The following is a 225,966-nucleotide window of genomic DNA, read 5'->3' on the forward strand; positions in this document are numbered from 1 at the left end:
TCGTGTAGGAGAGAACGGGTGCCGCAACCACATCGACAATGACTTCCCCGGTTCCCATCACCGGTGCAGGCACATTCTTAACGTCCAGCGGACGGCCAAAGGCAGTAAGCACAGCAGCTTTCATGGTCATATTCTCCTGAGGGCATAGAACAATATGAAACCATCATAGGGCGACCCAAAACGGGGTAAAATACACTAGTTTTATACAGGTATAATTTACTACCAGGTTCAAAAAATGGTTAAGAATACTGAGCTCAGTCAGTTTTTACGTTCACGACGTGCAAGGGTTAAGCCTGAGCGTCCCCCCTCTGCCGGGCCAGAAAGACGGCGAACGCCCGGGCTAAGGCGTGAGGAAGTTGCGGCGATGCTGGGAATAAGTACGGAATGGTATACCAAAATCGAACAGGGACGGGTCAGCACGCTTTCCGAACGGATAGTTAACGCCCTGGCTAAAGCTCTGCAGCTGAGCAAGGCAGAATTTCTGCACCTGAAAACACTGACAGGCCGGAAAAAAAGTGCAGATATCGAACATGAAGTCCCGGCTAGCTTATCGCATCTGGTCAGGGCGCTGAGTGAGCCTGCCTACGTCACCAATGACAGATGGGATGTATTGGTGTGGAATTCTGCAGCAGAACAGTTCATCACGGATTTCAGCCTGTTGGCTGCAGATGAGCGAAATATCATGGTTTTCATGTTCACTACAGAGCAGGCCAGATACCTTTTTGGCGACACCTGGGCTGCAGAGGCACAGAGAATGCTCGGCCTGTTTCATTCCAGTTATTCACGAAATGCAGACGATGAGACCTTCACTGCGCTGGTAGAATGCTTAAGCCGTGAATGCCCGGAGTTTGATACATGGTGGAGCGAGCATGTGATAACGGCGCCGGTGTCCGGAGAGAAAAAACTCACAGGGAAGGACGGGATAACGCGGACATACTGCTATTCAACGTTTACGTCAAATGACTCCCCTGCACTCAAGCTGGCAATTTATGTCCCCGCCGCTATCTGCTGACGTCCGCATGTCAGCAGAGCAATCGATATAATCTCAGGCCGCTCTACGCTGTGAGTTCAACGGGTCGATGCAACGCTATCTTCATCAGGGGGCGTTGCCATGAAACGAAAAACACGCATTAACTTTACGCCAGGCGTTCACGGAAGTAATTATGCATTTCTTCAGGCTGCTCTCCATTTCACCTGGAATCTGGTGTTAGATCCGGTCTATTGGGGGCTAAGGTCCGGAGTGATGATATAAGGCGCCATTCATTAACGCCCGCGGTGAAACCGCTGCGTCAGGGCGCATTTTAAGCCGCTGTGGGAGCACGAAAGCGCCCTGACGGGAAGTTTTCCTGCGATATGTGCGGGCTTGAATGGAAGCCTGAGCAGGATAAACGTGACAGAGATAAACAATGAAACCCCGTTTTTGCGGGGTTTTTTAATGGACCGAAATCTGGAAGTTAATCATGGCTAAGCTGCTCACCCTGACCGAGTGGGCGAGCGAAACCTATTCTCAGCCGCCTTCCCTGTCCGCTATGCGCCGCTGGGCACGCGAAGGGCGAATCTACCCATGCCCGGAGCTACACGGCAAAGAGTGCCGGCTTCATCCGGAAGCGATTTATCTCAATTCCCATAAACACGCCAGGAATCCAAACGTTCATTCGCATAGTGTTGTCGGGGGTAATTTGCTGATGGAAAAAGTAAAATATGATCAAAAGGCCTGAAACTTATGATGCTAACCTCCACCGTAACCAGACCTGCCGCCGCGCCCGGAAAATCTGACGCAGGCGCGAACCCGCTGCGGTCTGGATGAGGCGGACAACCCGCCAGCTTTCCATGAGATCCGCAGTTTATCGGGAAGGTTATTTGAAGCGCATTATGGTGAGGTGTTTACACAGCGGTTGCTGGGTCATAAGAATCTCTCGATGACGCAGAAGTATCCCGACTTCCGTGGCGATGAGTACGTACTGGTATGAGGCATATGTAATTACGGACAAATTTCGGACATTTTCGTACAGGCGAAAATCTGAACTTGCAAATCATGCATTTCTGAATATGCGGTATATGTATCATATTTGTTAAAAACCGCCCGCTTAATCCAGAAAATTCAACGATATATGGGCACGATGCCTGCATATAAATGGTAGTAATACTTACTAATTCATAACTTTATAATCAGACAGTTAGAATTTTTTCGGCCTCTATTCGGACAGATTTCGGCCAGCCTATACCAGCCAGAATAAAGTTTACCTGGACTGAGAAGAAAAAAGTATGGCGCGACTGGCAGTGGTCAATGTCAGGTTGTGATGAAGCGTTCTGGATACCATGCAAACGTATCTCAGTGTCCGACAGATTGCCGATTGTGTAATGCAGCGATAGCGTTTATTCAGGGTAAAATCTTAAGAAAAATGTCTGAGTGAGGTAACTGTCAGGCATCAGTTTCATGTGAAAGGCGCTTAAGGTAGGGGCTCTCACTAACATATTCGCCGATAATGCTTTTGCGACCGTCTCATCCCCCAGCCGTAAAAACCGTGTCCCTTCCTTCGGCACGTTAAGCATCACTGCACTGCACTATCACTTAACGCCAACTCCTCCCCATGCGCTGCGACTCGATCAGCCCGGTAATAGCGCACCACATCGCCCACAATCAGTAACGACGGCGACACCGGTTTTTGCTGCTCAACAGTTTCAGGCAACCCGGCCAGCGTGGTGATCAGCACCCGCTGGTTCTGACGCGTACCGTTCTCAATGATCGCCACCGGCGTTGCCTCACTGCGGCCATATTCCCGTAACCGGGCGCTAATCACGCTGCTCCAGCTTAACCCCATGTAAAACACCAGCGTCTGATTGGTTGCGGTCAGCGCCGCCGCATCCAACTGCGGCTCGCCGCTGCGCCCGTGTCCGGTGATAAAGCGCAATGACTGGGCACAGTCACGGTGCGTCAGTGGAATGCCGCTGGCAGCCGCACAGCCCACGGCGGCGGTAATGCCGGGCACCACTTCGCAGACAATATTCGCCTGTTGCAGACTGACCATCTCTTCACCGCCACGGCCAAAGATAAAGGGATCGCCGCCTTTTAAACGTACGACATTGCGCCCGCTGGCAGCCAGGTCCACCAGCAGTTGATTAATCTGTGCCTGCTTCAGGCCGTGATGGCCCGGCTGTTTACCTACGTCGATACAGAGTGCGCTGCTGGCGACTTCCGCCATCACCGCTTCGCTGACCAGGCGATCATAGACCACGACATCCGCACGTTGCAGCAGGCGCAGCGCCTTGACTGTCAGTAGTTCCACATCCCCCGGTCCGGCCCCTACCAGCCAGACTTTGCCAGGGCTGGACGCGTTGTCCGGCGCCAGCAGTTTATCTAAAGGATTGATCGCAATCATCATTCTTCCTCCGGTACAGCAACGGAAAGCAAAAGGTGTTTTAGCTCCGGCAGGCAGGAGCCGCAGTTGTTACCACAGTTGAGTGCGTTACCCAGTGCCTGAGTGCTGTGACAGCCCTGTTTAATCGCCTGTAAGATGGTGTTTTCCCCAACGCCAAAGCAGCTACAGATCGTCCGGCCAGCCACGGCACGTTGTGCCGATTGTCCCGCCAGCAGAGCATGCCGGTCCGCCGCATTCACAGGTGCCTGGCGAAAAGCCTGCGCAACCCAGTCATGATTGATCTCGGGTAAAGACGCGCCTGCATAAAAGACCAGGTGCAGCTCACCGTTACGCCAGGCCAGCAGGCGGTAATGCGGTTCCGCCGCATGAGCGGTTTGCAGTTGCAGCCCGGCCAGCGGGATCGTTGCCATGAGCCACTGTTCTGGTGAACCGTCTCCAGCCACGCTAAAGCGTTGCACGCCCTCATAGGGTGTTCGCGCCCAGTAGCGCAGCGCATCAGGCGGGCTTGCGTCGCGCTGCCAGAGCCAGCCCTGCCAGCTGGCGTTGAGCGGGTGGATACGCACAGCGGTTTGTTTAAATGCAGGCTGTGCCGAGACTGGACAGCGGGTTGAAGCCACCAGTCCGCCAACCGTGCCCTGCAGGCTGAACTGTCGGTTCCAGTGCATAGGGACAAAGATCTCACCGCGCCGCAGACCGCTGTCCAGCGTCACACGCACCGTCACCCAGCCCGCGTCGGACTGCACCCGTGCCAGTGCGCCCGCGCACAGGCCATAGCGTTGTGCGTCCTGCGGATGCAGGGCTGCAAATGGCTCATCACAATGCTGCATGAGCCGGGGAACCAGGCCGGTACGCGTCATGGTGTGCCACTGATCGCGGATCCGTCCGCTGTTCATTAATAACGGGTAAGCCGTTTCGCACACCACTGGCTGCGGCGTGGCCGGTGGCAACAGGCGGGCTTTACCATCAGGATGGTAAAAGTGCCGGTCGCTAAACAGCCGGGCGCAGCCCTCGGGATAACGAGCGTTGATTGGCCACTGTACCGGCTTCATCGCATCCCACTGTGCGTCGCTCATACCGGCCAGACCGCTGATATCAAAGGCGCGCTGGCCGTTGTTCTCAAACCCCGACAACGCCGCATGTTCGCGGAAGATGGCTGCCGGATGCGTCCAGGTAAAGCCTTCATGAAAGCCCAGACGCTGGGCGACCTGCGCGAGTAACCACCAGTCCGGTTTAGCTTCTCCGGTCGGAGGCATAAACGCGCGCTGACGGGAAATCCGGCGTTCAGAATTGGTCACGGTGCCGTTCTTTTCCCCCCAGCCCTGTGCGGGTAGCAAAATATGCGCAAAGGCGGTGGTATCCGTTTGCGCCAGCACGTCTGACACAATTACCAGCGGACAGGCAGCCAGCGCCCGGGCAATGCGATTGCCTTCTGGCATCGAAACCGCCGGATTGGTGCCCATAATCCACACAGCTTTGATTGCTCCACGGTCAATGGCGTCAAACAGATCAACCGCCGTCAGGCCGGGCTCACGCGCCATACGCGGACTGCGCCAGAAACGCTGTAAACGGTCGCAATCTTCTGCGGTGAAACTCATATGCGCCGCCAGTTGGTTGGCCAGCCCCCCTACTTCCCGCCCGCCCATCGCATTCGGCTGTCCGGTCAGCGAAAACGGGCCGCAGCCGGGTCGGCCAATCTTGCCGCTCAGCAGGTGCGCATTGAGAATAGCATTGTTGTTGTCACTGCCGCTTTGTGACTGGTTAATGCCCATGCACCATAAGGTCAGTACGCGCTCATGCCGGGCGAACAACTGGTAGAACGCAGCGATCACTTCCTGGCTGATATCACAATGGGCTGCCACCGCCGCACCATCCCACTGCCGCGCGGCCCGTAAGGTTGTGTCTACACCGTCCAGATGCGGCAGCATCGTGACGTCAATGCCGTCATGCTGTTCCAGCCAGTGCAGCAGGCCCGAGAACAGGGCCGGATCGCTGCCCGGCCGGAGCGGTAAATGCAGATCGGCGAATTCACAACTGGCCGTGCGGCGCGGATCGATAACCACAACCTGCATCTCAGGGCGCTGCACTTTTGCCTGTTTCAGGCGCTGAAACAGCACCGGATGGGCCCAGGCGGCGTTCGAGCCGACAAGAATGACTACCTCGGCCTCATCCAGATCCTCGTAACAGCACGGTACGGCATCCGCCCCAAATGCCCGCTTATAGCCTGTCACCGCGGAGGCCATACACAGGCGTGAATTGGTATCGATGTTGGCGACGCCGAGAAAGCCTTTCATCAGCTTGTTCGCCACATAGTAATCTTCCGTGAGCAACTGGCCGGAACCGTAGAAAGCCACTGCCTCCGGGCCATGCGCATCGATAATCCTGCGCAAACCATCAGCCGCGGCATCCAGTGCCGTCTCCATGCTGACCCGCTGGTGATGAAGCTGAGGATGCAGCAACCGTCCGGCCTGTGTCAGGGTTTCGCCCAGTGCCGCGCCCTTTACGCATAGCCGCCCGGCATTCGCCGGATGACGGGTATCGCCACTGACCTGAGGCGACGCGCTCTGCGGCTGCGTGACCTCGACGCCGCAGCCCACCCCGCAATAAGCGCAGGTAGTTTTCATGATGCCTGCGCCATCAGGTTAAGCGGACGGTTTGCGACCCAGACCTGGCCGTCCTCCAGTTTAACCGGCCAGCAACGCAGCTGATGCTGGGGATTATCAAGGCTCTGTCCGTCACGCAGGCGTACACGCTGTTTGTAAAGCGGCGAGATCACCACCGGCTCCCCCGCAACATCACCAAGGATACCGCGTGACAGTACGCTGGCTTCGCTGCCCGGCTCACGATCCTCCAGCGCATAACAGTCATCACCCATGCGGAATAAGGCAATACGGACGCTGCCAAGACGGGCTCCGATGCCGGCCTCTGGCGGAATGGCCTCCAGTGGGCAGATTTCGCTCCAGGGTTCGGCGGGCAGATGCATCAGGGGAATACCACTGGCCTTGTGTGGCTGGCGCTGTCCGCGCACGCGTGCATAGTGCAGCGTTTCATCCGGCTGATCGCTGTTCACTGTGGCGGTAAACAGCGCACGTCGCGAGGGATCGGCCAGCGTGGTCTGCCATTCGCATTGCCAGGTGTCCACCACCTGTTGCATTTCCTGTTCCAGCGTGGCGGCGATCCCCAGGCTGTCATGAATCACCACCTCACGCAGGTAGTCCAGCCCGCCCTCCATGTTATCCATCCAGACGCTGGTACGCTGCAGGCGATCCGCCGTGCGCACGTAGAACATCAGAATCCGGTCGACGTACTGGATTAGCGTGTCATCGTCCAGATCGCTGGCAAACAGTTCCGCATGGCGCGGCTTCATGCCGCCATTGCCGCAGACGTACAGGTTCCAGCCGTTTTCCGTGGCGATGACCCCGATATCTTTACTTTGTGCTTCCGCACATTCGCGGGTGCAGCCGGACACCGCCATCTTGATCTTATGCGGTGCGCGCAGGCCCTTATACCGGTTCTCCAGCGCGATGGCGAAGGCGGTAGAATCCTGCACGCCATAACGGCACCAGGTCGAGCCGACGCAGGATTTCACCGTACGCAGGGATTTTCCGTAGGCATGACCGGTTTCAAAACCGGCTTCCAGCAGGGTTTCCCAGATAGCAGGCAGCTGGTCCAGCCGCGCACCAAACAGATCGATACGCTGGCCGCCGGTAATTTTGGTATAGAGATCGTAACGCACGGCCACTTCGCCGATGGCAATCAGGCCCTGTGGCGTGATCTCGCCCCCCGGCACGCGCGGTACGACCGAATAGGTGCCATCTTTCTGGATATTGGCAAAGTAACGGTCATTCGTGTCCTGTAACGGTAAATGTGCCGGTTTCAGCAGGTAATCGTTCCAGCACGAGGCCAGTAGCGACCCCACCAGCGGTTTGCATACCTCGCAACCACAACCCCGTCCGTGGCTGGCCAGCAGATCGTCAAAGGTTTTGATGCCATTAATACGGATCAGGTGATACAGCTCCTGACGGGAATAGGCGAAGTGCTCACAGATGTCTTTTTTAACAGCGACGCCCAGGTTTTCCAGCTGAAGCTCCATCACCTGTTTTACCAGCGCGGCGCAGCCGCCACAGCCTGTTGCGGCTTTAGTGCAGCTTTTTATACTGGCCATATCGCCACAGCCACTTTGCACCGCATGGCAGATATCGCCTTTACTGACGTTATGGCAGGAACACACCTGGGCACTGTCCGGCAGCGCAGCGACGCCCAACCCTTTGGCCGGCGCGCCATTCAACGCAGGCAAAATCAGCGCTTCCGCTGCCGTCGGCAGCGGCATGGCGTTTAACATCATTTGCAGGAGCGTGGCATAGTCGCTGCTGTCTCCCACCAGCACGCCGCCCAGCAGTCGTGCATTGTCGGCGCTAACCACGATCTTCTTGTAAATGCCTTTTGGCCCGTTGGCCCAGTGGTAGCTCAGGCTGCCCGGCGTTTTGCCGTGCGCATCGCCAAAGGAGGCGACTTCTACGCCCAGCAGCTTCAGTTTAGTGCTCATGTCGGCACCGGTGAACTGCGCCGGTTCGGCCGCCAGATGCCCGGCCAGCACACGCGCCATCTGGTAGCCAGGCGCTACCAGGCCAAAAATCTGCCCGTTCCACAACGCGCATTCGCCGATAGCATAAATGTCGCTGTCACTCGTCTGGCATTGATCATTGATGGTAATGCCGCCGCGCGGCCCCACGCTGATGTCGGCGCTCCGGGCCAGCTCATCACGCGGGCGGATACCGGCAGAGAACAGCACCAGATCGGTAGTCAGCTCGCCGCCATCGGCAAAGTGCAGCACCAGACTGCCGTCAGGCTGGGTGGCAATCTGTTCGGTCTGCTTCGAGGTATGCACCGTCACGCCCAGCGAGTCGATCTTTTGCCGCAGCATCAGCGCCCCGCCGTCGTCCAGCTGCACGGCCATCAGGCGCGGCGCAAACTCAACCACGTACGTCTCCAGCCCCAGCTGCTTCAGCGCATTGGCGGCTTCCAGCCCCAGCAGCCCGCCGCCGATCACCACGCCGCGCTGACTCTGGCGGGCACAAGCTGCGATGGCATCCAGATCGTCCAGCGTGCGGTAGACAAAGCAGCGCCCGGCGTCATGGCCGGGTACCGGTGGTACAAAGGCGCGGGAGCCGGTGGCCAACACCAGCTTATCCCAGGCCAGCTCACGTCCCGCGCTGTCACGCAGGCTGCGCTGCTGGCGATCGATCGCCTCTACCCGGCAACCGCTGCGCAGTTCAATTGCGTTCCGGGCAAAAAAATCCTCGCTCACCAGCGACAACTCTGTTGCCGTTTTACCGATGAAATACTCAGAAAGGTGAACCCGATCGTAAGCCTGATAGCGCTCTTCGCCGTAGACCACAATGTGATAATGCTGATGCAGGTTACGGGCGACCAGCTGCTCCAGAAAATGGTGGCTGACCATGCCGTGACCCACCACGGCTAATACAGGTTTCGTTTGGCTCATCACAGGGTTTCCTGCAGCCAGCGGCTGCGTTTCAGGTTCATCAAGGCCGAACAGCGTATTCACAGAAACCGGTCCGGCATTATGGAGTTGGTTCAGCAGCGCGCCACTTTGCTGGCAGTCGCCATACAGCAGCACGCCGTTCAGTCGGCCGTCTTTGAGGAACAGGCGGCGATAGTGCCCGGCGATCGGGTCAAAACTGGTGACAGACGGAGCTTCGCGAACGTCACCAGCGCTAAACAGGGAAATGCCGCTGACTTTGAGACGGGTGCCCGTGGCCGCACTGTAGAAATCTCCCTGAGGCCGATCGGCCAGTTGCGCCGCCAGAATCTTTGCCTGGGCCAGACAGGGCGCGACCAGACCGAAGGTCTCGCCGCTGATTTCACAACATTCGCCTACGGCATAAATTCCGGCGTGCGCAGTGCGCAACTGGCGATCCACCAGAATGCCGCGCTGACAGGGAATACCGGCGGCCTGCGCCAGGGCGATCGCCGGCTGGACACCAATGGCCATCACCACCTGCTGCGCCGCCAGCACACGGCCATCGTGGAGGATCACGCTATCCGTGCGGATCGCCGCAAGGCTGGCATTCAGTTCACAGCGAATGCCGCGCGCCCGGAGCTGAGCCAGCAGTAATTCCCCTGCCCTGATATCCAGCTGTCTGTCCAGCAAACGTGACTGACGATGAATCAGCGTGACCTGACGTCCCTGCGCCTGAAGTCCGGCGGCGGCTTCAATACCCAGATAGCCCCCACCGACCACCACTACCGGACCGTGCCCGGCCAGCAAAGTGTTCACATCCTGCAGCGTGCGAAACGTGCTGACATGCGGCAGGTCGCTGCCTGGAACAGACGGCCTGCAGGGCTGCGATCCGGTCGCCAGTACCAGGCGGTCCCAGTGCAGCAGGCGCTGGTCGGTGCGTAAGGTGCGCTCAGCAATATTCACCTGTTCCACCGTCTCTCCCACCCGCAATGTTATGCCGTGACGGTGATACCAGTCAGGGTCGTGGATCAGCGTTTGCTCAACGGTGGTTTCTCCGGCCAGCAGCGGCGACAACAGCACACGGTTATAGTTGCCGTGCGGCTCACGGCCAATCACAGTGATGTCGTAACGCATCGGCGCCAGCTGCAACAGAGTTTCTACCATGTGCATGCCCGCCATCCCGTTACCCGCAACCAGCAGCCGTTGTCTCATGGTGTCGTCCTTATGCCGCCGAAGTCTGTTTTTCGTAGAGAAAATGCAGCACTTTCTGGCGCAGCTGGTGATAACGCACGTCATCCGCCAGCGCCACGCGTGAACGCGGCCGGACCAGGTCGATCGTCAGGATATCGCCCACCTGCGCCGCCGGACCGTTGGTCATCATCAGTACCCGATCGGACAGCAACACGGCTTCATCCACATCATGGGTAATCAGGACGATGGTGGTGTTCAGCGCCTGCTGGATGCGCATGACGCTGTCCTGCAGATGCGCGCGCGTTAAGGCATCCAGCGCACCGAAGGGTTCGTCGAGCAGCAGCACGCGAGGTTTCATTGCCAGCGCGCGGGCGATACCGACACGCTGCTTCATGCCGCCGGAGATCTCGCCGGGGCGTTTATGCATGGCATGACTCATTTGCACCTGGTTCAGGTTGTGCTCGATCCAGTCACGCATTTCCGCCTTGTTCATCTTGCCTTTAAACACCTGCTCTACCGCCAGCTCAACGTTCTGATACGCCGTCAGCCAGGGCAACAGCGAGTGGTTTTGAAACACAACGGCGCGCTCAGGGCCGGGGCCGGTGACTTCGCGGTTATCGCATAACAGGACGCCGCTGGTAGGTCGGGTTAAACCGGCGATCAGGTTGAGCAGCGTGGATTTACCACAGCCGGAGTGGCCGATCAGGCTCAGGGTTTCCCCCTGATGAATATCAAAACTGACATTATCGAGCGCCAGAAAATCGCCGCCGGAAGTGGTAAAACGCTGGCTGACCTGCTGTACACGAATGATAGGTTGCATAGTGTTCCCCTTATTTATCCCAGCTAAAGCGACGCGCCAGCAGCATCAGTCCCTGCTCCAGTAGCAGGCCGACGACGCCAATCAGCAAAATGGCAATCAGGATGTTTTCAACATTGAGGTTGTTCCACTCGTTCCAGATCCAGAAGCCGATCCCCAGGCCTCCCGTCAGCATTTCGGCAGCCACGATCACCAGCCAGGCGATACCAATCGACAGGCGGACCCCGGTCAGCACCGCAGGCAGAACGGCGGGAAACAGGATGCGGCGCAGGATGGTCCATTCCGACAGTTGCAGCACGCGCGCCACATTGAGGTAATCCTGTGGAATGCGCTGTACACCTTCGGCGGTATTAATAATCATCGGCCAGATAGAACAGATAAAAATGGTCCAGCTGGAGGCCGGTTCGGCGCGCTGGAACAGCAGCAGGCCGATAGGCAGCCAGGCCAGCGGGCTGACCGGACGCAGTAGCGCGATAACCGGATTGAACATGCGTGCCACAAAGGCAAAACGCCCCAGCAGAAAGCCTGTGGGAATCCCCACCAGCGCGGCCAGGCCAAAGCCGATAGCGACGCGCTGCAGCGAGGCCAGCACATTCCAGCCGATGCCCTGATCGTTAGGGCCGTTGTTATAGAACGGATCGGCGAACAGGATTTTCGCCGCTTCCCAGGTGGCGTACGGGCCGGGAAAGCCTTTGCTGGAAAGGGCCGCGATCTGCCAGATCAGAAGCAGAAGCATCACACCGCACAGCGCGGGAATGGCACGCTGCAAAAACGGACGCAGGCGCGCAGGCGAGCGCATCTTTTTTGGCGTGACCTGAAGGGGCACCACCGTGGCCCGGGTGGGCAGCGTCTCAGGCTGCGTCAGGGAGCGAGTCTGGCTTTTCATCACGACCTCTCTTTGTGGTTAATGGCAAAGCTGGCGGCGTAAACGGCAGGATTCGTGCCATCCCACACCTTGCCGTCGATCAGGGTGCTGCTGCGCATCTCACTGCCGGGCAACGTGATGTTGCCGACGGCGCTCGCTGCCTGTTTGTAGATATCAATTCGGTTGATCTGCTTTGCGACGTCCAGATAGTCCGGATCCTCGGTCAGCATTCCCCAGCGCTTAAGCTGGGTGAGGAACCACATGCCATCGGACAGATACGGGAAACTGACGCTGCCGTCATGGAAGAAGCGCATCGCATGCGGGTCCTGCCATTTCTGTCCCAGCCCGTTTTCGTACTGGCCGAGCATGCGACCCTGCAGAATCTCAGGTTTGGTGTTGATCCAGGCGCGTCCGGCCAGCACCTGCGCCGTTTCGCGGCGGTTATCATCGGAGGCATCGATCCAGCGTGCCGCCTCCAGGACAGCCGCCGTCAGCGCGCGCGCCGTATTGGGGTTCTCTTTCACCCACGCGGCGCGGGTGCCAAGAATTTTTTCGGGGTGATCGGGCCAAATCTGCTGACTGGTAGCGACGGTAAAACCAATATCATCACTGATAGCGCGCTGATTCCACGGCTCGCCCACACAGAAGCCGCTCATATTGCCAATCTTCATATTCATCACCATCTGCGGCGGCGGCACGACGACAGTGCGCACGTCATCAAATGGATTGATACCGGCATTCGCCAGCCAGTAGTAGAGCCACATCGCGTGGGTACTGGTCGGAAAGGTATGCGCAAAGGTGAGACTGCCTTTGGCCTTGCTGTCGATGGTCTTTTTCAGGCTGGCGGCATCGGTGACCTTTTGCGCTTTAAGCTGGTTCGACAGGGAGATTGCCTGGCCATTGTTATTGAGCGTCATCAGGTTCGCCATCGCATGCTGAGGGCCGGCAACGCCCAGTTGCAGGCCATAGATCATGCTGTACAGGACGTGTGCCGCATCGAGCTCACCGGAGATCAGTTTGTCGCGGACGGCTGCCCAACTGGCTTCTTTACTGGGCTGTAGCGTCAGACCATATTTTTTGTCGAAGCCTTTCACCGAGGCCATGACGACCGGCGCACAGTCGGTCAGTGGAATAAATCCCACCCGCACGGTGGCTTTTTCTGGCGCATCGGAACCCGCCGCCCATACGGCGTTGCGCAATCCCGGCAACAGCCACAGCCCGCCAGCGGCGGCGCTGGATAACAGCAGTTGACGTCGAGACAGTGAAACTGGCGATTTGCTCATTTTTTGCCACCCTCAGGAAATAAAAAAAGGCGTCCTCTCCACTGCTTTCACAGGGAGATGGACGCCTTTATCCAAAAGCACTCGCTTTACCGCCGTTGGCAAAGCAAATGCATACACTTAATAGGGTAAAGCAAACTGCATGCCAGCTTTGAAACGGCCCTGCGCGTGGCGATCAGGGCTTTCGCCGGGCTGGTTTTTTAACCGATTTTGCACGTTTGTGACGCAGACCACGCACAAGCATTGTGCAGCTAACGCTTTAGAGTTATCTCTTCATTGTGGCTGCCACCGTGACGATCGCCTGGGCGATTTCCGGTAGCCGTTTATTCTGATCCATCGCGCTTTTACGCAGCCGTTGCCAGGCGTGCTCTTCACTCAGCCCATGCTGCTGCATCAGCCAGGTTTTGGCCTGGTCGAGCAGTTTGCGCTCTTCCAGCGTGGCGCGCAGGGTGGCCAGCTCATTGGCCTGATGCTGTAAACGCTGAGACTGCTCCGTGATCAACGACAGCAGTGAACGACCCAGCTGGGGTGCCAGCCCGTCGCTGTTCAGCGCACCGGACTCGGTGGGCAGCCAGTCCACCCCGGAGACATATAATGTAAAATCGCAGCCCGACTGCGCCACATGCAGAGGTTCAGCTGCCTGATGCTGTGCCAGTGCGATCGCCTCGCGGCAGCGCAACATCAGCGTGGCTGACAGCCGATCCTCCAGCAATTTCATTTGGTCGATGCGCTGTGACAGCAGCGAAAACCAGTGCAGCGCGCCACTGTCGTCCCGCCGACCGTCGGTACAGGCAATGCGTCGCAGTCGTTCAATTTCACGACTGGCCTGCGCCAGCGGCTGCCAGTGGTGTAAAACCGCCTCATCGGCAAACTGCTGGAAGGTCGAAAAGCTTTGTTCCTGTGCTTCAATTAAGGCCACCATGGCGCTGCGCTGCTCCGCGCTGAATTGTCCGGCAGCAAAGCCGGCCGCTCCCAGGGCGCGTTCCTGTCCCGTCAGCTCTTTGCCCTGCATAAAGCTGAACAGCGCAATGAGCGCGCGGGTAATGTCAGGATGGCTGGCGGTGTCGGCGGCCTCAAAAACCAGGTTCAGTAAGCTACGGATAATGGTACTGAACGCCGCAACGGCCTGCGCGTGCGCGATCTGCTGTTGCGTAATCTGCTGGCGCAACGCCGGTAATCCGGCCAGGGCCTGCAGCGCGGCGGCGATCAGGTTGCAGAAGCGGCTGTATCCCGGCTGGGCTTCAACCCTGGGTAAGGCCTGGCAAAAATCCCGTTGGCAGCGCGTCACATCCTGCTCACTGGCGAGCCGCTGCTCGCCGTAAAGCCTGCCTTCTGAACATATCCACAGATTGCTCGCCCCCCGCTCGCGCTGAAGCTGATGCACCAGCTCGCTGACGGTGGTAATGAGTTTGCCGGTCTGGCGAAGGCGTTGCAGGCTGGCAATATCGCTTTGCCTTGAGGCCTGTAACCAACTCAGTGCGTCATCCATTGCTCCCCCACCCTTTGATGCCAAAAAGTGAGTCAAGCAAAAGCCGTGCCGTTTTCGTATCACCTCATTTCTCTTCACGAGAATCGCAGCGGCTACCCGGTCATAAAAATCTTTCTATGACCAAAAAGTATCCCGGTCCGCGTGGAGACGAGAACGTATTGGTCTAAACAATGTTTTTGATTTTCTGACAAATTTCGCAAATTTACCGACAGGCGAAAATCTGAGCTTGCAAATCATGCCGTTGTGGATATGCTATATACATAGCATATACGTTTCATATAAAGGCCAGCCATGGGTATCGTCAAAATTTCGGATTTAATGCATGAGAATCTGCGCATCGCCAGCACGGCGCTCAGTCGTTCGATCAACGCGCAGGCGGAGCACTGGATGAAAATCGGCATGCTGGCCGAACTTTATCCGCAGCTCAGCCATCAGGAACTGACACGCCTGCTGATGCGGGTCGAACGTGATGGCGGCGCTGAACTGGCGCAGCTGCTTGACCAACCTTCCTTTATTCCGCAGGGAATCGCGCAATGAGTATTAAACTGCATACCGCTGAAGAGATTGAACGGGCGCGCGCCGCAGGTCACGCCGCCGCCAAAGTGCTGGAGATGATCACGCCCTGGGTGAAACCCGGCGTTACCACCGATGAACTGGATCGCCGCTGTCACGACTATATTGTCAATGAGCTAAAGGTCATTCCGGCTAACATTGGCTATCAGGGTTACACCCGTACCGTTTGCACCTCGGTCAATCACGTGGTGTGCCACGGGATTCCGGGCGAGAAAAAGCTCAAAGACGGTGACATCGTTAATATCGACGTGGCGGTCATCAAAGACGGCTGGTACGGCGACACCAGCCGTATGTATTTCGTTGGTCATCCGTCGGTACGCGCTAAGCGCCTGGTTGACGTGACCTATGAATCAATGGTGGCAGGCATTCGGGTGGTGAAACCCGGTGCAACGCTGGGCGATATCGGTGCGGCTATTCAGCAGGTCGCCGAAAAGGCCGGGTTTTCCGTGGTACGCGAGTATTGCGGTCACGGCGTTGGCGAGATCTACCACGGCGATCCACAAATCCTGCATTACGGCACGCCGGGCCAGGGGCTGGCGCTGCAGGCTGGCATGATTTTTACCATTGAGCCGATGATTAATGCCGGCAAAGCGGGCACCAGCGTGCTGTCCGATGGCTGGACGGTGGTGACCAAAGATCGCTGCCTGTCCGCGCAGTGGGAGCACACTGTCGCCGTCACGGATACCGGCTTCGACCTGCTCACACCCTGGCCGGAGGGTACCGGTGATTACGCCGCGATCGTTTAACGCCTGCCAATCGTCCAATCTGTGATCTCTATTGTAGTACAATCAAAATAGATTGTACTACACTGCTAACTCATGACGATTTATATCGCTCATGTGCAACATCACTATCGGCATAGTTAATGCTGCCGCGTGGCCGAAATAAAATGATTTTTATTTTTCGGCTGCACTTCATTTATTGCTTAGCAAGCGAAACAGATCATTCATGACATCGCTGCCCTTGCGCCCGTCTGCCGGCGCGGAGTGGCGTAATGCTGCGTGACGAGGTGGATATGATAAGTTCCGATGTTTCTGGTTCTACGTTGAGTCAATTAAATAAGCGCATCATCCCGTTTATCGTGATCTGTTATTTTGTCGCTAATCTCGATAAAACCAATATCTCTATCGCTGCGCTGCAAATGAATGCCGATCTCGGGCTTACCACCAGCATGTACGGCCTCGGTGTCGGCATGTTCTATATTTCCTACATTCTGTTTGAAATTCCCAGCAATGTCATTATGACCAAAGTCGGCGCCCGGCGCTGGATAGCGCGCATTATGATTACCTGGGGTATTGTCAGTACCGGCATGGCGCTGGTTCATAGCGCCAATCAGTTATATGTGATGCGTTTTTTACTCGGTATGGCCGAAGCCGGTTTTGCGCCGGGTATTATCTATTATATTTCCTGCTGGTTCCCTAAAAGTAACCGCGCACGTGCAATGTCTTTCTTTTATATGGGATCGGTGGGCGCGTCGATTATTGGTCTGCCCATTTCCGGTGCCATTCTCAATATGCATGGCATTGCCGATATCGCAGGCTGGCGCTGGCTTTTCGCGCTGGAAGGCATTCCCGCGGTGGTGCTTGGTTGTCTGGTGCTGTGGCGCTTACCCGATAAGCCCGACGATGCTGTCTGGTTAACTACACCGCAAAAACACTGGCTGCGTCAGCGCCTCGAACAGGATAATCTGGGTGTTACCCTGAATAAGAACCACTCCTGGCTGCAGGCATTAAAAGATCGTACGGTGTTATTGCTTAGTCTGGTGTGGTTTTTACAGGCGTTCGGCTCCATCGGCATTACGTTGTTCATGCCGTTGATTATTAAAAGCATGGCCGCAGAGCAGAGTAATTTTATTATCAGCCTGTTATCCGCCCTGCCCTTTGTGATGGCCTGCGTATTTATGTATTTAAACGGACGCCATTCCGATCGCAGCGGTGAACGCGCCTGGCATATGGGATTGCCATTAATTTTATCGGGCCTGGCATTAACCGGTGCGATTTATTCTGGCAGCCTGCTCCTCGCCTATATTTTGCTGGTCTTGACCGTCGGGCTTAACTTTGCCCTGACGCCAATATTCTGGGCCGTGACCACAGAAAAATTAGCTGGCGTAGCCGCTGCGGCATCGATTGCCTTTATCAATACGGTGGCAAACTTTGTCGGACTGGGTTTACCGCCGCTGCTGGGAAAAATGAAAGATGCGACGCAGAGTTATCACTCAGGATTGCTGATTGTGGCGATAGCGCTGATTGTCGGCGGTATTCTCGGTATTATTATCGCCCGTCCATCGGGCGGTGCCGGTGCCAGCAAAACCCGCGCGCCGCATGCCGAAACCGGGCACTGAACGTGATTACGGCCCGCCTGCGGGCCTGACACTGGCCATCGCCTCTATCACCTCAGTCATGCGCTGAATCACCATCTGCGCCGCCCGCGATAGCTGGCGCGACGGCGCAGTACACAGCGCCAGGGTCAGCGGTCGCATCACGTTGTGCCTGAGCGGTACAAAGCAGAGCTGGTTCTCCTGCACCTCGGTCATTACGTCCAGCAGGCTCAGCACGCTGATGCCGGTGCCCTGCGCGATCAGGCTGCGAATCAGGCGGATGTCGTTACAGGCGATAATGTTTTCCGGCGCCAGGCCCTGCTTGCGGTACAGCGCATCGACACGTTCGTGGACCACCAGCGCGGCGCCAGGCACAATGTGTCGCTCATGACTGAGTTCGCTGAGCGACAGCAGCGGCCTCGTGCTAAGCGGATGGTCGGCGGCCATCACCACGCCCATCTCCAGTTCGGCAAACGCCAGCACTTCAAGTCCGCTCTGCCCGGCGGGATCGAGAATCAGGCCAAAATCGATTTCCGACTGGCGAATCATCTGGCTGATGCGGTGGCTGTTGTCCACCGTCAGCTCCAGCCGCAGCCACTGATGCTGGCGTGCGATATCGGCGATGGCGTCTGCCACGCTGCCTTTGGTCAGCGACTGCACCAGCCCGGCCGTGACGTTACCGCGCTTAAGTCCCTGTATATCATCGAAACGCTGCCGCGTGACGCGAAACTCACGCTGCCAGCGCATCACATCGTCATACAGCAATTCTCCGGCGGTGGTCATGCGCAGCCCTTCCGGCAAACGTTCGAACAGCGGCGTACCAAAACTCTCTTCCGCCTGCAGAATCTGCCGGTTAATGGCAGAAGCGGAAACGTGCAGTTGCTCAGCGGCTTTGCGCAAACTGCCGCTGCGCGCCACTTCGGCAAAATAGACGGCAAAGCGGGAAAACGGGCTCATTGCTCACCTGTACGGTTTTTTGCAACACATGGCTGCATTCTTGCTGATGGATTTGCACAGGCAAGCATATTAACAATGTCCTGACAAAAATGAAGCCTTCTATTTCGCCTTGTGTGAGCACCTGACAGGACAACAGCATGAATAACATTACGCCTCCCGCACACTGCACGTTTGAACCTGATGACTGGCTGCGTCTGGCGCGACAGTGGCATCCGGTTGCCCGTTCCTGTGATATCGCCGGCGCACCGACCAAAGCGGTGCTGCTTGACGAGCAGCTGGTGCTGTATCGTCTGCAGGGTCAGGTGGTAGCGGCACGCGACGTTTGCCCGCATCGTGGCGTCCCGCTGACGCTGGGTTTTCATGATGAAGAGGGTATTGTCTGCCCTTATCACGGCTTGCGCTTCGGTGCCGGTGGCCGCTGCAATCGCATCCCGTCCAGCCCCGATCAGCCGATTCCGGCCAAACTCAATCTGATCAGTTACGCGGTGGAAGAGCGCTTTGGTCTGATTTGGGTGTGCCTCGCGCCGGATGCTGACCAGCCCGCGCCGCTGCCCACCATGCCGCACTGGGATGATGCCGGTTTTCAACAGATCAACTGCCCCGGTTTTGACGTCAACGGCTTTGCCGGACGCCAGGTGGAGGGTTTTCTGGATGTGGCGCACTTCGCCTGGGTGCACACGGAAACCTTCGCCGATCCCAACAACCAGGTAGTACCTGCCTATAACCCGGTCGAAACCGAGACCGGCTTTGCCGTGGATTACTGGAGCTCAGTGAGTAACTTTGCCGCTGACAGTCCGCAGCAGGCGCCGGAAGGATTTAGCTGGCTGCGTCATTTCGAGATGCATCTGCCGTTTACCGCCACGCTGACCATTCATTTCCCCGGCGAATCGCGCCTGGTGATTATGAATGCCGCGTCGCCGGTATCAGCGCGCAAAACGCGCATGTTTGCGCCCATCGCGCGTAATTTTGACCTGCACATCCCGGTCGAAGAGGTGCACGCCTTCAATCAGCGCGTGTTCGAGGAAGATTGCCTGATGGTGGAAACCCAGCAGCCGGAGCGTTTGCCGCTCGACCTGGCTCTGGAAGCGCATATTCCTGCCGATCGCAGCTCCATTGCTTATCGTCGCGGCCTGAAGCGCATGGGCTTCGGCGAATTTTTCCTGGTGTAAGGAGGCAACGATGAGTGATCTGCTGAATGTGGTGGTGGATGGCCTGTATCGTCAGGGCCGTCACAATCTCAGCGTCACGCTGGTGGCGGAAAATGGCCAGCCGCTGCCGGACTGGCAACCGGGTGCGCACATTGATGTCCACCTGCGTGATGGTCTGATACGTCAGTACTCACTGACCGGACGCTGCGATGACGCGCGCGGCTATCAAATCTGTATTGCCCGCGACGGGCAATCACGCGGGGGCTCGCGCTACGTGCACGACACGCTGCGCCCCGGCCAGACGATTGCGATTTCGCCACCGCGCAACCTGTTTCCTCTGCAACCGGCCGCTAAAGTCATTTTGCTGGCGGCAGGAATTGGCATTACGCCGCTATACGCCATGGCGCTGGCGCTGGAGGCCGCCGCCGTGCCTTTTGTGCTGCATTACTTTGTCCGCCAGCGCGGTGATGAAGCTTTTGCCGCCGAACTGGCGCAGCGTTTTCAGCATGGATTTTGTGAAATCTGGTACAGCAGCGAAGGCCGCAGCGCCCGTGATTATCCACCGGCGGAACTGCTTGATGCTGCCGCCGACACGCATCTGTACCTGTGCGGGCCGGAAGGGTTTATGACGCACATGCAGCAGCAGGCGCTGGCGCGCGGCTGGGATAGCGCCAATATTCACGCTGAAGCGTTCAAACCTGTCGCCCGCACGGCTGGCGCGGAAGAGGGCTTTACCGTGACGCTGGCACGCAGTGGGCAGCAATGTACCATTCCACCTGACAAAACCATTGCCACGGTGCTGCTGGAGCATGGCGTCGACGTTCCGCTCTCCTGCGAGATGGGCATGTGCGGCGCCTGCCTGACGCGGGTCACCGCCGGAGAGATCGATCACCGCGATACCGTGCAGTCTGACAGCGAAAAAAGCGCCCCGGAGCAGTACATCGCCTTGTGCTGCTCGCGCAGCAAGTCGGCGGAACTGGTGATTGATCTCTAGGGCGCGCCGTAGGATGACTTAATCCGTGCCGGAAAGCTCAGGTTCAGTGCGCAGCACAATGGCTTCTTCTGCCGCCTGTGGCAGCAGTTGCAGCAGCCAGCTGGCCATCTGGCTTTCCTGCTGCAGGATGCGCCGCACGATCCTGACATCCTCCCCCTCTTCCGCCTGCTCTGCGGCCACCAGCAACGTCGAGTAGGTGGCGATTTTATAGTTACAGAACACGTAGCTGCTGACGGCCACACGGATGCCCTCTTCATCCTGCAGCATGTCGCTGGCGGCCTGACCGACCACCGACATCCGGCCTAACGACTCCTTCAGCACCGACCAGCTGCTGTCATACTGGCGCAGCAGCGTTTTCACCTGCTGCTGCTGGTCACGGCTCTGCTCAAGATACTGCTCAATACGCGCCTGCAACGCGGGATGATCCGTCAGACGTGATGCAGCCGCCTTAAGCAGGCTCTCCGCATGTTTCTCCATAGCATGCGCATCGCGCAGCCAGTCCAGATATACAGATTCCTTCGTCATGGTTTGCTCCAAAGTGAATGACACGGGCGATCTACCTCAACGGCGTCAGAGACGGATCCCTGATCGGGCAGCACGCTTTGACCTCATCGCTTTCAGGCTGGTTATCTGAAAAATAAGCGAAGCGCTAATTAAGTCCAGGCGAACAACTTAATTAAACGTAGCAAGCAAGCCGGGCTGTGCAAGAAAGGTTTTTAAGAAATGCGACAGCGGTTAATTGTCACAACGTCATCAATTCACACTAGCGCCGCTAAAAGAACGCTTCCCTTTATGAAAGTAAAATGTTAACAATTCCCCCCCCAGATGATTTGCCGGAATAAATCAGCCGAATTGACTCATCGTTAAACAACCAACGTGCTGTAAATTAAAAGTTAAGATTATTCCTGGCTTGATTATGGTAAAAACATCGCTACATTTATTTTTGCTTCATGCGGGTATGAACAGAGAGGAAAAAATGAAGGATCCAAAGAAGAAACCTGAAGAGGAAGAAAAAGTGACGCAACGTCGTGGGGGTTCAGGCAACTTCGCCGCCGATAAGGAGCGCGCGGCTGAAGCAGGCCGCAAAGGCGGTCAGGTCAGTGGTGGTAACTTCAAAAATGACCCACAGCGCGCCATTGAAGCCGGCAGGAAGGGAGGAAAGATCAGTCGTCGTAAATAACCACTCCCCATCTTTGTATTGATTTAACCTCGATAACTTTTTGCACTGTGCTCTCCTGACATCGCGTTTACGCTTCGCTTAAACGCACGTCTAATCTTGTCAGGAGAGTAATTTTCCCATCCGAAAACAATTAATCGATCAAATCTTCAGCGATCCTGCGTTATTTACCGCTTCGCTTATCAGGCGACCGCTTTTCAGTTTATTTATCCTAAAATTAAATCATTGATTATTTAACTATCAGCTTCAGGCACCCTATATTTGTACAAGCCACGCAGAGTTGTACACTTTTATTTAATCTGCGTTAATTACCCGGGCTGATATATATACACAAGCTTACAATTGGCTAACTCCACAATATTTAAGGAATTATTGCATACGCAATGCACCTTACATGGATTAATTACCCGCTATCCGCTTGATATCACCCCGCTTTTAGCTAAATTCTCCATTCACGCTCACTATTGCGTCGCTATTAACCTGACGCTAAGGGAAACGCATGAACGCTGACCTCAATGACTGTATTGCGCTGTGCTATCGCTGCGCGACCGCCTGCGACCACTGTGCTGCCGCCTGTCTGATGGATGCTGATGCCAGTGAGATGAGTCCCTGCATTACGCTCAATCAGCAGTGCGCGGCGCTGTGTCGCGTAACCGCCCAACTGCTGGCTGCCCAGAGTGAACTGAGCGAGCAGCTCTGTACCATCACGTCGATGGCCTGTCAGCTGGCTGGTTGGGAGTGCCAGAAGCACCAGCATCCACACTGTCAGACCTGTGCGGAAATTTGCCTGCAGTGCGCAGATAGCTGCATGACGGTGGGCATGGCGGAATAACGGATAGAGGTACCGGGAGGGCGGTGGCAGGTCGCCAGTGCGGCGACTGGCGGCCTGGCTTAATGGTCCTGCATCACCAAACCGCCATCGACATACAGCGTCTGGCCGGTGACAAATTCGCTCCATGCTGATGCCAGAAACAGCACTGGCCCGGCGACATCCGCGGCGCGCGCCAGTCGTCCGAGCGGCGTTTGCGCCGTCAGCGCGTGGCGGACCGCTTCTGGCGTATGCTGACTGGCATCGGTGGGATACACCAGTCCCGGCGCCACGCAGTTCACCCGAATGCCCAGCGCCCCCAGTTCGGCCGCCAGCGTCCGGCTAAAGCCCGTCAGCGCGGCTTTTGCGGTGATATAGTCGTGATAAGCCACCGCTGGCCGGGCGATCAAATCACTCACCAGATTGATGATACTGCCGCGCGCGCGGCGGCGCATCAGCGGCAAGGCCGCCTGACACACGTTGTAGCAGGCGTTCACTGCGCCATCAAACTGCGTCTGGTAAGCAGACCAGGACGTTTCCCAGAAGCGCTGGCGCTGGTCGGGATCGAAGCGATAAGGTGCGAAGGCATTGTTCACCACCACATCCAGTCGCCCGGTAGCGGCCTCGATCTGCTGCATCATATCGGCTACCTGTGCGGCACAGGTCACATCGGCGGCAATCGCCAGTGCCCCCCCGCCCTGTGCTTCACAGGCCGCCACCACCTGCGCAGCGGCGTCGTGATTACGTAAATAGTTGACCACGACAAACGCGCCTTCGGCGGCAAAGGCCTGGGCAATGGCGGCGCCAATACCGCGACTGGCGCCGGTCACCAGCACGGTGTGATTGCTGAATTTCATTGCGTTTCTCCACGCCCGCTCAGTCAAGATAGGGCGCATAGTGTTCAGCGGCGGTTTCCGCCGCCTGTTCGATTTCGCACAGGGTGACCAGATCCAGCAGGCTAAAACGGCCATCGTGATGCCAGCCCGCCTCCGGTGAAGTCATGTTACCCAGCGCCGTGATGCGCGTGACGCCCGCCGCCCCGAGCTGCGCCGCCAGCCGAAACAGCGTCTCGGGCGCGGCCGCGAGGCCAACGCTTTGCAGATACGCGCGCTGCGCGGCCACCCAGCTTACCGTCTCCTCCAGCGTATCCACGGCAATCACCTTCAGCGTACGTCCGAGCGCGCCCGGTTGTAGCGGTTCCGGCTTGTCGACGTACACCACCGCCCAGGCATCGTGCTCATCGCCGTACAGCGTGCAGTCACCGCTCAGCGCACGCATTTCCTCCGCGTTGCGCCACGCGGCCACAGCCTGACTTTCATCCAGCGTCAGCGTCGCGCGCGGATAGCGCTGTGCCAGCGCGGCAAGTTCATGGGCGAGGTAAGCAGCAAACTCCTGCGGCGACACCCGGCCGCCGCGCTCAATAAACAGCGCCTGCGGCGAGTAACAGCCGGCCTGGTCATAGCGCATCACATCGTAAGCCACCTGACGCGCCAGCGCCGGACCGCGCCGCACGTCCAGCGCCGAGCGCGCCACCATGCCAAAGCTGATTTTGTGGCCATGCGGCAGAAAGCGCGTGGCTGGCGGCAGACGCCGCTGCATCGCCGTCAGCGCGGCTTCTCCGCCATAAGCCATCACTACATCTGCCTGGCGGAACCACTGCTGCTCAGTGCGTTCATCACCGCCCTGCCACCATACGACGGCGAGACAGTCGCCCAGCTGCGGATCGATCTCCGCCAGCAGCTGGGCGAACCAGCCCGCCATCAGCGGCTCAGCGCTCGCCACTTTGCCCACGCTTCCCGCCTTTACCAGCAGGCCGGCAATCAGGCTCCACAGTGGCAAACCCGGCACATTGCCGGCCCAGACCTGCAGCAACAGCTGCGGACCAAACGCGCGGGCAAAGCCGCCTTTTGGTCGCGGCTGAAAATCGTCCAGCATCTGCACGTTGCCGAAATCCTCCGCCAGAAAACGCCGCAGCTGCGGTTCACGGAAGGTTTTGAGATAGCCGGTTAAACCGAGCCGCAGCATCCCGGCGTCATAGCCGGTAACCAGCGGCAGCAACCGCTCCGCCTGCTGGCGCAACGGGTGCGAACGGTCAAGCAGGCGCGCGATGGCTTCATCAATCAACGCGGTGATGCGCGCTACGCTCAGGGTGTGCAGGTAGCGGCGCGCGTTATCGCGTACGCTGGCCGCCAGCGTGGCAATCTGCGCCTCGGACAGCACCGGCACGCACACTTCCAGCGTGCTGCCCTGCTGGCCAAAGTGCAGGCTGTGCCACGCCACCTCGCTGTGGCGGATGCCCGGCAGATGGCCGGCATACACTTTCATGCCCGCGCCTGCGCGGCAGCGAGAAACGATTCCATCGCCAGCGAGCAGCCTTTGGCATCGGCGCCCGCGACGCGGCCCAGCAGCTGAAACCCGCCGGGCACCATCACGCCGGCATCTTCGGTCAGAATGGCGGAAACAGAATTGAAATGGGCGAGATCGTGATGCACCAGTACGCCTGTCTCACCTTCCGGCACGTCTGCACCGGTCAGCGGATTGACCACGCGCGTGCGAATCCAGTGCGGTCCGGATTTCACCGGCGGGCAGATTTCATTGCCGGCATCGTAAAACTGCGTGCTGAGTTCAGTCATGCCGTACATATTGATGCAGTGCGAACGCGGCACGCCGAGCGTCTGCTGCAGCGCGCTATAAAACGCTTCCGCCGCCACTTCACGCGACTGGCCCTTAAAACCCCCGGTGTCGAGGATGCGGCTGCCCGGCGGCAGCCTGAAACGCCGCTGCTGACGCGCCAGTTCGTCCAGCAGGTGGACAAAACTGTAGCTGGCACCCAGCAGGGCATAGGGTTGGCCGCTGGCCTGCGCCTGCTCCAGCGCGGCGATCAGACGCGGCAGTTTCAGCCCCTGCGCATCCACCATCACTTCGCTGTCTGGCGTGCCACATTCTTGCATCGCCAGCGTCAAATAATGGGCCAGCGAAGAGTTGGGCAGCTCGCTGCTGTGTGGAAACAGGATCGCCATCGGCAGGCGCGGATATCCGGCCATAAAGCGCTGGCGAAAATTGATCAGCATCGAGCGATCGTAAACCGCCAGCGTTGGGTGATAGCTGTGCCCCCGGCCGGTCCCCGTGGTGCCGCTGGTCATAAAGATGTGGGGAATCTCCGCCACCGGACGGCAGCTCAGCGTCAGATCTTTAAACGCGGTAATCGGCACCGCCGGAATCTGCCGCCACTGTTTTACCGTCAGCGGCGTGCGGCCGCGCTGGCGGGCGAAACGGGCGTAAGGGAGATTGTGTTCGAATTGCCACGCGAACAGCTGCAGCGCCAGCTGGTTGAAATCCGCTTCCGTGGTTTCTTCGCGCTGCATAAACGCCAGCAGCGCGGCAATGATTGACGCTTCGGTCATGAAGGTGCCCTCTTTGGACTGCGGCATAACGGCCAGCCAGGGCCTGAGAAATGCGCAGGATTCGCAGAAAGGCGCAAAGAGGGAATGAGGGCGTGCAGTGACCCCGGTTCCACATCCCTACGCCGGTATTAGCCGGATCAGGTTCAGAGGGTCACTACGTTGCCGGCCGTGACAGCCGCGCGGGTAGAATCTCAGCCCTCTAACAGGGCACCCCTTGGAACAAGCTGCATTCTGGGGTCGGAACGGAGGGCGTGTCAAGGCGGGAAGGCGCAGAACCCCCCGCTTCAGCAACGCGATTATTAACGCGCAATATCACTCACAGGAGCGCGATCAGCCCGGCTGACGCAGGCAAAGCGATCGCTGAGCAGCGGATAGTTTTGCGCATCCGGCAGTTCAAAGTGCCACCATTCAGTGGGCATCCCGACAAAACCGCCGCCGAGCATGATGGCGTTCAGCAACAGGCGATGGCGCTGCGCCTGCTGCGGCACGTTGGGATGGAACGGGTGCGACTCAGCAGACATGTCGTCAAACCCGGTCCCCATCTCCAGAATGTTGCCCGCCTCATCCACCAGCGTCACATCGATCGCCACGCCACGGCTGTGATTCGAGCCCCGCGCCGGTGGCACTACATAATCAGCGTCGGGACAGGCATCCCACAAGTGCCACTGCGCCTGCTGCGGACGATACGCGTCCAGCACCAGCAGGCGGAACCCCGCCAGCCGGGCGATGTCACTGCTGCGGCGCAGCGCGGCGGCGGCATCCGGATGCAGCAGCGCCTGCGCGTCGCGATAAATGGCATACCCGGCGATGTTATCGGCGGTGGCGTATTTCAGATCAAACATCAGGCCCGGCAAGGTGGCAGCCAAATCGATTAATTCAACGTCCTGCACTGTACATCATCCTGTTAATTGTTAGCCGGCAGCGTAAAAGGCTGGCGCGGCAGCGTGGTGAGTCGCTCTGCGCCCTGTGCCGTGACGCGCACGGTTTCACTGAAGGCGAGGCCCTGCGCTGAAATATACATGTGAAACACCATGTTTTCCTCCAGTAACCACGGCGCCTGAGGATGAAAACAGCAGCTGAAATCGCTCGGACGCGGAGTGCGCGTATACAGACCCAGCGCATAACCGGTGATGTTGCTGTAATCCTCACGCAGCCCGGCGCTGAGCACCGCCTCACGCGCGACGGCATCCACCGTACAGGCCGCAACGCCCGGCTTCATCGCCCGTAGCTGGCGATCCTGAATGGCGATCAGCTGTTGTGCCAGCGCCGCGCGCGCCGCAGAGATTTCACCGACAATCAGCGGACGCATCAGGCGCGCGCTGTAGTGCCGCACTTTAGGGATCAGCTCAACGTGCAGTACATCGCCCGGTTGCAGATGCTGCTCATGGCCGCTGGCATGCAAAAATCCGCTGTCGCCGCTGGCGATAACAATCGGTCCGGTTTCACCGCTGTCAGCACCGAGCCGCAGAAATTGTGCCGCCGCCAGCGCGGCGACATCACGCACACGCCAGCCGCCCTGCACCTGCGCACTCAGCTGGGCCAGCGTGGCATCGGCAATGCCGGCGGCCTGGCGTAAGCTGGCGATTTCAGCCTGAAATTTGACGCTGCGCAGCCGGTCGCTGAGATCGCTGACATCACACCAGCGCACCCCAGGCAGATGGCGCGCCAGCTGCTGCCAGCTGTGTACCGTCATGCCGTAGGATGCATAATCAGCCCCCAGTCGCGCCCGCTGATAGCCGCGCCGCGTCAGGCTTTGCGCCACCGCCAGCCACGGATCGTCTTCATCACGATACGCGTCAATCGCCAGCTGCGGTGACTGCGCGCGGCACGGCGCGGCATCCAGCTGGCGCAGCACCATCCACGGTTCGTCCTGCAACGGCACCAGACAGGCGCGATAACGCGTTTCCGACACGGTATAACCGGTTAACCATGCCAGCAGTTCGCCATGATCGATCAGCATCACCTCGATGTCGGCGGCGCGCATGGCGCTGCGCAGCCGTGAGAGCGCGTCGGCGATCATGACGCCGGTTCAACCGGCTGGCAGATGTCGAGGATGGCCAGCAAATAGATGCGCACCATATCGAGAAACTCACTGATCTCGACGCGCTCGTCCGGCATGGTGTTGTACTTGCCGCCGGGCCCGCACACGATGCCCTCCATGCCCGCATGCTGATACAGGTGCGCCGCATCGGTACCGTAGAAGGCGGGCGGCGTGATCACCCCGGTGGGCTGCGGCGTGCCGCGCACGGTCTGCCAGCCGCGATTGACCGCTTTAACGATTGGCGATTCCGGCGACACCTCAAACGGCAGCATGGTGGGTTTATCGCGCAGGCCGTCATCGAACAGCTGCGCCTGCAGACCCGGATAGCGCTGGCACAGTGCATCCAGCAGGGCCTGCAGATCGGCCAGCACACCGTCCACTGTTTGCCCCGGCGCAAAGCGGGCGGAGCCTTTCAGGCGGACAAAATCCGCGACCTGCGGCGGCCGCCACTCCTGCAAATCACGCCCCAGCGCACCGTGTACGGTGCCAATATGGCCACGGTTAATTTTGCGGTGTTCTGCACTTTTCGCTCCGCTGAAAGTGATGTTATTGACCTGCGGAATCAGTTCGACCGCCGCCGCAATCGCATCAACCGCCTCCTCACGCTTTGACAGATGGCGCGTATCGCCGGTCAGTTCAATGGTGAACATCAGCGAGCCGGCATGCATGGTCAGTGCCTGTAAATCCGTGGGTTCGGCATTGATGAAATAGTCGGCGCGTACGCCCTGCTCAATCGCCGCCAGCGTACCGATGCCGCCCTGTAACTCGCCGACCACATAAGTAAGGATCACGTCGCCCCTGAGCTTCACGCCGGCATCAATCAACGTCTTTAGCGCGCAGAAATAGGCGGCATCGCCCGCTTTCATGTTAGAAACGCCGATGCCGTAAATAAACTGCTCGTCGATTTTTCCCGCCCAGGGATCGACGGTCCAGCCTTCGGTGACCGGGTTAGTATCAAGATGACCGTTGAACAGCAGGCTGTGGCCGCCTCCGCTGCCGGCCAGCCGCCCAATAGCGTTCAGCCGATCGCCGGCCACCGGCTGCAGTTCCGTCTCCAGCCCCAGCTGCGCCATCTGTTCTGCCATATATCGGGCTAATTCGCGTTCGCCCTCGGTGGCACTGTAACTTTTGTGCTGCACCATTTTTGCCAGGAAAGCGAGGCAGTATTCACGATCGATGTGATGAATTAATTCTTCAGGGTTCATGCGCTTCTCGTTATGCCACGGATTGGGTCAGATCAGGGATGTGCACGGCATCAAGCAGTGCACGGGTGTAAGGATGCTGTGCCTGCGCCCGCATATTCTCGCCGGGCAGCACTTCCACCACATCACCGCGATACATCACCGCCACGCGATGAGCGATCTGGCGGATGAGATTGAGATCGTGGGTGATGAACAGATACGCCGTGCCGTAGCGACGGCGCAGCTCCAGCAGCAGCTCGATGATGGTGGCCTGCACCGACACATCCAGCGCCGCCGTGATTTCATCGCAAATCACCAGGTCCGGCGGGTTAGCGAAGGCGCGCGCAATCGCCACGCGCTGTTTTTGCCCACCCGACAGCGCGTGCGGATAGCGGCTGGCAAATTCCGCAGGCAGCCGCACTTCCTGCAGCAGACGCGCCACCGCCTGCGCCTCGCTTTCTCCCGGTGGCAGTCCATACAGCCGCAGCGGACGCGCGATAATTTCGCCGACGGTCATGCGCGGATTGAGTGACGCATCCGGATGCTGAAAAATCATCTGCACGCGGCGGCGATACGCCGGGTCCATCTGCGCGCGGCCATATAACGTCGCGCCGCAGAAGTCGATGCTGCCACTGAACGGCACCAGGCCGGTTATCGCCTTGCCGAGTGAAGATTTACCCGAACCGGACTCGCCGACCACGCCGAGAATTTCGCCCTGATGCACCGTCAGCGAAACCGCATTGGCGGCCCGCGTCGTGTTCGCCTCCCGTTTCAGCAGCCGATCGAGCAATCCGTGCTGGCCATAATCAATCGTCAGCGCCTGCAGGCTGAGCAGCGGCTGACTGCCAGCCGCATCCGCGACCAGCCGATGCTGCGGATCCGGCACCGCGGCAATCAGTTTGCGCGTATACGCATGCGCGGGTGCGCTGAACAGCGTGCGCGTAGCGGCCTGCTCGACGATACGGCCTTGCTCCAGCACGCATACCCGGTCGGCCACTTTCGCCACCAGCGCCAGATCGTGTGAGATATACAGCGATGCGACGCCGGTCTCGACGCGCAGTCGCTCGTAGAGATCGAGGATTTGCGCCGAGCTGATGACGTCCAGCGCTGTGGTCGGCTCATCAAAAATCAGGCAGTCCGGCTGGCAGGCGAAGGCGGTAGCGATCAGGATGCGCTGCTTCTCACCGCCGGAAACCTGATGCGGATAGCGCTGCATCATGCGTGCCGGGTGCTTCAGCTCGACATCGCGCAGCAGCGATTCCCCCAGCTGCTGCGCTTCGCGCGCTGACAGCCCACGATGACGGCGCAGCACTTCGGTGACCTGTTCACCCAGCGTCAGCGTCGGGTTCAGCGACGCGCTGGGATCCTGAAAAATCATGCCAAGCTTTTTACCGCGCAGCGCCATCAGTTGGTGCGCTGGCAGCTGCAGCAGGCTTTCGCCGTTCAGCCGGATATCACCCGCCTGCTCGCGTGCGTTACTGGCCAGCCAGCGCATGATCGCCCAGCCGAGGGTGGTCTTGCCGGAGCCGGACTCTCCTACCAGCCCCAGCACTTCGCCCGGCATCACCTGCAGGGTGATATCGCGCAGTACCGGCAGCGAATGGCCGCGCGCTAACGCATAATCGAGGCTGTAATTGTCCACCGACAGCACCGGGTTGTGCGGACTCTTCATTTGTGGCTCCCTGGGTTTAACACATCACGCAGGCCATCGCCCAGCAGGTTGAAGCCAATCGCCACCAGCGCGATAGCCAGACCGGGGATCATCATCATCCACGGTGCTTTAAAGAAATAGCTGCGCGCTTCGGACACCATCAGCCCCCACTCCGGCTCGGGCGGCTGCGCGCCGAGGCCGAGAAAGCTCAGCGTGGCAAACAGCATGATGGCAAACGCCACGCGAATGGTGGCTTCCACGATGATGGGCGCGAGAATGTTCGGCAGCATTTCGCGCAGAATGATGTAGTAACCGGCTTCGCCGCGCGCGATGGCGGCGCTAATGTAGTCCTGCTGACGCGCCGCCAGCGCCACGCTGCGCGCAATGCGCACCATGCCCGGCACGAAGGCGATGGTGATGGCCAGCACGGCGTTCATGCTGCTCTGCCCCAGGGTGCTGACAATCAGCAGCGCAAACAGCAGGCTGGGAATCGCCATCACCGCATCCATGGTGCGCATCAGGAATTCATCCACTTTGCCACCAAGGTAGGCGCTGGCGGTGCCCAGCACCGAGCCAATAACCATCGCCAGCGCGGTCGCCAGCAGCGACAGCAAAATGGTGGATCGCGCGCCGACCAGCACCCGGCTGAAAATGTCACGCCCCAGCTGATCGGTGCCGAACCAGTGCTCCGCGCCGGGCGGGCGGTAACGCGTCAGGATGGAGATCGCTTCCGGATCGAACGGTGCCACGTGCGCGCCGCCCGCCACCATCAGCAGCGCCAGCAGCAGAATCAGCACACCCGCCGCACCCTGCGGCGAGCGCAGTAATCGTTTCAGTATTTCAGGCATAGGAAATCCGCTTATCGAGCATGACGTAGGCCAAATCCGCAAGGAAATTTACCACGGCATAGGTTGCCGCGAGGATCATCACGCCGGCCTGAATGGTGGGCAAATCGCGTGCCTGCACCGCGACAATCAGCTCCCGGCCAATACCGGGAATGGCAAAAATCTCCTCCACCACCACAATCCCGCCCAGCAGATAGCCGACGTCGAGCGCCACAATGGTGATGGTGGGCAACAGGCCATTGCGCAGTGCATGGCGCCACAGGATGCGCCGGCGCGACAGGCCTTTCAGCCACGCGGCGCGAACGTAGTCGGTGTGCAGCACGTCAACCATTTCCGAGCGCACCATGCGCGAAACGTGTGCCACCAGAATCAGCGCAACGGTGATCGACGGCAGAATCAGGTGCTGAATACCGCTGATAAAATTTTCGCTGAGCGGCACGTAGCCGGTGGCGGGCAGAATCTGCCAGACATCGGCAAACAGCAGCAGCACCAGCGTGGCGGTGACGAATTCCGGAAACGAGATGCCCATGTACGAGATCACGCTGACCAGCACATCGGCAGTCTTACCGCGCCGCACGGCCGCCCAGATGCCGAGCGGAATGGCGATCACCAGCATCAGTAACAGGGCGCACAGCGCCAGCAGCAGCGAGCGCGACAGCGCGGTCAGCAGCGTTGGCCCGACCGCCAGGCCATTACGCATCGACACGCCAAAGTTGCCCTGCAGCGCCTGCGTCAGCCAGTGCCAGTATTGCAGCCAGGCGGGCGCATCCAGCCCAAGCCGCGCCCGCACCGCCGCCAGCGCTTCCGGCGTGGCGTTTTGTCCCAGCAGCGTAACCGCGGCATCGGCGGGCAGCAGCTGAGTGATGCCAAACACCAGCAGCGACACCACCAGCAGCGTGTAAATCATCAGCAGCAGGCGTTTAAGCAGGTAACTTGCTGTCACGGTCGCTCCTTACAGGCTGCGCTTTGGCGCGTTAGCGGTCAGCCAGACATGATCGAGGCGGAACACCGCACCGCGCGGATGCAGATGATAGCCCGCCACGTGCTCACGACAGGCAGCCAGCAAATCAAAGAAGGTCGGGATTAACGAGGGCACCTCGTCGTGCATCAGCTGCTGCGCTTTGCCGTACAGCTGGGTGCGCAGCGTTTCGTCATTGGTTTCGCGCGCCGCCATCACCGCACCGTCGAAAGCCGCATTGTTCCAGCGCGTTTCATTCCACGCCGCTGTTGAGGTATAGAGCAGAGAAAACACCGCATCTGGCGTCGGCTGCATGTTGTAAAAGCCGACGTAGAAATTGCCCTTCTTCCACACCTGATCGAGATAGGTACTGTGCGCCATGGTCTGCACGTTGATACGGAAACCGCCCGGTTTCGCCATCTCCCGCAGGGCAATCCCCAGCTGGGTGCGGGTTGACGGTTTGTCTGAGGCGACAAGCGTTAAATCGAGCCCATTGGGATAACCGGCCTCCGCCAGCAGCGCTTTGGCTTTGCTGTAATCCAGCGCTTTTTGCGTCAGCTGCGCGTAATAGGGATAAGCGGCGTTGATCGGCGTGTCGTTACCCGGCGATCCCAGACCGTCTGCGACAAAATCCACCGATGCCTGACGATCGACGCATAACGCCAGCGCCTGGCGGACGCGCACATCATTAAACGGCTTTTGATCGCAGCCCATGTTGACGTTAAGAAACTGGCCGGACGCCACGCGCAGCGGCAGCACGCCCGCCGATTTGGCTAAGCGGGCGAACTCGCTCGACTGCGCACTCAGCATCAGATCGGTATCGCCGGCAATCAGCGCGGAGCTTTCAGCGATAGCGTCGGGATATACCACCACTTCCACGCCATCCAGATACGGCCGCGTGGCGTCGTAATAGTGTGGGTTGCGTTTCACCACGATTTTGCGTTCCGGATCGTAAGACACCAGCTGGAACGGCCCGGTCCCCAGCGAGGCGCTGCTCAGCTTGTCGTATTGCCCCTGCGCGATGTGTGCCGGGATGATTTTGGCATCCGGATAAGCCAGCATCACCGGCAGATCGGCGTAAGGCGCCTCGGTTTCAATCAGCACGGTGTTGCTGTCTTTGGCACTCACCGCTTTAATCGGGCCGATGTTGTGCAGCGCCGGTGAGGCGTTTTTCGGATCCAGCAGCGCCTGCAGGCTGGCGACCACATCCGCTGCGGTGAGCGGCGAGCCGTCGCTGAAACGTAAATCAGGCCGCAGGGTAAAAGTCCACTGGGTTAAGTCGTCGTTCGGTTGCCAGGACTGCGCCAGGTCGGCTTCCGCTTTCATCGCCTGCGTCAGGCGGGTTAAGCCGCTATACAACAGCTCTGCCACCAGATATTCCGGATTAACCCGCACCTGGTGTGGATTGAGTACGCTGACCGCCTGGTCAACGCTGATGCGCAATACGCCACCTTTACGCGGCGTGCCGCCCGGGGTCGCGCTGGCAACGGCGGCAGCCGAGGCACTGAATGACCAGGGCAGCAGCGCCGCTCCAGTCAGGGCGGTTGAACTGGCGATAAACTGTCTGCGGTTTAACCCTTTCATGGCGCACATCTTCTGTTCCTCGTTGGTTTATTAATTACCCTGGGTTGGCTGAAAATCATTGGCGAGATACGCCAGAATCGACTGCGAAAGTGCAATAACATCTGCCATCGTGGTGTATTCATCGGCGGCATGAATGCGGTTATCGGGACGGGCAAGTCCGCCCAGCAGAATTTCCTGAATGCCGGCCTGCTGTACCCAGCCCATATCCGAGCTGGTGGCGGATCCCCAGGCTTTGAATTCTGCTGGCGGGAAGCCGAAGCCCTGGCTGAGCGCCGCCTGCCAGCGCGGCCAGTGCGGCCCAGTGGGATCGGCGACCGGCGCCAGGTGGCCAATCAGCTGCAGCGTGACGTCGCTGGCGGCGCTGCCCTGCATCGCCTTATCCACGCACTGCGTCAGCTCCTGCCACACTGCGGCAAACGGCTCTTCCGGCGCATAGCGACGATTCACCAGCAGCTCAAAACGTTCCGGAATGGTGGAGCCTTTACTGCCACCGTGCGTCGCAGCCAGCGTGAGTAAAGCGGTGAGCGGCTGGCCCTGATAGTGCGGCGGCGCGGGCATCGCTGAGACCCGCTGTTCTACTTCGCCTTTCAGCTGATACAGCGCATTCATCAGCGGAAGTGCGGCCTCAATAGCGTTAATGCCCTGCAGCGGATCGCCGGAATGCGCCGAGCGACCGCTGACGATAATTTTGATATCGATACTGCCAAAACAGCCGGCCCAGATGCGCGGCACCGCGCCGCCGTTAAAGCTCAGCAGGTGGCCGTGGAATAACTGCTGCTCGGCCAGATAGCGGATGCCGGGATAGAGACCGCCCTCTTCGTCAGTACAGAGTAAAAAAACCGGGTTATAGCGCAGCCTGAGCTGATAGCGCTGCGCGGCCCGCACCGCAGCCAGCGCGGCGACGATGGTGCCTTTCATATCCGCCGCACCGCGTCCGAACAGCTTGTTGTCCGCCACGCTGAGCGCCAGCGGCGGAAAGCGCCAGCCATCGCCGGCCGGAACCGTATCGGTGTGGAAGTAGAGGTTGCAGTTCTCAGACGCGCCGGCATCCAGCGCGGCCAGCAAGTTGACCCGCTCGCCATGCGCGCTGCCATCCGGCGTCTGCCACAGCGCGTCGGGCACCGAAACGCGCTGCAGATCAAAATGCAGCGACTGCAGCATCGTGCTCAGCAGGTCGGCGAATGCTGCGTAACCCAGTCCGGGTGGGAAGCAGGTATCCACCGCCAGCATGCGTTGCAGATCGTCAAGAATCTGCGCCTGATCGTCGGCGATATGGGTCAGAGCGCGCTGTAGTGATGAATTTTCCTGCATAAACTGTTCACTTATTGTATTTCTATATAGTTTATAGATAATGCAAATGAACAGCTGGGGTCAATCGGTAATCGGAAACATGCAAAAAAACTATGACGCGCACGACGTTCCTCAATTCAGTCGCCTGAACGAAGGCGAAGGCGCTCCGCTGTACGAAGTAGTGAAGCGCCATATCAGTGAATCCATCCTGCAGGGCGAACTGCCGGCAGGCACCATTTTGCCCAGTGAAAACAGTCTGGCGGCGAAGTTCGGTGTCTCGGTCGGTACGGTGCGCAAAGCGCTGGCGGCGCTCACGACGGAAGGGATGCTTATGCGCCGGCGCAAAACCGGCACGGTGGTGACCGGCTGGGCGCCGCTGCATAACCTCAGCCATTTCTTTCACTATTTTCGTCTGCATGACAAATCGGGCGGTTTGCTGCAGTCGGAGACGCGACTGCTGGAGTATCAGCACAGTCGCGCCAGCGCCGACGAGGCCGATAAGCTGCAGATCGCAGCAGGTGACGCAGTGATTCGCCTGAAACGCCTGCGCCGGGTGAAGGGCATTGCGGCCATGCATGAAACGCTGGTGCTGCCCGCCGCGCGTCTGCCCGACTTTCCGCCGGCGGAACAGCTACCGCAGTTACTGTATCGCTACCTGTTTGAGCAGTACGATGTGCGTGTTGCAGCGGTACGCGAGCAGATCAGCGCCACGCTCGCTACAGAAGAAGATGCCGCCCTGCTGGAACTTGCTCTGCCGCACGCGGTGATGGTGATCGATGAGGTTTCATTTGATCAAAGCGCCACGCCGGTGATTCTTGCGCATCACCGTTTCAGCACTGAACACTTCATGTATGTCAATGAGATACGCTGATTACACAGACGTTTTACTATAAGGTGTTTCAGATGCGCATCGACGCGCACCTGATTAATTTGCACCAAAACGCCGCGAACGTTGTGAATAACAACCGCTGAGATGACCTCACTGAACAGGACATTTCCCATGGCAGCACGGCAGCACCATTACCAGATTCACCTTCGCTGGAGCGGCAATCGCGGCGATGGCACAGCGTCTTATACCGCTTACGATCGTGACAGCGAATTACAGGCACCCGGTAAACCGCCCATTTTGCTGAGTGCCGATCCGGCATTTCGTGGGGATAAAACGCGCTGGAATCCTGAGGAATTGCTGCTGGCGTCTGCGGCGGCCTGCCATAAGCTGTGGTATTTACACCTGTGCGCCGATGCCGGCATTGTGGTGGAGGAGTATGAAGATGCTGCCGAAGGGAACATGGTCGAGGGGGCGCGTGGACGCTTTACCGATATCACGCTGAAGCCGCGCATCAAACTGCGCGACCCAGCGGATGCCGATCGCGCGCGGGCATTGCATCATCAGGCACACGAAGCCTGCTTCATCGCCAACTCGCTGAATTTTCCAGTAAACTGCGATCCTGAATTTTTCTGATTATGATGCGCGGGCCAGCGGCGTTTGCCACAGCCGCACGCCGTTGCGCCCGGCGCGCTTCACTTCATACAGCGCTTCATCCGCATGGCGCAGCCAGTCGCTTATCGATTCGGCGCTGACCGCAGGCGCAATACCGATACTGACCGAGCAGCGGAACTCTGCCGAGGCCGGTAAGCGCAGCTGGGCAATCTTCTCTTTTAGCCTTTCGGCCAGTTCCACCACCGATTCATCGCTGGCCTGATGCACGATGACGCCCAGCTCATCGCCGCCAAAGCGCGCCGGAATGTCCTGCAGCCCGACATAGTTGCGCAGCAGCGCCGAGATCTCGGCCAGCAGAAAATCGCCCGCCTCATGGCCCCAGCTATCATTGACCACTTTGAAGTGATCGACATCCAGCAACAGCAGATAGCCGCTGCTATCGCCGCGCCGCGTGCTGAGAAACTCACTCTCCAGCCGCCGCTCAAACAGGCGCCGGTTAGGGATTTTCAGGCCGGGATCCATCAGCGCGATGCGCTCCAGTTCACGGTTGCGGGTGCGTAAATGCCAGGTGAGATTGTAGGAAGCCACGCTGAGTACCAGCATGTAACAGGTGGCCAGCGGCAGCGTCAGCCAGACGGTTTGCGTGCTGAACGCCAGATGTACGCTGGTGCCATCCAGCAGCCACACCATAATAAACCCGCACAAAAATGCCTGTATGGCGGCAATCAGCTGCGCGCCGCCGCCAGCGGCATAGCGATCCGATGCCAGCACCGCCATGATGACAAAAGAGGGCATCGGGCTTAACGCCATCAGCGCTACCCAGATTCCGCCGAAAGCGGCATCCAGCGTCAGATTCTGGCGTTCGGTACCGGTTGAGTCTTCGGCACGAAGCGCACGCTGATACGCCAGCCATGGCCAGCAAAAAGCGTTCACAAACAGCAGCGCGCTGAATGCCAGTCCGCGCTGCATTTCCAGTAGCACTGAGAGAATCGGAAAGAAACAGAGGATCGTGCCGAGCTGACGCATGATGAACATACGACGAACGAAGCGTTTTGACCGGCGCTTCAAATGGTTTTCATCAGGCGAGTAGTAATTCATTCACGGGAAAATTCAGGTCGACAAAAATGGCAGTGTATCGGGAAAAAGTCGCCCTGCGGCGACTTTTTTTAAGAATTTTCGCCTTGCACATTGGCGACACGCAAATAAGAAGCGCTTTGCCGCCAATAGCAGCAGCGGCCAGCGGGTAAAGTTCGCTGCCGCTGCGCGTGTTGTTAGCTTACAGCTCCCTGCAAACGAAACTGGCTGACCAGCCGCTGCAGCATGAATGCCTGCTCTTCCAGCGCCTGTGCGGAATGGGATGACGCGCTGACCAGTGACGCATTTTGCTGGGTGGTACCGTCCAGCTCACCTACCGCGCGCGCGATTTGCTCAATGCCGCGGCTCTGCTCATCAGAAGCAGCCGAGATCTCCGCCATGATTTCATTTACGCGTGCGATGCTACTGACAATCTGCTCCATCGTTTCACCCGCGCGCGCCACCTGCTGATGGCCGTTGCTGATTCGTCCCACCGATTCGCCAATCAGTCGTTCAATATCTTTCGCCGCTCCGGCACTGCGCTGGGCCAGATTACGCACTTCGCTGGCGACCACGGCAAAGCCTCGCCCCTGCTCGCCGGCGCGGGCGGCTTCAACCGCCGCGTTGAGCGCCAGGATGTTGGTCTGGAAGGCGATGCTGTTGATCACCGCAGTAATCTCGGCAATTTTCTTAGAACTATCAGAAATCTCGCCCATGGTGCTGACGACATTGTGCACCGCAATACCGCCCTGACTGGCGTTATGCGTCGCTTCCGCCGCGATCTGGCTGGCGAGACGTGCATTGCTGGCATTATTTTTCACCGTGGCGGTGAGCTGCTCCATGCTGGCGGCGGTCTCCACCACCGCAGCCGATTGCTGGGCGGTACGCGACGACAACTCCAGATTGCCCTGGTGTATGGTGCTGGCTGCCTGCGACACATTGCTGACGCTGTGCAGCACCTCGCCAATTATGCCGCGCAGCCGCGCATTCATGCGTCCCATGGCAGAGGTGAGCTGGCCGAGCTCGTCCTGGCGATTAGTGACAAACTGCGAGCTGAGGTCGCCGCTGGCAATGCGTTCCGCCAGCGCGAGGTTGTGGAACACCGGGCGCGTAATCTGCCGGATAATGGTCCAGGCCACCAGCACGCCCAGCACTATCGCCAGGCTGCCAATCAGCAGCGAGAGCGCCGCTGAACCGTTAGCCAGTTCGTCGTTACGCGCCTTAACCAGGGCGATGATCTGTTTGATCGCCGCGCTGCTGTTATCGCCCGCCACTTTGACGGTGTTTTCCGCGCCGCGCAGCTGGCCGTAAACCGCTGCCGCCTGCAGGCTCAGATCTTTGAAACGTTCGGTATCCTGCCATAGCGCGTTAAATCCGCCCTGCTGCTCCGCTGGCAGCTGAGTCAGTAGTGTGTTCATGTCCTGCCCGGCGCGCTGAAAATCATGTTCCAGTTTATTGCGCAGTGCCTCGCTGACGTTGAAGCGCAGCGCCCAGGCCTCTTCGCGCACATTACTGATGGCAAACAGCAGCTGATATATCTGGTTGGTGAGTTCGGGTGTGCTGACCGGTGTGCGGATGAGCCCGGTGTAACGTGCGGTCATGTCCTGCTGGCTCAGCGCATCCAGCTGGCTGCGCAGCTCGTTGAGCTGTTGGGTTGCCTGGGTCATGGCGGTGATGCTGTGCTGGAAACGGGCAAGATGGCTGGCGACATCGTTGAGCAACCCTCTGGCGTCCGCCGTCCACGGCAACTGCTGGGCCTGCTGCGTCAGCTGCTGAGCGTGCGTGACGTAATCCGTCATGGTGCCGCCCGCTGTATCGTCGCCGTAGAGGTATTTCAGGCGATTAATTTTGGCCTGAAACACGTCAATATTGATGTCATAAATCAGATTGGTTTTCTGGTAGATGTCATGGATCTGATTGAACCGCTGCACGCTCAGCGCGGTGGCCAGCGCCACCAGCAGCAGGACGATGCCGAAGCCCGCCGCCAGCTTGCGCGTAATGCGCACATTCCGTAATCGGGAGACCAGTCCCATGTCTCGCTCCTGTCATTGTTGTTTTTGTTGAGTTTGCGGAAGGAGTTATCGGACCGTAACGGGAATTGTTTACTGTTGCGGGGCGAAAATTTGCTGTGTCATAAAAGCGGTCCTGCCAGAGTAGCCTATTCATAGCAAAGCCGGCGATTTCAGCCTGAAATCGCCGGCCATGGCTGGGCAATTACCAGCGAGTTGCCAGTATATCAATGACGAAACGGTACTTGACCTCGCCCTTTAACATACGCTCGAAGGCCGTTTCGATCTCTTCACCGGCGATCAGCTCAATATCTGCCGTGATGTTATGCTCGCCGCAGAAATCCAGCATCTCCTGGGTCTCTTTGATGCTACCGATGGATGAACCGCTGATGCTCAGACGGCGAAACACCAGCGGCGTGACGTTCGGCGACTGATGCGGTTGGTCAGGAATGCCGACCAGCACCAGACGGCCATTGGTCTTTAGCGTCGCGAGGTAAGGATCGAGATCGTGCGGTGCCGCCACGCAGTCAATGATGAAATCAAGCGAGGTCTGGCATGCCGCCATCTGCGCGGCATCACGCGACACCACTACGCGCGTCGCACCAAGACGACGGGCGTCAGCTCCTTTTTCCGGCGAGGTAGTAAACAGGGTAACCTCAGCGCCCAGCGCGCTGGCCAGTTTTACCGCCATGTGGCCCAAACCACCCAGCCCCACTACCCCGACGTTATCGCCGGCTTTGACGCCAAAATGGCGCAGTGGTGACCACACCGTCACGCCCGCACACAGCAGCGGTGCTACGCCCGCCAGCGCCAGATTTTGCGGGATCGACACGACAAAATGCTGATCGACCACCACATTCTGCGCGTAGCCGCCCCAGGTGCTGTCGCCGATGTATTTATCGATGCCGTTGTAAGTGGCGGTGAAGCCCGCTTCGCAGTACTGCTCTTCCTGCTGCTGGCAGAAGTGGCAGGCACGGCAGGAATCCACCATCACGCCCACACCGACCACATCACCGGCTTTGAAGCGCGTAACCTGAGTTCCGGTCTCCAGCACGCGTCCAACGATCTCGTGGCCCGGCACCAGCGGATAACGACTGACCGCCCACTCATTGCGCGCCATGTGCAAATCGGAGTGGCATACGCCGCAGTAAAGAATTTCAATTTTTACGTCCTGCTGCTGCAGCGGACGCAAGGTAATCTGGCCGGCAGCCAGCGGTTGCGCTGCATCCTGTGCCACCAGTGCGTTAATTTTCATGATGCCTTCCTCAAATTCTGATGTGGGCTGAATGAAGGCGGCAGACTATAATCAACGCGGTGCAGAATTGATAGTAGTCACCATTTGGTGACCATAAAGGAGAGTGCGATGCCAGCCTGGGTTGATGGCAAACTGGTTTTCTATGCGGATTCGCCACCGCGCCGTCTGATGGATCTGTTTTCGGTGAAATGGAGCACGATGGTGCTGCACGCGTTGTATCACTGGCCGGGAAAGCGCGCCCGTACCGGTGAACTGCAGCGTAGCCTGCAGGGGATTTCGAAAAAAATGCTGTTTCAGACACTGAAAGAGCTGGAGCAGCGCGGCTTAATTGCGCGTCAGGTTTACGAAGTGATTCCACCGAAAGTGGATTACCGGCTGACCGCACTGGGGATGACCTTCGCCCGGCCGATTGAGCAGATGTATCAGTGGGGATTAGAAAACCAGGCGGCACTGGATGAGATGGAAGCTAACCTTCGCGCGGCAGGCGGCACGCCGGCGGAAAACGCCCGCCCTGCAGCGTCATCCGCCAGTGAATAACCACGCGCGAGTCGCATACTGTTCGTCGCGGCGCGATTTATCACACACTAAATAGCGCCGCGGTTCGTGGATCGATCCGGTGACCGTTAACCAAACGGCGTTTCGCGTGCCAGCAGGCGGGCGATGACGTTGAGAGCGCCCTCGTCGTTATTACTTTCCGTCCGATAACGCGCGACGGCTGCCACCGGTGCAGCGGCGTTGGCCATGGCAAAGCTGTAACAGGCCTGGCGCAGCATTTCGATATCGTTGGCGCTGTCGCCAATCGCCAGCACTTCACAATCATCAATGCCCCACTTCTCTTGCAGCAGCGCGATGCCGTGCGCCTTATGACAGCCGGGAATGATTAAATCGACAAAGCCAAATCCGCTGGAGACCGGATGCATGATGTTTTCAATCGCGTTCAGTTCGCTGTGCAGACGCGCCAGCAGCGCATCGACACCTTCATGTGCCAGATTCAGCGAAAACTTGAAAATGGTATCGTCGATATCGTACAGGCTGTCCCGCTTCTCCAGCCGGCGATAGTGATTGGCCAGCATGGCGACCACCTCATCCGGCATTGACTTGTGCACATAAGCGCCGTTGCGACCGCACACCACGGTGCTGATCTCCGGCTCTTTGGCGAGGATATCCAGCACCTGATGAACACGTTCCGGCGCCAGTTCACCGCAGAAAATTTCTTCGTTGCTGTCGGACACCCAGGCACCGTTTTCAGCCACGAAGGCGATCTCATCTTTGATAGCGGGAAAATAGTGCTGCAACTGATAATACTGATTGCCGCTGGCGACCACGAAACGGATGCCTTTCTCCTTCAGCAGCGCGTACTGGCGCGCAAAACGCTGCGCGTTGTACTGCTTATTGTCATCGAGAAATGTCCCATCCATATCCACCGCAATCATTTTTACTGCCATCATGCTCTCCCGTCTCTGTGTGCCGTCAATCCATCCGGCTTTACCAAGGTTTTATCAAGCTTACTCGCGGTGTGGATTAATGAGAATGTGAATAATGAGTTTGTTAACCGCTTTCAGAGATTTCCAGCCCATTTTTTACTGCAATTCGGCCCCTTTTTCTCTGATCCAGGCACAGAACATGTCTGCCATATCGCGTGCGTAAGCCTGAATTTCTGCTGCGCTGCGCGGCGATTCGGAAAAATGCTTGCCGACGTCCCCCAGCGTACTGTTGATTAAATCCGCCGCCCGCGCCACCTCAGCCGCGTCCCGCTGCGGCAGCAGCTGTTGCAGAAATTCGCACATCACATTCTCGCCATTGGCGCGCGCGGCCTGCACTTCCGGCGCATCCCGGTAAAGCGGCGCGGCATCATTCAGTGCGGTGCGCATCGCCGCCTCTTCACACTCCGAGTTGAGGAACGCCCAGGTCAGCTGATGCAAGCGCTGACGCGGCGTAGATTCGCTGTCGCGCAGAATCGAACCCAGCAGATCGCCGGTTCGCTGCCACTCTTCGCTCTGCAGACGGAAAAGGATAGCGGCCTTGTTGGGAAAATACTGGTACAGCGATCCAATACTGACGCCCGCCCGTTCGGCCACGCGGGCAGTGGTAAAGCGCGTGGCACCTTCCTGCTCCAGAACCTGAGTCGCCGCCTGCAAAATGGCTGCCACCAGCTCACTGGATCGCGCCTGCTGCGGCTTTTTTCTTTCAGAAATCTTAGCGTTACGTTGTGCGGCCATCGTCTGCTCCTGAACGCGAATAGTGAAATGCGAGTAATTCATCGTATTCTGTTCCTGACGCAAAATCCACCTTCTGATGCAGGAACCCCGATGATGAACACCCTGACTTCCGCGCCGCTGGCGCCGCTGCTTAACTATTTATTTGAGCTGGCGGATAACATGGCGCATCCCACCAATGAAGCGTTTCGCGTGATGTCCGATGAGGAGCAAACGCGTCTGTTGCAGAGCAAAACCGATTACCGCGAACTTTACGGTCATTTAAAAGATGTGCCGCTGGCGGTCTCGCGGGAAACCGGCAAACTGCTGTATATGCTGGCGCGTAGCAGCCGGGCCCAGCATATCGTTGAGTTTGGCACTTCGTTTGGTCTCTCCACCCTGCACCTGGCGGCGGCGGTGCGCGATAACGGCGGCGGTCGCATCATCACCAGCGAGTTTGAACCGGGCAAAGTGGCGCTGGCGCGCAATCATTTTGCCGATGCTGGCGTCAGTGACCTGATTGAAATTCGCGTGGGCGATGCGCTGGACACGCTCAGTCAGGACCTGCCAGCCAGCGTTGATATGCTGGTGCTGGATGGCGCGAAGGCGATCTATCCGGAGATTTTGCAGCTGGTGCAGCCCTGGTTGCGTCCGGGTGCCCTGATTGTGGCCGATGATGCCGATTTCAGCCCGGAATATCTGGAAATGGTCCACGGCAGCCGCCTCTATACCTCGCTGCCTTTTGCTGATGGCGTCGAAGTTTCAATGTGGCTGGGATCGCCACATAAAGGCGCTTAACAGCGTCACGTTTATGTTATATCGTTACAATCCCGTGCTCTGATTGAGGTTGCTGCGATGAAGGTTACCGTTCCACTGTTAGTGATTGCTTTTGCTTCGGCGAAAGCGGGGGCATTTCAGGCGAAAATTGATCCGTTAAAGTTGGCGCTGAAACCGGCTAACGCACTTGCCAGCACCGATCAGGCGCAGCCGCTGGCGATTGCCGAAGCGCATGCGCGCCTGGCGACGGCGGTGAGCGGCTGTCAGTGTCCGTTCTGCACCCAGATGCGGCTGATGAATACCGGATTATGATGATAGGTTCGTCGCCGCACAGCCCGCTGCGCGGCGACGCATCAGTCAAACCATGGCTGAAACGGATCAGGCAACTGTGCCCAGCCGTCTGGCCCCAGCGCCATTTCCTCATCGGTCAGTAACGCATGGTGCAGCTGCTGACGCAGCACGGTTTCATCCATATCGATACCGATGATCACCATCTCCTGCCGCGCATCCCCCGTGCCTTCATGCCAGTTTTCGCGGATGTAATGCAGCGTGTCTGCGTCCTGCGGCCAGCGATCTTCAGGCACGCAGGCCCACCACATCCCGGCCAGCCCCTGCCGCGTGACGCCGCCGGCCTGCGACCAGGATCCGGCGTGACGCGGGCGGGTTGCCAGCCAGAAATACCCTTTCGACCGCACCACGCCCTGCATGTGCTGCGTAATCACCTGATAAAAACGCTGCGGATGGAAGGGACGACGCGCGCGGAAAACAAAGCTGCGGATGCCGTACTCTTCAGTTTCAGGCGTGTGCTCGCCGCGCAACTCTTTCAGCCAGCCGGGGGCCTGTGCCGCAGCATCGAAGTCAAACAGGCCGGTATTCAGCACCTGATCAAGCGCCACCTGACCAAACTGCGCGCGAATAATCCGCGCACGGGGATTGAGCGAGTGCAGAATCGCGGTCAACCGTGCCTGCTCCGCCGCATCAATCAGGTCGGTTTTGTTGAGAATCAGCACATCGCAAAATTCAATCTGATCGATCAGCAAATCGACCACCGTGCGCTCATCCTCCTCGCCAAGCGATTCGCCGCGCGAGCGGACGCTTTCACTGGAATCATAGTCACGCAGGAAATTGTAGCCATCCACCACGGTCACCATCGTATCCAGCGCCGCGACGGCGGACAGGCTTTGCCCCTCTTCATCGGCAAACGTAAAGGTTTCCGCCACCGGCAGCGGCTCAGAGATGCCGGTCGATTCAATCACCAGATGATCAAAACGCCCCTCTTTTGCCAGCCGGTTGACCTCCAGCAGCAGATCTTCGCGCAGCGTGCAGCAGATGCAGCCGTTGCTCATTTCCACCAGCTTCTCGTCGGTACGTGACAACGCCGCCCCGCCCTCGCGCACCAGCGCGGCATCAATATTCACTTCCGACATATCGTTGACGATCACCGCCACGCGGCGGCCTTCGCGGTTGTTGAGAATATGGTTAAGCAAAGTGGTTTTTCCGGCGCCGAGAAAGCCAGAGAGTACGGTGACCGGCAGCCGCCTGAAGCCGCCGTTTGTGGATAAAGCTGACATAATCTCTCCTGAATAATGACATCACGCGCACCTGAAGGGGTGCTGATATTGATATGTTATAACATAACAATATGCAGTGTCATGATCGTCGTGCACTTTTTGTGGGGATTTTGCCTTTCAGGGAAAGCGAACAGCGGGCCGGGCGCCCGCTGCGGGCAATTACTGGTTGTCCGGATAGCTCAGTTCGATGGCATCGTCCGGCAGTTGAGTGAAGGTCTTCACGAGGGTATGGAAATCCGCCACCGGTTTGAGATCGGCAAACTGCTGCGGATAGAGATCCTTCGCGAGGATTTCCATGCCGATAATGTTGTACGGGTGATTGTAGAAGTGATGATATACCCCATACACGCGCCCCTGCTTCACCGGCGCGATTTGCGCCAGCCCGGTGCGCTGCAATAACGTCTGGAACGTGGCACGTACTTCCTGCGGCTGCACGCCGTAACCAAACGGCAGCACATTGCTGTTTGGCCGCTTTGAACCGGTCATGATGTAAACATCCGGTTTCATGGCGATGATTTTTTCCAGCGCGACAAAGCCGGCATTGCCTGGCAGCAGTGCCGAACCAATATTTTTGCCGCCGACCGCTTCTACCAGGCCACCCCAGCCATTATGGCTGTGGGTAAAGCAGCAGTTATCGCTGTTACCGGCAATGGGTTCGATAAATACCGTGGGTTTGCTTTTGACCTTCGCAACGGCTTGCGTGATGCGGTCGAAGCGCTGCTGGTAAAAATCGGTGTAGGCTTTAGCTTCGCTTTCGCGGTTCAGCACTTTGCCCAGCAGCGTGACGCTCGGGGCGGTGTTTTGTGCCGGATGCAGTTCATAATCGACGAACAGCACCGGGATGTGCAGGTTGTTCAGCGTGCTCAGCACGCCGGATTGTTCCAGCGCCGGCTTAGCGCGCAGCTGTGCAATCATCAGATCCGGTTTCTGCGCCAGCACGCTTTCCAGATTAACCTGGCCCTGATCGCTGAAGCCCATATCAACAATTTTTGTCGCTTCAGGCCAGCGACGCTTCAGCATATCCCAGGTTTGCGTATCCTGCTTTTTCGGCAGATTGTTCCAGGCCACGACACGTTTAAACGGATTGTCGCGATCGAGCAGCGCCAGCGTCAACACATCGCGGCCATCCTGCAGAATGATGTGCTGCGGTTCTTTGCTGATGGTTTGCGTGTGACCATCCATGTCGGTGACGGTAAGCGGATAGTCAGTCGCGCAGGCTGCGGTTGAGACCAGAATCCCCATTGCCAGTAACAGGCGCGTTTTCATGCCAAAACTCCGTGGTAAAAGAAATAGTTATTATTATCAATTACCTTAACACAACCTGATTAGCGGCAAAATAAACGCCATGGCCGGGGTTGTAAGCGAATAATACGGCGGCGACTGAACGCCCGCCTGCCGCATTCTGCGCGCTGGCTCAGGTGAAATCTGACAGCTTCTGCCCTGAGGTGATCAGCTCCTGCAGCAGCATCTGCCGGCGCTCCTGTGGCGTATCGCGGCTGACCATAAAACAGATCGCCGCGACCGCCTGGCCGCTGCGCGAGCGAATCGGCGCGGCCATACAGCAGGTAAAGCTTTCGGACAGACCTTCGGTCATGCAGTAGCCCAGCTGGCCGGCACGGTGAATCTCTTCGAGGAAGGTCTGCTTGTCGAGAATCTGACCGCTGGCCAGCCGATAATCCTCCTCCGGAATCAGGTCGAGAATGGCGCTGTCCGACCAGTTACTCAGCAGTAAACGACCGGTCGCCGTCCAGGTGATCGGCACGCGCACACCGATATCAGAGGTGATTTTAAACGGATGGGCGTTACTCTCCGACAGCACCACGGTGTATTTGTTACCTTCCAGCATACACAGCTGCACGGTTTCGCCATGACGCGCCACGATCTCAACCATAAGCTGATGTGCACGACGGATCAGATCGTTGTGGGCCATGTAATCCGCACCGTAATAGTGCATTTCACGACCGAAAAACACGGCACCTTCCGCATCAAGCTCAACCAGACCCGCTTCACTCAGCAAACTGACCAGCTCATAAATACTGGAGCGCGGTGCACCGGTCGCTTCGATTAAATCCCGCATCGCCATAGGCTGACGCGCGATATGCAGCTGGCGAAAAATATCAATAACCCGGTCAACACCGCGTGCCCGGGACGTTTTTTCATCCGGCATACGCTCACTCCCCTGTCGTTATGGTGCTACTCATCTGCGTTTAAAAAGAGCTGCATGATACACCCGGCAAACGAAATTACCCATCCCCGCAATAATAAAAATCTTTCCGGCGACTTTATTTATCATGCGCTATTTTCGGGCCCCATTGTGGCGCATAAAAAAGATGGAGCTCGCTGTTAAATTCGATAGCGGTCACATTTCCATTCAAAAAACTCAGGCACTGGATTTTATTTTGCGATCGCACCAGCACGGCAAGAAATTAATTGCCGATTGCCATATTGCAAAAAAACAACAGCTGTGCAAATCTCGTCCTATCCGGTATTGCAGATAGCAGTCTGGTATATCAGACAGAAACGGTAGTATGTAAAGGAGCAGAAAGACATGACGATCAAACGTTATGGCATTGAGGGCGGTACCGGTACCGGCGGGCAAAAATTGCCGTTCGCCCGCGCCGTGGAGGCCGATGGCTGGCTGTATATCTCAGGCCAGACGCCGATGCGCGACGGCGAAGTGGTAGAGGGCGGCATCATCGAACAGACACAGTTAGCGTTCGACAACTGCCTCACCATCATGCGCGAAGCGGGTTATCGCGTGGAGGATGTGGTCCATGTGACGGCGGTGTTGACCGACGCGCGTTATTTCAGTTCTTTCAACAAAGTATTCAGTGAGATATTCAGTGGTCATCCACCGGCACGTATTTGTAGCGTGCAGGATTTAGTGGTCGACTGCAAAGTCGAAGTGGACATGAAATGTTTCCGCGCCGACCGTAAATAAGTAATACCGTTCAACCAGGCTGCGATGTTCATTTTCTTCGCCAACACCAGGCCAGCCTGATATTAATTAACGCATTTGCTTTTTCAAAAAAATAACCCGAAATACGCGGTGCGGCCGCTGCGCTGGCGATCGTCTATTAAACGGGTGATGCGGAATAACGCCGTCTCGTCAAACATTTAAAGAGAGCATAAAGATGAATGCAACATCGCTGAAATTAAGTGCCAAAACCGTGGCCGGTGCGCTGGTCATGCTGGCGATAGCAGGCTGTACGCCGACCGAAGAGAAAAAAGAGGCTGGCGCCGCGCCACAGTCGGCGCTGCAAACCGTGCTGCAGCGCGGCACATTGCGCGTCGGTGACTGCCTGAGCTTCGCACCGTTCGGTTTTTATGACAAAGACGGCAACCCGGATGGTTACGACGTTGACCTGGCGAAAGCGCTGGCCAAAGAGATGGGCGTGAAGCTGGAAATGGTCAACACCACCAGCGCCAACCGCATCCCTAATCTGCAAACCAACAAAGTCGATGTGGTGTTTTGTAACTTCACCCGCAATCTGGAACGTGCCAAAGAGATTGGCTTCACCCATCCGTACGTAGTAGCAAGTGAGGCAATGCTGGTGCGCAAAAACAGCGGCATTCAATCTGCGCATGACATGGCCGGCAAAACCATTGCCACAGTGAAAGGCTCGACCAATGGCGACGAAGTGCGCAACCTCGGCATCGACGTGAAAATTCAGGAGTACGACTCATCCCAGGCGGCGATTCTGGCCGTCAAACAGGGCCAGGCCGATGCGATGATCGAGGATAACAACTTCCTCGCTTACCAGGCGAAGCTCGATCCGTCACTGGCCGTGACCAACGAAGCGCTGGTACCACTGGAGTACAACGCCTTTGGGGTGAAACAGGGCGACCAGGTATGGACCAATTACCTCAACGAATTCCTGTTTGAAATCAACGCATCCGGTGAGAACGCCCAGCTGTATGAGAAATGGTTCGGCAGCAAACCGCGTTATCCGCTGAATCCGCAATACTGATTGTCCGCCCACGGCGCAGTCGCACAGGCTGCGCCGCCTGAAGGAGTCATACCATGAGTTATCAATGGCTAACCCTGTGGCGTTACGCCGACACCTTTCTGGAGGCCGCGTGGCTCACGCTGCAGGTTACCCTGCTGGCGTTCGCGCTGGCGGTGGCGCTCGGTCTGCTGGCCGCGCTGGCGAAATCTTCACCGCTGGCGCCGCTGCGCTGGATCAGCCACTGTTATGTTGAATTCATCCGCAATACGCCGGTGCTGCTGCAAATTTTTATCATCTTTTTTGGCCTGCCGTCGCTCGGTATCACCATGAGCGCTTTTACCGCCGGGGTGCTGGCACTGGGGATTAACGTTGGTGCCTATTTGTCGGAAACCTTCCGCGCCGGTATTCAGTCCGTGGCGAAGGGGCAGCTGGAAGCGGCATATATCCTCGGCATTCCGCGTCACCAGATTTTTCTCAGCGTGGTGCTGCCGCAGGCGGCTCGCGCCGTCTGGCCGGCGATCATCAATAACCTGATTCAGCTGCTGCTCGGTACGTCGCTACTCTCGGCAATCGCCCTTCCGGAGCTGACCGGTACCGCCACGGTAATTAACGCGCGCACCCTGCTTTATATCCAGACTTTCAGCGTCGTTGCCCTGGTGTATCTGGTGCTAAGCAACCTGTTTTCATGGCTTGGCACCGTGGCCGGACGCCGGCTGTTCCACCCGCCGCTGGTGACGCCGGTAAAAAAGTCCGGCTGGCGGTGGGCAAAAAAATGGCTGATTAATCCAGTGAAACGGGAGAATGCGTTATGAGCGAACTTATCATTAGCTCGCTGCCAATCCTGCTGAAAGGGCTGGTCATCACCTTACTGCTGTCCATCGCCGCTATCGCCGGCAGCACCCTGCTCGGTTTACTGGCCGCGGTGCTTCGCACCAGCCGTCTGCCGATCGCCAGAGAGATTGCCGTGCTGTACACCGAGCTGTTTCGCGGCACGCCGGTGCTGATCACCCTGATGTTCATTTACTTCGGTGTGGCCTATTTTGGTTATGAAATCAATCTGTTCGCCGCCGGCATTCTGGGCCTGAGCATTTATCAGGGCGCTTACATTGCTGAAGTGTTCCGGGCCGGCATTGAAGCCGTGCCGAAAGGGCAGTGGGAAGTGTCGTGGATCCTCGGATTATCAAAACGCCAGACGTTTCTCAGTGTAGTGCTGCCACAAACGCGCGGCATCGTACTGCCGCCGCTGGTGGGCCAGTATCTTTCGCTAATCAAAGATACGTCGATTGTCAGCATGATCGGCATGTCGGAGCTGATGCACCAGGGGCAGGCGATTGTCGATCGCATCGGCCAGCCAGTGGTGGTTTACGGCCTGGTCGCCCTGCTCTACTTCGCTGTCTGCTTTCCGCTTTCCCGTTGGGTTCAACATCATCAAACCAGGAGCCAGTTATCATGAGCAAATCCGCCATTACGCTGAGCCGTATTACCAAATCCTTTGGCGCAACCCAGGTACTGAAAGAGATCAGCCTGGACGTGTCGCCGGGCGAAGTGCTGGTGCTGATTGGCGCCTCCGGCTCGGGAAAAAGTACCGTGCTGCGCATTATGAGTGGTCTGGAAACCGCCGACGGCGGTGAAATCTGGGTCAATGAAGTACCGCTGCACGACCGTAAACGCAGCAGCGAAATTTGCGGCCACGTCGGCATGGTGTTTCAGCAGTTCAACCTGTTCCCGCACAAAACCGCACTCGGCAACGTGACGCTGGCGCTGATTAAGGCGCAGAAACTGTCCGAAGCGGAAGCGAGCAAACGCGGCATGGCAGCGCTGACGCGCGTTGGCCTGGCGGAGCGCGCGCATCACTATCCGGCTCAGCTCTCCGGCGGGCAGCAACAGCGTGTGGCAATTGCCCGCGCGCTGGCGGTCGAGCCGAAAATCATGTTCTTCGATGAAGCCACCTCCGCGCTCGATCCCGAGCTGGTTGGTGAAGTGATGGAAGTGATGCGCAGTCTGGCACGGGAAGGCATGACCATGGTGGTGGTGACGCATGAGATGGGCTTTGCGCGTAAAACCGCCGATCGCGTGGTGTTTATGGACCAGGGCGTGATCGCCGAACAGGGTTCGCCGGAGCAGATTTTTGTCAATCCGCAGAATCCGCGCACTCAGCAGTTTTTATCGCGCGTGCTTGAACACTAACAGGAGGCAGGATGTCGATTCACTTCCCTTTGCAGGTCGACGGCACGCTGGATGCGCTGCAGCCTGCGCCGCGTTTTAAATCGGTGGCCGGAACGGGCAATCAGCCGCTGGCTAACGGTACGCCGGTATTTAACAGCCCGGAGGTTTTTTCGCCGCTGATGCTGATGAAACAATCCGCGCTGGAGAATAACCTGCGGCAGCTGGCAGCGTTCTGCCGGGAAAATGGCGTGATGCTGGCCGCGCACGGCAAAACCTCGATGTCGCCGGCGATTCTGCGCCGTGCCGTCAGTGAAGGCGGCGCCTGGGGCCTGAGCGCAGCGACGCCGGCCCAGGTGCGCGCACTGCGCCAGTTTGGCATCCGCAACGTGTTTCTCGCCAATGAACTGGTGGATCCCGCCGGGATCCGCTGGATTGGCCAGTGGCAACAGCAGCATCCCGACCACGGCTTTCTCTGTTATGTGGATTCGCTGCAGGGCGTAAAACTGCTTGAGCAGCATCTCGGCGGCGCGCAGATCGCCGTACTGCTGGAGATGTCGGTCAGCGGCGGCCGCACCGGCTGTCGCTCGCCGCAGGCTGCGCTGGAAATCGCCCAGGCAATCCATGACAGCCGCTCGCTGCAGCTGGTGGGGGTGGCCGGATATGAAGGTGCGCTGGGTGCCGGACGCGATGCCGCAGGCGTGCAGCGCGTGAAAGATTACTGCGAGATGATGATCGCGACCGCCGCGCTGCTGGCTGAACACCAGCTGTTTGCCAGCGGAGAAATTATTCTCAGCGCCGGCGGTGGCGCGTGGTTCGATGTGGTCGCGGCCTGCTTCAGCGCGGCACAGTTGCCGCTGCCGGTCACGCCGCTGATTCGATCCGGTGCGTACATGGCACACGACAGCGGCTTGTATGCACGCATTGCCCCCTTTGCGCAGCCGGGTGCAACGCACCATTTCAGCGCCGCACTGGAGATCTGGGGCCGCGTGTTATCGCGTCCGGAGCCGGGGCTGGCCTTTGTGGATTTCGGCCGGCGCGATGTGCCGTTCGATCAGGATCTGCCCAATCCGCTGTGGATTCGCCAGGCGGACGGCAGCGCACCGCGCGCGGCCACGCATTTGCGCATCACCGACGTCAACGATCAGCACGCTTATTTGCAGTTACCGGCGGACGATCCGCTGCAACCGGGCGACTGGATTGGCTGCGGCATTTCCCATCCCTGTACCGCATTTGACAAGTGGCGTTATCTACCGTTGGTGGATGATGACTATTGCGTCACCGATTCACTGGAAACAGCGTTCTGACGCTTTTTCAGCCACAAAAAAGGCTGCCAGTGCTGGCAGCCAGTTCTGGCACATCCCTGTGCGACCATGCGGGTCGGCGTTGTGCCTTCAATGAACACATAATAACACAGCTTATAATTAGCAGGCTAGTTATTTGTTGCCAGCGCCAGCTTCACCGCGTCCTGCGCATGGATTAATGTGGTATCGAACAACGGCACCGCCGCATCCTCCGCTTTAACCAGCAGCGTGATTTCGGTACAGCCAAGGATAATGGCTTCAGCCCCTTGTGCCACCAGCTGAGCAATGATGTCACGGTACTGCGCGCGTGATTCTTCACGGATCACGCCAAGGCACAGCTCCTGATAAATAATGTCGTGCACCGTTTTACGTCCGGTAGCGTCCGGTACCAGCACCTCGATGTCATATTGCTGCTCAAGGCGCCCTTTATAGAATTCCTGCTCCATGGTGAACGCGGTCGCCAGCAGACCGACGCGTTTCACGCCGGCCTGACGAATGCGTTGTGCCGTGGCGTCGGCGATGTGTAGCAGCGGAATGCGGGTGGCCGCGGTGATCTGATCGGCGACTTTGTGCATGGTGTTGGTGCACAGCACAATGAAATCCGCCCCGCCCTTCTCCAGGCTACGGGCGGCTTCGGCCAGGATTTCACCGGCCTGCTGCCATTCACCGGCGACCTGCAATTTCTCAATCTGCTGAAAATCGACGCTGTACATCAGGCTGCGCGCCGAGTGCAATCCGCCCAGCTGCTGCTTTACCTGTTCATTGATGATGCGGTAATAGAGCGCGGTGGATTCCCAGCTCATTCCGCCAATCAGGCCAATCATTTTCATCAGTTACCGTTCCCCACGGAAATTAGCTCGTCTGGCACTGTACGGTATTCAATGAAGGCATGAAAGCGTCGCGGCGCTGAACCGCATCGCAGGCACAAAAAAGCCCGGGATAACCCGGGCTAAGCACGTTAACGGAGAAAGGGATTGTTATTATTTGTACAGCTCAGCAGTCATGTCCACGCCGTTGTCTGCGCGGGCACTGGTGATTTTGTAGCTGTCTGCACCACTCGCTTTAGCCTGAGCGGCAACCTGGGCTTCAGCGCTATCCAGGGTGCTGCCGTGGACGGAGATGCTTTCAGCGGCGAAGCTACCGAAAGAGATCATAGAAAGAGCAGCAACAGCAGCGATGGTCAGAGTTTTTACGTTTTTCATGGTCATATTCCTTCAATGTTTGGGTCAGAGCTGAATGCTCTGCATGGGAGTTATAGTAACCATTGTTATTATTACCGACCTAACAAAAAGTGCGATCTTAATCACACTATGTGCGGTTTTGCTCTGCCAGCGGCTGTGGCCAGCGCGCGCCAGGAAAGAGCGACAGACGAATATTGAACAGATGAAACAGCGGCGCAAACAGCGCATTTTCCTGCTGCGCCGCCGCCTCCAGCCGTAGCAGCAACACATCAAGCTCATGCAGCAGCGCCGGCGATGGCGTGCTGTCCAGCGTTTTCAGCCGCTGCTTAAGAAACTGGCTGAGCTCGTGAAACATGGCCGCGCTTTCTATCTGGTTGGCCAGCAGCAGGTGCCGATGACGGGTGTAATAGTCATAGCAGTTAGCACCGAGCCAGGCCTCCGCAATCAGGTTACCGCCCGCTACCAGTTCCGGTGCCGGGTCGACACGTTTACGCGGCAGAATCACGTTTACTCTGTCCAGCGTGCGTGCGACAAATTGCTGCCGCGCCGTCAGCGTGGCGGTGTTCATGCGCAGCGCGGTAATAAACTGCAGCAGATCGCGAATGCCTTTGCGCAGCGCACGCGTGGCCGTCCACGCCGGGCGTTTGTTGCGAATCAGCAGCGTCAGCACCAGCGCAACGGCAATGCCCACCAGCGTGGAGATCATGGCATTCACTATAAGCTGCAAATCGGGTTTGAAATGGTGGCTCATGCCGATCAAACCGGGGATCTGCGTAGCAACGATGAGACCAATCAGGTTGGTAGACGGATTGGCGATCACCAGCCCTAAAGCAAACAATCCCGGCGCGAGGCAAATCACCAGCGCTTCAAACGTCACCGTCTGCGGGATCAGCAGCGTGACGTAAATCAGGCTGATCGCCATGGAGATCAGTACGCCCTTCAGAAACAGCTTCATTGGCGCGATGGGGCTATCCAGCCCGGCGAAGAACGAACACAGCACCGCCGCCATCATCGGCGCGGTTGAACCATCACGCCAGCCGCTGCCGATCCAGAACAGGCAGCTGGCAAAGGTGGCGATGAAGGCAGTAAAGCACGACAGCAGCAATAGCCCTTTATCGACATGCTTGTGCGCGCGTGACGCCTTGCCCGGTTTCACCGCTGGCGTCCAGTCACTGACGCGCTCGCTGACGCTGTGGTAAGCATCGGCAATACGGACAAAATTGAGTAACCGTTCCAGCAGGCCGATGAGCAAAATGCTCTCTTCACTGTTAAGCCGCCCTGCGCGCCAGGCCTGCTGCAGCTGCTCCTGAGCGCCGGTGAGGCGATCGCGCACCGGCTGTTGCGCGTCGCCGTTCAGCCATTGTAAAAATTGCTGAAAGGCCGTCGCGACATAATCGGGAAAGCGGATCTGCTGCTGTGCCAGCAGATTCAGCCGCGATTCAATGGCGGTGAGCGTCGGGATAAGGTACGACAGATGCTGATACTGCACGCTGACCAGCCGCACCAGCCGCCGCGCGGCATCCCCTTCATAGACGCAGTGGGTGATCAGCGTTTCGACGTTAAGCGGATAGTTGGCCATCTGCACCAGAATATCCTCGCGCTCCAGCGATTTTGCCGCGGGCATCGCCGTCATCAGCTCGCTACACAATTTACGCGCGTTCTGATACCACAGCCCGACGCTCTGTTCGAGCAGATGGCGCATCGAAACCGTGAAGATCAGCCGATGCACCAGGCTGCTGCAGACAATCGCCACGGTGATTTCCTCAATGCGGGAAATCACCGTATAGGTAATGGCGCCGGGCGAGGTCACATCGGGAAAGCCCATAATGGCGGCGCTGTAGCCAGCCAGCATGAAGACGTAACTTTTTGGCGTGCGATCGTGCAGCGAGAGATACAGACAGACGGCAACCCAGAGTGAAATACACAGGCTAAACAGCATCGGCGACTGGACCGTAGCCGGATAGATCAACAGAGTAAACAGCCCGCCCAGCACGGTGCCAAAAAAACGAAACACCGATTTGGACACCGTCGAAGCAGAATAAAGCTGCGAGGCAACATACACGGTGGTCAGTGACCAGGCGGGTTTGTCCAGGTTGAGTTCCAGCGCAAGATAAAAAGCCAGAAAGGCGGCCAGACAGGTTTTGGCAGAGAACAGTATGGCGCTTCGGGAAAACCACTTCATAGAACAGGAGCAACCTATAGCAGGCAACGTTATCGCTTATCCTGACAGAAGCCTGCGGCGATGACATTTTGATTTGTTATACAAATTATTACCGTGCTAATTATCCGGTTCTCTATGCAACTTGCCCATTACAGTGAATGCTGATTCAGGCTGAAATTAGAGTTATAAGCGATATTAAAAAGTTATTTATTGGTTATATAACAACTTTGCCAGGATGGAGAAAAAACCACGAGAGACGCCCCATGAAAGCACAACGTTTTGCCCTGAGCGCACTGGCACTCAGCTTCGGCCTGCTCGCCACGCACGCCTTTGCCGCCAACCCGGAAACCGTCACCATCGGTTATCAGAAAGCCAACATTTTTGCACTGCTGAAATATCGCGGCACGCTGGATGAGACCTTAAAAAAAGAGGGTATCGCGGTGCGCTGGGTGGAATTCCCCGCCGGCCCGCAAATGCTGGAAGGGCTGAACGTGGGCAGTATCGATCTTGCCGCCACCGGCGATGCGCCACCCGCCTTCGCGCAGGCGGCAAAAGCCGATCTGATTTATCTCGGACATTCACCCGCTAACCCCAAAACCGAAGCTATCGTAGTACCGAAAGACTCACCCATCAAAAGCGTGGCCGATCTCAAAGGCAAACGCGTTGGCCTGAACAAGGGTTCAGACGTCAATTATCTGCTGGTGAAAGCGCTGGAAGATGCCGGGCTGAACTATAAAGATGTCACGCCGGTTTACCTGCCGCCGGCCGATGCGCGCGCCGCCTTCCAGAAGGGCGCAATCGATGCCTGGGTGATCTGGGATCCCTATCTGGCTGAGGTCGAAGCCAACGCCGGCGCGCGTGAAGTGCGCAACGCCGAAGGTCTGGTGCCGCACTACACCTTCTATCTTGCCAGCCGCCCGTTTGCCGAAAACCACCCACGAACGGCTAAGCAGGTGGTTGACGAGTTGAGCAAGCTGAGCGACTGGGCCAATCAGCATCAGGATGAAGCCGCCGCGATTCTGGCGAAATCCACCGGTCTGGATAAATCCATCTGGCAGACCACGCTGCAACGCCTGCCTTATGGCGCGTCACGCATGTCACCGCAGGTGTTTGCGGAACAGCAGACGCTGGCGGATACCTTCACCCGCGTCGGCCTGCTGCCGGTGAAGGTTGATGTGCGCAGCGCGACCTGGTCGCTGGATAAAAAATAACCTCATTATTAAATCTGAAAGGTCGGGCGATCTGGCGCCTGACCTGAAGCGGAGTAAGCCCGTTTTCCACGGCCGGACGGTAAGTTACTGCGTTCTGCGGGAAAACGTATCGCCCTCCGCTTAACCTTTCACGATGAAGGCATGCCGGCTCACCTGATCACATCGACCGGTATCTGACGTTTATTCAGCTGATTTTCAGCTTAAACAGCTGATTCATTGCCACCCGGCCTGAATCGGTTACGTTGACTTCACGGTATCCCTGTATACGCCTTACCCATTCTTTTTGCAGGAAAAGCGTAAACAGGGCTGAGCCGGCGTCACCGCCGAGGTGGAAACGCCTTTCACTCCAGTCCAGACAGGGGCAACAGGGCTTGCGCCGTGTGCGGGAATTCAGCATAACGCCCATGTTCTCAAAATGGATTTTGCCGGCTGATGTCAGTCCCGTTCCCGCTGCTTCCAGCCAATTTTCTCTGAGCATAAAGTCATAAATATTGACAGCAAGCTCGCCGGCCAGATGGTCATAGCAGGTGCGTGCGTAACGCAGATGAACCGGCGTACTGGAAACGGGGGCCTTAGTTGTCCACATGGAAACCCCCATCAGGTTTTCGAGCAATCCGGCGATATGATGACCGGCCAGACTGTAATAGCGATGACGCCCCTGCATCAGGCAAATGACCAGACCGCTGCTAAGGAGTCGGTTCAGATGCCCGCTGGTTGTCGACGCAGCTATGCCAGCCACTACGCTAAGTTCGGTCGCTGTCCATGCGCGCCCATCCATCAGAGCGCAAAGAATACTCACCCTTGACGGGTCCGCCAGCGCAGACGCCACCATTGCCATCGATGTTTCAGGCACATTATCCGGCTCACTTGCGCGCGTTGTATTAAGGAGGTTCATTCAGAAGGTATTGCCCATTTTTGGGTTACTTCACCTGCCCTGACATCATCATCCGTGATAAGAATGAGCCGGTTACTGTGGTCGCTGTACTGTACCAGAATATTGATGCCGTTCCGGGCAAGAGTATCAGCTATTTCGCCCAGCTCGCCGGGACGTTCCTGTGCTAATTTTCTGACAAGAGGACGACATACGTTGCAGACGTCAAAACCGGCTTCAGTTAATACCGTGCGCGCTTTATAGCCGTCTTCAACGAGGAAGTGTGCATGCCCGCCTTCAGGCGTTGTAAACACGCCACCCCCTTCGAGACCCACACCGTTTTTCCCCAATACACTTCCCAGAAAACCCAGTGAGCCCGGGCTATTTTTGAGAATAACGTGAATGTCATGCATGCTGATTGGTTCCCTTATCAGAAGAGTAATCACGGAACACGCTGGCTACCCGTATTCTGTAGAATGAAAAAATCGACTGCCTGCCTTCTTGCTGCGCGGCCTGATGCATCACATTGCGTTTCCACCCGGCGACAGCATCCTCATCTTCCCACCAAGACAAAGAGAGGATCTTGCCGGGCGTGGTCAGGCTCTGGAAGCGTTCTATGGAAATAAATCCGGGCGTGTCGGATAAAAGAGGCGTCAGCTCAGAAGCAAGTTGAAGATATCGCTCCTGAGGTGCTGGCAGGGCTTCTGCCTCAAAAAGTACTGCAATCATGGTCCGCTCCTTCGTTAATTTTCAGACAGCTTAATGAAGACAAAGCCATGTTGCTTCGGCCGGTACCGAAGTGTGAGTGTTAGCGAAGCCATCGGCATGAATAAGCAATAAACAGCAAGCTGAGGCTTATGCTGCAGCAAACTGTTTCTGTACGGCCAGGGCTGTGCGGCGGAAGGCCACGCCTTTTTCATCAAACAGATGTGCGTGCTGTGGCGGGATCATCAGCCCAACGTCATCACCCAGGCTCAGCTCCAGCTCTTCCGCATGTTTAACCAGAACAGGATCGAAGCCTTCTACCGCAATGTAAAAGTATGCGGCTTCCCCCAGATGCTCGATGTGCTGGATCTGACCTGTAAGATGCGCCTCAGACTTATTGCACAGACGCAGATGCTCAGGACGAATGCCTACTTTCACCTTCTCACCGGACTGCGCCACGGCGGTATTGACCTCAACATCAATAATCTCTCCTGCATGACCCAGCCGGACTTTGCTGCTCTGCGCGCTGCTATTGATCAACTCTGCAGGAAGGAAGTTCATTTTGGGTGAGCCGATAAAGCCGGCGACAAACGTATTGACCGGGTGGTGATAGAGTTCAAGCGGATGACCCACCTGCGCAATTGAACCTTCATTGAGCATGGCCGCGCCACTGTTCAGCAGCACAATCTTATCGGCCAGCGTCATGGCTTCGACCTGATCGTGCGTGACGTAAATCATCGTATTGCCAAGTTTATGGTGCAGCCTGGCGATTTCCACACGGGTAGCTACACGCAGCGACGCGTCCAGATTCGACAACGGTTCGTCAAACAGGAACACCTCCGGGTTACGCACAATCGCGCGCCCGATGGCCACGCGCTGACGCTGCCCACCGGAGAGCGCTTTCGGAAGACGCTGGAGTAACGGCTCAAGCTGCAGAATTTTGGCCGCATTCAGCACGCGAGACTCAATCTCCGCCTTTTCGGTTTTAGCGAGCTTTAGGTTAAACGCCATGTTGTCGTAAATGGTCATGTGCGGATAAAGCGCGTAGCTCTGGAACACCATCGCTACACCGCGATCGGCGGGTGCCAGCTTATTGACGACCTTATCACCGATGCGAATTTCACCCGAGGAGATGGTCTCCAGCCCGGCGATCATACGCAGCAGCGTGGACTTACCGCAGCCTGATGGCCCGATAAACACGCAAAACTCGCCGTGTTTAATTTCAAGATCGACCTGATTGATAACCTGCGTATCGTGAAAGCGCTTAAAAACATTGCTCAGACGTATACCTGACATAATTCAATACTCCTCTCTTCTGAGCTACTTGACGCCGCCCATGGTTAAACCGCGCACCAGATGTTTTTGTACCAGCAGACCGAGCACCAGCATCGGCAGCATCACCAGGGTTCCTGCCGCAGTCAGCGGCCCCCACTCTGTCCCCTGGAAGGTCAGGAATGAGGTGATCGCGACTGGCAGCGTCTGTGTGGAGTCACCAGAGAGCGTCAGGACAATCTGGAATTCATTCCAGATAAAGAACAGCGTCAATACGCCTGATGCGGCCAGGCCGGTTCTTGCCAGCGGCAGCATGACGCTGCGAAACACGCGCCATTCGCTGGCACCATCAACGCGCGCCGCTTCACGAATTTCAGGGGGAATATCTTCAAAGAAAGTAGTGATCATCAGAATGGTAAATGGCACGTTAGCTATGGTGTAAACCAGAATCAGCACCAGATAGTTATCCGTCATGCCAAGCTTCGTAATGAGGTAATACACCGGAATAACCAGCATGATGACCGGTGCGTAGCGCAGGCTCATGATGAACTGCTTAGCCTGTCCTTTTCGCTCAATAAAGAACACCAGTCCATAGGCAAAGAGCGACCCGAAGACCAGGCACAGGAACGTTGAGACCAGCGAAATCAGCAGGCTGTTACCGAATGCGCGAATGAAATCGCCATTGCTCAGCACCTGTCGATAGTTGTCCAGAATCGGCGTAAACCAGAGCTTTGGTGGCATGGCGAAGGCATCTAAGTACGTTTTAAATGACATTGTCACGAGCCAGTAGATCGGCAGCAGGAAAAACGCCAGTATGACTATCAGCACCAGCCAGAAGCCGGTTCTCCGACAGATAAACTTCAGTGAATCACTCATCTTTCATTACCTTCTTACTGGCGAATGACAGCACCACGATCACCAGCAGCGTGTTGATGATGGCAATCACCACCGCTGCGCTGATACGAAAATCCTGGAACCCGGTGAGGTAGGCGTACATGTTGGTGGTTTCCGTCGCCAGGGCCGGGCCGCCACGGGTCATCACATAAATCAGGTCAAAAGATTTGAACGCATCAATCATGCGCAGGAATAGCGCCATAAGAATGATGGGCTTTATCATCGGCAGCTTGATGAAGGCCAGCAGCCGCCAGCTACGTGCACCATCCAGCTCAGCCGCTTCAAGAGGTTCATTTGGTAACGCGTCCAGCCCTGCGGATACCAGCAGGATAATGAAAGGCGTCCACTGCCAGATATCCGCCAGAATCAGCGAGGCCATTGCTGTGCCGGGATTGCCTAACCAGTCAATTGGCGCGATGCCAAACATGCCCGCGATCCAGTTGAACAGCCCGGCATTAGGATCGTAGAAAATACGCCAGATAAGTCCCGCCACGATGGGGGTTACTATCATGGGTAAAAGTAACAGCGCTCGTACCAGCTTGCGGCCAAAGAAATCGCGGCTGATGAACAACGCAATGGCACTGCCCAGTACCAGTTCTGCCACCGTGGATCCCGCCACATAGACCAGCGTATGCCACAGAGAGAGCCACATGCGGGGTTCTTTCAGCACCTCAATGAAGTTCGCCAGACCGATGAAATCAAACGGCGGTGGCGACATCAAATCGATGTCATACACGGACAAATAGATGGCGTAACCCAGCGTGTAGAACGAAACCAGCAGCAATACAATCAATAACGGCAGAGTAAACGCCTGCTGCGTGAGTTTTGCTTTCATAGTTTTACCTGGATCTGCGTAAGAAATTCATTTCCCTCAGCACGCCTGAACGCACTGAGGGAGAAAGGTTAACGAGACAACGCTTTATTGTTACGGGTGTTCGCTGCCTTCAGTGCGCTTTCAACAGACTGGGTGCCAGCCAGCGCTTCAGACAGGGCAATGCCGGTGATATTGATGATCTGCGTAGCCTGCGGCACGGTAGGCAGATATTTCGCGTTTCCGTTCTTCAGAGCAGCAAGCATGCCGTCCTTGAAAGCGCCATAGCGCTGAGCAAAAGCATCACTGTTAATGGCGCTGAGCGAACTCACACCAGCGTTCGGATTCAGCTCAACTGATTTCATCTGCGTCTGGCTGGCGGTTGCCCAACTGATGAATTTCCAGGCGGCATCCTGATGCTTACTGTCGCTGTTGATGAACATACCGTGAACCTGAAGTGCGCCGCTGTTCCCCGGATGGTCACCCGGCTGTGCAGGAACCGGGGCATAACCGACTTTCCCGACGACTGAAGATTGTTTCGGGTCTTCATTGAAACCACCGTTCACGGTAGAGTCGATGGTCATCGCCGCTTTGCCCTGCTGGAACACCAGACGGTTTTCCTGCCAGCCAAAATTAGCCGCACCAATCGGGCCGAAATTATTCAGGATATTCACGAACGCATTTGTAGCTGCAATCGCCTCGGGTGATGAGATGGCAGACTTGCCGTTACTGTCGATCCACTGGCCGCCGTAGCCCCACAGGAAGGCAGCCCACGCAAAGGTGTTCTGAATACCCTGTGCGCCACGAAGAGTGATACCCGCGACCTGACCGTTCGTTTTCTCCTTGATGGTTTTAGCGGCTGCGGTCAGTTCATCAAAGGTTTTCGGCACGGCGATACCGTATTGCTCGAACAGGTCTTTGCGATACATCAGGAAGGTACTCTCACCGTATACCGGTAGGCCGTAGTAAGCATCTTTATAACGCAGCGTATCTGCATAGCTTGGTACCAGATCCGCTTTGTCATAAAATTTGGTATCACTCTTCATCCACTTATCAACGGGTGTGATATAGCCTGCCGAGGCGTAACCCACGGCGTGAACCCAGTCGTCCATAACGACGTCGTAACGTCCGCTGTGCGAGGAGAAGGCCAGCAAGGCTTTAGAGGTAAGATCGTTGTAAGGTACAATTTTGCCTGAACCTTAATACCGGTCTCTTTTTCGAATTCCGGCAAAAGCGCTTTGATGGAATCACTGGTGCTGTGTCCTTCAAGCAGTACACGAAGGGTTTCCTCTGCGCTGGCGTTGCCTGCCAGCAGAAGTGTGCCAATAACACCTGCAATACCCATTTTTTTTATGCTCATCTCATCACCTGGTTTATTCAGTCAGAATGTCAGACCCGGACGATTTCGCCGGTACGGGCGGAGTCCATAATGGCAAGCGTAATGCGCAGCGCCTCGTTAGCTTCTTCACCGGTCGCGACTGTCGTCGTGCCGTTGCGGACATCACCGAGGAACGACATCAGCTCTTCACGCAGGTCGCCTTTGATTTCACCCTGGCTCAGCGGCCAGTGCTGGGTGTCGATATAACGGTTAGCCGTTTCGGACGCGTGATACAGTCCTGACTCACCGCATTCAATTTCAATCAGCCCTTTTGTCGACAAGATCGACATTTTGGCATCGAGCAGCGTGCGTGAACCGGCTGGCAGTGCCCAGGAGCTTTCCAGATTCACGACGGTGCTGTCCGCGAAGCGAATGATGGCGAACACGGAATCTTCGGTACCCAGATGGCCAAGCAACTTGTTGGTGGTCTGCGCATACACGCTCACCGGCTGGGTGTGCTTCAGCAGCCACAGGATCATGTCCACGTCGTGTACCGTAACGTGCAGCGGCAACGGCAGGCTGCCACCGTAACGGGCCGGACCTTCAATCGCCGGGCTGTTACGACGAGCAGTAATGTGGCTGACTTCGCCTGCGCTACCGGTCGCCAGAATTTCCTGAGCACGTGAGTAGCGCGGGTCGAAACGCAGCAGGAAGCCAATACCCAGCTTCACGTTGGCATCGCGGGCAGCGCGGATGATGGCTTCGCCGTCTTCCATCGTTGCGGCAATCGGTTTTTCCAGGAAGATATGCGCACCTGCTCTGGCGACCGCCAGGGCCGGTGCCAGGTGGAAATCATCTTTGGTGCAGATGCTGACGATGTTGGGTTTTTCCTGATCCAGCATCTGGTTAAAATCTTCATAGCAGTTCAGCTTCGGGATCCACTCCTTCAGCGCTTCACTGCGGGACAGGTCCGGGTCGGCCACGCCAACCACATCAACGCCATACATCTGCTGCCAGATGCGGGCATGCATTGCTCCCATGAAACCTGCGCCAATGACGCATACTTTAATAACGCTGTCTGTCATTTCACTTTCCTCAGTACCTGGTTTAAAAACTACATAACGTTCCCGTGGCATATCAGGTGATTCAAATAACATGCCAGAATAAGTCCAGATTAATACCAAAATAAAAATTGGTTGTATATCAACGCAATCAGCGTTAAATCAATATATTTGCAACATATTTAACCTGTTATAACGCCTAATCCTGACTGCTGTCCAGCACGATCATGGTGCTCCTGGTCAAAATAAGAGCACCATCACGGTGCGAGAAGTATGTCTTTAAAATACCAATTTACAAATCTGGTATTATTGTGGTTATCTGATGGGTAATTGCAAAACCAACAGGAACGAAAGATGACGCTCGATGTGAATAAACTTAAAAATCAGTTGGTTGTTTCGTGCCAGCCCGTAACTGATGGGCCAATGGATCACGTCGACATCGTGGTCGCGATGGCGCGTAGCGCAGAACTGGCAGGCGCGGGTGCCGTGCGTATCGAAGGTGTGGAGAACGTGAAGCAGGTTTCTAAGTCGCTGGAAATCCCGGTGATTGGTATTGTGAAGCGTGATCTGGATGATTCGCCGGTGCGCATTACACCTCTCCTGCAAGACGTTGTTGATCTGATAGCTGCCGGAGCCAGCATTATTGCAGTGGATGCTACCGAACGTCAGCGCCCGGTTCCCGTTACAGAGCTCTATAAGCTTGGCCGTCAGTCAAATGTGTTACTCATGGCCGACTGCTCGTCACTGAAAGATGGCATTGCTGCCGCTGAGATGGGCTTTGATTTTATTGGCACCACCCTCTCAGGTTATACCGATGAAACAGCCGATCAGCCGATGCATCGACCAGACCTTGAACTCATCTCAGCGCTGGCAGCTCGCGGTTATCGTGTGATGGCGGAAGGCCGTACCCGCACGCCGGATCACGCCGCAGCAGCGCTGAAAGCAGGCGCGTTTGCAGTAACGGTCGGATCTGCCATCACCCGCGTCGAGCACATCACTGATTGGTACAAAGCAGCACTGGCTGACGTGATTAAGGGGAGAACAACGGCATGATACTGGCGCTGGACATTGGCGGGACAAAACTGTCCGCCGCATGGATTGAGGGGCAGGAATGTATTGCTCGCAGGCAGGTACCCATGCAGCATGATGAGGCGGGTTTTCTGGCGGCGTTACGCGAGGTCACCCAATCAGACTATCCAGTTGAGCGCGTGGCTGTTGCCGTAACGGGTTATTTGCGTGAAGGCCGCGTATGGTCGGTTAATCTCAACACCATCCCCTTCTGGAAAGGTTTTGCGCTGGGCGAAGTGCTGGAGAAGCAGTTTAACTGTCCGGTGATCATGCTCAATGATGCGCAGGCTGCGGCGTGGGGAGAATACCTTCCACGCCAGCATAATCGTACAGATCTGCTTTTCATTACCCTTTCTACCGGGGTCGGAGGTGGCCTCATTTGCGACGGGAAACTACGGATTGGTCCGCAGGGGCTGGCCGGACATATCGGGCATGCGACGGTGAGCGTTGCACCGCTGGATCCGGACGCAGGGCGCTGTGGTTGTGGACGCACGGGTTGTCTGGAACATATCGCTTCCGGCACTGCCCTTGCCCGCCAGGCCACGGCACTTTTTGGTCGCAGGATCGTCAGCCGCGAACTGTTTTCCCTGGCGGCAGATGAACCACAGGCCAGTGCGATCCTCGACAACGCAGCCGCGGCTGTAGCACAGGCCATTGCCGATACGCTCATGGTTGTGGACATCCAGGAGGTGGTGCTGGGTGGAAGCGTAGGTCTGGCAGAAGGCATGATAGCGCGGGTTAATAAGGCACTTCAGGCCTTCCCGGCACTGTTCAACCTGCCCGTGACGGCAGCACTGGGCGAGGGTGATGCCGGTTTACTGGGCGCTGCTGACTGGGCACAGCGCAATTAGATGGCACAGGTTTACTGGCCCGACGAGATATCTCGCTGTAGCTCAACCAGAAAGTCGTAACTGTCGCCCCGGTACCAGGTATGGGTGTATTCAATCGGTCGGCCATCTTCCAGATAGCAGTGGCGTTCTACGTGTAATGCCGGGCTGTGCGCTGGCATATCCAGCAGATGGCTGTGTTCGCGGTTTAGCGGTTCTGCACGAATACGCTGAAGCGCCCGAGCAGGCATGAACCCATGCAACTGAAACACGGCATACAGGGAATCTTTTAGCTCATTCATATCCGGAATAAACGTCTGTGGCACAACCGCAATTTCAACGGCCATCGGACGATCGTCGACAGTTCGCAGGCGCTTCAGACGCCAAACCAGTGCGCCAGGAGAGAGGTTGAGCGCAATGATTTCCGAAGGCGATGCGTGCGTCAGCTCTTTCTCAAGCCATTGGGCACCTGGTTGATAGCCACGTGAAATCATGTCCTCACTGAAACTGGTCAGCGATGACAGCGGCTTTTCAACTCTGCCAGCGACCGTACTACGTGCACCGCGTCGCTGAATAATGATCTGCGCATTCGCCAGTTCGCTCAATGCCCGGCGCACCGTCACGCGAGACAGGTTCAATTGTTCTGACAGCTCGCGTTCGCTTGGAATCGCGTATCCGGCTTTCAAATCACCGCGGGTGATCATGTCGCGAAAACCTTTCTCAAGGCGAAGATACAGCGGGCCGACGGCACGATTTGTATCGTCACAGTAAGTTTTCAGTGTCTCGATGAATTTCGTATCCATGCTCAGCCGTCCCTTCCTCATGAGAGTTCAAAGATACCTGATGTTTACCTGCTGGCATAGGGATGAAACTCCCGTTTTAACAAAACTGGTATCCTCTGGTATGGTTCGCGTTATTTTACCAGGATGCAGCAATGATGAGGGGCCGCGAGAAGATCCCGGCATTCATGAAGAATAATGAAAGGTCGAAAAACTACCAGTTTGACCTGCCGGATTCAGGCCAGACATTTCAGCTACTGATCCGGCTGAAGACTTAAAACAGCATAGGCAGCGTCGCAGTGGCCGTCTGCTGGCTTGCCGTTGAATACAAGTTCCCCATCGCCGTAAGTTCGCGGATGATTACTTCAACCCGCAGCATGGCACCCACCTTAGCGCTCAGCGATCCGGCGGTAAGCGAGCCTTCCCGTCCTGCCCCCCTATCGCTGCAGCGCCCATATACGGCGAGCGCCATAAATGGTACGAATTGCGCCCTCATTCATAGCCATGCTCTCCCCAAAAAATAGATTTTATCTTCCAGTCACATGTTAAAAAAACACCGAAAATAGGAGAGAATGTATAGCAGTATATATTTCTAAAAATGAGTGATAAATCAAACAACTGCTTAAAATCTAAGAAACCACATGTAAGCAAAAGAAATAATTTCCGTATAAAATCGTGAAATTATGAATTAACAGGAAACCGTTAAACAGTAACGTTATTCAATTACGCCAGATAAAATTACTAAAAAGATAACTTAGCAAAAGCACACCAGTTTTGTCTGGTTTTCATAAAAATAAAAAAGTTGAAAGTAAATTACTCACGGTGTATTTGTTTGTCTGGCAATGTTTTGTTATTAAGCTCACCACAGCCATAAACAGGAGTTATTTATGAAAGTAATCGCAAGAGACCTTTTAGACGAAATATCTGGAGCCGGCGGCCGTAACGATCCCTCCTATAGCTCAGGGCGTAACAACACCAGTAATAACGGTGGCTCGAGTCCAGGATCCAATGGTAATCCCCGATATAATGAATCGGGCGTGGTAAATTGTAATAATGGTATTATTGGCGGAGCTATTTCCGGTGCAGCCGGGGGAATCGGTGGTGTAGCATTGGGCATAGCAGGTGGCGCATTTGCTGGCGGCTGCTTTACAGGAAGCGGTAACGGTGGAAATAACTCTGGTAATAATAGCTCTTCTGGAAGCTGTAACTCAGGTGGAATGGGTGGCTCCTGCAGCCGTTAAAAATATTCACCCGCCGCTTCTTTTGCGGCGGGTATTAAGGAGGATTAATTGAAATTTATCATAAAAAATCTTATTTTATTTTTATCAATAATGACTGGCTTTTTGTTTCTCAGTGGCGCAGGTATCTTCCCAGGATTCAACACCTTTAAACCTCCCGTTGAGTTATCCAGGTTAGTCATCACTATCAGCTCATTAATATCATTTGTGTTGCTAGGCGGTAAGATTATAAAGATTTTATTCAAAGGTGATATAAAAGCACATGGTAACATTAAATGAACAAAAAAGATGGATATTTATTCTTATCTGTTTTTATTGTTATGGTTATTCTTACCGGGGCTCCACTGCTTTTGCCTGAACAGTTAAGAATGATGTCGATCGTGTCTGGTATGTTTTTCCCATTGATGTTCACGGTGGAGATCCTGGTTATTACCCCTCTTTATTTTTTATTTTTGAGAGAGAAAGAGGGTTTTGGGGTGGGAACTTTCATCCTGAAAGATTTCATCCTTTATTTATCCATTATTTTGACTATACAGTTCATCCTCCCAAAACTGTTCTTCCAAGAAGAAATCTATGACAGTCATTCTGAGACAATCCTGCCTGCAATCACCTTTATTCTTATACAAATATCTTATATTTTAATGGCGCCTGTTTATGAGGAAATTGCAATCAGAGGTGCGCTATTCGGATCACTGACCATTTTTCTCAAAGCAAAATTTCCTGCGGCAATTTTATCCTCTCTGATCTTCGCCGTTTTACATACTCAGTATTCAGGCTACAAGCCATTAATCATTCTTTTTTTTGTTTCATTAACGCTTACAGCAGCGAGAGTTCGGTCAAAGGGATTATTATTGCCAGTCATACTACATGCGCTGATGAATTGTATCATCATAAATAAAAGCTATATTTTCGGCAGTTAAATGACAAAGGGTTCCCACCATATAGCATACTTTTATAAGGAGATGACATTGTTTCGCAGGGAGGCGGTTGATTATCAGAGGATGAGATTGCGGGGCCGGACACTGCTGCTTCCCGGAATCCCTTTTTGGGCAGTGGCGAGCCTGTGTTTCTTTTTTACTGCAGCATTATTGACCTTCATTATCGCCGGAACCTATAGCCGCAGGATCAACGTCTCAGGTGAGATATCGACTTATCCCCGCGCTGCAACTCTCTACTCCGGTGTTCAGGGTACAGTTGTAAAACGATACGTTCACGAAGGGCAATCAGTTGAGGCAGGCTCGCCCGTATACCAAATTGATGTAAGCAAAAGTACGCGTAACGGTGTCATAAGCGAAAATGAACGCAGGGATATTGACAACCAGCTTAACCAAATTTCACAGATAGTCAGCCGCCTGGAAAGCAATAAGAAAGCTACGCTGGATATGTTAGAAAAGCAAAAAGAGCAATACATCTCAGCCTTCCTGCACTCTACGAATATTCTTCGTCGCGCACAGGAAGGGCTCCGTATCATGAAAGAAAATATGGATAACTATCGCCAGTATCAGAAACTTGGACTCGTAAACAAAGAACAACTCATTAGCCAGGTAGCTCTTTATTACCAGCAACAGAACAGTCTTCTCGGTTTGTCAGTTCAAAATGATAATAATTCTCTTCAGATAACGGCACTGGATAGCCAGATCCATACTCAGGCAGCCGATTTTGACAATCAAATCTATCAGATGGAACTACAGCGCTTTGAACTTCAAAAAGAGCGAACCCGTATTGATGCCGATGACACCATTATCGTGCGGGCACTAGCCGCTGGTCGTATAGATTCGCTGAGCGTTACAGTGGGACAAATGGTTAATCCGGGTGATAGCCTGCTACAGATTACTCCAGAAAAAATAGAATATTACGCTCTGGTGCTTTGGGTTCCTGATAACGCCATTCCTTATATTAATCCCGGTGACCGGGTCAATATTCGTTATGAGGCTTTCCCGGTAGAGAAGTTCGGCCAGTTTGCCGGCACGGTTTCTGTTATCACAAGAACGCCTGCATCGCTGCAGGAAATGCACAGCTACCGAAGCGCTCCCACATCCGCTTTAACCACTGTTGCTCCCTATTACAAGGTCATCGTCAGGCCTGAAATGCAGGAAGTCAGGTATGTCGGAAAACGGCTGCGCCTGGAAAATGGCATTCAAGCGCAGAGCACAATGTTTCTGGAGAAAAGGAAAATCTATCAATGGATGATCGCCCCCTTCTACGATATGAAGGTCAGTACTTCAGGACCAGTCAATGAATAGAATGACCTTTAAAACTTTGGTCGCGAAGTTGGAAATAAAGTTACGCAACCGACTGCCGATGATCCACCAGACCGAGTCTGCTGAATGTGGCCTTGCCTGCCTGGCAATGATCTGCGGACATTATGGCAAGAATGTGGACCTGATAGCGCTCAGGCAACAGTTTAATCTGTCATCTCGCGGTACATCGCTATCCGGACTGACGGATATGGCTGAACAGTTGGGAATGAAAACCCGCCCTCTTTCGCTCGACATCGACGAGATTGGGGCTCTGAAGATGCCGTGCATTTTACACTGGGAATTTAATCATTTTGTAGTGCTGGTCAGCGCCAGGAACAATCGCATGGTGCTACACGATCCGGCGCGCGGACGGCGGACGGTTAGCCTTAAAGAACTTTCGCAGAGTTTTACCGGTGTGGCGCTGGAAGCCTGTCCTGGGAGTAATTTTACTGCCGAAAACGTCCTCAACAAAATTAGCCTCAGATCCCTTATTAGCAGCGTACACGGTCTAAAGCGAGCGCTCGGTAAAATATTTTGTCTGTCGCTGGTGTTTGAAACCATCAATCTGGTAATGCCGATCGGTACACAGCTGGTAATGGATCATGCCATACCGGCAGGAGACAAGAGTTTACTGACGGTAATCTGCGTCGGACTGATTTTTTTCATCCTGCTTAGGGCCGTAGTCGGTATGGTACGCGCCTGGTCAGCACTAATTATGGCAACGCTTATAAACGTGCAGTGGCAATCCAGCCTCTTCAGTCATCTGTTATGTCTGCCGCTCAGCTATTTTGAGCGACGTAAGATGGGTGATATCCAGTCACGGTTTAGCTCACTGGATACGCTGCGCAACACTTTCACCACCAGTATAGTCGGTGCCATCATGGACAGTATCATGGTCATTGAAGTGGTGATTATGATGGTGCTTTATGGTGGATGGCTGACCTGGATTGTGATGGCATTTACCGTCCTTTATGTATTGCTGCGCCTGCTAACTTATGGACGCTACCGACAGCTGTCAGAAGAATCACTTGTCAGAGAAGCTCGTGCCAGTTCTTACTTTATGGAAACGTTATACGGCATTGCCGCTGTAAAAATACAGGGAATGGGACGGCGTCGCGCCGCCCACTGGTTAAACCTTGAAATTGACTCAATTAATACCAGCATTCGCATTACTAAAATGGACATGCTGTTTGGCGGTATCAACACATTGATTATTGCCTGCGATCAAATTACTGTGCTTTGGCTGGGTACGAGTCAGGTTATCGATAACCAAATGACTATCGGAATGTTTGTTGCATTCGGTGCTTTTCGGGGACAATTCTCTGATCGCATCAGTTCACTGACGGAGTTTGTATTACAGCTGCGCATGATGAGCCTGCATAATGAACGCATTGCCGATATTGCACTAAATCCGCGAGAAAATCATAAACCTGACCGCTATTACGAAACAGGGTTAAAGCCTTTAGGACTGGAGACCCATGAAATTAGCTATCGTTACGACACTCAGTCACCTTACATATTTCGTAAAATGAATATCTCAATCCTGCCGGGGCAGAGCGTGGCAATCACGGGCTCTTCCGGGGCAGGGAAATCTACGTTACTTAAAATATTATGCGGCCTATTTACCCCCGACAGCGGAAGAGTAGAGATAGAGGGTGTTGATATTCAGCAGATTGGAATCAATAACTACCATAAAATGATCGCCTGTGTCATGCAGCATGACAAGCTGTTCAGTGGTTCAATCAGGGAAAATATCTGTAGTTTTGCAGACGAGGCTGATGAAGTCTGGATGAAAGAATGCGCCCGCGCCAGCTACATTCATGAGGTGATTATGCGTATGCCGATGGGTTATGAAACTCTTATAGGCGAGTTGGGTGAAGGGCTTTCTGGCGGACAAAAGCAACGCCTGTTCATTGCGCGAGCACTTTATAAAAAACCATCAATTTTGTTTCTGGATGAGGCGACAAGTGCGTTGGATAATGAGAGTGAAGCGATGGTGAACCGGGCAATCAGAGAGCTCAGCATTACCAGAATCATTGTCGCGCACAGGGAAAGTACGATCGCCTCAGCTGACAAAGTTATTACTCTGGATTAATCGCAGCCGGATATCGTCAACAAAAGGATTCATGGTGCTTTTCGTCATTTATCATGTCTGCTTAGATTAAAAGCAGACAGATACAACCAGCAATGCCGCACTGGTCGGTCCCCTCTAGCCCCACGCCCTGTTTTGCATCACCACCCGGTACCCGTCGGGATCAACGAAGGTTTGCCCATTCACATCCCAGTAAGGATTGAAAGAATTCGTCCGTTTAAAACCCGCTTCAACCATGCTTTCGCATGCCAGCTTCCATGCATTTTCATCCGGATAATAGAGGACGAGGAGATCGTCTTCGGTTGGCGAGGGTTGAACGGGATGTCCCGAGCAGCAGGTGAATTCGAGGTGCCAGTCGAGGTCTTTTCGCCCCAGCATCACGCCATTGAAGCCGTCGTGATCGTGGAATTCGGCAATTTTTTGCAGACCCAGTCCCTGACTAAACATCAGAACCGATCGTTCAAGCTGGGAGACGGGTCTGGCAATGCGCATGTGCGTAAACATCTGGCTTGACTCCTGAAAACGTTTTTCTGGGTGTTGTTAACCAGGTAGAGTTTACACATGATCGGGCTGGTCATTTGTCGATGAGAGCCTGCGCAACCTGCCCTGCCCGCGTTGTGCACCTCATGCTACAGCACCGCGCCGGTATAACCCGAATGGCAGCAACGGTCATTCAGGTTTCCCGATCGGCGCACTGCGCAGCGGGCGACAAATCAGGGTCATGGCAACGGCGCTGCACAGAGGAAACAGCGCCAGCAGCAGCCAGGGATAAATAGCCTGCGTTGAAGGGACAAGCGCGTTGTCCAGCAGCGGTCCAAACATTAAATTTCCGGCCAGCACCGCGAAGCCGCCGGCGGTGGCCAGGGCGCCGTAATGCGCCCCCAGCGTCGCGGGGTCGGCAAAACGGGGAATCAAATCCTTGGCCGACGGCACCAGCAGCATCTGGCCGAATGTTAAAAACGTCACCAGACACACCGCAGGGATTAACCGCAGCCAGCCGTCAGGCGGCGTGGTTGACGCGAACAGGGCCACGCTGGCAAACGCGGCGGAGAGCAGCAAAAAACCCACCGGTAAAACTTTTACCGTCCCCACGCGTCGTGCAAAGCGCGCCAGCGGCAGCTGAAAAGCGATGATCAACACCGAGGCCAGCATAAAGAGCGGGCCGAGATCTTTCTCGTTGCCGCCTGCTCGCCGAATCTCCACTGGCAACGCCAGATACAGCTGGTTGTAGCTCAAAAGCCACGAGCTGTAAGCCACGATGAAAGCGACAAAACGCGGCTGGCGGAAGGTCATCCACCAGGGGACAATTTTCAGCGCCTGTTTGCTGTTACCTGTAGCAGGGAGAAAAAAGTACAGCACCATCAGCGCGATGACAAAGACCGCGGCCCCTGCCAGCGCCACCTGGCGGAAACCGAATCCGGTCAGCAGTGCGCCAGCCACCGGGCCCAGTACGGCACCGAGTTCGCCGCACACCGCAAACAGCGCAAACCACTCCGCGCGGCCGCGCTTGCCTTGCGCCTCGCTTTGCGTTCCCGCTTTGGCCAGCAGCGCTTCAATTGACGGGGAAAACAGCGCACCGCCGATGCCCGTCAGACAGGCACCCAGAATGATCGGCCACAGCGATTGCCCCAGCGCCAGCAACAGATAACCCGCAATCCGGACCAGACAGCCACACAGGATAATGATCTTAGCGCCGTAACGGTCAGAGAGCGCACCGCCCAGCAGAAACATCCCCTGCTGGGAGAACGTGCGTAATCCCAGAATCAGCCCGATAACGCCGCCGGAGAGCAACATATCATCGCGTAAGAATATCGCCAGAAAGGGAACGACCGCGTAAAAGCCAATGTTGAAAACAAACTGGCTGCCCAGCAAAACGCCCGGGCGCAGGGTAGAGACAGGACGCAGCGAAAACGGAAGCATGCTACCTGACCCTAAAGAATGAAATGAATGTGCTTCTTGCCATGAAAGCGGGAGATCTCAATTTTGGTTTTCACCCGGAATACCTGCCAAAGCAGCGCCTCGGTCAGGATATCCTGCGGCGTGCCGGTTGCGATGATTTGACCGTTCTGCATCACGATCAGCGAATCACAGAACATCGATGCGTGGTTGAGATCGTGGATGGCGACAATGCTGGTAACTGGTAACTCGCTGATCAGCTGCATTAATTGCATCTGGTGATGGATATCCAGATGGTTGGTCGGTTCGTCCAGCAGAATTTCGCTCGGCGTTTGCGCCAGTGCGCGGGCAATATGCACACGCTGACGTTCGCCACCGGAGAGACTCAGCCATCCCTGCTCACTTTTCTCCAGCATGTCCACGCGCTGCAGAGCGGCCGTCACGGTTTCGTCATCGTGCGCGCTCCAGTTGGAAAACGGAGAATGATGCGGAATGCGCCCCAGTTTCACTACATCGCGCACACGCATATTGGCGTCAGTCATGCCGTGCTGCTCGACGAATGCTACCCGACGACCAATCTGTTTGCGGGCAATGCGGGCGATATTTTGCCCGTCCAGCGTCACACAGCCGGCATCCGGGCGCCGCAGGCCGGCGAGGATGCGCAGGAGGGAAGATTTGCCGCAGCCGTTTGGACCAATCAGCCCGACAGTTTCACCACGGGAAATGTGCAGCGATACGTTATCGACGATGACCTTTTTTCCGACCTTCCAGCTAATGTTGTCAGCGGAGATACTCATTATTTATTCCCCGAACGCCAGATAATCACCGCAAAGAACGGTCCGCCAACCAGCGCGGTCACAACGCCCACCGGCAGGCTTTGCGGGGCAATCAGCAGGCGCGACGCGATATCTGCCAGCACCATCAGAATGGCACCGGCCAATGCGCTGGCAATCAGCAACGTGCGATGCAGCGGACCAAAGAAGAAACGCATGACATGCGGCACCACCAGGCCAATAAAACCAATCGAACCGGCCATGCTGACGATGGTGGCGGTGATAAGCGCGGTGGTGATAAAGAGCGCAAGGCGCACCTGAGGCACCGCAATACCCAGCGAGGCAGCCGCATCGTCACCAAAGGTGAAAGCATCCAGCGCCCGGGAATAGTAGAGGCAAATGGCCAGTCCGATGGTCACTACCACCAGCACCAGCTGGAGTTCCGGCCAGCGCACGCCACTGAAGCTGCCCAGCAACCAGAACATCACATCGCGCGCCTGCTGCGCACTGGCAGAAGTGCTGATGGTGTAAGCTGTGATGGCATTAAACAGCTGGGAAGCCGCAACGCCGGCCAGGATGGTGCGTTCATTACCGCCGCGCGCCCCTTTCGTCAGAAAAGCGACAAAGGCAAAGGCGGTGAAGGCGCCGGCGAAGGCTCCCGCCGACAACGAGACGGCCCCGCTGCCGATGCCCAACACCACGACAGAAACCGCCCCGGTGGAGGCACCGGCAGAGACACCGAGCACATAAGGCTCAGCCAGCGCATTCTTCAGCAGGCTCTGCAAAACGGCACCGCAAATCGCTAACCCGGCGCCACAGCACGCCGCCACCAGCGCCCGGCTCAGGCGAAAGTCCCAAATCACACTCTCGTAGATGCGGCTCAGGGGAACGTGCGTGAGCCCCATTTTATTACTGATGGCATAAAAGACGCTTTTTAGCGGGATCGACAGCTCTCCGACGCTGACACCGGTCGCAATCACCAGCAATAATAACGCCACGGCAGCCACCAGCGAGGCGGTCAGGAACAGCCCCTGTCGCGCCTGAACAACAGCGATGGTCATCAGTTCAGTTCCAGTTTTCTCATTTGCTCACCCACCTGTTCGGCTCCGTAGATAGTGCGGATGGTCGGGTTCATCGCCTGGCCATCCATCACCACGATGTGGCCTTTTTTCACCGCATCCAGCTGGCTGACGGCGGGATCGCTTTTCAGGAATTTGATTTTCTCTTCGGCTTTATCCAGCGCCCAGCGATTGCGATCGAGACTGGAGACCACGATCACATCCGGATTGGCAGCAATGATGCTCTCCCAGCTGACCGTCGGCCATTCGGTCTCTGACGTGATGGCGTTATGCCCGCCCAGCACGCTGGCGATGAATCCGGATGGACTGTTTTTACCGCCCACATAGGCATCCGCAGACGGTGACGAGCTTGAGAACCAGAACACGAACGAGAGATCTTTCTTGCTGCTACCAAACTCCTGACGCAGTGCCGCTTCACGCTTTTTGAAATCGGCAATCACCGCCTGGCCACGATCTTCCACGTTGAAAATTTTGGCGAAGTCCTGAATCTCCTGATACAGGTACGTCATATCCCACAGCTGCTGGCGACTGCCATACATATCCCCTGCGGCTTTTTTGGTAGCGCACATTCCTGGCGACACATAACTGTTCACGCCAAGGGTGATCAAATCTTCGCGTTTTGCCACCTTGCTCTCGGGTCCCAGCAGCAGCGGCGTCTGGGCAGGAACGAAGTCCGGATTTTGCGCCAGCACGGATTCGAGGGTGGGGATTTCTACCGTTAGCGTTTTGATTTTTGCATTCTGTTCGGCCAGCTGTGGCAACACTTTAGTCGGCCAGAACGCACTGGCGATGACCTTGTCCTGCAGGCCGAGCAGCAGCAAAATTTCTGCGGTATTTTGCCCCAGCGCCACCACGCGCTCAGGCGGCCTGGTGAAGGTCTCTTTATAGCCGCAGTTTTCAATCGTGAGAGGATAGGTGGTGGCCAGCGCAGAGCTAACCGATGCAAACACCAAACATAACGTGCAGATGACCTTTTTCATTTACCCCTATCCCCATTGATATTGTTTTGAGAAGCCCGCGCCGCTTTAATGCAAATGAAACTCATTAACGAAGCGGGCTTTTATACAATGGGCACTTTAAGGTGTCAACGGGAGATTGTTTCCCTGAGTTATCATCGTCATGGGCCTGCCGGGATCGCATACCGGACGTTCTGTAAAAGCCTGTCCGCAGCCAGCCGGTCCCCTTCCCCGCTGACGTCACACGTTTAATGCGCAGAGCGTGCCAGGACAGCATTCGCTTCGCGGCACCGGTAAGCGGCGTCCACCGATTCAGGCCTGACGCTGACCGCACTCAGCGATGTTTACCGGTTGCCTGCGCTTTTCTGACAGCTGCAGACTGACCATCGCCAGCAGAATAAAGGCCACCGACATGCCGATCAGCCCGTAAAAGCCGGCCAGTGGATATATCCATGATGCGACCGCCGAGCCAAAGCCGATACCGCCAAACATGAAGGCACTGGTCAGCGCCAGCGCAATGCCGCGATGGCGGACTGATGCCAGCTCGACGATCCGGCGCTGCTGGCTGGGCCAGAGCAGATCGGTGGCAAACGCCCAGACCACCAGTGCCGCCAGCAGCACGCCCAGCGCTTTCGGCAGCACGGCGATAAGCGCCGTATCGACGATGAGCAGCGTCATGCCGCTCAGCAGCAGCTTCTCAGCGGTAAAGCGTGTCGCCGCGCGGGTGACCCAGAGATTGCCCAGCACCCCGGCAACGCCCAGCACGGCCAGCGCTGCGGAGACCGCATGCGTGCCGCCAGTGTAGGTGTCGCGAATGAGCGGCGCGATAAAAGCGTAAAAGCTGTAAACGCCGGAAGTAATAAAAAACACTACCAGGAAAGCCGTCAGGTATTTGCCATCGGCCAGCACGCCGGCCATCTCACGCAGGCGGATGCGCGTCCCGGCACTGTCATCCGGCACCGTCAGCAAAATGTTCAGCCCGCTCAGCAGACTTAGCAATCCGACCAGCACAAACAGGGCTTTCGCGCCCCACAGGCTGGCTACCCAGGCGGCGAGCGGAATACCGGCAAGGCTTGCCATCGATACCCCGAGCAGCACCATGCCGATGGCCCGGCCGCGCTGCTGTTCATGGACCAGTTCGGAGCCCAGCGCAACCAGCACCGGACCGATGAACCCGGCGCCGGCCCCCATCAGGATGCGTGAGGCGAGCAGTGCGTTGTAGCCCGGCGACAGCACAAACGCGAAGGCGCCCAGGCTAAACAGTGCAATGCCGGTGAGCACCAGCCGGCGACGGCGCAGGTGACCAAACAGCACCTGTACCAGCGGAGCCGCCAGCGCGAAGGTGAGTCCGAAAACACTCAGTAAGCGCGCGCTCTGCGCATCAGTCAGCTGCCAGGCTGCTGAGATGGCCGGCAGACTGCCAGCGACAGAGAGCGCGCCGGTAGCCTGTACGAAGTAGGCAATGCTCAGCGCACGCAGCGCGCGGCGCTGGGAAGAGGTGATGACAGCGTTCATTATGTCTCTCCGGCATAAACTTCAGGGGCGGTGCCCCTGAAATGTTTACTGAACAGGAATCGGGTTATCCGCCACAGACTGGTTGAACTGATTCACCAGCGTATGCTCGTTCGCGCCCGGGTTATCGCGCACCGGCAGCACGCGGTCGACAATCGCTTCGATGGTGTCGGTACCCAGCTTTTCAAACGTCTCGCTGATGAAGGCGTCCAGCGGCATGGCGCGCGGGTCGCCGCTTTTATAAATCAGATCGGTATCCACCCACGGCGGTGAAATTTCGATGACCTGCACGCCGGTATCACGCAGCAGGAAGCGCTGCGACAGGGTATAGGAGTGAATCGCGGCCTTGGTGGCTGAGTAAAGCGCGTTGGTCGCCAGCGGCAGGAAGGCCAGCACCGAGCTGTTGTTAATCAGCACCGCGTCCGGCTGCTGCTTCAGGTGTTCGATAAACGCCGCACTGACGCGCACCGGTCCCAGAATGTTGGTGTTGAGCAGCGTCACCGCCTGCGCGTCATCCAGTTCGCCCGCCGCGTTGTCAAACGGCATGATGCCAGCATTATTGATGACCACGTTCAGGGCCGGATAGCGTTCCAGCACGCTCTGTGCCGCGGCCTGAATGCTGTCGGCGCGCGTGACGTCCAGCACCACATAGTCCATGCCCGGACTGGCGGCGGTGACTTCCTGCAGCAGCACCTCGCGGCGTCCGGAGATAATCACCTGGTTGCCCAGCTGATGAAATTTTTCTGCCATTGCGCGGCCGATGCCAGAAGTGCCGCCCGTGATGAAGATGGTGTTATCGGTCAGTTTCATGATCTGATTCCTTAATAGGACAGTTATTGGGATTGCGATTCTGAATAAGGGGGCATTCAGTGCACAGAGACGGGCCGATAGCGTTCAGCCGGCGCGTCGCTGCCGAGATGCGGCATCATGGCCTGACGCGCCTGCTCATAGCGGGTCCAGAGCGCTTCGTCCTGCAGGGACGGAATGGTAATGAGCTCGCCGCGGGCGAAGCCGGTGAGCGCCGCATCAACCATCTCCTGCGCGCTCATGACGATGTGCGGGTCAAGCTGGTCAACCGGCAGACCGCCGTTATCCCAGAACGGCGTCGCGGTAGCGCCAGGCAGTACAGCCTGCACCTGAATCCCCTTACCGGCCAGTTCATGGTGCAGCGACTGACTGAACGCCAGCACGTAAGCCTTGCTGCCGCCGTAGACGCCATTCAGCAGCTCAGGCGCAATGCTGACGATCGAGGCGATGTTGATGATGGCGCCGCGTCCGCGCGCCACCATGCCCGGCACCAGCGCATAGGTCAGGCGGGTCAGCGCGATGACGTTGAGGTTAATCATGGCGTTCATCTGCGTCACGTCGCTGTCCAGCAATGGGGTATGGGTGCCGATGCCGGCGTTATTCACCAGCAGTGTGATGCTCGCGTCCTGACGCAGCTTTTCTTCCAGCGCGTTCAGCTGTGCAGCATCGGCCAGGTCCGCGGTGATAACTTCCACGCTGCGGCCGCTGTCGGTGGTGATGTGTTCAGCCAGCTGGTTCAGGCGGTTGTGATTGCGGGCCACGATGATCAGGTCATAGCCCATGCGTGCCAGGCGGCCGGCGTACAGTGCGCCCATACCGGTAGAGGCACCGGTGACAACGGCAGTGCCGCGGTTGGTGTGTGTCTGCTGCGTCATGATATTCACCTTGTCAGTTATCGGGTTGGTGAATTCATAGTACGCAGTCGCGCACCGGCGCGGCTGACGAGAAAGGTCGTGATTTCGGACAACATGATGACCGGGATTCCGGCCATCGTGATCAGAAGGCGTTCAGGCGTGACAGCGCGCGTCAGGCTTTACCGGTGCGCAGCGACTGCGGCGGAATGCCGTAACCGCGAATGAAGACCTCACGCATGTGGCGGCGGTCGCGGAAGCCGGATTCACGGGCTATCACCTCCATCGGCAGCCTGCTCTGCTCGATCAGCAAGCGGGCGTTTTCCAGTCGTAATCCCTCGATGGCTTTGGCCGGCGACTTGCCCGTCTCAGAACGGAACAGGCGGCTGAGCTGCCGCGCGCTCAGGTGAACCGCATCCGCAAGGTCTTCGATGGTCAGCGCTTTGCTGAGATTGTTGCGCGCATATTCCAGCGCCGACTGCAGCCGGTCGCTGCGCGGAGAGAGCATCAGCATCTCAGAGTGCTGCGTCTGTCCGCCGGAGCGGCGGTGATGCATGACCAGCAGGTGTGCCACACTGCGTGCCACTTCGGCACCAAGATCTTTCTCCACCATTCCCAGCGCCATATCCAGCCCGGCGGTGAGTCCCGCCGAGGTCCAGATGTGATCGTCAATAATGAAGATGCGGTCTTCTTCTATTCGCGTCGTCGGGTGCAGCAGTTGCAGACTCTGGGCATGTACCCAGTGCGTAGTGGCGCGGCGCTCCGATAACAGACCGGCCTGCCCCAGCACGAATGCGCCGGTGCAGATCCCGGCCACCCGCCGGGCACGGGGAGCCTGCGCCTGCAGAAAATCAACGATACCCGGTGTGGCCGGTTGCTCCAGCGGCGCCATCACGCCCGCCACCAGCCAGGTATCCATTTCCAGGTCGGCATGAATCGGCTGGCTGTCGACGCCGAAGCCGGCAGAGGATTTCACGGTGCCACCGCGCTCTGAATAAACCGTGCAGTGATAAAACGGTTCGCCGTTTACCTGATTGGCAAACTCAAAAATACTTAGAGTTGATAATCCCAGAACCTGGAAATGATCGGAAATCAGTAAACCTACCCGGTGCATCGTCGTCTCCTTCAGTCGTCCGGCACCGTCTGCCACACTGTGTCCGGCCTGATGTTAAGCAGGGTGAGCCATGACAATAACCCGATTTCGCTCAGCGGTATCACCTGTGGAAAAATAAAAAAGGCGATGACACCGACCTGCTGCGGATCTTCTGCGCCGTTTTATGTTAAGAGTACCCGATCGGGCAGTTCGCCAGACATGCGGTTTTAAACAGGCGGCCATTGCCCAGGTCATCAATCAGAGAAAAAACCATGAAAAAATCGATCGTTCCTGAAGAATTTCAGCACTATTACCATGACTGGCACTTCTCTCCCGTTATCGAAGCCGATGGCACCCTGTATCTTTCCGGTGTAACGGCAGCGCGGAAAGACAAACCGATAAGTACCCACCCTGAAGAACAATTCCATGATGCGTTTTACAAGCTGGGTGTGTATTTAAACGCGGCCGGACTGGACTATGAACATATACTGGAGATGACCACCTTTCATATCGATCTTAAAAAACACATCGGGGTATTCTCTAAGGTCAAAGATGTGTATATCAAAGCCCCCTACCCGGCATGGTCTGCCATCGGCGTGTCAGAGTTCATTCCGGAAAACGCCCTGGTGGAAATGCGGATTGTGGCGAAAAGGGTGCTTCAGGCGGATGGGCAAAAATAACCGCAACCGCCGCTTCCGTCACAGGGCTGTGATTACAGCCCTGCTTCTTCCGCATTTATTCAGTTTTTCCCTGCATCAGCTGCCGGTATTTCATGCTGTCATGGTACATCTCATGGAATACGCGGTATTTACGGTCGTAATACTCTTTGATTTTGTTGGTCTGCGGCGTGATGGTCTTACCGATGCGGCTCATGGCGGCCATCGCTTCGGGCAAAGAGTCGTACGCGCCCGCCGCCACAGTGCCCATCATCGCGCTGCCGAGCAACATGGCTTCACTCTCTTCCGGCAACAGCATCGCGCAGCCCGTCGCGTTGGAGTGCTCCTGTACAAAGATGGGATTTTTGGTGCCGCCCCCGCTGGCCATAATGGTATCAATGCAGTAACCACTCTGGTTCATGGTCTCAATAATGTGACGAGTGCCAAGCGCCAGCGCCTGAATGGTGGCGAGATAATGCAGCGCCATGTCTTCCGGCGTGCGTGACAGTTTCAGGCCAGTCAGCGTGCCGGTCAGGGTCGGATTGGCACGCGGTGAGCGGTTGCCATGGAAATAAGGCAGCATATGAATGTCTTTGGTCAGGAAGGCAATATTCTCGGGTTCTCCCGCCATCTTGCGCAGTATGCCGTTGAGCACTTCATAGATGGTTTTGCCGCTGTCTTTGCCCTGCTTGAGCAGATCCTGATAACACGGATGCGACTGAATCACATGGTCAATCAGCGCGCCGGTGGTGGATTGTCCGCCTTCGTTCAGCCAGTAATCCGGCAAAATCGACGAATAGTACGGCCCCCAGATGCCACCGATATAGCGCGCGCTGCGCGACATCGCCATATGGGCCGTGGACGTGCCGCCAATCAGCGCGATGCGGTTGTCAAAATCCGCTGATTCGCCGGATGCGCCGCTGGCACCGAGAATACCGAGGCTGCCGGCGTGCGCATCAATAATCGAAACGCTGACCGCCGTGCCCGCCATTAACCCCATCTCTGCGGCGGCGCGCTGCGTCAGGCCATGCCCCAGCGGCTCACCCATGGTTTTCACTTCGCTGCCGATCTTTGCCGCGTTGTTTTCCAGTAAATCCTCCAGGCCAATCTGGCGGAAATAGCTCGGATCCCAGCGGTCTTCATGGCCGATATAGGTCCATTTGCAGACGGTTGAGCACAGCGATCGCGTAGTATCCTGGGTGGCACGCCAGGTGAGGAAATCCGGCAGGTCGAAAAGATGCCCGACGTTGCTCCAGGTGGTCGGCATGTGCTGTTTCAGCCACAGCAGTTTGGGGGTCTGCATTTCCGGCGAGATAATCCCGCCGACAAACTCCAGCACGCGATGGCCGGTGGCATTGATGCGTTCTGCCTGCGTGATAGCGCGGTGATCCATCCAGACAATAATGTTCTGCTCGCTGCGCCCGGTCGGGCTCACGGTCAGCGGTTTGCCTTCTTTATCCAGCACCACCAGCGAACAGGTGGCGTCAAAACCGATGCCTTTCACCTGAATCGGGTTGATATCCGCCTGACTGACCACGTCTTTAATCGCGTTACACACGGACTGCCAGATCTCATCAGAGGATTGCTCAACAAAATCAGCTTTCGGGCGGTAGAGCGTGATCTCCCGGCTGGCCTGGCCGAGCATACGGCCAGTCATATCGAAGACGCCCGCGCGGGCGCTGCCGGTTCCTACGTCGACGCCAATAAAATAACTCGCCATGTTCTTTCCTTTCTTGAAAAGCTTTCGCTTATGATTTTCTGTTTTGCAGAGCGATAAACAGGATCAGGACACAACCCCACAGCGCCATGGTCAGGTAACTACTGACGCCCATCAGGTTCAGGCCGCTTTCCAGCATTTGCAGCACGATGAGCGCCAGCACCAGCCCAATCACCCGGCCAAAACCGCCGTCAGGGTTAATGCCGCCAAGCACCGAGGCCAGAATGGTCACCAGTAAATAGGAGTCGCCGTAGCCAGCCTGTGCCGAGTTAAATTTGGACATCATTAGCAGTGCCGCGCCCCACCCCAGCAGAGCTGAAAGGACGTACACCGCGATGGTGACTTTATGCGTGTTGACCCCGCTGAACCGCGTCGCCTGCTCGCTGGAACCCATCAGATACAGGCTGCGGCCGAGCGTAGTGTGTTCCAGAAACACCCACAGCAGCAGTGCCACCAGCAGGAATAGCACCAGGGCGACCGGAATACCCAGCAGGCTGCCGTTGCTGAGGTACTGAATCACCGGCGGGAAGCCGGAAATTACCGCGCCGTTGGTCAGCAGAATATTCAGTCCGGCGATCAGCGTCATGGTGCCGAGGGTCGCCAGAATCGGTGAAACCCCGATAAAGGCGATCAGCGCGCCATTGAGCACCCCAATCACCAGCGCCACCGCCAGACCCGCAAGCAGCGCCAGCGCGACATATTCCGGCTGGTTCGGATGCGCCACCAGAATCGCCGCCATCACCAGCGAACACGCGTTGGCACCGGCAATGATCGAAAGGTTGATCCCGCCGGTCAGCATGGTAATGCCCATCCCCAGCGCCAGCATGCCCAGAATCGGTAACTGCGAGGAGATCGACTGGAAATTGCCGACGCTGTAAAAGCTGCCACCCAGCGTAAAGGAGAACAGCACGGCAACGGCCACAATGATCAGCAACTGCAAACGGATGATGCGGTCGCCGGGGAAGAATCGGTTTAAGGTGGTCATGTCACATCCCCTTCGCCAGTTTGCGTTTTTCGTTCCACGCGGTGCTGCTAATGCTGACCAGAATGATCGCGCCGCTGAACACCTGATGCCAGTAAGATGAAATGCTCAGCAGGGTCATGCCATTTTGCAGGAAGGCCAGCAGCATCACGCCCAGAATGGTGCCGGTTAGCGAGCCGCGCCCGCCGGTCATGCTGGTGCCGCCTAATACCACCGCCGCCAGCACCGTCAGTTCATAACCGAGCAGGGAATTAGGTGCCACCGACTGGGTAATTTGCGCCTGTACCACCGCAGCAATACCCGCCAGCAATCCCATAAAACCGTAAACGTAAAAATGCAGCCGCAGGATGTTCAGACCGAGACGCGATGCGGCGTCACGGTTGCTGCCCATGGCGTAAATCTGGCGACCCACGCGGGTGCGATTCATCAGGACGCCGGTAACGATGATCACTCCCAACAGGCAAAGCAGCGGCAGGGTCAGGCCATAGTCGTAACCGTCGGCGGCGGTGAACGAGAACCAGCTGATCCCATTCATAAACCAGTCGGGGAAACCGTACAACCAGGTGCCGTTAGTCAGATACACCAGCAAACCGTAAAACAGGTTGAGTGTCGCGATAGTGATAATGATGGCCGGCACGCGCAGCCAGTACACCAGAAAACCGTTGACCAGGCCGAGCAGCAAACCGATTCCCATCGACATGGCAAACGCCAGCGGAAAGCTGCCGCCGTGATGAATGATGTAGCTCGCCATCACGTACTGACCGATGGAGGTGACAGCGGGAAAGGAGATGTCGATGCCGCCGGCAATCAGCACCACAAACAGACCACAGGCCAGAATGCCCAGAATGGCATAGCTGGTGGCGACGTCTGTCAGGTTACCCAGCGTCATAAATTCACTGCTGCTGGCGCTCAGACCCACCACCAGCAGCAGCACCAGTAATCCCAGCCAGAATTCGTGCTGAGTAAACAGTTTCGATAGCGATTTGTTACCCATTAATCACCTCCGCAATCTGCGCTTCGCTGCTCTGGTGCGGCGCGAACTCCGCTACCAGTTCGCCTTTGCGCATCACCAGCACGCGATGGCTGTTGTAATACGCTTCCGGGATTTCATCGCAAATCATCAGCACCGCCATGCCGGATTCCGCCAGATCGCGGGCAATGCGGTAAATGCCTTCTTTATTGGCAATATCCACCCCTACCGTTGGTGAATCGAGGATCAGGATATGGGGCCGCGTCGCCACCCATTTGGCGATGGCGATACGTTGTGCATTGCCGCCGGAGAGCGTTTTAACCGGTAAACTGCTGTCCGGGACTTTAATGTTCAGGTCACGGATCAGGTCTTTAACCACCGCCGCGGCTTTGCGGTGATCCATTAATCCGGTGCCGGTATGCAGCTTGTCGAAAATCGATACCAGCGTGTTGTCATAAATGGATTGATCCATGATGAGCCCCTGCGTCAGTCGGTCTTCCGACACATAGGCGATGCCGTGACGAATGGCGTCGCGGTTAGAGTGGAATTTCACCACCTTGCCGTTAATGCGGATCTCTCCGCTGTCCGGCTGGCTCATGCCAAACAGGCTCAGACAGAGTTCCGTGCGGCCCGAACCGAGCAGGCCGATAATCGACGTAATTTCTCCCTGGCGCAGCGACAGCGAAATATCGTGGTACTGCCCTTTACGGCTCAGCTGGCTGACTTCCAGCAGCGGCGTCACATCGGCCGGCGCCCGGTGTGGCAGGTGGCTGTAGGTAAAGCGCTGCCCGGTCATCAGGAACGCCAGTTCATGGCTGTCGAGTTCACTGGCCGGATAGGTGCCGACCAGTTTGCCGTCGCGCATCACGCTGATACGATCGGCCACTTCCATCACTTCATCGAGACGGTGACTGACGAACACCACGCAGATACCGGCGGCTTTGAGTTCATTCACCACCCGCAGCAAACCATTCACCTCGCTGCGGGTCAGTGACGCCGTCGGTTCATCCATAATCACCAGGCTGGCGTCAGCAGCGATGGCACGGCATATTGCCACTAACTGGCGGTCGGCGATCGACAGCTTTTCAACTTTACGATCCGGATCCAGAGCAACGCCGACCCGTTGCATCGCCGCCAGTGCTTTTTTGCGCATTGACTCGCGATGTACCCAGAAATCACCGCCCGGTAAATAGCGGTGAATAACGATATTTTCGGCGACTGACAGATTGGGAAATAACGACAAATCCTGATAAATAACCTGAATGCCGTAATAAGAAGATAGCTGTGGCGTCAGGGTATGAAAGAGTTTTCCGTCCAGCGTGATGGCCGCGCCTTTTTCCGGTTGATAAACCCCGGAAATGACTTTAATTATGGTGCTTTTGCCGCAGCCATTCTGCCCGGCCAGACAATGCACCTCACCTTTATTCAGCGTCAGGCTGACATTATCCAGTGCTAATACGCCGGGGAACTTTTTACTGATTTTTTCGAGGCTAATAAAGGCCTCAGCATTGGCGGGGGACGTGCTGAGCGTATTCATCATAGATCCTTAAGCCTGCCCATCCTATTTCCAGTCGGGTGTTGACGATGCTCGCTTATCCGAATCATTTATTTAAATCTCATCGAATTTCACTGACTTTCGCCGCGCCTGACGCGAATTATTCAGGGTATATGTTTTCAATTTCTGAGTAGAAGTTCAGATACAGCACAACATACAACGCCGTATCTGTTTCTATTTGCCTGGTGTGGCGCTGGAGATAATCTATCTCCGTTAAATTAAGGTGTTAAACATTCTGATCAGAAGCCAAGTGATTTCGCATTCTCTGGCGTTACTTCGAGAATTTTATTAAAGCGAATCACTTTCTTATCCATATCGACATCGGCTTTGCCCAGACCTTCAATGCTCAGGTCTTTAGTGACTTCTTTACCCTGCAGCAGCTGATCGGCCACCGAAACCAGGGCGTAACCGGCATCTTTTGGATCCCACAGCAGGACTTTCTTAATGTCACCGCGCATCAGGTATGGCGCAGCCTGTGCTGGCATCGCAATACCGACAACCGCGATTTTATTTTTCGCCCGCTTCTGCTGAACCGCCTGACCGGCACCGATCGGACCGAGCGAGCCGAAACCGATAATCCCTTTCAGATCAGGATAGGTTTTCATCAAATCCAGCGTGGTGGAGTATGACTTATCAATATTTTCAGCCACTGGCAGGCGTGACGTGACTTCATGCATGTCCGGGTATTTTTCTTTCTGATATTTGATTGCCGCATTGGCCCACGCATTATGCAATGGCACGGTCAGTGAGCCGACATAAATGGCATAACCGCCTTTGCCACCCATATCTTTTGCCAGCTCGTCCATATTGGCTTCCGCATATTTCTGGCTGTCGATGGTTTCAACATCCCACTGACCAATTTGCTGGTCCGGCGATTCATGGGTTAATACCACGATGCCCTGGTCGCGCGCTTTTTTCAGTACCGGCTCCAGTACTTTGGCATCGTTTGGCACCACAATGATGGCGTCAACTTTTTTGGCAATCAGATCTTCAATCACCTTGACCTGCTGCGCCGGATCGGGCGTGGAGGCGCCAACCTGATAGGCGTTAACATCCAGTTTCTGCGCGGCTTCTTTTACGCCGACTTCCATGCGGGTGAACCACGGAATACCGGTAACTTTGGCCACCACGGCGATATCGTAAGGTTTGGCAGCGAATGAGGGTGTTGTGAATAACATGCACGCTGAAACCACACATGCACTGACTAATGCGAGGTTAAATTTCATTTTGGTACCTTTCTGATGAGGTTCTGGTATAGGGAACAGGCGGTTGCTATTTAATTCACGCTCAGAGATTAACTTACCCGTACATAGGTTTTCGCGCAGATGTGAAGGAAATGTGAGCAAAGCCCATAAATGTTAAATTTTATAATCATATATGTTAAATAATAGTTAATTGAGAGAAAGTTGTGGCACGATTCTGAGCTTTATGATGGCTTCTGCTGCCATTTTACAACATTAAAAGATCTATTAATTAACAATATTGTTACATTTAAAACACTCCGCAACGGGTTTTATGACTGCAAAGTCACCGCGATGTCTTTTAAATTGCACGGATTGTGAACAGCGTCACTGGAGCAGGCGAAGAGGTTTTGCACTGCCTGTGCAGATGCTCGGGCATGATGTAAGCCACATCCACACCAGAGGCAGGTGGGCATGCACGCAGCTACGGTTTGTTATGAGCGAGGAGCGGACAGCGCTCAAAGATCAATCTCATACTCAATAGCCTCTTTAATTTTCGCCAGGGCCTCGCTCAGCTGATTCATCGTGACTGAGCCAAGAGCCAGACGAATAGCATGCGGCACACAGTTTGAGGTGCTAAAGGGTTCTGCTGTGGCAACAGAGATATGTTGCTGCATCAATCGGTGAACAAGCCTGTCAGCTCTCACTTCCTGAGGCAGTGATAGCCAGATAAAGTAAGAGTTGTCATGGCTTACCCATTCACAGTTCACAAGTATTTTGCGCGCCAGCGCCTGCCGGTGACGCGCGTCCCGTCTTTTCAGCGCCTCAAAGCGTTTAAGTGTGCCATCTTTAATCCAGTCGCAGACAATCGAAACCATGAGGGAGGAAGTATTCCAGGTCGTTGCCCTGATGGCTCGCTCCAGGGTAATTCGCATTTCAGCGGGACACACCACGGCACCGACGCGCAGGCCAGTGGCGACACTTTTAGCAAAACCGGTAACATAAACGGTTCTTTCGGGCGCATAAGTGGCAAGCGGCGGCGGTGGACGACGGACAAGAAATGCATAGGCCGCGTCTTCGATGATAAGAAGATCGAACGTTCTGGCAATCCGGGCCAGCTCCCTGCGCTGGGCATCATTCATAACCCAGCCAAGCGGGTTATGCAGTGTTGGCATGGTATACACCGCGCGCAGGCGCCGGCGTTGGCAGATTTGCCTGAATGCCGTCAGGTCCGGTCCACTGGCATCAGCGGGTATCGCCACCAGCTCCAGATGATAGAGGCTGGCCAGGGCTTTGAAGCCAGGATAGGTCAGAGCATCTACAGCCACCACATCCCCGGGTTTCAGCAGCCCCATAACAGCAACGCTAAGACCGTGCTGCGCGCCATTTACAATCAAAACCTCATCAGCAGACGCGGTCATGCCGGAGTCATTAAGCCATAACGCGATTGTCTCCCTGTCGCTTTGCCTGCCAGCGTGCGGCTGGTAACGCAACAGTGAAGCCAGATCGCCAGATGTGGCCAGCTGTCGCATTGCTTCGCGTAATCGTTCCGCCTGGTCCGGTAGCGAAGGATAGTTGAAGTTCAGATCGAGCACGTCAGACGCCACTGCGTGCTGATCCAGACCCAGCCCGGCGGGCAGCGAAATTTCTCTGACAAACGTTCCTCTTCCGGTTTCTCCGCTCACCAGCCCCATGGCTTCCAGCTCAGCGTAAACGCGGGTAGCCGTTGCCAGTGACACGTGCTTTTCAGCCGACAGCGCTCTGTGGGTAGGCAGGCGGGCGCCCGGCAGGAGCGCGCCTGTTCGTATCGCGGAAGCGAATTCATCCACGATGACTTTGTATCGAGCTTTCATGGATTGTATCTATGACAATTATTTGATTGTCATAGATGCTGTTACTTAGCATGGGCGCTGTCAACGTTATCTGTTAAATCATTTATCGAACTTAATGAGGTCATTTGTGACAGCTACCAGGGTAATAAATACACATACTGGCCTGAAGTCAGGTTGGCTGAACGGGCTGACCGGCGTGATCATCTTCAGTGGCTCTTTGCCCGCAACACGCATAGCAGTGCGGGAAATGGATCCCTTTTTTCTGACTTTTTCACGCGCTGCAATTGCCGGTGTGCTGGCCATTATGCTGATTCTCTTTTTAAGTCAGGCTCGTCCTCAGCGACATCAGCTGATTTCTCTGGTTGTCGTTGCTGCAGGTGTAGTGGTTGGTTTTCCTCTTCTGACAGCCATGGCGCTGCAGCACGTTACCTCGGCTCACTCTATTGTCTTCCTCGGTCTGCTGCCCATGGCGACGGCTATTTTCGGCGTTATCCGGGGAGGCGACAGGCCCAGGCTGGCTTTCTGGATTTTTTCTGTTGCCGGCAGTCTGCTAGTGATGGGATTTGCCCTACTCCAGAAGGGTTCTGTATCAGTAACCGGCGATCTTCTGATGCTGGCTTCCGTGATTGTGTGTGGCCTCGGCTATGCCGAAGGTGCAAAGCTTTCGCGTGAATTGGGAGGATGGCAGGTTATCTGCTGGGCACTGATTATGTCCCTGCCGCTGATGCTTGTTGCCACCCTGGAGACCTTGCCGGAGAACATGGGCGAAATAAGCCTGCAGGCGTGGCTTTCACTGGGATATGTATCGCTGTTCAGTATGCTGATTGGTTTCATTTTCTGGTACAGGGGACTGGCTGCGGGCGGCATCGCCGCTGTGGGACAATTACAGTTGCTGCAGCCATTCTTTGGTCTCGGGCTTTCAGCAACGTTACTGTCTGAAACGGTAAGCCCGATGATGATTCTCATAACGCTCGGCGTAATCCTTTGTGTCATTGGCTCGCGCAGGTTTGCACTTTAGGTCTTAGCCTCCTGTCGTCTGGATTTACGTAAGTGTCCGCGTTGAGCAAAAAGTGGACCACGATATGCGACGATCAGCCTGATTCTCAATACCGGAACAGTTCATGCTATAAACGATTTAACTTTTCATTCACCGACGATTGAGGGAATTTTCATGTTTGCGGTTGAGGAAATAAAAGTGAAGTATCCTGGCGCAGATGCCTGGCAAATGGGTGACAGCGCAGAACTGGCCAGCAAGCTGGCGGAACTGGTAAAAAAAGGCATCAAAACAGCTTCCTGCGGATCGTTTACCGCTTACCAGCAGGAGGAGTCTGCTCCGAAGATTGGGAGCTATAACATTATTCTTGATGGTCAGAATACCCCGGTCTGTGTGATCAGATTGATTTCACTGCGGCTGGTGCGTTTTTGTGATGTTACAGAAGCGTTTGCCCGCAAAGAAGGTGAAGGCGATTTAAGTCTTGAATTCTGGCAGAAAGAACACCAGCGCTTTTTTAGCCGTGAAGGTCATTTTTCAGAAGATATGGAGTTGATTGCTGAAGAATTTGAAGTGGTAGAAGTGCTGTAAGATCAGGCAAAAGGTCAGCATTTTATCGGCGGCCATCAATAATAATGTCCGCTTTTAGCCTACAGAGGACTTAGCACAAGTCCATTTCAGCTATGAGCGCGAAGCGGTCATCAGCTATTTATCGACAAAAAATGCAGGCTTATAGCATAATGCTTATCAATTGAGAGTAAACAGCAGGCACATTTTTGTAGCGGTGCAATTTATTGCGCGAAGCATTGATGGGCACGGTGCTACTATTAGTAGGCGCGATTAATCGCGCCGCTACGAAATGTGCGGTAAGTGAATTTGGGACTTAACTGAACGGCATTAAGGCTTATAGCATGGTTGCTTATTTATCAACGGGAGCTGGTTTCTATCCATCTGATGCTGTGTATCCATCATAAATGCATAGTTAAACCGATTTCAGTAATGCTTTTTCCTGTACAAATCCCATCGCATTTATTGTGTAGCAATAAAGCTTTCTTTTCATATAGTTGGATAGTCAATTTTCGAAACTCAGCAGGTAATCGAATGATCTTAAGTGTTAATCACGTTGGTTTTTCAGTTAAAAACATTGAAGACTCCGTGTTCTTCTGGACTCATATCCTTGGAGGTGAATTAATACGCGAAGGAAAAATGTCTGGACCCATAATCGATGAAGTCACAGGTGCAAGGGGAGCTGATGTACGGATGGCTTTGCTTGAACTGGCTGGTATCAAAATTGAATTACTACAATATAGTAATATAGAGCAGCCAGCAGAACCTTCAGCACCTTATATCCCAGGCTACGCTCACCTTGCTTTTACAGTTGAAGATCTTGATACACTGTTGAGCAAAGCATCGGACTATGGCTGGAAGACGCCGGGTAAACCTCAGACAGTGTTGTCAGGCCCCATGAAGGGAACCAGAGTAATATATTTACAAAGCCCTGATGGTCAGACGCTAGAGTTGATGGAGCACAGTCAATGAAGTCCACATGGCATAGCCCGTTATCTGCTTATTGAAACAGTGATGTTTGCAAAGTCCGCTTCTGGCACAAAGCGGACAGACGCGGAGCATGGTCCGCTATGAGCGAAAAGCGGACACTTAAAACTGATATTTGTTAGATTGATTACAGGGAACTAAATGATTAACATCTGCTCTTTCGGACAAAGAAAATGACTGTTAACGATTCTCTCTTCGCATTCTCTCTCGCAGCATTGTTACTTACCCTGACCCCCGGCCTCGATACGGCACTTATTTTGCGCACTGCTTGTGCAGAGGGCGGCAAAAAGGCTTTTCACGCTGCGCTTGGCATTGATGCTGGCTGTTTTTTATGGGGGGCGTTGGTCGCATTAGGCCTTGGTGCACTTCTGGTGGTTTCAGAAATGGCTTATACGGTGCTTAAAGTTTGTGGCGCGGTCTACCTGAGCTGGCTGGGTTTACAACTGCTGATACGTCCCCGATCATCTTTCAGTGATGGCGATGATGACAATGGTTTTCAGGGGAACTGGTTTATCAGAGGAATGTTGGGAAATGTGCTAAACCCTAAAATGGGCATTTTCTATGTCTCCTTTTTGCCGCAGTTCATACCTGCCGGTCACTCTCCTTTGATATGGACTTTTATCCTGGTCAGCATCCACGTGGCGATTGGGACTATATGGTCAGTCACACTCATTTTAAGCACGCATTTTGCGTCAGCTATTTTGAAGAAAAATCGCGTTGTCCAGATGATGGACAGAGCAACAGGGGGCTTATTTTTATGCTTCGCGGCTAAACTTGCTATGAGCACAAGATAGCTGGCAGGACTGGCTGAAAACGTCCGCTTCTGGCACAAAGCGGACGTCAGCAACCGCATCATACGGTCCCTACAGAGAAACCGGGTAGACAGCTTTTGATATCAGTGCTGAAAGGTTTCAAAGAAATGCTTCTCAGCCTATGTCTCACATATTAATGTGTTTAAACAAATCACTTACATGGAATGAAGAGAGTAATGTACTGGGAGTCAGAAAGGCTGCTTTACAGACCAGTAGTAATGTCCGATCTGGATGCGCTGTTTGGCATTTACGGTGACATCAGAACTCACGCGTTTAACCCGAGGGGTCCACATCGGGACATTGAGCATAGTCGTAATGTTATCCTGCAGCGAACCGCAGATCGTGAGCGTTATGGGTTTGACGACTGGGCTGTTTCTGAAAAGGCGGATCCAGAAAGGATCATTGGCTTTGGAGGTGTATTTGTCAGTCAGTTCAATGGCCGACAAACGAATAATTTGGGCTACCGGTTTGAACCAGAATCATGGGGGAAAGGTTATGCAACCGAGCTTGCCTGTCGCGCTTTAATATATGCATTCGACGAGCTAAAACTTCCTGAAATTGTCGGAGTTACACGCGAAAATCATATCGCCTCTCGCCGCGTTCTTGAAAAAGCAGGTCTGTTGTTTAACCAAAGGATAGACAATCCTGAGGACCCACCGGCTAACCTGATGTTCACTCTGACTCTCGAGCAATGGAAAAGGTTAAAACGACAGCCTTGATGCATGGTTACATCTTTTGACTACATAATGTTAAGTCCACTATGAGCTAAGAACGTACATCGATTTTTGAGAAGGATAACTGTTATGATAAATTCTGACGTAAAGACATTCAATTGATAGAAATCGGTGAAGGTAATAAAAGGGAGGTGTAATGTTCGTCCCGGATTTTATTAATGAAGTTCATGGAGAGTTTATACTTGTAGCCAGCCACAGCCTGGCATCTCCGGAATCAATAAAACTCAGTATTGCGTATAATATTGCCAGAATATCCTATGGACTATCGCAACTTCCATCGCACATTCAAACTTGTCGGGTCGTCTATGATATCAGAGGACAATCGATCTCCGACCTGGTCCTGGCCCAGATTAAAGAAGCATTCGAGCAGGTAGCAATTGTGGAGTTTAAATTCTGATGGGACTTCAGTTAATTGTAAAAGCTGATCTTAAGAAGATAGAAAAATCTTTGGGCTCACTGACATCAGGTTGTGAAATATTCGCTATTGCTGAAGGCCTTTTCGGCATTTCAATTCCAGAGCGAACTCTCTCATCCGTAGGTGAAGATGTCGTTCTACACAAACTTGAACAACTCAAGCGTTTTGACCTTTGGCAGGGGGCCTGGCAAGAGCCAAAACGGCGTTGGCTCTGGTGAGTTTCAGCTTTGAGCGATCTGCGGATATTACTGACAACGCGGTGTATCAATCTTTTGGGGCAGGTCACGGACATTCACAGCTTTGCCATGCAGGTCATGCACAATCACGAACCGATCTGTTTCGCAGATGCGTCAAAAAGGCAGCGTAGAACACTACAACAGCGAGACATGCTTCTGCTTTAAAGCCATGCGCAGCTCTTTATCAGGTTCGCCATCGACAATCAGCGCACTGGCCAGATCCAGATCCCCAATCGCGAAGGCGGAGGCGGAATTGAGTTTCTCTTTTGACACCATGACAACGGTCTCGGCGGCTCTCCCCGCCAGCGCGCGCTTTATGCCGGCCTCTTCATAGTTGCCGGTCGTGAGGCCGGCGGTTTTATGCACGCCGGTAACGCCCATGAAAAACAGATCAGCATTAATACGCGCAGCCGCCTCATGGACAGCCGATCCCACCGCGACCACCGAGTGGCGATAGAGCAGCCCGCCCAGGGTTATCACTTCTACCCGCGGAAAATCCACCAGCGCAACCGCAATACCGGGGCTGTGGGTGATCGCCGTGAAAGCCAGGTCTGCTGGCAGCAACTGCACCAGTTCTGCGGTGGTGGTTCCGCCGTCAATAATCACTACCTGACCGGGTTGAATCAGCTTCACCGCCTTTTGCGCCACACACTGCTTGGAACTCATTTGCACGTTTTTGCGTTTCTCGAAGGATGCCAGCGCGGCTGACACCGGCAGCGCGCCGCCGTGCACGCGCTGTAACAGTCCTTCAGCGGCCAGCTCGCGCAAATCGCGGCGTATTGAGTCCTCGGATATGCCGAAACGCTGACTGAGCTCACCTGACATCACCTGATTTTCAGCCGCCAGAATCTTCAGAATCTGTTGTTTTCGCTGGCTTGATAGCATAATTACCCGCTCACGTTTTTTCTTGAATTTGCACGATTATGCATGATAGCGTCTGTTTTGTCATCTTCAGGAGGCAAGCTATGCAGCAGAAAATACGCAATATCCGTGAGCAGCTGTTGTCCGACAACTGGTACACCCTGAAAAAATACACCTTTGAATTGCAGCGCCGTGACGGCTCGTGGCAGAAGCAGCAACGTGAAGCGTATGACCGCGGTAATGGTGCCGTCGTGCTTCTCTATAATCGCCAAAAGCGCAGCGTGGTGCTGACCCGCCAGTTTCGCTTGCCGGTTTTCATTAATGGTCACCAAGGTTTTTTGATTGAAGCGGCTGCCGGGCTGCTCGATAACGCTTCGCCGGAAACCCGCATTGTCGCGGAGGCAGAAGAAGAAACCGGTTACCGGGTGCAGCATATTGAAAAAGTCATGGAAGCCTTTATGAGTCCGGGTTCGGTTACCGAGAAACTCTATTTCTTTATCGCCGAATATGCTGATGACGATCGCCAGAGCAAAGGCGGTGGCCTTGCCGATGAGGGCGAGGATATTGAAGTACTGGAATGGCCTTTGACTCAGGCCCTGAGCGCAATTCGCAGCGGGGAGATTATGGATGCGAAAACCATAATGTTACTGCAATACGTTGCCATGAATGTCCATTTTGAGGAGCCAATACCATGCTGATCCTGATTGCCGGCCCTGTGCGCAGCGGCACCGAAGGAGACCCGGCCTTAATTCACGCCAATATACAAAAATTAGATGAAGCCGCTCTGCAGGTTTATCACAGAGGGCATACGCCGGTGATTGGAGAATGGCTGGCATTACCTCTTGCCGCCGCCGCAGGTTCAAAGGCAATCGGTGATGAAATCAGTGAGGCTTATCTTTATCCGGTTGCACATCGGCTTATTCAACATTGCGACGCGATCTTACGTATGCCGGGCGCGTCGCACGGCGCCGATAACGATATACGGATTGGCAGAGAACGCGGGTTAAAAATTTATACTGACATAGATGAGATTCCGATCGGGTGATTATGCTTTCACTGGATGGCGACGATGCCAGCGCGGCCATTCAGGCTTATGGACATTTGGCTTGTCGCCGTCATTCAAACACGAGTATTTTTCGCGAATAAAACAAACTCATTGATGCTGGGGAAATATGCCACTATTGCTGATGGCGGTTTCTCTGCATCGTCTGTTGCAGTGATTCATAACTTACCGCAGCGATGTCGGCTGCTGGCACACAATGAAGGCATTATTTATGAGTGATTCTGCATCTACATCCATCGGTCTGCTGCTGTTCCCTGCGCTTACGCAGCTTGACCTGACCGGTCCGTTTGAAGTCTTTGCGCGGGCACCAGACACGAAAGTGCATCTCATCTGGAAAAATCTGGACCTTGTGGTGTCAGACCGGGGGATGGCGATTCAGCCAACCACCACGTTCGACGCGTGTCCCGCGCTGGATATAATATGTATTCCCGGCGGGCCGGGGCAGATAAACCTGATGGAGGATGAAGAAGTCCTGTCGTTTATCCGGGCTAAAAGTAAACAGGCGAAGCTGGTAACGTCAGTATGCACCGGATCGCTTGTGCTGGGCGCGGCCGGGCTTCTTGAGGGATATAAAGCGACGACGCACTGGGCTTCGCTGGATCAGCTGGCGCTATTGGGCGCAGAGCCAGTAAATGAGCGTGTTGTACGCGACCGCAACCGTATAACGGGCGCCGGTGTGACTTCAGGTATCGATTTTGCCCTCAGCGTCGTATCAGAGATGTTCGGACCGGATATCGCGCAAAACATTCAGCTGCATATGGAATATGACCCTGCCCCGCCCTTTGACTGTGGCTCGCCCCGCTCCGCATCTGAAGAACAGCTGAAAAAAGCTCAGCAACAGGTTGCGCCATTTATTGAAAAGCGGCGGCAGGCGACGCTGAAAGCCGCAGCCAGACTACAGAAATAACGGGCCGGCACGGAGCGGACTTCCCCACCGACGAATGCCTCGATGAGCGAAAAACGGACATACAGGTAAGAGTAAATAGGCTTCGGTCGTCATAAATTTATTTTGTATTAAACAACTCGTCCTTCAGAAATTACACCGTTAAGTGAATTGCGATGATAGGGTTACCTCCTTGCCACATTAAGAGGAAAGGCGAATGATTGTAAGAACCTGGCACGGTTGTGTTCCGCTTAAACACGCTGAAGATTTTGCGAAACACCTTGAGAAGACAGGTGTGGAACATTCACGAAGCATTGCCGGGAATATAGGCGCTTATGTGCGCAGAGAAACACAGGGTGACTGGGAGCATTTCTTTCTGGCAACTTACTGGAAGGATCTGCAGTCAGTAAAGACTTTCGCGGGAGAAAACTATCACGTGGCAGTGACGTATCCGGATGACGAACAATTTGAGTTACTTTCAGATCCATACGTTTTTCAGCACACCGTGGAAACCGTTTTACCGCTTTAGCCCCCTTTTCAGGGCGACTTAACGGTTGTCCTGATTCGTCTCTAAGTTGATTCGAAGCGTCAATGTCCGCTTTGCGCGACGAGCGGACATTTCTCTCAATAGTCACGAGCCGGCAGGTACCCCCCTGGATTCAGAGGCTAAGCAGTGGAATGCCCGCGTTCAGAGTGAGTCCCAGACATGTCCGGCTTATTACATTACTGATATTTCAGAAATGAGGTGATGGTTAAGATTGCCGCCTCGTTCTATATTTCAATCAGGCAACACATACTATTAAGGACATCAGTCATGCTCACGCAACGCACGCTCAAAACAACCTTTGCTCTGTTGATTGGTTTCGCCGTTTTTGTTGCACCGGCTTATGCAAACCCTGGCAATGGCAATGGCAATGGCAATGGCAATGGCAATGGCAATCACGGTAATAATGGCGCGCACGGAAATAAAGAGCAGGGTTACGCATCGTCGAAAAACGAACATGGACATCGCAAGAACGCCCGGCACCCCGATCATGTTCAATCTGATATCAGCTTCTCTCAGGCACGAGCGCTCGCCGTCAACTATGGTTTGGTAGGCTATCAATCTCTGCCACCGGGAATCGCTAAGAAAGTGGCGCGTGGGAAAGCATTGCCACCGGGTATTGCTAAGAAAAATTTGCCAGCATCCATGATAAATGCGCTGCCTTACTACCCCGGCTACGAGTGGCGCGCGGTTGGAGATGATTTAGTGCTTATTGCGTTGAGCACAGCAGTTGTGACCGCCGTGATTAACGGTGTGTTCAACTAACCCCAGTATGCAGATATCTGACGTCTTGCAGCTCAGTTCATGGCGCTTAACAGCGGGACTGCTTAAGCGCTTTATCGGGTTTGCGCTGATGTTTCATAAGCGTGGTAATGCCAGATATAGTCAGCCACAGACAGGCAGGCAGTTTTCGTTCTCCCTCTTCCCACCGCCTGAATGTGTCTTAGCTCTTGTGAGTTACTTGGCTTTCAGGGTTTCAGAATGACTTTTGTCCAGCCATTATCACGATCATCAAAATGCTTATAGCCATCGGCAGCGTCCGCCAGAGCGAGACGATGGGAGATGATCTGCGCCGGATTGGCCCTGCCCTGATGGATAAGCCTTGCGAGCTGGCGGTTGTACGCTTTGACATTACACTGACCGGTCTTGATTGACTGACCTTTGAACCAGAAATTCCCAAAATCGAATGGCACTTTACCCTCTTTGGCCAGGTCGGTCGCGCCTCCGGGATCCTGCGGAACAAAAACGCCGACCGCACCGATGCCGCCCGTGGCCTTAGTTGACGCGACAAGGCTGTTGAGCGTGGCAGAGTTATCCTCGTGGCCATGTTTATTGCAGCATTGATATCCCACACACTCGCAACCGCAATCCGTGCCGCGCCCGTCGGTTAACTCGAGAATTTTGTTTACTGCGTCATCGCCCACACCATTGATCGCTACTGCACCCAGTTGTTCGGCCAGCGCCAGTCTGTCCGGATGGGTATCAACCACAAACACCTGCGATGCGCCTTTGATCATGGCCGAGTGAGCAGCCATCAGGCCGACCGGGCCTGCGCCGTAAATCGCCACACTCTCTCCGGGGCGCAATCCTGCCAGTTCAGTGGCATGCCAGCCGGTGGGGAAGATGTCGGAAAGTAAAACGTAGTCTTCCTCTTTTTCCACCGCATCCGGCGGCAGCACCAGACAGTTAAAGTCAGCATAGGGCACACGCAGTAACTCCGCCTGGCCGCCATCCCACTCGCCCATTTCAGCAAAGCCATAGGCGGCACCGGCCGTACCCGGATTGGCCGTCAGGCAGTAGCCGGTTAACCCTTTCTCGCAATTTTCACAGAATCCGCAGCCGACATTAAAGGGCAGACAGACATAATCCCCGACTTTGACCCGCTCAACCGCGCTGCCGATTTCAATGACCTGCCCCAGATTTTCATGACCAAAGATGCGCCCCTGTTCGAAGCTGGTGCGTCCTTCGTACATATGCAGATCTGAACCGCAGATATTGGTGGTGGTAATACGGACAAGCACATCGGTAGGGCGAACGATTTTGGGATCCGGAACCTCTTTGACTGAAACGTCAAAAGGTCCGTTATAGACAACTGCTTTCATGGTGTTCTCCTCACGGGCATGATCAGTTATGAAGGCTGCGGCTGCGTGACGCTTTGCGGTCGCCACCCTCTCAGTGATGCTGCTTTTTCAATCAAACGGCTTGATTGAATGTGTAAGTGTAGAACAGCTCATGAAGTGGTCTGGCGGTATTAATATTATGTAACTCTATGAATTGTAAGCACCGTTTCGCTAAACGCACTTTATCTCCGTCTTCCTCCAGGCCCCTGGCGCACCACACCGCTACGCTGACTTAGCCTTGCGCTGAATCCCGTAACAGCTATTGTCCTCAACCTCTGCCTGGTTTGAGTACCACATGAAAAAGCCCACTCCAGGGTGGGCTTAAGCGTACACACGGTGACCAGCGTCATGCAATTAATCAAATATACCGGAGGGGCAGTAATTACCTTCCCAGCCAACTATCTTAGCGCCTGGATCCAGATCTCTCACCGATACGCTATCCCCGCCAAATTCTGAGCCAGTGACGACGATATCGTAATCATGATTTGGCTGAGGAATGAATCTGGTGGAGACAGATCGTTCTGTATTTTGGTAGTAGCCCGGCTGAGTCCAGTAATGAATTATACTTATCAGTTGCCCCGGCTTGATAGTAAATTCATTAATGAAAACCCCCTTATTGTTACTTGATTCTGGCATTCCGATTTTTTTATTTCCTGAAACAGGAATACCGAGAATAGCCAGACCAGCCGTAACCCGGCGCTCTAAAACTTTTTTATAACAGCCACTCGGCTGTTTTTCGTAAAATTGCAGGGCTGTATTGCCCTCAGATGCAGCACGAACCCTGGCTGCATCTGAACCTTTATAGTCTTCCAGAGAAGGCCTAAACCCAGCCGAACATCCACTTAACAACGTTACTATTATTCCCGTAATAACCAGTTTTCCATACATGCGCATCTCCTTACGTTTCTGTCGCTCCTGTTTTTATCGGCCTGTGGGTGTGAAATCTTTAACAGATATTAAGCCAGCCATCCGGGGATAATCTGTCCCTGAGATACCTGTCTGACACCTAAATAATGTCCGCTCCTGGCACCAAACGGCCCTCCCCCCTGCGAACTCCGTTATCAACAACACGCTGCCATCACAGCTAAAGCAAAGCATCAGGTGATTATTGAGACTTAACCTGTTAGTTTAAAACGATGAAAACTTGCTCAGCCCTGTCTTCCGCAATCATTATTATCACCTTGCACGTTCAGGTGGGATAACGTTTGCCATTTTCCCGCCGGTAAGGCGGGCCTTACCGGTAATCAACCAGTGAGGTCAGCCATGAACACCACCGATGTCGCATCACCTGAAAAAGCCACGCTTCACCTGTTATGTGGAAAAATTGCGTCGGGTAAATCTACGTTATCCGCAAAATTAGGCGCTGCACCACATACTCTCATTATCAGTGAGGATCGCTGGCTTGCAGCGCTCTATGCCGATGAAATGCACACGGTCGCGGATTACGTGCAGTATTCCTCTAAGCTCAGAAATGCCATGAAACCGCATCTGGTGTCATTACTTAACGCGGGGATGTCGGTAGTGCTGGATTTTCCGGCTAATACACCCGCCAGTCGTGAATGGATGATGAGTATCATTAAAGCATCAGGTGCTGCTAACCACCTGCATTTCCTTAACGTCCCTGATGAGGTGTGTAAGAGCCGATTACGTGCCCGTAACGCAGCTGGCACCCACGATTTTGCCGCTTCAGATAAACAGTTTGAAATCATAAGCCGTTATTTCTCAGCGCCAGCGGCTGATGAAGGTTTCAATATTATTGAATACCGCTCTTAAGCCGCCGGGTTGCGGCTTATGACGTGCTAATTCCATGACGCAGCCGGATTATGCGCCATTAAACGGCGCCCGATAACGGCGCCGTTTGTTCATCAAGGCTGGTTACCCCTCTCCCCTGCCGATTTGCCAGATGCCGGTTGGCGGCGTGCCGTTGACTTTCCAGTCACCGATGTCGCGCGCTTTGTAGATTACCGGGTTATGCGACGAGACGGTGCGCGCATTGCGCCAGTGACGATCCAGCGCTTTGCTGACGCGCGTATCCGACGCGCCAAGCGCATTAAACAATTCGGTGGCAGCACGCGGCACCAGCTCGCTGGCGATCACCTGCGCCTGTCCGGCCTCGGCTTCCGCCAGGTTGTTGATGGCGGCGATGGCCGCTTCATCGGCACTGACGTGCGCTTCATACGCTGATTGCAGTGAATGGGTAGCGCGAATCACTGTGGCTTCGACGGCAAATGCCAGACTGGTGATCTCGCCCACCACCTGCAGCACCTGCGCATCCTGCCGCGAGGCAGCTCCGTTGCCGTGACTGTAAACGCGGTTTCGTGCGGCAACGGCTGCCGCGCCGTCCCGCGCCACCGCGCGCGCAATGCCCGCCAGCGTCGCCAGCAACACATGCTGGTAATACGCGGTCTGATAACGGAAGCGCGTGGCAAAATCATACACGTGCTGCGTCTCCACATGCGCGTGCTCGAAGCGCGTCGTGCCGCTGCCGGTCAGGCGCTGGCCAAATCCGTCCCAGTCATCTTCACGCGTGACGCCCGGCTGATGCGTATTAACCAGCGCGATCACGTCACCCTGATTGTCATCGCGGCGTGCGTAAACGTCTATCCAGTCGGCGAACAGCGCACCGGTGCTGTAAAACTTCTCGCCATTTAGCGTCCAGCCATTGGCGGCAGGCGTAACGCGGGTGATCACGTCGCCCAGCCTGACGTTGCCAATCTCCGTCCAGCCGCTGCCCACCAGCTCGCCATCAACAAAACGGCGAAACCACGCATCGCGCTCCACATTGTCCGGCTGGTTGAGCCGGTCCTCGACAAAAGCAAAGTGCGCGCGTAGCGCCTGCGGCAGGTTGGAATCCGCTTCCGCCAGCTCAGTCAACAGCTGAAACAGCTGCGGCAGCGAGGCGCCCCAGCCACCTTTTTGCTGTGGAATACGCACCGTGCCAAAGCCGGCCTCCTTCAGCCACTGCAGTGGTTCATAAGGCAAGGTACGCGTACGCTCGCGTTCCGCCGCGCCCGCCGCGATGCGGGCAAACAGCGGTCGGAAGTGCGCCGCCAGCGTGTCATAGTCAGTACCGGTAGAGAGAATGCTCATGTTTTACTCCTGAGGGGAAAGGTCGTCGATGTCGTGGCGGGTCGGTTCGTGACGCACCGCCAGCAGGAAAAAGATCGGAATGATGGCGGCCAGCGATACCACCCAGAACATGTTGGTGCCGAGCGCCGCCTGCAGAATTGGCAGAATGAACAGCGCCAGCGCACTGCCGATGCCCGACAGCGCACGACTAAAGCCGACACCGGTCGCGCGAATCGAGGTAGGATACGAGAGCGCCGGATAGACCATCAGCTGCGCGCCCGGGCCAAAGCCTTCAGCGAACAGCCACAGCCCGAGCATCAGCACCGCGAATACGATGCCCACTAGCGCCTGCGGGTGGCCAATCAACGCCAGCGCTACCAGCGCCAAAAACTGCAGCGCAAAGCCAGCGATCGCCACGTGGCGTGACGGATATTTCCACGCCAGGCGCATCCCCAGCAGCCCGCCGGTAAAGGCAAACAGCGCGTTCAGCCCCAGCGAAGCTGAGATAGTCTCGAACACACCGGCACCAAGAAATTGCGCCAGTATCGACGGCAGGAAGAAGGCGATGGCGGTGTACTCAAACGAAATACAGATATTCATTACGCCGGCAACGATGGTGCGTTCACGCCACGGCTTCTGGAACAGTACGCGAAAACTCACCTTCGGCGCCGCCGCCGCGGGTGGCGTTTCTGGTTCTGCTTCGTGTGCATGAATACCGTACGAATCACGCAGGATACGCACCGCCGAGGTCAGATCGCCCTGATTCGCGGCCCACAACGGTGATTCATTCATGAACTTACTGCGCACCGCGATGATCAACAGCGCAGGTACCGCGCCAAACAGCAGCGAGGCGCGCCACAGCCAGTCGAGATGATCTTTAGGCAGCAGAAAATAGAGGCCAAAAATCAGCAGGAAACACACAGTGGAAGCCGCATACCACATCGGGCACCAGGCCGCGAGCCGTGCGGCTTTGTTGCCTTTGCCGGCAAATTTAGAAAATTCCGCCAGATAAGACATCGCCACCGGCAGATCGATGCCTACGCCAATGCCCATCAGGAAGCGCGCGCCAATCAGCACCCAGACGTTGGGTGCTAAGCCCGCCGCAATCGCCGATACGACAAAAAACAGCATGTCGGCCATGAACACCGAATAGCGGCCGTACTTATCCGTCAGCCAGCCACCAATCAGGTTGCCGACGATGGTGCCGACCATGATGGATGAAGTGACCAGCCCGGTGGTGAACGGCGATAGCTGGAACTCGCGCACCACGTCATCGATGCCGTACGACAGTGTGGTCAGGTCGTAGGCGTCGAGGAACACGCCACCCAACGCGAGAAACACAATCATGCGCGCATAGTTGTTTTTGCTACTGCGGGTGTTGATCAGCCTTGCCACATCACTGACCGAACGTACCGGTTGCGAAGCCGGCAAGGTGTTTTCTAAAGGAAGAGTACTCATAACGCCTCACGTCTGTTTTTGTTGTGCAGGTGAGGTGGTTATAAGCGCTTTATGCAGGGAACCAAAGCAACAATATTTGCTATTAATTACAATATAATCAATAAGATAACAAAGACACCAACACTAAAACCCGGACGCGCAATGCGGGTCCGGGTAGCGTATTCGGCAGTAAAGTTATTCAGCAGAAACCGGCACCAGTACGCCTTTGACCAGCGGGTCATCGGTGGTTTTTAGCCACTGCTGCACGCGCGGATCGGCAAAAGCCTGCCTGAGTTTGACGATGTTCTCCTGCTCCAGGTAAGGCGTACCAATCACCAGCTGCGAGGCAAAGGTGCGCGGCGCGGGCGGGAACAGAATACCTTTGTCACGCGGGACTTTACCGGCGTCAAACTGCGACACATAACCAATCGCCGCATCGACCGAATTGAGCGCCCGCGGCATGGTCAGCAGATCCAGCTCTTTGAACACGAAACCGTGCGGATTACCGACAATGTTTTTCAGTTTGGCGGTGCGCGGTTCTACCGTTGGATCGAGGGTGATCAATCCCTGACGCGCCAGCAGCCAGAGCGCCTGGCCCTGATTCGCCCCATCGTCGGGCACCACAATGGTTGCGCCCTGCGGCAGATCCGCCACCGAGTGGTAACGATCGGAGTAAATACCAAAGGCCCACTGGAACAGAGGCAGGCTGGAAGTGAGCTGGAAGCCGTTAGCATCGACCACCTGCTTCAGCCACCACTGATGCTGATAGACCGTCGCAGCATACTGCCCTTCTGCTACCGCACGGTCCGCCTGCACCGGATCCTGCACACCGACCGCCTCCAGCTTCAGGCCGTAGTCCGGCGCGATATGCTCACCCACATAGTCGATCAGCTTCTGTTCCCCGGCCATTGCCGGCTCATAATGCACTTTCAGCATGGTGCCAAACACCACCGCCTGCGGCTGCTGGCTGCGCCACAACCAGCCAGCGACGGCCAGCAAAATGACCACTATAATCAGCAGCAGCCACGGCCAGCGGCGTGTTTTACGTAACTCAAATTCTTGTGTTGTCATAACGATGTCCCCTGAGGATGGCGCAAGGCCGCAACCAGCCGGTCGCCGAAAAATTGAATGGTCTGAATCAGTGCAATTAACACCACGATGGTGGCGATCATGATGTGGTTATCGAACCGCTGATAGCCATACACCACCGCCAGGTAGCCAATGCCGCCAGCGCCAATGGTGCCGGCGATGGCCGAGTACTCAATCATGGAGATCAGGTTGAGCGTGATAGCTGCGACAATCGCCGGCAGCGCTTCACTCAGCTGGGCGGAGCGGATGATCTGCCAGCGCGAACCGCCGCACACCAGCCCCACGGCGGTAACTTCTCCGGGCAGCTCGCGTAATGCGTTGTCGACCAGGCGGCCAAAGAAAGGAATACCGGCGGCGATCATCGGTACCACCGCCGCCGGAATGCCGATGGTGGTGCCGGTGAGCCAGAAGGTAAACGGAATGATGGCCGCCATCAGCACCAGAAACGGTAACGAGCGCCCCATATTGACGATCCAGCTCAGCACCCGATGCACACCGCGCTGCGGAAACAGGCCGCGCGGCGAGGTGTTAAACAGCACCACGCCGACCACGCCACCGAGGCTCACCACAAACAGCATCACGATGCCGACCATCAGCGCGGTTTCACCCAGCGCCGGCAGCATCAGTGCCGGAATTTCAGGCCAGGGCGTGTCCTGGCTTATCACGGATACGCTCATACCGCCTCCCGTAACGGCGGCACGCTGACAGCAACGCTGGCCGCCAGGCCATACTGCTCCAGCTGCGTCAGCAACCGTGCCAGCGGCACCTGCTCCTGCTGAAAATGAATGCCCACCTGCAACCGTCCGGCCTGGACGCCATTGACCCGCTCGACATGCGCACCCAGCAGATCCACCTTTAAAGCGAACTGCTGGCTGATGCGCGAAATCCAGTCGCTGGCCACCGCGACATCGGTACGGTAGCTAAGCTGCAGCACCAGTCCGGCATCACTGACTTGTGCCGTCAGCGGCAGCAGCCGCTGGCCGAGCACGCTGTCCGGCTGTGCCAGCAGCGCACTGACGGTGCCATACTGCACTATCTCTCCATCGCGAATCTCGGCAACCGCATCCGCCGCCTGACGTACGGCATCCATTTCGTGGGTGATCAGCACGATTGCCAGCCGGTAGTCGTCACGCATTTTTTTCAGCAGCTCAAGGATGGTGGCCGTCGCTTCCGGATCGAGACCGGAGGTGGCTTCGTCGGCCAGCAGTACAGAGGGACGCAGCGCCAGCGCGCGGGCAATACCGATGCGCTGCCGCTGCCCACCGGAGAGCTGGGCGGGAAAGGCGCTGGCTTTGTGGCTCAGCCCGACACTCTCCAGCAGCTCGCCGACGCGGGCGCGGATATCGCGCTCGACCACGCCAAGATAGCGCAGCGGCAGCGCGATATTTTCCCAGGCACTTTTACGCTGCAGCAGCGCGGAAGACTGAAATACCGTGCCGATGGCGCGACGCGCGCGGCGCAGCGCTTCGCCATCCAGCCGGGATAAATCGCTGCCGTTAACCCGGATGCTGCCGCCGCTCGGCTGCTCCAGCAGGCTGATGCATTTCGCCAGCGTAGATTTTCCGGCACCGCTCGGTCCGACCACCGCGGTGATGCTGGCTTCCGGCACCTGCAGCGTGATGTTTTTCAGCACTTCAGTGACGCGACCGTCCGGCGCACGGTAGTGCTTGCTCAGGCGCTCGATTTCGATCATATGACCTCCTGCTGCTGCGCGCTGCGTACGCGATAGCCAGCACCCGGATGCGGCGCGCTGAGCTGCGCCCCGGCGGCAAACAGCTTTTCGCGTAGCGTGCCCGCGGCGTAATCCTGTTTGTAAACGCCGCGTTTTTGCAGCTCCGGAATCAGGAGCTCGACCACATCCTCAAAGGTTTCATGGGTCAGCGCATACGCCAGGTTGAAACCATCCACGTCGGTCTCCTCTACCCAGCTCTGCAACTCATCCGCCACCGTTGCCGCACTGCCCACCAGCAGCGGGCCAAAACCGCCGATGCCCACCCAGTCGGCCAGCGCTTTCACCGTCCATTGACGATCGGGATCGGCAGTAGAGAAGGTTTCAACCGCTGACTGAATGGCGTTGGTGTGCAGGTATTTCAGCACCTGGTCCGGCTGATATTGTCCAAAGTCGATGCCGGTCCAGCCAGAAACCAGCGCCAGCGCGCCTTCGTAGCTGACCCAGTTTTTATACTCCTGCCACTTCGCCTGCGCCGCCCGATCGGTTTCACCAACAATCACCGTCTGCAGGTTGAAGATCAAAATACTGCGCGGATCGCGACCGGCTTCGGCTGCACGACACCGGATGTCGGCCACGGTTTTCTTTAACAGCACTTTGGACGGCGCGGCGACAAACACACATTCTGCGTGCTCAGCGGCAAACTGTTTGCCGCGGCTCGATGCACCAGCCTGATACAGCACCGGCGTGCGCTGCGGCGAGGGTTCACACAGATGGATGCCCGGTACGTTGAAGAAGGTACCCTGATGGTTAATCGGATGGATTTTGCCGGGATCGCTGAAAATACGACGCTGACGATCGCGCAGCACCGCATCCTGCTCCCAGCTGCCTTCCAGCAGTTTATAGACCACCTGCAGGTACTCATCGGCATAGTCATACCGGCTGTCATGATCGGTTTGCGCTTTATGACCAATGTTGCGCGCGCCGCTCTCCAGATAGGAGGTAACGATGTTCCAGCCAATGCGGCCTTTGGTCAGATGGTCCAGCGTCGACAAACGGCGCGCGAACGGATAAGGATGCTCAAACGACAGCGAGGCCGTTAAGCCGAAACCGAGATGCTCTGTGACCAGCGCCATCGGCGTAATCAACGCCAGCGGATCGTTCACCGGCACCTGAGTGGCCTGGCGTATCGCCGCGTCACCGTTGCCGTTCAGCACATCGTAAATGCCGAGCACATCGGCTATGAACAGGCCGTCAAACTTGCCGCGCTCCAGCAGGCGCGCCAAATCAACCCAGTATTCCAGATCTTTATACTGCCATGAGCGGTCACGGGGATGGGCCCAGAGTCCGGGCGACTGGTGACCGACACAGTTCATATCAAAGGCATTCAGGCGTATTTCGCGTTGCGATGGCATAGCAATCTCCATAGCGAGGCCGTGATCGTGCAGCGACCCGGCGTTCGTCAGTTAATTTTCAGGATGTTGAGTATTCAGGAGGCGGAAGGGGGACATCGCTCAGCGTGAGCGACAGGCAATACCTTAAGAATTTCATCCGCTACGGCGGCCGCGTGATCGGCCACCTGCGGCAACCCCATCAGCTCGCCAAAGCGGGCGCGCGCCGCCGGGCCCACGACAAACAGGCGTGCGTTGGGCTGGCCGTGCCGGTTGAGGGTGCGCGAGTGGTGATCCACATCAATGCCGAAGCCGAGCGCATCGGCGCGGATCAGGCCCTGCTCACTGAGCGATTGCAGCAGCGGCTGGCTGGTCGTCAGCGCTTCATGTCCCGGTCCGGTCGTGACAATTAGTTTATCCAGCAAATGGTTTTGCCGGGTGCCATCGCGCTGACGCAGGGTGATTTCCAGCTGCTGCGGGTGAGCGTGAATCGCCACGAGGCGAGCGGCCAATACCTGCAGGCTACCCTGCTGCTGTCGCCGGGCGATGACGGCGGCGACCTGTGGGGCAATGCGATAGCGATGCACATCCCACCATGAACGCAGATGACGCGCAAAGCGTCGCTGTTCAGGCAGCGGAAGTGATTGCCAGATGGCTTGTCCCTGCACACGCACCTCATCAAGCACGCGCTGCCACGGCAGCTGCTGCGCGGCAGCGCGAGCGACTTCATCACGAATATGCCGCAGCCAGCGACGCGCGCTGGGCTGAGGTTGCGCGGCCAGTGTCCACTCCGGCCATTCGCCGCTGAGATTGGCGCGTGACAGTTGTCCGCGCCGTGAGAACGCCAGCAGCGGCCCCTGATGCTGACGCGTCGCCAGCGAAGCCACCACGTCAGCCATGCTCAGGCCGGTGCCGACAATCGCCACTGATGCGTCAGGCTCAACGCTATCCAGCACGCCTGGCTGCCACGGGTTGGCAATCAGCGCCGGATGGTCGGCAAACGGCTGTAGCATGCGTGGCAGCGACGGCGGTGGATGGCTGATCGCCAGCGCCAGGATGTCGCCAGTCAGGGTTTCACCGTTACTCAACAGCAGTCGTTGCCCTTCCCACGCCAGCGCACGCGCCTGAACGTGACGCAGAGTGACATGTGGATGCGCCTCAGCGGCGGCGGCAAACTGCTGCGCCAGATAGCGGCCAAACAGCGCGCGCTGCGGATACACCGCGCCATCGGCACAGTGTGCTGCTGAATCCAGTGAACATTCCGGCTGCTGACGATACCAGCGATCAAAGGCGCCCTGCTCTTCTCCGCTGAGCTGCATACGCGCAGCCGGCACGTTGATACGGTGTGCCGGTTCCGGCGTGGAATAGGCAACACCGGCGCCGAGGCTGGCGCGCGGTTCGACCACTGTAATCAGTAGCGGCACGAGCGACGTGCGGGCGAGGTGGATCGCCAGCGCTGTGCCGCTGAAGCCCCCGCCGACAATAATGATGTGCGCTGTTGCCATCGCCTTCTCCTGCATCAGCTGGCGCTCGTCTGTTTCGCCGATGGGCGCTTATCGCCGCCGATGGTTTCACCAAACGGGCCAGTGTTAATGGTACGGGCGCGCTGCTGCTGACCGTGGGCCAGCGGTAACAGCGGCAGCAGCAATTCAGCCACGCGATGGGCCTCTTCCAGATGCGGATAGCCCGAAAGAATGAAGTTAGTCACGCCGAGCGCCTGGTATTCCCGAATGCGTTCAGCGACCTGCTGCGGGCTGCCTACCAGTGCAGTGCCGGCACCGCCGCGTACGAGTCCGACGCCTGCCCACAGATTCGGCGCAATGTAGAGGTTATCACGCGAACCGTTGTGCAGCGCACTCATGCGCGCCTGACCGGCGGAATCCATGCGGGCAAAAATCTTCTGCGCCTGAGCGATGGTATCGTCATCCAGATGGGCAATCAGTTTATCCGCCGCCGCTCGGGCTTCTTCTTCGGTTTCACGCACAATCACATGCAGGCGGATACCGTATTCGAGTTTCCGGCCGCGTGACTCAGCGCGCTCACGCACGACCGCCAGTTTTTCTGCTACCTGCGCCGGTGGCTCTCCCCAGGTGAGATAGGTGTCAATCTGCTGCGCCGCCACGTCGATCGCTGCCTCCGATGAGCCACCAAAGTAGAGCGGTGGACCGTTTTCCTGCACCGGTGGAAACAGCACCTCAGCGCCTTCAACCTGAATATGCTCGCCCTGATAATCCACTTTTTCGCCGCGCATCAGCCGGCTATACACATCCAGAAACTCGCGAGTCACTTCATAACGTTCACTGTGGTTGAGGAAGATGCCGTCGCCTTTGTTCTCCACCGGATCGCCGCCGGTGACCACGTTAATCAGCAGACGGCCTTCCGACAGACGATCCAGTGTGGTAGCCATGCGCGCTGCCAGCGTGGGTGGCTGTAACCCTGGCCGTACGGCGACCAGATAGCGCAGCCGGCGCGTCATTGGTGCCAGCGCGGAAGCCACCAGCCAGGAATCCTCACAGCTTTTCCCTGTCGGAATGAGGACGCCGTAAAAGCCCAGATTGTCGGCGGCCAGCGCGACCTGCTGTAAATAGGCTAAATCAACCGGGCGTCCTCCTTCTGTGGTACCCAGGTAACGGCCATCGCCGTGCGTCGGCAGGAACCAGAAGACATTTATGCTCTCGTGCGCAGAATCGGCCATTATGCTTATCCTATATAACTTTATGAAAAAACGTTCATTCTTAACTTTCTATTTGGTTATATAGGCCTAAGCGAAAAGCATGCCAGGTTTTAACGAAACAGAGATTGTGCATTTTCAGTCAGTTAGGTCATCAGAGCGCGTAATGTCTGTTGCAATTGCAACGCAACGCCAACAGCATTTGCTGCATATGCAACTGCTTATGCTTTTTTCCTGCTGTTCATTGCCACTTGCCGGGTTTAGCGTGATGGCAGACCTTTACAGGAGCCACCCTCATGCTGACACCTTACAATCAACCAGATTCACCTCGCCTGGTCGACCCGGCATCGCTGGCTTTCCAGTCGCTGCTGGATAAATTCGCACCCACCGACGCCACGGTACTGATTGTGGGCGAAACCGGCACCGGCAAAGAAGTGGTCGCCCGTTATCTGCATCACCACAGTCCACGCCGGCATGCCCCGTTTCTGGCCGTCAACTGCGGCGCTCTGACGGAAAGCCTGGCAGAAGCTGAATTGTTTGGACATGAGAAAGGTGCCTTTACCGGCGCGACTCAGGCGCACCCTGGCTGGTTTGAAGCGGCGCAGGGCGGCACGCTGCTGCTGGATGAGATAGGTGAACTGAGCCTGCCGCTGCAGGTTAAACTGCTGCGCGTCCTTCAGGAGCGTGAAATTACGCGCGTCGGTTCACGCAAGGCCATTAAAATAGACGTGCGCGTTATCGCCGCAACCCATGTCGATCTGGCGCAGGCAATTCGCGAACGGCGTTTTCGTGAAGATCTGTTTTATCGCCTGAATATCGCCGTTGTTCCCCTGCCACCGCTGCGCCAGCGTCGCGAGGACATCCCGCTGCTGGCACAGCATTTCCTCTCCCTGTACGCACGCCGACTTGGCCGTCCGGCGCGTCGCCTGTCGCCTGACGCGCTGGAAGCGCTGCGCGATTACAGCTGGCCCGGCAATATTCGTGAGCTGGAGAATACGCTGCACAATGCGGTGCTGCTCAGTCGCGATGAGACATTGACACCGACGCAACTGCGGCTGGCAGGTTACAGTGAACGCGCATACAGCGAAACGGACGATTCGACGCTGGATAGCTTCCTGCGCCAGCAGATTACGCGCGAACCGCAACAGCTGTTTGATCGGGTGATTCAGAGTCTGATCAGTAATGCACTGGAAATAGCGGACAACAATCAGACTCAGGCCGCCACGCTGCTGGGCATTAGCCGGCACACGCTGCGCACGCATCTGGCACAGATGGGCGTCATAAAAGGGCGGCGCAAGTCCGCCGTCATGGCCTTCGCGCACGCCAGCGGGGCCGCGCGCCCTGAACGCGAGTTGCGTATCGGCTATCAGAAATTTGGCAATCTTGGCGTGTTGAAAGCGCGCCAGACGCTGGAACAGTGCTTCAACCAGCAGGGTATCAGCGTGGTGTGGAGTGAATTCCCTGCCGGTCCGCAACTGTTGTATGCGCTGCAGAATAATGAGATTGATTTTGGCACCACCGGTGAGGTGCCGCCCATTTTCGCTCAGGCCAGTGGTAACGCCGTGACTTATATCGCCTGGGAGCCACCCGCGCCGGGCAGCGTTGGGATTGTGGTGCCACGCGACAGTACTATCCACAGCCTGGCAGATTTGCGGGGTAAGCGTATCTCGGTCAATAAAGGATCGAATGTTCACTGGCTGCTGTTGCAGCTGCTGGAGGAAGCCGGCATCGGTCTGGATGAAATTAAAGTGGTGTACACGCCGCCGAAATATCCGCTCACAGCCAGCGATTATCTGGCCGTCGATGCATGGATGATGTGGGATCCGCTGCTGAGTGCCGCAGAAAGCAACGCCGATTTGCGCGTGCTGGAGAAGGGCGAAGGCCGGGTGCGCAACCACCAGTTTTATCTGGCGCGCCATGATTATGTGCAGCAGCATGACGATATCGTGCAGCAGCTGGTAACGAGCCTGCAGCAAACCGGGACCTTTATCGATAATCATCGCCATGAAGCCGCCACTATGCTGGCGCAGGAACTGGGGCTGGAGTTCGCAGCCGTGGAACGTGCCTTATCCCGTCGCAGCCACCAGACGCGGGCCATGGTTTTCCACGTCATCAAAGAACAGCAAACTATCGCTGACCGCTTTTATGCGCTCGGTTTGATTCATAAACCGGTGCGCGTGCGTGATGCAGTGTGGCAGTCGCCCAGCCAGACGGCGCTTATGGCATAGGGGCTACAGTAAAAGTTATCCACGTTTTCTGTGGATAACACATTGAATATCGTCTGGCTAAATCCCCGTTTTCTCACGGCAGCATGAAGATTTGCTGTGAAATTCGGGCGATTTCAGCCTGAAATCCTGAAAATAAAAACCCTATTTTCAAACGGTTAGGGGTGAAATCGCCATGGCGAATGTCACCTGATTCCGGCAAATTTCATTAAGGATTCCCCCTGCTGGTTTCACTGTTGCTTTCGCATCCAGCAAAGCTGGCCATTTTAAAGTTTCAGACGGCGATGGCGCGGTTTCACCGTATTATATTGAGGGAATGGCGATTTCAGCCTGAAATTCCGGCTAAGGTTGATTTGATTTCATGCACTTAGCGCTGAAATCACGCTGGCGAAGGATGAAATTTTGGGGGGGAAATCAGGTGGGTCAGGTAACAATCTGTAGCGGCACGGTTCAGGTTGTACGGGATTGTGCTGCTACAGATTGCTGGTCATCGGAGGTAAAGCGCTACTACTGATTGAGATACTTATTCAGCGTCTCGGTGATAACGCGATCCAGCTCTTCCTGTAACTCTCTGGACTGGCGGTTAAACTCATAGCTAAACATGCGTCCGCGCGTTTTCTTACGGGCGTAACGGTCTTTATCTGCGAAGGTCCACAACGGTGTCGCCACCACTTTATCTTTTGCCGGCGCCTGCACCAGCGTCTGGCTACCGTTACGGACCAGCCGCAGGATGCCATTCTTGACTTCATCTTCCGCCAGGCCTTCACGCGCACAAACGCTGTCCACATCCATACCGATGGTTTCAATCAGAGCGTCTACCGTCTGACCGGTTTCCTGCAGTTTTTCGTAGGCCTGCAACAGCGTTTTGTAGTCAGGATAGGTCAACTCTGAATGGTTCGGGAACAGGGTGACCAGCTCCAGCGGCACACTGGCAGCCTGCAGCGCGCGGGTCACTTTTGCCTGTGACAGCCCTTCACTCTGCGCAATCTCTTTTTGCGACAGGCCGCTGTCTTTCAGTGACAGCAAACGCATGCCGACTTCACGCAGATTATGCTCACGCGCGGTCTGGATATCCTGCGCCAGACGACGGGCTTCTTCGGCAGAGATGGCAACGTCGGTAACCAGCACATCCAGCCCGGTTTTACAGTGCAGCGCGGCCGCCCGACGACGCGAACCATCGAGGATTTCAATCCGATCGCCACGCTTCACGCCGATGGCCGGGAAGAACTGCTGCAGTTTAATGGTACGGATGATATCGCGCAGTGACTCTGGCGTGAGACCGGACTGGTCACGGCCGTTGGTTTCCATCACCACGTACGTACGTTCTTCTATCTCTTTAGCCGTGATGTGTTCCAGGGTGAACAGGGCGCGTTTACCGGTGGAAAGGATGAACGTCTGGGAGTGACCATCCTCGCTGGGTTCATTTTGTAACGGGCTCTGGCTGAAGGTGCGGCCAATAGTGATTCTTTTTGCGCTCATAATAACCTCAGTTCAGGCGGATAAATTCAATACGATCAAAGACGGCTTTGGCAAAGTCTTCTGCCGCCGAACGCGCGTTTTTCAGGGCTTCGCTGCTGCCGACATAAGTCGATGGGTTAGCGGAGATAACCGTGTCGAACGATTCACCGCAGCGTTCAAAGCCATCCAGCCGAGGTAGCGCCGCATCCAGCATATCGCCGCCAAATATCTCTTTCGCCAGGCTGTGACACATCTTGTGGTCCGCTTTATTCGACAGCTTGGACATAAAGCCAATGTTGCCCTGCAACCGGCAGGTGGCTCCCGACTCTTCGATGATGTCGATAAGCTCGGGCAGGCGCGTCAGATACTTCAGCGTGGAGTGGAAATCAACCTGTGCCGGCGGCACCGGCGTCATCAGCAAATCGGAAGCGGCAATGGCGTTTTTCAGGAAGGCATCCAGATGTGGGCCGCTGTCAATAAAGATGAAGTCGTAATCTTTTTTCAGCTTAGCCACCACGTTTTCATACAGCACCGCATGCACGTTTTGCTGCGGCAGATGCTCTGCACACAGCTCTTCCCAGCGTGAGGCAATGAAAGCGTCATCGATAGAGGCAGGCAGTACGTCAACGCCTGGAATAATCGACGGCACAATAAATTCGCTTTTCAGCTCGTCGCGGCTGACGTTTTGCAGCATCGCCTGAGCTGCGGTGGCTTCAACCAAACCGACCGAACGTTCATGATTCAGGAACATGGTGGCCGAAGACTGAGGATCGAGATCGATAACCAGGATGCGTAAATCTTCGAACAGCAGGTGCGGATGCGCGCGCAGCGCGTGCGCCAGCGATACCGTGGAAACGGTTTTAGACACGCCGCCTTTCAGGTTACCGACAAACAGCGTAAACGCTTCAGGATGGCGATCGCGGTATTTCGGGACGCCGCGATGATGGTAGATGTCGATAATATTTTGGATCGACATCGCGTACTTGGTGGAACTGCCGGCCGCGCGCTTATCAAACGGATAGCCGTTTTCTTCCATCTCGTTAACCGCGTAATCGACACTGGCGCGCGTCAGCTTGGGCAACTTGGCTAACGCCGCTTTGGCATAAACCTGGTAAAAAGTATTCTCGTGTAACTCTTCTTTTTGCGCCTGAATCTGCTCCGTCAGGCTCATCAGCATTCTTTCTGAGCGTTGAGCGACTTTCAGAACCTGCTTCTCATCGTTAGCCATACTTGCTCCACACATGTAGGATTTATGACTTTATACCGAAATCCTGCACATGAGGCAAATCTATCTCATCTGTTCATCATCGGCTCGCGTTGTAAAAAGACCTTTTGCAATAGGGGGTTAAACCAGACGTTCACTGCAGTCAGTAGTGCGCGTTGATTGTTTACCCATCAATTGATGAAAATGTGCTCGGCGTAAGGGCGGCACTCTGCCACTGTTCACTGTAATCAGTAACCGACATGTGTGGCAGAAGCGGGCGATTACGGTGAAATACGGCGCGCCGTTACCTGACAGAGCAGCCCGCACGTTCACTGTAATCAGCGGGTGGCGAAAAGGAATGAACTGCGTTCACTGTACTCGGCAGAACATTCACTGCAATCAGTAACCCTGCCGTAAGATTCACTGTAATCAGTGATTCTTAGCGCAGGGACAGTGCTACCGGCGCCAGGGTGAGCCAGTGCGCAAAAGTAAATGTTCACTGTAGTCAGTGGTTCCGCGCATCATCCGCTCACGCAATGGTCAGGATTCACTGTAGTCAGCACAAGCCCACTACATTCTTCCCTCACTGACTGCCTGCAATGACGGTGTGAGGGGGTGCTGCCAGCCAGTGAGAAGGGGAGAAGCTGCACACGATGCAAATTACGCGGTTTGCGATTGCGGGCTGGCGAGCATCGCCTGCAGGAAGATTGGGCTGCGTCGCGGCGAGCGCCGTACAGTGCAGTGCAGTGCAGTGCAGTGCAGTGCGATGTTCAGGGCCGCCTTCCTTGCGGCAATCTGCCAGCGCATCGATTGATGCAGGTATAAGATTCACTGTAATCAGTAAACTGCGACGTCGATGCCAGCGGCATTCACTGTAGTCAGTAAACTATGAACGCCTTTTCGTCAATGTTCACTGTAATCAGTAATGTGACCGCGAGCAGATATTCATAGCTTTTCGCTGCGGCGCATTCACTGTAGTCAGTAAAAGGAAAAGTGTGTTTAAGCCTGAATTGCTGACCTGCCTGACTGAGCATTCACTGTAATCAGTAAATCCGATCATCTTTATCGCGCCAGGTTGAGAGATGGTCGCGCAGCACAGGGAAGGGCACTCAGCTAACAACATTCACTGTAATCAGCAGGCGAGCTGGCGCGCGCTGCGCTTTGAGGCAGCAAGACCTGACAAACACGTTCACTGTAATCAGTAAATGCCCGCTACGCCTCAGCCCCAATAATGTTCACTGTAGTCAGTAGCTGGCTTTATCTCCCTTGCAGACCAGTGCCTGCGGTGAGGGCAGGGGAGTGTTGAGAACGTTCACTGCAATCAGTAACGCAGAGAGCCGTTTCGTCATGAAATGACGTTCACTATAGTCGGTAAACCCTCCCACGATTCACTGTAATCAGCGATAGTGACCAACCCTGTCACTTTTACTGGTTACTTTTACAGCATAATTACTGAATACAGTGAATGTATTACTGTATATCGTTTATTACGCTTAATTTTCAGTCAGATACGATAAATCGTTCACTGTAATCAGTGAGGTCGTATGCTTACGTGTTCACTGTGGTCAGCAGAATCGCCCGGCAGACCAGACATTCACTGTAATCAGCCAGACGGTCTCTGAAGGCACAGGCAAGGTGTCTGTCAACCCACCTGGTAAGTACCCACTATCAATAAAAGCACTGTTATGCATGAAAAGGAACTTTGGAGGGTTTTTACGGAACAGGCGATACCGGCAGCGACCACTGATTACAGTGAATGCTACCGATTACAGTGAACAGATTAGGTTGCGCTGATTACAGTGAATGAGGGGAAAGCGGCAGTGTCACTTTTAGGCTCAGTGACACTGCGGGAAGAGGGCTGACTGATTACAGTGAATGGGTGAAGTCAGTCTTCGAAATCGAGGTCTTCCAGCGAATCGATACTTTCCAGATTACTGATACCATCGAGTTTGGGTGTGCGGCTGTGGATGATGAAAAATACCGAACGGCCCCGTTTCACTTCGGAGTAGTCCAGATAGCCAATCTCTTTCAGTTGCTCCATGGCGCGCCGCACCACATGGTTTTGCGTGGTGGTTTTTGAGCCGAGATTAAGGCGCATGCGTAAGCGCGCCAGGGAGATAGGCGCCGGATTAGTGGGCAGGCTTTCCAGGTAGGTATACAGCGCCTGCGCCGACTCCTTACGCTTGAGGCGCGAGATAGCACGCAGCTGCAGCAGCACCTTGTGGTCGAAGTTATACAGCTCAAACAGCTTAGGATCGGCCTGAATACGCACCAGATCTTTCTCACGATCGTAGTAAGCCGACTGCACCAGGTGCGTGTGGTAGGCCTTACCATTCCCCTCAAACGACAGGGTATTGGTTGCGATGCGTCGCAGCGAGGCGTCAAGACGCTTACGCAGCGCCGCGGACGAGTTGGCTGAGGGAATACCGCACATCTTGACGAAGTCGATAAACGGCAGCGTGACGGTGTCGCCTTTCGACGGATAACGCGAGAAAGACTGAATGATGCCGGCCCAGGTTTTGAAATCATTATCCATATCCAGCCGTGCGCCAGTGATGGTAATCTTTTCATAACCTTCCGCTTTCACCAGCGACAGGTTTTTGAGCTCTTTGGTGGCATCGGTTGAAGCCATTGCGCCGGATTTTCCGCGCGCCGTTGACTTCAGGGTAGGAACAAACAGACCCAGGCGCATTAGTGCGACCGGTTGTACGGTGTTATTTTTATTGGGATGAAGCTGAATAACTTCACCACTGTTTTTCGTCACCGACAGAAAAGGTTCAAGTAACGCCTTGTTTTCACTCTCTTTATCTGCCATAGCCTGAGATCTTCATTCTGTGGATGAAAAGGATCGGTATCTGATTACAGTGAACATTAACACTGTTTATAGTGAACATTCTACTGTCTATAGTGAATAAAGTACTGACTATAGTGGATACTTTACTGATTATAGTGAACACGATCACCTTCTCAGCCCTTGTCGGGTGCGGCCTGCCGCGATCGGGGATCTCTTAGGATCTCTTTTAGATCTCTTTATGATCTTTCTTTAAGATCTAGTCACTGTATAAGTGGATAACCCGTTGAGGCGACTGATGCTGATAAGCGTAACCTGCAGATTATTCGCTTACGTCTTTAAATCACCCTGTGAGGGTGGAAAGTGAAAATCTTCCGACCTGCGCTGCCTCTCAATTCATTTCAGGTGAACAACTTGCTCTCATCTATTCATTTTTCATCACCTGATGGCTGGCGTAAGGTAGACCTCACTCTGATCAACCCGATTATCTGACGAAGGCATCCTATGACTGATCACGTTATTTCACGTAATCCCACCAGCGGCGAAATCATTGCCACTTATCCCCTGCAGAGTGCAGCCGAGCTGGAAACGGCTTTACAGCAAAGCGCCAGCGCCTTTGCGCAGTGGCGTAACACAGAGATGGCACAGCGCGTGAAGGTACTGCGTCAGCTGGGTGAGCAGCTGCGCCAGCGTCAGGAGCAACTGGCTACGCTCGCTACGCTGGAAATGGGTAAACCAATTGCGCAGGCGCGTGCCGAAGTCCTGAAATGCGCCAGCCTGTGTGACTGGTATGCTGAACACGGACCGTCAATGCTGGCCGATCAGCCCACGCTGGTGGAAAACCAGCAGGCATGGCAATCGTTTCGTCCACTCGGTGTGATCCTGGCGGTGATGCCGTGGAATTTTCCTTACTGGCAGGTCCTGCGCGGCGCGGTCAGCATGTTGCTGGCGGGCAACACCTACCTGCTGAAGCACGCTCCGAGCGTCATGGGCTGCGCCCGGCTGATGCAGGAACTGTTTGCTGCGACCGATCTGCCGCGCGGCGCATTCAATGTAATCAACGTTGATAACGACGGTGTCTCTGCCGCCATTAAAGATCCGCGCGTCGCGGCCATTGCCGTAACCGGAAGCGTGCGCGCGGGTGGCGCGATCGCCGCTCAGGCCGGTGCGGTACTGAAAAAAACCGTGCTGGAGCTAGGCGGTGCCGATCCTTTTATCGTGCTGGCCGATGCCGATCTGGATGCGGCAGTGGCCTCAGCGGTCACAGGACGCTACCAGAACAGCGGGCAGGTGTGTATGGCAGCCAAACGCTTCATCATTGAAGAGAGCATCGCAGAGGCGTTTGAGGCGCGTTTCAGCGCAGCCGTGCAGGCACTGAAAGTGGGCGATCCGCTGCAGGAAGAGACTTATATCGGTCCGATGGCACGCTACGATCTGCGTGATGAACTGGATCATCAGGTGCAGGAAACCCTGCAACAGGGTGCACGTCTGGTGCTGGGCGGCCACAAGATCGAGGGCGTCGGCAACTATTATGCGCCAACCATTCTTGCCGACGTCACGCCCGCGATGACCGCTTTTCGTCAGGAGATCTTCGGGCCGGTGGCGGCGATCACCGTCACGCGCGATGCGCAACATGCACTGCAGCTGGCGAATGACAGCGAGTTTGGCCTGAGCGCCACCGTGTGGAGCGGCAATGAAGCGCTGGCGCAGGAACTGGCAGAGCAGCTGGAAACCGGCGCGGTGTTTATCAACGGCAACGGCGCCTCCGATCCGCGCGTCGCTATTGGTGGCGTGAAAAAGAGTGGTTATGGCCGCGAACTCTCCAGCTTCGGCGTCCACGAGTTCTGTAACATCCAGACGGTGTGGAAAAACCGTCGCTAACCCGGCCGGGGCGCGCCATACTGTGCGCCCCAACTTCCGGAAGCAATCCTTGTATGCAGACGCCAGGCATCCTCATTCTTGCTGCCGGTCTCGGCAGCCGCTTTCGTCAGGCCGGCGGTACCGGGCACAAACTACTGGCGCCGTATCCTGACGATAATGGCGTGCCTCAGCCGCTGCTGAAGCTGACGCTGCAGCAGGCGCAGCGCAGCGGTTTGCCGCTTCTCCTTATTATCCGGCCGGAAGATCGCGCTATTCAACAGCTGGCACAGCAGTGCGGCGTCGCGACCTGCACTATTGCCAGCGCCGGCAGCGGTGAAAGCATTGCCGCTGGCGTGCGGGCCACCGCCCACTGGCATGGCTGGCTGATCGTACCCGGTGATATGGCGTGGGTGAGGGCGGAGGATCATCAATGCGTGGCGCAGGCGCTGCGCAACGGTGCGCCGCAGGTACGGCTCAGCTGGCAAAACCAGCCGGGCCACCCGGTGGGATTTGCCGCGCACTATGGCGCGGCGCTCGCTCAACTGCAGGGCGACAGCGGTGCCCGCGCGCTGCTCGACCCGGCCATTCTCATCACTCTGCCGGCCCATCAGGGCACGATCCGCGACGCGGATCTGCCACGATCCGGGGCAAGCCGCTGACCTGCAGCGCGCCTGAATGGGTCAGTGGCTGCCGGGATTAGCGCGCACCTGCGCCACTTTTTCGCTCAGATTCTGCCACGCCGGTTGGTCAGGTGCGTAGCGCTGGCGCAGCCAGGCAGCAATATCCGCAACCTGCTTATCCGACAAGCTGGCGGCAAAGCCGGGCATATAACCGAGCGCATCGGTTGCCGGTTTGTCGATACCGTGCAGCACCACCTGTAACAGATTATCCGGCGTCGCGCTGGTTATGCTGCTGCTGTTGGCCATCGATGGGCTGACGCCAAACAACTGCGGTCCGCCCTCGCTGGCGCTATGGCAGGCCTGACAGGCGCCTTTAAACAGCCGTTCCCCCGCGGCAGTGTTCCATGCCGGTTTTGCCGCCGGCACAGCGACAGGGCGCGCTGCCTGACCATTAATGTCTGCCAGATAGCTGGCCATGGCGCGCACGTCGGCTTCCGGCAGGGTGGCGAGATGGCTTACCACCGGTGCCATTGGTCCGGCGGCAACGCCGTGCTGCGCATCGTAACCACTGCGCAGGTAGTTATACAGCGACTGCGCCGTCCAGGGCTGCGGGGCTTTATTCAGCTGATTGAGCGCGGGCGCTTCCCAGCCGTCGACCCAGCCACCGGCGAGGAAATTGTCCCCGCGTTTTTCCGCGCCCAGCAGATTACGCGGCGAGTGGCAGGCACCGCAGTGTCCGGCTCCGTTCACCAGATAGGCACCGCGATTCCATTCGGCGCTTTTACGGGGGTCAGGTTGGTATTCGCCGCGTCCGAGGTAGAGCGCGTTCCAGCCCGCCATCAGGAAGCGCAGGTTATAGGGAAAGCGCATCTGGTTTTCTGGCGGTGCCTGCTGTACCGCCGGCTGCGACATCAGCCAGGCGTACAGCGCCTGCATATCGCCTTCGCTCAGCTGGCGAAAGCTGGTGTAAGGAAACGCCGGATAGAGATGATGACCGTCGCGGCTGATGCCCTCGCGCATGGCGCGATCGAAGGCGTTAAATGACCAGCTGCCGATGCCGGTCTGTTTATCCGGCGTGATGTTGGTGGTGTACAGCGTGCCAAACGGCGTCTCCATCTTCAGGCCGCCGGCATTGGTCGCGCGCCCTTCCGTGGTATGGCATACCGCGCAGTCACCGGCGGCGGCCACCTGACGACCGCGTTCCAGCATCTCTGCCGACCAGCTTCCGGCGGCCGGGGTGTCACGGGCGCAATCGGTGCGCGCCACGGCAGCGCGTTAATCGCCACGCCAGCGGCGAGGCCGAGCAATCCTGTTACGCCACCCAGCGCCCATTTTCGGCGGCGGCGGCGGGCGGTTTGGGCCGGTGCGGCCAGCTGTGGCTCCGGCTGCGGATCGGGGCCGTTCAGCGCCTGACGCAGTTTGTCAGCGGTAATGGGCAATTCACGAAAACGGATACCGGTGGCATCAAAAACCGCGTTAGCGATGGCCGCGGCGCTGGGCACCGACGCGGATTCCCCCGCGCCGAGCGGCGGTTCGTGCGGGCGCGGCACCATCATCACGTCGATATCCGGCACTTCCGGAAACGTCAGGATCGGGTAGCTGCCCCATTCCTGGCTGGCGATCAGGTTGCTTTCAATCGTCACCTGTTCTTTGAGCACCCGGCTGGTGGACTGAATGACATTGCCGTGAATCTGATGCTTTACCCCTTCCGGGTTGATCATCATGCCGGCATCATGGCCCACGGTGATGCGCGTAACGGCGATCTCGCCGCTCTGCTTATCAATCGCGACATCCGCGACCCAGGCAGCCCAGGCGGCGCCGAAGCCGGGAAATTTGCTGTGAATATAGCGTGCGTAGGCAAAACCGCGTCCGCGCAAAATGCCGGGTTCACTGGCGGTCTGCTGAATGGCGGTGCGCGGCGTCCAGTCTGCGCGCGCAGCGGTGGAGCGCATTAGCTCGGCGGCGCGATCGTCCTGAATGTAGCGCAGCCGGTACTCCACCGGATCGACGCCTGCCGCGTGGGCCAGCTCATCCATATAGGATTCATGGGCAAAGGTGTTGGGCAGGGCCGAAACGCCGCGCATCCACGAGGCGCGCACAATCGGCGCCATGTCCTCAATGGTGACGCGCAGATGGGGAAAATCGTAAGGTGGAATGGAGGTGCGATCGCCCATTTCATACGCCAGCGCCACCGGATCGACGCGGCCGGTCAGCAGCAGCGCAAGGGTGGGTGCGCCGTTGGACGGATAAGACGTAGTGAAATCATACACCTGCGGATTGCCCTGCGCGTCCAGCCCGCCGTCCACCTCCATCAGCTGTGCAGTGCCTTTCGGCTCCCACACGTGTTCCTGGGCGCGCGTCAGCTGTACCCGCACCGGCTGGCCTACTGCGCGCGACAACAGCGCCGCATCGGCGGCCACGTCATCGGCGCAGTTGCGACCGTAGCAACCGGCGGCTTCCATGCGGTTCACTTCAATGGTCTCTTCCGGCCTCTCCAGCAGCCATGCCAGATCGGCGCGCAGCAGGTGCGGATTCTGCGTACCGCTCCACACCTGCAGCGAATCAGGCTGATAGTCGGCCACCGCACAGGAAGGGCCAATCGACGCATGCAACTGATAGGGCCAGACATAGCTGCGGGTAAAACGCTGCGCGACATTCGCCAGCGCGGCATCCACTTCACCGCTGTCATGCACCACGCGCGAGGTGCGGGGATTATCACGAATAGCCTGTTCGATATCGCGCAGGTCCGGCAGGCTGTGTTCCCATGGCTTCCAGCGCACCTGTAATGCGTCCATCGCGGCGATGGCCTGCTCCTCGCGCTCGGCCACCACGCCGACAAAATCCGCGATCTGCACCACTTTCACGATGCCTTCGAGATGCGCGATCGAGCTTTCGTCAATGCTGAGCAATGAGGTACCGACAAAGCTGCCGGTGTCATAGCCCGCATACGGTGGACGAATGACCCGGCCGTGCAGCATACCGGGCACGCGCAGGTCATGCACCCACGTCAGTTCGCCGGTGGCTTTGGCGGGAATATCTACCCGCGCCGAGCTGGTACCAACTAAGCGATATTCACTGGCGGGCTTGAGTGTTACCTGATGATCAATCGGCACGATGCTGCGCTGCTGCTGCACCAGTTCGGCAAATGACAATTGCTCACCGCCGGGGTGCTGCAGGAAACCGCTGTCCAGCGTGATGCTCTCCACCGGCAGCTGCCAGCGCGCGGCGGCCTGCTGTAACAGCCACTGGCGCGCCGTTGCAGCCGCTTTACGCAGCGGTACGGCAGAAATTTGCAATGTGGCGCTGGCGATGGTGGCGCCCTGGTTGGGCACGCGCAGCGTATCGCCCAGCACCATATGTACCTGATCCATGCGCAGATTGAGCTCTTCGGCGACGATTTGCGTCAGCGCGGTTTTCACCCCGGTGCCGAGATCGACATGGCCATTGAAGGCCCATACGCGGCCGGAACCGTCAATAGCCAGAAACAGTGCGCGCTCTTTGGCTTTCAGCGTCGGCGTCTGGCCTTTGGGCACCAGCCCCGGCGGCGGCTGAATCTCATCGACAATCAACAGGATGTCGCTGGCTGCCAGCAACTGCTGCTGCGTGGGGACGTTAGCCGCACTCATGATGCCGCCTCCGCCTGCTGCAGGCATAAGGTGATGGCGCGCTTCACCGCGCACAGAATCTCCTGATGGGTGCCACAGCGGCACAGATTACCGCTCAGCGCCGCACGTATCTGCCGGTCATCAGGGCAGGGCTGAGCGCGCAGCAGCGCGGCGGTGGTCATGATCATGCCGTTAAGGCAGTAACCGCATTGTGCGGCCTGCGCCTCAATAAACGCCTGCTGCACCGGGTGCAGTGCGTCGCGGTTGCCCAGGCCTTCCAGCGTGGTGATAGCGCGCTGACGCACGCCATACGCCGGGATCACGCAGGCGCGCGCGGCAACGCCATCGATCAGCACGGTGCAGGCGCCGCATTCGCCCAGGCCGCAGCCATATTTGGGTCCGTTAAGCTGGAGTTGATTACGCAGCACCAGCAGCAGCGAGGTATCGCGGTAGCTGCTGATGGAGTGAGTCGCGCCGTTCACCTCAAGGGCGTAATGGCACGTGGATGCAGGTGAAACCGGTGTGGCAGTCTGATGTGCCAGCATTTTCATTATTAACCGCCTTAGCGAGGCGGCTAAGCGCCCCGGGTTAGGGCTGGCTCGTATCGTCCAGCATTTTCTTCAGCAGATAAATCAGCGCGACCCGTTCGGCCGGATTCAGCTGCCCGTAAGTCATTTCGGTGATGCGCATCGCGTTGTCAGTCGTGCTGTCAATCAGGCGGTGGCCTGCATCGGTCAGCATGACAATCACTTTGCGTTTGTCGGTGGGATCGGGACCCAGACTGACCAGATCGCGCGCCTTAAGACGCTCAACCACACCGCGAATGGTGGCCTGATCGACGGCGGTATAGCGCACTAAATCGTTCTGTGCGCTCGGACCGCGATCGCGCAGCGCACAGAGGGTAATAAATTGCACGGCAGTGATCTGTGAATCACCGACGTGTTGCTGAAAAATCGCCGCATGGCGTTGATACACCTTGCGCAACAGATGGCCAACCTGCTCGGTATAGTCATAGCGCTGGTCTGCGCGCGGATCCTGCTGGTGCGACATGCCTTTATCCTTTTTCCCGGAAACTGTCAGGCAGTGTAATGCATTGTCACTGCGCTGACAGCCGTTCCCTGCGCACGATTAACGCGCGCGTGAGGCCTCCGGTGCAACCACTTCACCTTCCGCCACCACCAGCAAATCGTCCACTTTGATGTCGCAGCGGCGCAGAGCAATGTCCATATGGCACGGCGTTTTGCGCTTACCGCCCACTTCGGTGTTCGGTCCGGTCGAAAACAGGAAGTTGCCGTAAAAGGCGCGCGCGTCCATACACATGCCGTCGTTTTTGTCGTGTAATCCCATCGCCGTCCACTGTGCGCGCGGCTGCAGCCCCCAGCCGATGTGGGAAATACCGTACACTTCCGGGTCGTTGAAGTAGCGCATGTAATCGCGCAGATACTCAGCCTCAAAGCCGCCGTGGATGTGGGTGACAAAGCCCTGCTCGATCTCCAGCGTAATACGTTCACGCGCGTAAGATTTAAACGGCAGCAGGATGTCACCGACGTCCAGCACCAGCACGCCTTCAGCCTGATCTTCATTCGGCCAGGTGAACAGGAAGCCGCTCGGCCAGTGATCCCAGCGGCCCGGCTCATCCGCGTAGCCATATTCCGTTACCGTGGGGTACTGGCCGAGCGGGGCGCGAAAATCACTGCCGGCCGGCGACTTCACCGTCATCATGCGCGCTTTTTCCAGCACTGCCGCCGCGGCCAGCACGCGCGACTTGTCCTCTTCAGTGGGCAACATTCGTGCCAATACTTCCGGCGGCTCAACCGCCAGCAAAATTCGCGTCCCGGTTTTCAGGATTTGCTCCTGCTCCGGCGAATGCAGCAGCATCATGGTATCGACGATCAGGTCCGCCGCTTCCAGCGCGCGCTGTGCGGCAATGTTGCCGGTAAGCGCGGTATCACCGCAGTAGGCGGTCATGTCGTTACCCATCGCCGTCGGGTGATTGAAGGCCGGCAGCTCAATGCAGTACACCTTCGCGCCCAATCGTAGTGCAGCATCAGTGGCGGCCTGCACGGTGCGTGCATCGGAATAGTGACTTTTCAGGATGGCGACGCTCTGGCTGGCGTCGACTTTCGACAGCCGTAAAACCTGCTCGAACATCTGGCCTAACTGGCTCTGATTTACTGCCATAGCGGTTTCCTCTCAGGGTTAGATGTCAGACAATTTGCTGCGCAAAACTTCAGCTATTTATAGCGAACACGCTTTATGTGTTTGTTATAGACGTGTTGCGAAGAACAGTGCAAGCATTTCTTTTTGACATAAGAAAAGCCTATTTAACCTTATCATCAGGCTGTGATTAACATCATGTTATCGAGTTTTCACTGTAAATACGGTTGCTTTTAACAGTGTCATAACCTCAATAATTAAAGCGTATGCACTATAAATTCAGCATCGGGTTTGATCGTTTATCCGCGTGCATACCTTCAAATCAGCGTCAGTGTGAGAGGAAAATATGAGCAATATGAAACGCATCGCGGTGATCGGCGCCGGGCTGGGCGGGCTTGCCGCCGGCTCGCTGTTACAGAAAGCGGGATTTCATGTCACGGTCTACGAACAAAGCCCGGCTTTCTCCCGTCTGGGTGCCGGCATCCACATGGGGCCGAACGTGCTCAAGGTGTTTCGCCGCATGGGTATCGAACAGCAGCTGGAGGATCTGGCTTCGCATCCCGATTTCTGGTTCAGCCGCGACGGCGAGACCGGGGAGTATTTGTCACGTATTCCGCTGGGCGCTTATGCGCGCAAAGAGTACGGTGCGGCTTATGTCACGGTGCACCGGGGCGATTTGCAGGCCATGCAGATGACCAGTCTGCAGCCGGGCAGCGTCCAGTTCGGCAAGTGCCTGAGCAGCGTCGAAGACAGCGGCAGCGATGTGGTGTTGCGTTTTCAGGATGGCAGCGAAGCGCGCGCGGATATCGTGATTGGCGCGGATGGCATTAACTCAAAGCTGCGTGAACATCTGCTGGGGGTGGAAGCGCCCACTTACAGCGGCTGGGTGGCGCACCGTGCGCTGATCCGCGGCGAACAACTGCGCAAATACAACCTCAGCTTTGAAGATTGCGTGAAGTGGTGGTCTGAAGATCGTCATCTGATGGTCTATTACACCACCAAAGCGCGCGACGAATATTATTACGTCTCCGGTGTGCCGCACCCGGCGTGGGATATCAAAGGCAGCTTCGTTGAAAGTAGTCAGCAGGAGATGCTGGAAACCTTTGGTCACTACCATCCGGTGGTACAGGCGCTGATCGAGTGCAGTGAATCGGTCACCAAATGGCCGCTGCTCAACCGCCAGCCGCTGCCGGTATGGAGCGAAGGGCGCATTGTGCTGCTGGGTGATGCCTGCCATCCTATGAAACCGCACATGGCGCAGGGCGCTGCGATGGCCATCGAAGATGCCGCCATGCTGTCGCGCTGCCTGACGGAAACCGGTCTTGATGATTACCGCACCGCGTTCCGCCTGTATGAAGCCAACCGCAAAGAACGTGCGTCGCGCGTGCAGGCCGTCTCTAACGCCAATACTTTCCTGCGCACCCAGGAAGATCCGGCCTGGGTGTACGGCTACGACGTGTTTGCCGCGCCGCTGAAAAGCGAGGTGACCTCATGAGCCGTTTTATGCACGGCGGTCAGGTACAGGCCAACGGCATTCGCCAGCACTATCTGCGCTACGGCGGCAGCGGGCCCGCGCTGATCCTCGTACCGGGTATCACCAGCCCGGCAATCACCTGGGGTTTTGTGGCGGAAGTTTTTGCGCAGCATTTTGATACCTGGGTACTGGACGTGCGCGGTCGCGGGCTCTCCAGCAGCGGTGAAGGGCTGGATTACGGCATGGAAAGCTGCGCCGATGACATCAACGCCTTCGCGGATGCGCTGGGGCTGACGCGCTATCACCTGGTTGGCCATTCGATGGGCGCGCGCTTCATCATGCGTGCGGCGGTGAAACAGCCAGCCGGCGTGCTGTCGCTGTCGCTGATCGATCCGCCGGTTTCCGGACCGGGCCGGCGTCTCTATCCGGGGCAGTGGCCGTGGTATGAGGATTCCATTCGCGACGCGCAGCGCGGCATGGACGCTGAAGCCATGAAGCAATACTGCCCGGCCTGGAGCGATGACCAGCGCCAGCTGCGCGCCGAGTGGCTGCACACCTGCTATACGCCAGCCATCCGTCGCGCCTACGACGATTTTCACCAGCTCGATATCCACCAATATTTCCCTCAGCTGCCGGCAAAAACCCTGCTGATGGTGGCAGGCAAGGGCGGCGTCATTCAGGCGGAAGATGAAGCCGAAATCCGCGAGCTGCTGCCAACCATTGAGATCAGCCGGGTAGCCGGCGCTGGTCACATGATCCCGTGGAATGATTTTCACGGTTTCTTCAATGCCTTTGGCACCTTCCTTGGCCCCTCACTGACTCCGGAGACGCAGCCATGACGCGTTCGTATCGTATCGGCCAGATTGTGCCGAGTTCCAACATCACCATGGAAACCGAAATTCCCGCCATGCTGCAGGCGCGCCAGCTGATTCGCCCGGAGCGGTTTACCTTCCACTCCAGCCGTATGCGCATGAAGCATGTCAATAAAGATGAACTGGCGGCGATGGATAAAGAGTCCGACCGCTGTGCGCTGGAGCTGTCCGACGCGCGCGTTGACGTGCTCGGCTATGCCTGTCTGGTGGCGATCATGGCGATGGGTCCGGGCTATCATCGCCAGTCGCAGCAGCGCCTGACGCAGGTCACGCGCGACAACGAGGCGCTGGCACCGGTGATCACCAGTGCCGGCGCGCTGGTCGATGCGCTGCATATTATGGGCGCGAAGAAGATCGCGCTGGTAGCGCCCTACATGAAGCCGCTGACCGAGCTGGTGGTGGATTACATCCAGCGCGAAGGGATTGAGGTAAAGCAGTGGCGCGCGCTGGAAATTGCCGATAACCTCGCCGTCGCCCGCCACGACCCGGCCAATTTACCCGGCATCGTGGCAGACATGACGCTGACGGATGTTGATGTGGTGGTGCTGTCGGCCTGCGTGCAGATGCCTTCGCTGCCGGCGGTGGCAAAAGTGGAGGCGCAGACCGGCAAGCCGGTAATTACGGCCGCCATTGCCACCACGTACGCTCTGCTGAAGGCGCTGGAGCTGGAGCCGGTGGTGCCGGGCGCGGGCGCACTGCTGTCCGGTGCGTGGTAAGGAGAAAGCATGAGCCAGAGTGTCAGTGATAACTACGCCGGTGTCTGGGGCAACCGCATCGGTTTTGGTCAGCGTCCGGCGCTGCTGATGATCGACTTTCTGCAGGGCTACACCACGCCGGGCGCCGCGCTATTTGCCCCGGGCGTGGTGGAGGCGGTGGCCGCCACACAGGGCCTGCTGGCGGCGGCGCGCCAGTGCGCGATTCCGGTGATCCATACGCAGATTCGCTACCATCCGCAGCATCAGCAGGACGGCGGGATCTGGGTGCAGAAAGCTCCGGTAATGCGTGACATGGTGGAAGGCAATCCGCTCGCCGCGTTTTGTCCGGCGGTGCAGCCGCTTGCCGCAGAAGTGGTGATCACCAAACAGTATGCCAGCGCGTTTTTTGGCACATCTCTGGCATCGATGCTGGTGGCGCAGGGCATTGATACGCTGCTGATCGCCGGCTGCTCCACCAGCGGCTGCATCCGCGCCAGCGCAGTGGATGCGTTGCAATACGGTTTTCGCGCCATGGTGGTGCGCGAATGCGTGGGCGATCGCCATGATGCGCCGCATCAGGCCAATTTGTTTGATATCGACAGTAAATATGGCGACGTGGTAAGTAAAGCCGCGGCGCTGGAGTATCTCGGGAAGTTCAGCGCCCGTTAAGGGCGCGTTTCACCTGCACGGAGTGCGCACAAACAGTCCGTTTCGGCTGCGGCTGAGACGCATAACAACATCTCCCCGACGACGGGGTTATTGCGCCCGGAGAACACCATGACTGACGTTTCAACCCGTCCTGCTGCGCTGGCAGCCGAAGACACCGCTTCGATTTATCGCAAAATCACCTGGAAGCTGATTCCGTTTCTCTGCCTGTGTTATCTCGCGGCCTACCTAGATCGCATCAATATCGGCCTGGCTAAGCTACAGATGGCGAGCGATCTGGCGCTGAGCGAGACCGCGTTTGGTCTGGGTGCCGGGCTGTTTTTTGTCGGCTATATTCTGTTTGAAGTGCCGAGCAACCTGATCCTGCAGCGGGTCGGCGCGAAGATCTGGATCGCGCGCATTATGATTACCTGGGGCCTGCTCTCGACCGCCACGCTGCTGGTGCAAACGCCGACCCAGTTCTACATCATCCGCTTTTTCCTCGGCGCGGCCGAAGCCGGTTTTCTGCCTGGCGTGCTGTTCTATCTCACCAAATGGTTTCCCTCGTGGCGCCGCAGCCGCATCATTGCGCTGTTTATGATTGGCCTGCCGCTCTCCAGCCTGATTGGCGGACCGCTTTCCGGCTGGATCATGGGGCATTTTCATGAGGTTTACGGCATGCGCGGCTGGCAGTGGCTGTTTCTGCTGGAAGGTCTGCCCAGCGTGTTACTGGGTGTGCTGACGTTCTGGCTGCTGCCGAACAGCGTCGAGAGCGCCAGCTGGCTCAGCAGCAGTGAGAAGCAGGCGGTGCTGCGCGAACTGGCGCGCGACGAAGGTGACGCCAAAGGGCTGAAACACAGCCTGCGCGATGGTCTGCTGAATATCCGCGTGGTGATGCTCGGCGGCATCGACTTCTCGATTCTGCTCAGCGCTTACGCCATGGGTTTCTGGATGCCGACCTTTATTAAGAATGCCGGCACCACCGATATCACCACGATTGGCTATCTGACGGCGATCCCCAGTCTGGCGGCGTTGATTGGTATGCTGGCGATTGGTGCCAGCTCAGACCGCCTGCGTGAACGCCGCTGGCATATTATTGTTCCGTTTATTATTGGCGCGGCAGCGATGGGCACCAGCACCTTCTTTGCTCATAACGTGGCGATGACCGTGCTGCTGTTCTCGATTGCGCAGGCGATGATTATCGGGGCGGTACCGGTGTTTTTCAGCCTGCCCGCTACGTTCCTGAAAGGCACGGCAGCCGCGGCGGGTTTTGCGCTGGCCTGTTCGATCGCCAATATCGCCGGACTGGTGAGTAATTCCGTGATGGGCGTGGCGCTGGATCTCACCGGCAGCAGCAACGGCGCGCTGTGGTTCTTCGCCGTGTGTCTGCTGCTCAGTTCGCTGTTGGTGGTCGCGCTGCCAGCGAAGCTGGTGAACCGGTAGAAGATACCTTCGCGTTAGAAGCACTTGTAATTCCCTGGTGCGCATCAATGCGCACCCTACAAAACAGTGCGAATTCGTTGTAATTATTGCCGTAGGGCCGCCATTTATGGCGACCTGGTTGCATAATCTGCACAACCAGGTGCGCGTCAATGCGCACCCTACAAAACAGTGCGAATTCGTTGTAATTATCGCCGTAGGGTCGCCATTCATGGCGACCTGGTTGCATAATCTGCATAACCAGGTGCGCACCCTACAAAACCGTGCGCATTTCGTTGCAATTATCGCCGTAGGGTCGCCATTCATGGCGACCGCCTCACAGCCGCAGAATGCAGCTCCACACCCCGCCAGACCGTCACGCCCACCCGCACCCAATCCTCCTCGCTTATCGGTTATCCATAAGGTAAAAATCTTGTGGGATAGCTCAAACTATCAGCTAAAGGTATTATAAAGGTATCTATTCTGGTGCTAGATTGGTTCTACCAACACCGGGGAGTCTATTTCGATGAAAACTACAATTCCAAAGCTGTCGTTCATGATGTTCTTAGAGTGGTTTATCTGGGGGGCATGGTTCGTGCCGCTGTGGGCGTTTCTCAGCAAAAACGGCTTTTCGCCGGTTGAGATCGCCTGGTGCTACGCCTGTACCTCCATCGCTGCCATCCTGTCACCGATTCTGGTCGGCTCGCTAGCTGACCGTTTCTTCCAGGCACAGAAAGTGTTATCGCTGCTGACCATCGCCGGCGCGATTCTGATGTTCTTTGCCGCACAGCAGACGCACTTCAGCAGCTTCTTTCCGCTGCTGCTGCTGTATGCGCTCACCTATATGCCGACCATTGCGCTGACCAACAGTATTGCGTTTTCCCACGTCGGTGATGTGGAGCGCGACTATCCGCGCATCCGCGTGATGGGCACTATCGGCTGGATCGCCTCCGGCATCGCCTGCGGTTTCCTGCCGCCGCTGCTCGGCTTTGGCGATATCTCCGCCAGCAATGTACCGTTGCTGATCACCGCGGCCAGTTCGCTGCTGCTTGGCCTGTTCGCCCTGACCCTGCCAGCCACCGAACCCAAAAGCACCGGCAAGTTCAGCCTGCGCGTGGCGCTCGGCCTGGATGCGCTGCATCTGCTGAAAGATCGCAGCTTCCTCGTATTTTTCGTCTGTTCATTTCTGTTCAGTATGCCGCTGGCGTTCTACTACATCTTCGCTGAGGGATATCTGACCGAAGTCGGTCTGCCACACGCCACCGGCTGGATGACGCTCGGCCAGGTATCAGAAATCTTCTTCCTGCTGGCGCTGCCGTTTTTTATCAAACGCTTTGGCATCGGCAAAGTGCTGCTGCTCGGCCTGGTCACCGCCGCGCTGCGCTACGTGTTCTTTGTCTTCGGCGGCGATCAAAACCTGCTGACCTTCGGCCTGCTGTTTTTGGGCATTCTGCTGCACGGCGTCAGCTACGACTTCTACTTCATCACCGCCTACATTTATGTGGATAAGAAAGCGCCAGTGGCGATGCGTAACGCTGCGCAGGGCCTGATCACCCTGGCCTGTCAGGGTATCGGCAGCCTGCTCGGTTATCGCCTGGGCGGCTATCTGATGCAGGAGATGTTTGCGTATGACCAGCCGCGCAACGGTCAGACCTTCAACTGGGCGGGAATGTGGATGTTTGGCAGCGTGATGATAGTCATCATCACCATCGCCTTTATCGTTCTGTTCCGCGACGGCAAAAAACGCAGTGATGAATTAACCGCTTTTGAACACTCAGCAACCGCTGACAGCCATAAATAAGAGATGTAACCATGACGATGACACACCAGGAAAAACGGATTTTGGGCGCATTTTACGGCCAGGCATTGGGCGATGCGATGGGCATGCCATCGGAACTGTGGCCGCGCAGCCGCGTGAAACAGCACTTCGGCTGGATCGATCGCTTCCTGCCCGGCCCGGCAGAAAACAATGCCGCCTGCTACTTTGGCCGGGCGGCTTTCACTGACGACACTTCAATGGCGCTGGCGCTGGCCGATGCCATTATCAGTCACGACGGCGAAATTAATGCGGAAACCATCGGCGCCAATATTCTGCGCTGGGCGGAAGCGTTTGATGCCTTTAACAAAAATGTGCTTGGGCCGACCTCCAAAATCGCGCTTAACGCGCTGAAAAACGGTACGCCGGTGGCGCAGCTGGAAAATAACGGCCTGACCAACGGCGCGGCGATGCGTGTCTCGCCGCTGGGCTGTCTGCTGCCGGCGCGTGACCTGCCGGCTTTTATTGATGCTGTCGCGCTGGCCTCCAGTCCGACACACAAATCCGACGTGGCGATTGCCGGTGCCACCGCGATCGCCTGGGCAATCTCCCGCGCGATTGACGGTAGCGACTGGGCAACGATTCGTGACGAACTGCCGGCGATTGCCCGCGCGGCGCAGGAGCGGCGCGTCACCACTTTCAGTGCGGCGATGGCGGCCCGCATCGAACTGGCGTTGCAGGTGGTGGCGCAGGGCAGGGGCACTGAGTCGACCATGCAGCAGATCTACGATCTGGTCGGTACCGGCACCAGCACCATTGAATCGGTACCGGCGGCGATTGCCATGGTCGAACTGGCGGCGACCGATCCCAATCGCTGCGCCATTCTGTGCGCCAATCTGGGCGGCGATACGGATACCATCGGCGCGATGGCGGTTGCTATCTGTGGCGCGCTGCACGGTATCGACGCGATCGATGCGCAGCTAAAAGCGGAGCTGGATGCCGCTAACGCGCTGGATTTCACCCATTACAGCCGCGCGTTTGTCCGTTTCCGCCAGCAGCGCGAGGCCGCCTATGCTGACGCCTGACGATCTGTCCCGACTGGCGGGCCGGTTGCCAGTGTGCGTGGTGGGGGCGGCGGTAGTGGATGTGATTGCCGATGCCTGGACGTTGCCGTATCGCGGCAGCGACATCGAACTGCATCAGCAGGGCGTGAACGTTGGCGGCTGTGCGCTTAACGTCGCCATTGCGCTGCATCGTCTCGGCATTCCATCCATCAACGCGCTGCCGCTGGGGAACGGTATCTGGGCCAGTATCGTGCGACAAAAGCTGGCGGAATACGGTGTGCAGAGCGTACTGGAAAATGCGCACGGTGATAATGGCTGGTGTCTGGCGCTGGTCGAGCCGGATGGCGAGCGCACCTTTCTTTCCGTTAGTGGCGTGGAAAACCAGTGGGACGCCGCGCTGTTGCGCACATTGCCGCAGCCGGCGCAGCGCTGGATCTATCTCTCGGGTTATCAGCTCACCAGCAAAAGCGGCGAGGTGCTGATCGACTGGCTGGAGCAGCAGGCACAGCCGTATCAGCTGCTGGTGGATTTTGGCCCGCGGCTGGCGGACATCGGCGAGGCGCAGTTTGCGCGCATCATGGCGCTGCAGCCACTGATTACAGTGAACAGGCAGGAAGCGGAGCTGCTGTGGCATGAGCGTCTGCGCGCATCCGAACCTTTCGACGCCCATCAGCTGATGGCGCGCTGGCAGCAGCAGTTTGGCGGCGCGATGGTGTTAAGGCTGGACAGCGAAGGTGCCGGATACATCGACGCTGAGGCGCAGGGCTGGGTGCCCGCACTGGCGACAACGGTGGTCGATACTATCGGCGCGGGCGACAGCCATGCTGGCGGATTACTGGCGGGATTAGCGTCCGGCTGGTCACTGGCGGAGAGCGTTGCGCTGGGCAACGCAGTGGCGTCGTATGTGGTTTCCCGGCGCGGCGGCGACTGTGCGCCCGATCGCGCCACACTGCGCGCTTACTGGCAGCAACGCCTTACTCAGCAATAAACACGTACATATCGCTGCGGCAGTAGCTGATGCTGTACTCCAGCGGATTGCCCTGTGCGTCGAGTGCCAGCTGCTTAATCACCAGCACCGGCACATTGGCGGGCAGGGCAATTTGCTGCTGCAGGGCTTCGTCCGGCATACGCGCACTGACCCGGCTCTGGGATTTCACCGGCAGGATCTGCTGGCGATGAAAATAGTCATACAGCGAAATACCAATCTCACCGGCATCGGCAATGTAGCGCGCCGGCACCCATGACTCTTCAACCGAGACCGCCTGGCGGTCAACATAGCGAATACGTTTCAGCAGATAGACATCGCTGCCCGTGCTCAGCCCCAGCTTTTCGGCGATCTCTGCGCTACAGGCAATTTTGCTTTTATTGATCCACACGGTGTCCGGCGTTTTACCGCGCAGCACCGCCTGCTGCGACAATCCTTTTGGTTCTTTGAGTGAATATTCAAACTGGCTGCAAATCTGCGTGCCGTAGCCGCGGGAACGGAACACGACGCCCTCTTTTTCCAGCTCGTCCATGGCTTTACGCACGGTGATGCGTGAGATGTTCAGCGACTGGCTGAACTCGCGCTCGCCCGGCAGGATCTCTTCGTGCACCAGCGTGCCATCGCGCACCGCCTCTTTAATCGCACTGGCAAAGCGTTTGTACAGCGGCGTGCGGCTCTCTGCCGCCAGTGTGGTGGTCAACCGCGCCAACAGCGCATTGTGGTCAGTCATAGCGGGCAGGGCACTCACTCGGGTCAGCGGCAGGAACCGCTATAATACTGAATTTTAATGCGGCGCGCAGCCAGCGTCGCGTGACGGTGCGGGTGCTATGCTGCCAGACGGCCCTGTTGGTTCGCTTGTTTATTTCCGGAGACATTATGTTAATCGCTCAGATTTCAGACATCCATGCCGCACCGGACAATGATCACCTGCTGCGCCTGGCGCGGTCGCTGGCGTGGCTCACCCATGTGCAACCGGATGCGCTAGTGTTAACGGGCGATCTTGTTGATGGCGAGTGGCGGCAGGGTTACTGGCAGATAGCTGAGCAACTGCGCCAGCAGCATTACCCTACATTTATATTGCCGGGCAACGCCGATGATCGACGACTCATGCAAACGACATGGCATGAAAATCACTGGGCGAAAAACACCCCGGCAGACGCGCTGCATTTTGTTCAGGATATGGGCGGTTTGCGTATGCTGGGGCTGGACTCCACGGTGAATAAACAGAATTTTGGCAGCGTCGGGGAGCATCTGGAATGGCTGGAAAGACAACTCAGCGATACGCATGGACTGCCAGCGCTGCTTTTTCTGCATCATCCGGTTATCGCATCGGGCATACCGACGCTGGATGAATCAATGTGTCGCGGGCTGGATAAGCTTGAGTCGATCCTCAGACGCAGCCGGGTCAGAGTAGTGGCTATTGCAGCCGGGCATGTGCACCGGCCTGCAGCAGGCATGTTTGCAGGGGTTCCGGCTTATATTTGTGGCTCAATTTGCCCCGCGAACCCGCTGTGGTTCGGCAGCCAGCGGGTTCCTCCGGTGAATGATCCACCGGCACTGATGGTGCACCGTTTCGCCCGCGGCGTTTTGACCAGTCATCATGTTTCTTTATCCTGCTCATAATGAGGCACATCGTCGCGCTCTGTTAGCCACGGCACGGTGTGCGAGCACCAGATATAGGAAACCGGCGTCTGAGCGGGATCGTCGTCCAGCGTGGCCACACGCAGAATCACGTGGCTCTGATGAGGTCTTTCAGCCAGCAGATGAGATCCGCAGACTGAACAGAAATAACGCAACTTATCCGGGGAAGAATTAAAGGCCGTCAGAAATTCTTCTCCCTGGGTCCACCTGAAATCCTCACGCCGCACGCGCGCTGTGGAGGTATAAGCGGCGGCGTGCGCTTTCCTGCAGGTATGACAGCAGCAATGCGTAATGCTGCCCGCCAGGCGATCGCATTCGTAGCGCACACGTTTACAGAGACAACTTCCGTTCATTTTTTCTCCTGATTCCTGTGCCGGATTATTGCATCAGCTTCAGATGGAGGAGGGGAAACGGTTTTCCCTCACCATCAACGGAAGACCGTCCCGTCACCTGAAAGCCCAGATGCTGATAAAACCCGAGCGCAGCGGTATTTTGTTCGTTAACATCCACTTTCTTCGCTGAAAGATGACGAATAGCGTAACGGACTAACCGTGCACCGATCCCTTTTTTGTGATGAGCGGGCGAGACGAAAAGCATCTCGATATTCTCATCCTGCACGCCGATGAATCCGACAATGTCATGGTTTTCATCGGTCATCTTTCTCAGAACAACGGCATCAAAATAATTTTCCAGAATAAGCTGTCTGAGCCGCAGGATATCCTGTTCATTCAGGAAATGATGCGTTGCCCTGACGGCAGCCTCCCAGACCTGAATCAGTAAGTGATACTCTTCCTTGCTTACTTCGCTAATTGTCACAACGCCTCCTTAACATGCCTACGCGATGGCTTAACGCAATGCCTGCGCTAATCGCTGGCCAGCCGCGCATAAAGATATTCATCGCCCCACATCCCTTTGAAAAAAATATTCTGCCGGTAGTGCGCTTCACGGCGAAAATTCAGCTTTTCCAGCAGGTTTATGGCGCGAATATTACGTGTGTCTACTACGGCTGTGAGCCGGTGTTTTGCAAACTGCGTGAAAAGCAGAGTAACGATGGCACTCATTGCTTCAAGCGCAAAACCCTGTTTCTGATATCCGGCATCAAATGTCATGCCGAGTTCAGCTTGTCTTCCTTCATCAAAAAAATGAATTCCGATGTCCCCTATCAGCCGGTTGTCTTCCTGGTGTGCTACGGCAAGCTGAAACCAGGTGTTATCGCTGTTGAACGGCAGCGCATCCTGCTGCGCATATAATTTCTCAGCGTCCTGCCGGGTAAATTCTTCCCAGCTTTGATAACGAGCAACGTCTGGCAGATTGCGATAGCGCGACAGATGCGGCAAATCAGCTACTGTCAGCTTGCGCAACACCAGGCGTTGAGTATAAATCGGCAACGTCAGCGCCATATGTTCTCCGCTGCCTGCGTGCAGGCGAGTTAAAGTAAACCGGGAGCGGTGCGTATCGCTTCAAGCCCGACGCGCTGCCCGAAAGACAGCTCCAGCGTATTGCCATCGGGATCGGCAAAAAATACGTAATATCCCACCGGTTCGCCAGCCTCTTCAGGGGCTTTACGTAACACGCCTTCGGCGACGGCCATCGCTGTTTTACGATCGATCTCTTCGCGTGACGCACAGGCAATGCCTTAGTGTCCAAATTTACCCAGTGGCGTATCTGACACGTCATCCGCCTGCACCAGAACCAGCGCGAAAGGGCGGGTATGATCGCTCAGCCATGCCACCTTGCGGGCAGCCGGGACGTCAGGTTCACGGGTGTGTATCAGCTTCATTCCTGCATAGCGGCGGTAGAAATCCATGCTCTTCTCCAGATCCCTCACCATAAACGCAACGTGGGTAAATCCAATATCGATATCCTTCATCTGCATCCTGTCTCCATTTATTGCCTCCCTGACACGACAAAAACTCAAGCCTGATTAAGGTTAATCGCCATAAAGGGCGTGGTAGCTGATCATTTTTTCCGTGTGGAGGCGTGGTGCGTGAAACGGTACTCTCTCTTAAAATTTCAATATAACTCAACAGTTTTAAGATAAAAACGACACGGCAACGCGTGCTATATGCCTATTAATAACGTTGACGGAGCGGAAATAAAAACGATTTAATTTCCGCCTGTTTTTTAGGAAAACTAAACAATGCGAAATAGCCTGCCTTCTCTTAACGCCCTGAAGGCGTTCGAATCCGTTGCCCGGCACCTCAGCATGACCCTTGCAGGCCAGGAGTTGCACGTCACGCCCGGCGCGATCAGCCTGCACATCAGGGAACTGGAACGGCAACTGGGCCTGCCCCTGTTTCAGCGAAATGGACGCAAGCTGGCGCTGACGGCATCCGGTCAGGGCTATTACTACTCGATTGCTTCAGCTTTCAGCCTGATACGTGAAGCCACTGAAACGCTGGTGCAGGAGACACAAAAAAATACCATCACGCTGGCCTGCACCACCGGATTTGCGACCCACTGGTTACTGCCGCGGCTGGCTGATTTTGAACGTGCCTGTCCGGATATCGACCTGCGTATCAGCGCCACTTCCCGCATCCAGTCTTTCGCCACGGATGGTATCGACCTGGCCGTACGGCATGGCAACGGTTTCTGTGAGGGTTGCGTGAGTGAGAAGTTGATCGACGACGACTACCTTGCAGTCTGCATTCCTGCTGTGGCGCAGCAGCTGGGAGAACCGCCGGCACTTGCCGCACTCGGTCGCGTCACGTTACTGCATGATATGCACCGGGAAGACTGGCAGCGCTGGCTCGCTGAAGCCGGCGTCGGGCACATTGATTCCGGTAAAGGGCCCTTGTATAGCGATGGCAGCGGGGCGTGGCTGGCGATGCTTGCCGGCATGGGCGTAGCGCTGATGCGCAGGCGATTTGTTCAGGCGAATCTGGCATCCGGTGAAGTGGTGGCACCGTTTCCAAATACGCTGAATACCGGACACGCGTACTGGCTTATTACGCCCCACGAAGCGCTGCTGCGTTCTGCCGTGGTAAAAGTAAGAGCCTGGCTCATGCAGCAGTCCACAGAATAGAACAGCGTCCGACATTTCTTCATATCAACAAGACATAGTAAATTTCTGAGCAAGCCGATATAACAGGTTCAGGATATTTCACCTGCAGAGGATATCATGGCGCTTTCACACGAATTAATGCTGATCTACACCACTTATTTTGTGGCAACGGCCAGCCCTGGTCCGAGTAATATGGCGATTATGGGAACGGCGATGAATAAAGGGCGCGGTGCCGCCTTAGCGCTTGCGGGCGGGGTAATTGGCGGCTCAATGCTGTGGGCGCTGCTGGCGGCCTGCGGGGTATTAACCGTTTTGGCGACGTTTGCCCAATTGCTGCTGGTGTTGAAAATCGGCGGCGGGTTATATCTGTTGTGGCTGTCATACAAAGCCGGTAAATCTGCGTTAACCCGCACCGCTGCCGATAAAACCGTTATCAGCGATCACCGCGTTGCGTATGGCGCATTATTCCGGCAGGGAATTTTGATGCACGTCGGTAATCCTAAAGCCATTCTAACCTGGGTCGCGATCATGTCCGTCGCACTCAAACCGGACGCCGCAGCCTCGACCTTACCGCTGATTATTCTCGGCTGTGCGGCAATTTGCGTCGCGGTATTTTGCGGCTATGCGCTGATATTTTCCACCGCAGCAATGAACGCGTTTTACCGTCGTATCCGCCGGGGATTAGATGCGCTATTAGCCTGCTGTTTTGCCATTGCCGGACTGAAACTGGTGTTGAGTCGTCAATAAAGCAAATTTTTAACCTCAGGTTCGCCCTCAATAGCAACAGGCCGCTCAGTTAAGTAAACCACCATGAGCAGCCTGATTGTCGCGGCGCGACGCATCGCGCCCTGCTTCAGGCCGTCACTCCGGTGTGATATCCGCGCCTAGAGTCTTGATCTCAAATGTGTTTAGATACCTGAACGTCAAAGCCTGTGAATCGTTGCCATGAATCTAAAGGAAACTATCGTCCGCGAGTTCAGTGAATTATCGCCAGAACTACAGCGGGCTGCCGAATTCTCACTGCAGAATGCCAATCAACTGGTGGTGCAATCCATGCGCACCTTTGCGCAGCAGGCCGGGGTGAAACCGGCAACGCTGCTGCGCCTGGCGAAACGGCTGGGCTATAACGGCTGGAGTGAACTCAAAGACGCATTTATTGATGACATCGGCCTGCGCAATGATACCTATGTCTCGAAAGCGGAAAAGCTTGTGGCCGCCGGCACGCAGCCGCAGCTGTATGATGCGATGTTTCAGGCCCACCAGACCAACCTGGCCTTTACGCAGGAGGAAAACCGCCAGGCAATGGAACAGGCCGTGACCTTACTCGATGCGGCTGACAATGTTTACATCTGCGGCTTCCGCGCCAGCTTTCCGATCGCCTGGTCATTATTTTATGTGTATCGGTTGTTCAATCGTCAGGTGTCACTGGTGGATGGTCTGGCGAGCAACATCGAAGTTTTCACGCGTGAACTGACCGCCGCGGATTGCCTGTTACTTACCAGCTTTGCCCCTTATTCACGCGAATCACTTGATGTACTGCGCGCAGCACAGCAGGCGGGCGCAAAGATCATCGCCATCACCGATTCACCGGTCTCGCCGCTGGCGCAGGCCGCTGATTGCTCGCTCCGGTTTTCACTGGATAGCCCATCGTTCTTCCCGTCTGTCGTCTCTGGCATGGGCCTGGCCGAGTGCCTGCTGGCGATGCTGGTGGCCCGTCATGGACGTGATGCGGTCAGTAAAATTGAAAACGCCGAACGCTATTTAATCGATTCCGGCGCTTACGTGCATGCCGGCAAATCCTGACAGATGATTCATTTGTATCTGTCATAAGAATATTGGATGCGATTGAATCATTATTGCGTTGACGTGATTCAAATGGATCCTGCAAGATACGTTTCAACAACGAAGCGTATTCAGGAGCAGGACCAGCATGAGCCGTATCATTCACCGCAGTCTGCGCAGCGTGCCCGCCGTGGCCACGCGCGTACACGGGGCCTACATTTTTGATGCACAGGGAAAGCAGTATCTTGATGCCTGCGGTGGTGCCGCCGTTTCCTGCCTGGGCCACGCCCATCCTGACGTCCTCGCAGCCATGCATCGTCAAATCGATCAACTGGCTTATGCGCATACCAGTTTCTTCACCAGCGATACCGTTGAACAGCTCGCCGAACAGTTAACGCGCACCGCACCGGGCGATCTTAACTATGCCTATTTCGTGTCGGGCGGTTCTGAGGCAGTGGAAACCGCACTGAAACTGGCCCGGCAATACTTTGTTGAGATCGGACAGCCCGCGCGTACCCGTTTCATCGCCCGCAAACAGAGCTACCACGGCAATACGCTGGGCGCGCTGGCGGTGGGTGGCAACGAATGGCGCCGGCGTCAGTTCGCACCCCTGTTAATCGACGTGATTCGCGTTTCCGCCTGCAATGAGTATCGCGATCGCCGTGCCGATGAAACCCAGCAGCAATATACCCAGCGGCTGTTGAGCGAGCTGGAGCAGGCGATTGTTGATGCGGGCCCGGAAACGATTATTGGTTTTTGCGCGGAGACGGTAGTCGGTGCTACCAGCGGTGCCACGCCGCCGACGCCGGGCTATCTGCAGGGTGTACGTCGCCTGTGCGACAAATACGGCATTTTGTTTATCGCCGATGAGGTGATGTGCGGAATGGGGCGTACCGGCACACTGCACGCGTTCGAACAGGATGGCGTGGTACCTGATTTGGTTACCATCGCCAAAGGACTGGGTGGCGGTTATCAACCCATCGGCGCGGTGCTGGCCAGTGAGAAGATCGTGTCTGCGCTGCAGGCCGGCAGCGGTCTGTTCCAGCATGGACACACTTATATCTGTCACGCAACAGCCGCTGCGGCGGCATTAGCAGTACAGCAGGTAATTGAGCGCGATCATCTGCTGGAGGCGGTTCAGCAGCAGGGCGCTTATCTGCACAAGGCGCTACGCGACGTGCTGGGGGAGTTACCGCACGTCGGTGATACGCGCGGCCGCGGCCTGTTTGCCGGTGTGGAGCTTGTGCGTGATAAAGCCACGAAAACCCCGTTCGATCCGGCGTTGAAACTTCACGCAGCCATCAAGGCCAACTGTATGGCGCGCGGTTTGCTGGTCTATCCGATGGGCGGCACGCTGGACGGGCAATATGGCGACCATATTTTAATCGCCCCACCGTTTATCGTCACCCCGCAACAACTGGATTTTGTCGTGGATACGCTGAACACCGTGATACGTGAAGAAGCCGGCAAATTATGATTAACCGATTACCGCCGCTGGCGGAGCAGGACTGGGATGAGCAGCAACGTCCGCTCGCGGAAGAGATTATCAACGGGCCGCGCGGTGCGCTGCTGCCACCGTTTGAGCCGCTGCTGCGCAGCCCCGAGTTAATGGCACATGCACAGCGTATGGGGGAATATCTGCGCTATCGTAGTGCGCTGGGCCAGCGGTTATCGGAACTGGCGATTTTAATGACGGCAAGGCACTGGTCACAGCCGGTAGAGTGGGCAATCCATGCGCCGATAGCACGCGAAAAGGGGATTTCTGCTGCAGCGGTGCAGGCCATCAATGAAAAACGTCAGCCCGCGGATTTGCAGCCTGATGAGTGGGTGATTTATCAGTTTTGCCAGCAGTTACATCAGCAACAGAAAATCAGTGATGCCACCTGGCAGCAAGCCATCGAATTATGGGGCGAGAAGGGCGTGGTGGATTTGATAGGCATTAACGGCTATTACAGTTTTCTCTCGATGGTCATGAACGGCGCACAGACGCCGGTACCCTTTACGCAGGATCACTTACTTCCTGCATAAGTTGTCGCATTAATCCGGGCGTACCTGATGCGCCCATTATATTCACTACCTTCTTTGACCATGTCCGCCGGATTATTTCGCTGGATGACAATCATTGCACGCTACATTACTGACGCTGAGGGTTATTATGTCTGCATTTTTAAATAAATTAAAAGTTACACTGGCATTGGTTGCCTGTTCCGCCAGTTTTATCGCTGCGGCGCAGGAGAAATTAACCGTCGGGGTTGATACGGCTTTTGTTCCTTTTGAATTTAAGCAAGGTGATAAATACGTCGGCTTTGACATTGATTTATGGGATGCCATCGCGAAGAAAATGCATATCAGCTATGAATTACACCCAATGGACTTTGGTGGCCTGATTCCGGGGCTGCAATCGCGGAATCTGGATGTCGCGATGGCAGGCATTACCATTACCGATGCGCGTAAGCAGGTGGTGGATTTCAGCAACGGTTATTATGATGCCGACTTATTAATGGCTGTCAAAAGCGATGATAACAGCATTAAGAAATTCAGCGATTTAACCGGCAAGAAAGTGGGTCTGAAACAGGGCACGGCCGCAGCCAGCTTTATGAAAAGTAAATACAAGGCAAATTATGTTGAGTTTCCTAATATCGACAACGCCTATCTGGATTTGCAGGCCGGCAACCTTGATGCGGTGGTCCATGACTCGCCCAATGTGCTGTACTACGTGAAAACGGCGGGCGATGGCAAAGTCAAAGCCAGCGGTGAAAACGACACGATTCTGCCGCAGCAGTATGGCTTTGCCATGCAGAAAAACAGCAGCCTGACACCTAAGATCAACGCCGCGCTGCAGGCCCTGCGCGCGGATGGGACTTACAGCAAAATCTACGTGAAATGGTTTGCTAAGCAGCCGAAATAATCCTGCCAGGCCGGAGCCCTCCGGCCTTATTTAGCGTTTACAGGTTAAATTATGAATTTTGACAGTAAATATATTTGGGAATCTCTGCCGCTACTGCTGCAGGGGCTGCAGCTGACCTTGATTATTTCGCTGTCAGGTCTGCTGGGCGGTTTTATTATTGGCTTACTGGCGGGAACCTGCCGTGCTCTGGGCGGAAAAATCGCCAAAACGCTGTCACTTATTTTTGTCGAGCTTATTCGCGGTACGCCCATCATGGTGCAGGTAATGTTTATCTATTTTGCACTACCGATGGTGTTGCCGATAAGAATTGATCCCGTCACCGCCGCGATCGTGACCATTGTGATTAACTCCGGTGCCTACATTGCTGAAATTACCCGGGGCGCGATCCTCTCAATCAATAAAGGCTTTAAAGAAGCGAGTCTGGCGATGGGCTTATCGCAGCGCAGTACGCTGTGGTATGTCATTATGCCTTTAGCGTTACGCCGCATGATTCCGGCTTTAGGTAACCAGTGGATTATCAGTATTAAAGATACCTCACTGTTTATTGTGATTGGCGTGGCAGAACTGACGCGTCAGGGGCAGGAGATCATTGCGGGTAATTTCCGTGCGCTGGAAGTGTGGACGGCGGTAGCCATGATTTATCTGCTGGTGACGTTATGCCTGAGCTTTTTACTGAAGCAGCTGGAAAAAAGGATCCATATTTTATGAGCATGGTTGAATTTAACGCAGTGTCGAAAAATTTCGGTGCCACGCAGGTCCTGCATAATATCAATTTAAAAATTGAGGCTGGCGAGGTGGTGGTGATTATTGGCCCTTCAGGCTCGGGTAAATCAACGCTGTTACGCTGCATCAACAAACTGGAAGAGATCTCATCCGGGACGCTGCTGGTCGCCGGAATGCACATCACCGACCCGCATGCGAATGAATGTGATATCCGCCGTGAAGCCGGCATGGTGTTTCAGCAGTTTCACCTGTTCCCGCATCTGACTGCACTGGAGAACGTGATGTTCGGCCCGATTCGCGTGCGTCATCAAACGAAAGCCGCGGCACGCGAGCAGGCGCTGGCGCTGCTGGAGCGCGTTGGCTTGCGCGATCGCGCCAGCCACTATCCGTCTGAACTTTCAGGGGGTCAGCAGCAGCGCGTGGCGATTGCCCGGGCACTGGCCGTCAGGCCGAAAATGATGCTGTTCGATGAGCCGACCTCCGCGCTGGATCCGGAGTTACGTCATGAAGTGCTGAAAGTGATGCGCTCGCTGGCTGAAGAGGGCATGACCATGGTGATTGTGACGCATGAGATTGGCTTTGCCCGCGATGTGGCTTCGCGGCTGATCTTTATTGATGGCGGTACCATTGCCGAAGATGGGCCACCTGATATGCTGCTGACTGCCAGCCGTAATCCGCGTCTGAAAGAATTTTTGCAACATGTATCCTGAAATGAAGTGAAATAACGCTATGAAAAAACTCGACTTCCGTGGTTCGGCTTTTGTTATTGGTCAGCAACTCGGTGACTTTGGCCGTGATGCCTGGCATAACAAACTCAGACATACCCGTCTCTGGCAAACGGTCACCGCCATGAAAGATACGCAGCAAATCCGCAGTATGCGCGCGCGGGTTCAGCGCCAGTTCCCGCTGATCTGGCAGGAGCTGGAAGGACTGGCTGAAGGATTACAGGCACCGATTGACGAGGTGTTTGCGTGGAACTGCCGGGGCGATCTGGTGCGTTCAACTTCGGATGGTTGCACCACGGTGGCGGGGAAAAGTGCCAGCGGGGAGTTGATCATTGCGCACAACGAAGATGGTTTTCCCCAGCTGCGCGAGGACTGTGCGCTGGTCACCGTGACCCCCGATGACGGGCTCGCGTTCACCAGCTTCGCCTATCCGGCATCACTTTGCGGTCACACTTTTGCCGTTAATGAAAAGGGCATCGTTAACACCGTCAATAACATTCGCGCACAGCATCGTCCGGATGGCGTGCCGCGCCAGATCATTGCCCGCGCGTCGCTGAACGCGACCACGCTGGATGAAGCGATCGCCATACTTAGCGCCACGCCGCGCGCCGGCGCGTTTCACCACACGCTGGGGCAGCAGGGCGATAGCCGCCTGATCAGTATTGAAGCGACAGGCTCAGGCTGTTCAGTGATCCCACTGACTGCGCCTTTCGGGCACGCTAACCATCTTATTCACCCGCAGCTTGCCGCCGTCGAACAGGTGGTCACCGCCAGTTCCGGCTCGCGCCAGCAGCGTCTGGAGACATGGCTGACGACGCAAACGGCGGTAGATGGCGCGGCGGCTAAGGCGGTTTTATCGGATCAGCAGGATGCAGCGTTGCCGATATACCGCCTGTCGCCGCAGGATCCGGATGAGGAAAATACCCTCGCCACGGTTGTTTTTACCCTGAGTGACGACGCGGTGACGTGGCAGATCTTCACGCGCGACCGCCAGCGCGCCGCTTTGCAATCTGCTGGTCGTCAATGAGGTGGTATTTTTAATCTCCACCGCCCATCACTGAAGCCGTACAGTGATTGCTGGCAGCGCGCTAACCCGCGCTGCCAGCAATACTGACTATGTTACTCGTGGAAACGCGCTTCTTCGGACATCAGACATCCGTCGCTGAAACTCCAGTCATCGACGGTGTTAAACTGAATAATCACCATCACATCCTGCGGATCGATATCCAGCGATTGCGAGAGTTGCTGACACAATCTGCGACACAGCTTGTGCTTCTGTTCGCGGCTGCGCGGCTTGCCCGCAGTAATCATGAACTGAACAAAATTCTCTGAACGCCCGCGGCTTTTATAGTGGCGATCAAACACCCTTAGCCGCGCCGGCAGTTCTTCAAATACCTGAAAGCGGTCGCCGGGTGGAACGGCAAACTCGTCCTCCAGACTCTGTTGCAGGATGTCGGAAATCTGCGTTAATTGCGCGTCGCTATAACCCTGACGCAGTATGATGCGGGTAAAAGGCATGAGGGTTACGCCTCTTCCAGACAGCTTAGCGCTGACACTGCCGCCGGCCAGCCGGCATAAAAGGCCAGATGGGTGAACACTTCGACGATCTCTTCTCGTGCCAGGCCATTTTGTTGCGCGAATTCGATATGCCACGGTAGCTGTTGCACTCGCCCCAGCGCCGTCAGTGCGGCCAGCGTAATCAGGCTGCGTTCGCGCGGCGTAAGCGCGTCACGTTGCCAGATGTCATCGAAAAGAACCTGCTGACTGAGTTCGGCCAGCTTTGGCGCGATGCGCGCCAGCGTTTTACTATCGAGTGTTTTTGCCATGATGTTTCTCCGTATTGACTCAGCCGCGATTGTGGCGAAACATAACCATCCTGAAAATCAAATAAAACACCGTCATTCATCCCATAAATCAGGACGATCATGCAAAAGTTAGCTCAGACGCTGGATCTGGATGCGTTGCGCAGTTTTGTCACCGGCATGGAGTGTGGCAGTTTTGCGCAGGCCGCCGTGCGGCTCTGTCGATCCACTTCGGCGGTCAGCGCCCAGCTGAAAAAGCTGGAGCAGCAATGTGGCAGCAAGCTGGTGGTGAAAAGCGGGCGTCATCTGGCGTTAACCCGTGAGGGGGAAGTGATGATGGGTTATGCCCGTCGTCTGCTGGCATTGAACGATGAAGCACTGTGCACCTTCAGCGGTGTAGGGCTGCAGGGGGAAGTGCGCCTGGGCATGCAGGAAGATTTTGGCGACACCCTGATGCCCGGTATTCTGGGCGAATTTACACGTCACCATCCCGGGCTGCAGATCATCGCACGCGTGGCGCGTAATCAGGAGCTGCTTGCAGCGCTGGACAGCGATGCTCTTGATATGGCGCTGCTGTGGCAGGCACAACCGCTGCAGCGTAAAGGCGTGTTGATCGGCCAGTTCCCGCTGGAGTGGATCGCTCACCCCGACTGCGACGTCAGCGCGATGATAAGCCAGGGCGAACCGCTGCCGCTGGTGATGTTTGATAATCCCTGCCTGATGCGCTCGCGCGCCATCGACAGTCTGGACCGGGCGGGCATTGCATGGCGAATCGTGTTTGTCAGCCATAGCCTGAGCGGCATCTGGGCGGCGGTGCGGGCCGGTCTGGGGATCACCGTGCGCACGCGGGTCGGCATGCCCGCTAATCTGGTGAGCGCCGGCAATGTTTTGCCGCCGCTGGGCGCGCTGGGCGTTACGCTGGAACAAAAAAGTGGCAGCCAGACTGAACCGAATGCGCAAAACCTGCTGGCCAGACTGATGGAAAATGCGCTGCGCAGCATAGAGCCGTTACCGGGTCTGAGGCCCGCCTGAATTGCTGCGCTAATCCCTGCGACAGTTACTTCGCAATCAGCAGCGCATCGGCGATATCCAGCATGGCGCGCAGGCGATCCATGTGCCGCAGATCCTGATGATAGCCTACCCAGATATCGCGCGAAGGCGGCGGCTGCGGGGTGGGAATCCGCTGCAGTCCATCGGTGGCATCGCCCAGCGGCTGGGGTAACACCGCCACGCCCATGCCGCGCCGGCACATCTGCGCCTGCACCGCCCGGCTGGTGCTGGTAAAAGCCCGCCGTGACTGTGGAAATTGATCGAGCAGCCAGACGACGTCCGGAAAATGCGCTTGCGCGGTATTCATCAGGATCAGCCCCACTGAGGCGGGGTCGTGTTGCAATGCGCGGGCATTTTCAGGCGTGCCGTATAACGCATAGGGCATGCTCATCAGGCGCCGCTGGACGATATCCGGCTCGGTAAAAGGCACAATGCGAAAAGCCACGTCGGCGTCGCGCCGCGACAGATTGAGCAAACGGTAGCTGGCGATGATTTCCGGCACGATAGCGGGATGGCGCTGTGTCAGCTCGCTCAGTACCGGCGCCAGCACGGCGGTGGCAAACCACTCGGCACAGGAGATGCGTAAAATACCTTCCAGCCGCGGGTGATTGCCCGCAAGCCGTCTCTCCATCGCCAGCGCAGCATTTTCCATGCTTTCCGCCAGGCCCAGCACGGCGTCACCGGCATCAGTTAACACCAGGCCATCCGGCGTGCGGCGAAACAGCGCCTGATGGGCCTGCGCTTCCAGCACCTTAATGCGACGACCCACGGTCGGATGGCTGACGCCGAGCCGGCGCGCGGCCTCGCCATAGGATCCGCTGCGCATCACTGCCAGAAAGATCCGTACATCGCTCCATTCCATTGCGCTCGCCCCGTTCAAAAATGAACGTCGAATATACAAAAATGGCAGTTCTCAAACAACTTTGTAGCTATCACCATAACGGCATCATCCAGACTGAACTGATTGAGGATTGCAGAACATGAAGAAGCTTCAGGACAAAGTCGCCCTCGTAACCGGCGCATCTAAAGGCATTGGGGCGGCGATTGCCCGCCAGCTGGCCGCCGACGGCGCAAAGGTCGTCGTCAACTATGCCGCCGATAAAAACGGGGCGGATAAGGTGGTCGCCGCTATTGAGGCTGCCGGTGGCACGGCGGTGGCGCTGGCAGCGGATGTCACCGATCAGCCGCAGGTTGAGGCACTCATTCAATCTACCCTCGCGCAGTTTGGCCGGCTGGACATCGTGGTGAACAATGCCGGTGTGTATCAGTTTGCGAAGATTGAAGAGAGCAGCGAAGCGCTGTATCGCAAGCAATTTGACATCAATGTGCTCGGGCCGCTGCTGGTGACGGGCGCCGCCGTGCCACATCTGGGCAAGGGCAGCAGCATTATCAATATCAGCTCATTTGTGACGCGGGTATTTCTGGCGGAGAGCGCTATCTACAGCGGCAGCAAAGGCGCGATTGATGCCATTACCGGCGTGCTGGCGCGCGAACTCGGTCCGCGCGGCATCCGCGTTAATGCGGTCAATCCGGGGTTAATCGAAACCGAAGGCACGCACAGCACCGGCGCGATGGGATCGGAGTTTCAGCGCTGGAACGAAAGCCAGACGCCGCTTGGCCGTATTGGCCAGGTGCAGGATATTGCGCCGATTGTGGCTTATCTCGCTTCTGACGATGCCGGATGGGTGACGGGCGAGGTGATGATGGCGTCTGGCGGCATGCGTTAACGGGAGAAAAGGATGCATCAGATGATGGTGGTGTGCGTCGGCGATGAAACCCATCGCTTTGACCGCGACTATTATACCCACACGCACCTGCCGCTGGCGCTGGCGTGCTGGCAGGATTATGGACTCATTTCGGCGGAAGCGTTCTATCCCGCTTCAGACCGCAGCGGCTGGCTCTCCATCGGTGTTTACACGTTTGCCTGTCAGCAGGATGTAAACCGGGCGCTGGAGTCCGAACAAACCAAAAGGGTGATGGCAGATGTGGTGCATTTTACCGACGCCACCACGGTGATTCGCAGCCATTTTATTCCCTTCTGAACGGCAGCGACGCCGCCGCGCAGTTATGCCCTCCGGTCACCGGTTTGATAGCCTGCTTAATGAACGCATTGTGCATTAAGCAGGCATCCCGGCAGCAAAAACGGGACGCGCTGGTGCCAAATCAGGACAAGCCAATCCCTGAATCTGGTACGCGGCGCTGCCTTTTGCTATTTCATGTGTGAGCTATCACCGCAGCAGCACACAGGACGCAAACATGAATTTTTACAGCAGCAGAGAATTTACGGGTTCCAAAGCCTGGGAGTCTCAGCATATTGCCAGCTTTGATAACACCAGCGTTAAACTGCACTGGACCGATCAACCCTATAAATGGCATATCAATGATGGACAAGAGGTGTTTGCCGTTATGGATGGTTGCGTTGACATGTTCTACAAACAAGCGGGCGAAGTGAGAACCCAACGATTAACCGCCGGTGATATTTTTTATGCCAGCGAAGGCACTGAACACGTCGCACATCCGCAGGGCGTAGCCCGGGTGCTGGTGATTGAACAAGCGGGATCGGTTTGATGCGACGCCTCAACCCCGGTTATTTCACGATCGACGAAGCCTGATCAGCGCGATTACCGGCTATGACGCGCCGGCGATGACAGTCGGCGGGATCGAGTCGTTCTCCCCGGGCAGAATACACGGCCAGTTCAGGTAACGGTTCACCGTTAGCGTTATCCAGCAAAACCGAGTGTGTCTCGCCTTTTTCAAACAGATAACGCTCTCCCCACTGGCGCATCGCCACGACGATTGGGAAGACGTCTCGTCCCCGTTCGGTCAGCAAATATTCCTTGTAGGCGCTGCCATCTGACGCCGGACAACTCTCAAGCACGCCGACTTCGACCAGCAGTTTCAGCCGTGACGCCAGGATATTTTTTGCCAGCCCAAGGTTTTTCTGGAAATCACTGAAGCGGCGCACATCATCAAACGCTTCACGGATGATCATCAGACACCAGCGTTCGCCAATCACCTCCACGGTCCGGGCGACCGGGCATTCGCTGGTTCTGAGCGCTTCCTGTTTGGCCATCTTCTCTCTCACTCTGCTGATTTACTGACGGCAGCTTAGCCTTCAGCAAAACAAGTTGCAAAAAAAAACCACCGCTGCTACTTATAGAATAAATCGGTTTCAAAAAAAAACCACATAAGGATGCAACATGACTTGCACCAGTGATACCCCTGCAACCTCTGAGGCGCCTCTTTCGCCGGCGACGACCTCAGTGCTGTCGCCTCACATCATTTTTCTGTTCTCACTGACCTGCGCGCTGGCTGTCGGCAATGTCTATTCTGCCCAGCCATTGCTGGAATCCATCTCCGCAACGCTGCAGGTTTCGCCCGGCACCATCGGCCTGGTCATCACGGCAACGCAGGCGGGTTATGCCATAGGATTGTTTTTGCTGGTGCCGCTCGGCGATCGCTTTGATCGCAAAAAGCTGGTGGTCACGCACCTGCTGCTGTCGGTGCTGGCCCTGATCGCGGCGGCGTTAGCAGAGAGTTTGCTGGCGCTGCTGGTGGCGATGCTGCTGGTAGGGCTGATGGCGGTGGTGACGCAAACCGTGGTGGCGTGGGCCGCTATCCTGTCGGCACCGGCTCAGCGTGGCAAGGTGGTAGGCAGCGTCACCAGTGGCATCGTCATGGGCATACTGCTGGCGCGCCTGGTCTCTGGCATCATCGCCGATATCGCCGGCTGGCGGGCGGTGTATATGACCTCAGCCGCGCTGATGCTGCTGATTACCGTGCTGCTGGTAAAAGTGATACCTGCTGCCGGTCCGCAGAACACAGCCACTTCCCTGGCCGGACTGCTGGGGTCTGTCCCGCGTCTTTTTGTCACCGAGCCCTTGTTGCGTCAGCGTGGCGCGCTGGCTCTGCTGATTTTTGCCGCATTCAGCATGTTGTGGAGTTCCATGGTTTTACCGCTCACGGCCATGTCGCTTTCCCATACGCAAACAGGGCTGTTTGGTCTGGCTGGGATAGCCGGAGCGCTGGCGGCTTCCAGAAGTGGCGCCTGGGCTGACAGGGGAATCGGGCAGCGCGCCAGCGGATGCGCACTGGCTTTATTAACGCTCTCGTGGCTCCCGATCGCCTTCGCGCAGGCCTCATTATTGTTGCTGGTTATTGGTGTGATCATGCTGGATTTCGCGGTGCAGACGGTGCATGTCATCAACCAGAGCATGCTGATTGCCGGCAAACCCGCTATCACCAGCCGGCTTATCGGTGCCTATATGTGTTTTTATGCGACAGGCAGCGCGCTGGGCGCTATTACTGCCACTCAACTCTATGCGCACTGGGGATGGTATGCCGTGTGCGGCGGCGGGGCACTGGTCAGTGCCTGCGCACTTATTCTCTGGTATGGAACACGTCAATCATGAAATTATCACACCTGCTGCTGGCCATCGGTATTACCGCCATCTGGGGCATTAATTTTTCGGTGATTAAATTAGGGCTGCACGCCATCGATCCGTTTATTCTGGCAGGGCTGCGTTTTACGCTGTGTGCCATCCCGGCGCTCTTCTTTATTAAAAAACCTGACGTCCCGTGGCGCTACCTTATTGGTTACGGCTTGGTATTCGGCATTGGCTTGTGGGGCCTGGTGAATCTGGGGATAAAAACCGGGCTGTCTGCGGGGATCGCCTCGCTGGTGCTGCAGTTCAGTGCCTTTTTCACTCTGCTGCTCGGCAGTTATGTGTTCAAAGAACAGCTCAGCCGCTATCAGATCGCTGGCTTTGTGCTGGCGTGCAGCGGATTGATGAGCATTGTGTTTATTACCGACGGCTCGGTGACGTTTGCAGGGTTGCTGCTGGTGCTGGCAGGCGCCATAGCCTGGAGCATTGCCAATATCATCATGAAAAAAGCCGGCACGAAGCAGGTATTCGCGTTTCTGGTCTGGTCGAGCGCCTTTTCGCCGCTTCCGCTTTTTTTGCTGGACGGATTAATTAATGGCAGCGCGGGCTATAGCGCATTAATCAGTCATATGGATACCCGTGCGATATTGTCCATTCTGTTTCAGGTCTATCCCAATACGTTATTAGGCTACTGGATCTGGAATTCATTGCTCAAACTGTATCCTGTCTCCACCGTCGCGCCATTATCGCTGCTGGTGCCGGTATTCGGCATTCTCGGTTCGATGATGATATTTGGTGAAGCTATTTCTCCGATGAAAATCGTGGCGCTGGTACTGATTATTACCGGGCTGGCGGTTGGCTTATATGGACAACGCATCAAACGTTATTTCATTCCGCAGTCGGATTCGCTGTGATCGGCAGCCCGCTGACGAGCCGTGATCCGACATGAGCGGGCATCCTGCCCGCTCTCTCTGTCAGTGAAAATCCGCTTACTGCACCACGAAACGCGCGACTGAGCCTTCCAGTGTCGACGCCTGATCGCGCAGTGCGCTGGCGGCGGCCGATGATTCCTGCACCAGCGCGGCGTTCTGCTGCGTCACGCTGTCCATCTGAACGATAGCGACGCCAACCTGCGAAATGCCGCGATTCTGCTCATCGGATGCCTGCGCGATTTCGGCGAGGATGCTGGTTACGTTGCCAACGGAATGTACAATTTCATCCATGGTTTTACCGGCCTGACCTACCAGCTGTGAACCACTGCTGATACGCGCGACCGATTCGCCAATCAGGGTTTCGATCTCTTTGGCCGCCTGAGCGCTGCGCTGCGCCAGACTGCGCACCTCACTGGCGACTACGGCAAAGCCGCGTCCCTGCTCACCGGCGCGCGCTGCTTCTACTGCTGCGTTTAACGCCAGGATATTGGTCTGGAAAGCAATGCTGTTAATGACGGTGGTGATTTCGGCGATTTTGCCGGAGCTGGCGCTGATCTGGTCCATGGTTTCAACCACGCCTTTGACCAGCGAGCCGCCCTGATTGGCTTTCTCCGAAGTGGCGCGCGCCAGTTCGCTGGAGTGATGAATGTTTTCCACGTTCTGCTTCACTGTAGCGGTTAACTGCTCCATGCTGGCTGCCGTCTGCTCCAGCGCGGCCGCCTGCTCCTCGGTGCGGGCGGAAAGATCGTTATTGCCTGCAGCAATTTCTGCGGAAGCGTGGCTGACCTGCATCACGCCGCTGCGAATGTTACCAATGATGCCGCGCAGATCGTTGCTCATCTCACCGACCGCCTGCATCAGCTCGCCCAGTTCGTCCTTACGCGAAGTTTGCAGCTGTACGCTCAAGTCTCCCTGCGCAATCTGCCGCGCGACGGTCAGTGTTACCGCTAAAGGACGGGTAATCTGCCGGGTGATAAACACCGCAATCAGAATGCTGATTACCACAGCCGCCGCCAGGATCAGCGACATCCACAGGATTGCCCGGGCGATATCCTGGTGCGTGGCGGCCAGCTGCTGGGTAAATAATTGATTACTGGTATTAGTCAGATGCAGGCCCGCGATGGCAAGCTGGCGGGTCGCTTCCACTTCTTCTTCTGCGGAGGCGTTGTAATCCTGCACGCTGTCGCGTCTGGCCGCCAGCGTTACGGCAATTTTATCCAGCGCGTTGCTGTCATCAGCGCTCAGGCGTGGTCGTGCCTGGTCAATGAGTTGAATCGTTTCAGCTATAAAGCCTGACAAAGCCAGACGGTTTTCTTCACTGTTGTCCAGTGCCATCAGCTTTACACGAATACTGATACCATTCAGATATTTAGCGATTTCATTGAGCGCGGTTGCCGTATCCTGCTGTGTGCTGACGTAGTTTCTGGCCAGCGCGGCAACCGCCGTGGTTTCGTCACTGAAGCGCAGCGCCTGCAGAATGCTCTGGCGCTTATGCACTTCGTTCACCGTTTCTGCACGATGCTGACGATAAAGGTTCATCGCAGCCGGCAGAGAGGCAATCAGCGCGGTCTGCGCGCTATCCCATCGCCAGGTTTTCAGCTGGTTGATACTGCCCTCAATCGCCTGCAGTCGCGATTCGTTGTCGGCAATGAATTTTTCATCGTGGGTTTTTACGTATTGCAGGCGGGCATCTTTAGCCTGCGCGAACTGATCGTTGATGCCTTTCAACTGGCTGAGTTTTTCCGCACGTTCCGCGATGTCGTGCAGATTTTTGATGCCACAGGAAGCTACAGCAATGCTGAGGATAAGCAGTACACCAAACCCGAGCATGAGTTTTCTGCTGACTCTGATATCTTCCAAAAAAACACGTATTTTTTTCATTAAGGTGAATCTCCCTGGTTGTTGTTGTCCACGCTTTTGCCTGATGGCAATGGCGTTATCGGCAGGGAGATGATTAATTTCAATTAAAATAATTAAAAAACATATAATCACCTAAATTTATTAGATGAGCTATGCTTGGGGAAGGGTTGCAACGGTAGGGCAGGCGTGGAGCTCGGGTTTTCTGTTTTAGACTGGTACTGATTTTGGCGGATAACGGTGCGGGGGAAAGTATTGACGCAACCTGCCGGTTTGTCAAAGCGCCGGGATTTCAGGCGAAGGGCCCGATAGCCCTCAGGCCAGGCGTTGCGCCTGAGGACATTCCGCTACGCCTGAAATTCTCAGGACTTCGCTGGCTGGTTCGTCAGCCACTGAGCGGCGCTGGTGGTGGCAATGTGTTCGCGGTAATTAAACGTTTCCTGTTTAGGCCATGCCACACCGTCCGGACGGGCAAAGGCCAGCCGGTAGGCCGCGCCAGTGTCATGGGGATGACGCTCTGCATCTTCCCGTAGCCTTTCCCGGCTAAGTAATACTCGCCTGACCGCGCTTTGCCAGTGAGATTGCATCAGGTCAGCCAGCTCTGCGTAAGTCAGCGTATCGCCAGCGATATAAACAATGTCGTTCTGAAAAGCGGGCTGATGAAAGAAGATATCGGCTGTCAGCTGCCCGATGTCGTCTGGCGTGGTGAGTGTCAGGGCATAGTTCCAGTCACCGAAGGCATAAACCGTTTTATTCCCGGCATCGATCACGCCAAAATCGGGTTCAAACAGATAGCTGGTAAAAATACCGGTCGTAACAATTACCCAGTCAGTGTTGCTTTGGGCGCGCAGCAGGTGGCGAACTTCAAGCTGCTCATCCCATACCGGTTGCCCACTCTCTTTGCCGATAACGTCATAATCCACGCCAAACTGCCAGGGAAAATAGCGGGCGACACCCGCCTTCAGCACGGCCTGAGTGATTCTGAGCTGCGTTCCCGGCCCGCCGACAAAACCACTGCAATTAATGATGGCATCATAAGAACGAAATAATGCTGAGAGTTCGCTCAGGCTATTTTTCTGCAGGTCGCCTTCCACCACAGTGATATTTAGCTTTTGCAGCGCATCCAGCCGGGTTTTAAGTGGGCCGAACGTGGCATGCGCAGCCTCGCTTCTGAGTAATACACTTATTTTAATCAGAGGATGTTGCTGCACTTTTTTAGCCATGGTGTTTAACACCGCCATGCCTAATTCTCCTGCGCCGAGGATAAGAATATTTTCGACATGTTGATCAACGGGTAGCATGCTTGTCTCCTTAGGTTATATCCGTCATCCTGACAGCGGACAAACCCTGATTCAATCAGGTACACCCGTGATACCGGAGGAGAGATGGAACCTAATCGCGAAGCCCTGCTGCAGTTTTCCAGACAATTTTGTGAGGCGTTGAGTCACGATGATGAAACATTAAAGCGTGAAATTCTTTCACACGCCGGCAATCGCTGGTCGCTGGGTATATTGCATATTCTGGTCACCCATGGACCGTTGCGCCATGCAGAAATGGGTCGTTTACTGCATGGTGTCACACAACGAATGCTGACGCGCACACTGCGTACGCTTGAGCGTGACGGCCTTATTTCCCGTTGTGATTATCAGGAAAAAGTACCGCGTGTCGTCTATACGGCCACGGACGCGGGCGAAGAAATGATGATGAAAATGATGCCGCTCTGGGCGTGGATTATTTCGTCGGCCGACTATTTTAAGCAAAGCAGAATTACGTTTGATACTCCTCATCAGTAATGGCATTAAATAGCGTGATGACGACCTTACTGAGGATGCGTGATTATTTCCCTGCTGCCAATAGTGCAATTTTTTTGCACTATTAATCCTGTCCCGGTTTTGGCAGGTTGTCTCGTGAGAATTCACGCATTGAGAGCAGCACGGGCATCAGATTATGGCCTGCACGCGTGAGTGCGTATTCAACACGCGGGGGCTGTTCACCAAAATCAGTGCGGGTTATCAGCCCATCACTTTCAAGCTTGCGCAGATGTTGAGTCAGGACTTTATGCGATATCTCCGGCATACTCTTCATGAATTGCGAGTGACGCATCACAGGCTCCGCAAATAATCTGAATAAAATCTGTAGCGTCCATCTGCCGGAAATAATAGTTAAACATTGCGTGACATAAGCGACCGAACCTTCTGGTCCGAGACAACGTGTTTTCTCATCATCGCCTACAGGCACTTTCAGGTGCGTAATTGATTCATTCATCAGTTTATTTTCCAATAGATTTTTCACGTATTCTGGAGAACAGTAATGGATCTGAAACTCGACGGCAAAATTGCTCTGATAACGGGTAGCACCAAAGGTATTGGAGAAGCGGTAGCCAGAGGGCTTGCCGCTGAAGGCACCCGCGTTATTATACATGGCCGGGATGCGGCTAAAGCTGAAAATATCGCCAGCGATATCATAAAGCAAGGTGGACAAGCGTACGCAGTAACGGGAGATTTAACCCGTGAGGCAGATATTCAACTGCTTTATCAGCAAGTCTGTTCGCTTGTACAATCCGTTGATATTGTTGTTAATAATGCGGGTGGCTCCGGCCCCACAGAGGACTGGACGTCTTCTTTGCCAGAAACCTGGGCGGCTGGGTATGATAAAAATGTCCTTTCAGCCTTACGTGTCATTAATCTTTTTCTTCCTGGGATGCGTGAACAAAAATGGGGCAGAATCATTAATATTTCGAGCCTGGCAGCGTTGATGCCTCCCGCCAGGCGTCCGGATTATGCTGCTGCTAAAGCAGGGATTATTGCCATGACCTCATCGCTGGCAAAAGCGGTCGCACACGATGGCGTAACCGTAAATACTCTCTCACCGGGTACTATTCATAGTGCAAGCCTGGAAAAAGCGTTTCGTCAAACGGCCAAAGATGCAGGGCTTTCAGCTGACGCGCCCTGGGAAGATATTGAACAGGCCGTATTGCCCCTGTATGCCAATGTGCCCATGGCGCGCGTTGGTACGCTCAAAGAAATAGCGGACGCCATCACCTTTCTGGCCAGCCCGTTGTCGGGTTACATAACGGGTTCTAATTTAAGGCTTGATGGCGGTATGTGGCCCGGACTTTAAAGCCAGCCGCACAATATCCTGAATAAAATCTCTGTTTCAGCTACTACTTCATTCGATGACATCATCACAGCCGATTTAATTATCAGAACTGGGCGGGCTGCTGTTGCAGCCCTGCTTATACCCTAACGTCATCCTCTTCATGATGCGCGCAGTCCCGGTCGGTATGCCCAATCCTGATTATTGACAGTCCACGCCTGGTCATGCATATTATTATGTTATAACGTAACAATCAAAGTACCATGATGAAAAACTCGCTCTCCCTGATTATTGCGGCGCTGCTGTCGCTTCCTGTATTCAATGCTAATGCCAGTAACTATCCGCTCACCGTTGATAACTGCGGTGTCCAGGAAACCTTCGCTCATCCGCCTGCGCGCGTCGTCACCGTTGGCCAGCATGAAACGGAACTGCTGCTGGCGCTCGGTCTGGCAGATAAAATTGCCGCAACCTCGGTGTGGTTTGGCGCGCTGCCCGCCGATTTGCAAGGGCAGGGCAGCCAGCTTAAACGGCTGGCCGATAACGCCCCAGGCTTTGAAGCGGTGGTGGCGCAGCGCCCGGAGCTGGTGCTGGCGCAGTACAGCTGGCACGTCGGGCCGCAGGGTGAAGTCGCCACGCGTGAACAGTTTGAACAGCTCGGCATCCGAACCTGGATTTCGCCTGCCGACTGCATCGGCAAAGCCGTCACCACCACGTCCAATAGCGACGGTGCACGCACCACACCGTATGGGATCGAGGTGATCTTTGCGGAAATCAGCGCGCTGGCGCGCATTTTTGATGTGCCGGCGCGTGGCGAAGCGCTCAAACAGCAACTGGCCGCTCGTATAGCACAGGTTCAGCAACAGCTGCACAAATCGCCGTCAGCGCCTCTGAAGGTGGTTTACTGGTTTTCCAGCCCGCGCCTGAAAGGCGATCCCTGGGTCGCCGGCAATAAAGGGGCGCCGGGCTGGATCAGCCAGACGCTCGGTCTGACTAACATTATCGATTCAGACGAAGAGTGGCCGGCGGTCACGTGGGAGCACATTGTCTCCGCGCAGCCGGACATCATCGTTATTGCCAGCATGGCGCGGCGGCTCTATCCCGCCGATGACGTCGCGGTTAAAAAACACTTTCTGCAAAGCGATCCGGTGACGCGTGAAATGCCAGCGGTGAAAAACGGCCACATCGTGGTGGTACCGGCCATGTCACTGAATCCCTCGTTGCGCAACGTAGAGGCCGTGGAGCTGATCGGTCAGCAGATCGCTGCTTTCGCACCTGCCCGATGAGCGCTCACGCTGTCTGTTACTGGCGCACCGGCCTGCTGATTGCTGCGGGCGCGCTCAGCCTGCCGGTGATGATGACGCTGGCCGCGGCAACCGGCGATGTCGCGATCAGCTTTACCCTGACCGCGCAGGCCATCACCAATGGTCTTGGCATCACCCATTACGACCTGCCGGCGCTGGAAGCCGGCATCGTCTGGCAATACCGCATGAGCCGCGCGCTGATGGCGGCGAGCAGCGGCGGCGGCCTGGCACTGTGTGGGATGGTGTTGCAGTCGTTGCTGCGCAATTCGCTGGCCGACCCTTATCTGCTGGGGATTTCCGCCGGTGCATCAACCGGCGCGGTGTGCGTGATGCTGCTTGGCATCGGCGGCGAGGCCATCACCACCGGTGCCGGCGCGTTTGGCGGTGCCTGTCTTGCATTTATGCTGATTGTTCTGCTCTCCGGCGGCATGCGGGAAAACACCGCGCGCATCATTCTGGCCGGTATTGCCGGGACGCAATTATTTAATGCGCTGACCGCTTACATTGTCAGCACGGCGGCCAATGCTGAGCAGTCGCGCGGCGTGATGTTCTGGCTGCTCGGCAGCCTGAGCGGCGTGCGCTGGGCAGATGCATTACTGTGTTTTGCCGTAACCCTCGCCGGTCTGCTGACTGTGCTCTACCATGCGCGCGCGCTGGATACCTTCTCGTTTGGCGCGGAAGTTTCCGCGACGCTGGGCACGCAGGTTTCAGCGGTGCGCATCGTATTACTGCTGACCACTGCGTTAGTGACGGCGGTAATCGTCAGCGCGATTGGCGCGGTCGGTTTTGTCGGGCTGGTGATCCCGCATATCACCCGCATGATTGCCGGGCCGCGTCATCTGGTGACGATCCCGCTCGCATTCCTGGGCGGCTGCCATTTCATGGTGATTGCCGACCTGGTATCGCGCACGTTAATCACCCATCAAGTGCTGCCGATAGGCGTAGTGACGGCGCTAGTCGGCGCTCCGGTGTTCGCCCTGATTCTGTATCGCAACCGGGAGAAATCATGAAGTATGTCGCGGTGGATAAACTGAGCGTGACGCTACAGGCGCGCAGCGTGTTATCTGACATCAGTTTTGCGGCGCAGCGGGGACAAACGGTCGGGTTGCTCGGCCCTAATGGCTCGGGCAAATCGACGCTCATCCGTGCGCTGGCGGGCGTTCAGCCTTGTGCTTATAACGGGCTGGAGATGGGCGGCACGCGGCTGAACCAACTCAGCCGGCGGCAGCGTGCCCGTACGCTGGCCTTCGTGCCGCAGCATGCCGAAATGGAAGCTGAGATGTGCGTTAGCGACATCGTGCGTCTGGGGCGGGCGCCGCATCGCAACGCGTTCAGCCCGTGGCGGACGGCAGATGAAACGGCAGTGCAGCACGCGCTGTCGCTGATGAAACTGGATGCGCTGGCCGGGCGGTCGTGGCAGCGGCTGTCCGGTGGCGAACGCCAGCGCTGCCAGATCGCACGTGCGCTCGCGCAGCAGCCGGATATCCTGTTGCTGGATGAGCCGATTAACCATCTGGATATTCAGTTTCAGCTCGAGCTGATGCGGCTGATTGCCGCACTGCCGGTCACGGTGATTGTGGCCCTGCACGACCTGAATCTGGCGGCAAAATTTTGCCAGCATCTGGTGGTGCTGCAGCACGGGCAAGTGGTGGCGAGCGGTGAGCCCGCCGCCGTGCTGACGCCTGCTCTGATTCAGCGGACGTGGCAGGTCGAGGCCATCGTCAACCGCAGCGAGCGCGGCATCATGAATATTCAGTACGCCTGAACCGGGCTGATCTTAACGTTCGTCGAACGGCACGCCGCCTTTGGATTTATGATGCTTCGGCGTTTCGATAATCGACACGGTGACCACATCAGCATCAATCTCAAACGAATCCACCACCGCCTGGGTGATGGCTTTAAGTAACTTTTTCTTCTGCTCAACGCTACGGCCTTCCGCAGCATAAACGACAATCTCTGGCATAACGGCGTTTCCTCACGGGTTAGAGTTCTTCTCAAGCATACCTCAGCCAGGCTGCCGCGCGCAGCGTTAACCTGTCGCGACGGTTAAAAGGCAACAAGCGCCTGACGAATTCCCTGCAATCACCGTGTGTTAAAGTGTGAATTGTTATGTTATAACGTAATTTATTCGATGATAGTGTAACGGTTTATTCGGAAAATTTAATGAAATCAATGCAAAACTTGCTGATCGCTGCGGCGCTCGGCCTGGCTTCCTGCGCCGTTGTGGCGGCGAGCACACCCGAAAAACCGGTGCGGATTGCCGCACCGTTTGAAATTAAAGGCAGCGATCCGGCGCTCTCCGGCGACATTCTGTTGCGCATGGATGTGGTTGAAACGCTGGTAGAAGTGAACGAACGCGGTGAGCCGGTGGCGGCGCTGGCGCAGCGCTGGCAGGTCTCTGACGATGGGCTGCGCTGGCAGTTCCAGCTGCGCGACGGCGTGCATTTTCACGATGGCTCGCTGCTGGATGCGGTTGCCGTGGTGAAATCACTCAACACCGCACGCGGCAAAGCGGGCTTACTGGACAAAACGCCAATCGCCGACATCAGCGGGGCAGGGCAGCTTGTCACCATCACGCTGCGTGAACCCTTCACGCCGCTGCTGTCAGTCCTGGCGGAAAGCCGCTCGCAAATCCTCGCACTGGCCAGCTGGGATGCGCAGGGCAACATCACGCGCATTATTGGCAGCGGGCCGTTTACGCTCACTTCCTTCCAGCCGCCGCAGTCGCTGACGGTGGCGCGCTTCGCGGATTACTGGGGCGAGAAACCGGCGATTGCCGCCGCCAGCTATCTGGCGACCGGCCGCGCGGAAACCCGTGCGCTACTGGCAGAAAGCGGTGATGCAGATTACGTGTTTAACCTTGATGCCGCCAGCCGGCAGCGCCTGGCACGCAAAGCGTCGCTGCACATCCCGGCGATTCCGGTGCCGCGCACGTTGATGCTGAAGCTTAATCTGGCCGATCCGCTGCTGGCGGAACTGCCGGTACGTGAGGCGATTAGCATGGCGATCGATCGTAACGCGCTGGCGCAGGCGGTGCTGCGTTATCCGGGCGCAGCCAGCCAGCTGTTTCCCCCTAACATGGCAGAGTGGCACAACCCGGCACTCACGCCGCTGCACTATCAGCCGCAGCAGGCTGCTCAGTTATTACAGTCGGCCGGCTGGCAACGCGGCGCGGATGGCGTACTGACGCGCAACGGCCAGCGCTTTAGCCTGACGCTGCTGACCTATCCCGATCGCCCTGAGCTGCCGCTGATGGCGATGGTGATTCAGCAGCAGCTGCGTCAGGTCGGCATAGATGTGCGAATCAACGCAACCAACGCCAGCGAGATCCCGGCGCAGCACCACAACAACCGTCTGCAGCTGGCGCTGTTTGCGCGCAACTTTGCCCTGACGCCCGATCCGACCGGAACGCTGCTGCAGGATTATGGCACCCACGGCGGTGACTGGGGGGCGATGAACTGGCATGCGGCAGGCTTCGACGCGGCGCTCCACACGCTGACGCAATCCACCGATGGCGCAGCCCGCGCCGGGGCGCGCAGCGTCATCACCCGTGCGCTGCAACAGGATCTGCCGGTGATTCCGCTGGCCTGGTATCAGCAGTCGGCGGCGGTTAATAGCCAGCTGCAGGGCGTCAAACTCGATCCGTTTGAACGCCACTTCGGCCTGCGCCAGATGCACTGGGGGAGCCATGATTAAACAACTCAGCTGGCGCATGGCGCAGGCGCTGTTCGTGGTGCTGGCGGTAGGATTACTGACCTGGCTGCTGGTGCAGGCGCTGCCGGGCGACATGGCGTGGCGCATCGCCTCGGGGCGCTATGGTTACGATCGCGTCGATGCCGACGCGGTGGCGCGGGTACAGCAGGAGCTGGATGGAGCGCTTAGCGGCGGCAGTGCGCTGCTGCACTGGCTCTTCGATCTGCTGCAGTTTAACTTTGGCCGCTCGCTGGTTTCCGGTGAGCCGGTGATGGATGAGCTGCGCTGGCAGCTGGGCCAGACGCTGGCGCTGGCGGGCGTTTCGCTGCTGCTGGCGTTACTGCTGACGCTGCCGCTCGGCATCTGGGCCGGTTGCCACGCCAACGGCCGGCTTGACCGTGCGCTGTTCTGGCTGACCGCCTTGCTGAAATCGGTGCCGCATTTTGCACTCGGCATGCTGCTGATCCTGCTGTTCGCGCTGCAACTCGACTGGCTGCCGAGCGCCGGTCACGGCGAGCTGCGCCATTTCCTGTTGCCGGCACTGACGCTGGCATTGTCGCTGACGGCTGTCGGCGTGCGCGTGGTGCGCGAAGCCACCTGGCAGGTGGTGTCGTCCGGCTACTATCGCTGGGGAGCGCAAAAGGGACTGGCACCCGCGCGCCTGCTGCTGCGTCATGGCCTGCGTAATCTGAGCGCGCCGGTGCTGACGTGGTTTGGCATGCAGTTTGTCTGGCTGGTGGAAGGCGTGGTGGTGGTGGAAACCCTGTTTGCATGGCCGGGAATCGGTCACGCTCTGGTGCACGCCATTTTTGCGCGTGACGTGCCGGTGATTCAGGCCAGCGCCATGACGCTCGGCCTGCTGTTTGTCCTGCTGAACATGCTGGTGGATGCCGGTTGTCATCTGCTCGATCCCCGGGGGCGCGCGCATGAAGATGACGCTTTCACGCTGGGTGGGTCTGGTACTGCTGGCAGCGCTGCTGGCTTACGCGTTTGTGCTGCCGCTGATTCAGCACGGCGATCCGCTCCAGCAGGATTTGCTGCAGATGTTGCAGACGCCGAACCGCAGCCATTTGCTCGGTTTCGACCATCTCGGTCGCGATATGTTAACGCGCCTCAGCGCCGCGCTGCGCCTGTCACTCGGGCTGGCAGCCCTGTGCGTGATCAGTGCGCTGATAGCGGGCGTGTTCACCGGTGTGCTCAGTGCGCTATACGGTGGCTGGCCGGAGCGATTACTGAGCATCGTCGGCGATATGTGCCTCGCGCTGCCGGGATTGCTGCTGGTGCTGCTGCTGGCCGCCATTGCGCCAGACGCGCCGCAGATGCTGTGGCTGGGCATTTCCCTGGTGCTGTGGGTGGAATTTTTCCGCGTCACGCGTGCCACGCTGCGGCCAATTGTGCAGGCGCCCGGTATGCAGGCCAGCAAACTGCTCGGGTTCTCTGCCTGGTATCGTTTTCGTCATCATCTGTGGCCTGAGCTGGCACCGGTGCTGCTGACGCTAACCTTGTTCTCTTTCAGCAGCGCCATCATGGCGGTGTCGGCGCTCGGGTTTATCAGCGTTGGCGTGCGTCCGCCTACGCCGGAGCTGGGCCTGATGATGACCGAACTGCTGCCGTTTGCGTGGGAAGCGCCGTGGCTGCTGATGCAGCCGGTAGCCGCACTGTTTTTACTGTTGATCAGCCTCAATCTGCTGATGAAAAAGGAGCGATGATGAAGGGATTACAGATCACCGGGCTGAGCGTTGCCACAGCGACTGAAACACTGGTTGAGCCGGTGGATGTGCGGCTACAACCCGGTCAGCCGCTGACGCTGCTCGGCGAAACCGGATCGGGGAAAAGTCTGCTGGCGCAGGCGATCATGGGAATATTGCCGCCGTCGCTGCTGGCCAGCGGTGAGTTGAAGATCAACGGCAGGCGCTTTCAGCTGCCGCAGGATACGGCGCAGCTGCGTCGGCTGTGGGGCAATACGCTGGCTTCGCTGCCGCAGGAGCCGTGGCTGTCGCTCGATCCGACCATGGCGATTCAGCAACAGGTGGCGGAAGGGCATCGCTTCGTGCGCGGTTTGCCGCCCGCCGCCAGCGCTGCAGCGGCGCAGCGGGATCTGCAGCAGCTTGGTCTGGCCGCGGCGGCACGGCGTTATCCGTGGCAGCTTTCCGGCGGCATGGCACAGCGCGCCGCGTTTGCGGCAGCCCGTGCCGGTGGCGCGCAGATTCTGATTGCCGATGAGCCGACCAAAGGGCTGGACGTGGCGCGCCGCGACGAAGTCAGCCAGCTGTTACAGCGCGAAGTGGCCGACGGCGGCATGCTGTTGACCATCACCCACGACATCGCCCTGGCACGCCAGCTGGGCGGCGACGTGCTGGTGATACATAAAGGCAGCGTGATTGAACAGGGCCCGGCGCAGCAGGTGTTGCAGTCACCGCAGCAGCCTTACACGCGCGCGCTGCTGGCTGCCGATCCGGCCGTCTGGCCCGCCCGACAGCAAACGGTGATCGGTGCCAGGCCGGTGATCAGCGCCCAGGACATTATGCTGGCGCGCGGGGGCAAAAGGCTGGGTGTGCCACGCGATTTCACGCTGCACGCCGGTGAAATCGTTGGCCTGCACGGTGCCAGCGGCAGCGGCAAAAGCAGCTTCGGCGACGTGCTATTGGGGTTGCTCGCGCCGCAGCAGGGCCGCGTGACGCACCACGCTGATGCGGATGCGCTGAAATATCAGAAAATCTATCAGGATCCTTCCGCGCTGTTTCCGCCGCAGCGCACGCTGGGGCAAAGCATCAACGATGTGCTGCGGCGTCACGCTCTCCCGCCGGCACAGCGCGATGCGCTCATGACGCGGCTGGCTTTGCATCCAGCGCTGCTGACGCGGCGACCAGAGGCGCTCTCCGGTGGCGAACTGCAGCGCTTCGCGCTGCTGCGGGTGATGCTGCTGCGGCCGGTATTTCTGTTTGCCGATGAGCCGACGTCACGCCTCGATCCGCTGGTGCAGCAGCAAACATGGCAGTTGATCGTGGAACTGGCGCGTGAGCAGCAGTGCGCGGTGCTGCTGGTGAGTCATGACCGCGATCTGCTGGAGAAAGGCACGCATCGGGTGATCGCCATGGAAGCGGCTTAGCGATCGGGCGGCTGGCTGTCACCCGGCCCGAGACTCCGCTGCATTACCACGGTGTCCAGCCAGCGGCCATGTTTGTAACCCACCGATTTCATCACGCCGGTGTGCTCAAAACCGAGCGCCCGGTGTACTCCCAGCGAGCCCTGGTTGGCGCTGTCACCGATAATCGCGATGATCTGGCGAAAGCCAGCGGCTTCGGCCAGCGCCACCGCTTTTTGCAGCAGCGCTTTACCGATACCGCGTCCGGTTTGCTGCGGGTCGAGATAGATAGAGTCTTCCAGCGTGAAGCGGTAGGCATAACGCGGACGATACGGCGCCAGATAGCAGTAACCCAGCACCTGATCCTGCTCTTCAGCCACCAGCCAGTAACCGCCGCGCTCATGCACGTCATTGATACGCTGCAGCATTTCACTCTCTGCCGGCGGTTCCGTTTCGAAGGTAGCGGTGCCGTGCAGCACATGCCACGCGTAGATCTTCTGTATCGCCGCCGCGTGATGCGGCTGCGCGGGAATAATGTCCATATGTTCCTGCTGTTCTGCCAATGATGCTGACAGCATGCCACCGCGCTGCAGCGCAATCATCCGCATTAGTCATAGGAAATTGTGATAGTGGTTTTGCTAATGGGTTTTAAGACGATGCGTATCTCGCTCAAAATCCTAAAGCCGTACCCTGTACCAAAAATAGCTGGAAATCAGTACGGGGTACGACTAAAGTGACGGGTAATTATCTGGAATTTATCGAAACGCGCGTGTTTTCAAAAGCTCGTCAGAGTCTGCTGGCAGACGATCAAGAATTTCAGGAACTGCAAATTTTTTTGCTTGAGCATCATGAGTTAGGTGACACCATTAGTCAGACCGGAGGATGCAAAAAGATTCGCTGGAGCCGGGCCGGAATGGGTAAACGTGGTGGAACAAGGATTATTTATTACACCCGCCTGAGCTCAGGCAGAATTTATCTGTTACTCATCTATCCCAAAAATGTGAAGGATGATTTAAATGAAGCAGAAAAAGCGTTGCTAAAAGTCTTTACCCAACAAATGAACCTCTAAGCCATAGACCTGCGAAGATTAAATTATGGAAAAACAGCTATTTAATGACCTGCTGGAAAGCGTACAGGAAATGGTCGCCATTGAGCAGGGTCATGAATCACCGGATATGAACCGCGTCCACCGTCATGAACTGCCGGATGTAAAGCTGATCAGAAAGAATGCTGGGCTAAAACAAGTTGAATTTGCCCATGCGATGGGCGTTAGCGTGGATCTTATTCGTAGCTGGGAGCAGCACAGACGCAACCCTACCGGTCCAGCATTGAAAATGCTTTATCTGATTCAGCAGCAGCCATTACTCATCAATGCTTTACAGGCGCTGTAATTCTTGTTGTGCCACCGATTATTATCCCGGCACGGCAGATTGTCTTTTGCGGAGCCTTCAGTAACCACTAAACGGATTGAGCTCACAAACTTTTGCTGTGAGCGAGTCCATATTTGCTGGCTTTACGCCTAATTCTGCTCTGACAACTGTACCGCCATGGTATCGGCTTCGAGCGCCTCAAAGATGTGCGGTTCATCGGCGGGATAACAAATATAATCGCCCGGGAACAGTTCGACCGGCGATTCCATCAGGCCAACCCGCGCGCGGCCGCGTGCCAGGATGATGTGTTCGACTGAACCCGGTGGATGCGGTTTTGACGCGCGCGGTGCGCCGGGCTGGCTGGTAATCAGATACAGGTCGCGGCGGCCGCCCGGCGGGCAGCTGGCCAGTAGCGCGGCCTGAAAGTCCGCTAACTCTGCTGACACCACCATGCCTTCGCCACGCCGAATCACCTGCATCTTTTTCACTTCCGGCTCCATCAGCCGTGCAAATGGAATATTCAGCGCCACACACAGTGACCATAACGTCTCAATGCTGGGGTTACCGTTGCCTGCCTCCAGCTGCGACAGCGTTGACTTGGCGATGCCAGCGCGGCGCGCCACTTCCGTCAGCGAAAGTCCGGCACGCTGGCGTTCGCGCACCAGTCCGGCGGCAATGATAGCAATGGGCGGGGTCACAATTACTCCTGTTCTTTATATCGAACGATTTGTTCATCTTGTAAAACACGTACGGCGCGTTCATTATAACGGCTTTCTTGTTCGTTATGAGATCAAATTGTGATGCGTCTGGGTGCCGTACCGCTTGATCGCGGCGTATTGAAAGCGATCTTCCTTGTTTGTCTGGCCGACGGCATCGTTGGCCTCTCTTATGGTTCTCTTGCCGCTGCCGACGGTTTTCCGCTCTGGGTGCCGATTGCGCTCTCGACGCTGGTGCTGGCGGGGGCGTCCGAGTTTTTATTTATCGGCATCGTGGCAGGCGGCGGCAGTCCGTTAACCGCTGCCGCTGCAGGTTTACTGGTCAACGCGCGTCATTTGCCGTTTGGCATTGCGGTGAAAGACCTGGTCGGGCAGGGAGGACGCAGTCTACTGGGCTGCCATATTATGAATGACGAGAGCGTGGTGTTCGGTATTTCACAGCCGAAGTTGGCGCAGCGTCGGGCGGCTTACTGGATTTGCGGACTGGGTATTTTTGCCATCTGGCCGCTCACGGTGATTGCCGGTGCGGTGATTGGACGCTTTATTCCTGATGTGTCGGCGATTGGCCTGGACGCGGTGTTTCCGGCCATCCTGATCGCGCTGATTTTCCCGGCGCTGCGCCAGCGTCGTACGCGCATTCCGGCCACCCTCGGGGCACTGCTGTCCGTGCTGGCGACGCCTTTTGTACCAGCCGGTATGCCGGTGCTGTTTTCTTTACTCGGTTTGCTGAGCTGGCGGGAGCGCAAAGATGCAAAATAGTTTAGTGATTGCCGGCATCGCGCTGCTGGCTGCAGGGACGTATGCGATTCGCTTTGCCGGTTACCGGCTGGGCAGCCGGATGCACATGTCGGAACGTGTGCGCAACATGCTGTCCGACGCGGCAACGGTGCTACTGCTGGCTGTCGCTGTCACCACCGCGCTGTTTGAGGGCACCGATTTCGCCGGCGTTGCACGACTGACCGGCGTGTTGTTCGCGGTATTTCTCGCCTGGCGTCGCGCGCCATTGATACTGGTAATCATCGGTGCGGCTGTGATGACGGCGCTGCTGCGCTATTTTGGCGTACCGTAAGCAGCGGCGAGATGGCCGGCGCAAAGATGACGGCGCACTGGCACCTGCTTTGCAGCTATGATTAGGGATAGTGAGTACAACAAGGACAACGCGAAAATGGTGATTAACTGCGTGGTGTATCGCCACGGCAAACGCGAAGAGCATGTCGAAGTCGATCAAATCAGCGAAGTGCTGAAAGAGGAAAAATCGTTCGTCTGGCTTGGCCTGTATCAACCCGATCCGGCGTTCATGCAAACGCTGCAGGAAGAGTTTAGCCTGCATGAGCTGGCGATTGAGGATGCGCTGGTGGCGCATCAGCGGCCCAAGATTGAGCAGTACGGCGAATCGGTATTTATCGTGGTGAAAACCGCACACATGGAAGATCGCCAGCGCATCAGCTTTGGCGAAACCCACTTTTTCCTCGGCAAAAATTTTCTGATTACCGTGCGCCACGGTTCGGTTGAGGGCTATAAAGCGATCCGCGCCAAAGCCGAGAAAAACCATGCCATGCTGTGCCAGGGACCCGGCTATGCGCTCTACTGCATTCTCGATTTTATCGTCGACAACTACAGTAAAATTACCGAATCGCTAAGTGAACGTATTGCTGACCTGGAAGACGGCATGTTCACCACCCGCTTTGACAGCGTCACGCTGGAAAATGTTTACCATTTGCGGCGTCAGCTGCTGTCGTTGCGCAATGCGGCAATGCCGGTGACGGAAATCTGCCCGCAGCTGGTGCGCTTCCATGAAGATATCATCCCGAAAAATCTGCGCGCCTATCTGCGCGACGTGCAGGATCACGCGCACCACGTCATGATTGATGCCGAAGACATGCGCGAAACGCTGGCCAGCGCCATGCAGGTGAATCTGGCGCTGGTCTCGGTACAGCAGAGTGAGGTGAATAAAAAGCTGGCCGGCTGGGGGGCAATACTGATTGTGCCGACTATCATCTTCAGTATGTACGGTATGAACTTCTCAGACATGCCAGAGCTGCACAGCCACTTTGGCTATCCGGCGGCGCTGGCGGTCACGCTGGTGATCTGTTTCGTTATGTGGTGGCGGCTGAAAAAAGCGGGCTGGCTGTAAGCGTGATGGCCTGCGCGCTGTCACCAGACGCGCAGGCCAGGGCGATTTCAGCCTGAAATCGCCACGCTCCATTAGCCTCAATGCGCACTGGCAGTAGGGCGCACCGTGATCTCATTGACATCAACTTCGCCAGGCTGATTAATGGCCCAGCTCACCGCCTGCGCAATGGCTTCGGGTTTTAACGCAATCTGACGATAGCTCTGCATGGCCACGCGTGCGGTCTCGTCAGTGATGGTGTCCGCCAGTTCCGATTCCACTACGCCGGGATTAATGACCGTCACACGCAGCTGGCGCGATTCCTGACGCAGGCCATCCGAGATGGCGCGAACCGCGAATTTTGTGGCGCAGTACACCGCTGCCGTCGGCGATACCGCCAGCGCACCAATCGAGGCGATATTGATGATATGGCCGCTTTGCTGCGACTCCATGACCGGCAGCACGGCAGCGATGCCGTACAGTACGCCACGCACGTTGACATCGAGCATACGATCCCATTCATCCACCTTCAGCGAACTGAGCGGCGACAGCGGCATAACGCCGGCATTGTTGATCATTACATCAACCCGGCCATATTTATCGCGGGCAAAATCGGCCAGCTGCTGCGTATCGGCACGCTGCGTCACGTCGGTGGCCAGATAATCCAGTTGCGCGCCGCTGGCACGCAGTTCATCACACAGTATTGCCAGCCGATCGGTACGGCGCGCGCCCAGCACCAGTTTATGCCCCTGACTGGCCAGCAGACGCGCTATCGCTTCGCCGATGCCGCTGCTGGCGCCGGTCAGAATAATCACTTTCGCATTGGAATGAGCCATGATGGTTTCCTCGTGTTGGTTGACGAGGCTATTGTGGAAAACGCCGGCTAAAGCGAACAGACCGGATTGTGGCGTATCATTGCCTGATTATCTCGTCACGGTTGTGAGCAGGGAAGAAACCTGGCTATGCTTTGCCTGAACCTCTCACCGGAAACCCGTTATGTCGCAAACCGTACAACAGCAGACCTGCGCGCTGCTGCGCCAGCTGGCACCGCAGGAAGGTTATACTGCTTCACTGCTCGACAGCGTGCGCTTTATGCGTGCCGACCGGCAGTGGGCGCGCACGCCGGTTCTTTATGAGCCGAGCATCATCATTATCTGTCAGGGCTCGAAGCGGGCGTTTCTGGCCGACAAAATGTATCGCTACGACGCACAGCACTATCTGGTGTTGTCGGTGCCGCTGCCGTTCTCCGCTGAGACTGAAGCGACCTCGGCTGAACCGTTGCTGGGACTGGCTATCCGTCTGGATGCGGCCACGCTGGCGCGACTGGTGACGCAGGTCGCAGCGGCAGACATTCCGCTGGCGGAGACACCAGCCAGCATTATTTCGACGCCGGTAAATGAGACGCTGGCGGATAGCACGCTGCGCCTGTTGCAGGCGCTGAGCGATCCGCTGGAAGCGCAGGTTTTAGGTCCGGCACGGGTAGAAGAGATTTGCTTTCGTGTGTTGCTGGGTGAGCAGGGCGGTGCGGTGCGCGCAGCGCTGACCTATCAGGGGCACTTTGGCCGCATCGCGCGGGCGCTGCAGCGCATTCATGCTGACTGGCAGCAGCCGCTGGATGTGCCGCATCTGGCCAGCGAAGCGGGCATGAGCGTTCCGCGCTTCCATCTGCATTTCAAAAGCGTGACACAGACCTCGCCGATTCAGTATCTCAAGTCGCTGCGGCTGCATCAGGCGCGTTTGATGATGATTCGCGATAATCTCACTGCCGCCGGTGCCGCCGCACGCGTCGGTTACGAAAGTGATTCACAGTTTAACCGGGAGTTTAAGCGGATGTTTGGTCGCACCCCGGCTGACGAGGCGCGGGTGATGAAACGCGCATTTGCGCTGCTGCCGCCGGAACAGTTATCCGCGCGGCTGCAGGCACATTAGGTCAGTACGCGATAACGATTGCCACCACCACGCCAATCCAGAACAGCAGGCTGGCAGCCAGTGCCAGCTGGCACAGTAACCGGCGGGAAAAACTCAGCAGCGCACTGAGGCGCGGCGATAACATTAATACCATAATCATCCCTCACAACAGCCAGCAACTGATCAGCGCAGCCCCATCACGGCAACCACCAGCAGAATCCAGAAAAATGCACAACCTGTCAGCAGAAAACGCCAGATCAGATGGCGTTCGGGAGTCAGCAGCGTGTGCAGACGCATACGAAGAAGTAGTGGCATAGCGACCTCAAATCAGAAAGTTTTACCGGGAATATCCGGCAGCTGAGAACAGAAAATTCTGTCAGCGAATAAGAACATTCTGATGTGTTATAAGGCCGCGAAACGACAAGACCAGTCTTGAAAACAGGCTGAGAAATTCCTTAGCAGGCAGGCGATAGCCACAGCGGACATCAGATGCCGCTGTGACCATCAGGCACAGCAAAGCCGGTTACACGCTGCGCGTGACGCCGCCGTCCACGCGGATATTCTGCCCGGTGATATAAGCCGCGCCGGGCGAAGCAAGAAACGCAATGGTAGCCGCCACTTCTGCAGCCGTGCCATAGCGCTGCATGGGCACGCTGTCGCGCCGTTCATCCGTTTTCGGCAGGCTATCAATCCAGCCTGGCAGGACGTTATTGATACGAATATTCTCAGCTGCGTAGGTGTCGGCAAAGATTTTACTGAAAGAAGCCAGACCGGCGCGGAACACGGCCGAGGTCGGGAACATGTCGGTGGGTTCAAACGTCCATGCCGATGAGATATTGATGATACTGCCGCCACCCTGCTGCTGCATGATCGGCGTGACCAGACGTACAGCGCGCACCACGTTGAGGAAGTAGGTTTCCATTCCCTGCTGCCACGCATCATCGCTTAATTCGAGGATTGGCGCGCGCGGACCGTGACCGGCACTGTTAACCAGCACGTCAATACGTCCCCAGCGCGCCAGAGTGGCATCAATCAGGTGCTGCAAATCGTCCACTGACTGATTCGAACCGGTAATACCGAGCCCGCCCAGACGATTCGCCAGCGCCTCGCCTTTGCCGGAGGAGGAAAGAATCGCGACCCTGAAACCCTCGCTGGCCAGCTTCTCCGCTGCCGCTGCGCCCATACCGCTGCCACCTGCGACAATTACCGCAACTTTTTCTACTGTCATGTGAGTAACCTCATCAATTAAATATCCTGTGATGCCAGTATAATGGCCGGGAGATGCCGCAGAGAGTCAGCTCAGCTGGCAATTGACGATAGGAAAACTACAGGATGAATCAGGGCTTTCAGGCATTACCGTCGCTGAATGCACTTCGGGTATTTGAAGCCGTGACGCGGCACCTTAATTTTCGCCTCGCCGCTGAAGAGCTCGGCGTGACGCAGGGTGCGGTTGCGCAGCATATTCGCGGTCTCGAGGCCAGCCTGGGCCTGAAACTGTTCGATCGGTTGCCGCGTTCGCTGGCGCTGACCGCTGCCGGTGCAGGCTATGCGGTGCACATTCGACAGGCATTTGAGCTGATTGATGAGGCGACGCGCACGCTGCGCCCGGAGCCGGATCGCCTGACGCTGAGCGTAACACCGACCTTTGCCAGCCGCTGGATGCTGCCGCGTTTACCGGCATTTACCGCGGCCTGGCCGGATATCGACCTGCGCGTGCTGGCCTCTGAACGGCTGGTGCAGTTTCACCATGAAGGCGTCGACCTGGCGGTGCGCTATGGCCGGCCGCCGTTTGGTAGCGGGCTGGAGGCCACGCTGCTGTTTAGCCAGACGGTGCTGGCGGTGGTCAGCCCGGCGCTGCTGGCACAACACGATGATGCAGCGCAGCCAGAAAATTGCCTGCGCTATCCGCTGCTGCACGATGGCCATCACCTGTGGCCGGCGTTCCTGGCGTTTATGTTCCCCGGCCAGTCGCTGCAGCATCAGCATCATCTGCGCTTCAACCAGACCGCGCTGGCGCTGGAAGCGGCGCTGAGTGGTCAGGGTATCGCACTGACCAGCCCGCATTTTGTGCAGAACGATCTGGCCAGCGGTCGGCTGGTTCCCGCCTGGCATCGTGAGATGCCCGTTGATGCCGGCTGGTATCTGGTGGCTCCGCGTCGTCCGCGTGAGCAGGCAACGGTGAGTGCGGTTCGTGCGTGGCTACTCAGTCAGGCGGAGCAGAGCAAAGATTGATGGCTGAGCAACGCGATGCTTTTATGTTCAATAACAAAATCAGTAAAACTGATGATCGTCTGCGAATTATGAATGTTATAACTGACTGAGCATGCATTTTATAAGGTTTATCCTGCACAGGCAGGGTTTTAGAAAAATATCACGCAAATTCAGCTATTAAGGAAAGGAATTGTGCGTTGCAATCTGCTGAGGGCTGTGAATAAATAAAACGCTGAATTTCATAAAAATGCCATAACGGCCAGGCGACAGCCTGCATAACCGTATTACCACCATGACCGATCATAAAATTCTTTTAGCCAGGGATATCAGCGCCAGAAGTGAAAGCATGCAGGCGCACCTCATCGCCATCCGGCGCGATATTCACGCACATCCGGAACTTGGTTTCGACACCGTCCGCACCGCAGCCATCGTGGAACAGGAGTTGCTGCGCCTCGGGCTGACGCCGCAAACCGGCGTGGGCCGCACCGGCGTGATGGTGGACATTACCGGCGCGCAGCCGGGCAGGACCGTGCTGCTGCGTGCCGATATGGATGCGCTGCCGATTCATGAGCAAACCGGCCTGCCGTTTAGCAGCATCTGGCCGGGTAAAATGCACGCCTGCGGCCACGATATCCACACGGCTACGCTGCTCGGCGTTGCAGCGATCCTCACGGACCTGCGCAGCCAGCTGCACGGCACGGTGCGGCTGATTTTTCAGCCGGCGGAAGAGACGCCAGAGAGCGGCGCGCAAGCCATGATTGCTGCCGGCGCAGCGGACGGCATTGATGTGGCGATCACGCTGCACAATAAACCAGAGCTGGCCGCAGGAGAAATCGCCCTGACGCGCGGTGCCAGCACCGCCTCCAGCGATGAATTCGACGTAGTGATTCATGGCAAATCCACCCACGCCGCCCGGCCGCACATGGGTACCGATCCGATCATTGCCGCCGCCAGCCTGGTAACGCAGCTGCAGACCATTGTGTCGCGCGAGCTCGATCCGGCGAACTCTGCTGTGCTGACGATTGGCCATATCCACGGCGGCACCACCCATAACATCATCTCCGACAGCTGCCTGATTCAGGGCACCATCCGCGCTAAATCACCGCAGGCGCGCGCTCACATGGAAGACGCTTTCCGCCGCATCTGTGCCGGTGTCGCACTGTCGCTCAATACGCGGATTGAGGTCAATTATCAGCGAGGCGTACCGCCGCTGATGAATGATGATGCGCTGATTGATGCACTGGAGCCGATTCTGTCGCACCAGTTCGGCAAGCCGGTGGTGGCAAAACCCAGCAGCAGCTTTGGCGCGGAAGATTTCTCGCTGTTTACTGAGCGTGTGCCGGGCTGTCAGATCCATATCGGCTCTGGCGCGCCGGGGCGCGACGACCATCTGCACAACTCCGACTATCAGCCGGACGAACGCAGCATTCACGCTGGCACACAGGCTCTGGCCCGTATAGCGATCGACTTACTCTCCTGATAATAATGAGGTTTTATGATGATGCGTAAAGGGCTGTTCTCCGCCTCCGCGGGCCTGTTGCTGCTGGCTTCTGCCGTGGTTCAGGCAAAAGATTTTGGCACATTAAAATTTGCCACCGAAGCGGCCTATCCGCCGTTTAACCAGTCCACGCCGAGCGGCAAAATTGTCGGCTACGAGCCCGATATGGTGGCCGAACTGGCGAAACGCGCGGGATTCAAATATGAAATCGTCGCGCAAAAGTGGTCCGGACTGATCCCCGGCCTCGCTGATGGCAAATATGATGCAGTGGTCGATGCCGTCACCGTGACGCCAAAACGTCAAGAAGTGGTGGATTTTACCCATCAGTACACCGTGAGCGTATCGGGCTTCGTCACGCTGAAGGGTAGCGCAGTGGATACCCTGCCGGGCAACGGTGAAGTGGTACAGGCGACCGATGAAGCCGGTATGAACAAAGCCATCGACGCGCTGAAGGCGAAGTTCAAAGGCAAAACCATTGCGGTGCAGGTCGCTACCATTCAGGCCGATTTCCTCAACAAATACCTCGGTGACGTCGCGACTATCCGTACCTATCAGGCCGGCCCGGAAACCTTCGCCGATCTGCTCAATGGCCGGGTTGATGCGGTCATGGCATCGCGCACCAACCTCAATGCTTATGTGAAAAAACACGCGGATACGGTAAACAGCACCGGTTACGGCTTTGTGGGTGGTGTACTGGGCCAGGGCTCGGCGATTGCCATTCGTAAAAACAATCCGGAGCTGAAAGCCGCGCTGGATCAGGCGCTGGTGTCGATGATCAAAGACGGCACGCTGAAGCAACTGTCAGAGAAATGGTTCGGCGAGAACGTCGCGCCTGCGGAATAATGCTGAGCGCTTATGACTATTGACTGGCAACTGTTAGGTTTTGGTGACGAAGGCTGGGGCGGCGTGCTGCTGGACGCCGCCACCGTCACGGTAACGGTCTCGCTGTGTGCGTGGCTGCTGGGCGCGATGCTCGGCAGCCTGCTGTGCTGGATGCAGATTGGTGGCGGCCGCTGGCAGCAGCGTGTTGCCAGCGGTTACATCACGCTGTTTCGCGGCGTGCCGGAGCTGCTGGTGATCTACCTGTTCTACTTTGGTGGCCGACAGGTGGTGGGGTTTATCGGTGAAGCTATCGGCCTGCAGGGACCGTTTGACGTTAACGGCTTCGTTGCAGGCGCGATCGCCATCGGGCTGATTTCCGGCGCTTATCAGAGCAGCGTATTTCGCGGCGCGTTTTACGCGATTCCCGCCGGCACGCTGGAAGCCGCTACGGTCACCGGTATGGGGCGTTTTATGCTGTTCCGCCGCATGATTGTGCCGCAGGCGCTGCGCACCGCGCTGCCGGGCATGGGCAATCAGTGGCAATCGGTGATTAAGGAGTCGGCGCTGGTATCGGTGACCGGGCTGGTGGAAACCATGAACCAGATTTCCACCGCGTCGAATTCCACCCAGATGCCGTTTTTCTTCTACAGCGTAGGCGCGGTGATTTACCTGATTATCACCACCTGTTCAGATTTCTTCTTCCGCTATGTGGAAAAAGTGGCCATGCGCGGGCAACAACGCGCGCGGTTGTAAGGAGCCACGATGGATTTCACCTTCTTACAGCACACGCTGGCGGCACTGCTGCGCGGACTGCCGCTGACGCTCAACCTGGCGGTATTGTCCCTGCTGGGCGGCGGGATACTGGCGCTGCTGCTGAATCTGCTGCGTCAGCATCGCCTCGGCAGCTACGTTACGCGTTTTTATGTCTGGCTGTTCCGTGGTACGCCGCTGCTGATTCAAATCTTCATGATTTACTATGGCCTCGGCAGCCTGCCGGCGGTGCGCGAAAGCGTGCTGTGGCCGCTGCTGCGTGAGCCCTACTGGTGCGGGTTAATTGCGCTGATTCTCAACGACGCGGCCTACACCGCCGAGATCCTGCGCGGCGGACTGAATGCGGTTAGCGTGCAGTCACTGGAAGCGGCGAAAGTGTGCGGCATGTCGCGCTTCACCACGCTGCGGCGCATCACGCTGCCGCTGGCGGTGCGTCAGGCGCTGCCGGCCTACAGCAATGAGATCATCTCGATGATCAAATCCACATCGCTGGTGAGCACCATCAGCCTGATGGAGATGACCGGCATCGCCGATTCCATCGTGTCAGAAACCTTCCGCGCGCTGGAGGTGTTTATCAGCGCGGCGATTATCTATCTGCTGCTGACCGTGCTGGTGAGCAAAGCGGTGGCGCTGCTGGAGCGCCGTTTGTCCCCTTATCACGCTGGAGCACGTTAATGAACAAACCCACTATTGCCCTGAGCCATCTCAGAAAAAGTTATAGCGGGCATGAAGTGCTGCATGACATCAGCCTGACGGCGCAGGATGGCGACGTCATTTCGCTGATCGGCGCCAGTGGTTCCGGTAAAAGTACGCTGCTGCGCTGCATCCCGTTTCTTGAAGTGCCACAGGCCGGTGAAATTGCCGTGGGCGATGAAGTGGTCACCCTCGATAACGCGGACGAAAAGCTGAGCCGTGAACAGCGCCGCCGCATTAAGCTGATGCGCATGCAGCTCGGCTTTGTGTTTCAGGGCTTCAATCTGTGGCCGCACAAAACCGTGCTGCAGAACATCATTGAGGCGCCGATCCATGTGCAGAAGCGCAGTCATCAGGAGGCCGTTGCCGAGGCCGAAGCGCTGCTGCAAAAAGTCGGGTTATACGAAAAGCGCAACGCGTGGCCGTCGCAGCTCTCCGGTGGCCAGCAGCAGCGCGTGGCAATAGCCCGGGCGCTGGCGCAGCAGCCGAAAGCGATACTGTTTGATGAACCCACTTCCGCGCTCGACCCGGAGCTGGTGGGCGAAGTGCTGCGCGTCATCCGCAGCCTGGCGGAAGAGGGGCGCACCATGATTATCGTCACCCATGAAATGGGGTTTGCGCGCGATGTTTCAAACAAAGCGGTGTTTCTGCATCAGGGCAAAATCGAAGAGTCCGGATTGCCGCAGCAGGTGTTCAGCGAACCGATCTCGGCGCGCTGTCGCGCTTTTGTCAGCAGCCACCTGCAGCGCAACAGCTAACCAGATTTGTGCCAATGGTGTTCTAAGCCAAATTATGGAAAAATCGCCCTCCCTCAACGGAGGGCTTTTTTATCGGCGCAGGGAAGGTGCACGTCGTCGCGCACTTCACGTCCATCGATAACCAGCTACCGTCAGGTCTGGCTGCTGTTGCGTTACCGCGCGACAGAGAGGGCCGAAATTTTCCTCATTTTTCTACAGGCGGAGTACGTAATGGGCGCGAAGGTGTGGTTAGTGGATGATGATGTATCCGTGCGCGAGTCGCTGGGATTTCTGCTGCGAACCGTGGACTACGAGGTCGCCGACTTTGCTGACCTGGCATCGTTCGAAACCGCCGCCGCCGGTCAGCAAGCCGTATGCGGCTGTCTGCTGCTTGACGTGCGACAGCCAGAGAGTAGCGGCCTGAGCTGGCTGGCCCGGCAGGGCGCACGCCATCCGCTGCTGCCGGTGATCATCATGACCGGGCACGACACGCTGGAGGCCTGCCGGCGCTTGTTTGCTCAGGGCGCCTTTGCCTTTTTCACCCGGCCGCTGGAGATTGAACCGCTGCTGGAGACGGTCCGGCTGGCGATGCGTGAGAGTGAGCAGCGCGCCAGCCTCTAATGATGCCGCGCCGTGTTGCCGCAAAGCGCGCGTCGGGAAGCCAGCGCGCACAGCAGCGGCACCGGCAGGGTAAACAGCAGTAACAGCCACAACAGCACATAAACCGCATCCACGCCGTCGTTTTGCAGATTGTTGTACAGCTGCGCCGGCATTCCGTGGGGAAACCAGGCGAAAATCATCACAATGCCGAATTCGCCCATCGCCCGCACCCACGCCAGTGCCGTAGCCGACGCCAGGCCCGGTGCGGCCAGGGGCAGCGCCAGCCGCCAGAAGCGCGGCCATGGCGCGGCACCCAGCGTTCGGCCCGCTTCAAGGATCTCCGGCGGCACCGCGATAAACGCCGAGCGTGCGCTGGTGACAAAGTAGGGCAGCGCGCCATACCACTGCGCCAGAATAAAGGCGGCGGGATTGTTCACCAGCGTCCAGCCCAGCTTGCTCAGCAGCTGGCCGGGCAAACTGTACGGACCGTACGCGCTGACCAGCAGGATTCCCATCGCCAGCGGCGGCGTCAGCAGCGGGATCATCACCAGCGTTTCCACCAGCCAGCGCATTTTTCCCCGCGCCTGCGACAGCCACCAGGCCAGCGGTAAGCCGGTCAGAAAAATCAGCACCAGCGCGATCGCGCCCAGACTGAGCGACGTGGTAATCGCCGCGCCGTCACCCCACGCCAGTCGCAGGTGTTGCCAGTGTGTGACGCCCGTCAGGGTGACAAACGGCACGGCCAGCAGCACCAGGGCGGGCAGCGACAGCCACAGCGCGCCAGCATGGCGGATTTTCATGGCGTATAAAGCCCATTGCCCTTCGGTGCGGCATAGCCTTGCTGTTTAAACAGCGCCTGTCCTGACGGACTCAGCATGAAATCTACAAAGGCTGTGCCAGCGACCGTACCGTGCGGCGCATTCCTGAGCACCGCCGCGTAATAGACCAGCGGCTGGGTGTGCAGCACTTTATCTTTACCCTGGCTGTCTTTGACGCTAAAGCTGACCGTGTCGTACCACTTAGTCGCCATCGCCGGATTACTGAGGTTGATTTCATCGGGCAGCGCAATGTAAGGCAGATGGGCAGAGATCACTTCGCTTTCATAGCCTGCAGCCGCATCCACCTGACCGCTCTCGAGCCGTGTCAGCAAGCCACCTTCCAGATGGGTTTGCGCGGGATTCTGGTAACCGCCGAGAATGTTGTCAGCGATGCCGGGCTGCCGGTAATACTTCTGCGCCAGTAGCAGGGTGAAAATAATGTTCTGGCCTTTAGGATCGTTTACCGGATCGGTCCGACCAAATTTCAGTCCCGGCGCTGCCAGCAGCTGAAGCCAGCGGCCATCATTGCCTTTGGCTGCGGCAAACTGCGGCGCAAACGGCCCTTTTGGGTTATAGGCAATCACCATGCTGGTGCTGGCTACCGGTACTGCGTTGTCGATCAGTCCGGCGTCTTTCAGGATCTGCATCGGACCGGGAGTAACAGACACGAACACGTCAGCGGTGATTTTTTTGCTCGCCAGCAGGCGCGCCATACCATAAGCCCCCTGGCCCTGACCTTCATACTTACCGTCATGCTGTTGTGCAAATGCCGGGCCCAGTGCCTGATCCATCACTTTTCCCATCGAACCGGCATACGTCACGCGGATATCCATGGCGGCCTGCGCCGGTAAACTCAATCCGCCGGCGGCAGTCATTAACAGTAGGGTAAGCGTCTTCACGCGGAGATTCCTTTTCGCTATATAAATGAGTAGATAGCGATTATCGGAATTCTCCGTTTTAGCGCAAGGTAAAATCTGTTGCGAAATCCTGCGGTCGCGCGCCAGCACCGGGTTTTAGTACCATTGCAACGCGTGCTGAGAGAAAAAAATTCATTTACCGATCCGCAAGCTAACGCATAAGCAGGCGGCCAGCCGTTTGCTGGTTAAATAAGCGGCTATAGTTATCCCAGTTAGATTATTTGCGTGCCGCTGGGCGTGCACCTTTTCCTCATTTGCCTGGAGCCCGTTACTACGTCACGAGGTTTAATGTGTTTGCCGATCTTTCCTGGAAAATTATTCATCAGGTCATCAACCAAACCATCGCTGAGATGGTGGATGAACAGCAAACGCTGGACGTGCTGAGCCTGCGCAGGCGCTTAAGGGAAATGGCGGAGAACGAAACTAACGAGGAGATGGTGCTGTGTTACTGGCAGGCCAGCAAAGTGCTGACGCGTTTGCCGCCCACCGTCACTGCCAGCCAGCTGATAGAAGAGGCGCGCCATGCGTTCCGCAGTCCGCCCAGTCACGATTCGCTTTAACGCGAAATGCTTTTCTTTCCCCGTTGCGCTTAACAGACTCTAATTGGCTGAAATTTAATCATAATCATGCAATACGCTCTGCTAGACTTCCCGGGTTAACAACGCTGAAAACAGAGGACAGTAATGAAAATCAAAAGTTATGCCGCACACAACGCCGGTGATGCGCTGGTACCGTACGAGTACGAAACCGGTCCGCTGGCGGCGGAAGAGGTGCTGGTTGAGGTCGATTACTGCGGTGTGTGCCATTCTGATTTGTCGATGATTGATAACGAGTGGGGCATTTCCTCTTATCCGGTCATTGCCGGTCACGAAGTGATTGGTCGCATCAGCGCACTCGGCGATGCGGCGCAGGACAAAGGATTGAAGGTGGGTCAGCGCGTGGGTATCGGCTGGACCGCGAAAAGCTGCCAGCACTGTGATGCCTGCATCAACGGCGAGCAGGTCAACTGTGAGAACGGTTCAGTGCCCACCATCATGAACAAAGGCGGTTTCGCCAGCCATCTGCGCGCCGACTGGCAGTGGGTGATTCCGCTGCCGGAATCCATGGACATTACCTCTGCCGGTCCGCTGCTGTGCGGCGGGATTACCGTGTTTAAACCGCTGCTGATGCACCATGTAACGGCAACCAGCCGCGTCGGCGTCATCGGTATTGGCGGCCTCGGCCATATGGCGATCAAACTGCTGCGCGCCATGGGTGCAGAAGTCACAGCGTTCAGTTCGAATGCCAGCAAAACCGAATCCATCAAAGCCATGGGCGCCGATCGTGTGGTCAACAGCCGCGATCCTCAGGCGCTGAACGCGCTGGCCGGGCAATTTGATTTGATTATCAGCACCGTAGCCGTCGATCTGGACTGGCAGCCGTACTTCCAGGCGCTGGCTCCGCACGGTAAGTTCCACACCGTGGGCGCGGTAATGAAGCCATTTGAGGTGCCAGCGTTCAGTCTGATTCTGGGCGATCGTGCGGTAACGGGTTCGTCTACCGGTTCACCGGGCCAGCTGCGTAAGCTGATGCGTCTGGCGTCACGCGCCGATGTGGCACCGCAGGTGGAAGAGTTCCCGATGTCAAAAATCAATGAAGCGCTGGATCACGTACGCGCCGGTAAAGCCAATTACCGCGTGGTGCTGAAGGCCGATTTCTGAGTCGGAATCTGAGGCGGATAATACGCTGACGTTTGTCAGGCAAAACGGCGGATGGGGGATCATCCGCCGTTTTTTACGCCTTATCCCTGCGAATCATCCTTTTCGCCGAGGAAGAAATACCACAGCGGAATCGACATCAGCGCGGTGAATACCGTGGTGTAAAGCGCGATCATAAAGCCCTGCGTCAGATACATGGTCAGCGTCCAGTGGCTGAACGGGATGCCGTATTGATCGATCACGCCGCCGATAATCGCATTGCTCATCACCGTACCGACAATCAGCGCCAGAATAAACAGCCCACGCAGGTAGTAACGCATCTCCTTGCGTTTCACCGTGAAACGCGCCCGCACGATACCGAGCGGCGACTGCTGCGCGGCGAGAATTTCCGCTTCGCTCATCGGCGCACGCTGTTGTCTGCGCCAGCGCAGTACATCCACCAGCACGAAGGCCAGCAGGCTGACGCCCATCACCGGCAGGGCATAACCGAGCGCCAGCGCCAGCATCAGGCAGACCCCTTTGGCATAGTGCGGCAGCGCCAGCCAGCTTGCGCTCAGGGTTTGCGCCGGGCTGGCCTGATCCAGAGCCGGGCGGCGCAGCCACCACATACGATAACCCAGCACAATCATGCTGCACAAACCCAGGCCAAACAGCGCCAGCAACAGCTGATTAGGCCAGCCAAACAGCACGCCCATGTGCGCATCGACGCCCCAGCGCGTCAGTTTTGCCACCAGCGGGAAGCGATCAAACCAGACGTGATCGACAATCGCGAAGCTTTGCGGATTCACGGACACTGCATCCACCTGTGTGGGCCAGCTGCGATCAATCTCACTCACCGTCCAGGCTTTGCCCTCGCTTTTCGGCTGGCGCAACTCCACTTTAGCCGCGCGGATGCCATCCTGACGCGCCGCCGCCAGCACACGATCCCAGTCAGCGTCGGCGGCATTTGCTGGCAGTGACTTCGCTGGCTGCGTCGCCGGTTTCGCCATCGACGACATCGGCATGCTGGTCATGTCCATGTCCGGCATACTGCGGTGATCGGCGTGAGGATCCGCCGGCGCGGCGGGCGCATCACCGCTGAGCGACGTATTCACCTGTGGCGTCAGCCAGTTAAGCTCGGTGCGCATCTTATCGATATTGCTACCTGCCCATTGTGACCAGGTGAGGCCGGTAACGGAGAAGAACAGCAGCCCGAGCAGCAGCGTCAGCCCCAGCGTGATGTGCCAGTGCCGGGTGAAGGCAAACCCCTTTCGCACGGTTTTCAGCCGGCGTTTTGGTCGCGTGCCCAGCCACAGCAGCACGCCGCCGAGCGCGGCCACCCACAGCCAGCTCGCCGCCAGTTCGCTGTAGTTGCGACCAAAGTCACCGAGTAACAGGCTGCTGTGCAGCAGATCGAGCGTGGTGCGCAGCGGCAACACGCCACTGGTGCCGTACACCGTCATGTCGCCGGTTACTTTGAGGCTGTAGGGATCGATAAACACCGCGCGCGACTGCGACGGACCGAGTGTGGCATCGCTGAACTGTACGCGCGTGGTATCGCGCGCGGCGGGCGCGGGTCGAACCGCATAAATGTGCTGATTTTCGCCCGCATAGGCGCGTGCCGCGGCGATCTGCGCCGAGAGCGGTTGCACATTGCCCTGCGGCTGCGCGGTGAGCGCATCGGCGTAGATCAGATTTTCCAGCTGCGGCGTCAGCACATACAGCGTGCCGCTGAGCGCCGCCACGAAGATGAACGGCGCGACAAACAGGCCAATGTAAAAATGTAAGCGGCGTAGCAGATTAAGCACCGCGCCGCGCGGTGCTGCAGAGTGAACAGCAGACAAAGCCGTCTTCCTTCCGATAAGAGAATGTCAGGGCACAGCGCAGGCGTTGTACCGATTAATGAGATTCAGCAGGAAAGAAAAACCGGTGGCGCGCGCGGACGATGGGTACCGCTGAAGCGGCGCGGGCGGGGTGCCACCAGCGGCGGCAGCGGTGGGGCGCGCGAGATCACCAGCATCAGCCAGATGAACGGGATAAACACCCACATCATCAGCGGCACATGCACCAGCAAATCACAATAGCCGCAGGCAATTTCGCCGTCGTCCATGTTGTGATGCATCATGCCCGGCATCGCCATCTCCATCGGCATATCGTGATGGTGCATTGGCATGGCAGATGAAGGGCTGTGCGACGCCACGGGGTCAATGCGCGTTTGCCGCTCCAGCAGCGTTTTCGACACAATCGGCGCGACGAACAGCAGCAGCACCGCCACAATGGCGACGCAGGCGGTCAGGCGCTGGCGAAAGTGATAGGAAAACGTCATGGCAAATACTGAGTGCTTCAACAAATGAGGCCGAAGTGTAACGCGATTGCCGCACAAGGGTTAATAAAAGTGAGGCTGGGAGCGACATAATTCGCACCTTTTGAAAAGGGTCACTTAATGTGGTGTGTTTGTTAACTTAATTGCAACCTGATGAGTACATTAGAGAAACACTATTTCTCATTGCTGAAGGATGAGCGGTGTCTGATGGCATAACCTGTCATTGCTCAGAATTTGTGGTCGCCATTAATGGCGACCCTACAAGGTATTGGCACTATTTGCACAGGGTGCGCATTGATCCGCACCGATATAAACAGTCACTTGCAACTCTATTGCAAGGTGTCACGTCATTTACTGCGGCCTGTAGGCAGTTGCACGATTTACACATGACGGCGCATTGATACGCACCGTTCTAATCAGGTCATTTTCAACTTAATTGCAAGGCATAACGGCATCGATCGCAATCAGCAAGGAATTACACGATTTTCGTAAGGTGCGCATTTATGCGCACCGATATAAACGGGCGGCTCGTTGTTTAACTCTTTTCATTTACAGGGAAGCCTCTCAGTACGAGCCGGGCCTTAAAATATCGATCGCCCCAGCCGCTCCGTGAGTTTCTCCAGCATGGCGGTGCCGGCCAGCGAGTTACCGGAATGATCCAGCGCCGGTGACCAGACGGCAATACTCATCTCACCGGGAATCACTGCGACAATCCCGCCGCCGACGCCGGATTTAGCCGGCATGCCCACGCGCCAGGCAAACTCTCCGGCGCCGTCGTACATGCCGCTGGTCATCATCAGTGCGTTCACCTGCCGCGCCTGGCGTGCAGAGATCACCGCCCACTCATCATCCAGCGTGCGACCGTGATTGGCGAGATAGAGAAACGTGCGCGCCAGTTCGCTGCAGCTCATCGCCAGCGAGCAGTAGTGAAAGTAGGTTTCCATTACTTTACTGACGTCATTATGAAAGTTGCCAAACGACTTCATCAGCCAGGCAATGGCGGCGTTACGCGCCGAGTGCTCATATTCAGAGCGCGCGACCACACGGTCATACTGAATGTCCGGCTGCTGTGCCAGACGACGCACAAACTCCAGCATGCGCTGGCGTGGCGCGGTGAGCCGGCCTTCCAGCAAATCGCACATTACCAGCGCGCCGGCGTTAATGAATGGATTGCGCGGCTTTCCCTGTTCCAGTTCAAGCTGCACCAGTGAATTGAATGCCTGGCCGGATGGCTCTTTGCCTACGCGCTGCCAGATCTCGGCGTCCTCGTACAGCGTCAGCGCGACGGTGAGCGACAGGACTTTGGAAATGGACTGGATTGAAAAGCGCGTGCCCGCATCGCCGGCCTGGTAGCTGCGACCATCGGCAGTGGCAATGGCGATGCCCAGTTGATCGGCATCCACGCCGGCCAGCGCCGGGATGTAATCTGCCACTTTGCCCTGACGGGTGAGGGGGCGTACGTCCGTGACAATCTCTTCAAGCAATGCATTACTGAGTTCCGACACCTTGTGGCTCCGGGGTGACTAATCCTGGCGCGATCATGGTGATTTGCCGTCGGCGCGTCAATCCACCGCGCAAAATTCTGTGAGCATGCTGCAGCAAGCCTGCACCGCGTAGCGGATTTTCTGCCCGGTTTGTTGCGCCCGATCGCAACCCAGCCTGGCGCCTACGCCACATCGCGCGACCTGAGGTAAAATTATGTTGCGAATGATTGAGTTACCGATCAGGCAATTTTGGTTATGCTAAGCCCAAACTCTTTCCGGCGCTGCCAATGCGCTCAACTGTTGTAATTGAGGATGACGATGTCTGCCTTACCTGATGCCACCGAGCCTGCCAACGCGATGCGCGCCGGGCGCTTTATGCTGCTGCAAAAACTGCTGCGACGCGATAAAACCCCGCTGGCATTGCTGCTGCTGGCCGCGCTGGTCGGTATCCTCACCGGGCTGGTCGGGGTGGCTTTCGATCGCGCGGTCAATTTTATTCTCCACCTGCGGATCGGCTGGCTGACGGAGCGTGCGGATAACCTGGCCATGGCGTTGCTGAGCGCGTTTTTTATTTCGGCGCTGCTGGGCGGCATCGGCTATTTTCTGGTGCGCCGCTTCGCGCCAGAGGCGGGAGGCTCGGGCATTCCGGAAATCGAGGGCGCGCTGGAAGAGCTGCGCCCGGTGCGCTGGTGGCGCGTGCTGCCGGTTAAATTTATCGGCGGCATGGGCGCGCTGGGCTCTGGCATGGTGCTGGGACGCGAAGGACCCACGGTACAGATTGGCGGCAACATCGGCGGTATGTGCCTCGATCTGTTTCGCGTGCGCGATTCCGAATCGCGTCATACGCTGCTGGCGACCGGTGCCGCGGCGGGGCTTTCAGCGGCGTTCAACGCGCCGCTGGCGGGCATTTTGTTCATTATCGAAGAGATGCGCCCGCAGTTTCGCTATAGCCTGATATCGATAAAAGCGGTGTTTGTTGGCGTGATTATGTCGAGCATTGTCTTTCGCGTGCTCAACGGTAATGAAGCCATCATTAATATCGGTCAGCTGCGTGACGCGCCCACCGAGACGCTGTGGCTCTATCTGGTGCTGGGTGTGCTGTTTGGCGGCTGCGGCGTGGCGTTCAACCGGCTGATATTTCTCGCACAGGACCAGTTTCAGCGCCTGCATCTCGGACGTACCGGGCGCTGGGTGCTGTTCGGTAGCCTGCTGGCCGGACTGTGCGGCGTGCTGGGTTTACTGCTGCCGCAGGCGGTGAGCGGCGGAACGACGCTGATTCCGGATTTCGCTACCGGACACTATGGCGCGCTGGCGCTGTTTGCTCTCTTCGCGCTGCGCACGCTGGTCACCATTTGCTGCTTCTCTTCAGGCGCGCCGGGCGGCATTTTTGCGCCCATGCTGACGCTGGGCACGCTGCTGGGCACCTGCTTTGGTCAGCTGAGCGCCGACTGGTTCCCGCATTATCAGCTGGAAGCCGCCACCTTTGCCGTCGCCGGGATGGGCGCGCTGTTCGCCGCCTCGGTGCGCGCGCCGCTTACCGGCATCGTGCTGGTGCTGGAGATGACCAATAACTATCAACTGATTCTGCCGATGATCATCACCTGCCTGGGCGCGACGCTGGCAGCGCAGTTCTTTGGTGGCAAACCGCTCTATTCCTCAATCCTGGCACGCACCCTGGCCAAAGCACAGCTCACTAACCGCGCCAGCGCCCGGACGGATTAGGCGTTTTTCCGGCGGCCATGACAGTTGAAGCCGGTTAACACTATCGGCTTCACTCTCCGTCCTTATCGTGCTGTTAAAACTCAACGGTGGCAGAATCGATCCCGCAGGCTTTGGCGTAACGCGCAATGGTTTCAAAGCTGGCAGAGGTAATATTCTTTTCCATGCGCGAAACCGTGGGCGGTTTTACCCCCATCCGCTCAGCCACTTGTGCACTGGTCAATCCGGCATGCTGCCGCCACGCTTTGAGCAAGGCTTGCATACGGTCTTTTCGTTCCTCTGCTTCCCAGGCTGCGCGGTATTCAGGATCCTGAAGCATTTCTTCATGTAGCTGATTATGGGTTTTATATTTCATTGAGCATCTCCTCCAGACAACGTAACGCTTTTTGAATCTCAGCTTCCGGGGTTTTTTGACTTTTCTAAATGAAAAGCTGCCACATATATCGTGGCGGGCCAGGTCTGCAGGAGTATATTAACTCAGAGAGATTGAGACGCCCGATGCGATCAAAGCTTCAGGCGCTGGTCTATGAAAGTTTTGATTCGATCGGGCGTGTTGATATCACCTCACGCCCGGCTTTTAACCCATCGGATGCGCTGGCTGAGGCTCCAGAGCATCAGTGCGGCGAGGGCAATGCTGCCGAGCACGGCGAAAGCGACCTGATAAGACCAGGCGGCGGCGATGCTGCCGGTCAGTGCCGGGCTGCATGCCGCGCCCACGCCCTGCATCAGCATGACGAAACTCTGGCCGGCATTGGTGTGTCCGCTGCCGTCAAGCACGCTGACGATGTAGCCCGGTACTGCCACGCCCAGCAACCCGGCGGCCAGACCATCAAGAATCTGTACCGGTACCATCGCATAGGTGCCATCGAACAGGGAGGCGATGCCGGCACGCACCGGCAGCACCACCAGCGCGAGGGTAATCAGCAATGGAAAACCGAGGCGGCTGGCGTTTCGGGCGGCGAATAACGCCACGGGAATCATCACGCATTGCGAAATCACCACGGTTGCAGCGGTATAAACACCGGGGCTGAGCTGTCCGCTGTGCGTTGCCGCCGCGCGAATGCCCAGCATCGGCAACAGCGCGGCGTTGCCGAGGTGAAACAGCAGCAGCGTCAGGCCGGTAATCAGCAGCACCGGATTGCGCAGCAGGGCAGAGAAACCAGGAAGCTCTGCGGCCTGCTGTCCGGCACCGCCGCGCGCCGCGCGGTCATCGATCGCGTTACGCTGAATGGCGGCCACGGCAAAACATGCGCACAGTGCCATCGCGGTCATCAGGATAAAAACCGCATCGGTGCCCCACAGCCAGACGGCAAACCCGGCAAACAGCGCGGCAGTCATATTGCCGCCATGATTGAACGCCTCGTTTCTACCCATCTGCTGGCTGAACCCCTGAGAGCCGGTCAGGCCGAGGGTGACGCCGGTCAGTAACGGGGCAATAAGCGCGGCCGCGAGACCGGTAACCACCTGCGAGCCAACCACCACTCCACCGTAAGGAAACCACCACAGCATCAGGGTGGCCAGCGTAATGAGCAGTGAGGCCAGAATCAGCAGCCCTTTTTTATGGTGCGTGGCATCGGTTGCCAGACCCGCCGGCAGCGTAGCCAGCAGACCGGCTAAACCGCCGGCAGTCATCGCCCAGCCAATATCATCCGCTCTCCAGCCATGTTCAGTAAGAAAGATCCCCAAGAAAGGGCCGAGTCCATCCCGCACGTCGGCCATGAAAAAATTGACCAGGCACAATGCCTGAAGAGACCGCAAAGCAGCGGGATGCGCTATCGGATTTGCATTCATGTTGTGATGAAGAAAGAGTGGAGGATGGTGACAAGCATAGAGCAGCAATGTGACATCGTAAATTAGCGCAGCGCGATTGGCGCACCGCTCGTACTGCGCTATACATCGCCCGCCGACTCACGGATAATTTGCTATTTTACGCCCTTAAAGAGATAAGCAATGCTGGAAAATCATCCGTCGCGCGACGCCATCAGGCTGGAGAATGTGCTGGCCGCGCTGGGCAATCCGATGCGCATGGCGGTCGTCGCGCTGCTGGCACAGGGGGAGGAGCGCAGCTGCGGTTCGCTGCTGCAAGGCGTATCCAAATCAACCTTAACCCACCACTGGCGGGTACTGCGTGACAGCGGCGTAATCTGGCAAAAACCCTCTGGCCGCGAGAATCTGCTGTCACTGCGGCGCGACGATCTGGACGCGCGCTTTCCTGGTCTGCTTGATGCGCTGCTCAGTGCCGCCGTTGACGATGCCGCCACCCGAAGCGCGCTGCAGGCTTTTCAGCACGCGGAGTAGCGCCCTTTTCGCCGGAGCGGCTGCAATTGCAACAGCCTGGCGACAGCGGCTGCTGCATCCGCAACAGACATTCCTCATCCTCTCATTCAGTTAGCCCGCAAATCAGGCGTTTAATCTCTGCCAGGAACTGGCACGCTCACTGCATAGCCTCTTATAGCCAAAAACATTAATGAAGATAATTTTACGTTAATCCAGCTATAAGAAGTCTCAGGAGAAACCTATGTCACAGGTAAAACCGCTGCAGTTTGCTTACTGGGTGCCTAATGTTTCAGGGGGTTTAGTCATCAGTCAGATCGAGCAGCGCACGCGCTGGGACGCGGAGTACAACCGTGAACTGGCGAAAATCGCTGAACGCGCCGGCTTCGATTATGCCCTGACGCAGATTCGTTTCACCGCCGGCTATGGCGCGGATAATCAGCACGAATCAGTCACCTTCTCTCAGGATCTGCTGAGCCACACCACAAAACTCAAAGTGATTGCCGCGCTGCTGCCGGGGCCGTGGAATCCGACGCTGGCGGCGAAGCAGATCGCTACCATCAGCCATCTGTACGGTCCGCGCATCGCGGTGAACATTGTCAGCGGCTGGTTTCGCGGCGAGTTCAAAGCGATTGGTGAACCCTGGCTCGATCACGAAGAGCGCTATCTGCGTTCGGAAGAGTTTATTCGCTGCCTGCGCGGCATCTGGCGTGAAAGCAGCTTCAGCTTCGCCGGAGATTTTTATCGCTTCCGCGACTACGCGCTCAAGCCTAAACCACTCGATCCGCTACCGGAAATTTTTCAGGGCGGCAGCTCGCGCGCCGCGCGGGACATGGCGTCACGAGTGTCTGACTGGTACTTCACCAACGGCAACACGCCACAGGGCGTACGCCAGCAGGTGGACGATATCCGTGCCAAAGCCGCTGTCAATCAGCACGCCGTTAAAATCGGCCTGAATGGTTTTGTCATCGCCCGCGAGAGCGAACAGGAAGCCCAGGCGGTGCTGCAGGAGATCATCGCCAAAGCCAATCCGGATGCAGTGAAAGGCTTCCAGCATGAGGTGAAAAATGCCGGCAGCGCGTCGCCGGAAGGCGAGGGCAACTGGGCCAAATCCTCCTTCGAGGATCTGGTGCAATACAACGACGGTTTCAAAACCAATCTGATTGGCACGCCGCAGCAAATTGCTGAGCGCATCATGGAGCAGAAACGCGCTGGCGTGGATTTACTGCTGCTGGCGTTTCTGCATTTCCATGAAGAGGTGGAGTTTTTTGGGCGGGAAGTTATCCCACGCGTGCGCGAACTGGAACGGCAGGAGGCGCTTAACGCCGTCACGGTCTGAGGTCAGATAGCGCGGTCGCGTCCGGCCAGCAGCGCCATCGCCATTTGCAGCGCGCTTACCGCCAACAGCATCAGCAGCGGGAGCTGCCAGCTACCGCTGACATCATGCAGCATGCCGAAGCACAGCGGTCCCAGCGCCGCCAGCCCGTACCCCACGCACTGCGCCATGCCGGAGAGTTTCGAGGCCTGGCGATGGTCCCGGGTGCGTAAATTAAACAGTGACAGGCTGATCAGCAGCGAGGCGCCCGCACCGAGGCCTGCCAGAATCAGCCACAATAGCGACCATGCGGGTGCCAGCAGCAGGCCGGTCACCGCGATGAAGATCGACAGCGAAGCCAGCAGCCCGATCAGACGCTGATCGCGCAGCTGCTTCAGCGCCCGCATACAAGCCAGATTGGAGGCGATCGCCACGATTTGATAGACGAACAACATGCCGCCCGCCTGGAGCTGACTGATGCCATTATCCTGTGCGAACGGGGTAAACCAGCCAATCAGGGTATAAAACAGCAGCGACTGGCTGGCCATGAACAGCGAAACCTGCCAGCCGATCGCGGAACGCCACGGCGAACGCGTTACGGTGACCTCTGTCGCGCGCTGCTCAAGCGTCGCGGGATTTTTCAGCTGTGGCAGCCACGCCAGCAGCGCGATCAGCGCCGGAATCAGCCAGACCGCCAGCGACAGACGCCAGCCGGCGCTGCTGAGTTCGGCCAGCGGCACGGCCACGCCGGAAGCGATGCTGGCGGTGATGCCCATGGTCATGGCATACAGCCCGATATAACGCGCGGTGTGCGCGGTGTAATCACGCTTAATCAGCGGCGGCAGCAGGACGTTGGCCGCCGCGATCCCGCTGCTGAGAATCAGCGTACCCAGCCACAGTGCCGTTTCGCTGCCGCTGATTCGCAGCAGTGAACCCAGGACGATCAGGAGTAACGCCCCCCACAGACTGCGCTCCAGGCCAAAGCGATTGCCGAACCAGGCGGCTGGCGGTGCCAGCGTGGCGAACATCAGCAGCGGTAAAAAGTTAATCACGCCGGCAGCGCTGGCGCTCAGGCCAAATGTCAGGCGAATATTTTCCAGCACCGGCCCGGTGGCGGTAATGGGCGTGCGTAAGTTGGCGGCGGTGAGTAACAGCAGTAGCAGGAAAAAGCCGGAACGACGCAGGGCAGAATCAGCAGATAAAGCGGTATGGGACATGTTTGCGCACCATGGAAATGAGGCAGAAAGTCTCTGCATATGGTGCGTTGATTGACGTTAACGCCTACGCAGCAGCCTGGACCGCTGAACCGCTGGCTATACTAACCAGCTGTTAAATCGATGTAAAGCAGAGCCACCCGGCCGCCTTCCAGGATAACCTTCTTGCCGCTTTGCTTGTCTGACGGTGACAGCACGCGTCTGTGACCTGGCTGGTATTTACGCTGCCGGTGCGTTTTTTTGCCGGGGACTTGCGCCTTTCGCTATCCACGTCCACCTTTATACTCTCACTCTTCGCAAATGGACCAATGATGCTCTGGTTATGGAATGCGCTTATCCTGCTGGCTACCGTGATACTGATGGAGATCGTCGCGGCGCTGTCGCATAAATACATTATGCATGGCTGGGGATGGGGCTGGCATTTGTCGCATCATGAACCGCATGAGAGCAAATTTGAGCTCAACGACCTGTATGCCGTGGTGTTTGCGCTGCTGTCGATTGGCCTGATTTGGCTGGGTGTCAACGGTGTCTGGCCGCTGCAATGGATTGGCGCTGGCATGACGACCTATGGCGCGCTCTATTTTATGGTGCATGACGGCCTGGTCCATCAGCGCTGGCCGTTCCGCTATATTCCACGCAAAGGCTATCTGAAGCGGTTGTATATGGCGCACCGCATGCATCATGCGGTGCGGGGACGGGAAGGTTGCGTTTCCTTTGGCTTTCTTTACGCCCCGCCGCTGCACAAGCTGCAGGCGACGCTGCGCCAGCGCCATGGGCGTCGTGTCAACGCGGACGCTGCCACAGACCGGCAGGACGCGCCTGGGGATGAGCAAGGCGCGAAGTAAGCGCGACGCCGGCACCTTTCACCAGCAGCGCCAGCTTTTCGCCTTTACTGGTGCACTGGCGCGTATCCCATGCCCGGGCACCGGCATGCTGCACTTTTACGCCAATTTCCCGGTAAACGCCGCGCGCGGTGGCGATCGCCCACGCCGAACGGAGCGGCAGTCCGGGCAGCCCGCTGCGCGCTGACTGATAGTAAGGTTCAGCCTCGCGGACCAGACGCGCCGCCAGCGGGGCCAGCGCTGCGCGATGTTGCGGATCGGCGAGCTGGGCGGCGCTCAGTCCGGCCTCATCCAGCCAGCTTTGTGGCAGATAGCAACGGCCATTCTCCGCGTCCTCAACGATATCCCGTGCGATATTGGTCAGCTGAAACGCCAGACCCAAATCACAGGCGTGATCGAGTACGCGCTCATCACGTACGCCCATCACGCGCGCCATCATTAACCCCACCACGCCGGCCACGTGATAGCAGTAACGCAGCGTGTCCCCGAAACACGCGTAACGTTCTTCACGCGCATCCATCGCAAACCCTTCCAGATGATCAAACGCCAGCTGCTGGGGAAGCTGATGCGTCAGCGCCACTTCCTGAAAGGCACGAAACGCCGGTTCATCCATGTGGGCACCGCTGTAGGCGCGGCGGGTTTCGATTTGCAGGTGGCGCATCCGCGCCTGGGCATCCGCCACCGCGTGCTGCGTGCCGCCTTCGCCCAGCGTCTGACCATCTATCACATCGTCACAGTGACGACACCATGCGTACAGCATCAGCGTACTGCGGCGCGTTGGAGGATCAAACAGCCGGGTAGCGCTGGCGAAACTTTTGGAGCCCTGCGCCATGGTTTGGGTGACCTGCTCAATCAGCGGCGGTTGGTTCATCCGGTCAGATCCTCCACCATCAACTGGGCGGTCGCTTTCGCGGAGCCGATCACGCCTGGCACACCGGCACCGGGATGCGTGCCAGCCCCCACCAGATAAAGGTTAGTGATGTCGGCATCGCGGTTATGCGGCCGGAACCAGGCACTTTGCGTCAAAATGGGTTCGAGCGAAAACGCTGAGCCCTGATGCGCGTGCAGCGTGTCGCGAAAATCAAACGGCGTAAACATACGGTGTGTCACTAACTGCTGTCGCAGACCCGGCATATAGTGCTCCTCCAGATAAGCAAAAATGCGATCGCGCAAGCGCGGTCCTTCCTGTTGCCAGTCAATTGCGGCGGTACCGAGATGCGGCACCGGCGCCAGCACGTAAAAACTGCCGCAGCCCGCCGGTGCCAGCGACGGATCGCTGGAGCAGGGCGCATGCAGATACAGCGAGAAATCTTCCGCCAGCTGGCTGCTATTGAAGATCTCATCGATCAATTCACGATAGCGCGGACCAAAGCACACGGTGTGATGCGCCAGCTGCGGGTGGGCATGATTAAGACCAAAATAGAGCACAAATAGCGAGTTGCTCATCCGCTTGCGCTTCAGCGTCGCCGCGCGTTTACGCGCCGCAGGATGCTGGCTTAACAGGCGATCGTAGGTATGCACCACGTCAGCATTTGACGCAACGGCGGCGGCGGCAAAACGGCGCCCATCCTTCAGCTGTACACCGCTGATGCGGTTACCCTCGGTCTCCAGCTGGCTGACTTCGGCGTTGAGCAGCAGTTCACCGCCCAAATCGCGAAACAGCCGCGCCATGCCATCAACCAGCGCGCCGGTACCGCCGCGCGGAAACCACACACCCCATTCGCGCTCCAGTGCGTGAATTAAGGTATAGATCGAAGACGTTGCAAAAGGATTACCGCCGACCAGCAACGAGTGAAAGGAAAAAGCCTGGCGCAGATGATCGTCCTGAATAAATTTCGCCACCATGCTGTAGACACTGCGCCAGGCTTGCAGCCGACCCAGCTGTGGCCCGGCACGCAGCATGTCGCGGAAATGCAGAAAAGGCACGGTGCCCAGTTTCAGATAGCCCTCACGAAACACATCCTGTGAATAGGCCAGAAACTGGCGGTAACCGGCGACATCCTGCGGGTTAAAAGTAGCAATCTGCTGCTCCAGCTGCGCCTGATTGTTGTCGTAGTCCAGCTGCCTGCCGTCTTCCCAGCACAGGCGATAAAACGGCGTCACCGGCATCAGGTCGACATAATCACTGAGTTGCTTGCCTGCCAGCGTAAACAGCGCCTCGATAGCGCTGGGATCGGTAATCACCGTCGGACCGGCATCAAAGGTAAAACCCTGATCCTGATAAACATAGGCGCGCCCGCCAGGCTTATCGCGCTGTTCCAGCAGCGTGACCGGCACGCCGGCCGCTTGCAGACGAATCGCCAGCGCCAGGCCACCGAAGCCTGCGCCAATCACATAGGTGCGTTTCATTATTTCTTCCCTGGTAACGGAGAGGTCATCATCAATGCGCGCAGCGCTTCGCCGAGAGGGACCGGCGGTTTGCCGCACAGAATGCGTGCTTTATCGCTGAGGCGCAGTTGCCCGGCGTAAAAGCGGCTAATCAATCCGGCGTCAAGCCGGTAAAAACGCTGCATTACGCGCCAGCGCTGTTCAGGCCGTCCGGCAAGAAACAGCATGCGATTTAACAGACGGAAAAAGCGCTGCTCGCGCCAGTGCTGACGGGCAAAGGATTCGATGTAGTGGCTCAGCGTGTGAGCATCGGCGGGCAGCGTGCTGGCAATCTTCTCCGCCAGCGCCACTGCCGCAGGCAGCGAGTAACCGGTGGTGGCGTGAAACAGTCCGGCACGCAGCCCGCTGCACGGTTGTCCGTGCTGCTGTTGCCAGAACTGATCGATATCGCCGCTGAGCGTGATCGGCAGCGAGCCGTGCTCCTCGCGCAGCAGCTGGCGCAGATTCCAGCCGCGCTGGTGGGCATAATCAGTAATGTGCCGGCGTGCCTGTGCGACATCCAGCGTGGCATGGTTGATGTAATGGGTATCTTCAATCAGTAAACGGCTGGCGCTGAGCGGCAGGGTGTAAACAAAGCGATAACCCTGCTGCTGATCGACGCTGGCGTCCATCAATATTGGCTGCTGCAGGCCATGCGGCGCGGCCAGCTGCCACTCCTGACCGACAAATGCCTGATAGCCGAGCTGCAGATGCGGTGTCGGCTGCAGCCCGCGTCCGTCAATCACCGCCTGCGCCTGTAACATCCCGCCATCCGCCAGTCTGACTCCGGTGGGCGAGACGTCGCTGACCGGCGCTGCGGTGCGTAGCGCGGTACCGAGCACCTGCTGTAAGTGCCGGGCAAAATCCTCCGAGGCAATGGAGCAATATTCACCATCCAGCTGGCGACGCAGGGCGGGGAAGCGTACCTGATAACCGGGCCAGCGTGCCGAAAGCAGCGGTTCGAGCCAGCGGAACTGCGCTTCGCTGACGTCTTCGCGATGGAACGACCAGGTATGATTGCCGGCCGGCTGCGCCTGACTCTCCAGCAGCAAAACCTTAAGTGCGGGCTGCAGCTGGCGTAAACGCAGCGCAATCAGCCCGTTAGCCAGGCCGGCACCGACCAGAATGACATCATAAGGTGCGCGCATCAGGTGGCCTCCGCCAGCACGATTTGCTGCTGACACAGCGCCTGCTCGACAATATCCGCCGCGCGCGTACAGCCACCGGCCCGCTGCAGCTGCGCCTGAATGGCTGACATGCGCAGACGATAGCGATCGTCACTCAGCAACTGTTGCAGGTGGTGCTCCAACTGCGCGACGCGGCTGAAACGTGAGGCGCGCCGGCCGACGCCGTGCCACTCAATACGTGCCGCCACGCCGGGCTGATCGAAGGCGATCGGCAGCGCCAGCATCGGCGTGCCACACTCCAGTGCTTCCAGCGCACTGTTCAGACCGGCATGGGTGATAAACAGCTGCGCGTGCTGCAGCGCCGCCCGCTGATCCACAAAATCGGTCACCCACGCAGCACCGGCCAGTCTCAGCTGATGTGCCTGGCTGGCGGTCAACCCGCCACAGTGTGCCACCACCAGCGACAGCTGCTGATTGCGGCAGGCCTGAGCCAGATGCAGAAACAGGCGAAAACGATGCCCCTGTAGCGTGCCCAGTGAGGCATACACCACCGGCTGGCGCAGCGCTGGCCAGGGAGCGGCGAGCGCGCCGCTAGCGACTGGAGTCCGCAGCGGGCCCACGCTGTGATAGCAGGCTGGCAGTTGCTGACGCGGAAAATCAAAAGCGGGCACCAGCTGACTGATTTGCGCCAGCGGCGACAGACACTGATGTAAGCCATGGCGTTCGGGCAGGCCGAAGGCGCGCGCATGACGAGCGATGACAGCGCCATGACGACGCATGATGCGGTCGTAGATGTCACTGCTGGCCTGATAGCGCTGCAGCGCTTTCTCATCCTGAGCAAAGCGAAAGGGCATCACCGCCAGCGGAATGGCCGCTTCGCGATTGACCGGCAGCGCGCAGGCCACCGACACGAACGGCAGCTGTAACGCCTCTGCCACCAGACCACCCGCCGCTTCCATTTGATCGGCAATCACGCCATCGACCTGCAGCCGTTGCAGCACCGCGGGCAGTTCGCGGCATAGCATATCGGTGGTGCTGGCCAGATCGTGAATCACGCGAAACAGCGACAGCCCGCCCGGTGCGGCCAGCCGCCTGAGTTCGCTGGAGAGCGATCCGGCAGGATGCGTGCGCTCGCCGACGGCCACAAAGGCAATGCGCTCGTCGCTCAGCAAGGTGCGTGCATCACTTTGCTGGATAAAGGTGATGCGATGTCCGCGCGCCAGCAGCGTTTGCGCCAGCGCCTGCAATGCGTAAAAGTGGCTGTAGAGCGGTGGCGCAATAACGGCAAAATGCCCCATAGGTATGACCGGCTTCAGTTGAACATCGCCAGCTGTTGATTAAACAGGGCGTGCATATATTGACGGGTGGCGACACCGCGATGGCAGGCGCAGGCAAGATGGGCATCGGCACTGCTTAAATGGTCGCGCAGACGACGTTCAGCCCCTTCAGGACCCAGCATCTGCACCAGCGTGGATTTGCCCTGATCCTGATGACAGTCCTTGCCGGTGTGTTTAGAGCCATCTGCCAGGTCGTCCAGTAACTGGAATGCCTGACCTAAATCCTGCGCAAAATAGCTTAAACGCTGACGTACCTGCACTGACGCATCGGCCGCAATTGCCGCCATCTGCAGCGTGGCGCGAAACAGGACGCTGGTTTTCAGTTCATTGGTCAGGGTAATGGCTTCCGGACTGCGGCTGTGTGCGCCGTCATGCAGATCCTGGAACTGACCCTGAACCAGTCCCTGCAGGCCCACGGCAGAGGAGAGCTCGGCAATGGCTTCGGCTTTGTGCGTTGCCGGCAGACCCGGCGCGAGGGCAATCACCTCAAAGGCGCGGCTGAGTAGCGCGACCGCCGCCAGGATCGCCACGTTTTCCCCATATTCACAGTGGATTGCCGGGCGCCCACGTCGCATCCGGGCGTTATCCATTGATGGAATGTCGTCAAGGATCAGTGAGGCGGCGTGCACCATTTCGACTGCACAGGCAAGATCAAGGATACCCTGCTGCGCCACGTCACAGCCCATATCGCGTGCTGCCAGCAGTAGCAAGAGCGGACGAATACGTTTGCCCGGTGCCAGCGTGCCGGCACGCATTGCGGCCCGAACGCGATCGGCCTGCTGCCCGGCAGGCAATAAATATTCAAGATGGGCCTGCAATGCGTGATGCAACTGAAGGAGATCGCTTTCCTGGCTTGCTGTGGTATCGACATGGGCGGTCATAGCGGCTTTCCATGGTTAGTTAAATTCTTGTGCTTTTTCAATTAACCGTAGACCCGGTAAGGGGAGTGCGCCAGCGAGCGAAGCGACTTTAACGCACCGTCACGCTTTTTTTATTTATTGAATAATCTGAGAAGTAATTCCTATGACCCTCAGGCCAGTTTTCGCTGCGGTGACTGCTATGATGACGGGCAATCAGAGGAGACAGCTATGACGACGCAAAAAGTGGCGGTAATCGGTGCGGGTGTGATCGGCCTCGCCGTGGCGTGGGCGCTGGCGCGGCAGGGCGCGCAAGTGACCCTCTTTGACCGGCAACACATGGGCGCGGGCACCAGCAGCACCACATTTGCCTGGGTGAACTCCAACGGCAAACAGCCTGCCAGCTACCACCGCCTCAATGCGCTGGCGATGGAGGAGCATATCCGGCTGCAGCTGACGCAGACCAATGGCGTGCGCTGGCTGGAACCTTGTGGCACCTGGGAGTGGGCCGGCGCGGGTGAAGCCGAACAGCAACTGCAGCAGCGTGCCACCGCCTTGCAGGCCGCTGGCTATGCGGCACGGCAAAGGACGCTGGCCGAGCTGCAGCAGGAAATTCCTGAACTGCGTGCGTCTGCGGTGCACGGTAGCATCTGGCATTTTCCAACGGAATCGGTGCTCTATCCAGCGCTGTATCTGGCACGGCTGTGGTCAGAGGCGCAGGCGCACGGCGCGGTACTGCATCAGCATCAGGCGATTCAGCACATCAGTGAAAATGCGGAAGGCGTGACGGTGCAGCTGGAGCAGGGTGAGCAGTGGCAGGGTGATCGTCTGGTGCTGGCGACCGGACGCTGGGCCAATCAGCTGCTGCATACGCTTGGTCTGGAACTGGCGCTGATTGACACCAGCAAGCCTGATGCGGTGGCCTGCAGCTTTCTGGCGCGCACCGCACCACAGCCGTTATCGCTTGGCACCAACCTGATTTCTCCGCAGCTGAACGTGCGCCCGGACGGCGGCGGGCGGTTACTGTTACAGGCGCTGGATCTCGATCACCTGGCCGATCCGGGCGCGCCGCCGTCGACTCATAGTGCCATCGCCGATCAGTTTCGTGAGCGCTACCGTGCGCTGTTTGCCACGGCTGGTGCGTTGCAGATCGAGCAGATTGTCGTCGGGCAGCGGGCGCGTCCGGCTGATGGTTTGCCGGCGCTGGGCTTTGTCACCCCGCATCAGCGCGTGTATGTCGCGGTGACGCACAGTGGCATCACGCTGTCACCGTTGATTGGCCGGCTGGTGGCGCAAGAGCTGATCGGCGACAGTCCCAGCGACCTGCTGAAAGAGTTCCGGCCACAACGGCTGATCGGCAAAACCGCCAGCGCGTTTGCACCGATTCAGCGAAACTTTCCGGCGGCACAGTGAGCGAAGCGATGGCGCAGACCACAGGGTAGCGGGTTGATTAATTTTTAACCTGAATTAAGGCGTAGGCTGATCGCGATCAAAAAAACATCTGCCGGGCTGCTCAACCATGAAAGGCGAAACATAAGCCAAATGGAGGTGAGTATGCGTACCACTCTGATGACGCTGCCGCAGATGGCGCATTACCTTGATATCCCCTGTACCACGCTGGCGCGTGCTATGTGTAATCGTGGCACGCTGGAAAAATTGCCGCTGCCGGCGGCGGTTGATGACAGCCTGCCGCTCTCCTCTCGCTGCTGGTCACGCGAAGAGGTCAGGCAGTTTCGCCATCGGCTCCAGCGCCGCCGCCATCAGCGCTAAGCGAATCCAGCCGGTCGTCCTGACCGGCTGAATATCAGGCAGCGACACCATTCGGCCGTGCAGCGACATGACCGGCCCACAGGCTGGCAACCCACTTCACGCCTTTCGCGGTAAACCGTGCCTGCGAAAAAGCATGCTGGTTTTCACCCATTCCGCTGCGCAGTGCAAAATAGCCAGCCTGCAGATGGTGCTGCTGTGGCGTCAGCGCACCTTTGTCACGGTACATAATGTTGCGCTCAAGCAGAAACTGCCGAAACTCTGGCTCTTTCACCTTGAGCATTTTGCACAACTGGCGAAAACCCAGCGACTCATGCACATCAACAAAGCGATCAAAGAATTCTGCCTTTGGGGCCGTCAGCGCCAGTTGCTGTTCCGCCGCACGGCGTTGCTCAAACTGTTCTGCCCAGGCACGTGCCGCTTCCGCCGGATTGGTGAAGTCGGGCAGATGGGTGAATTTTTCCCGCTCCTGCCAGCGGTCCAGCAGTTCGGCGGTAAAGCCAGGGGAAAGACGAGCAACCGCCAGCAGCGAGTCACGTTTATTCAGCTGGAACTCCTGACGTGTCTCACCTTCATGCTCGTAATGATTCACCGTGACAGGCTGGGAAAGGCGCTGCGCGGTTTCCAGGCTTTTAATCAGGCGCTTCACTTCGCCATGCGTGATGCCGGTTATTCTGGCAATTTCACGGCTGCTCATCAGCAGAGTTGCGTTGAGAGCAGCAAGACTTTCCGTTGAGATCATCATCAGTATCACCTCTTACAAACGTGGAACAGTCCATCAGACTGCTGGATAAGTATACAATATACTGTTTGCATATCCAGTATTATTTTTAGCCGTTACTGTAAGAAATGCCTCTCTGCGAGATATCGCACAAAGCGCAACTGCGCCGGACCCCGCTCTGCACCCGATACCGATACGCTTGCCTATTCGACTATTACTACCAGGCTTAAGCGATTCAGGTTAAATAAAGACAGCCTTTCGTTACGCTTATTTATGAGGAGCTGATTATGAAAGCGTTAACTTATCATGGCCCACATCGGGTGCGCGTTGAAACTGTTCCTGACCCGATTTTAGAGCAGCCGGACGACATTATTTTACGCGTCACCGCGACGGCAATTTGCGGCTCCGACTTACATCTTTATCGCGGGAAAATTCCCGGTACCGATCACGGTGATATATTTGGTCACGAATTTATGGGTGAAGTGGTGGAAGCGGGGAGTGAGGTTACCAATGTGAAAATTGGCGATCGCGTTGTGGTGCCCTTTGTTATTGCCTGTGGCGACTGTTTCTTTTGTCATCTGCATCAGTATGCGGCCTGTGAAAATACCAATAGCGGGCGCGGTGCTATTTTAAACAAGAAAAATATTACCCCGCCTGCAGCGTTATTTGGCTACAGCAAACTGTACGGCGGCGTGCCGGGCGGCCAGGCGGAATATGTGCGGGTACCAAAAGCCAATGTCGGGCCGTTTAAAGTGCCGCTGGCGCTACCGGATGAAAAAGTACTGTTTCTCTCCGATATCCTGCCCACCGCCTGGCAGGCAGTGCAAAATGCCGGACTGGATAAAGGCTCCAGCGTCGCCATTTTTGGCGCCGGCCCGGTCGGGTTACTGAGCGCCGCCTGCGCGCGCCTGGCAGGGGCGGAAGAGATCTTTATGATTGACCACAATGCTTATCGACTGGAATTTGCCCGCCAGCGTTATGGAGTTACGCCGATCAATTTTGACGAAATCGACGATCCTGCTGGCTGGATCATTGATCATACCCAGGGCCACCGGGGCGTTGATGCGGTAATCGATGCGGTAGGTTTTGAAGCCAAGGGCAGCCTGACGGAAACAGTGATGAGTAATCTGAAGCTGGAGGGCAGCAGCGGGAAGGCCCTGCGGCAGTGTATTGCGGCAGTGCGCCGTGGCGGTGTGGTCAGCGTGCCGGGCGTGTATGCCGGCTTTATCCACGGCTTCCTGTTTGGCGATGCATTCGATAAAGGACTGACGTTTAAAATGGGCCAGACGCATGTGCAGGCCTATTTACCGCGCCTGCTGTCGCTGATTGAACAAGGGCTGCTGACGCCGGAAGAGATTGTGACGCACCATATGCCGCTGGAAGAGGCCGCGCGCGGCTATGAAATCTTTGAAAAACGCAAAGAGGATTGCCGCAAAGTGATTCTGGTGCCCGGTATGGCCAGTACCACACCGGCGGCCTGAGTGCTGACAGGCTGCCTGACGGCAGCCTGCTTCTGTGGCTTAACGCACGATATCTTCATCGCGGTCGTTGAACTCGGGTAGTGCAATTTGCCGTGAGGGCGCGTTATCCAGCCGATCGCCATAATCAGCACTGACATCGGGCAGGCTGGTAAACTGGCCATCGACGAACAAAAAGCTCAGGTGTTTTTCCACCTCGGCCAGTAATTCGTCCACTTCCTGCTCCGTTTCTCCCCCGGCATCTTTACCGTCCAGCTGCCAGCGATAACGATCGCCCACTCTTTCCGCACCGCCAATATCAACGATATGGCCGTCGATATTTTCCACCAGTAAACGCTGACGGGAAAAATAGAGTAAATAGGGCATCCGATCGCGATTGTTTTCTGACATAACATAACTCCTTCATGACGTTACCACGGTTAGCGCAGAAAATAATAGCGAAACGCAAATACTGCCCAATATACCGCGTTCAGACCTAAATAAGCCCAGCACCCCCAATAAGCCACAGGCTCGCGACGGGTGCGCAGTTTAGGTAAGAAAGCCAGTAAATAACCGGCTGCAGCAATAAGCGAAACGAAATAAAGTAGTTTCATGCGCTCTCCTGAATTTATTATCGTCTGATAAGCATAGTCAGGATAAATAAGGTTGGGGATAGCGCAGGACATTCTTATCGGTGGCGATGGCAAAGATAACGGACGTCAGCCAATCAGCGCTTTAGCTTTAGCGCGAATCTCACTCAGTTCGTCGGCGGTCACATGGCTTTTTTTCACCACTTTTCTGGCGCGCCAGTCGATGGAGGTGACCTGATCGGCCAGCGCCACACTTTCACGGCTACCGACAAGGGAAACTTCGAAAGGATAGCCTTTGACCTGGGTGGTACACGGGACGCACAACAACATGCCGACCTTGTTGTTATAGGCAAAGGGACTCAGCACAACCGCAGGACGATGGCCGCCCTGTTCATGGCCAAGGGTGGGATCAAAATCCAGCCAGATGAGATCGCCTGCATCGGGAACAAAACGTGACACCATCAGATTCTTTCCTTGCCCACTGAAGGTCCAAAATCAATTTTATCATGGACGTTATCGTCGGTGATCTCGTCCAGCAGAGCGTCCAGTGAATACACCTTTTCCCTGAGCGGCACAAGGATCAGCTTGCCATCTTCAACGCTGAGTTCCAGTTTATCGTTCACGCTGAGCGACGCGGATTGCATCACGCTGGATGGGATGCGAATCGAGGGACTGTTGCCCCATTTCTTTAAGGTGACGGTCGTCATAACAGGCCTCCGAAGGATGTGTATACATTGTATAGCCGTGATGATGTCGATACAACGTATAAACACCTTCAGCCTGACATGCTAAGAAAGCGGCAGGATTCAGCGCGCCGTTAACTGCTGCAGCGCCGCTGCGCTGGCGGCATCATCCGGCACATATACCAGCAGGCGGTCGCCGTTGCGTGACGCCGACCACCAGTTGTTCTGGCGTAGCGTCATTTCGCCCACTTCGGCACGGTAAAAGCGTTTCACGCGGTTTTCTACCTTGCCCAGTTCGTAGCGCTGCCAGGTGTGCGCGAACTCATCGGAACTGTTCAGCAATCGCGCCAGGAAGCTCTCCCAGTGCGGATCGCCCAGATGCTCGCCCATCTGACCGCGAAACATCGCCACCATCTGTGGCATTACTTCGTCCCAGTCGGTCATCACGTTGCGCCAGCCGGCATGGTTGAACGCCAGCCAGATACAGTTGCGATCTTCCGGCGCGATCTGGGCTAAATCGACGCCCATCAGCGCACACCACGCCTGGTTATAGCCGAGAATATCGAAGCGCGGCGTTTCGATGATCGCCGGTAGCTGAATGGCATCCAGCATTTGCTGATTATGTCCGGCGAGTTTGCAGCAGGCAGCGGCGACGCGCGTCGATGGCAGGGTGTGTCCGGCCAGCGAGAAAAGATGCTGCGTCTCAACATCATTGCATTGCAGGGCGCTGGCGATGGCCGTCAGCGTTTTGGTGGAGGCTTTGATATCGCGCCCCTGTTCCAGCCAGGTGTACCAGGTGACGCCGACATCCGCCAGCTGCGCCACCTCTTCACGGCGTAAACCCGGCGTGCGGCGCTGACGCATACGCGGTAAACCGAGGCGGTTAGGATCCAGGCTCTCGCGGCGCGTACGTAAAAAGGTACCGAGTAATTTACGGTTGTTCAGCTCAGCGGGGGTAAGGGTTTGCGCGGTGCTCATCAGCAGCTCTCCAGACGAGACGGGTAGAATTTATACCATGATAATCAAGAACTGGTACCCGTTTAATGGTTAGGTGATGCTATGCCGTAGTGAAACTAAAAACAAGGTTAACGCTATGCAGACATCGCAACTTCAACGTGCAGGACTGGTGGTCCTGCTGGCCGGGCAGCTATTGCCGATGATCGACTTTTCCATAGTCAACGTCGCGCTGGATGCGATGGCGCAATCGCTGCGTGCCTCGCCGATCGCGCTGGCGCTGATCGTGGCGGTGTACGGTATCGCCTTTGCTATTTGTCTGGCGATGGGCGGACGCCTGGGCGATAACTTTGGCCGCCGTCGCGTGTTTCTGGCTGGCGTGTGGATCTTTGGCATTGCGTCATTATTGTGCGGCATCGCTAACAGCGTCGGCATGCTGATGTTTGCCCGCGCGCTGCAGGGCGTCGGCGCCGCTTTTATGGTGCCGCAGATTCTTGCCACGCTGCACGTTACGCTGCAGGGCAGGGCGCATGCGCGGGCCATTGGCCTGTACGGCGGTATCGGCGGGCTGGCTTTTATTATTGGCCAGGTGCTGGGCGGTTTTTTGATCAAAGCCGATATTGGCGGCTACGGCTGGCGCAGCGTGTTTCTCATCAACCTGCCGATCTGCCTGTTCGTCCTGCTGACCGCGCGCCGCTTCGTGCCGGAAACGCATAACCTCAAGCGCGTGCCGGTGGATGTGAGCGGTACGCTGCTGCTGGCTGGCGCGATCGGCTGTCTGATGCTGGCACTCGCGCTGGGGCCGCTGCTGCACTGGTCGTGGCCGTGCCTGTTACTTCTGGCGCTGTTTCCGTTGTTTCTGCATCGGCTGCGTCATAGCGCGCTGCGACTGGAAGCCGCTGGCGGATCGCCGCTGCTGCCGCCCTCGCTGTTGCGTCTTTCCAGCGTGCGTTTTGGTCTGACGCTGGCGGTGCTGTTCTTCTCCTGCTGGAGCGGCTTTATGTTCGCAGTGGCGCTGACGCTGCAATCCGGCATCGGCATGACCGCTTTCCAGTCCGGCAACGCGTTTATTGCCCTGGGCGCGGCCTATTTTATCGGCTCAATGCGTACTACCCGCATGGTTGAGCGCTATGGTAAACGTGCCACGTTACTGTCTGGCTGTGCGATTCAGATGGTCGGGCTGGTGGCGCTGATCGCGACGCTGCAGCTGAAGTGGCCGCAGGTGGGCATTGCTACGTTGATTCCGGCTACCGCGCTGATTGGCTTTGGCCAGTCGTTTATTGTCAGCACCTTCTACCGGATTGGCATGAGCGGGGTGCCGCATCATCAGGCCGGCGCAGGCAGTGCGGTGCTGTCCACCGTGCAGCAATCGGCGCTGGGACTGGGACCGATGCTGCTCGGCGGGGTGTTCACCCAGATCAATCAGCATGGTAATCATCTGGCAGCCATCAGCGGTACGCTGACGGTGGAGTTGCTGATGATGGCACTGCTGGTGGTGCTGACCAGCGTCAACCGCCGGACATTCCAGCCGGCGACGGCTGAAGGCTGACGCCGGAGGGAAAAGTCAGCCCGTCTGGTCACCGTAAACGCTGACCCTGCAAGGTAATAACAGGTCTTTGAGCCGGGTGCGCATTGATGCGCCCCGGCACCTGAAAACCGCGCCGCGCTTATTTTTCCGCCAGGCGTAAACCACTTTCGGCATCGAACAGATGAATTTTTTGCGGATTGAAACCGATGCGCAGCGTCGCACCACTGCCGGCCGCATGCCGTCCGGCCATCTGCATGTGCAGCGCATGACCGTGCCAGTCAAGGTGCAGCAGAGTTGATTCCCCGGTAATCTCCACCACGTTCACCCTCGCAGGCGCGCCGTCCTGCACTTCGCACAAATCGTGCGGGCGCACCCCCAGCGTCACGGCAGCGCCTTCACGTTCCCGCGCCACCGCCTGCCACTGCGCGGGCAGCGGCTGCCACCAGTCCTGACACTGCACGCCCGGCACGCCGTCATGCGTCAGCAATTGTGCCGGTAACAGGTTCATGGGCGGCGAACCAATAAAACGCGCCACAAAGGTATCTGCCGGACGATCGTAGATCGCCAGCGGTGCGCCCTGTTGCACGATGCGTCCCTCTTTCATCACCACAATCTGGTCGGCCAGCGTCATCGCTTCTACCTGATCGTGCGTGACATACACCATGGTGGTTTTGAAACGCTGATGCAGCGACTTGATCTCGGCGCGCAGCTCCATGCGCAGCTGGGCATCAAGGTTAGAGAGCGGTTCGTCAAACAGAAACACCTGCGGATTACGCACCATGGCGCGGCCCATCGCCACGCGCTGACGCTGCCCACCCGAGAGCGCGCGCGGGTAGCGCTGCAGCAGCTTATCAATGCCAAGAATCGCGGCGATGCGCGCGATTTTCTGCTGCTGCTCATCGCGGCGTACCTTTTTTACCTGCATGTGAAACGCCAGGTTTTCGGCCACCGTCAGATGCGGATAGAGCGCATAACTCTGAAACACCATCGCAATGTCGCGATCGGCGGGATCGCGATCGTTAATCTGCACCTTATCCATCAGAATCGCGCCGTCGGAAAGGCTCTCCAGTCCGGCGAGCAGGCGCAGCAGCGTCGATTTGCCGCAGCCGGACGGGCCGACCAGCACGGTAAAGCTGCCGTCGGGAATGGTCAGGTCGAGCGGATGCAGCACCGACTGTTTACCGTAGCGCTTGGCCACTTTAACGAGTTCAACACCGGCCATAATTTAAAACTCCTGTGCGCATAGTTGCAGTTGTTGCCAGTCGGGATAACGACGTGGCTGCGTGCTGATTGCCAGTGAGGCCACCGCAATGCCCCATTGCAGTGCGGTGGCAAGATCCTGCTGATGCAGCAGCGCGGTGAGAAAGCCGGCGTTAAAGCTGTCGCCGGCACCGATGGTGTCGACCACCGCGACCGCGCGACCAGGCTGTTGCAGGCTGTGCTGACGTTGCCAGCAGCCCGCGCCCTGTGCACCGCATTTCACCACGCAGCCGCCGCGCCCGCTGAGCCGTTGCGCAAGCTGGTGCGCGCCGGTGTGCAGATCATCTGCGCCACTCAGCCCGAGCGTTTCGACTTCATTGAGCAGTAGCCAGTCGCACTGTGGCAGCCAGCGGGCGATCTGCACGCGTACCTCATCGCTCCAGCCCTGCGGCGGCCAGCCGGTATCGACGGCGGTGATAAACCCGCGCTGATGCAGTTCGGCCAGCAACTGCGGATAGTCGTCATACAGTTGCAGGCAGAGAAACGTGCCGCACAACAGCACGATATCGCCGCTGCTGGCTTGCGCCGGGAGCTGGCTCAACACGTCCTGCGCGCTGAGCCGCACAATGTGACCGAGATTGCTGAGGAACGATCGCTCGTGATCGGAGTGCGTGACGCCAACGGTGAGCGAGGTTTCGCAGGCGTAGCGCGTCCAGTGCGCCGCGCTGTGCGGAAAATGGCTCGCCAGCCATGCGCTGAGGCCGTCATCGCCCTGATTAGCGACGGCGCGATGGCGCACCTGCATCGCTTCCAGCGCCAGTGCGCAGTTGCCCGCCGAACCGCCCGGACGCAGCTCACTGTGCTGCAGCATCACTTCGGTGCCACGCTGCGGCCAGCTGTCCAGCGTACCCATGATGACATCGACATTGATATTGCCCACCACGTAGAGCGTGGCGCGGGCTTCCTTATTGCTCATCATCCTTTGCTCCCGCCACTGGCAAGGCCGCTGACCAGCGTTTTTTGCAGCCAGATAGCGATAAAGAGAGGAGGAACCGACGCCAGAATGCCGACGGCGGCAATCAGCCCATCGTCGGTGGCGCGGCCTGCGGTAAAGCCGGCAATGGTGACCGGCAGGGTTTGCGCGGCGATGTTACTGGTGAACAGCAGGGCGTAGAAAAATTCATCCCACGCCAGCAGCCAGCCAAACAGCGCCGCCGCGCCCAGCACCGGTTTCGCCAGCGGCAGCGTAATGCGCAGCAGCACCTGCCAGACGCGCAGCCCATCAAGACGCGCGGCCTGTTCGATATCCTGCGGCAGGGCATCAAACTGGTTTTTCAGCATCCAGGTGAGAAACGGCAAAATCAGCGAGCAGTACACGATGATCAAACCGGGTCGGGTGTTGAGCAGATCGAACTGCTGCAGCAGAAAGTAGAGCGGCAGCACAAACGCCACCGGCGGCACCATATAGATGGCCAGAGACGCGAACAGCCAGCCGTCGCGACCGCGATAGCGCGAGAAGCTGAACGCCGCCGGAATCGCCAGCAGCAGGCACACCAGTGTTGCGCCGGTTGCCACCAGCAGGCTATTACCCAGCGCATGCAGAAACAGCGCGCCGGGCTGGCCGGGTTCCAGCGAGATCAGCCTGCCGTAGCGGCTGAAATCCCACTGGCGCGGCAGCCACTCCAGCGGCACGCGTGTCAGATCGCTGGTGGCGCTGACGCTCATCAGAAACAGCCAGCCCATCGGTGCCACGACGGAGAGCGCCACCAGCAGCGCCGCCGCGTATTTAGCGCAGGTACGCAGTTTAACCTTCATAGGCACTTCCCCGACGGCGCTGCCGCCACAGTAATAGCATGTAAAGGGTGATCAGCACTGCGCACAGCAGCGTCATTAACATGGCATAAGCCGCACCGCTGCCGGCGCGCAGGTAGCTGAAGGATTCCTGATAGACGTAAAAGCTCAGCGTTTTGGTGCTGTCGACCGGACCGCCGCGCGTCATTACATAGATGATGTCGAAGATCTTAAAGGCGTCGATGGTGCGTAACACCAGCGCCACGCTGAGCGAGCCAACAATCGCCGGAAAGGTGATGGCACGAAAACGCCGCCATGCCGATGCGCCATCCAGCCGCGCCGCTTCGTAGAGATCCTCCGGCACCGACTGCAGCGCCGCCAGCACCAGCAATGTCACCAGCGGATAGTTTTTCCAGATGTCGGCAAACATTACCGCGTTGAGCGCGGAAGCCGGCGACCCCAGCCAGCTGCGGTAGCCATCGATGATACCGAGTTGTGTCAGCAGGGCGTTGATACTGCCGTAGTCCGGATTGAAATTGAGGCGCCACATCATGGCGTTCACAATGGTTGGTAGCGCCCACGGCAGAATCACCAGCACGCGCAACACGTTACGTCCGGCGAATTTCTGGTTGAGCAGCAGCGCAACCAGCACGCCGATGACGCCTTCAATCGCTACTGACACCACGGTGAAGTAGAGCGTGCGCCACAGCGAGGTTTGAAAATCCGCATCGGTAATGGCGTAGAGATAGTTCTCCAGGCCAATCCATTGCGGCGCTTCACCGCCGCTGCCAATCAGCGCGGCGTCGGTAAAACTCAGCCAGATAGTGCGCAGCAGCGGCCAGGCGGTGAGCAACAGCATCACCAGTAGCATGGGTGCCAGCAGCACCCATGCCTGCCGTTGTTCGCGTTGACGCAAACTCAGCATACTGACCCCTTAACGCAGACGCGCCGCACTTTTGTCTACCGCCTGCATGGCCGCTTCCGGTGTCGCGCTGCCGACCAGAACCTGTTGCAGCTGCTGCTGCAGGGTGTTGGAGAGACGTGAGTAATCAGCGGTTTCCGGACGCGACAGCATGACATTCAGCGATTTGTCGGCAGCAGCGATCAGGCTCTCCTGATTCTTACTGACCGCGGGATCCTGATAGGAGCTTTTCCAGATCGGCAGACTGAGCGTGGCGTATTTATTCTGTACCGGCTGCGAAGTCATGTAACTGATGTACTGCCACGCCTGCTCCGGATGGCTGCTGCCTTTGGCAATGCCCAGACCCATCGAACCGTTGACCGCGCCGAAACGATTGGGCGCATCGCCGGGTGCGGGCATGATGCCAACCTGGCCGGCGACTTTACTCTGTTTGGCATCGTTGGCCATGTTGTACATGTAGGTCCAGTTGAGAGCGAAAGCCGCATCGCCGTTGGAGAAGGCTTTGCGCACGTCCTCTTCCAGATATTCGCGCGAAGCCGGGTTGGTCAGGCCCTCATCAAGCGAGCTTTTCATCAGCTTCACCGCCTGCAGCGAGGCTGGCGTAGAGAAATCGAGCTTACCGTTGTTATAGAATTTGCCGCCGAAGCCGGAGACCAGCGTGGTGTAGTCACACACCAGCGCTTCCGCCTGTGACCAGCTCCATACCAGCGGATATTTAACGATATTTTTCTGCTTAATGATGCGCGCATCATCCAGCACCTGCTGCCAGGTTTGCGGCAGATCTTTGATGCCGGCTTTTTCCAGCATCGCTTTGTTGTAGTAGAGATATTTGGTGTCGAGGATCCACGGCATGCCTAGTGTTTTGCCTTTGAACACCACGGTGTTCATTGCGCCGGGGAAGATTTTCTCTTTTTCATCTGCGCTGATACGGCTGCTGACATCCTGCAACAGGTCGAACTTGCTGAATTCCGCCGGCCAGATGGCATCAAACAGCACCACATCGTAACCATTGCCGCCCGCGCCGCGTGCCGCGACGATCTTATCGTGCAGCGCTTCGTAAGGAACAAACTCGAGATTGACCTGCACGTCCGGGTGCGCTGTCTGAAACGCCTGCGTCATGGCGCGGATATCGTTTTCACTGTAGGCCGCCTGGGTCATAAACAGGGCGTTAAGCGTAGTGGTAGCCGCTGCCGCGCTGCCCGCGCAGGCGAACAGTACGGCGGCAAAACAACCTTTCATCTGATTTTTCATTGCGTTCTCGCCTTCATGCAGTAGAGGGTGTTTAATTAAATCAATTTGATTGATTTAATATCGCGCACAGATTGCCAGCGCGCAGTGGCTGACAGCAGTGAGCTAAAGCAAGGGACGTGCCAGGGCAGAAAACAACGCTGCCATCCGACACTACTTTGCACAGATTTTTGCCGCTGTCAGGTAAACAGGTTGTAAAATGTGTGGCCGATCATAGATATTGAGGCGGCGGTCCGCAGCGGTGGTTAAAAGAGGGAAGCGAGCAGGATGAAAACGTCGGGAACCAATCTGGAACATGCGCGCGCGCACAATCGCCGGGTGATTATCGAAGCGATACGCCTGCACGGTGAGTTGACCCGTGCCGAGCTGGCGCGACTGACCGCGCTAACGCCGCAAACCGTCTCGAATATCGTCGCTGAACTGGAGCAGGCGGAGTTGCTCACCAGCCGTCAGCCGCGTAAGCAGGGCCGCGGTCAGCCGGCGATTCCGGTCACCCTGAATCCGGCCAGTGCGTTTTCCATCGGCATCCATCTCGACCATCAGACGCTACTGATTGTGCTGGTGGACCTGACCGGTGAAATCCATTTTCGCCGCCTTATTATGGTGCAAAAACCGCAGCCGGATGCCACATTAGCGCGCATTGCCGGGGTGCTGGCGGAGATCAAACAGCAGACCGGGCCGCGCTGGCAAAAAGTGCTGGGTATTGGCGTGGTGATGCCGGGGCCGTTTGGTGTGGAGGGTATCTCGTCAATGGGGCCGACCACGCTGCACGGCTGGGAGGATGTCGATATCGCCGCGCGTCTCGCTGAGATGAGCGGACTGCCGGTCACGCTGGAGAATGATGCCACAGTCGCGGCGATTGGCGAACGCTTTCACGGTGTGGCGCGTCATCTTAATTCCTTTATTTATCTGTACATTGGCACGGGCCTGGGCGCGGGCATCATCATGGATGGCCATGTGTACAGCGGCCATGCGCACAACGCCGGTGAAGTAGGGCATGTAGTGGTTGAACCCGGTGGACGTGAGTGTTACTGCGGCAATCATGGCTGCCTGGAGCGTTATGTTTCGCTGCAGGCCGCTTACGAATTCTGCGGGCTCGACCCGATGAGCGCGCTGCCGGAAGATTTACTGCAGGTTGATCCGGCGCTGTTTGATCGCTGGATTGATACCGTGCTTACGCCGCTGCGACAGGGTATAAACATGCTGGAGTGTATCTTTGATGCCGAGAGCGTGATTATCGGCGGCATGATGCCAGCGGTGTTGCTGGATAAAATTATCCAGCGCCTGCCGCCGCTCTACCAATCGGTGCGCGGCCGCTATCTGACCGGCACGCGACTCAAGACCGGCATGACCGGCAGTGACACCGCCGCCCTCGGCGCAGCGGCTTTGCCAATTTTTGATGAGTTTAATCCGCAGTTCCAGGTGCTGATGAAGTGAAAAACGCGGCCAGCGTTTTACCGCATCACCCAGTGTCCGGCGCTCACTTCCTGATAATGCCGTGTTTCCGGCACAAATCCATTGGCACGCACCGGGCTCTTTAGCTCGCTGACGTCCACGTACCGTTTTAAATGGCGGCGCGCCGGATCGGGCACCGGCACCGACGCGAGCAGTTTTTGTGTGTAAGGGTGCTGCGGATTCTCAAAAATAGCCGCGCGCGGTCCAATCTCAACAATCTCTCCCAGCAGCATCACCGCCACACGATGGCTGATACGCTCTACTACCGCCATATCGTGTGAGATAAACAGATACGACAGATTCAGGCTGTGTTGCAGATCGAGCAGCAGATTGATGATCTGCGCTTTCACGGTGACATCAAGGGCGGACACCGACTCGTCGGCAATGATCATTTTCGGATCGAGCATCAGCGCACGGGCAATGCAGATGCGCTGACGCTGGCCGCCGGAAAATTCGTGTGGATAGCGTTTCAGCATGGTTGCGGGCAGGCCAACGCGCGTCATCAGTTCGGCCGCTTTGTTCTGTGCGGCGGCCTTACTGCCCAGCCGATGCTGTAAAAAAGGTTCGGTGAGGGCTTCAAGGACCGACATGCGCGGGTTAAGGCTGGCAAACGGATCCTGAAAAATCATCTGCATGGCGCAGCGCAGCTTGCGCAGTTCTTGCCGGGAGAGGGTCAGCACGTCGCTGCCGTCAAAAGCAATCTGCCCGGAGGCCGGCTGCACCAGCCGCGTCAGCGAGCGGCCGGTGGTGGATTTGCCACAGCCGGATTCGCCGACCAGCGACAATGTTTCACCCGGCAGCAAATCAAACGAGATATTCTCCACGGCGTGCACCGCACCGGTTTTACGGCTGAACAGCCCTTCGTGAATGCTGAAGCGCGTGCTGAGGTTCTTCACCGACAGCAGCGGCGTTTGCCCTTGTGGCGTCTGCCGCGCCTGCGCCACCGGCGCTTCGCCGTTGAGCGCAAACTTACGCGGTCCATCGATGCCGCGCATGGCACCCAGCTGCGGCACGGTCGCAATCAGCGTGCGGGTATACTCTGCCGCCGGGGCTGAGAAAATCGCGGCGGTGCTGCCGGTTTCCACCATCGCGCCCTGATACATCACCAGCGTGCGGTCGGCGACTTCTGCCACCACGCCCATATCGTGGGTGATGAACAGCACGGCGGTGCCTTCCTCCTCCTGCAGGGTCTTGATCAGGTCAAGGATTTGACCCTGAATCGTGACGTCGAGCGCGGTGGTCGGCTCGTCGGCAATCAGCACTTTTGGCCGCAGCGCCAGCGCCATGGCGATCATCACGCGCTGACGCATGCCGCCGGAAAAGTGGTGCGGATAATCGCTGAAGCGTTTTGCGGCGTTGGGAATACGCACTTTCTCCAGCAGCCGGATGGTCTCTTCGCGGGCGGCGCGTGCGCTGATTTTGCGGTGCGCGATCAGCGCCTCAGCAATCTGGTGACCGACAGTGAACGACGGATTAAGGCTGGTCATCGGCTCCTGGAATATCATCGCGATGGCATTGCCACGGATATCGCGCATTGCACGTTCGCTCAGCGTGAGCAAATCCACGCCGTTCAGCAGCACTTTGCCGCTGATACGTGCGTGACGACTATTCAGCAGGCGCATGATCGCCATCGAGGTAACGCTTTTTCCTGAGCCCGACTCACCCACGATCGCCAGCGTTTCACCGGCCCCGAGGGTAAAAGAGACGTTTTTCACCACTTCGCGCCAGCGGTCATCCCTGCGAAACGCGACGGTGAGATTTTCGATGCTCAGCACCGGCGGGTCAGCGCGATTCATTGTGCCGCCACAAAGCGCGCCGAGCGGGTGCTGACCGGCACAAAGGTAAAATCGGTATCGAACGGATAAGCCGGCTGCTGCTTGCGCTTGCGCACCAGCCGTTCAACATACTGATCGACCACACCTTCCGACAGCGCCATCAGGTTGGGATTGGCAATCGGCGCCAGCTCGGGCGACAGGTAACCGGATTTCACCACCACAATTTTTGCCTGGCGCGGATCGAGTCCGAGCAGGGCGAAATCCGCCAGGTTGTGATAAGGACGACGCCGATCGGCAACTACCACGGTAATGCCTGCAATCTTCAGCAGCGCCTGACGGGCAACCGAACGGGCATCATCACTCAGCAGCAGCACGTCAAACTCGCCGCTGACTTTGCCGCCGGCAGGATCCAGCGTGGCACCGATAGTCAGGGAGAGCCGTGCGCCGACGCCCGCGGCGAATGCCGCCTCCGTGGCCGGTTTATCAGTAATGCCGGCAACGATGACATCCTGCGCATTTTGCCGCAGCAGTTCGGCCAGTACATCGGCCCGATCGCCCACGCCGCCGCCAGTCGGGTTATCACCGGAGTCGGCGAGAATCACCGGTCCGCCAGGACTGGAAATCGCCATGCGTACGCACTCTTCAGTACTGCCGGTCACGCAGCCAAACACAAATTGCTCACGCGCCTGCCAGTAAGCCAGCGCCAGTTTGGCCGCCTGCTCAGACAGCACATCGGCATCGGTGCCGGTCATGATGGCTGCCGCCGTGGCGCGTGGCTCATCCGCCCAGACATAGCCAACCATCAGCGAAGCATCCCAGATATGTTCAAGTGCGTTAATCCCGGGCAGGCTGGCATACAGACTTTTGGCGGGTTCATCTTCGGTGCTGGTGCGTTCACCTGGCAGCACCACGGGGATCGGTGCCCACACCACACCCGGTCGGATGCCGCTTTGCAGGCTATTGACCAGCATTGAGACGGAGCGGCGCATGGTCTCTTCCACATCGATATGGGGTGCCGTGCGGTAGGTTGAAAACATATCGATCGCGTCGATGATGCGCTGCGAGACATTGCCGTGCAGATCGTAGCTGACGCTAATCGGACAATCGGGCCCGACCAGCTCGCGCGTCGCGCTAATCCAGTCGCCTTCCGCGTCTTCCATCCCTTCGACATAAACCGCGCCGTGCATCGCCAGGTAAACGCCATCCACGGGCAAATACGCCTCGAGCCGATGGAGAAACTCCTGTTTGAAGGCATCATAGGTCACACGTGCTACTGGCCCACCGGCAATGGCACGGGCGTGAAAGGTCGGCAGAAACTCGGCCGCGTAATCCTGCAGAAAAGCGAAATAGGGATTGGTCGTCATCGTTTCACCCCGCACGATGCGGAAATCGTCGGCGTAATTGAGCACCGGATTCCAGGTACTGCATTCAGTATGAATTCCACCATAGGCAATGCGCATAACAGACTCCGCTAGTCGGGTAAGTGAACGATAAAACGGTAAGCCGCCACACTGGCTGCGGCGCGGGCCCAGCTGAACTGATCAATCGCCATGCTGGCGATGGGCGTCTTGCCCATGATTGAAGGCAACACGTGACTATCTACCGCCTGCATCACCACCGTTCTGAGCAGGCCGTCGAACGCATCCGGCTGATGGGCGATGACAATCATCTCCGGATCGTTCATCTGAATGATATTGGCAATGGCGAGGCCAAGTGCGTCACCTGCCTGGTGCAGAATGGCGATCGCGGCGCTATTGCCTTTTACCGCCAGCGCTTCCAGTTCGGCGACGCTGGTGCAGGGCAGCTGTTTGTCACGCATGCTTTCACGCATCGCAGTGAGCGACGCCAGCGTATCAAGGCAGCCGCGTTTGCCGCAGCGGCACGGACGCCCGCCCGGCTCTACGGTACAGTGAGCAATTTCACCGGCCCCACCGTGCGCGCCGCGGTGCAGCTGCCCCTGAAAGAAGTGCGCAGAGCCAATGCCGTCGCCGTGGGAAATCAGGGTGAAATTCCGTGCCTTTTTCGCCACGCCGAAAATCTTTTCGCTGACCGCCAGAGCTTTGGCATCGTTTTCCAGTGACACCTCCAGACCGGTTTGCGCGTTAAGCAGTGCCGCCAGCGGGACGTTTTTCCAGCCCAGCAGGGCAGACTGAACGCACACCGCCTGGTTTTCATCCACAAAGCCGGAAAGCGTGACGCCCAGCCCGATAAGCTGGTCGGCGGAGATGCCTTTTTGTGCAAGCAGACCGGGGATGGCGGCGGCCAGCGCACCAGCCAGCAGCGCAGGATCGGGATTCAGCGGCATGTGGGTACTGGCCAGGATGCGACCGTGCATATCCGTCAGCACCAGATACACATCGTCACCGAGCAACGACGCACCGAGAAAATAGGCGCTGTCGGCACGCATTTTTAATAACACCGAAGGCCGACCCTGACCGTTACTTTCCGGAATGCTCTCCTCAAGCAGTCCTGCGCTAAGCATCTCTTTGATTAATGTGCTGATTGCGGCTTTACTCAGCTTCATTTTTTCCGCAATTGCCGTGCGGCTCATGCCATGCGAAGAAATTAATAAACGCAGAATTTGTTGCTGATGAGCATTAAGCATCCGGATTCTCACGGCACAGGCTGTATTTGGCCGACAATAATCAGCCATGAAAACAAATTCAAGCGTATTTAGTTTATTTTCTGAATGCAGATCGAATTATAAGTAAAATATATGAACTGACATCTTGGCTTTTGTTTGCAGAGTGTGCCTTATATAGCGTCGAGCCCGTTCTTCTGCTGCCGTTAACATGATCAAAGCGTATGGCAGGCGATGGCGTGCAATGACAGTCAGCTGCCTGCCGGGCAATGACTCTTCACTCTTTGTCACTGATTCACTGAGGCCTTCATGCAAAGCACACTCAAGCATTTCAGGATACTGACACTTGCCGCGGGTATTCTGGCGTCGTTTTCCAGCGCATCGGTTTTGGCTGCTCAGCTGGTCATTATGCAAAACGAACCGCCGCGCAGCATGGACCCGGGCAATCAGACCGCGACCTTTACCGGCACGGTGCTGGACCCGATGTATGAAGGCCTGACGCGGCTCGGTGACGATGGCAAAATCATGCCGGCCCTGGCGCTCTCCTGGCATGCCGACGACAGCGGACTGCACTGGGAATTTACGCTGCGTCCCAACGTTAAATTCCACGATGGCACGCCATTTAATGCCGATGCGGTCGTTGAAAACTTTCAGCGTCATCTGGATACGAAGCGCGGTCTTGCCGGAAGTGGGAAAATTCGCACCTTTATTCAGGACGTGCAGAAAAAAGATGACTTAACCGTCACCTTTACACTGAAGAAAATTAATCCGGCGTTTTTAACTGTGCTGGCCTCCGGTCCGGGATTAATAGTGAGTCCACAAGCTGACAAAGCCGGCACTATCAATAATAAAGCCGACGGTACCGGACCCTATAAACTGGCGCAGTATAAATCCGGTGAATTTGTCCTGGAGCAGAAGAATCCGGACTATTGGGGCAAGTCTGCCGGGCCGGACGAAATAAAATGGACCTGGAGCAGTGAGCCGTCAGTCATGAATATGGCGCTGCAATCCGGTCAGGTCGATATTATTAACCCGGTGCCACCGCAATTTGCCGGCATGTTAAAAAATAATCCCGGCGTGCAGTTAAAACAGTCGCCGGGCGCGGCGGTATTCTGGATCGATCTCAATACACAGAGTAAAGCCCTCAGCGATGTCAGAGTCCGCCAGGCGCTGAACTTCGCGACCGACCAGCAGGCGCTGGTAAAAGCGGTGATGTTTGGTTATGCGCAGCCGGCCAATTCCCCGCTGGCGCCGGTCGATGCCAACTACGACAAAGCGTTGCATGACTATCCGTACGATGTGCAGAAAGCCAAAGACCTGCTTAAGGCAGCGGGCTATGCCGACGGCTTCGCCATGTCGATTGCTGTGCAGGCACCCGACGCACGCACCGCGCAGGTTCTGCAGGGTATGTGGAGCAAAATTGGCGTCAAGCTCAGCGTGCGCCAGATGGAGAGCGGCGTATGGGCCAAAGCGGCGTTTGCCGATGCCAAAGAGAAAGCCGCGCAGGGTACGGACGCGGTGCTGGCGTCCTGGTCTTCGGGGCTGTACGGCTCGGATCTGCAGTTGCGTCCGCTGTATCACAGCAGCAGCTTTGCGCCCGGCGGGGCCAACCTCGGCTTCTTCAGCGACAAACGTACCGATGAGCTAATCGATAGCGCCGCCTCCACGCTCGATGATGCCCAGCGCAAAGCACTCTATTTCCAGGCACAGCAGCGGATCAGCGGACTCGCCCCGCAGGTGCTGCTCTACTATCAGGACGACCTGTATGCGACGCGCAAAAATATCAGTGGCGTGACAATGCAACCGGGCGGCCAGATTGTGGTCCGTGATGCCGTGAAGAAATAGTGCTGATGGCTGATTGATATGAAAGCGTATGTCGCAAAAAAGGTGCTCTCGCTGCCGTTGATTATCTTCGGTGTGTCGATCATCGTGTTTATCGCCATCCGCGCGCTGCCGGGCGATCCGGCACGCCTGATGGCCGGCCCGGAAGCGCCGCAGGAAGCGGTGGACAGTATGCGCGTGCGCCTCGGGCTGGATCAGCCTTTGCCGCTGCAATACGTCAGGTTTGCCGGTGAAGCGCTGCATGGCAATCTCGGGCTGTCGCTGCAGTCGCAGCGGCCAGTGATGACCGAAATCAGCGAACGCCTGCCGTACACGCTGTCGCTGGCGGCGCTGGCGTACCTGCTGGCAATTGCCATCGGCGTGCCGGCGGGCATGACCGGGGCCATTTACCGGCAGCGCATTCCCGATCAGATCGTCATGGTACTGACCATTGCCGGTGCCTCGATTGCGAACTTCTGGCTGGCGTTGCTGGCGATGAACTACTTTGCGGTACAGCTCGGCTGGCTGCCGCTACTCGGCGCTGATTCGTGGCGCAACTATGTGATGCCGACCGTGACGCTGGCGATTCTCCCGATGGCGATGATTGCGCGGATGACGCGCTCCAGCATGCTGGATGTGCTCAGTCAGGATTACATCCGTACCGCCAGGGCCAAAGGGTTATCGTCGGCCAGCGTTAACTGGAAACACGCGCTGCGCAATGCGCTGATACCGATTGTTACCATCGTCGCGCTGAATTTTGGCAGCCTGATCGGAGGTGCAGTGGTCACTGAGTCGGTGTTTAACTGGCCGGGTATTGGCCGCCTGCTGGTGGATTCGGTGAAATACCGCGATTATCCGGTGATTCAGGGCGTAACGTTAGTGGCGGTAACCGGCGTGGTATTGATGAATCTGGTGGGTGAGATAGTGATTGGCCTGCTTAACCCGAAAATAAGGTTCGACTGATGAACAGTTTCGACACCTCTCTCCAGCCGCCGCCAGCGCGCCGCCGCCAGATCGTGAGGTTTTTGCTTGGCAACCCTTCCATCACGACCGGAGGCGGGCTGGTGCTGCTGGTGGTGCTGGCTGCCCTTTTCGCACCGCTGATCACTCACTGGGACCCCATCGAGCAGGATCTGTTGAACACGTTGCAGGCGCCTTCCGCTGCCCACTGGTTCGGCACCGATGATTACGGCCGCGATATATTTGCCCGCGTCATTTATGGCGCACGCATCACGCTGTTTGAAATGAGTCTCAGCGTGGCCATCTCGATGGCGATCGGCATTCCTCTGGGCATCATCTCGGGGCTGGCCGGACGCAAAATTGATGCGCTGATCATGTGGCTGATGGATATTATTTTCGCCTTCCCCGGCATCGTACTGGCGATTCTGATTGTCAGCGTGCTTGGCGAGGGGCTGACAAACATGCTGATCGCCATTTCGTTGTTCTCGATCCCGGTGTATGCACGTCTGAGTCGCAACCTGACGCTGGGACTGAAAAACATGGAGTATATCGAAGCGGCGCATATGCTTGGCGTGCGATACCCGCGCATTATCACGCACTATATTCTGCGCAACGCCATTGGCCCGCTGATTGTGCAGTCGACGCTAACGGCTGGTGCGGTGGTGCTTTCTGCCGCCAGTCTGTCGTTTCTCGGGCTCGGCGTGCAGCCGCCGATGCCGGAGTGGGGCACCATGATGAGCGATGGCCGCAACTTTCTCGGGCTAAATATTTACGTCTCCCTATTTCCCGGACTGGCGATTTTGATTACCGTGCTCGGTTTTAATGTGCTGGGCGACGGCCTGCGCGATGTAATGGATAAACGTTTATGACTCATCCGCACTCAACCGTGATCTGCCTCGATTTGGGCGGCTCCTTTATTAAGCTTGGCATGATGGATGCACAGGATCGGCTAACGCTGCTCGATCAGCAAAAAATCCCGGCGACGGACTGGCAGGCATTTTGCGCCAGAGTCAGCGAGATGATCGCCGGGCAGCATAACCATTTCAGCAGCCAGGCGGCTGTCGCCATCTCTACGGCGGGCATTGTGGCACCGCAAACCGGCGAAATGTTTGCCAGCAACATCCCGGCTTTTCACCGGCGTAATCTGGCGCGGGAACTGGGTGAGGTGCTGCAGCGGCCAGTGATCGCACACAATGACGCCGACTGCTTTGCCCTGGCCGAGGCGCTGGCCGGCAGCGGCAAAGGGCACAAAGTGGTGTTTGGCGCGATTCTCGGTTCCGGCGTGGGCGGTGGTCTGGTGGCGGACGGCCGCATTATCACCGGACAAAACGGCCTGACCGGCGAATGGGGCCACGGGCCGATTACCCTCACGGAAGTGACGCTGGCGCATCGTCGCGTGCGCGTGCCGCGCCAGGCGTGCCCGTGCGGCCAGACAGGGTGTCTGGACACCTACGGCGGCGCGCGCGGACTGGAAACGCTGCATCAGGTGCTGCACGCTGAAAGCGCCAGCAGCGTGGAAATCATTGCCCGCTGGCAGCAGGCAGAAGCGCGGGCGCAGCAGACGATAGAAGCCTGGCTGCAACTGGTGAGTGAGCCGCTCGCCTACACCATTAACATTACCGGCGCGTCGCGGGTGGCGGTAGGCGGCGGACTGGCTTCGGTCACCCCGCTGATTGCTGCGCTTAATGATGCGGTGC

222 protein-coding genes, 4 pseudogenes and 1 riboswitch (2 of these 227 only partly in view) are annotated in these 225,966 nt (G+C 57.0%); of the genes and pseudogenes, 106 read left to right on the top strand and 120 right to left on the bottom strand.

Annotated elements, in window-relative coordinates; all coding sequences use genetic code 11:
• Positions 1-124, bottom strand: the beginning of a protein-coding gene (locus C1N84_RS20065) for a zinc-binding dehydrogenase (RefSeq protein WP_159377524.1). The gene continues 956 nt to the left of window position 1, outside the view; the window shows 124 of its 1,080 coding nt (coding positions 1-124); it begins with the start codon at positions 122-124; the stop codon falls past the left edge of the window.
• 111 nt (positions 125-235) lie between these two features.
• On the opposite strand from C1N84_RS20065, the gene C1N84_RS20070 reads away from it, so the two are divergent.
• The 3 genes from C1N84_RS20070 (at position 236) to C1N84_RS20080 (ending at position 1,970) form a co-directional block, all read left to right on the top strand.
• Positions 236-1,012: a helix-turn-helix transcriptional regulator gene (locus C1N84_RS20070; RefSeq protein WP_264444448.1), complete on the top strand. Its 777-nt coding sequence runs from the start codon at positions 236-238 to the stop codon at positions 1,010-1,012.
• Between the two features lie 448 nt (positions 1,013-1,460).
• Positions 1,461-1,718, top strand: a complete 258-nt coding sequence (locus C1N84_RS20075) for an excisionase (protein WP_058785627.1) — start codon at positions 1,461-1,463, stop codon at positions 1,716-1,718.
• 54 nt (positions 1,719-1,772) lie between these two features.
• On the top strand, positions 1,773-1,970 hold the full coding sequence (locus C1N84_RS20080; protein WP_264444707.1) for a tyrosine-type recombinase/integrase: 198 nt from the start codon (positions 1,773-1,775) through the stop codon (positions 1,968-1,970).
• 582 nt (positions 1,971-2,552) lie between these two features.
• Here the strand turns inward: C1N84_RS20080 and cobA are convergent.
• The 7 genes from cobA to C1N84_RS20115 form a co-directional block, all read right to left on the bottom strand.
• Entirely contained in the window at positions 2,553-3,383 is an 831-nt protein-coding gene (cobA, locus tag C1N84_RS20085) for a uroporphyrinogen-III C-methyltransferase (RefSeq protein ID WP_104187748.1), read from the bottom strand.
• Complete coding sequence (locus tag C1N84_RS20090; protein WP_394541903.1) at positions 3,380-6,001, bottom strand: nitrate reductase; 2,622 nt, start codon at positions 5,999-6,001, stop codon at positions 3,380-3,382. Before C1N84_RS20090 ends, cobA begins: the two co-directional genes overlap by 4 nt.
• A complete protein-coding gene (gene nirB / locus C1N84_RS20095) occupies positions 5,998-10,071 on the bottom strand; it encodes a nitrite reductase large subunit NirB (RefSeq protein ID WP_264444445.1) in 4,074 nt (1,357 codons plus the stop codon). The genes C1N84_RS20090 and nirB overlap by 4 nt, the downstream gene beginning before the upstream one ends.
• Before the next feature lie 10 nt (positions 10,072-10,081).
• Positions 10,082-10,870, bottom strand: a complete 789-nt coding sequence (locus C1N84_RS20100) for an ABC transporter ATP-binding protein (RefSeq protein ID WP_021508711.1) — start codon at positions 10,868-10,870, stop codon at positions 10,082-10,084.
• Positions 10,871-10,880: 10 nt separating this feature from the next.
• The gene (gene ntrB / locus C1N84_RS20105) at positions 10,881-11,753 is read right to left on the bottom strand and encodes a nitrate ABC transporter permease (protein ID WP_058758656.1); all 873 of its coding nucleotides are present in this window, start codon (positions 11,751-11,753) and stop codon (positions 10,881-10,883) included.
• Positions 11,753-13,015 (bottom strand): CmpA/NrtA family ABC transporter substrate-binding protein, encoded by a 1,263-nt coding sequence (locus C1N84_RS20110; RefSeq protein ID WP_058770491.1) that lies wholly within the window; start codon positions 13,013-13,015, stop codon positions 11,753-11,755. The genes ntrB and C1N84_RS20110 overlap by 1 nt, the downstream gene beginning before the upstream one ends.
• 262 nt (positions 13,016-13,277) lie before the next feature.
• A complete protein-coding gene (locus C1N84_RS20115; RefSeq protein ID WP_021508714.1) occupies positions 13,278-14,501 on the bottom strand; it encodes a nitrate regulatory protein in 1,224 nt (407 codons plus the stop codon).
• Between the two features lie 291 nt (positions 14,502-14,792).
• Between C1N84_RS20115 and C1N84_RS20120 the strand changes: the two genes are divergently transcribed.
• The 3 genes from C1N84_RS20120 (at position 14,793) to C1N84_RS20130 (ending at position 17,415) form a co-directional block, all read left to right on the top strand.
• On the top strand, positions 14,793-15,038 hold the full coding sequence (locus tag C1N84_RS20120) for a ParD-like family protein (protein ID WP_010615787.1): 246 nt from the start codon (positions 14,793-14,795) through the stop codon (positions 15,036-15,038).
• Positions 15,035-15,820 carry a type I methionyl aminopeptidase gene (gene map, locus C1N84_RS20125; protein ID WP_264444438.1) on the top strand — a complete coding sequence of 262 codons (786 nt, stop codon included), beginning with the start codon at positions 15,035-15,037 and terminating at the stop codon, positions 15,818-15,820. Before C1N84_RS20120 ends, map begins: the two co-directional genes overlap by 4 nt.
• A 269-nt stretch (positions 15,821-16,089) precedes the next feature.
• Positions 16,090-17,415: an MFS transporter gene (locus C1N84_RS20130; RefSeq protein ID WP_394541919.1), complete on the top strand. Its 1,326-nt coding sequence runs from the start codon at positions 16,090-16,092 to the stop codon at positions 17,413-17,415.
• A 6-nt stretch (positions 17,416-17,421) separates the two neighbouring features.
• Here C1N84_RS20130 and C1N84_RS20135 read toward each other — a convergent pair whose 3' ends face one another.
• Positions 17,422-18,348: a LysR family transcriptional regulator gene (locus tag C1N84_RS20135; RefSeq protein WP_264444436.1), complete on the bottom strand. Its 927-nt coding sequence runs from the start codon at positions 18,346-18,348 to the stop codon at positions 17,422-17,424.
• Between the two features lie 137 nt (positions 18,349-18,485).
• Between C1N84_RS20135 and hpxD the strand changes: the two genes are divergently transcribed.
• Positions 18,486-19,517 (top strand): molybdenum cofactor-independent xanthine hydroxylase subunit HpxD, encoded by a 1,032-nt coding sequence (hpxD, locus tag C1N84_RS20140; RefSeq protein WP_264444434.1) that lies wholly within the window; start codon positions 18,486-18,488, stop codon positions 19,515-19,517.
• A 10-nt stretch (positions 19,518-19,527) separates the two neighbouring features.
• Positions 19,528-20,490, top strand: a complete 963-nt coding sequence (locus C1N84_RS20145) for a PDR/VanB family oxidoreductase (protein WP_104187741.1) — start codon at positions 19,528-19,530, stop codon at positions 20,488-20,490.
• A gap of 18 nt (positions 20,491-20,508) precedes the next feature.
• Here C1N84_RS20145 and C1N84_RS20150 read toward each other — a convergent pair whose 3' ends face one another.
• Complete coding sequence (locus tag C1N84_RS20150; protein WP_058781369.1) at positions 20,509-21,015, bottom strand: DUF892 family protein; 507 nt, start codon at positions 21,013-21,015, stop codon at positions 20,509-20,511.
• A 490-nt stretch (positions 21,016-21,505) separates the two neighbouring features.
• On the opposite strand from C1N84_RS20150, the gene C1N84_RS20155 reads away from it, so the two are divergent.
• Together C1N84_RS20155 and C1N84_RS20160 are read left to right on the top strand one after the other, a co-directional pair.
• The gene (locus C1N84_RS20155; RefSeq protein WP_010615780.1) at positions 21,506-21,670 is read left to right on the top strand and encodes a con-10 family general stress protein; all 165 of its coding nucleotides are present in this window, start codon (positions 21,506-21,508) and stop codon (positions 21,668-21,670) included.
• Positions 21,671-22,166: 496 nt separating this feature from the next.
• Positions 22,167-22,499 (top strand): four-helix bundle copper-binding protein, encoded by a 333-nt coding sequence (locus C1N84_RS20160; protein WP_104187739.1) that lies wholly within the window; start codon positions 22,167-22,169, stop codon positions 22,497-22,499.
• Positions 22,500-22,558: 59 nt separating this feature from the next.
• Here the strand turns inward: C1N84_RS20160 and C1N84_RS20165 are convergent, their stop codons facing one another.
• The 11 genes from C1N84_RS20165 to C1N84_RS20215 form a co-directional block, all read right to left on the bottom strand.
• Positions 22,559-23,332, bottom strand: a complete 774-nt coding sequence (locus tag C1N84_RS20165; protein WP_264444430.1) for an SDR family oxidoreductase — start codon at positions 23,330-23,332, stop codon at positions 22,559-22,561.
• 19 nt (positions 23,333-23,351) lie between these two features.
• Positions 23,352-24,800, bottom strand: a complete 1,449-nt coding sequence (locus tag C1N84_RS20170) for an acyl-CoA reductase (protein WP_264444428.1) — start codon at positions 24,798-24,800, stop codon at positions 23,352-23,354.
• Positions 24,797-25,906, bottom strand: a complete 1,110-nt coding sequence (locus C1N84_RS20175; RefSeq protein WP_125310243.1) for a LuxE/PaaK family acyltransferase — start codon at positions 25,904-25,906, stop codon at positions 24,797-24,799. The genes C1N84_RS20170 and C1N84_RS20175 overlap by 4 nt, the downstream gene beginning before the upstream one ends.
• 68 nt (positions 25,907-25,974) lie before the next feature.
• A riboswitch (TPP riboswitch) is annotated at positions 25,975-26,104 on the bottom strand.
• A gap of 74 nt (positions 26,105-26,178) precedes the next feature.
• Positions 26,179-26,769, bottom strand: coding sequence for a D-alanyl-D-alanine dipeptidase (gene ddpX, locus C1N84_RS20180; RefSeq protein WP_104187734.1), 591 nt, complete (start codon positions 26,767-26,769; stop codon positions 26,179-26,181).
• Positions 26,770-26,783: 14 nt separating this feature from the next.
• The gene (locus C1N84_RS20185; RefSeq protein ID WP_125310245.1) at positions 26,784-27,899 is read right to left on the bottom strand and encodes a M24 family metallopeptidase; all 1,116 of its coding nucleotides are present in this window, start codon (positions 27,897-27,899) and stop codon (positions 26,784-26,786) included.
• Positions 27,896-29,125, bottom strand: coding sequence for a M20 family metallopeptidase (locus C1N84_RS20190; RefSeq protein ID WP_264444421.1), 1,230 nt, complete (start codon positions 29,123-29,125; stop codon positions 27,896-27,898). The genes C1N84_RS20185 and C1N84_RS20190 overlap by 4 nt, the downstream gene beginning before the upstream one ends.
• A gap of 10 nt (positions 29,126-29,135) precedes the next feature.
• Positions 29,136-30,773 carry a dipeptide ABC transporter ATP-binding protein gene (locus C1N84_RS20195; protein WP_264444418.1) on the bottom strand — a complete coding sequence of 546 codons (1,638 nt, stop codon included), beginning with the start codon at positions 30,771-30,773 and terminating at the stop codon, positions 29,136-29,138.
• On the bottom strand, positions 30,770-31,600 hold the full coding sequence (locus tag C1N84_RS20200) for an ABC transporter permease (protein WP_125310250.1): 831 nt from the start codon (positions 31,598-31,600) through the stop codon (positions 30,770-30,772). Before C1N84_RS20200 ends, C1N84_RS20195 begins: the two co-directional genes overlap by 4 nt.
• Positions 31,593-32,540: an ABC transporter permease gene (locus C1N84_RS20205; protein WP_021508731.1), complete on the bottom strand. Its 948-nt coding sequence runs from the start codon at positions 32,538-32,540 to the stop codon at positions 31,593-31,595. Before C1N84_RS20205 ends, C1N84_RS20200 begins: the two co-directional genes overlap by 8 nt.
• A 9-nt stretch (positions 32,541-32,549) precedes the next feature.
• Positions 32,550-34,148: an ABC transporter substrate-binding protein gene (locus tag C1N84_RS20210; protein WP_264444413.1), complete on the bottom strand. Its 1,599-nt coding sequence runs from the start codon at positions 34,146-34,148 to the stop codon at positions 32,550-32,552.
• A gap of 21 nt (positions 34,149-34,169) precedes the next feature.
• Positions 34,170-35,450, bottom strand: a complete 1,281-nt coding sequence (locus C1N84_RS20215) for a M20 family metallopeptidase (protein ID WP_264444411.1) — start codon at positions 35,448-35,450, stop codon at positions 34,170-34,172.
• Positions 35,451-35,529: 79 nt separating this feature from the next.
• Here C1N84_RS20215 and C1N84_RS20220 point away from each other — a divergent pair, with 79 nt between their 5' ends.
• Positions 35,530-36,300 carry a GntR family transcriptional regulator gene (locus C1N84_RS20220; RefSeq protein WP_264444409.1) on the top strand — a complete coding sequence of 257 codons (771 nt, stop codon included), beginning with the start codon at positions 35,530-35,532 and terminating at the stop codon, positions 36,298-36,300.
• A gap of 129 nt (positions 36,301-36,429) precedes the next feature.
• Entirely contained in the window at positions 36,430-36,891 is a 462-nt protein-coding gene (locus C1N84_RS20225) for an OsmC family protein (RefSeq protein ID WP_104093520.1), read from the top strand.
• On the opposite strand, the gene C1N84_RS20230 is transcribed toward C1N84_RS20225, so the two are convergent.
• From C1N84_RS20230 to C1N84_RS20240, 3 genes are all read right to left on the bottom strand, one after another.
• The gene (locus C1N84_RS20230; RefSeq protein ID WP_264444405.1) at positions 36,892-37,968 is read right to left on the bottom strand and encodes a diguanylate cyclase; all 1,077 of its coding nucleotides are present in this window, start codon (positions 37,966-37,968) and stop codon (positions 36,892-36,894) included.
• Between the two features lie 173 nt (positions 37,969-38,141).
• The gene (locus C1N84_RS20235) at positions 38,142-39,977 is read right to left on the bottom strand and encodes a methyl-accepting chemotaxis protein (RefSeq protein ID WP_264444404.1); all 1,836 of its coding nucleotides are present in this window, start codon (positions 39,975-39,977) and stop codon (positions 38,142-38,144) included.
• 181 nt (positions 39,978-40,158) lie between these two features.
• Positions 40,159-41,208 (bottom strand): NAD(P)-dependent alcohol dehydrogenase, encoded by a 1,050-nt coding sequence (locus tag C1N84_RS20240; protein WP_394541904.1) that lies wholly within the window; start codon positions 41,206-41,208, stop codon positions 40,159-40,161.
• A gap of 108 nt (positions 41,209-41,316) precedes the next feature.
• Between C1N84_RS20240 and C1N84_RS20245 the strand changes: the two genes are divergently transcribed.
• Positions 41,317-41,745 carry a winged helix-turn-helix transcriptional regulator gene (locus C1N84_RS20245; protein WP_264444400.1) on the top strand — a complete coding sequence of 143 codons (429 nt, stop codon included), beginning with the start codon at positions 41,317-41,319 and terminating at the stop codon, positions 41,743-41,745.
• A gap of 86 nt (positions 41,746-41,831) precedes the next feature.
• Here C1N84_RS20245 and C1N84_RS20250 read toward each other — a convergent pair whose 3' ends face one another.
• Both C1N84_RS20250 and C1N84_RS20255 read right to left on the bottom strand, forming a co-directional pair.
• On the bottom strand, positions 41,832-42,653 hold the full coding sequence (locus tag C1N84_RS20250; RefSeq protein WP_264444760.1) for a Cof-type HAD-IIB family hydrolase: 822 nt from the start codon (positions 42,651-42,653) through the stop codon (positions 41,832-41,834).
• Positions 42,654-42,788: 135 nt separating this feature from the next.
• Complete coding sequence (locus C1N84_RS20255; protein ID WP_264444758.1) at positions 42,789-43,427, bottom strand: TetR family transcriptional regulator; 639 nt, start codon at positions 43,425-43,427, stop codon at positions 42,789-42,791.
• A gap of 93 nt (positions 43,428-43,520) precedes the next feature.
• On the opposite strand from C1N84_RS20255, the gene C1N84_RS20260 reads away from it, so the two are divergent.
• Positions 43,521-44,201 (top strand): O-methyltransferase, encoded by a 681-nt coding sequence (locus C1N84_RS20260; protein ID WP_031279936.1) that lies wholly within the window; start codon positions 43,521-43,523, stop codon positions 44,199-44,201.
• A gap of 57 nt (positions 44,202-44,258) precedes the next feature.
• Positions 44,259-44,492: a hypothetical protein gene (locus C1N84_RS20265; RefSeq protein ID WP_058758679.1), complete on the top strand. Its 234-nt coding sequence runs from the start codon at positions 44,259-44,261 to the stop codon at positions 44,490-44,492.
• Positions 44,493-44,533: 41 nt separating this feature from the next.
• Here the strand turns inward: C1N84_RS20265 and zigA are convergent, their stop codons facing one another.
• The 3 genes from zigA to C1N84_RS20280 form a co-directional block, all read right to left on the bottom strand.
• Positions 44,534-45,751, bottom strand: a complete 1,218-nt coding sequence (zigA, locus tag C1N84_RS20270; RefSeq protein ID WP_166710667.1) for a zinc metallochaperone GTPase ZigA — start codon at positions 45,749-45,751, stop codon at positions 44,534-44,536.
• Between the two features lie 159 nt (positions 45,752-45,910).
• Positions 45,911-47,017, bottom strand: coding sequence for an ABC transporter substrate-binding protein (locus tag C1N84_RS20275; RefSeq protein WP_264444395.1), 1,107 nt, complete (start codon positions 47,015-47,017; stop codon positions 45,911-45,913).
• Positions 47,018-47,165: 148 nt separating this feature from the next.
• Complete coding sequence (locus C1N84_RS20280) at positions 47,166-47,918, bottom strand: IclR family transcriptional regulator (protein WP_264444393.1); 753 nt, start codon at positions 47,916-47,918, stop codon at positions 47,166-47,168.
• A gap of 381 nt (positions 47,919-48,299) precedes the next feature.
• Between C1N84_RS20280 and C1N84_RS20285 the strand changes: the two genes are divergently transcribed.
• The 6 genes from C1N84_RS20285 to C1N84_RS20310 all read left to right on the top strand — a co-directional run bounded on the left by C1N84_RS20285 (position 48,300) and on the right by C1N84_RS20310 (position 53,171).
• Entirely contained in the window at positions 48,300-48,692 is a 393-nt protein-coding gene (locus C1N84_RS20285; RefSeq protein ID WP_021508748.1) for a RidA family protein, read from the top strand.
• 193 nt (positions 48,693-48,885) lie between these two features.
• Positions 48,886-49,722 carry an ABC transporter substrate-binding protein gene (locus tag C1N84_RS20290; RefSeq protein WP_104187713.1) on the top strand — a complete coding sequence of 279 codons (837 nt, stop codon included), beginning with the start codon at positions 48,886-48,888 and terminating at the stop codon, positions 49,720-49,722.
• Between the two features lie 53 nt (positions 49,723-49,775).
• The gene (locus C1N84_RS20295) at positions 49,776-50,513 is read left to right on the top strand and encodes an amino acid ABC transporter permease (RefSeq protein WP_021508750.1); all 738 of its coding nucleotides are present in this window, start codon (positions 49,776-49,778) and stop codon (positions 50,511-50,513) included.
• Positions 50,510-51,154 (top strand): amino acid ABC transporter permease, encoded by a 645-nt coding sequence (locus tag C1N84_RS20300; RefSeq protein ID WP_021508751.1) that lies wholly within the window; start codon positions 50,510-50,512, stop codon positions 51,152-51,154. The genes C1N84_RS20295 and C1N84_RS20300 overlap by 4 nt, the downstream gene beginning before the upstream one ends.
• The gene (locus C1N84_RS20305) at positions 51,151-51,888 is read left to right on the top strand and encodes an amino acid ABC transporter ATP-binding protein (RefSeq protein WP_125310268.1); all 738 of its coding nucleotides are present in this window, start codon (positions 51,151-51,153) and stop codon (positions 51,886-51,888) included. The genes C1N84_RS20300 and C1N84_RS20305 overlap by 4 nt, the downstream gene beginning before the upstream one ends.
• Positions 51,889-51,899: 11 nt before the next feature.
• Complete coding sequence (locus tag C1N84_RS20310) at positions 51,900-53,171, top strand: alanine racemase (protein WP_264444388.1); 1,272 nt, start codon at positions 51,900-51,902, stop codon at positions 53,169-53,171.
• A 125-nt stretch (positions 53,172-53,296) separates the two neighbouring features.
• Here C1N84_RS20310 and C1N84_RS20315 read toward each other — a convergent pair whose 3' ends face one another.
• The 3 genes from C1N84_RS20315 to C1N84_RS20325 all read right to left on the bottom strand — a co-directional run bounded on the left by C1N84_RS20315 (position 53,297) and on the right by C1N84_RS20325 (position 56,531).
• Positions 53,297-53,998 (bottom strand): aspartate/glutamate racemase family protein, encoded by a 702-nt coding sequence (locus C1N84_RS20315; protein ID WP_264444386.1) that lies wholly within the window; start codon positions 53,996-53,998, stop codon positions 53,297-53,299.
• Between the two features lie 150 nt (positions 53,999-54,148).
• The gene (locus C1N84_RS20320; RefSeq protein WP_010615756.1) at positions 54,149-54,370 is read right to left on the bottom strand and encodes a YdgH/BhsA/McbA-like domain containing protein; all 222 of its coding nucleotides are present in this window, start codon (positions 54,368-54,370) and stop codon (positions 54,149-54,151) included.
• A gap of 106 nt (positions 54,371-54,476) precedes the next feature.
• The gene (locus tag C1N84_RS20325) at positions 54,477-56,531 is read right to left on the bottom strand and encodes an FUSC family protein (RefSeq protein ID WP_394541905.1); all 2,055 of its coding nucleotides are present in this window, start codon (positions 56,529-56,531) and stop codon (positions 54,477-54,479) included.
• Positions 56,532-56,773: 242 nt separating this feature from the next.
• Here C1N84_RS20325 and C1N84_RS20330 point away from each other — a divergent pair, with 242 nt between their 5' ends.
• Positions 56,774-57,721 carry a sulfonate ABC transporter substrate-binding protein gene (locus C1N84_RS20330; RefSeq protein WP_394541906.1) on the top strand — a complete coding sequence of 316 codons (948 nt, stop codon included), beginning with the start codon at positions 56,774-56,776 and terminating at the stop codon, positions 57,719-57,721.
• A 184-nt stretch (positions 57,722-57,905) separates the two neighbouring features.
• Here the strand turns inward: C1N84_RS20330 and C1N84_RS20335 are convergent, their stop codons facing one another.
• The 8 genes and pseudogenes from C1N84_RS20335 to C1N84_RS20370 all read right to left on the bottom strand — a co-directional run bounded on the left by C1N84_RS20335 (position 57,906) and on the right by C1N84_RS20370 (position 64,677).
• Positions 57,906-58,616: an ArsR/SmtB family transcription factor gene (locus tag C1N84_RS20335; protein WP_059010062.1), complete on the bottom strand. Its 711-nt coding sequence runs from the start codon at positions 58,614-58,616 to the stop codon at positions 57,906-57,908.
• The gene (locus C1N84_RS20340) at positions 58,613-59,005 is read right to left on the bottom strand and encodes an amino acid-binding protein (protein WP_394541907.1); all 393 of its coding nucleotides are present in this window, start codon (positions 59,003-59,005) and stop codon (positions 58,613-58,615) included. The genes C1N84_RS20335 and C1N84_RS20340 overlap by 4 nt, the downstream gene beginning before the upstream one ends.
• Positions 58,998-59,321 carry an antibiotic biosynthesis monooxygenase family protein gene (locus tag C1N84_RS20345; protein ID WP_394541908.1) on the bottom strand — a complete coding sequence of 108 codons (324 nt, stop codon included), beginning with the start codon at positions 59,319-59,321 and terminating at the stop codon, positions 58,998-59,000. Before C1N84_RS20345 ends, C1N84_RS20340 begins: the two co-directional genes overlap by 8 nt.
• Before the next feature lie 126 nt (positions 59,322-59,447).
• On the bottom strand, positions 59,448-60,593 hold the full coding sequence (locus C1N84_RS20350; protein WP_264444374.1) for an ABC transporter ATP-binding protein: 1,146 nt from the start codon (positions 60,591-60,593) through the stop codon (positions 59,448-59,450).
• A gap of 24 nt (positions 60,594-60,617) precedes the next feature.
• Positions 60,618-61,445, bottom strand: coding sequence for a carbohydrate ABC transporter permease (locus tag C1N84_RS20355; RefSeq protein WP_159377545.1), 828 nt, complete (start codon positions 61,443-61,445; stop codon positions 60,618-60,620).
• A complete protein-coding gene (locus C1N84_RS20360) occupies positions 61,438-62,298 on the bottom strand; it encodes a carbohydrate ABC transporter permease (RefSeq protein WP_058770459.1) in 861 nt (286 codons plus the stop codon). The genes C1N84_RS20355 and C1N84_RS20360 overlap by 8 nt, the downstream gene beginning before the upstream one ends.
• Before the next feature lie 68 nt (positions 62,299-62,366).
• Positions 62,367-63,634: pseudogene (locus tag C1N84_RS20365) on the bottom strand (ABC transporter substrate-binding protein).
• A gap of 29 nt (positions 63,635-63,663) precedes the next feature.
• Positions 63,664-64,677, bottom strand: coding sequence for a Gfo/Idh/MocA family protein (locus C1N84_RS20370; protein WP_058781340.1), 1,014 nt, complete (start codon positions 64,675-64,677; stop codon positions 63,664-63,666).
• A 330-nt stretch (positions 64,678-65,007) separates the two neighbouring features.
• Here C1N84_RS20370 and C1N84_RS20375 point away from each other — a divergent pair, with 330 nt between their 5' ends.
• Together C1N84_RS20375 and C1N84_RS20380 are read left to right on the top strand one after the other, a co-directional pair.
• Entirely contained in the window at positions 65,008-65,706 is a 699-nt protein-coding gene (locus tag C1N84_RS20375; protein ID WP_264444367.1) for an N-acetylmannosamine-6-phosphate 2-epimerase, read from the top strand.
• On the top strand, positions 65,703-66,572 hold the full coding sequence (locus C1N84_RS20380; protein WP_264444365.1) for an N-acetylmannosamine kinase: 870 nt from the start codon (positions 65,703-65,705) through the stop codon (positions 66,570-66,572). The genes C1N84_RS20375 and C1N84_RS20380 overlap by 4 nt, the downstream gene beginning before the upstream one ends.
• A gap of 11 nt (positions 66,573-66,583) precedes the next feature.
• On the opposite strand, the gene C1N84_RS20385 is transcribed toward C1N84_RS20380, so the two are convergent.
• Complete coding sequence (locus tag C1N84_RS20385) at positions 66,584-67,351, bottom strand: GntR family transcriptional regulator (protein ID WP_058775537.1); 768 nt, start codon at positions 67,349-67,351, stop codon at positions 66,584-66,586.
• Positions 67,352-68,214: 863 nt separating this feature from the next.
• Between C1N84_RS20385 and C1N84_RS20390 the strand changes: the two genes are divergently transcribed.
• The 5 genes from C1N84_RS20390 to C1N84_RS20410 are packed head-to-tail and all read left to right on the top strand — an operon-like array spanning position 68,215 to position 72,900.
• Positions 68,215-68,568, top strand: coding sequence for a hypothetical protein (locus tag C1N84_RS20390; protein WP_394541909.1), 354 nt, complete (start codon positions 68,215-68,217; stop codon positions 68,566-68,568).
• A 48-nt stretch (positions 68,569-68,616) separates the two neighbouring features.
• Positions 68,617-68,844: a hypothetical protein gene (locus C1N84_RS20395; protein ID WP_058781980.1), complete on the top strand. Its 228-nt coding sequence runs from the start codon at positions 68,617-68,619 to the stop codon at positions 68,842-68,844.
• Positions 68,841-69,485, top strand: a complete 645-nt coding sequence (locus C1N84_RS20400; RefSeq protein WP_264444361.1) for a CPBP family intramembrane glutamic endopeptidase — start codon at positions 68,841-68,843, stop codon at positions 69,483-69,485. The genes C1N84_RS20395 and C1N84_RS20400 overlap by 4 nt, the downstream gene beginning before the upstream one ends.
• Before the next feature lie 48 nt (positions 69,486-69,533).
• On the top strand, positions 69,534-70,808 hold the full coding sequence (locus tag C1N84_RS20405) for an HlyD family secretion protein (RefSeq protein ID WP_211725614.1): 1,275 nt from the start codon (positions 69,534-69,536) through the stop codon (positions 70,806-70,808).
• Positions 70,801-72,900, top strand: a complete 2,100-nt coding sequence (locus C1N84_RS20410; RefSeq protein ID WP_394541910.1) for a peptidase domain-containing ABC transporter — start codon at positions 70,801-70,803, stop codon at positions 72,898-72,900. Before C1N84_RS20405 ends, C1N84_RS20410 begins: the two co-directional genes overlap by 8 nt.
• A 114-nt stretch (positions 72,901-73,014) precedes the next feature.
• Here C1N84_RS20410 and C1N84_RS20415 read toward each other — a convergent pair whose 3' ends face one another.
• From C1N84_RS20415 to C1N84_RS20455, 9 genes are all read right to left on the bottom strand, one after another.
• On the bottom strand, positions 73,015-73,401 hold the full coding sequence (locus C1N84_RS20415) for a VOC family protein (protein WP_264444357.1): 387 nt from the start codon (positions 73,399-73,401) through the stop codon (positions 73,015-73,017).
• 165 nt (positions 73,402-73,566) lie between these two features.
• A complete protein-coding gene (locus C1N84_RS20420; protein WP_211725607.1) occupies positions 73,567-74,817 on the bottom strand; it encodes an MDR family MFS transporter in 1,251 nt (416 codons plus the stop codon).
• Between the two features lie 11 nt (positions 74,818-74,828).
• Positions 74,829-75,590: a siderophore ABC transporter ATP-binding protein EitC gene (locus tag C1N84_RS20425; protein ID WP_104187699.1), complete on the bottom strand. Its 762-nt coding sequence runs from the start codon at positions 75,588-75,590 to the stop codon at positions 74,829-74,831.
• Entirely contained in the window at positions 75,590-76,627 is a 1,038-nt protein-coding gene (locus C1N84_RS20430) for a FecCD family ABC transporter permease (protein WP_394541911.1), read from the bottom strand. The genes C1N84_RS20425 and C1N84_RS20430 overlap by 1 nt, the downstream gene beginning before the upstream one ends.
• Positions 76,627-77,625: a siderophore ABC transporter substrate-binding protein EitA gene (locus C1N84_RS20435; RefSeq protein WP_262264156.1), complete on the bottom strand. Its 999-nt coding sequence runs from the start codon at positions 77,623-77,625 to the stop codon at positions 76,627-76,629. Before C1N84_RS20435 ends, C1N84_RS20430 begins: the two co-directional genes overlap by 1 nt.
• A gap of 288 nt (positions 77,626-77,913) precedes the next feature.
• Entirely contained in the window at positions 77,914-79,116 is a 1,203-nt protein-coding gene (locus C1N84_RS20440) for an MFS transporter (RefSeq protein WP_264444350.1), read from the bottom strand.
• Between the two features lie 45 nt (positions 79,117-79,161).
• Positions 79,162-79,923, bottom strand: coding sequence for an SDR family oxidoreductase (locus C1N84_RS20445; RefSeq protein ID WP_264444348.1), 762 nt, complete (start codon positions 79,921-79,923; stop codon positions 79,162-79,164).
• Positions 79,924-79,979: 56 nt separating this feature from the next.
• Positions 79,980-80,795, bottom strand: coding sequence for an SDR family NAD(P)-dependent oxidoreductase (locus tag C1N84_RS20450; protein WP_264444346.1), 816 nt, complete (start codon positions 80,793-80,795; stop codon positions 79,980-79,982).
• 151 nt (positions 80,796-80,946) lie between these two features.
• Positions 80,947-81,885 carry a GlxA family transcriptional regulator gene (locus C1N84_RS20455; RefSeq protein ID WP_211725601.1) on the bottom strand — a complete coding sequence of 313 codons (939 nt, stop codon included), beginning with the start codon at positions 81,883-81,885 and terminating at the stop codon, positions 80,947-80,949.
• A 251-nt stretch (positions 81,886-82,136) separates the two neighbouring features.
• Between C1N84_RS20455 and C1N84_RS20460 the strand changes: the two genes are divergently transcribed.
• Positions 82,137-82,544, top strand: a complete 408-nt coding sequence (locus tag C1N84_RS20460) for a Rid family hydrolase (RefSeq protein ID WP_021508771.1) — start codon at positions 82,137-82,139, stop codon at positions 82,542-82,544.
• A 55-nt stretch (positions 82,545-82,599) separates the two neighbouring features.
• On the opposite strand, the gene C1N84_RS20465 is transcribed toward C1N84_RS20460, so the two are convergent.
• The 6 genes from C1N84_RS20465 to C1N84_RS20490 all read right to left on the bottom strand — a co-directional run bounded on the left by C1N84_RS20465 (position 82,600) and on the right by C1N84_RS20490 (position 90,778).
• Positions 82,600-84,240, bottom strand: a complete 1,641-nt coding sequence (locus C1N84_RS20465; RefSeq protein WP_264444342.1) for an FGGY-family carbohydrate kinase — start codon at positions 84,238-84,240, stop codon at positions 82,600-82,602.
• Positions 84,241-84,268: 28 nt separating this feature from the next.
• Positions 84,269-85,222, bottom strand: coding sequence for an ABC transporter permease (locus tag C1N84_RS20470; protein WP_058781969.1), 954 nt, complete (start codon positions 85,220-85,222; stop codon positions 84,269-84,271).
• 1 nt (position 85,223) lies between these two features.
• On the bottom strand, positions 85,224-86,213 hold the full coding sequence (locus tag C1N84_RS20475) for an ABC transporter permease (RefSeq protein WP_021508774.1): 990 nt from the start codon (positions 86,211-86,213) through the stop codon (positions 85,224-85,226).
• Positions 86,206-87,726: a sugar ABC transporter ATP-binding protein gene (locus C1N84_RS20480; protein WP_264444754.1), complete on the bottom strand. Its 1,521-nt coding sequence runs from the start codon at positions 87,724-87,726 to the stop codon at positions 86,206-86,208. Before C1N84_RS20480 ends, C1N84_RS20475 begins: the two co-directional genes overlap by 8 nt.
• A gap of 257 nt (positions 87,727-87,983) precedes the next feature.
• Positions 87,984-88,970 carry an autoinducer 2 ABC transporter substrate-binding protein gene (locus C1N84_RS20485; protein ID WP_031279943.1) on the bottom strand — a complete coding sequence of 329 codons (987 nt, stop codon included), beginning with the start codon at positions 88,968-88,970 and terminating at the stop codon, positions 87,984-87,986.
• Between the two features lie 473 nt (positions 88,971-89,443).
• Positions 89,444-90,778 carry an aminotransferase-like domain-containing protein gene (locus C1N84_RS20490; RefSeq protein ID WP_264444337.1) on the bottom strand — a complete coding sequence of 445 codons (1,335 nt, stop codon included), beginning with the start codon at positions 90,776-90,778 and terminating at the stop codon, positions 89,444-89,446.
• A gap of 94 nt (positions 90,779-90,872) precedes the next feature.
• On the opposite strand from C1N84_RS20490, the gene C1N84_RS20495 reads away from it, so the two are divergent.
• The 6 genes from C1N84_RS20495 to C1N84_RS20520 all read left to right on the top strand — a co-directional run bounded on the left by C1N84_RS20495 (position 90,873) and on the right by C1N84_RS20520 (position 95,481).
• Positions 90,873-91,775, top strand: a complete 903-nt coding sequence (locus C1N84_RS20495) for a DMT family transporter (protein ID WP_394541912.1) — start codon at positions 90,873-90,875, stop codon at positions 91,773-91,775.
• Between the two features lie 153 nt (positions 91,776-91,928).
• The gene (locus tag C1N84_RS20500) at positions 91,929-92,339 is read left to right on the top strand and encodes an ASCH domain-containing protein (protein ID WP_021508779.1); all 411 of its coding nucleotides are present in this window, start codon (positions 91,929-91,931) and stop codon (positions 92,337-92,339) included.
• A gap of 510 nt (positions 92,340-92,849) precedes the next feature.
• Positions 92,850-93,287: a VOC family protein gene (locus tag C1N84_RS20505; RefSeq protein WP_104093488.1), complete on the top strand. Its 438-nt coding sequence runs from the start codon at positions 92,850-92,852 to the stop codon at positions 93,285-93,287.
• Positions 93,288-93,475: 188 nt separating this feature from the next.
• On the top strand, positions 93,476-94,096 hold the full coding sequence (locus C1N84_RS20510; protein WP_104093487.1) for a LysE family translocator: 621 nt from the start codon (positions 93,476-93,478) through the stop codon (positions 94,094-94,096).
• 194 nt (positions 94,097-94,290) lie between these two features.
• Complete coding sequence (locus C1N84_RS20515; protein WP_104093486.1) at positions 94,291-94,833, top strand: GNAT family N-acetyltransferase; 543 nt, start codon at positions 94,291-94,293, stop codon at positions 94,831-94,833.
• A gap of 411 nt (positions 94,834-95,244) precedes the next feature.
• Positions 95,245-95,481, top strand: coding sequence for a hypothetical protein (locus C1N84_RS20520; protein WP_072208584.1), 237 nt, complete (start codon positions 95,245-95,247; stop codon positions 95,479-95,481).
• Between the two features lie 153 nt (positions 95,482-95,634).
• Here the strand turns inward: C1N84_RS20520 and C1N84_RS20525 are convergent, their stop codons facing one another.
• A complete protein-coding gene (locus C1N84_RS20525) occupies positions 95,635-96,384 on the bottom strand; it encodes a DeoR/GlpR family DNA-binding transcription regulator (protein ID WP_104093484.1) in 750 nt (249 codons plus the stop codon).
• Between the two features lie 80 nt (positions 96,385-96,464).
• Between C1N84_RS20525 and C1N84_RS20530 the strand changes: the two genes are divergently transcribed.
• The 5 genes from C1N84_RS20530 (at position 96,465) to C1N84_RS20550 (ending at position 99,615) form a co-directional block, all read left to right on the top strand.
• Entirely contained in the window at positions 96,465-97,058 is a 594-nt protein-coding gene (locus C1N84_RS20530) for an NUDIX domain-containing protein (protein ID WP_021508782.1), read from the top strand.
• Complete coding sequence (locus C1N84_RS20535; RefSeq protein WP_104093483.1) at positions 97,052-97,405, top strand: NUDIX hydrolase; 354 nt, start codon at positions 97,052-97,054, stop codon at positions 97,403-97,405. Before C1N84_RS20530 ends, C1N84_RS20535 begins: the two co-directional genes overlap by 7 nt.
• A gap of 229 nt (positions 97,406-97,634) precedes the next feature.
• Positions 97,635-98,330, top strand: coding sequence for a DJ-1/PfpI family protein (locus C1N84_RS20540; protein WP_136546607.1), 696 nt, complete (start codon positions 97,635-97,637; stop codon positions 98,328-98,330).
• A gap of 193 nt (positions 98,331-98,523) precedes the next feature.
• The gene (locus C1N84_RS20545) at positions 98,524-98,835 is read left to right on the top strand and encodes a hypothetical protein (protein ID WP_088517478.1); all 312 of its coding nucleotides are present in this window, start codon (positions 98,524-98,526) and stop codon (positions 98,833-98,835) included.
• 285 nt (positions 98,836-99,120) lie between these two features.
• Entirely contained in the window at positions 99,121-99,615 is a 495-nt protein-coding gene (locus tag C1N84_RS20550; RefSeq protein ID WP_104093634.1) for an anti-virulence regulator CigR family protein, read from the top strand.
• Between the two features lie 203 nt (positions 99,616-99,818).
• Here C1N84_RS20550 and C1N84_RS20555 read toward each other — a convergent pair whose 3' ends face one another.
• Positions 99,819-100,952: a glutathione-independent formaldehyde dehydrogenase gene (locus C1N84_RS20555; protein ID WP_264444318.1), complete on the bottom strand. Its 1,134-nt coding sequence runs from the start codon at positions 100,950-100,952 to the stop codon at positions 99,819-99,821.
• Between the two features lie 372 nt (positions 100,953-101,324).
• Positions 101,325-101,858 carry a hypothetical protein gene (locus tag C1N84_RS20560; protein ID WP_021508788.1) on the bottom strand — a complete coding sequence of 178 codons (534 nt, stop codon included), beginning with the start codon at positions 101,856-101,858 and terminating at the stop codon, positions 101,325-101,327.
• Between the two features lie 375 nt (positions 101,859-102,233).
• On the opposite strand from C1N84_RS20560, the gene C1N84_RS20565 reads away from it, so the two are divergent.
• Positions 102,234-102,743, top strand: coding sequence for an AAA family ATPase (locus C1N84_RS20565; RefSeq protein WP_264444316.1), 510 nt, complete (start codon positions 102,234-102,236; stop codon positions 102,741-102,743).
• Between the two features lie 102 nt (positions 102,744-102,845).
• On the opposite strand, the gene C1N84_RS20570 is transcribed toward C1N84_RS20565, so the two are convergent.
• The 8 genes from C1N84_RS20570 to ssuD all read right to left on the bottom strand — a co-directional run bounded on the left by C1N84_RS20570 (position 102,846) and on the right by ssuD (position 112,320).
• A complete protein-coding gene (locus tag C1N84_RS20570; protein WP_264444314.1) occupies positions 102,846-104,060 on the bottom strand; it encodes an acyl-CoA dehydrogenase family protein in 1,215 nt (404 codons plus the stop codon).
• A 3-nt stretch (positions 104,061-104,063) separates the two neighbouring features.
• Complete coding sequence (locus C1N84_RS20575) at positions 104,064-105,497, bottom strand: MFS transporter (RefSeq protein WP_152390888.1); 1,434 nt, start codon at positions 105,495-105,497, stop codon at positions 104,064-104,066.
• Positions 105,498-105,671: 174 nt separating this feature from the next.
• A complete protein-coding gene (locus tag C1N84_RS20580) occupies positions 105,672-106,547 on the bottom strand; it encodes a MetQ/NlpA family ABC transporter substrate-binding protein (protein ID WP_264444310.1) in 876 nt (291 codons plus the stop codon).
• Positions 106,544-107,242 carry a methionine ABC transporter permease gene (locus C1N84_RS20585; protein WP_104093475.1) on the bottom strand — a complete coding sequence of 233 codons (699 nt, stop codon included), beginning with the start codon at positions 107,240-107,242 and terminating at the stop codon, positions 106,544-106,546. The genes C1N84_RS20580 and C1N84_RS20585 overlap by 4 nt, the downstream gene beginning before the upstream one ends.
• Positions 107,239-108,258: a methionine ABC transporter ATP-binding protein gene (locus C1N84_RS20590; RefSeq protein ID WP_264444307.1), complete on the bottom strand. Its 1,020-nt coding sequence runs from the start codon at positions 108,256-108,258 to the stop codon at positions 107,239-107,241. The genes C1N84_RS20585 and C1N84_RS20590 overlap by 4 nt, the downstream gene beginning before the upstream one ends.
• Positions 108,255-109,649: an LLM class flavin-dependent oxidoreductase gene (locus C1N84_RS20595; protein ID WP_264444305.1), complete on the bottom strand. Its 1,395-nt coding sequence runs from the start codon at positions 109,647-109,649 to the stop codon at positions 108,255-108,257. The genes C1N84_RS20590 and C1N84_RS20595 overlap by 4 nt, the downstream gene beginning before the upstream one ends.
• A gap of 74 nt (positions 109,650-109,723) precedes the next feature.
• Positions 109,724-111,130: an FAD/NAD(P)-binding protein gene (locus tag C1N84_RS20600; RefSeq protein ID WP_211724495.1), complete on the bottom strand. Its 1,407-nt coding sequence runs from the start codon at positions 111,128-111,130 to the stop codon at positions 109,724-109,726.
• 14 nt (positions 111,131-111,144) lie between these two features.
• On the bottom strand, positions 111,145-112,320 hold the full coding sequence (ssuD, locus tag C1N84_RS20605; protein ID WP_058758931.1) for an FMNH2-dependent alkanesulfonate monooxygenase: 1,176 nt from the start codon (positions 112,318-112,320) through the stop codon (positions 111,145-111,147).
• Between the two features lie 272 nt (positions 112,321-112,592).
• On the opposite strand from ssuD, the gene C1N84_RS20610 reads away from it, so the two are divergent.
• Complete coding sequence (locus C1N84_RS20610; protein WP_211724496.1) at positions 112,593-114,524, top strand: sigma-54-dependent Fis family transcriptional regulator; 1,932 nt, start codon at positions 112,593-112,595, stop codon at positions 114,522-114,524.
• 504 nt (positions 114,525-115,028) lie between these two features.
• Here C1N84_RS20610 and C1N84_RS20615 read toward each other — a convergent pair.
• From C1N84_RS20615 to C1N84_RS20625, 3 genes are all read right to left on the bottom strand, one after another.
• Positions 115,029-116,000: a ParB family protein gene (locus C1N84_RS20615; protein ID WP_058780984.1), complete on the bottom strand. Its 972-nt coding sequence runs from the start codon at positions 115,998-116,000 to the stop codon at positions 115,029-115,031.
• Positions 116,001-116,007: 7 nt separating this feature from the next.
• Entirely contained in the window at positions 116,008-117,207 is a 1,200-nt protein-coding gene (locus tag C1N84_RS20620) for an AAA family ATPase (RefSeq protein WP_058770419.1), read from the bottom strand.
• 1,861 nt (positions 117,208-119,068) lie between these two features.
• Positions 119,069-119,998, bottom strand: coding sequence for a RepB family plasmid replication initiator protein (locus C1N84_RS20625; protein WP_021508802.1), 930 nt, complete (start codon positions 119,996-119,998; stop codon positions 119,069-119,071).
• A 480-nt stretch (positions 119,999-120,478) separates the two neighbouring features.
• Between C1N84_RS20625 and C1N84_RS20630 the strand changes: the two genes are divergently transcribed.
• Together C1N84_RS20630 and C1N84_RS20635 are read left to right on the top strand one after the other, a co-directional pair.
• Entirely contained in the window at positions 120,479-121,855 is a 1,377-nt protein-coding gene (locus tag C1N84_RS20630) for an aldehyde dehydrogenase family protein (protein ID WP_264444297.1), read from the top strand.
• Between the two features lie 53 nt (positions 121,856-121,908).
• Positions 121,909-122,493 (top strand): nucleotidyltransferase family protein, encoded by a 585-nt coding sequence (locus C1N84_RS20635; protein WP_058770416.1) that lies wholly within the window; start codon positions 121,909-121,911, stop codon positions 122,491-122,493.
• A 21-nt stretch (positions 122,494-122,514) separates the two neighbouring features.
• On the opposite strand, the pseudogene C1N84_RS20640 reads toward C1N84_RS20635, so the two are convergent.
• The 4 genes and pseudogenes from C1N84_RS20640 to C1N84_RS20655 form a co-directional block, all read right to left on the bottom strand.
• Positions 122,515-126,083: pseudogene (locus C1N84_RS20640) on the bottom strand (molybdopterin cofactor-binding domain-containing protein).
• Complete coding sequence (locus tag C1N84_RS20645; protein WP_058770561.1) at positions 126,077-126,604, bottom strand: (2Fe-2S)-binding protein; 528 nt, start codon at positions 126,602-126,604, stop codon at positions 126,077-126,079. The pseudogene C1N84_RS20640 and the gene C1N84_RS20645 overlap by 7 nt, the downstream one beginning before the upstream one ends.
• A gap of 43 nt (positions 126,605-126,647) precedes the next feature.
• Positions 126,648-127,109: a MarR family winged helix-turn-helix transcriptional regulator gene (locus tag C1N84_RS20650; protein ID WP_021508807.1), complete on the bottom strand. Its 462-nt coding sequence runs from the start codon at positions 127,107-127,109 to the stop codon at positions 126,648-126,650.
• Between the two features lie 78 nt (positions 127,110-127,187).
• Positions 127,188-128,240, bottom strand: a complete 1,053-nt coding sequence (locus tag C1N84_RS20655) for a 2,5-dihydroxypyridine 5,6-dioxygenase (protein ID WP_058776152.1) — start codon at positions 128,238-128,240, stop codon at positions 127,188-127,190.
• A 322-nt stretch (positions 128,241-128,562) separates the two neighbouring features.
• Here C1N84_RS20655 and C1N84_RS20660 point away from each other — a divergent pair, with 322 nt between their 5' ends.
• The 8 genes from C1N84_RS20660 to C1N84_RS20695 all read left to right on the top strand — a co-directional run bounded on the left by C1N84_RS20660 (position 128,563) and on the right by C1N84_RS20695 (position 137,129).
• Positions 128,563-129,711 (top strand): FAD-dependent monooxygenase, encoded by a 1,149-nt coding sequence (locus C1N84_RS20660; RefSeq protein ID WP_058780991.1) that lies wholly within the window; start codon positions 128,563-128,565, stop codon positions 129,709-129,711.
• Positions 129,708-130,529 (top strand): alpha/beta fold hydrolase, encoded by an 822-nt coding sequence (locus C1N84_RS20665; RefSeq protein WP_394541853.1) that lies wholly within the window; start codon positions 129,708-129,710, stop codon positions 130,527-130,529. The genes C1N84_RS20660 and C1N84_RS20665 overlap by 4 nt, the downstream gene beginning before the upstream one ends.
• The gene (locus tag C1N84_RS20670; protein ID WP_021508811.1) at positions 130,526-131,278 is read left to right on the top strand and encodes a maleate cis-trans isomerase family protein; all 753 of its coding nucleotides are present in this window, start codon (positions 130,526-130,528) and stop codon (positions 131,276-131,278) included. Before C1N84_RS20665 ends, C1N84_RS20670 begins: the two co-directional genes overlap by 4 nt.
• Before the next feature lie 9 nt (positions 131,279-131,287).
• Complete coding sequence (locus C1N84_RS20675; protein WP_058770411.1) at positions 131,288-131,926, top strand: N-carbamoylsarcosine amidohydrolase; 639 nt, start codon at positions 131,288-131,290, stop codon at positions 131,924-131,926.
• Between the two features lie 108 nt (positions 131,927-132,034).
• Complete coding sequence (locus tag C1N84_RS20680; protein WP_021508813.1) at positions 132,035-133,345, top strand: MFS transporter; 1,311 nt, start codon at positions 132,035-132,037, stop codon at positions 133,343-133,345.
• Between the two features lie 502 nt (positions 133,346-133,847).
• Entirely contained in the window at positions 133,848-135,122 is a 1,275-nt protein-coding gene (locus C1N84_RS20685; RefSeq protein WP_166710596.1) for a nucleoside permease, read from the top strand.
• Between the two features lie 17 nt (positions 135,123-135,139).
• Entirely contained in the window at positions 135,140-136,162 is a 1,023-nt protein-coding gene (locus C1N84_RS20690; protein ID WP_193752263.1) for an ADP-ribosylglycohydrolase family protein, read from the top strand.
• Entirely contained in the window at positions 136,149-137,129 is a 981-nt protein-coding gene (locus C1N84_RS20695; RefSeq protein ID WP_166710594.1) for a PfkB family carbohydrate kinase, read from the top strand. The genes C1N84_RS20690 and C1N84_RS20695 overlap by 14 nt, the downstream gene beginning before the upstream one ends.
• Here the strand turns inward: C1N84_RS20695 and C1N84_RS20700 are convergent.
• Positions 137,116-137,856 carry a GntR family transcriptional regulator gene (locus C1N84_RS20700; protein WP_152390875.1) on the bottom strand — a complete coding sequence of 247 codons (741 nt, stop codon included), beginning with the start codon at positions 137,854-137,856 and terminating at the stop codon, positions 137,116-137,118. The two genes, C1N84_RS20695 and C1N84_RS20700, sit on opposite strands and share 14 nt — an antisense overlap.
• Positions 137,857-138,002: 146 nt before the next feature.
• On the opposite strand from C1N84_RS20700, the gene C1N84_RS20705 reads away from it, so the two are divergent.
• Positions 138,003-138,749, top strand: coding sequence for a metallophosphoesterase (locus C1N84_RS20705; protein WP_264444283.1), 747 nt, complete (start codon positions 138,003-138,005; stop codon positions 138,747-138,749).
• Here C1N84_RS20705 and C1N84_RS20710 read toward each other — a convergent pair.
• From C1N84_RS20710 to C1N84_RS20725, 4 genes and pseudogenes are all read right to left on the bottom strand, one after another.
• The gene (locus C1N84_RS20710; RefSeq protein ID WP_136547006.1) at positions 138,725-139,120 is read right to left on the bottom strand and encodes a GFA family protein; all 396 of its coding nucleotides are present in this window, start codon (positions 139,118-139,120) and stop codon (positions 138,725-138,727) included. The genes C1N84_RS20705 and C1N84_RS20710 overlap by 25 nt on opposite strands.
• 25 nt (positions 139,121-139,145) lie before the next feature.
• The gene (locus tag C1N84_RS20715; protein WP_264444281.1) at positions 139,146-139,583 is read right to left on the bottom strand and encodes an acetyltransferase; all 438 of its coding nucleotides are present in this window, start codon (positions 139,581-139,583) and stop codon (positions 139,146-139,148) included.
• A 47-nt stretch (positions 139,584-139,630) separates the two neighbouring features.
• Entirely contained in the window at positions 139,631-140,161 is a 531-nt protein-coding gene (locus C1N84_RS20720) for a GNAT family N-acetyltransferase (RefSeq protein ID WP_264444749.1), read from the bottom strand.
• Positions 140,162-140,196: 35 nt separating this feature from the next.
• A pseudogene (locus C1N84_RS20725) lies at positions 140,197-140,637 on the bottom strand (VOC family protein).
• Between the two features lie 270 nt (positions 140,638-140,907).
• Between C1N84_RS20725 and gcvA the strand changes: the two are divergent.
• From gcvA to C1N84_RS20770, 9 genes are all read left to right on the top strand, one after another.
• Positions 140,908-141,792, top strand: coding sequence for a transcriptional regulator GcvA (gcvA, locus tag C1N84_RS20730; RefSeq protein ID WP_058770406.1), 885 nt, complete (start codon positions 140,908-140,910; stop codon positions 141,790-141,792).
• A gap of 96 nt (positions 141,793-141,888) precedes the next feature.
• The gene (locus C1N84_RS20735; protein WP_058776142.1) at positions 141,889-142,518 is read left to right on the top strand and encodes a LysE family translocator; all 630 of its coding nucleotides are present in this window, start codon (positions 141,889-141,891) and stop codon (positions 142,516-142,518) included.
• A 198-nt stretch (positions 142,519-142,716) separates the two neighbouring features.
• Positions 142,717-143,574, top strand: a complete 858-nt coding sequence (locus C1N84_RS20740) for a MurR/RpiR family transcriptional regulator (protein ID WP_021508824.1) — start codon at positions 142,717-142,719, stop codon at positions 143,572-143,574.
• A 127-nt stretch (positions 143,575-143,701) separates the two neighbouring features.
• On the top strand, positions 143,702-145,030 hold the full coding sequence (locus C1N84_RS20745; protein WP_264444275.1) for an aspartate aminotransferase family protein: 1,329 nt from the start codon (positions 143,702-143,704) through the stop codon (positions 145,028-145,030).
• Entirely contained in the window at positions 145,027-145,581 is a 555-nt protein-coding gene (locus C1N84_RS20750; protein ID WP_264444273.1) for a carboxymuconolactone decarboxylase family protein, read from the top strand. The genes C1N84_RS20745 and C1N84_RS20750 overlap by 4 nt, the downstream gene beginning before the upstream one ends.
• Positions 145,582-145,708: 127 nt before the next feature.
• On the top strand, positions 145,709-146,461 hold the full coding sequence (gene glnH, locus C1N84_RS20755; RefSeq protein ID WP_264444271.1) for a glutamine ABC transporter substrate-binding protein GlnH: 753 nt from the start codon (positions 145,709-145,711) through the stop codon (positions 146,459-146,461).
• Positions 146,462-146,512: 51 nt separating this feature from the next.
• Entirely contained in the window at positions 146,513-147,169 is a 657-nt protein-coding gene (gene glnP, locus C1N84_RS20760) for a glutamine ABC transporter permease GlnP (RefSeq protein WP_021508828.1), read from the top strand.
• Positions 147,170-147,171: 2 nt separating this feature from the next.
• Positions 147,172-147,894: a glutamine ABC transporter ATP-binding protein GlnQ gene (gene glnQ / locus C1N84_RS20765; RefSeq protein WP_031279957.1), complete on the top strand. Its 723-nt coding sequence runs from the start codon at positions 147,172-147,174 to the stop codon at positions 147,892-147,894.
• A 19-nt stretch (positions 147,895-147,913) separates the two neighbouring features.
• Positions 147,914-148,936, top strand: coding sequence for a C45 family autoproteolytic acyltransferase/hydolase (locus C1N84_RS20770; protein WP_264444268.1), 1,023 nt, complete (start codon positions 147,914-147,916; stop codon positions 148,934-148,936).
• Between the two features lie 92 nt (positions 148,937-149,028).
• Here C1N84_RS20770 and C1N84_RS20775 read toward each other — a convergent pair whose 3' ends face one another.
• Both C1N84_RS20775 and C1N84_RS20780 read right to left on the bottom strand, forming a co-directional pair.
• Positions 149,029-149,427 carry a tautomerase family protein gene (locus tag C1N84_RS20775; RefSeq protein ID WP_021508831.1) on the bottom strand — a complete coding sequence of 133 codons (399 nt, stop codon included), beginning with the start codon at positions 149,425-149,427 and terminating at the stop codon, positions 149,029-149,031.
• A gap of 5 nt (positions 149,428-149,432) precedes the next feature.
• Positions 149,433-149,735 (bottom strand): carboxymuconolactone decarboxylase family protein, encoded by a 303-nt coding sequence (locus C1N84_RS20780; RefSeq protein WP_021508832.1) that lies wholly within the window; start codon positions 149,733-149,735, stop codon positions 149,433-149,435.
• Between the two features lie 87 nt (positions 149,736-149,822).
• On the opposite strand from C1N84_RS20780, the gene C1N84_RS20785 reads away from it, so the two are divergent.
• The gene (locus tag C1N84_RS20785) at positions 149,823-150,743 is read left to right on the top strand and encodes a LysR substrate-binding domain-containing protein (RefSeq protein WP_394517718.1); all 921 of its coding nucleotides are present in this window, start codon (positions 149,823-149,825) and stop codon (positions 150,741-150,743) included.
• Positions 150,744-150,768: 25 nt separating this feature from the next.
• Here C1N84_RS20785 and C1N84_RS20790 read toward each other — a convergent pair whose 3' ends face one another.
• Complete coding sequence (locus C1N84_RS20790) at positions 150,769-151,623, bottom strand: LysR family transcriptional regulator (RefSeq protein WP_021508834.1); 855 nt, start codon at positions 151,621-151,623, stop codon at positions 150,769-150,771.
• Positions 151,624-151,741: 118 nt separating this feature from the next.
• Between C1N84_RS20790 and C1N84_RS20795 the strand changes: the two genes are divergently transcribed.
• The 3 genes from C1N84_RS20795 (at position 151,742) to C1N84_RS20805 (ending at position 153,329) form a co-directional block, all read left to right on the top strand.
• On the top strand, positions 151,742-152,488 hold the full coding sequence (locus tag C1N84_RS20795) for an SDR family NAD(P)-dependent oxidoreductase (RefSeq protein ID WP_088517448.1): 747 nt from the start codon (positions 151,742-151,744) through the stop codon (positions 152,486-152,488).
• 12 nt (positions 152,489-152,500) lie between these two features.
• Positions 152,501-152,803: an EthD family reductase gene (locus tag C1N84_RS20800; RefSeq protein WP_021508836.1), complete on the top strand. Its 303-nt coding sequence runs from the start codon at positions 152,501-152,503 to the stop codon at positions 152,801-152,803.
• Positions 152,804-153,017: 214 nt separating this feature from the next.
• A complete protein-coding gene (locus C1N84_RS20805; RefSeq protein ID WP_058781017.1) occupies positions 153,018-153,329 on the top strand; it encodes a cupin domain-containing protein in 312 nt (103 codons plus the stop codon).
• Between the two features lie 19 nt (positions 153,330-153,348).
• On the opposite strand, the gene C1N84_RS20810 is transcribed toward C1N84_RS20805, so the two are convergent.
• Positions 153,349-153,834 (bottom strand): winged helix-turn-helix transcriptional regulator, encoded by a 486-nt coding sequence (locus tag C1N84_RS20810; protein ID WP_264444260.1) that lies wholly within the window; start codon positions 153,832-153,834, stop codon positions 153,349-153,351.
• A gap of 127 nt (positions 153,835-153,961) precedes the next feature.
• Between C1N84_RS20810 and C1N84_RS20815 the strand changes: the two genes are divergently transcribed.
• Positions 153,962-155,173 carry an MFS transporter gene (locus C1N84_RS20815; protein ID WP_264444258.1) on the top strand — a complete coding sequence of 404 codons (1,212 nt, stop codon included), beginning with the start codon at positions 153,962-153,964 and terminating at the stop codon, positions 155,171-155,173.
• Positions 155,170-156,060, top strand: coding sequence for an EamA family transporter (locus C1N84_RS20820; RefSeq protein ID WP_394541854.1), 891 nt, complete (start codon positions 155,170-155,172; stop codon positions 156,058-156,060). Before C1N84_RS20815 ends, C1N84_RS20820 begins: the two co-directional genes overlap by 4 nt.
• 75 nt (positions 156,061-156,135) lie before the next feature.
• On the opposite strand, the gene C1N84_RS20825 is transcribed toward C1N84_RS20820, so the two are convergent.
• Positions 156,136-157,908 (bottom strand): methyl-accepting chemotaxis protein, encoded by a 1,773-nt coding sequence (locus C1N84_RS20825; RefSeq protein ID WP_264444255.1) that lies wholly within the window; start codon positions 157,906-157,908, stop codon positions 156,136-156,138.
• Between the two features lie 389 nt (positions 157,909-158,297).
• Positions 158,298-159,236 carry an aromatic alcohol reductase gene (locus tag C1N84_RS20830; RefSeq protein ID WP_264444253.1) on the bottom strand — a complete coding sequence of 313 codons (939 nt, stop codon included), beginning with the start codon at positions 159,234-159,236 and terminating at the stop codon, positions 158,298-158,300.
• An 84-nt stretch (positions 159,237-159,320) separates the two neighbouring features.
• Here C1N84_RS20830 and C1N84_RS20835 point away from each other — a divergent pair, with 84 nt between their 5' ends.
• Entirely contained in the window at positions 159,321-159,728 is a 408-nt protein-coding gene (locus C1N84_RS20835; protein ID WP_058781023.1) for a winged helix-turn-helix transcriptional regulator, read from the top strand.
• An 82-nt stretch (positions 159,729-159,810) separates the two neighbouring features.
• Here the strand turns inward: C1N84_RS20835 and C1N84_RS20840 are convergent, their stop codons facing one another.
• A complete protein-coding gene (locus C1N84_RS20840; RefSeq protein WP_264444747.1) occupies positions 159,811-160,200 on the bottom strand; it encodes a winged helix-turn-helix transcriptional regulator in 390 nt (129 codons plus the stop codon).
• A 45-nt stretch (positions 160,201-160,245) separates the two neighbouring features.
• Here C1N84_RS20840 and C1N84_RS20845 point away from each other — a divergent pair, with 45 nt between their 5' ends.
• The 4 genes from C1N84_RS20845 to C1N84_RS20860 all read left to right on the top strand — a co-directional run bounded on the left by C1N84_RS20845 (position 160,246) and on the right by C1N84_RS20860 (position 164,097).
• Positions 160,246-161,055, top strand: a complete 810-nt coding sequence (locus C1N84_RS20845) for an SDR family NAD(P)-dependent oxidoreductase (protein WP_021508844.1) — start codon at positions 160,246-160,248, stop codon at positions 161,053-161,055.
• A gap of 239 nt (positions 161,056-161,294) precedes the next feature.
• Positions 161,295-162,314, top strand: coding sequence for an ABC transporter substrate-binding protein (locus C1N84_RS20850; protein WP_021508845.1), 1,020 nt, complete (start codon positions 161,295-161,297; stop codon positions 162,312-162,314).
• Positions 162,311-163,342: a FecCD family ABC transporter permease gene (locus tag C1N84_RS20855; RefSeq protein ID WP_021508846.1), complete on the top strand. Its 1,032-nt coding sequence runs from the start codon at positions 162,311-162,313 to the stop codon at positions 163,340-163,342. Before C1N84_RS20850 ends, C1N84_RS20855 begins: the two co-directional genes overlap by 4 nt.
• The gene (locus tag C1N84_RS20860; protein ID WP_215481138.1) at positions 163,339-164,097 is read left to right on the top strand and encodes an ABC transporter ATP-binding protein; all 759 of its coding nucleotides are present in this window, start codon (positions 163,339-163,341) and stop codon (positions 164,095-164,097) included. Before C1N84_RS20855 ends, C1N84_RS20860 begins: the two co-directional genes overlap by 4 nt.
• 12 nt (positions 164,098-164,109) lie before the next feature.
• On the opposite strand, the gene C1N84_RS20865 is transcribed toward C1N84_RS20860, so the two are convergent.
• Positions 164,110-164,295, bottom strand: coding sequence for a tautomerase family protein (locus C1N84_RS20865; protein ID WP_021508848.1), 186 nt, complete (start codon positions 164,293-164,295; stop codon positions 164,110-164,112).
• A gap of 200 nt (positions 164,296-164,495) precedes the next feature.
• Between C1N84_RS20865 and C1N84_RS20870 the strand changes: the two genes are divergently transcribed.
• From C1N84_RS20870 to C1N84_RS20885, 4 genes and pseudogenes are all read left to right on the top strand, one after another.
• The gene (locus tag C1N84_RS20870) at positions 164,496-166,028 is read left to right on the top strand and encodes an ABC transporter substrate-binding protein (protein ID WP_031279963.1); all 1,533 of its coding nucleotides are present in this window, start codon (positions 164,496-164,498) and stop codon (positions 166,026-166,028) included.
• Positions 166,021-166,947, top strand: a pseudogene (locus C1N84_RS20875) (ABC transporter permease); the annotation flags it as partial. The gene C1N84_RS20870 and the pseudogene C1N84_RS20875, both read left to right, overlap by 8 nt.
• A 10-nt stretch (positions 166,948-166,957) precedes the next feature.
• Positions 166,958-167,734: an ABC transporter permease gene (locus C1N84_RS20880; protein WP_215481411.1), complete on the top strand. Its 777-nt coding sequence runs from the start codon at positions 166,958-166,960 to the stop codon at positions 167,732-167,734.
• A complete protein-coding gene (locus C1N84_RS20885) occupies positions 167,734-169,134 on the top strand; it encodes an ABC transporter ATP-binding protein (RefSeq protein ID WP_264444745.1) in 1,401 nt (466 codons plus the stop codon). Before C1N84_RS20880 ends, C1N84_RS20885 begins: the two co-directional genes overlap by 1 nt.
• Here C1N84_RS20885 and C1N84_RS20890 read toward each other — a convergent pair.
• Entirely contained in the window at positions 169,131-169,652 is a 522-nt protein-coding gene (locus tag C1N84_RS20890; protein WP_264444242.1) for a GNAT family N-acetyltransferase, read from the bottom strand. The two genes, C1N84_RS20885 and C1N84_RS20890, sit on opposite strands and share 4 nt — an antisense overlap.
• Before the next feature lie 191 nt (positions 169,653-169,843).
• On the opposite strand from C1N84_RS20890, the gene C1N84_RS20895 reads away from it, so the two are divergent.
• Together C1N84_RS20895 and nadS are read left to right on the top strand one after the other, a co-directional pair.
• A complete protein-coding gene (locus C1N84_RS20895; protein WP_181444762.1) occupies positions 169,844-170,179 on the top strand; it encodes a type II toxin-antitoxin system RelE/ParE family toxin in 336 nt (111 codons plus the stop codon).
• A 25-nt stretch (positions 170,180-170,204) separates the two neighbouring features.
• On the top strand, positions 170,205-170,501 hold the full coding sequence (nadS, locus tag C1N84_RS20900; protein WP_104187608.1) for a NadS family protein: 297 nt from the start codon (positions 170,205-170,207) through the stop codon (positions 170,499-170,501).
• A gap of 128 nt (positions 170,502-170,629) precedes the next feature.
• Here the strand turns inward: nadS and C1N84_RS20905 are convergent, their stop codons facing one another.
• Positions 170,630-171,178, bottom strand: a complete 549-nt coding sequence (locus C1N84_RS20905) for a helix-turn-helix domain-containing protein (protein WP_021508854.1) — start codon at positions 171,176-171,178, stop codon at positions 170,630-170,632.
• A gap of 102 nt (positions 171,179-171,280) precedes the next feature.
• Here C1N84_RS20905 and C1N84_RS20910 point away from each other — a divergent pair, with 102 nt between their 5' ends.
• The 3 genes from C1N84_RS20910 (at position 171,281) to corA (ending at position 173,330) form a co-directional block, all read left to right on the top strand.
• Positions 171,281-171,955, top strand: coding sequence for an AzlC family ABC transporter permease (locus tag C1N84_RS20910; protein ID WP_021508855.1), 675 nt, complete (start codon positions 171,281-171,283; stop codon positions 171,953-171,955).
• Positions 171,945-172,265 (top strand): AzlD domain-containing protein, encoded by a 321-nt coding sequence (locus C1N84_RS20915; RefSeq protein ID WP_021508856.1) that lies wholly within the window; start codon positions 171,945-171,947, stop codon positions 172,263-172,265. The genes C1N84_RS20910 and C1N84_RS20915 overlap by 11 nt, the downstream gene beginning before the upstream one ends.
• 96 nt (positions 172,266-172,361) lie before the next feature.
• Positions 172,362-173,330, top strand: coding sequence for a magnesium/cobalt transporter CorA (gene corA / locus C1N84_RS20920; RefSeq protein WP_021508858.1), 969 nt, complete (start codon positions 172,362-172,364; stop codon positions 173,328-173,330).
• Between the two features lie 77 nt (positions 173,331-173,407).
• Here corA and C1N84_RS20925 read toward each other — a convergent pair whose 3' ends face one another.
• A complete protein-coding gene (locus C1N84_RS20925) occupies positions 173,408-174,142 on the bottom strand; it encodes an SDR family oxidoreductase (RefSeq protein WP_058758975.1) in 735 nt (244 codons plus the stop codon).
• A gap of 160 nt (positions 174,143-174,302) precedes the next feature.
• Here C1N84_RS20925 and C1N84_RS20930 point away from each other — a divergent pair, with 160 nt between their 5' ends.
• Positions 174,303-175,235, top strand: coding sequence for an AraC family transcriptional regulator (locus C1N84_RS20930; protein ID WP_021508860.1), 933 nt, complete (start codon positions 174,303-174,305; stop codon positions 175,233-175,235).
• A gap of 1 nt (position 175,236) precedes the next feature.
• Here C1N84_RS20930 and C1N84_RS20935 read toward each other — a convergent pair whose 3' ends face one another.
• The 3 genes from C1N84_RS20935 to C1N84_RS20945 form a co-directional block, all read right to left on the bottom strand.
• A complete protein-coding gene (locus C1N84_RS20935; protein ID WP_255412114.1) occupies positions 175,237-175,368 on the bottom strand; it encodes a hypothetical protein in 132 nt (43 codons plus the stop codon).
• Positions 175,369-175,397: 29 nt separating this feature from the next.
• Positions 175,398-175,529 carry a hypothetical protein gene (locus C1N84_RS20940; RefSeq protein WP_256378117.1) on the bottom strand — a complete coding sequence of 44 codons (132 nt, stop codon included), beginning with the start codon at positions 175,527-175,529 and terminating at the stop codon, positions 175,398-175,400.
• 208 nt (positions 175,530-175,737) lie between these two features.
• The gene (locus C1N84_RS20945; RefSeq protein ID WP_166710557.1) at positions 175,738-176,442 is read right to left on the bottom strand and encodes an SDR family oxidoreductase; all 705 of its coding nucleotides are present in this window, start codon (positions 176,440-176,442) and stop codon (positions 175,738-175,740) included.
• Between the two features lie 104 nt (positions 176,443-176,546).
• Between C1N84_RS20945 and C1N84_RS20950 the strand changes: the two genes are divergently transcribed.
• From C1N84_RS20950 to C1N84_RS20980, 7 genes are all read left to right on the top strand, one after another.
• Positions 176,547-177,446, top strand: coding sequence for a LysR substrate-binding domain-containing protein (locus tag C1N84_RS20950; protein WP_159377597.1), 900 nt, complete (start codon positions 176,547-176,549; stop codon positions 177,444-177,446).
• A 271-nt stretch (positions 177,447-177,717) separates the two neighbouring features.
• A complete protein-coding gene (locus tag C1N84_RS20955) occupies positions 177,718-178,905 on the top strand; it encodes a M20 metallopeptidase family protein (protein ID WP_159377598.1) in 1,188 nt (395 codons plus the stop codon).
• A 15-nt stretch (positions 178,906-178,920) separates the two neighbouring features.
• The gene (locus tag C1N84_RS20960; RefSeq protein WP_238562173.1) at positions 178,921-179,766 is read left to right on the top strand and encodes a transporter substrate-binding domain-containing protein; all 846 of its coding nucleotides are present in this window, start codon (positions 178,921-178,923) and stop codon (positions 179,764-179,766) included.
• A 12-nt stretch (positions 179,767-179,778) separates the two neighbouring features.
• On the top strand, positions 179,779-180,498 hold the full coding sequence (locus C1N84_RS20965; RefSeq protein ID WP_058758979.1) for an ABC transporter permease: 720 nt from the start codon (positions 179,779-179,781) through the stop codon (positions 180,496-180,498).
• A gap of 9 nt (positions 180,499-180,507) precedes the next feature.
• Positions 180,508-181,191: an ABC transporter permease gene (locus C1N84_RS20970; protein ID WP_058758980.1), complete on the top strand. Its 684-nt coding sequence runs from the start codon at positions 180,508-180,510 to the stop codon at positions 181,189-181,191.
• A complete protein-coding gene (locus tag C1N84_RS20975) occupies positions 181,191-181,967 on the top strand; it encodes an ABC transporter ATP-binding protein (RefSeq protein WP_264444218.1) in 777 nt (258 codons plus the stop codon). Before C1N84_RS20970 ends, C1N84_RS20975 begins: the two co-directional genes overlap by 1 nt.
• A 210-nt stretch (positions 181,968-182,177) precedes the next feature.
• Entirely contained in the window at positions 182,178-182,567 is a 390-nt protein-coding gene (locus tag C1N84_RS20980) for a response regulator transcription factor (protein ID WP_021508870.1), read from the top strand.
• Here the strand turns inward: C1N84_RS20980 and C1N84_RS20985 are convergent.
• On the bottom strand, positions 182,564-183,346 hold the full coding sequence (locus tag C1N84_RS20985; RefSeq protein WP_264444215.1) for a molybdate ABC transporter permease subunit: 783 nt from the start codon (positions 183,344-183,346) through the stop codon (positions 182,564-182,566). The two genes, C1N84_RS20980 and C1N84_RS20985, sit on opposite strands and share 4 nt — an antisense overlap.
• Positions 183,343-184,239 carry an extracellular solute-binding protein gene (locus C1N84_RS20990; protein WP_264444743.1) on the bottom strand — a complete coding sequence of 299 codons (897 nt, stop codon included), beginning with the start codon at positions 184,237-184,239 and terminating at the stop codon, positions 183,343-183,345. The genes C1N84_RS20985 and C1N84_RS20990 overlap by 4 nt, the downstream gene beginning before the upstream one ends.
• Positions 184,240-184,571: 332 nt before the next feature.
• On the opposite strand from C1N84_RS20990, the gene C1N84_RS20995 reads away from it, so the two are divergent.
• Positions 184,572-184,841: a hypothetical protein gene (locus C1N84_RS20995; RefSeq protein WP_010616678.1), complete on the top strand. Its 270-nt coding sequence runs from the start codon at positions 184,572-184,574 to the stop codon at positions 184,839-184,841.
• A gap of 123 nt (positions 184,842-184,964) precedes the next feature.
• Entirely contained in the window at positions 184,965-185,981 is a 1,017-nt protein-coding gene (locus C1N84_RS21000) for an NADPH-dependent aldehyde reductase Ahr (RefSeq protein WP_021508873.1), read from the top strand.
• Between the two features lie 80 nt (positions 185,982-186,061).
• On the opposite strand, the gene C1N84_RS21005 is transcribed toward C1N84_RS21000, so the two are convergent.
• The 3 genes from C1N84_RS21005 to glsB form a co-directional block, all read right to left on the bottom strand.
• Positions 186,062-187,801 carry a DUF2534 family protein gene (locus C1N84_RS21005; protein ID WP_264444212.1) on the bottom strand — a complete coding sequence of 580 codons (1,740 nt, stop codon included), beginning with the start codon at positions 187,799-187,801 and terminating at the stop codon, positions 186,062-186,064.
• A gap of 65 nt (positions 187,802-187,866) precedes the next feature.
• Positions 187,867-188,283, bottom strand: a complete 417-nt coding sequence (locus tag C1N84_RS21010; protein ID WP_264444210.1) for a DUF2946 domain-containing protein — start codon at positions 188,281-188,283, stop codon at positions 187,867-187,869.
• Between the two features lie 578 nt (positions 188,284-188,861).
• Positions 188,862-189,785: a glutaminase B gene (gene glsB, locus C1N84_RS21015; protein WP_058781037.1), complete on the bottom strand. Its 924-nt coding sequence runs from the start codon at positions 189,783-189,785 to the stop codon at positions 188,862-188,864.
• A gap of 297 nt (positions 189,786-190,082) precedes the next feature.
• Between glsB and clcA the strand changes: the two genes are divergently transcribed.
• Entirely contained in the window at positions 190,083-191,486 is a 1,404-nt protein-coding gene (gene clcA / locus C1N84_RS21020; protein WP_088517419.1) for a H(+)/Cl(-) exchange transporter ClcA, read from the top strand.
• Between the two features lie 73 nt (positions 191,487-191,559).
• Here the strand turns inward: clcA and C1N84_RS21025 are convergent, their stop codons facing one another.
• Together C1N84_RS21025 and C1N84_RS21030 are read right to left on the bottom strand one after the other, a co-directional pair.
• Positions 191,560-191,838 carry a helix-turn-helix domain-containing protein gene (locus C1N84_RS21025; RefSeq protein ID WP_088517418.1) on the bottom strand — a complete coding sequence of 93 codons (279 nt, stop codon included), beginning with the start codon at positions 191,836-191,838 and terminating at the stop codon, positions 191,560-191,562.
• Between the two features lie 209 nt (positions 191,839-192,047).
• Entirely contained in the window at positions 192,048-193,274 is a 1,227-nt protein-coding gene (locus tag C1N84_RS21030; RefSeq protein WP_058758987.1) for an MFS transporter, read from the bottom strand.
• 159 nt (positions 193,275-193,433) lie between these two features.
• On the opposite strand from C1N84_RS21030, the gene C1N84_RS21035 reads away from it, so the two are divergent.
• Together C1N84_RS21035 and sfnG are read left to right on the top strand one after the other, a co-directional pair.
• The gene (locus C1N84_RS21035; RefSeq protein ID WP_104093428.1) at positions 193,434-193,781 is read left to right on the top strand and encodes an ArsR/SmtB family transcription factor; all 348 of its coding nucleotides are present in this window, start codon (positions 193,434-193,436) and stop codon (positions 193,779-193,781) included.
• A 220-nt stretch (positions 193,782-194,001) separates the two neighbouring features.
• Positions 194,002-195,096 carry a dimethylsulfone monooxygenase SfnG gene (gene sfnG, locus C1N84_RS21040; RefSeq protein WP_021508881.1) on the top strand — a complete coding sequence of 365 codons (1,095 nt, stop codon included), beginning with the start codon at positions 194,002-194,004 and terminating at the stop codon, positions 195,094-195,096.
• Positions 195,097-195,098: 2 nt separating this feature from the next.
• Here sfnG and C1N84_RS21045 read toward each other — a convergent pair whose 3' ends face one another.
• Positions 195,099-196,289 (bottom strand): MFS transporter, encoded by a 1,191-nt coding sequence (locus C1N84_RS21045; protein WP_127835014.1) that lies wholly within the window; start codon positions 196,287-196,289, stop codon positions 195,099-195,101.
• Positions 196,290-196,597: 308 nt separating this feature from the next.
• Between C1N84_RS21045 and C1N84_RS21050 the strand changes: the two genes are divergently transcribed.
• Positions 196,598-197,131 (top strand): sterol desaturase family protein, encoded by a 534-nt coding sequence (locus C1N84_RS21050; RefSeq protein ID WP_022547228.1) that lies wholly within the window; start codon positions 196,598-196,600, stop codon positions 197,129-197,131.
• On the opposite strand, the gene crtB is transcribed toward C1N84_RS21050, so the two are convergent.
• From crtB to C1N84_RS21075, 5 genes are read right to left on the bottom strand one after another with little or no spacing between them, the layout of a single operon-like run.
• A complete protein-coding gene (gene crtB / locus C1N84_RS21055) occupies positions 197,070-197,999 on the bottom strand; it encodes a 15-cis-phytoene synthase CrtB (RefSeq protein ID WP_264444205.1) in 930 nt (309 codons plus the stop codon). The genes C1N84_RS21050 and crtB overlap by 62 nt on opposite strands.
• On the bottom strand, positions 197,996-199,477 hold the full coding sequence (locus tag C1N84_RS21060) for a phytoene desaturase (RefSeq protein ID WP_058770350.1): 1,482 nt from the start codon (positions 199,475-199,477) through the stop codon (positions 197,996-197,998). The genes crtB and C1N84_RS21060 overlap by 4 nt, the downstream gene beginning before the upstream one ends.
• Complete coding sequence (crtY, locus tag C1N84_RS21065; protein ID WP_264444202.1) at positions 199,477-200,643, bottom strand: lycopene beta-cyclase CrtY; 1,167 nt, start codon at positions 200,641-200,643, stop codon at positions 199,477-199,479. Before crtY ends, C1N84_RS21060 begins: the two co-directional genes overlap by 1 nt.
• The gene (locus tag C1N84_RS21070) at positions 200,643-201,920 is read right to left on the bottom strand and encodes a glycosyltransferase (RefSeq protein ID WP_264444200.1); all 1,278 of its coding nucleotides are present in this window, start codon (positions 201,918-201,920) and stop codon (positions 200,643-200,645) included. Before C1N84_RS21070 ends, crtY begins: the two co-directional genes overlap by 1 nt.
• Positions 201,921-201,934: 14 nt before the next feature.
• Positions 201,935-202,840, bottom strand: a complete 906-nt coding sequence (locus tag C1N84_RS21075; RefSeq protein WP_264444198.1) for a polyprenyl synthetase family protein — start codon at positions 202,838-202,840, stop codon at positions 201,935-201,937.
• 117 nt (positions 202,841-202,957) lie between these two features.
• Between C1N84_RS21075 and C1N84_RS21080 the strand changes: the two genes are divergently transcribed.
• Together C1N84_RS21080 and C1N84_RS21085 are read left to right on the top strand one after the other, a co-directional pair.
• Complete coding sequence (locus tag C1N84_RS21080; RefSeq protein WP_338107657.1) at positions 202,958-204,229, top strand: NAD(P)/FAD-dependent oxidoreductase; 1,272 nt, start codon at positions 202,958-202,960, stop codon at positions 204,227-204,229.
• A 141-nt stretch (positions 204,230-204,370) separates the two neighbouring features.
• Positions 204,371-204,586 carry a hypothetical protein gene (locus tag C1N84_RS21085; protein ID WP_021508891.1) on the top strand — a complete coding sequence of 72 codons (216 nt, stop codon included), beginning with the start codon at positions 204,371-204,373 and terminating at the stop codon, positions 204,584-204,586.
• 34 nt (positions 204,587-204,620) lie between these two features.
• Here the strand turns inward: C1N84_RS21085 and C1N84_RS21090 are convergent, their stop codons facing one another.
• Positions 204,621-205,328, bottom strand: coding sequence for a phage antirepressor KilAC domain-containing protein (locus C1N84_RS21090; protein WP_021508892.1), 708 nt, complete (start codon positions 205,326-205,328; stop codon positions 204,621-204,623).
• Positions 205,329-205,591: 263 nt separating this feature from the next.
• Between C1N84_RS21090 and C1N84_RS21095 the strand changes: the two genes are divergently transcribed.
• Positions 205,592-206,785: a zinc-dependent alcohol dehydrogenase gene (locus C1N84_RS21095; protein ID WP_021508893.1), complete on the top strand. Its 1,194-nt coding sequence runs from the start codon at positions 205,592-205,594 to the stop codon at positions 206,783-206,785.
• Positions 206,786-206,824: 39 nt separating this feature from the next.
• On the opposite strand, the gene C1N84_RS21100 is transcribed toward C1N84_RS21095, so the two are convergent.
• The 5 genes from C1N84_RS21100 to C1N84_RS21120 form a co-directional block, all read right to left on the bottom strand.
• Positions 206,825-207,172: a hypothetical protein gene (locus C1N84_RS21100; protein ID WP_215481169.1), complete on the bottom strand. Its 348-nt coding sequence runs from the start codon at positions 207,170-207,172 to the stop codon at positions 206,825-206,827.
• Between the two features lie 29 nt (positions 207,173-207,201).
• Entirely contained in the window at positions 207,202-207,375 is a 174-nt protein-coding gene (locus C1N84_RS21105; protein WP_021508895.1) for a hypothetical protein, read from the bottom strand.
• 105 nt (positions 207,376-207,480) lie between these two features.
• On the bottom strand, positions 207,481-207,813 hold the full coding sequence (gene mazF / locus C1N84_RS21110) for an endoribonuclease MazF (RefSeq protein WP_215481170.1): 333 nt from the start codon (positions 207,811-207,813) through the stop codon (positions 207,481-207,483).
• A complete protein-coding gene (locus C1N84_RS21115) occupies positions 207,813-208,058 on the bottom strand; it encodes an AbrB/MazE/SpoVT family DNA-binding domain-containing protein (RefSeq protein ID WP_215481172.1) in 246 nt (81 codons plus the stop codon). The genes mazF and C1N84_RS21115 overlap by 1 nt, the downstream gene beginning before the upstream one ends.
• A gap of 99 nt (positions 208,059-208,157) precedes the next feature.
• A complete protein-coding gene (locus C1N84_RS21120; RefSeq protein ID WP_058770343.1) occupies positions 208,158-209,012 on the bottom strand; it encodes a helix-turn-helix transcriptional regulator in 855 nt (284 codons plus the stop codon).
• Positions 209,013-209,127: 115 nt separating this feature from the next.
• On the opposite strand from C1N84_RS21120, the gene C1N84_RS21125 reads away from it, so the two are divergent.
• Positions 209,128-210,537: an MFS transporter gene (locus C1N84_RS21125; protein ID WP_264444192.1), complete on the top strand. Its 1,410-nt coding sequence runs from the start codon at positions 209,128-209,130 to the stop codon at positions 210,535-210,537.
• Between the two features lie 118 nt (positions 210,538-210,655).
• Here the strand turns inward: C1N84_RS21125 and C1N84_RS21130 are convergent, their stop codons facing one another.
• From C1N84_RS21130 to C1N84_RS21150, 5 genes are read right to left on the bottom strand one after another with little or no spacing between them, the layout of a single operon-like run.
• Entirely contained in the window at positions 210,656-211,738 is a 1,083-nt protein-coding gene (locus C1N84_RS21130) for an ABC transporter ATP-binding protein (RefSeq protein ID WP_058776100.1), read from the bottom strand.
• 3 nt (positions 211,739-211,741) lie between these two features.
• Positions 211,742-212,692 carry a carbohydrate kinase family protein gene (locus tag C1N84_RS21135; protein WP_058781050.1) on the bottom strand — a complete coding sequence of 317 codons (951 nt, stop codon included), beginning with the start codon at positions 212,690-212,692 and terminating at the stop codon, positions 211,742-211,744.
• Positions 212,692-213,531 carry a carbohydrate ABC transporter permease gene (locus tag C1N84_RS21140; protein ID WP_021508900.1) on the bottom strand — a complete coding sequence of 280 codons (840 nt, stop codon included), beginning with the start codon at positions 213,529-213,531 and terminating at the stop codon, positions 212,692-212,694. Before C1N84_RS21140 ends, C1N84_RS21135 begins: the two co-directional genes overlap by 1 nt.
• Entirely contained in the window at positions 213,521-214,432 is a 912-nt protein-coding gene (locus C1N84_RS21145; protein WP_021508901.1) for a carbohydrate ABC transporter permease, read from the bottom strand. Before C1N84_RS21145 ends, C1N84_RS21140 begins: the two co-directional genes overlap by 11 nt.
• A 9-nt stretch (positions 214,433-214,441) precedes the next feature.
• Entirely contained in the window at positions 214,442-215,680 is a 1,239-nt protein-coding gene (locus C1N84_RS21150) for an extracellular solute-binding protein (protein ID WP_058776097.1), read from the bottom strand.
• Between the two features lie 264 nt (positions 215,681-215,944).
• Here C1N84_RS21150 and C1N84_RS21155 point away from each other — a divergent pair, with 264 nt between their 5' ends.
• Complete coding sequence (locus C1N84_RS21155) at positions 215,945-217,114, top strand: ROK family transcriptional regulator (RefSeq protein ID WP_058759002.1); 1,170 nt, start codon at positions 215,945-215,947, stop codon at positions 217,112-217,114.
• A 17-nt stretch (positions 217,115-217,131) separates the two neighbouring features.
• On the opposite strand, the gene C1N84_RS21160 is transcribed toward C1N84_RS21155, so the two are convergent.
• The 3 genes from C1N84_RS21160 to C1N84_RS21170 are packed head-to-tail and all read right to left on the bottom strand — an operon-like array spanning position 217,132 to position 221,512.
• A complete protein-coding gene (locus C1N84_RS21160) occupies positions 217,132-218,928 on the bottom strand; it encodes an ABC transporter ATP-binding protein (protein ID WP_152390905.1) in 1,797 nt (598 codons plus the stop codon).
• Positions 218,925-220,367 carry a M81 family metallopeptidase gene (locus C1N84_RS21165; RefSeq protein ID WP_264444184.1) on the bottom strand — a complete coding sequence of 481 codons (1,443 nt, stop codon included), beginning with the start codon at positions 220,365-220,367 and terminating at the stop codon, positions 218,925-218,927. Before C1N84_RS21165 ends, C1N84_RS21160 begins: the two co-directional genes overlap by 4 nt.
• 11 nt (positions 220,368-220,378) lie before the next feature.
• Complete coding sequence (locus tag C1N84_RS21170; RefSeq protein WP_031279975.1) at positions 220,379-221,512, bottom strand: ROK family transcriptional regulator; 1,134 nt, start codon at positions 221,510-221,512, stop codon at positions 220,379-220,381.
• A 285-nt stretch (positions 221,513-221,797) separates the two neighbouring features.
• Here C1N84_RS21170 and C1N84_RS21175 point away from each other — a divergent pair, with 285 nt between their 5' ends.
• The 4 genes in view from C1N84_RS21175 to C1N84_RS21190 are tightly spaced (at most 18 nt apart) and all read left to right on the top strand, a layout consistent with a single transcriptional unit that may run on beyond the window.
• On the top strand, positions 221,798-223,333 hold the full coding sequence (locus tag C1N84_RS21175) for an ABC transporter substrate-binding protein (protein WP_058770335.1): 1,536 nt from the start codon (positions 221,798-221,800) through the stop codon (positions 223,331-223,333).
• Between the two features lie 18 nt (positions 223,334-223,351).
• A complete protein-coding gene (locus tag C1N84_RS21180) occupies positions 223,352-224,272 on the top strand; it encodes an ABC transporter permease (RefSeq protein ID WP_021508908.1) in 921 nt (306 codons plus the stop codon).
• Positions 224,272-225,138, top strand: coding sequence for an ABC transporter permease (locus C1N84_RS21185; protein WP_394541855.1), 867 nt, complete (start codon positions 224,272-224,274; stop codon positions 225,136-225,138). The genes C1N84_RS21180 and C1N84_RS21185 overlap by 1 nt, the downstream gene beginning before the upstream one ends.
• Positions 225,135-225,966, top strand: partial view of an ROK family protein gene (locus C1N84_RS21190; protein ID WP_058770333.1) — the 5' portion only. It continues 116 nt past the right edge of the window; 832 of the gene's 948 nt are visible here — the first part of the coding sequence; it begins with the start codon at positions 225,135-225,137; its stop codon lies beyond the right edge, outside the window. The genes C1N84_RS21185 and C1N84_RS21190 overlap by 4 nt, the downstream gene beginning before the upstream one ends.

This window comes from Pantoea sp. SGAir0418 (genome assembly GCF_043529865.1).

What these genes read in the sequence shown, in the direction of transcription:
- C1N84_RS20070 (WP_264444448.1), top strand. Translation starts at nt 236, where the DNA reads ATGGTTAAGAATACTGAGCTCAGTCAGTTTTTACGTTCACGACGTGCA.
- C1N84_RS20075 (WP_058785627.1), top strand. Translation starts at nt 1,461, where the DNA reads ATGGCTAAGCTGCTCACCCTGACCGAGTGGGCGAGCGAAACCTATTCT.
- cobA (WP_104187748.1), bottom strand. Translation starts at nt 3,383, where the DNA reads ATGATGATTGCGATCAATCCTTTAGATAAACTGCTGGCGCCGGACAAC.
- C1N84_RS20090 (WP_394541903.1), bottom strand. Translation starts at nt 6,001, where the DNA reads ATGAAAACTACCTGCGCTTATTGCGGGGTGGGCTGCGGCGTCGAGGTC.
- nirB (WP_264444445.1), bottom strand. Translation starts at nt 10,071, where the DNA reads ATGAGACAACGGCTGCTGGTTGCGGGTAACGGGATGGCGGGCATGCAC.
- C1N84_RS20100 (WP_021508711.1), bottom strand. Translation starts at nt 10,870, where the DNA reads ATGCAACCTATCATTCGTGTACAGCAGGTCAGCCAGCGTTTTACCACT.
- ntrB (WP_058758656.1), bottom strand. Translation starts at nt 11,753, where the DNA reads ATGAAAAGCCAGACTCGCTCCCTGACGCAGCCTGAGACGCTGCCCACC.
- C1N84_RS20110 (WP_058770491.1), bottom strand. Translation starts at nt 13,015, where the DNA reads ATGAGCAAATCGCCAGTTTCACTGTCTCGACGTCAACTGCTGTTATCC.
- C1N84_RS20115 (WP_021508714.1), bottom strand. Translation starts at nt 14,501, where the DNA reads ATGGATGACGCACTGAGTTGGTTACAGGCCTCAAGGCAAAGCGATATT.
- C1N84_RS20120 (WP_010615787.1), top strand. Translation starts at nt 14,793, where the DNA reads ATGGGTATCGTCAAAATTTCGGATTTAATGCATGAGAATCTGCGCATC.
- map (WP_264444438.1), top strand. Translation starts at nt 15,035, where the DNA reads ATGAGTATTAAACTGCATACCGCTGAAGAGATTGAACGGGCGCGCGCC.
- C1N84_RS20130 (WP_394541919.1), top strand. Translation starts at nt 16,090, where the DNA reads ATGATAAGTTCCGATGTTTCTGGTTCTACGTTGAGTCAATTAAATAAG.
- C1N84_RS20135 (WP_264444436.1), bottom strand. Translation starts at nt 18,348, where the DNA reads ATGAGCCCGTTTTCCCGCTTTGCCGTCTATTTTGCCGAAGTGGCGCGC.
- hpxD (WP_264444434.1), top strand. Translation starts at nt 18,486, where the DNA reads ATGAATAACATTACGCCTCCCGCACACTGCACGTTTGAACCTGATGAC.
- C1N84_RS20145 (WP_104187741.1), top strand. Translation starts at nt 19,528, where the DNA reads ATGAGTGATCTGCTGAATGTGGTGGTGGATGGCCTGTATCGTCAGGGC.
- C1N84_RS20150 (WP_058781369.1), bottom strand. Translation starts at nt 21,015, where the DNA reads ATGACGAAGGAATCTGTATATCTGGACTGGCTGCGCGATGCGCATGCT.
- C1N84_RS20160 (WP_104187739.1), top strand. Translation starts at nt 22,167, where the DNA reads ATGAACGCTGACCTCAATGACTGTATTGCGCTGTGCTATCGCTGCGCG.
- C1N84_RS20165 (WP_264444430.1), bottom strand. Translation starts at nt 23,332, where the DNA reads ATGAAATTCAGCAATCACACCGTGCTGGTGACCGGCGCCAGTCGCGGT.
- C1N84_RS20170 (WP_264444428.1), bottom strand. Translation starts at nt 24,800, where the DNA reads ATGAAAGTGTATGCCGGCCATCTGCCGGGCATCCGCCACAGCGAGGTG.
- C1N84_RS20175 (WP_125310243.1), bottom strand. Translation starts at nt 25,906, where the DNA reads ATGCCGCAGTCCAAAGAGGGCACCTTCATGACCGAAGCGTCAATCATT.
- C1N84_RS20185 (WP_125310245.1), bottom strand. Translation starts at nt 27,899, where the DNA reads ATGATCGCCGACGCGCTCTCACGGCTGCGCAGCGCCATGCGCGCCGCC.
- C1N84_RS20190 (WP_264444421.1), bottom strand. Translation starts at nt 29,125, where the DNA reads ATGAACCCTGAAGAATTAATTCATCACATCGATCGTGAATACTGCCTC.
- C1N84_RS20195 (WP_264444418.1), bottom strand. Translation starts at nt 30,773, where the DNA reads ATGAAGAGTCCGCACAACCCGGTGCTGTCGGTGGACAATTACAGCCTC.
- C1N84_RS20200 (WP_125310250.1), bottom strand. Translation starts at nt 31,600, where the DNA reads ATGCCTGAAATACTGAAACGATTACTGCGCTCGCCGCAGGGTGCGGCG.
- C1N84_RS20210 (WP_264444413.1), bottom strand. Translation starts at nt 34,148, where the DNA reads ATGTGCGCCATGAAAGGGTTAAACCGCAGACAGTTTATCGCCAGTTCA.
- C1N84_RS20215 (WP_264444411.1), bottom strand. Translation starts at nt 35,450, where the DNA reads ATGCAGGAAAATTCATCACTACAGCGCGCTCTGACCCATATCGCCGAC.
- C1N84_RS20220 (WP_264444409.1), top strand. Translation starts at nt 35,530, where the DNA reads ATGCAAAAAAACTATGACGCGCACGACGTTCCTCAATTCAGTCGCCTG.
- C1N84_RS20225 (WP_104093520.1), top strand. Translation starts at nt 36,430, where the DNA reads ATGGCAGCACGGCAGCACCATTACCAGATTCACCTTCGCTGGAGCGGC.
- C1N84_RS20230 (WP_264444405.1), bottom strand. Translation starts at nt 37,968, where the DNA reads ATGAATTACTACTCGCCTGATGAAAACCATTTGAAGCGCCGGTCAAAA.
- C1N84_RS20235 (WP_264444404.1), bottom strand. Translation starts at nt 39,977, where the DNA reads ATGGGACTGGTCTCCCGATTACGGAATGTGCGCATTACGCGCAAGCTG.
- C1N84_RS20240 (WP_394541904.1), bottom strand. Translation starts at nt 41,208, where the DNA reads ATGAAAATTAACGCACTGGTGGCACAGGATGCAGCGCAACCGCTGGCT.
- C1N84_RS20245 (WP_264444400.1), top strand. Translation starts at nt 41,317, where the DNA reads ATGCCAGCCTGGGTTGATGGCAAACTGGTTTTCTATGCGGATTCGCCA.
- C1N84_RS20250 (WP_264444760.1), bottom strand. Translation starts at nt 42,653, where the DNA reads ATGGCAGTAAAAATGATTGCGGTGGATATGGATGGGACATTTCTCGAT.
- C1N84_RS20255 (WP_264444758.1), bottom strand. Translation starts at nt 43,427, where the DNA reads ATGGCCGCACAACGTAACGCTAAGATTTCTGAAAGAAAAAAGCCGCAG.
- C1N84_RS20260 (WP_031279936.1), top strand. Translation starts at nt 43,521, where the DNA reads ATGAACACCCTGACTTCCGCGCCGCTGGCGCCGCTGCTTAACTATTTA.
- C1N84_RS20265 (WP_058758679.1), top strand. Translation starts at nt 44,259, where the DNA reads ATGAAGGTTACCGTTCCACTGTTAGTGATTGCTTTTGCTTCGGCGAAA.
- zigA (WP_166710667.1), bottom strand. Translation starts at nt 45,751, where the DNA reads ATGTCAGCTTTATCCACAAACGGCGGCTTCAGGCGGCTGCCGGTCACC.
- C1N84_RS20275 (WP_264444395.1), bottom strand. Translation starts at nt 47,017, where the DNA reads ATGAAAACGCGCCTGTTACTGGCAATGGGGATTCTGGTCTCAACCGCA.
- C1N84_RS20280 (WP_264444393.1), bottom strand. Translation starts at nt 47,918, where the DNA reads ATGCCGGATGAAAAAACGTCCCGGGCACGCGGTGTTGACCGGGTTATT.
- C1N84_RS20285 (WP_021508748.1), top strand. Translation starts at nt 48,300, where the DNA reads ATGACGATCAAACGTTATGGCATTGAGGGCGGTACCGGTACCGGCGGG.
- C1N84_RS20290 (WP_104187713.1), top strand. Translation starts at nt 48,886, where the DNA reads ATGAATGCAACATCGCTGAAATTAAGTGCCAAAACCGTGGCCGGTGCG.
- C1N84_RS20295 (WP_021508750.1), top strand. Translation starts at nt 49,776, where the DNA reads ATGAGTTATCAATGGCTAACCCTGTGGCGTTACGCCGACACCTTTCTG.
- C1N84_RS20300 (WP_021508751.1), top strand. Translation starts at nt 50,510, where the DNA reads ATGAGCGAACTTATCATTAGCTCGCTGCCAATCCTGCTGAAAGGGCTG.
- C1N84_RS20305 (WP_125310268.1), top strand. Translation starts at nt 51,151, where the DNA reads ATGAGCAAATCCGCCATTACGCTGAGCCGTATTACCAAATCCTTTGGC.
- C1N84_RS20310 (WP_264444388.1), top strand. Translation starts at nt 51,900, where the DNA reads ATGTCGATTCACTTCCCTTTGCAGGTCGACGGCACGCTGGATGCGCTG.
- C1N84_RS20315 (WP_264444386.1), bottom strand. Translation starts at nt 53,998, where the DNA reads ATGAAAATGATTGGCCTGATTGGCGGAATGAGCTGGGAATCCACCGCG.
- C1N84_RS20320 (WP_010615756.1), bottom strand. Translation starts at nt 54,370, where the DNA reads ATGAAAAACGTAAAAACTCTGACCATCGCTGCTGTTGCTGCTCTTTCT.
- C1N84_RS20325 (WP_394541905.1), bottom strand. Translation starts at nt 56,531, where the DNA reads ATGAAGTGGTTTTCCCGAAGCGCCATACTGTTCTCTGCCAAAACCTGT.
- C1N84_RS20330 (WP_394541906.1), top strand. Translation starts at nt 56,774, where the DNA reads ATGAAAGCACAACGTTTTGCCCTGAGCGCACTGGCACTCAGCTTCGGC.
- C1N84_RS20335 (WP_059010062.1), bottom strand. Translation starts at nt 58,616, where the DNA reads ATGAACCTCCTTAATACAACGCGCGCAAGTGAGCCGGATAATGTGCCT.
- C1N84_RS20340 (WP_394541907.1), bottom strand. Translation starts at nt 59,005, where the DNA reads ATGCATGACATTCACGTTATTCTCAAAAATAGCCCGGGCTCACTGGGT.
- C1N84_RS20345 (WP_394541908.1), bottom strand. Translation starts at nt 59,321, where the DNA reads ATGATTGCAGTACTTTTTGAGGCAGAAGCCCTGCCAGCACCTCAGGAG.
- C1N84_RS20350 (WP_264444374.1), bottom strand. Translation starts at nt 60,593, where the DNA reads ATGTCAGGTATACGTCTGAGCAATGTTTTTAAGCGCTTTCACGATACG.
- C1N84_RS20355 (WP_159377545.1), bottom strand. Translation starts at nt 61,445, where the DNA reads ATGAGTGATTCACTGAAGTTTATCTGTCGGAGAACCGGCTTCTGGCTG.
- C1N84_RS20360 (WP_058770459.1), bottom strand. Translation starts at nt 62,298, where the DNA reads ATGAAAGCAAAACTCACGCAGCAGGCGTTTACTCTGCCGTTATTGATT.
- C1N84_RS20370 (WP_058781340.1), bottom strand. Translation starts at nt 64,677, where the DNA reads ATGACAGACAGCGTTATTAAAGTATGCGTCATTGGCGCAGGTTTCATG.
- C1N84_RS20375 (WP_264444367.1), top strand. Translation starts at nt 65,008, where the DNA reads ATGACGCTCGATGTGAATAAACTTAAAAATCAGTTGGTTGTTTCGTGC.
- C1N84_RS20380 (WP_264444365.1), top strand. Translation starts at nt 65,703, where the DNA reads ATGATACTGGCGCTGGACATTGGCGGGACAAAACTGTCCGCCGCATGG.
- C1N84_RS20385 (WP_058775537.1), bottom strand. Translation starts at nt 67,351, where the DNA reads ATGGATACGAAATTCATCGAGACACTGAAAACTTACTGTGACGATACA.
- C1N84_RS20390 (WP_394541909.1), top strand. Translation starts at nt 68,215, where the DNA reads ATGAAAGTAATCGCAAGAGACCTTTTAGACGAAATATCTGGAGCCGGC.
- C1N84_RS20400 (WP_264444361.1), top strand. Translation starts at nt 68,841, where the DNA reads ATGAACAAAAAAGATGGATATTTATTCTTATCTGTTTTTATTGTTATG.
- C1N84_RS20410 (WP_394541910.1), top strand. Translation starts at nt 70,801, where the DNA reads ATGAATAGAATGACCTTTAAAACTTTGGTCGCGAAGTTGGAAATAAAG.
- C1N84_RS20415 (WP_264444357.1), bottom strand. Translation starts at nt 73,401, where the DNA reads ATGTTTACGCACATGCGCATTGCCAGACCCGTCTCCCAGCTTGAACGA.
- C1N84_RS20420 (WP_211725607.1), bottom strand. Translation starts at nt 74,817, where the DNA reads ATGCTTCCGTTTTCGCTGCGTCCTGTCTCTACCCTGCGCCCGGGCGTT.
- C1N84_RS20425 (WP_104187699.1), bottom strand. Translation starts at nt 75,590, where the DNA reads ATGAGTATCTCCGCTGACAACATTAGCTGGAAGGTCGGAAAAAAGGTC.
- C1N84_RS20430 (WP_394541911.1), bottom strand. Translation starts at nt 76,627, where the DNA reads ATGACCATCGCTGTTGTTCAGGCGCGACAGGGGCTGTTCCTGACCGCC.
- C1N84_RS20435 (WP_262264156.1), bottom strand. Translation starts at nt 77,625, where the DNA reads ATGAAAAAGGTCATCTGCACGTTATGTTTGGTGTTTGCATCGGTTAGC.
- C1N84_RS20440 (WP_264444350.1), bottom strand. Translation starts at nt 79,116, where the DNA reads ATGAACGCTGTCATCACCTCTTCCCAGCGCCGCGCGCTGCGTGCGCTG.
- C1N84_RS20445 (WP_264444348.1), bottom strand. Translation starts at nt 79,923, where the DNA reads ATGAAACTGACCGATAACACCATCTTCATCACGGGCGGCACTTCTGGC.
- C1N84_RS20450 (WP_264444346.1), bottom strand. Translation starts at nt 80,795, where the DNA reads ATGACGCAGCAGACACACACCAACCGCGGCACTGCCGTTGTCACCGGT.
- C1N84_RS20455 (WP_211725601.1), bottom strand. Translation starts at nt 81,885, where the DNA reads ATGCACCGGGTAGGTTTACTGATTTCCGATCATTTCCAGGTTCTGGGA.
- C1N84_RS20460 (WP_021508771.1), top strand. Translation starts at nt 82,137, where the DNA reads ATGAAAAAATCGATCGTTCCTGAAGAATTTCAGCACTATTACCATGAC.
- C1N84_RS20465 (WP_264444342.1), bottom strand. Translation starts at nt 84,240, where the DNA reads ATGGCGAGTTATTTTATTGGCGTCGACGTAGGAACCGGCAGCGCCCGC.
- C1N84_RS20470 (WP_058781969.1), bottom strand. Translation starts at nt 85,222, where the DNA reads ATGACCACCTTAAACCGATTCTTCCCCGGCGACCGCATCATCCGTTTG.
- C1N84_RS20475 (WP_021508774.1), bottom strand. Translation starts at nt 86,213, where the DNA reads ATGGGTAACAAATCGCTATCGAAACTGTTTACTCAGCACGAATTCTGG.
- C1N84_RS20480 (WP_264444754.1), bottom strand. Translation starts at nt 87,726, where the DNA reads ATGAATACGCTCAGCACGTCCCCCGCCAATGCTGAGGCCTTTATTAGC.
- C1N84_RS20485 (WP_031279943.1), bottom strand. Translation starts at nt 88,970, where the DNA reads ATGAAATTTAACCTCGCATTAGTCAGTGCATGTGTGGTTTCAGCGTGC.
- C1N84_RS20490 (WP_264444337.1), bottom strand. Translation starts at nt 90,778, where the DNA reads ATGAAAGCTCGATACAAAGTCATCGTGGATGAATTCGCTTCCGCGATA.
- C1N84_RS20495 (WP_394541912.1), top strand. Translation starts at nt 90,873, where the DNA reads ATGAGGTCATTTGTGACAGCTACCAGGGTAATAAATACACATACTGGC.
- C1N84_RS20500 (WP_021508779.1), top strand. Translation starts at nt 91,929, where the DNA reads ATGTTTGCGGTTGAGGAAATAAAAGTGAAGTATCCTGGCGCAGATGCC.
- C1N84_RS20505 (WP_104093488.1), top strand. Translation starts at nt 92,850, where the DNA reads ATGATCTTAAGTGTTAATCACGTTGGTTTTTCAGTTAAAAACATTGAA.
- C1N84_RS20510 (WP_104093487.1), top strand. Translation starts at nt 93,476, where the DNA reads ATGACTGTTAACGATTCTCTCTTCGCATTCTCTCTCGCAGCATTGTTA.
- C1N84_RS20515 (WP_104093486.1), top strand. Translation starts at nt 94,291, where the DNA reads ATGTACTGGGAGTCAGAAAGGCTGCTTTACAGACCAGTAGTAATGTCC.
- C1N84_RS20520 (WP_072208584.1), top strand. Translation starts at nt 95,245, where the DNA reads ATGGGACTTCAGTTAATTGTAAAAGCTGATCTTAAGAAGATAGAAAAA.
- C1N84_RS20525 (WP_104093484.1), bottom strand. Translation starts at nt 96,384, where the DNA reads ATGCTATCAAGCCAGCGAAAACAACAGATTCTGAAGATTCTGGCGGCT.
- C1N84_RS20530 (WP_021508782.1), top strand. Translation starts at nt 96,465, where the DNA reads ATGCAGCAGAAAATACGCAATATCCGTGAGCAGCTGTTGTCCGACAAC.
- C1N84_RS20535 (WP_104093483.1), top strand. Translation starts at nt 97,052, where the DNA reads ATGCTGATCCTGATTGCCGGCCCTGTGCGCAGCGGCACCGAAGGAGAC.
- C1N84_RS20540 (WP_136546607.1), top strand. Translation starts at nt 97,635, where the DNA reads ATGAGTGATTCTGCATCTACATCCATCGGTCTGCTGCTGTTCCCTGCG.
- C1N84_RS20545 (WP_088517478.1), top strand. Translation starts at nt 98,524, where the DNA reads ATGATTGTAAGAACCTGGCACGGTTGTGTTCCGCTTAAACACGCTGAA.
- C1N84_RS20550 (WP_104093634.1), top strand. Translation starts at nt 99,121, where the DNA reads ATGCTCACGCAACGCACGCTCAAAACAACCTTTGCTCTGTTGATTGGT.
- C1N84_RS20555 (WP_264444318.1), bottom strand. Translation starts at nt 100,952, where the DNA reads ATGAAAGCAGTTGTCTATAACGGACCTTTTGACGTTTCAGTCAAAGAG.
- C1N84_RS20560 (WP_021508788.1), bottom strand. Translation starts at nt 101,858, where the DNA reads ATGTATGGAAAACTGGTTATTACGGGAATAATAGTAACGTTGTTAAGT.
- C1N84_RS20565 (WP_264444316.1), top strand. Translation starts at nt 102,234, where the DNA reads ATGAACACCACCGATGTCGCATCACCTGAAAAAGCCACGCTTCACCTG.
- C1N84_RS20570 (WP_264444314.1), bottom strand. Translation starts at nt 104,060, where the DNA reads ATGAGCATTCTCTCTACCGGTACTGACTATGACACGCTGGCGGCGCAC.
- C1N84_RS20575 (WP_152390888.1), bottom strand. Translation starts at nt 105,497, where the DNA reads ATGAGTACTCTTCCTTTAGAAAACACCTTGCCGGCTTCGCAACCGGTA.
- C1N84_RS20580 (WP_264444310.1), bottom strand. Translation starts at nt 106,547, where the DNA reads ATGACAACACAAGAATTTGAGTTACGTAAAACACGCCGCTGGCCGTGG.
- C1N84_RS20585 (WP_104093475.1), bottom strand. Translation starts at nt 107,242, where the DNA reads ATGAGCGTATCCGTGATAAGCCAGGACACGCCCTGGCCTGAAATTCCG.
- C1N84_RS20590 (WP_264444307.1), bottom strand. Translation starts at nt 108,258, where the DNA reads ATGATCGAAATCGAGCGCCTGAGCAAGCACTACCGTGCGCCGGACGGT.
- C1N84_RS20595 (WP_264444305.1), bottom strand. Translation starts at nt 109,649, where the DNA reads ATGCCATCGCAACGCGAAATACGCCTGAATGCCTTTGATATGAACTGT.
- C1N84_RS20600 (WP_211724495.1), bottom strand. Translation starts at nt 111,130, where the DNA reads ATGGCAACAGCGCACATCATTATTGTCGGCGGGGGCTTCAGCGGCACA.
- ssuD (WP_058758931.1), bottom strand. Translation starts at nt 112,320, where the DNA reads ATGGCCGATTCTGCGCACGAGAGCATAAATGTCTTCTGGTTCCTGCCG.
- C1N84_RS20610 (WP_211724496.1), top strand. Translation starts at nt 112,593, where the DNA reads ATGCTGACACCTTACAATCAACCAGATTCACCTCGCCTGGTCGACCCG.
- C1N84_RS20615 (WP_058780984.1), bottom strand. Translation starts at nt 116,000, where the DNA reads ATGAGCGCAAAAAGAATCACTATTGGCCGCACCTTCAGCCAGAGCCCG.
- C1N84_RS20620 (WP_058770419.1), bottom strand. Translation starts at nt 117,207, where the DNA reads ATGGCTAACGATGAGAAGCAGGTTCTGAAAGTCGCTCAACGCTCAGAA.
- C1N84_RS20625 (WP_021508802.1), bottom strand. Translation starts at nt 119,998, where the DNA reads ATGGCAGATAAAGAGAGTGAAAACAAGGCGTTACTTGAACCTTTTCTG.
- C1N84_RS20630 (WP_264444297.1), top strand. Translation starts at nt 120,479, where the DNA reads ATGACTGATCACGTTATTTCACGTAATCCCACCAGCGGCGAAATCATT.
- C1N84_RS20635 (WP_058770416.1), top strand. Translation starts at nt 121,909, where the DNA reads ATGCAGACGCCAGGCATCCTCATTCTTGCTGCCGGTCTCGGCAGCCGC.
- C1N84_RS20645 (WP_058770561.1), bottom strand. Translation starts at nt 126,604, where the DNA reads ATGCTGGCACATCAGACTGCCACACCGGTTTCACCTGCATCCACGTGC.
- C1N84_RS20650 (WP_021508807.1), bottom strand. Translation starts at nt 127,109, where the DNA reads ATGTCGCACCAGCAGGATCCGCGCGCAGACCAGCGCTATGACTATACC.
- C1N84_RS20655 (WP_058776152.1), bottom strand. Translation starts at nt 128,240, where the DNA reads ATGGCAGTAAATCAGAGCCAGTTAGGCCAGATGTTCGAGCAGGTTTTA.
- C1N84_RS20660 (WP_058780991.1), top strand. Translation starts at nt 128,563, where the DNA reads ATGAGCAATATGAAACGCATCGCGGTGATCGGCGCCGGGCTGGGCGGG.
- C1N84_RS20665 (WP_394541853.1), top strand. Translation starts at nt 129,708, where the DNA reads ATGAGCCGTTTTATGCACGGCGGTCAGGTACAGGCCAACGGCATTCGC.
- C1N84_RS20670 (WP_021508811.1), top strand. Translation starts at nt 130,526, where the DNA reads ATGACGCGTTCGTATCGTATCGGCCAGATTGTGCCGAGTTCCAACATC.
- C1N84_RS20675 (WP_058770411.1), top strand. Translation starts at nt 131,288, where the DNA reads ATGAGCCAGAGTGTCAGTGATAACTACGCCGGTGTCTGGGGCAACCGC.
- C1N84_RS20680 (WP_021508813.1), top strand. Translation starts at nt 132,035, where the DNA reads ATGACTGACGTTTCAACCCGTCCTGCTGCGCTGGCAGCCGAAGACACC.
- C1N84_RS20685 (WP_166710596.1), top strand. Translation starts at nt 133,848, where the DNA reads ATGAAAACTACAATTCCAAAGCTGTCGTTCATGATGTTCTTAGAGTGG.
- C1N84_RS20690 (WP_193752263.1), top strand. Translation starts at nt 135,140, where the DNA reads ATGACACACCAGGAAAAACGGATTTTGGGCGCATTTTACGGCCAGGCA.
- C1N84_RS20695 (WP_166710594.1), top strand. Translation starts at nt 136,149, where the DNA reads ATGCTGACGCCTGACGATCTGTCCCGACTGGCGGGCCGGTTGCCAGTG.
- C1N84_RS20700 (WP_152390875.1), bottom strand. Translation starts at nt 137,856, where the DNA reads ATGACTGACCACAATGCGCTGTTGGCGCGGTTGACCACCACACTGGCG.
- C1N84_RS20705 (WP_264444283.1), top strand. Translation starts at nt 138,003, where the DNA reads ATGTTAATCGCTCAGATTTCAGACATCCATGCCGCACCGGACAATGAT.
- C1N84_RS20710 (WP_136547006.1), bottom strand. Translation starts at nt 139,120, where the DNA reads ATGAACGGAAGTTGTCTCTGTAAACGTGTGCGCTACGAATGCGATCGC.
- gcvA (WP_058770406.1), top strand. Translation starts at nt 140,908, where the DNA reads ATGCGAAATAGCCTGCCTTCTCTTAACGCCCTGAAGGCGTTCGAATCC.
- C1N84_RS20735 (WP_058776142.1), top strand. Translation starts at nt 141,889, where the DNA reads ATGGCGCTTTCACACGAATTAATGCTGATCTACACCACTTATTTTGTG.
- C1N84_RS20740 (WP_021508824.1), top strand. Translation starts at nt 142,717, where the DNA reads ATGAATCTAAAGGAAACTATCGTCCGCGAGTTCAGTGAATTATCGCCA.
- C1N84_RS20745 (WP_264444275.1), top strand. Translation starts at nt 143,702, where the DNA reads ATGAGCCGTATCATTCACCGCAGTCTGCGCAGCGTGCCCGCCGTGGCC.
- C1N84_RS20750 (WP_264444273.1), top strand. Translation starts at nt 145,027, where the DNA reads ATGATTAACCGATTACCGCCGCTGGCGGAGCAGGACTGGGATGAGCAG.
- glnH (WP_264444271.1), top strand. Translation starts at nt 145,709, where the DNA reads ATGTCTGCATTTTTAAATAAATTAAAAGTTACACTGGCATTGGTTGCC.
- glnP (WP_021508828.1), top strand. Translation starts at nt 146,513, where the DNA reads ATGAATTTTGACAGTAAATATATTTGGGAATCTCTGCCGCTACTGCTG.
- glnQ (WP_031279957.1), top strand. Translation starts at nt 147,172, where the DNA reads ATGGTTGAATTTAACGCAGTGTCGAAAAATTTCGGTGCCACGCAGGTC.
- C1N84_RS20770 (WP_264444268.1), top strand. Translation starts at nt 147,914, where the DNA reads ATGAAAAAACTCGACTTCCGTGGTTCGGCTTTTGTTATTGGTCAGCAA.
- C1N84_RS20775 (WP_021508831.1), bottom strand. Translation starts at nt 149,427, where the DNA reads ATGCCTTTTACCCGCATCATACTGCGTCAGGGTTATAGCGACGCGCAA.
- C1N84_RS20780 (WP_021508832.1), bottom strand. Translation starts at nt 149,735, where the DNA reads ATGGCAAAAACACTCGATAGTAAAACGCTGGCGCGCATCGCGCCAAAG.
- C1N84_RS20790 (WP_021508834.1), bottom strand. Translation starts at nt 151,623, where the DNA reads ATGGAATGGAGCGATGTACGGATCTTTCTGGCAGTGATGCGCAGCGGA.
- C1N84_RS20795 (WP_088517448.1), top strand. Translation starts at nt 151,742, where the DNA reads ATGAAGAAGCTTCAGGACAAAGTCGCCCTCGTAACCGGCGCATCTAAA.
- C1N84_RS20800 (WP_021508836.1), top strand. Translation starts at nt 152,501, where the DNA reads ATGCATCAGATGATGGTGGTGTGCGTCGGCGATGAAACCCATCGCTTT.
- C1N84_RS20805 (WP_058781017.1), top strand. Translation starts at nt 153,018, where the DNA reads ATGAATTTTTACAGCAGCAGAGAATTTACGGGTTCCAAAGCCTGGGAG.
- C1N84_RS20810 (WP_264444260.1), bottom strand. Translation starts at nt 153,834, where the DNA reads ATGGCCAAACAGGAAGCGCTCAGAACCAGCGAATGCCCGGTCGCCCGG.
- C1N84_RS20815 (WP_264444258.1), top strand. Translation starts at nt 153,962, where the DNA reads ATGACTTGCACCAGTGATACCCCTGCAACCTCTGAGGCGCCTCTTTCG.
- C1N84_RS20820 (WP_394541854.1), top strand. Translation starts at nt 155,170, where the DNA reads ATGAAATTATCACACCTGCTGCTGGCCATCGGTATTACCGCCATCTGG.
- C1N84_RS20825 (WP_264444255.1), bottom strand. Translation starts at nt 157,908, where the DNA reads ATGCTCGGGTTTGGTGTACTGCTTATCCTCAGCATTGCTGTAGCTTCC.
- C1N84_RS20830 (WP_264444253.1), bottom strand. Translation starts at nt 159,236, where the DNA reads ATGCTACCCGTTGATCAACATGTCGAAAATATTCTTATCCTCGGCGCA.
- C1N84_RS20835 (WP_058781023.1), top strand. Translation starts at nt 159,321, where the DNA reads ATGGAACCTAATCGCGAAGCCCTGCTGCAGTTTTCCAGACAATTTTGT.
- C1N84_RS20840 (WP_264444747.1), bottom strand. Translation starts at nt 160,200, where the DNA reads ATGAATGAATCAATTACGCACCTGAAAGTGCCTGTAGGCGATGATGAG.
- C1N84_RS20845 (WP_021508844.1), top strand. Translation starts at nt 160,246, where the DNA reads ATGGATCTGAAACTCGACGGCAAAATTGCTCTGATAACGGGTAGCACC.
- C1N84_RS20850 (WP_021508845.1), top strand. Translation starts at nt 161,295, where the DNA reads ATGATGAAAAACTCGCTCTCCCTGATTATTGCGGCGCTGCTGTCGCTT.
- C1N84_RS20855 (WP_021508846.1), top strand. Translation starts at nt 162,311, where the DNA reads ATGAGCGCTCACGCTGTCTGTTACTGGCGCACCGGCCTGCTGATTGCT.
- C1N84_RS20860 (WP_215481138.1), top strand. Translation starts at nt 163,339, where the DNA reads ATGAAGTATGTCGCGGTGGATAAACTGAGCGTGACGCTACAGGCGCGC.
- C1N84_RS20865 (WP_021508848.1), bottom strand. Translation starts at nt 164,295, where the DNA reads ATGCCAGAGATTGTCGTTTATGCTGCGGAAGGCCGTAGCGTTGAGCAG.
- C1N84_RS20870 (WP_031279963.1), top strand. Translation starts at nt 164,496, where the DNA reads ATGAAATCAATGCAAAACTTGCTGATCGCTGCGGCGCTCGGCCTGGCT.
- C1N84_RS20880 (WP_215481411.1), top strand. Translation starts at nt 166,958, where the DNA reads ATGACGCTTTCACGCTGGGTGGGTCTGGTACTGCTGGCAGCGCTGCTG.
- C1N84_RS20885 (WP_264444745.1), top strand. Translation starts at nt 167,734, where the DNA reads ATGAAGGGATTACAGATCACCGGGCTGAGCGTTGCCACAGCGACTGAA.
- C1N84_RS20890 (WP_264444242.1), bottom strand. Translation starts at nt 169,652, where the DNA reads ATGGACATTATTCCCGCGCAGCCGCATCACGCGGCGGCGATACAGAAG.
- nadS (WP_104187608.1), top strand. Translation starts at nt 170,205, where the DNA reads ATGGAAAAACAGCTATTTAATGACCTGCTGGAAAGCGTACAGGAAATG.
- C1N84_RS20910 (WP_021508855.1), top strand. Translation starts at nt 171,281, where the DNA reads ATGCGTCTGGGTGCCGTACCGCTTGATCGCGGCGTATTGAAAGCGATC.
- C1N84_RS20915 (WP_021508856.1), top strand. Translation starts at nt 171,945, where the DNA reads ATGCAAAATAGTTTAGTGATTGCCGGCATCGCGCTGCTGGCTGCAGGG.
- corA (WP_021508858.1), top strand. Translation starts at nt 172,362, where the DNA reads ATGGTGATTAACTGCGTGGTGTATCGCCACGGCAAACGCGAAGAGCAT.
- C1N84_RS20925 (WP_058758975.1), bottom strand. Translation starts at nt 174,142, where the DNA reads ATGGCTCATTCCAATGCGAAAGTGATTATTCTGACCGGCGCCAGCAGC.
- C1N84_RS20930 (WP_021508860.1), top strand. Translation starts at nt 174,303, where the DNA reads ATGTCGCAAACCGTACAACAGCAGACCTGCGCGCTGCTGCGCCAGCTG.
- C1N84_RS20935 (WP_255412114.1), bottom strand. Translation starts at nt 175,368, where the DNA reads ATGGTATTAATGTTATCGCCGCGCCTCAGTGCGCTGCTGAGTTTTTCC.
- C1N84_RS20940 (WP_256378117.1), bottom strand. Translation starts at nt 175,529, where the DNA reads ATGCCACTACTTCTTCGTATGCGTCTGCACACGCTGCTGACTCCCGAA.
- C1N84_RS20945 (WP_166710557.1), bottom strand. Translation starts at nt 176,442, where the DNA reads ATGACAGTAGAAAAAGTTGCGGTAATTGTCGCAGGTGGCAGCGGTATG.
- C1N84_RS20950 (WP_159377597.1), top strand. Translation starts at nt 176,547, where the DNA reads ATGAATCAGGGCTTTCAGGCATTACCGTCGCTGAATGCACTTCGGGTA.
- C1N84_RS20955 (WP_159377598.1), top strand. Translation starts at nt 177,718, where the DNA reads ATGACCGATCATAAAATTCTTTTAGCCAGGGATATCAGCGCCAGAAGT.
- C1N84_RS20960 (WP_238562173.1), top strand. Translation starts at nt 178,921, where the DNA reads ATGATGATGCGTAAAGGGCTGTTCTCCGCCTCCGCGGGCCTGTTGCTG.
- C1N84_RS20965 (WP_058758979.1), top strand. Translation starts at nt 179,779, where the DNA reads ATGACTATTGACTGGCAACTGTTAGGTTTTGGTGACGAAGGCTGGGGC.
- C1N84_RS20970 (WP_058758980.1), top strand. Translation starts at nt 180,508, where the DNA reads ATGGATTTCACCTTCTTACAGCACACGCTGGCGGCACTGCTGCGCGGA.
- C1N84_RS20975 (WP_264444218.1), top strand. Translation starts at nt 181,191, where the DNA reads ATGAACAAACCCACTATTGCCCTGAGCCATCTCAGAAAAAGTTATAGC.
- C1N84_RS20980 (WP_021508870.1), top strand. Translation starts at nt 182,178, where the DNA reads ATGGGCGCGAAGGTGTGGTTAGTGGATGATGATGTATCCGTGCGCGAG.
- C1N84_RS20985 (WP_264444215.1), bottom strand. Translation starts at nt 183,346, where the DNA reads ATGAAAATCCGCCATGCTGGCGCGCTGTGGCTGTCGCTGCCCGCCCTG.
- C1N84_RS20990 (WP_264444743.1), bottom strand. Translation starts at nt 184,239, where the DNA reads ATGACTGCCGCCGGCGGATTGAGTTTACCGGCGCAGGCCGCCATGGAT.
- C1N84_RS21000 (WP_021508873.1), top strand. Translation starts at nt 184,965, where the DNA reads ATGAAAATCAAAAGTTATGCCGCACACAACGCCGGTGATGCGCTGGTA.
- C1N84_RS21010 (WP_264444210.1), bottom strand. Translation starts at nt 188,283, where the DNA reads ATGACGTTTTCCTATCACTTTCGCCAGCGCCTGACCGCCTGCGTCGCC.
- clcA (WP_088517419.1), top strand. Translation starts at nt 190,083, where the DNA reads ATGTCTGCCTTACCTGATGCCACCGAGCCTGCCAACGCGATGCGCGCC.
- C1N84_RS21025 (WP_088517418.1), bottom strand. Translation starts at nt 191,838, where the DNA reads ATGAAATATAAAACCCATAATCAGCTACATGAAGAAATGCTTCAGGAT.
- C1N84_RS21030 (WP_058758987.1), bottom strand. Translation starts at nt 193,274, where the DNA reads ATGAATGCAAATCCGATAGCGCATCCCGCTGCTTTGCGGTCTCTTCAG.
- C1N84_RS21035 (WP_104093428.1), top strand. Translation starts at nt 193,434, where the DNA reads ATGCTGGAAAATCATCCGTCGCGCGACGCCATCAGGCTGGAGAATGTG.
- sfnG (WP_021508881.1), top strand. Translation starts at nt 194,002, where the DNA reads ATGTCACAGGTAAAACCGCTGCAGTTTGCTTACTGGGTGCCTAATGTT.
- C1N84_RS21045 (WP_127835014.1), bottom strand. Translation starts at nt 196,289, where the DNA reads ATGTCCCATACCGCTTTATCTGCTGATTCTGCCCTGCGTCGTTCCGGC.
- C1N84_RS21050 (WP_022547228.1), top strand. Translation starts at nt 196,598, where the DNA reads ATGCTCTGGTTATGGAATGCGCTTATCCTGCTGGCTACCGTGATACTG.
- crtB (WP_264444205.1), bottom strand. Translation starts at nt 197,999, where the DNA reads ATGAACCAACCGCCGCTGATTGAGCAGGTCACCCAAACCATGGCGCAG.
- C1N84_RS21060 (WP_058770350.1), bottom strand. Translation starts at nt 199,477, where the DNA reads ATGAAACGCACCTATGTGATTGGCGCAGGCTTCGGTGGCCTGGCGCTG.
- crtY (WP_264444202.1), bottom strand. Translation starts at nt 200,643, where the DNA reads ATGCGCGCACCTTATGATGTCATTCTGGTCGGTGCCGGCCTGGCTAAC.
- C1N84_RS21070 (WP_264444200.1), bottom strand. Translation starts at nt 201,920, where the DNA reads ATGGGGCATTTTGCCGTTATTGCGCCACCGCTCTACAGCCACTTTTAC.
- C1N84_RS21075 (WP_264444198.1), bottom strand. Translation starts at nt 202,840, where the DNA reads ATGACCGCCCATGTCGATACCACAGCAAGCCAGGAAAGCGATCTCCTT.
- C1N84_RS21085 (WP_021508891.1), top strand. Translation starts at nt 204,371, where the DNA reads ATGCGTACCACTCTGATGACGCTGCCGCAGATGGCGCATTACCTTGAT.
- C1N84_RS21090 (WP_021508892.1), bottom strand. Translation starts at nt 205,328, where the DNA reads ATGATGATCTCAACGGAAAGTCTTGCTGCTCTCAACGCAACTCTGCTG.
- C1N84_RS21095 (WP_021508893.1), top strand. Translation starts at nt 205,592, where the DNA reads ATGAAAGCGTTAACTTATCATGGCCCACATCGGGTGCGCGTTGAAACT.
- C1N84_RS21100 (WP_215481169.1), bottom strand. Translation starts at nt 207,172, where the DNA reads ATGTCAGAAAACAATCGCGATCGGATGCCCTATTTACTCTATTTTTCC.
- C1N84_RS21105 (WP_021508895.1), bottom strand. Translation starts at nt 207,375, where the DNA reads ATGAAACTACTTTATTTCGTTTCGCTTATTGCTGCAGCCGGTTATTTA.
- mazF (WP_215481170.1), bottom strand. Translation starts at nt 207,813, where the DNA reads ATGGTGTCACGTTTTGTTCCCGATGCAGGCGATCTCATCTGGCTGGAT.
- C1N84_RS21115 (WP_215481172.1), bottom strand. Translation starts at nt 208,058, where the DNA reads ATGACGACCGTCACCTTAAAGAAATGGGGCAACAGTCCCTCGATTCGC.
- C1N84_RS21120 (WP_058770343.1), bottom strand. Translation starts at nt 209,012, where the DNA reads ATGAGCACCGCGCAAACCCTTACCCCCGCTGAGCTGAACAACCGTAAA.
- C1N84_RS21125 (WP_264444192.1), top strand. Translation starts at nt 209,128, where the DNA reads ATGCAGACATCGCAACTTCAACGTGCAGGACTGGTGGTCCTGCTGGCC.
- C1N84_RS21130 (WP_058776100.1), bottom strand. Translation starts at nt 211,738, where the DNA reads ATGGCCGGTGTTGAACTCGTTAAAGTGGCCAAGCGCTACGGTAAACAG.
- C1N84_RS21135 (WP_058781050.1), bottom strand. Translation starts at nt 212,692, where the DNA reads ATGAGCAATAAGGAAGCCCGCGCCACGCTCTACGTGGTGGGCAATATC.
- C1N84_RS21140 (WP_021508900.1), bottom strand. Translation starts at nt 213,531, where the DNA reads ATGAAGGTTAAACTGCGTACCTGCGCTAAATACGCGGCGGCGCTGCTG.
- C1N84_RS21145 (WP_021508901.1), bottom strand. Translation starts at nt 214,432, where the DNA reads ATGCTGAGTTTGCGTCAACGCGAACAACGGCAGGCATGGGTGCTGCTG.
- C1N84_RS21150 (WP_058776097.1), bottom strand. Translation starts at nt 215,680, where the DNA reads ATGAAAAATCAGATGAAAGGTTGTTTTGCCGCCGTACTGTTCGCCTGC.
- C1N84_RS21155 (WP_058759002.1), top strand. Translation starts at nt 215,945, where the DNA reads ATGAAAACGTCGGGAACCAATCTGGAACATGCGCGCGCGCACAATCGC.
- C1N84_RS21160 (WP_152390905.1), bottom strand. Translation starts at nt 218,928, where the DNA reads ATGAATCGCGCTGACCCGCCGGTGCTGAGCATCGAAAATCTCACCGTC.
- C1N84_RS21165 (WP_264444184.1), bottom strand. Translation starts at nt 220,367, where the DNA reads ATGCGCATTGCCTATGGTGGAATTCATACTGAATGCAGTACCTGGAAT.
- C1N84_RS21170 (WP_031279975.1), bottom strand. Translation starts at nt 221,512, where the DNA reads ATGCTTAATGCTCATCAGCAACAAATTCTGCGTTTATTAATTTCTTCG.
- C1N84_RS21175 (WP_058770335.1), top strand. Translation starts at nt 221,798, where the DNA reads ATGCAAAGCACACTCAAGCATTTCAGGATACTGACACTTGCCGCGGGT.
- C1N84_RS21180 (WP_021508908.1), top strand. Translation starts at nt 223,352, where the DNA reads ATGAAAGCGTATGTCGCAAAAAAGGTGCTCTCGCTGCCGTTGATTATC.
- C1N84_RS21185 (WP_394541855.1), top strand. Translation starts at nt 224,272, where the DNA reads ATGAACAGTTTCGACACCTCTCTCCAGCCGCCGCCAGCGCGCCGCCGC.